A 163989-nucleotide genomic window follows, 5' to 3' on the forward strand; every position below is an offset into this window, starting at 1 on the left:
CACATTCTCGGTGGTTGCTGGGCCGCGTGTTGGGTCTCTTTTTGGGTGATTTTCTGCTTGTTGTTTCCCCCCCTTGTCGGTCGTCGGCCGCACGGTGCGGCCGACGGTCGGGTCGCCACCGAAGTGGCGGCTGCGGCAGTTCCTCCCCGCCGCAGGTCTGGCTCCCCGAGCCGGTGAGTGTCACCACCGGACGGGGAAATCTGTGGGTGACCCGAAGGTCAGGTCGGTCGGCCGGTGGCGAGGAAGGCCGCCAGCAGTTCGTGGAGCACGGCGGCCCCCTCCTCGGCGAGCAGTTCGTGCCCGGCCCCGGCCGCCTCGACGTACCGGAAGTCGGTGCCCTCGATCCGCCCCTGCCGCAGCAACTCGTGCCGCAGCGACCGGGACTGGCTCACCGGCACCACCTCGTCCCGCCCGCCGTGCACCACGAGCAGCGGCGTGGTCAGCCGGTGCGCAAGCGCGAGGACGTCCCGTGGCCCGAGCTCGTCCTCGATCGGCTGGGCGCCACCGAGCCGGGTGGTCAGCGCCCGGACCGGCGCCGAGGCCTCGGCCAGCAGCCGCGCCCCGGACAGGAAGGGCGCCACCACCGCGCAGCGGCTGACCAGGCCGGCGGGCGCGTGCGCGGCGGTGAGCAGCGCCAGGAAGGCGCCGTAGCTGACCCCGAACAGGGCGGGCGGCTCCAGTCCGAGGGCGGCCCGCTGACCGGCCAGGCTCTCGAGCAGGTGCAGCAGGTCGGCGAGGTCGGGCCCGCCCCAGGCACCCCGGATGGCCATCGCGTGGGCGGCGCCGTAGCCGGTGCTGCCGCGCTGGTTGGGGGCCAGGACGGCCAGGCCGGTGCTCACCATCCGCTGCAGGGCGGGGTCGAACTCCAGCCGCCAGGCGTCGGCCGGGCCGCCGTGCAGGGCGATCACCAGGTGCCGGGCGCTCAGCCAGGCCTCCCCGCCGTACACCACGGCCTCGATCGGGCCGGCCGGGCCGGTGAGTTCGAGGCTCTCGGCCCGGTGCCACTGACTGCCGTCGGCGGGGGCCGCACTGCCGTCCAGCCGCCAGCCGCGCGGGGTGGCGCGGTCGTACCGCGTGCTCGGGAGACCGGCCGGGCCGAGCAGCGCGTTCACGTCCAGGGTGGCCAGGGCTGCCGGGTGGTCGGGCGCCGAGTACGGCATCCGCAGGCCGGAGTCGGACCAGTGGCCGACGGCGCCGAGGCGCCCGGGCGGCACCGGCAGGGGGTCGAGCCTGCCGCCGCCGCGCTCCCAGACCGCCAGTGCGGAGGCCGCGCCGCGGTCGATCTGCAGGGCGACCCGGGGGGTGTCCGAGGAGCCGATGTGCAGGGCGACCGGCCGCAGGAAGACACCGGGGACGTGCAGCGCCTCGGGGAAGCGCAGCGGCTCGGCGCCGCCCAGCACCCCCCAGCCGAGGCGGTCCTCGCCGGGGGCGTCGCTGCGCACCATCGCGAAGCGGGTCTGCGGGTCGAACAGCACCAGTCGGTCGTTGCTGCGCTCGGCGATCTCGAGCAGCGGGGTGGTCCGGCCGAGGTCCAGGTCGAGCGCGACGGACTTGACCACCCCGTCGGCGACCTGGTCCAGCGCCAGCAGCCGGCCGGTGCGGTCCAGCCACACGCCGCCGCCGTGCAGGCCGGGCAGCTCGGCGATCTGCCGCGGCGCGGAGCCGTCCGCATACACCAGCCAGACGGTGGTCGTCGGCCGGGTGTCCGTCCCCAGCGCCACCGCGACCGGCCCGCCGGGCGTGCTCCCGGGCACCGGCAGCAGCCGCAGCCCAGGCATCCGCAGACTGGCCAGCACCCGCTCGATCCCGGCCCCCGGCCCACCCGCCGTGAGCAGCACCAGGTCGTGCCGTTCGCCGTCGTGCCGGCACACCAGCACCCGCCCGTCCGGCAGCGCCACCAGCTGCGACCGCAGGCTCTCCGACCGCCGCCCGGCCAGCTCCACCGCACTCGGCGTGGCCGACCCGTCCGCGCTCAGCCGCCAGCTCTCCACGTACCAGCCACCGTCGGCCCCGGCCGCCAGACAGGCCGCATGCGACCCGTCGGTCGCGAACGTGAAGCTCAACCGCCGGAGCGCCGGCGCCGTGATCCGCGCAACCGTACTCACCGCACCCCCACCTCCCCGGAGGTCTCCGTGAGGCGCAGCCCGTTGCGGGGCTCGAATTCGATGCTCATCGTGGGCTCACCTCTCTTCTTCTCAGTAGGGGTCAGACGTCGAGCCAGAGGCGGGGGCCGCCGTGGCGCAGTCGGAGGAGGAAGGCCAGGGCACCGGTGTAGCCGGTGCCGTAGGCGGGGGCGGTGGTGGTGCCGGTCTCGTCGGGGAGGACGAGGAGGCCGTCGCGCAGCGCCGCGCGGGTGGTGATCAGGCGGGCGAGGTCTTCGGCGCCGGTGCGGAAGCGGCCGTCCCCGGTGGCCTCGGCGAGGTCGAGGAGGTATTCGCCGTTGCCCGCCAGGCCGTGGCAGGCGCTGGTGCCGCTGTGCCAGCGGCTGTCCAGGACGGCCTGGCCGGCGCCGAGGGCCAGCTCGTACGCGACTTCGTCCCCGGTGGCCTGCCAGTAGCGGAGCAGGAAGCTGCCCACTCCGGAGGAGCCGTTGCACCAGTGCTGGAGCCGGACGTGCTCCGGATCCCCCGCACTCTGCGGCCACCAGGCGGCCGCGCCCAGCGGCCGCACCGTCGCCGCCAGCGTCCGCACGGCCCGCTGCGCCGCGTCCGTCCGCCCGGCGGCCAGCAGGAAGGCGCCGACCCCGGCGACCCCGTGGCCGTACCCGAGGTGGGTGACCCCGGCCAGGCTGGAGTCGAAGCTCTTCGGGACCGGCCAGACCGTCCCGTACGGCTCCTCCCGTGCGGCCGCCACCAGCGCGTCGGCGCAGGAGGAGGCCCGCTCCCGGTACTCGGCGTCGCCCGTCGCCCGGTGCAGCCGCAGCTGCAGGAACCCGGCCCCGGCCGCCCCGTGACAGATGTCCGGATTGGGCCAGAGGTACGGCACGGCCCGCCCCAACTCAACCGCACGGACGGCGAGTTGCCCGTCCCGCAGCACCTGGGACGCGTCCAGCAGCGCCCAGGCGGCGCCGGAGCGCCCGAAGTGCAGCCCGGGCAGCACGACCGGCTCGGCCGTGCAGCGCCGCTCCAGCCACTCGGCGGCCAACGCCACCGTCTCCAGGCAGAGTTCACGCTCCACCCCGGCCAGCAGCGGCGAGGCCGCGGCCCGTGCCAGCACCGCCAGCACGCCGGCCGCGCCGTGCTGCACGTTGGCCGGGTCGGTGAGCTGACCGGCGGGCACGGTCGGCCAGAGCCGGTCGCGCCGCTCGGGGGTGACGGTGGCGGCGAGGTGCCGCAGGCCGTCCCGGACCACGCGGTCGAGCAGCTGGCCGGTGAGCGCGGTCGGCGGTGTCGGCTGCCCGGGTGCGGAGGCGGTCAGGGCCTCCCTGGTCCGGGCCAGGCTCCAGCGCCGGTCGGGCTCCGCACTGCGCAGCGCCAGCACGATCGGGGCGAGCCGGCGGGCGGTGGAGCCGCTGCGCGCGGCCTGCTCCAGCCAGCGGCCGATCCGCTCGGCGGCCGGGCGCGGCAGTGGCGCGTCCTCCGGCAGCAGCGGGTCGTGGCCGGTGGCGAGCAGGAAGAAGAGGCCGCCGAGGGCGTAGAGGTCGGCGCTCTGGTCGGCGACGGCCGTGGTGTCGCCGGGGCCCTGCTCGGGGGCCCGGTAGCCGGGGGTGCCGGCCGTGCCGGCGGTGGTGCCCGCGGTGGCGGCCAGCTCCAGGTCGACCAGCCGCAGCGCGCCGTCCGGGCGGACCATCACGTTGCCCGGTGCGAGGTCGCGCAGCACCAGCCCCTGCTGGTGCACCCGCTCGAGCAGCTCGGTCAGGGCCAGGGCCATCGGCCCGGCCTCGGCCCAGTCGATGTCCGGGCTGCCGTCGCGGCGCAGCCGGGCGGCGACCCAACTGGCCAGCGTGACACCGGGGATGCGCTCCTGGATGAGGAAGAGCGAGTCGTCCTGCTCGATCACCTCGACCGGCCGGGGGGTGAGCCCCTGGCCGTCCAGTCTGGTGAGCAGCATCGCTTCGTGCCGCAGCGCGGTGCGTGCCTCGCGGCCGGAGCGGTCCACCTCGATGTGCGCCCGGGCCTGCTTGACCACCACTTCGGCGCCGTTCTCGGTGTCGCGGCCGAGGAAGATGCCGCCCTTGGCGCTGTGCCGCACGGCCGCCGTCAGGGCGTACCGCCCGCCGAGCAGCACCCCCGCGCTGCGCGGCCTGGGCGTGGTGGTCGTCGACCCCCTCCCCTCGACGGGGTCGACCACCCACGGCGGGCAGCGGTACGCGGCCGTCCGCTGGTCCTCGAACCGCTGCCCCTCGGGGCCGGTGAGCATCGAGCGGTAGGCGCCGTCGTTGCCGAGCTCGGCCCGGCCGGTGAAGACGCCGTACCGGTAGTGCACCCGGCTGCCCGGTGCGTACGGCCGGTCGGAGAGCACGCCGGGGCCGGGCAGGCCCGTGGTCGCTTCGTGCAGCCGCTCGGCCAGGCGGCGGAACTGCGCGTCGCCGGCGGGGTACACGGTGATGTACTTCCCGGCCGAACCGCGCTCGCTGTTACGGGAGTTGATCTCGTGGAGCCGCTCCCGGTCGGCGGTGAACTTGAACGGGCACGGGTCCGCCGCGAGCACCGTGGCGACGGCGCCGAGCACCTGCCCGGCCACCTCGCTCGCCGCGCTCACGTGCAGTTTCCACCCCTCGCCCGGTGCTGCCTGCGTCCCGGACGGCCGCGCCGTGCACCAGAAGCCCTCGACGGCGAAGTCCCACCCACCGTCGCCTCCCCGGCTCCCGGCGCCGCGCACGGCCGCCCGGGCCACCTCCACCAACGTGCCGTCCACACCCGGCTCGTCGCTCACCGACCCCGGCCCCCCTGCCATGCGAAGCGGTGTGCCCGCCCTCATTCCGCCACACCCCTTCGTCGTGTCGCCGAGGCCGCCCGTACATGCGGGGGCCCGGCCCGAATCGGTCACTGGAAGTACGAGAGCCACCCCGGCCGCGCTGCCGTACGGAACCTCGGCGACACCCCGCGTGGATCTGCGGGGTGGGCCGGCCCGGGGGCCGCGACCTGGTCGGTGCTCTGTCGGTGACTGACCTGGTGTCGGTGCGGCCTGGCGGTGCGCCCTCTCGACCCCCCTAGGTCGAGGCAACTCTCGTTCGCACCACTGAAGTTACTTTCGGGGGCGGTGTGACTCAACGCCCAAGGAGTCACTTCACCCGTAAGGGTGATCTCGATTCGTTTTCGAATGCGCGCGACCCGGCGGCTGTGGCTTGGGGGGACTCGGCGCCGGTCGCCGAATCGGCCCTCCCGAATGCGCCCCGTGCCTCCGCACGCCGGTTGACGGGCACATGTACGGCTCTCGCCAGGTCGGCCGGACGCCCCCCGACCGGCCCCGATACGGCCCGGCGCCCACCGTGGGGGCCCGGCGCGCTCCCCGCGCGCGGTAGTCTCAACAGGTGCCGAAACTGTCCGACGTCATCAGCGTGCTCGAAGAGCTGTACCCGCCGAGGTGGGCGGAGTCCTGGGATGCCGTCGGCCTGGTCTGCGGGGACACCGAGGCCCAGGTCAACCGCGTCCTGTTCGCCGTCGACCCCGTGCAGGCGGTGGTCGAGGAGGCCGTGGAGTGGGGGGCCGACCTGGTGGTCACCCACCACCCCCTCTATCTGCGCGGTACCACGAGTGTCGCCACCACCGGCTTCAAGGGCCGCGTGGTGCACTCCCTGATCCGCGCGGGCATCGGCCTGCACGTGGCCCACACCAACGCCGACCACGCCGACCCGGGCGTCTCCGACGCGCTCGCCGAGGCCGTCGGCCTGCGGGTGCTCGGCCCGCTCATCGCGGACCCGACCGACCCGGCGGGCCGCCGCGGCACCGGTCGGATCGGCGTGCTCGAACCCCCGCTGACCCTCTCCGCCTTCGCCGCCCAGGTCGCCGCCGGGCTGCCGGCCACCGCCACCGGGGTCCGGATCGCGGGCGACGTGGACCGGCTGATCAGCCGGGTCGCCGTCTGCGGCGGCTCGGGCGACAGCTTCTTCGCCGAGGTCAGGGCCGCCGGGGTGGACGCCTACGTGACCGCCGATCTGCGTCACCACCCGGCCTCGGAGGCCGTCGAGGCCGCCCCGGTCGCCCTGGTGGACGCCGCGCACTGGGCCACCGAGTGGCCCTGGCTGCGGCTGGCCGAGCGCGGCCTGCTCGCCGCCGCCGAACAGCAGGGCTGGCAGCTGGAGACCCGGGTCTCCGAGCGGGTCACCGACCCGTGGACGGCCCACGCCCCGACGCCCCTCGCCTGACGGCGTCCTCTCACTTGTCCGACCGACCTGACGATTCCACAGGAGCTTTCCGCTTGAACGCCGCGCCCGCCGACCAGATCCGCCTGCTCGACCTGCAGGCCATCGACTCCCGTCTCGACCAGCTGGCCCACCGGCGCCGCAGCCTGCCCGAGCACGCCGAGATCGACAAGGCCACCGCCGACCACACCGCGCTCACCTCCCTGGTCGTCGCCGCCCAGGCCCAGCAGGGCGACACCGAGCGCGAGCTCACCAAGGCCGAGGCCGACGTGGAGCAGGTGCGCGCCCGTGCCGCCCGCAACCAGCAGCGCCTGGACTCCGGCTCCATCACCTCGCCGAAGGACCTGGAGAACCTCCAGCACGAGATCGGCTCGCTCGCCAAGCGCCAGGGCGACCTCGAGGAGGTCGTGCTGGAGATCATGGAGCGGACGGAGTCCGCCCAGACCCGGGTCACCGAGCTGACGGGCCGTCTGGAGCACTCCACCGTCGTGCTGCGCGAGGCCGAGGGCCGCCGCGACGCCTCGTACGCCGAGATCGACGCGGACGTGGAGAAGGTGCAGCGCGACCGCGAGGCCGTGGCCAACGTCATCCCGGCCGACCTGCTCAAGCTGTACGACCGGCTGCGCGCGCAGCAGGGCGGCGTCGGCGCGGCCCGGCTCTACCAGCGCCGCTGCGAGGGCTGCCGGGTCGAGTTCGCCATCACCGACCTGAACGCGATCAAGGCCGAGCCCAAGGACGCCGTGGTGCGCTGCGAGAACTGCGGCCGCATCCTGGTCCGCACCGCCGAGAGCGCCTGACCCGGTGGGGGGCCGGAGGTTCATCGTCGAGGCGGACGGCGGCTCCCGGGGCAACCCGGGCCCGGCCGGCTACGGCGCGGTGGTCCGCGACGGCGACACCGGGCAGATCGTCGCCGAGGCGGCCGAGTTCATCGGGCACGCGACCAACAACGTGGCCGAGTACAAGGGCCTGATCGCCGGCCTGAAGGCCGCCCGCGAGCTGGACCCGGCCGCCGCGGTGGACGTCCGGATGGACTCCAAGCTCGTGGTCGAGCAGATGTCGGGGCGCTGGAAGATCAAGCACCCCGACATGCAGCCGCTGGCCGCCGAGGCCCGCACCGTGCTGCCGCGCGCCCAGGTCAGCTACACCTGGATCCCGCGCGAGCGGAACAAGGACGCGGACCGGCTGGCCAACGAGGCGATGGACGCCGGCAAGGCCGGCAAGCAGTGGGAGCCGAAGGCTCCCCGCCCGGCGGCTCCGGTCGACGAGCCGCTGCCCGCCCCGGCCGCCCCCAAGGCGGGCTGGGCCGCCCCGGCCGACCTCGGCACCCCCACCACCTTCGTCCTGCTGCGGCACGGCGAGACCCCGCTCACGCCGGAGAAGCGGTTCTCCGGCAGCGGCGGCAGCGACCCGGAGCTCTCCGAGAAGGGCCGCTGGCAGGCCGCCCGGGCCGCCGAGGCGTTCGCGGCGCGCGGCAGCATCCAGGCCGTGGTCAGCTCGCCCATGCGGCGTACCCGGCAGACCGCCGAGGCGGTCGCCCAGCGGCTCGGACTCGACGTCCGCACCGAGGAGGGCCTGCGCGAGCTCGACTTCGGCGACTGGGAGGGCCTCACCTTCGCCGAGGTCCAGGACCGCCACCCCGAGGACCTCGCGGCCTGGCTCTCCTCCGCCAAGGCCAAGCCCACCGGCTCCACCGAGAGCTTCACCACCCTCACCCACCGGGTCGGCGTCGCCCGCGACAAGCTCCTGGCCCGCTACAGCGGCAAGACCGTCCTGGTCGTCTCCCACGTGAGCCCGATCAAGACCCTCGTCCGGCTGGCCCTGGGAGCCCCGCCCGACTCCCTCTACCGCATGGAACTCTCGGCCGCCTCGATCTGCGCCGTCCAGTACTACGCGGACGGCAACGCCTCGCTGCGCCTGATGAACGACACTTCGCACCTGCGGTAGCAAAAATCAGGGGCGCGAGGAACCGCGCGGCCAACCATGCAGCTGGCCGCACCTGCCCAGGGCGGGTCACTTGCACTATCCAGGGGCGCGAGGAACTGCGCGAAGCGGTAGGCCGCAGGCCGTGCGTGGCTGGCAGCGCAGTTCCCCGCGCCCCTAAAGGCATGTCCGTTGCAGCTCGGCGAAAGCCTCCCCGGCCGTCCCGAATTCCGCCTCGCCGACCAGGTACTTCTCGGCCTGCTCCGACAGGTCGTCCCAGTCCTCCCAGCGGTGGGCCCGCCACAGCACCTGCCCGCACCGGTTGCACCCGATCCACGGCACCAGCACCAGCCCCCCGGCACCGGTCACCACCTCGTCCTCGTCCAGCAGCCGCACCACCGCCGGCACCCCGTCCCCGAAGCACCGCAGCAGCCCGGGGGTGATCCGCTCCCGTACGCCCTGCTCCTCCGCGAGCACCGAGAGCCGGACCCGGTCCAGCCCGCTGACCGGCACCTGGTACGCCAGCAGCCCCTCGACCAGTGGCCCGAGCCCGTCCTCCACCGGGCCCGGCAGGAGGCCGGCGAGCTCTTGTACGAGTGCCATCAGTGGATCTCGTCCACGAGGACGTCCAGCTGCCAGGCCTTGCGCGCCGTGCCCTCGGCCGAGACCTCCACCCGGTACCCCAGCCCGGTCAGCGCGTCCACCAGCTCACCCGGCGAGCCCGGCTCGAGGCCGCCCGCCAGCAGGTCCCGGACCAGCCGGCCCTTGGTCGCCTTGTTGAAGTGGCTGACCACGGACCGCTTGAGCACCCCGCCGACCTCGCGCTCGTGCAGCACCCGCACGGTGGCCGTCCGCGAGGCGAGCTCCCCGGCCGGCTTCCAGGCCGCCGCGTACGCCGAGCTGCGCAGGTCGAGGACCAGCCCGCTCCCGGCCGCCGCGGGCAGCGCCTCGCCCAACCGACCGCGCCAGTAGGCCCCGAGAGCCCCGAGCCCGGGCAGCTTCACGCCCATCGAGCAGCGGTACGGCGGGATCCGGTCGCCGATCCGGACGGCGCCCCAGAGCCCGGAGAAGACCAGCAGCGAGCGCTCGGCCAGCGCGTAGGCCGGCTCGTCCAGCTTCGCCAGCCCGAGTGCGTCGAACAGCACGCCGGTGTACACCTCCCCGGCGGGCAGTGCCCCGGCCTCGCGCAGGCCGGTGTTGCGCTCGAGCTCGCCGCGCAGGCCCTGGCTCAGCCCGAGCACCTCGGCCGCCACGTCCGCGTCGCCCCGGCAGAGGGTGACCAGCGCGTCGAGCACGGCGGCCCGCGCCCCGGTCAGCTCCGGCAGCGAGAGCCCGTCCAAGGCCAGCGGCTCGCCCGGCCCCGAAGCGGCCTTCCCCTCCGACGGCGGCAGCAACACCAGCACAGCGGCACTCCTCAACACCTTGTGGCACAGCGACCTCGCCACTCTACTGGCCCGCGTGCCTCGCCCGACGAGGCCGTCCGCCGACGTAGGCTGCCGCCATGCCCCGCCGCCAGCTGACCGTCCGGGCCGCCGACGCCACCCGCATCCGCACCGAGCTGGACGCCCTCCGGACCTCCCTCGACCTGCCCGACGGCTGGCCGCAGGCCGCGCTCGCCGAGGCCGACGAGGCCGCCGCCGAGCCCCGGCTGCCGAAACTGGACGCCACCGACCTGCCGCTGTTCACGGTCGACCCGCCCGGTTCGCGCGATCTCGACCAGGCCATGAGCCTGGCCCGCCGGGGCACCGGCTACCGGGTGCACTACGCGATCGCCGACGTGGCCGCCTTCGTCCACCCCGGCGGCGCGCTCGACGCCGAGGCGCACCGCCGCGTCCAGACCCTCTACTTCCCGGACGAGCGCATCCCCCTCCACCCCGAGAGCCTCGCCGAGGGGGCGGCCAGCCTGCTGCCGGACCAGCTCCGCCCGGCCCTGCTCTGGCAGCTCGACCTGGACGCCGACGGCGCCGTCCTCCTCGCCGACCTGCGCCGCGCCCAGGTCCGCTCCCGCCGCCGGCTCGACTACGCGGGCGTCCAGCGCGCCCTCGACACCGACACGGCGGACGAGCAGCTCACCCTGCTCGCCGAGGTCGGCCGGCTGCGCGAGGAGCAGGAGCGGGCCCGGGGCGGGATCAGCCTCCCGCTGCCCGAGCAGGAGGTCGAGCCGATGGGCGGCGGGTACGGGCTCACCTACCGCGCGCCCCTGCCCGTCGACGGCTGGAACGCCCAGATCTCGCTGCTCACCGGCATGGCGGCGGCCGAGCTGATGCTGGACGCGGGGGTCGGCCTGCTCCGGACGCTGCCCGCCGCACCCGAGTCCGGGTACGCCCGGCTGCGCCGGATCGCCCGCGCGCTGGACGTCGCCTGGCCGGACCGGATGCCGTACGCGGAGCTGATCCGGGGGCTGGACCCGAGCCGTCCGGAGGACGCCGCCTTCCTCACCGCCTGCACCGGGCTGCTGCGCGGCGCGGGGTACCAGGCCTTCGACACCGCCCAGGGCCTGCCCGCCCCGGCCGACCCGGGGCACGCGGCGCTCGCCGCCCCGTACGCGCACTGCACCGCGCCGCTGCGGCGGCTCGCCGACCGGTACGCGCTGGAGATCTGTGCGGCGGTGGCCGGGGGAGCGGAGCTGCCGGAGTGGGTGGGCGCGGCGCTGCCGACGCTGCCCGGGGTGATGGCCGGGGGCGACCGGCGGGCCCGGGAGGCGGAGCGGGCCTGCGTGGACCTGGTGGAGAGCGAGGTGCTGCGCGGCCGGGAGGGCGAGCTGTTCGACGCGGTGGTGATCGAGGTGGACGAGAAGAAGCCGCACCGGGGCACCGTCCAGCTGCACGACCCCGCCGTGGTGGCGGGCTGCGACGGCGAGGCCGACCTCCCGCTCGGCGAGCGCCTCCGGGTCCGCCTCGCCACGGCCGACCCGGCCACCCGTACGGTCCGCTTCACGGTGGCCTGAGCGGTTCTGACACCCTCGGGCCTCAAACCGATAAACCAATAACCATCTCATCAGGCCATCTGAGAGCATCGGCGCGTGCTACCCCAGGGGTCCATCGCAGCGCCCGCCCAGCCCGCCGCCGAGCCGCCCACCCGCCGTGAGCGGCTGCTGGTGCTCGCGGTCTGCTGCCTGAGCCTGTTCATCGTCTGCCTGGACACCACCGCGGTGAACATCGCCCTGCCGGCCCTCCGCCGCGAGCTGCACGCCCCCGCCGCGGGGCTCCAGTGGATCGTCGACGCCTACACGCTCGTCCTCGCCGCCCTGCTGATCCTCTCCGGCTCGGTGGCCGACCGCCTCGGCCGCCGCCGGGTCTTCCGGACCGGGCTGGTGCTCTTCGCGCTCGCCTCGCTGCTCTGCAGCCTCGCCCCGGGCCTCGGCTGGCTGGTCGGCTTCCGGGCGCTGCAGGCCGTCGGCGGCTCGATGCTCAACCCGGTGGCGATGTCGATCATCGCCAACACCTTCACCGACCGCCGCGAGCGCGCCCAGGCGATCGGCGTCTGGGGCGGCGTGGTCGGCCTAGCGATGGCGCTCGGGCCGGTGCTCGGCGGGCTGCTGGTCGGCTCGGTGGGCTGGCGGTGGATCTTCCTGGTCAACGTCCCGGTCGGCCTGCTGGCCCTGGCGCTGACCCACCGGCACATCCCCGAGTCCCGCGCCCCCCGCCCCCGGCGGCTCGACCCGGTCGGCCAGCTGCTCCTGGTGGTCCTCCTCGGCAGCGGCACGGCCGCGATCATCGAGGGGCCCGAGTACGGCTGGCGCTCCCCGCTCGTGCTGTTCCTCGGCGCCCTCGCGCTCGCCGCCCTGCTCGCCTTCCCCCGCTGGGAGCGCCGCACGGCCGAGCCGCTGATCGACCCGCGGTTCTTCGCCAGCGTCCCCTTCACCGGGGCGGTGCTCACCGCGATCAGCGCCTGCGCGGCACTCGGCGGCTTCCTCTTCCTCAGCACCGTCTACCTCCAGGAGGTCCGGCACTACTCGCCCGTCCAGGCGGGGCTGCGGACCCTCCCGATGGCGGTCTGCATGCTCGTCGGCGGGCCGGTCTCGGGCTGGACGGTCGGCCGGTACGGGCCGCGCCGCCCGCTGCTGGTCGCGGGCGTCGCCATCGCGGGCAGCGGCCTGCTCCTCACCCACCTCAGCGCCACCACCCCGACGGCCGTACTGCTCTGCGCCTACGCGCTCTTCGGGCTCGGCTTCGGCGTGGTCAACGCCCCGATCACCAATTCGGCCGTCTCCGGCATGCCCGCCGCCCGCGCCGGGGTGGCCGCCGCCGTCGCCTCCACCAGCCGCCAGGTCGGCCAGTCGCTGGGCGTCGCGGTGCTCGGCACCGTGGTCAGCGCGGCCGTCACCGGCTCCGCCACCACCACCTTCGCCCAGGCCAGCCGCCCGGGCTGGTGGATCGTCACCGGTCTCGGCCTGCTCGTCCTCCTCCTCGGCCTGGCCACCACCACCCCCTGGGCCGCCCGCACCGCCCAGCGCCTGGGGGCTGTGCAGGAGACGCCCGCCGAGCGGCTACCATGACCAGTACGGCGGACGAGCCGGCCGGGCGGTCGCGTCGGGTCCTTCACGGGCCCGCCGAGGAACGTCCGGGCTCCACAGAGCAGGGTGGTGGGTAACGCCCACCCGGGGTGACCCGCGGGACAGTGCCACAGAAAGCAGACCGCCTACTTCGGTAGGTAAGGGTGAAACGGTGGTGTAAGAGACCACCAGCGACCGAGGTGACTCGGCCGGCTCGGTAAACCCCACCTGGAGCAAGGTCAAGATCGGTGCCCTCGGGCACCGTGCGCGGATGTCCGAGGGCTGCTCGCCCGAGTCCGCGGGTAGACCGCACGAGGCTGTCGGCAACGGCAGCCCTAGATGGATGACCGCCTCCCCGGCGGGCGCAAGCCCCCCGGGAGACAGAACCCGGCGTACAGGCCGACTCGTCCGTCATCTAGCTGAGGAAAGGCCCTCTGATCTGCATCTCGGCAGGCCAGGGGGCCTTTCGTCTGCCCGTGGTCACAGCGAAGCCTGCCAGGCCAGAAGGCCCTCGATCATGTCTCGAGTCAACCCGCGAGACGGGTCTGTGGTGACCAGGAGCGTCGGCACCGATCGGGAACGGGCCCAGTCCCGTGCCTCCGGCGTGTGAGCGTCGTCGACCCAAACAGCCGGACGGTCCCCCGAAAGGGCCTTGATGGCAGGCACCTTCTCCGCGGGATCGAACGGCGCGGGCGGGAACCGGACCACCGGCAGGGGCGGCAGGTTCAGAACCGGGGCGACGAAGACGTTGGCCTGGTCCTCCCACCCGGTCGCCCAGACCAGTTCGAAACGCCCGGCCAGAGTCGCAAGCCAGCGACCGTGGTCCTCGCAGAGGCGCACCGGTTCCTCCTCGGGGAAGAACGCGTACTCGCGATAGCCCTCCGGGCACACATCCGCCGCGAAGGGGTTCAGCACCCCGTCGACGTCCAGCAGCAGCAATGGTGGTCGGCCCCCCATGGGGTGGGCTCCGCTGCCGGCCCCGCTCTCGGAAGACGACCACCTGTGCCTCATGCACGCAGTCAACCAGCCCATGCCGGTCCTCCAGGGCAGGCGGGGAGCGCCGACGCGGGCCGAGCCCTTGCTGGGGCTATCGAGATTCGATAGATTCCCATCGCAAGTCGATGGAAGGAAGGCCATGGGAAAGCTGGCGGTGGGCGCGCTGCGCGCTGTGCTCGGGGTGGTGCTGGTCGGCACCGTGCTGGTGCAGGGCGGGATGGTGTGGGCGTTGGTTGCCAAGCCGGATGACGGGGCGCTGCCGTTGACGGCGTTTCGGGTGATCACGATCCTGGGGATGGCGGCGGCCCAGGTGGCCCTGGGGTGTGTATGGCGGCTGGTGGCGATGGTGCGACGGGGGACGGTGTTCTCCCACGCGGCGTTCCGGTACGTGGACGGCGTGATCGGTGCGATCACGGCGGTCTCGCTGCTGTGGTTCACGGTCACGGCGGTGAATGCGCCGGGGCAGCGGGACGACCCGGGGGTCACCGTCATCATGGCCGGGATCGGCCTGGCGATCCTGGGGGTCGCGCTCGTCGTGCTGGTGCTGCGGATGCTGCTCGCGCAGGCCGTCGCCCGCGACGGCGAAGCGGCCCGGATGCAGGCCGAGTTGGACGAGGTGATCTGATGCCGATCGTCGTCGACATCGACGTGATGCTGGCCAGGCGCAAGATGTCCGTGGGCGAGCTCGCGGACCGGGTCGGGATCACGCCGGCCAACCTGGCGGTGCTCAAGAACGGCCGCGCCAAGGCCGTCCGCTTCGCGACGCTCGCCGCACTCTGCGACGCCCTCGGCTGCCAGCCGGGCGACCTGCTGCGCTGGGAGTCCGAGGGCGCCGCGGCCGACTGACACCTCGCCGGTGGCCTACGGGTGGAACAGCTCGGTGATGGTGGTGATCTTGCCGCTGGGGTCGAGGGTGATGTCGTACATGTTGCCGTAGCAGCCGTACTCGCTACCGGGAGCGTTCGAGTGGCTGGTGCAGGTGTTGATCTGCTGCAGGAGGCGGGAGAGCGGGACGGGCTTCGACTCGATGCCCTTGGCGCCGGGGCCGATCAGGACGGCCTGGGCGCCGGCGGCGAAGCGGTACTCGGAGTTGGGGGAGACGGCCTCGTAGTAGCCGTCGTTGTCGACGTCGGGGCCGCAGACGAACCTGGTGGCGTTGGCGCCGATGCGGTCGGGGGAGCCCCAGGCGACGGTGGCGTTGATGACCTTGTGCCCCGGGTGCTGGGCGTTGGCGGTGCAGTCCGCGGCAGGCGTGCTGCTGCTCGGCTTGGCGGTGGGCTTGGTGCTGGTCTTCTCCGGCTTCGGGGTGGTTGCCGGGGTGGTGGCCGAAGTGGGCGTCGAGGGAGCGGTCACGGGGGAGGCGGTCACCACCGGGGCGGCGGCGGTGCTCGCCGGGGCCGAGGGGGTGGCGGGGTCGCAGGCGGTCAGGGTGAGGGTGAGGGTGGCGGCGGCCAGCACGGTGGTGGTGAGCAGACGGCGAGCAGACATGGTGTGGATCCCCCCGGGAGCGGTGGCTGCCGGGCGTCGCTCGCCCGGTCACCCCTTCACACGGGGCGGCCCACCGGCCGGGTTGCCCCTGTTGCGAGCCTGTGACAGTGGGGACAGAACGGCGACGTCACTCGCCGAGCGTGCGCTCTTCGGGCGTCGGCTCGCCGGTGGTGTCCAGCCGGAGGGAGAGGCGCCGCACCTCGCCCCAGGGCTCCTCGGTCATGCCCGGCGATCTACCCTGCCGTCATGACGAACAATCAGGGCGGCGCGGAGTTCGTGGTGGTGACCACGACGCACGAGACCGAGGTGCAGGCCCGGGCCTTGGCGGCGATGGTGGTGGGCGCGCGGTTGGCGGCCTGCGCGCAGGTGTACCAGGTCGGGTCGGTGTACTGGTGGGAGGGCGAGGTGCGGCAGGCCGAGGAGTGGCGGATCGACCTCAAGACCAGGGCCGAACTTGCGCGGCAGGTCGAGGAGTTCGTCACCGAGCGGCACTCGTACGAGACGCCCGAGCTGCTGGTGGTGCCGGTGGTGGGCGGTGGCGCGGGCTACCTGGACTGGCTGCGGGCGGAGACCTCCGGGCAGGCCTGAGCCCCGGCCGTCGGGGGGTTGGCCGGGGCTCAGGGGTCTTGGAGCGGGGTCGGTCACTCCGGGCGGAGCCACTGACCCCAGTGCGAGGACGCCTCCTCGTCGGAGTCGGATTCGGCGTCGACGCCCGCCTCGCCCGGCTGGTCCAGGTCGAAGCAGTGGGGCGCGCCGCCGTCCGGACCTTCGTCCTCCGGATCGGTGACGAAGGTGTCGGTCCCGGCGATGACTCTTGGGATCTTGTCGCGTTCCATCGGGCTCCCCTCCTAGCTCGGCAGGCCCTGACACTACCTTGAGTGACTGGCCATGTACACAACGAAATCGTGGAGATGCTCCGGCAGGGCCGCTGACCTGCGGCTCGGCCGGGGGCCGGACGTCCCGTCGAGTCGACTTGTCGATGGGAATGCTCGGGGGCGTGGACCGGAACTGCGATCGGTCGCGCCCGTAGCAGCCAGACCGGCCAACGTCCGGTCGGAGACGTACTGGTACTGGCGTGGTGGCACGGTACCACCGGGCCGCACGGGGCAGTTGAGCGGACCGGCGGTACTTGGCGGCACCGGCGAAGGCCGCGCCGCTCGGCGGTGGGTCAGGAGTTCTCGGCCGACAGCTGCCGCAGCGCCTCGACGGCCCGGTCGGCGTCACCGGCTGCGACGAACAGGTGGTCGTGGTGGAACCCGGCCACCACGTTGCAGCTGATCCCGTGCTCGGCCAGCCGGCCGGCCACCGCGGCGGTGAGGCCGACGGCCTCCAGCGCGGAGTGGATCTGCAGCGTGATCCAGGCGGCCACGTACTCGTAGGACAGCCCGAGTGAGTCCGCCTCCTCCTGGGCCAGCACGACCGTCGGCCCCTCGGCCTCGGTCACGGTGACCACCGGCCGTAGCCCGGCCGGCACCCTGGCGGGCATGGTGCAGTACACGTACCGCCCCGGGTTCAGGACGGGGTGCATCCCGCTGAGCAGCTTCCGCAGATCCTCTTCACCGGCCATGCCGGTCACCGTAGCCGGACCGGACCACCCCACGGCGGGATTCCCGCCCCGCCAGGGGTGTCGTGTCGCAGGTCCGGTTCCGTGGCCGCCCGTGGTCTCAGTGTTTGAGCTGCTGGCAGAGGTTGAGGAAGAGGAGCAGGTTGGGGACGTCCGCCGCCGACTCCAGGTACGAGATCTCGCGCTTCTCGTGCCCGTCGATCTTCACGAAGCCGTTGGAAGTGCGGACCTCGCTCACCGCCGACCAGGCCAGCGTCCGCTTGCGGTCCGTCACGCCGTCCCGGTCGACGGTGAACGGGCCGAAGTTCAGCGTCTCGCCGCCCGTGACCCGGCTCCAGGCCGTCGGCAGCTGCGCCCGGGTGATGCCGCTCTGCAGGTAGTCACCCCAGTCGCCGGGGTACTGGAAGGGGGCGCCGCGGGTCAGCGAGGTGATGCCGAGCCGCTCCTGCAGCTTCTTGGGGACCGGGCGGGCGCCCGGCCCGATGTTGAGCGCGCTGCCGTCCGGGCCGATCAGGGTGTAACGGGCGTCGATCAGGCCGCCGTTGACGGTCCGGTAGTAGCGGAGCGCCCGGGTGTGCGTCCAGTCGTACGCGACCGGCGGGCTGTCCGGTCCGATCACCACCAGGCCGCCGGTGTACAGGTGCAGCCGGTGCTCGCGCCACTTCCGGTTGATCCAGCCCGGCTTGGTGGCGAAGGTGCCGACCGGATCACCCAGCCCCCGCTCCGCGGCGAGCGCGGCAGCGGCCGGGCCCGGCTGCTCCTTGAAGACTTCGGTCATCTCTGCGTAACCCCCTGATTCGACTACGGATCAAGGTAGTTCACGCACCGTCCAGCCCGGAAGGGCGGGCCCACGGCCGGAACGCCGCACCGGCCACCGCCAGTCCGAGGGTCGCGAGCCCGGAGACGGCGATCACCGCGTGCGGCGCGAAGGCGACGGTGAGCGGGCCGCCGAGCGCGGTGCCGAGCGGGCTCGAGGTGAGCAGCGCGGCGCTGCGCGCGGCCAGCACGGTGGTCAACTGCGCGCTGGGGGTGCGGTTCTGGAAGAGCGTGAAGGTCAGCGCGGTGTACGGGCCGTAGACCAGGCCGCCCAGCCCGAAGCAGGTCACGGTGACCGCCGCCGGGGCGCCCAGTCCGAACGGCACCATCAGCAGGCCCCAGCCGGCCACGATCGCCAGCGTGACGCCCCAGAGCGGGAGCCGCCGCAGCAGCCCGGCGGCCAGCCCGCCGAGCACGGCGCCCGCACCGAAGGCCGTCCAGTACGCACCCAACAGGCCGGCATCGCCGTGCAGTTCGGTGGTGATGTGGAGTGGGAGGGCGACCTCCACCGGGCCGTAGAGGAAGTTGAAGCCCCAGGTCAGCGCGAGGATGCCGAGCAGTTCGGGCCGGCGCCGCAGCACCCGCAGCCCCTCGGCGGCCCGGCCCGGCGGGGCCTGGTCGACCGGCTCGGGCTCGGCCGGCGGCACCGGCCCGCCGAGGCGGGCGGCCTGCACGGCGAGCAGGGCGAAGCTGGCGGCGTCGACCGCGATGATCCAGGCCGGGGCGATCGCGGTGGCCAGCACTCCGGCCACCGCCGGGCCGAGCACGGTGGCGGCCGAGACGCTCGCGCTGACCAGGGCGTTGGCGGGCAGCCGCCGCTCGGGCGGAAGCAGCTGCGCGACCAGCGCGTATCGCCCGGCGCTGCCCCAGGCGTGCAGCACCGAGGAGGCGGTGAGCAGCGCCACGTACAGCTCCGGCCGCAGCACCCCGACGGCCCAGCAGGCTGGAATCGCGCCGAGCATCGCGGTCCGCAGCCAGGCGTCCGCCACCACCAGCCGCCGGGCGGGCAGCGCCCGCACCCAGCGGCCGAACACCAGCGCCCCGAGCGCTCCTGGCAGCGCGTACGCGGCCACCGCCAGCCCCACGTACAGCCCGCCCCACCCGGGCGGCGCGAGCTGCAGCGCCAGCCACGGCACCGTCACCACGCTCATCCCGTCCCCGAGGTCGGAGGCGACCACGGGCAGCAGTAGCCGCCGGAACGGCCCGCGAGCGAGCAGTGGCCGGTAGGGCGCGGGTATCAGCGGTGGCCGGCGGGCGGCCCGGAGCAGAGGCATCCGGACACCCTGACAGATCAAGCGCCCTTGAGGTCAAGCAGGTCAAGCGCCCTTGAGGTCAGCAAGGTCAGGCGCCCTTGAGGTCGGGCAGGTCAAGTGCACTTGAAGTCAGGCCGTCAGGGTGCCTCGGTGAAGGCCCGCCGGTAGGTGCGCGGCGGCACGCCGCGGCGGCGGACGAACTGCTCGCGCAGCACGGCCCCGCTGCCGTAGCCGACCAGGCGGGCGATCTCCTCGACCGGGAGGTCGGTGGTCTCCAGGAGCTCCTCGGCCCGGGCCAGTCGCAGGCTGCGCAGCCAGGCGTGCGGGGTGGTGCCGGTCGCGGCGGTGAAACGGCGGGCGAAGGTGCGCCGGCTCATCATCGCGCGGCGGGCCAACTCGGTGACGGGCAGCGGCTCGTCGAGGTGCTCGCGGGCCCAGGCCAGCACCTCGGCGAGCCGCTCGTCCTCGCCGTCCTCGGGGACGGGCGCGGCCAGGTACTGGGCCTGCCCGCCGTCGCGGTGGGAGGGCAGCACCATGTCCCGGGCGACGGTGTTGGCGAAGGCGGCGCCGTACTCGCGCCGCAGCAGGTGCAGGCAGAGGTCGAAGCCGGCGGCCGCCCCGGCGCCGGTGACGATACCGCCCTCGTCGACGTACAGCGCCTCGGCCTCCACGGTGACCTGTGGATGGCGCTCGGCGAGCAGCGCGGCGAACCGCCAGTGGGTGGTGGCCCGCCGGCCGTCGAGCAGGCCGGCGGCGGCGAGGGTGAAGGCGCCGACGCAGTGGGCCGCGACCACCGCGCCGCGCGCGTGCGCGGCCCGCAGGGCGTCGAGCACGGCGGGTGGCGGCGGGGTGCGGAACCCGGCCCCGGGCAGGGCGAGCACCAGATCGGCCTCGGCGAGGCGCTCCAGGCCGTGCGGAACGGCCAGCGGCAGGCCGCAGTCCGTGGGCAGCGGCCCGGGCCGGTCGGCGCAGAGGGCGAAGTCGAAGCCGGGCAGCGCCGCGCCGTGCGGGCCGAACACCTCGGTGACCAGGCCCGCGGCGAGCAGGCCGACCCCGGGCGGGGCGTAGGCGGCGACGGTCCGGAAGGGGGGCACCGCGGCAGTCTCCCACGGGCGGGCGCCGGGTTGGCAGAAATCCTGCGATCATGGGCACTTGTGCCACTCGTCCGCCACGGCCGGGCCCGGGAGGCTTGAGCCATGACAGACGCACCGCTCGGCCGCAGCGCCGCCTTCAAGGTCCTGACCACCGGCTACGTCGGCTCCACCGGCCCCGGGGTCGCCGCCACCGTCTCCTACCTCACCGACGCCGGCCGGCACCTGATTTTCGACCCGGGCATGGTGGCGAGCCCGGAGGCCATCCTCGGGCCGCTCGCCGAACTGGGCCTCGGGCCGGAGGACATCACCGACGTGGTGCTCAGCCACCACCACCCGGACAACACCATGAACGTCGGCCTCTTCCCCCGGGCCCTGGTGCACGACCACAAGGTGGAGTACCGCGCCGACCAGTGGAAGAACCGCGACGCCGAGGGCTACGAGCTCACCCCCTCGCTGCGCCTGATCCGCACCCCCGGCCACAGCCACGAGGACATCACCCTCCTGGCAGGCACCCCCACCGGCGTGGTCGCCTTCGCCGGCGACCTCTGGTGGCACGCCGCCGGCCCCGCCGACGACCCGGTCGCCCCCGACCGCGACCAGCTCCGCACCTCCCGCGAACGCGTCATCGCCACCGCCGACCTGATCGTCCCCGGCCACGGCGCACCCTTCACCCCCGACGCGGCCACCCCTCGGTAGCCGCGAAAAAGCACTGATCAGCCGGGCCTCCGATCCGGCAAGATGACCGGATGAACGCCAGAGACCAGCGCTTCCACGTCATCGTGCTGTCGAACTTCGCGCGGGGCTTCGACAAGTACGCGCTCGCCTACGGCAAGGCGGGGATCCCGGAGAGCACCTTCCCCGACCGGTTCCACCTGCTGACCCGGGCGGAGTTGGGCATCGGGATAGGCAAGGCACAGCGGCTGCTCGACCGGCTCGCCGTACCGGGTGACCGGCTGCTGGTGCTGGAGACGGCGGTGGACCCGGACGAGCTGGTGCCCAACGTGGCGACCGGTCTCGGCGCGGAGCTGCACGAGGCCCGCATCCGGCTGTCGGCCGTCCACGAACTCGACCGGGCGGGCGAGGAGTTCACGCTGCGCGCCACGACCGTCGAGGATGCGATGGCGGCCTCCCTGCAGCTGCACGGGCCGACCCAGCGGGGCTACGCCGACCTGACGCCGCGTTCGGTCTCGGTGCTGCCGGTCGCCTCCGCCTGCCAGGCGCGGTGTTCGTTCTGCTTCTCCGCGGCGTCGATCTCCAGCGACCAGGCGCCGGCCCGAGTCCCGTGGGAGGCGGTGGACCACTGGCTGGAGCGCGCCCGTGCGGCCGGCGCCGAGCGGGCGGTGATCACCGGCGGCGGGGAGCCGACGCTCCTGCCGTTCGACCAGCAGCTGCGGATGGTGTCCGCCTGCGCGGCGGCCTTCCCGAAGGTCGTCCTGATCACCAACGCGCACACCCTCGCGAAGGGCGAGCACGCCGACCGGGCCGACCGGCTGGCGGCCCTGAGTGCCGCGGGCCTGAGCGTCCTCGCGGTCTCCCGGCACCACCAGGACGACGCCGTCAGCGAACGGCTGATGGCGCTGCGCACCCCGGTGGCCGCCGTGGCCGACACCTGGCGGACGGAGCGGGGCCGCTGGCCGGGCCTGCGGATGAGGCTGATCTGCGTGCTCCAGCGCGGCGGCGTGGCCGACGCGGCCGGCGTCGCCGACTACCTCTCCTGGGCCGCGGCGCTCGGCGTCGAGGAGGTCTGCTTCAAGGAGCTGTACGTCTCCACCAGTACCGAATCGCTCTACTTCGACCGCACCGCCAACCGCTGGAGCCGGGAGCACCAGGTCTCGCTGTCCGTCGTCACCCGCTTCGCCGAGCAGCACGGCTTCGAGCCGGCGAGCCGCCTGCCCTGGGGCGCCCCCGTCTACCGGGGCAGCTGGGACGGCCGCCCGATGCGGATCGCCGCCTACACCGAGCCCAGCCTGTTCTGGGAGCGCACCAACGGGATCGTCCGCAGCTGGAACGTGCTGGCCGACGGACGCTGCTACGCCTCCCTCGAGGACCGGGGCAGCGAGATCGTGCGGGAAGGGGCGACGGCATGAGGTTCGAGGACTTCCAGGACTTCCGGCGGCGGCAGCTCACCGAGTCCCCGTCGCTGCTGGACGCTGCCGAGACCAACGTCTACCGGGCACTCGCCGCACTGCGGCCGGAGCCGCCCACCGACCTGCGGACGGTGTACCGGTGCGATCTCGCCCGCACCTGGCTGCGGCGGTACGAGCTGCCGGAGGAGTGGTCCCGCCGCGCCATGGTCTGCCGGGGTGTCCGGCACGGGCTCGAGGTGGTGTTCCGCCGGCTGCACGCCGAGCGGGCACGGCTGTGGCTGCCGAGCGACGTGTACCCGGTCTACTTCGAGCTGGCCCGCGCGGCGGGCCTGGCACCCGCGTCCTACCCGACCCTGCCAGCCCCGACCCTCCCGGCCCCGGCGCTGCCCGGCGAGGCGGCCACGGACCGGCCCGAGTACCTCCTGCTCGCCAACCCCAGCAAGCCGCTCGGCCGCCACCTGTCCGAGCCCGAGTGCTCCGCCCTGATCTCCTGGCTGGACGACGCCCCCCACCGCTACCTGCTGATCGACACCGTCTACGACCTGGCAGCCCCGTTCGCCGCCGGCACCCGCCGGCTGCTGGCCACCGGCCGTGCGGTCCTGCTGCACTCGGTCACCAAGGGCTGGCTCTGGCCCCGCACCTTCGGTGTGGTCCTGCTCGGCCCGGACCAGTCCGACCTGGCCGAGGCGTTCCGGGCCCAGCCGCCGACCCAGGACCAGCTCCGGCTCGCCGACCGTCTCCTCACCGACCACGCCGATCTGCCCCACCGAGTCGCCGAAGAACTGACCACCCGGGCCGACCGGCTCTTCGACCGGCTCCCGGCGGAGGTCCTGGGAGCGATCCCCACCGCGAGCCGGACCAGCCCCGGCAACTACTTCTTCCCCGTCGACATCCCATCGGAGACCCTCCGGCACGAGCACGGCGTACTCGCCCTGCCGGCCACCGTCTTCGGTGACACCACCTGGCCCGGCTCCGTCCTGACCAGCCTGGCCTGACGCTCGGGTGTGTCCGGTCAGCGGCGCACCCGATAGCGCAGGTGGAGCACCCGGTCGCCCTGGATGACCACGTCAGGGTCCTCCAACAGGTGCTGCGCGTCGACCGGACCGAAGAAACGCTTGCCGGACCCGAACACGACCGGCACGACGTCCATGCGCACCTCGTCGACCAGGCCCGCCGCAAGCACCTGGCCACCGACCTCGCCGGCGGCGACCTCGACCGTGCGTTCACCCGCGAGCTCCTGCGCCTTGGCCATGGCCGCCCCGACGCCGTCGACGAAGTGGAACGGCGCCTCCGGCGCCCAGCCCTCGGGCGCCGGCCGGTGCGTCACGATGACCACGTGGTCGATCCCGCCCGGAGGCTTCCCGTCCCAGCCGTCCGTCAGATCGAAGACGTGGCGGCCGACGATCGTGACGCCGATCTGGTCCCAGTACGGCCGGGTGTAGTCGTACGACGTCTGCGACACCTTCAGCTCGCCGCTCTCGTCCAGCGGGACGTCACCGCTGGACAGCCAGTCGAACAGCGGCCCGGGCTGGTCGTTCGCGTCCGCGACGAAGCCGTCCACCGACACCGAGCCGTACATGACCACCTTGCCCACGGGGCTCTCCTCTGCTTCGGGGGCCCCAAGGTATTCGGTCCGGGTCGCCTGCCGCCGGATGTCGGGAGCGACAGTCGTTCACCGTTGACGAGCGATAGGTAGCGATATATCGTCGAGTTATCGAGATGCCTCGTTGGGAGGTTTCCGTAAGAGTCTGAAGGTGGTGGTCCTCATGCGAGGACAGTTCCGTGGAGAAGGGCGTCGCCGTGGGCGGCGCATGGAGGCCGGGGAGTTTCCCGGGGAGATGGCCGAGGGGCGGGGGGCCTTCGGGGGGTTCGGCGGGCCGCCGCGGGGGCCGGGCGGGCCGTTCGGGCATGGCGGCTTCGGCGGGCGTGGCCACGGCCACGGGCCGCGTGGGGGTGGCCGTGGGCGGGGGCGGGCCCGGCGTGGGGACGTGCGGGCCTCGCTGCTGGCGCTGCTGCGGGAGCGGCCGATGCACGGCTACGAGATGATCACCGAGATCGGTGAGCGGACCGGCGGGGCCTGGCGCCCGAGCCCGGGTTCGGTGTACCCGACCCTGCAGCTGCTTGAGGAGGAGGGGCTGATCCGGGCTCAGGAGGTGTCCGGCAAGCGGCTGTTCGAGCTGACCGAGACCGGTCGCGCCGAGGCCGAGGCCGGCTCGCAGTCCCCGTGGGAGGAGGCGAGCCGCGGCGTCGACTGGGAGGCCGTGCAGGAGGTGGGCCAGGCGCTGGGCGCCGTGGACCACGCCATCCGCCAGGTGATGGCCACCGGCACGGAGGAGCAGCGGGCCAAGGGCCTGGCCGTCCTCACCGAGGCGAAGAAGAAGCTGTACCTCATCCTTGCGGAAGAGGCGTAGCCGGGAGGGGCCTGGCGGAAGAGGCCTAAGCGGAGGCGTCGTACTCGTAGCGCCAGCGCCACCGGCCCTTGGGGTCGTACTCCTTGGCCCGCCGGTAGACGAGCGTCACCGCCGGGGTGTCCCCGTGGGCGGGCACCGGCACCCGGTAGACCTTCGGCACGTTGCCGAGGGTGTTCAGCAGGATGTCGAGCACCCGCCCGTCCAGGGGCCCGCCGTGGAATTCGGTCTTCGCACTACGCACCAGCTCAGCCTAGGTGCTCGGCGAGTGTGACCGAAGCGGCACCGCCCCCCGGTCATGGAGACCCTGTGGAGACCCTTATCCTGCTCTGTACGCCCCCGGGGTAATCCGGGTCAGCGGGCCCCGTACGGGCCGGTTCGGGCGCGCATCACCGCGCCTTCCCGCGGAGCCGTGGGCTCTCGTACTCCGTACCGTGACCCCGGGCGTCGGCCGTCCGGCAACCCCGGCTCCGGCCCGTGGTGGACGCACCGGGCCGAGCCCGGCCCGGGGAAGCAACGGGCGGGTTCGGGCGTTGCGTCGGGTGTTGCGTCGGTTGCCGTGCCGCACCAGGCACGGTAGGTCACAGCAGGTGCGGAAGGGGCCCGATGGTAGCCAGCAGTAGGTGGACGGCCTGGTGGCAGCGGCGCGACCGGGAGCGGGGCAGACCCGCGACCGGCCTGGACGCGGCCGTTCGGCTGGATCAGCTGCTCGGCGCCGTGACCGCCGGCTTCCCGCTCGCCCCGGCCGCGCACATCGCCGGGCACCGCTGTTCCTGCGACCGGGTGGGCTGTCCGGCCCCCGGCCAGCACCCGGTCTCCTTCGCCTGGCAGACCCAGGCGAGCACCGATCCCGAGCAGCTCTCCCGCTGGCTCTCGCGGGACCCGCAGGCGAATTTCGTGACCGCCACCGGCCGGGCCCACGACGTGCTGGACGTCCCGGCCGAGGCCGGGCGCCTCGCGCTGGAGCGGCTGGACGAGCTCGGCGTCGGCGGCCCGGTCGCGGCCGTCGGCGAGGACAGGTACCTCTTCTTCACCGTCACCAAGGGCACCCCGGCCGACGAGGACGAGTGGTGGTCCAGCGCGCTGGACAGCACGCCGGACACCATGTCCGAGCACCCCGGCCTGCGCTGGCACTCCCGCGGCTCCTACACGCTGGTGCCCCCGGCCGCCCTGCCGGACGGCTCGCAGGTGCGCTGGCTGCGCGGCCCCGAGCAGCCGCTGCCGGACGCGCTGCGGCTGCTCGACGTGCTGATCGACGCCTGCACCGAGGTGGGTGCGGTCGCCGAGGAGCAGTGGCTGATCGGCTGACAGGCCGTTACGGCAGTGTCAGGATCTCCGCACCGTCGGCCGTGACCACCAGCGTGTGCTCGAACTGCGCGGTCCGCTTGCGGTCCTTGGTGACGACCGTCCAGCCGTCGGCCCAGACCTCGTAGTCGTAGGTGCCCAGGGTGAGCATCGGCTCGATGGTGAAGGTCATGCCCGGCTTGATCACCTCGGTGGCCCGCTCGCTGTCGTAGTGCGGGATGATCAGGCCGGAGTGGAACGACGTGTTGATGCCGTGCCCGGTGAAGTCCCGCACCACGCCGTAGTCGAAGCGCTTGGCGTACGACTCGATGACCCGCCCGATCACGTTGATCTGGCGGCCCGGCTTCACGGCCTTGATCGCCCGGGCGAGCGACTCCTCGGTGCGCTCGACCAGCAGACGGGACTCCTCGTCCACGTCCCCGCACAGGTAGGTGGCGTTGAGGTCGCCGTGCACACCGTGGATGAAGGCGGTCGCGTCGATGTTGACGATGTCGCCGTCCTGCAGCACGGTCGAGTCCGGGATGCCGTGGCAGATCACCTCGTTGACCGAGGTGCAGATCGACTTGGGGAAGCCCCGGTACCCGAGGTCCGAGGGGTAGGCGCCGTGGTCGCACATGTACTCGTGCGCGACGACGTCCAGCGCGTCCGTGGTGACGCCGGGGGCGATCAGCTTGGCGGCCTCCGCCATCGCCTGGGCGGCGATCCGGCCGGCGATCCGCATCTTCTCGACGGTCTCGGCGCTCTGCACCTCGGGGCCGGTGTACGGGGTCGGGCCGGGCCTGCCGACGTACTCCGGGCGGGCGATGTGCGCGGGGACCTTGCGGGTGGGCGACTGGACGCCGGGTACGAGAGCCATGACGGCGAGTCTATCGGGCACCCCGTACGCCACCCCGGCAGTGTGTGTGCGACGCCCGCCGGGAATGATCAGCGTCAGGGACGACCGATGGGAGTTGATCGCCATGCCGTTGGGCTTCGGGAGCAAGAAGCCGACCGGGCAGCCGGGGGAGTGGTTCTGGTGCCTGAAGCACCAGAAGGTCGAGGAGGGCCCCGAGTGCGCCGCGAAGGACCGGCTCGGCCCGTACGCGACCCGGGAGGAGGCCGCGCACGCGCTGCAGACCGCCGACGAGCGCAACAAGGAGTGGCGCGAGGATCCGCGCTGGAAGGACGAGGAGCCGAACGGCTGACGCTAGGGCCAGTCTTCAGACCCCCGTCTGCGGGGCGGGCGGACGACGGGGGTCTGAAGACTGGCCCTGGGTCAGGCCGCCAGTTCGGCGGCCTCCCGCTCGGCGCGGACGGCGGCCGCGTTCGGGTCGGTGCGCCTGTCCCAGGCGAGCATGCTCGGCAGCGCGGCGGTCAGGCCGACCACGCCGACCACGCAGGCCAGGCCGCCGACCCAGACCGAGCCCCGGGCGCCGATCAGGCTGGCCATGCCGCCGGCCCGGACCTGGCCCAGCTGCGGGCCGACCGAGTAGCTGAGCAGCTCGACCCCGGCGAGGCGGCCGCGCAGCTCGTCCGGGATGGACTGGTTCCAGATGGTCGAGCGGGCGATCCCGCTGATCTGGTCCGCCCCGCCGGCGAGCGCGAGCCCGAGCAGCACCACCCAGACGCTCCCGGTCGCCCCGGCCAGCGCCATCGCGGCGCCCCAGCCGAGCGCGGCCAGCACCAGCATCCGGCCGTGCCGGTTGACGTGGGAGGTCCAGCCGCTGGTCACCGAGACCAGCAGACCGCCGAAGGCCGAGGCGCCGTACATCAGGCCGAGCGCCCAGCCGGCGTGCAGGTCGGCCGCGAGGAACGGGAAGATCGCCACCGGGTAGGCGAACAGCATCGCCACGATGTCGATCGCATACGTGCCGAGGAGGTCCTTGCGGCTCCAGGCGTACCGGACGCCGACCGCTATCGACTTCAGGGTCGGCCGCTCGGCGCCGGTGGCCGGCGGCACGGCCCGCATCCGGGCGAGCAGCAGCAGCGAGACGGCGAAGGTGGCCACGTCCAGCGCGTACGCCGTCTGCACCCCGGCCGTCGCCACGATCACACCGGCCAGCGCCGGGCCCGCGACGGAGGCCGCGTTGCGGTAGAGCGAGAGCAGCGAGAAGGCCGCCGTCAGCTGGTCGTGGGGGACGATGCGCGGGGTCAGCGAGTCCAGTGCCGGGCGCTGCAGGCCGTCGACCGCCGCGACCAGGGCCGCGACCACGTAGATCGGCCAGAGCACGGGGTGCGGCAGCAGTGCGTTGAGCAGCAGCAGCCCGGAGAGCAGCGCCAGCCCGGCCTCCGAGCACAGCACCAGCTTGCGCCGGTCCAGCGCGTCGGCGAGTGCCCCGCCCCACAGCCCGAACACGATCAGCGGCACCAGCTCCACGGCGCCGATCAGGCCGACGGCGAAGGAGGAGCCGGTCAGGTCCTTGATCTGCAGCGGCAGCGCGACGTACGTCAGGAAGCTGCCGAACGCGGAGATGCACCCCGAGCTCCACAGCAACCGGAAGTCGGTCGAGGAGCGCCAGGGCGACATGTCGGGGCGGATCTTGTGCAGGAGGGCACGCCAGGAGGCATCAGAAGTCATCGCCGGTTATCGTCCGCCGCCGGTCACTCTCAGGCAAACGAATTACCACCTCAGGGGCGCGGGGAACTGCGCGAGGTCGGAATGCAACAGGCCCGGGCCCTACCGCTTCGCGCAGTTCCTCGCGCCCCTGGACAGTGCGACTACCACCGTGCCAGAGGTGCGGGCATCAGCCGCGAAAGCAGCCGGGGCTTGGCGCCCGCCGCCGTGCTGACCAGGTGTTGGACGAGGTCGAAGGGCTCGTCCGCCGCGCCCGGGACGGCCAGGCGTTCGTGGGCCAGCGAAGCCAGTTCGCCGTCGCCGGTGTCCAGGGTCAGGACGGTGGCCCCGCCCCGGCGGGCGTCGTGGACGCGCTCGAGCAGGGGCGCCTCGGCCGATTCGAGGGCGACCACCAGGACGGTGGCGCCGCGACGGGCCTCGACCAGCCGGGCGAGGCCGTGGCCCAGGTGGGCGGGGGCGTCGGCCGGCGGCCGGTGCCGCAGCAGGGTGGGGGCCAGCCGCGGCACGCCGGACCACGCGGCCTCGTCGCCCAGGTGGGCGGCCAGGTGCCAGGGCTCGTACCGCTCCGTCCCGACCAGCAGCAGCCCGGCGGCGCTGCGGCGGCTGACGGACCGTCGGAGCGCGCCGCCGAACTCCCCGGCGGCCTCCAGCCAGCCCGTCCCGGCGAGTCGTTCGCGTAGTGCTGAAACTCTCACGGCGTCCACGCGGTTCAGCATGGAGCCACCGATGGTGGTTTGGCAGGATCTCCCCCATGAGTACCCACGATTCAGTGACCAACCCGGCCCACGAGGTGCCCGACGTCTCGCAGCTCGTGGTCGGCGTGCTGGGAGGGACCGGCGACCAGGGCCGCGGTCTCGCCTACCGGCTGGCCAAGGCCGGCCAGCCGGTCGTCATCGGCTCCCGGACGGCCGAGCGCGCCGAGGCGGCCGCCGCCGAGCTGGGCCTCGGGGTGCGCGGTGCGGACAACGCGGCCTGCGCCCGGGAGAGCGACATCGTGATCGTCGCGGTGCCCTGGGAGGGCCACGCCGCGACGCTGACCGCGCTGCGCGAGGAGCTCGCCGGCAAGATCGTCGTCGACTGCGTCAACCCGCTCGGCTTCGACAAGCAGGGCGCCTACGCGATTCTGCCCGAGGAGGGCAGCGCCGCCGAGCAGGCCGCCGCCCTGCTGCCGGACTCCCGGGTGACGGCCGCCTTCCACCACCTCTCCGCGGTGCTGCTGCAGGACGCGTCGGTCGCCGAGATCGACACCGACGTCATGGTGCTCGGCGAGGACCGCGAAGCCACCGACGTGGTCCGGGCACTGGCCGGCCGCATCCCCGGCATGCGCGGCATCTTCGCGGGCCGCCTGCGCAATGCCCACCAGGTCGAGGCGCTGGTGGCCAACCTGATCTCGGTCAACCGCCGCTACAAGGCCCACGCGGGCCTGCGCATCACCGACGTGTAGGCACCGGTCAGGACCGGCACGGAAGGCCCCCCTGGTCAGAGCCAGGGGGGCCTTCCGTGACAATGGAGGGCGAAAGCACCCTGACCAAGGAGCCACCCGCATGCCCCGCAACGCCCTGATGGCCTCGATCGTCTTCGTGCTGGCGCTGACCGCGGCGGTGGTCTCCTTCGTCGAGGGCAACTGGTTCGGCGTGGTCTGGGTGCTGCTGGCCGGGGTGGCCAGCAACATCGCCTGGTTCTACCTGCGCCGCGAGCGCCAGGCGAAGGCCGCCGACCAGGCTGCCTAGCCCCCTGAGCTGAAGCTCTGCGGGGTGGTGCCGTCCAGGGCGCCGCTCATCGCGTCCCGCCAGATCGGCCCGGCCAGCGTGCCGCCGAAGGCCTGGTCGACCCGGTGGCCGCCGATCTTCTGGCCGTCCAGGGAGGTCGGCGAGTCGGTGTCGCTGACCACGGTGGCCCCGGCCAGCTCGGGCGTGTAGCCGACGAACCAGACCTGCCGGCCGGCGTTGGTGGTACCGGTCTTGCCCGCGCTGTCGCGGTCGGTCAGCCCGGCCTGGGTGCCCGTGCCGTCCTGCACCACGCCCTTGAGCATCCCGGTGATCGCGTCGGCCGTCCTCGCCGTCATGGCGTCGTCGCAGGAGCCCTTCGGTACGTTCAGCTGCTTGCCGTCGGCCGTGGTCACCGAGGTGATCGCGGAGGGCGCGCAGTAGGTGCCGTGCGCGGCGAAGGCGGCGTAGACGCTCGCCATCTCCAGCGGGGTCAGGTCGTTGGAGCCCAGCGCCATCGAGGGCACCACCTGGAGCTTCTCGCCGCCCGCCTGCTGCTGGATGCCGAGCCGGCCGGCCATCTGGGAGACGTTGCACAGCCCCGCGTCCGCCTCCAGCGAGGCGAAGTACGTGTTCACCGACTTGGCCATGGCGTCGCCCATGGTGAACGGGCCCTTGAGGCTGGTCGCGTCGTTGTGCACCTCGCCGCCCGCCTTGAAGACCCCGCCCTGGCAGTCGGTCATCCGCGGCCACGGCATGCTGTACGGCGAGTCGTACGACTGCGAGGGGTCGATCCCGTTCTCCAGCGCGGCCGCCGCCACGATCGGCTTGAAGGTCGAGCCGGTCGGGAAGCCCAGGCCGCCGCCCATCGACTTGGTCACGTTGAGGTTGATCGTGGTGTGGTCGGCGCCGAGCCCGTACGGGCGGCTCTGCCCCATCGCCAGGATCTTGCCGGTGCCCGGCTGCACCACCGTCATCGCGGTGGCCGCCTTGTCGGAGGCGTACACATGGCTGGTCACCGAGTCCTGCAGGGCCGACTGCGCCCTCGGGTCCAGCGTGGTGCGGATCTGCAGGCCGCCCTTCTTCCAGAGCGCCTGCCGCTCGGCCGAGGTGGCGCCGAAGGCCGGGTCGGTGGTGACGACCTTCTTCACGTAGTCGCAGAAGAAGCCCTCGCCGTTCTGCGCGGTGATGCAGCCCTGCTGCGGGCGGGTCACCGCGAGGGTGACCTGGGTGGCGATCGCCTTCTGGGCCTCGGCCTGGGTGATCGAGCCGTACTCGGCCATCTTGCGCAGCACCGTGTTGCGGCGGTCGGTGGCGGCCTTGAGGTTGGCGATCGGGTCGTAGCCGCTGGGCGACTGCACCAGGCCGGCCAGCAGGGCGGCCTGCGGCAGGCTGAGGTCCTTGGCGTCCACGCTGAAGTACCGCCGGGCGGCGGCCTGGATGCCGTAGGCCTGCTCGCCGAAGAAGGTGATGTTCAGGTAGTTGGTCAGGATCTGGTCCTTGGTCAGGGTCTCCTCGACCTTGATCGCGTACTTCATCTCCTTGACCTTGCGGCCGATGGTCTGCGCCTGGGCCGCCAGCACCGCCTTCTGGTCGTCGCCCGCCTCGTCCACGAAGACGTTCTTCACGTACTGCTGGGTCAGGGTCGAGGCGCCCTGCGAGACCCCGCCGCTGGCGGCGTTCTTGTCGATCGCCCGCAGCACGCCCTTGAGGTCCACCGCGCCGTGCTCGTAGAAGCGGTTGTCCTCGATGTCGACCAGGGCCTGCTTCATCAGCGGGGATATCTGGTCGCTGGGCACCACGGTTCTGTCCCGGTCGAAGACGGTGGCGATCACGTTGCCCGCCGAGTCGTAGACCGTCGAGGACTGCGACAGCGGCGGGGTGGTGAAGTCGTCGGGCAGGCTGTTGAACCCGGAGACCGCGTCCTTGGCCCCGAGCCCGACGCTGCCCACGGCGGGCAGCGCGAGCCCGGCCGTCAGGACGCCGGCGACGACGCTGACGGCCAGCAGCTTGCCGGCCAGCCCGAGCTTCTTGGTGGCGGAGTTCGACGAAGACATACCGATGAGCGTATGCACGCGAGATAAGAAAACCGGGCCGTTCGAGTGCGTCCGTCTGTCACAGCCTTGCGACAGTCTCAGTTCTCCCAGAAGCGGAACAGCTGGAATCCGTGGGTCACGTAGACGTCGTGGACGCCCAGTCGCAGCGCGAGCCAGTAGAGCAGGTCGAAGAACTTCGAGCTCAGCGAGGACTGCCAGAGCACCACGAAGACGGCCAGCATCCCGTACGGGGCGAACGGCGCCAGGGTGCGGCGGGTCTTCAGCGAGAGCCAGGGCTCGACGATCCCGTAGCCGTCCAGGCCGGGAACGGGCAGCAGGTTGATCACGGCGGCGCTCAGCTGCAGAAAGCCCAGCATGGCGAACGCGGCCGCGACCGGGGGGACCTGGTCGTAGGACAGCCAGCCCGCCCCCTCGGGCCCGCCGAGCCACCCGGCGCCGACCGGCACCAGCAGGGCCACCGCGAACAGCAGGTTGACCACCGGCCCGGCCGCCGAGATCAGGCTGTGCTTGAGGCGGCCCTGGACGCGGTGCGTCTCGAGGTAGACGGCCCCGCCGGGCAGGCCGATGCCGCCGATGATGATGAAGATCACCGGCAGGACGAAGCTGAGCAGCCCGTTGGCGTACTTGAGCGGGTTGAGCGTCAGGTAGCCCTTGGCCCCGACCGTGATGTCACCGCCGTGCAGGGCGGTGCGGGCGTGGGCGTACTCGTGCAGGCAGAGCGAGACCATCCAGCCCGAGACCACGAACAGGAAGACGCCGAAGCTCGCCGTCCCGAAACCGGACCAGACCGCCCAGCCGGAGGTGCCCAGGGTCGCGAGCAGCACCCAGAACACCGGGCTGATCCGGTTCTCCTCACGGCGCGAGCCCTGTGTGTCGGCGTAGGTCATGGCGCTCGGGCTCCGGACGGTCGGGTACAGGTGGAAGCCCCGATGATGCCGGGCCCACCCCGCGACCGGCAACCACCGGCCCTGGCCGGCCCGCGCGTGGACCAGAATGGAGCGGTGCACTACGGCATCCTCGGCACCACCACGGCAACGGACGACGACGGCACCCAGGTCCCCCTGGGCGGCGCGCGGCTGCGCGCGCTGCTGGCAGCGCTGACGCTGCGTCAGGGCCGGCCGGTGCCGGCCGACGTGCTGGTGGACGAGGTCTGGGGTGACGAGCCGCCGCAGGACGGTGCGGCGGCGCTGCAGACCCTGGTCGGGCGGCTGCGGCGCACCGTCGGCCGCGGCGAGATCGGCTCCGGCCCGGCCGGGTACTGGCTGACCGGGCAGGCCACCGACCTCGGCGACTTCCAGCGCCTCGCCGCGGCGGGCCGCACCGCCCTCGACGCCGGCGACCCCGCCCTGGCCGCCGACCGGCTCACCGCCGCCCTCGCCCTCTGGCGCGGCCCGGCCCTGGCCGACCTGCCGGACAGCCTCGGCGCCGCCACCCGCCTGGAGGCCCAGCGCGGCGAGGCCCGCCGCCGGCTCCTGGCCGCCCAGCTGGCCCTCGGCCAGGCCGCCGAGGTGGCCGCCGAACTGGCCGAACTCTGCGAGCTGCAGCCGCTCGACGAGCAGCTGCAGGCCCTCCTGATCCGCGCCCACCGCGAGGCCGGCCGCCCGGCCGACGCACTGCGGCAGTACGAGACCGTCCGCCGCACCCTCGCCGAGGAACTGGGCACGGACCCGGGCCCCGAGCTGCAGCTCCTGCACCAGCAGCTACTTGCACCTCCTGTTTTCAGGGGCGCGGGGAACGGCGCGAGGTCGGAAGAAGCCGACCTGCCGGATTCCGCAGAGAATCAGTTGCACTACCCAGGGGCGCGAGGAGCTGCGCGAGACCGGAAGAGTGCAGACCAGTTGCCTTCCGCACACGCGCAGTTCCCCGCGCCCCTGGGTAGTGCAACTGACCGCCTCGTGGGTAACCTGCGACCCCGTCTCACCAGCTTCGTCGGCCGGGAGGAGGACCTCGCCGGGGTCCGCTCGGCTCTGCAGGCGGGCCGGCTGACGACGCTCACCGGCCCCGGGGGCTCGGGCAAGACCCGGCTGTCGCTGGAGGCCGCGCAGCTGGAGCAGCGCGAGGAGGCCTGGCCCGACGGAGTCTGGTTCACCGAGCTCGCGCCGCTGGACGAGCCCGCCGCCGTGGCCGGGGCGGTCTTCTCGGCGCTGGGCCTGCGCGAGACGGTGCTGCACTCGGGCGGCGCCGTCGCGGAGGCGTCCCGCATCGTCGACCCGCTGCGCCGGATCGTCGAGCACTGCGCCCAACGGCGGCTGCTCATCGTCCTCGACAACTGCGAACACCTGATCCAGGCCGCCGCCGAGCTCACCGACCAGCTGCTCGCCGAGTGCCCCGGCCTCACGGTGCTGGCCACCAGCCGGGAGCCGCTCGGGGTGCCCGGCGAGGCCGTCGTCCCGGTCGAGCCGCTGCCGGACCCGGTGGCGCTGCGCCTGCTGGCCGAGCGCGGCGCCGCCGCCCGCCCGGGCTTCGACCCGGCCACCGACGCGGCGGCCTGCGCCGAGATCTGCCGCCGCCTGGACGGGCTGCCGCTGGCCATCGAGCTGGCCGCCGCCCGGCTGCGCGGACTGACCCCGCGTCAGCTCGCCGACCGCCTGGACAGCCGCTTCGCCCTGCTCACGGCGGGTTCCCGCACCCTGCTGCCGCGTCAGCAGACCCTGCGCGCGGTGGTCGACTGGAGCTGGGACCTGCTGGGCAAGCGCGAGCGGGCGGTGCTCGGCCGCCTGTCGCTCTTCGCCGGCGGCTGGACGCTGGAGGCCGCCGAGCAGGTCTGCGCCGACGGAGTGGAGGTGCGCCGGGAGGAGGTCGCCGACCTGGTGCTCTCGCTGGTGGACAAGTCGCTGCTGGTGGCCGGCCTGGCGGAGGAGGAGCCGCGGTACTGGATGCTGGAGACCATCCACGAGTACGCCACCGAGCGCCTGGCCGAGGTCGAGCCCTCGGGGCACGCGGGGGAGACCGCCCGGCGGCACACCGCGGCCTTCCGCGAGCTGGTCCGGGAGGCGTACGCCAAGCTGCACGGCACCGAACAGCTGCACTGGCTGGCCGTGCTGGAGCGCGAGCAGGACAACGTCCGGGCCGCGCTGCGCCGGGCGGTGGACACCGGGGACGAGCAGGAGGCCCTGCTGCTGCTCCTGGGCATGGACTGGTTCTGGTCCCTGCGGGACTACCGGCTGGAGGCCCGGGACTGGGCCGAGCTGGTGGCCGCGCTCGGGCCGGACCCGTTCGCCGACGGCGCCCCCGCACCGGTGCCGCTGCTGGTCGACCCGTTGGACGTGGCGCCGCCGCTGACCCCGGAGCTGCTCCAGGAGGCTCGCCGCCAGCTCCAGATCCACCGGATGATCGGCCTGTTCAGCGCCGACATGTCGATGCTGGGCAGGACCGAGGTGACCGAGCTGGCCGGCCGGATCACCGCCACCTACACCCGCGAGCTGCCGCAGGGGTACCGCTTCCCCGGCCTGCTGCGGGTGTTCGCGGCCTTCCTGGCCGGGGAGATGGACCGGCTGCGCCCGCTGCTCGACGACGCGGTGGCGGGCTGCCGCGAGTACGGCAAGGGCTCCGACCTGGCGTTCATCCTGCAGATCCGGGCCCGGATGCTGAACGACTGGGTGGGCAGCAGCGAACAGGCGGCCGCGGACTGCGACGAGGCCCTGGAGCTCTTCACCGCCGCGGGTGACCGCTGGGGCATGTCCGAGTCCCTGGCGGCGGCGGGGGAGAACGCGGCCAAGTGCGGCCGCTCCCAGCAGGCCGTGGACTGCTACCGCCGGGCGATCGAGCTGGCGGCCGAGCTCGGCTCCTGGCAGGAGATCCCGACCCTCCAGGTCCGGCTCGGCGAGGCGCTGTTCGAGCTGGACGAGGCCGAGGGGGAGCGGCTGATCCGGGAGGCGCTGGACGGGCTGACCTTCAAGAGCCACACCCACGACGGCGCCGCGATGTTCGGCCGGCTCGCGCTCTGTGCGCTGTTCACCTGGCGCGGTGAGTACCCGCAGGCGCTGGCCCAGCTGAACGCGCTCCAGGTCGACCAGCGCTCCTTCGGCCCGCTGGTGCCGGACGTCTTCACCGGGATCGTCCACTCGCTCGAGGCCTGGGTGCACGCCCGGGCGGGCGAGCCGGAGCTCGCGGTGCGGCAGCTGCGGGAGGGCCGGGAGCGGCTGCGCACGGTCGACGGCATGGCCTCGGTCTTCGCCGAGCACATGACGGTGATGCTGGTGCTGCCCGCGGTCGGGGTGCTGACGGCGCTGGCCGAGCACGGCCAGGACCGCCGGCTGGCCCGCCGGGCGGTCGTGCTGCTGGGCGCGCAGGGCCAGCTGCACGGCCACATCGGCACCTACCTGGAGCGCCGGGAGCGGGAGCTCGCCTCGGCGACGCTGCTCGGGCTGCTCGGCGGGTCGGAGTACGCCGAGGCACTCGCCGAGGGCGGCCGGCTCTCCATGACGGAGGCGGCCGCCCTGCTGGACGAGTGCCTGGACTGAGCTGCCCCCGGATCCCCCGGGCCCGCCGCTCAGGTCCGCTTGCGGAAGCGGGCCACGGCGAGCGGGGCGGTGATGGCGGTGATCCCGACCGACCAGATCAGCACGATCAGCACCGAGTGGGTCAGCGCCCCGCCGTTGATCAGCGCGCGGCAGGCGTCGGCCAGCGCGGAGAGCGGGTTGTACTTGGTGAAGCTCTGCAGCCAGCCGGGCATGGTGTCGGTCGGCGCGAAGATCGAGGACCCGAACTGCAGCGGCATGATCACGATCATCGACACCCCCTGGACGGCCTGGGCACTGCGCAGCGACATCCCGAGCAGCATCGAGATCCACACGATCGACATGCCGAACGTCAGCGAGAGCCCGACGGCCGCCAGCAGGTGCAGGAAACCCTCCCGGATCTCCAGGCCGAGCAGCATCGAGAACAGGATCAGGATGGTGAAGGAGACCAGCCCCCGCAGGGTCTCCGCCGCCATCTTGGAGAGCAGCACGGCCGCCCGCCCGATCGGCATGGTCCGGAACCGGTCCATCACGCCGCTCTGGAAGTCGGAGTTGAGCCCGGTGCCGACGGCCATCGCCAGGTTGAGCCCGGTGGTCCCGAGCAGGCCGGGGATCATGTACTGGATGTACTCCTGCTGGGTGCCCTTCACGGCGCCGCCGAAGACGTAGACGAAGAGCACCGTGAAGATGATCGGCACCAGCAGGGCGTCCAGCATGGACTCCGGGTCGGCCTTGATCCGCATCAGGTTCCGGCGGGTCAGCGCCCCGAGGTGCCGCAGGTGCGAGCGCAGACCGATCCGCTGGTCCTCGTACGTGCCGGGGGTCAGTGTCGCGGCGCTCATGCCACGGCCTCCTTCTGCGGGATGCGGTCGGCGGGGGCGCCGGGCTTGGCGGTGATGGCGAGGAAGACCTCGTCCAGGCTCGGGAGCGTGGTGTCGATGCTGGCTATGCCGAACGCGCGGGTGCCCAGCACACCGACCACGGTGGTCAGTTGGGCGTCGTCGGTGATCTGCACCGAGAGCAGGCCGGTGTCCTCGGAGACGGTCGCGGCAATGCCGCTGTCGTACAGGCAGCGGGCCATCTCGGGCAGCTCGGCCGGGTGGACGGGCCGGACCTGCACGGTGCGGCCGCCGACCTGGGTCTTCAGCTCCTCGATGCCCCCGGCGGCGATCACCTTGCCGCGGTCGATCACGGTCAGCTGGTGGGCGAGCTGCTCGGCCTCCTCCATGTACTGCGTGGTGAGCAGCACGGTGGTGCCGTCGGCGACCATCCGCTGCACCTCGTCCCACACCTCGTTGCGGGTGCGCGGGTCCAGGCCGGTGGTGGGCTCGTCCAGGTAGAGCACCCTGGGGCTGCCGATCATGCTGGCGGCCAGGTCGAGGCGGCGGCGCATACCGCCGGAGTAGGTCTTGGCCGGGCGCTTGGCGGCCTCGGTGAGGGAGAAGCGCTCGAGCAGCTCGGTGGCCCGGGCCTTGGCCCGCTTGGCGGGCAGGTCGAGCAGGCGGCCGATCAGGTAGAGGTTCTCGTAGCCGGAGAGCAGCTCGTCGACGGAGGCGTACTGGCCGGTCAGGCCGATGGTCCGGCGCAGCTGGCGCGGTTGGCGCAGGACGTCGTAGCCGCCGACGTACGCGGTGCCGGCGTCCGGCTTGATCAGGGTGGAGAGGATACGGACGAGAGTGGTCTTCCCGGCCCCGTTCGGGCCGAGCACCCCGAGCACCGTCCCCTGCCGGACGGTCAGGTCGACCCCGTCCAGGGCCTTCGTCTCCCCGAAGTGCTTGACGATCCCGCGCACCTCGACGGCGTTCTCCGTGGCGTTTGCTGTCATGCAGCAGAGCTTGCCGCCGGCCACTGCCAAGCCACTGCCAGTCCGCTGTCATCCCACTGTCAGCCAGTTGCACAAGCAAGGGGCGCGAGGAACTGCGCGAGCGCGGAAGGCACTGACCTGCACTCTTCCGGTTTCGCGCGCGCAGTTGATGAACAGAGCCCCGCGCCCCTGGTGTGCTGCCCCTATTTGAACGTGTGCTCAGGAGCCGGGAAGGTCCCGCCCGCGACCTCTGCCGCGTACTCCCGGGCCGCGTCCCCGAGCACCGCCCGCAGGTTCGCGTACTGCTTGACGAACTTCGGCACCCGCCCGGCCGTCATCCCGGCCATGTCCGTCCAGACCAGGACCTGCGCGTCGCACCCGGCGCCCGCCCCGATGCCGACGGTCGGGATCGCCAGCTGGTCGGTGACCTGCGCCGCCAGCTCGGCCGGCACGGCCTCGAGCACGACCGAGAAGGCCCCGGCCTGCTGCACGGCCTTGGCGTCCCGCAGCAGCTGGTGCGCGGCCTCGTCGCCGCGCCCCTGCACCGGGTACCCGCCGAAGGCGTTGACCGACTGCGGGGTGAGCCCGATGTGGGCCATGACCGGGATGCCGGCCTCGACCAGCAGCTCGATCGAGCGGGCGCTGCGCTCGCCGCCCTCGAGCTTGACGGCGCCGACCCCGGCCTCCTTGAGGAACCGGGCGGCGTTGTGCAGCGCCTGGGCGGGGGACTCCTGGTACGAGCCGAACGGCATGTCACCGACGATGAGGGCGCGCTTGGTGCCGCGGACGACGGCGGCGGAGAGCATCACCATCTGGTCCATGGTCACCGGCACGGTGGTCTCGTAACCGAGGTGGCAGTTGCCGGCCGAGTCCCCGACCAGCAGCACGGGGATCCCGGCCTCGTCGAAGACCCCGCCGGTCAGGGCGTCGTAGGCGGTGAGCATGGCCCACCGCTCTCCGCGCTGCTTGGCGGCGGCGAGGTCGCGGACGGTGACACGGCGGTTGGTCACGCCGCCGTAGAGGGTCTGCCCGGCAGCGGTCGGCTGGGTCTGGGCAGGCTGAAGCTGAGAAGCGTTCATCGAACAGGCTCCTGAAGGGTTGTCGTCTCGTGGCGCCGTACGGCGTCCCCGGATCTCCTCCATGCTTGCACGGCCGCGCCCCACCGCAAAGAGCCGGGTACCGGAAGCGTCAGCTGTGGAGCTTTGCCCAGACTTTACGATACGAGCCCGTCTCGTATCGAAACCGGAGCTATGCTGAGGCCCAAGGGGGTTACGAGACGCATCCGGCTCGTAAGTCCGCACAGTCTTCGTACGGACGGGAACACGCACATGTCAGCCACCGCGAGTGCCGCACCACGGCGCATCCCGGAGTCGATCCACCGCAAGCGGTGGATGATCCTCGGCACCCTGGTGCTCGCCCTGCTCGTCGTCGTCCTCGACAACTCGATCCTCAACGTGGCGATGAAGACCATCGCCACCCCCGCCCCCACCGGCCTCGGCGCCAGCCAGAGCGACCTCGAGTGGGCGATCAACTCCTACACCCTGGTCTTCGCGGGGCTGCTCTTCACCGCCGGTCTGCTCGGCGACCGCCTCGGCCGCAAGTGGACGCTGCTCGGCGGCATGCTGGTCTTCGGCCTCGGCTCGCTGCTCTCCGCGCTCGCGGCCTCGCCCGGTGAGCTGATCACCTACCGCGCCGTGATGGGCGTCGGCGGCGCCTTCGCGATGCCGGCCACCCTGGCGATCATCATGAACGTCTTCGAGCGGCACGAGCAGCCGAAGGCGATCGGCATCTGGGCCGGCGCCGTGGGCCTGGCCATCGCGATCGGCCCGATCACCGGCGGTCTGCTCATCGAGCACTTCTGGTGGGGCTCGGTCTTCCTGGTCAACGTCCCGATCGTGGCGGTCGCGCTGGTCGCGATGTTCCTGATCGTTCCCGACTCCAAGGACCCGAACCCGGGCGCGCTCGACCCGATCGGTGTGCTGCTGTCGATCGTCGGCCTGGTCGCGCTGATCTACGGCATCATCAAGGGCGGCGAACTGGCGGACTTCACCGCCCCGGCCGCCTGGGCACCGACGCTGGGCGGTGTGCTGGCCCTGGCCCTGTTCGTGCTGCACGAGCGCCGCACCAGCCACCCCGCGCTGGACGTCAGCTGGTTCCGCCACAAGCAGTTCAGCGGCTCGGTGGCCGTGGTCGGCCTGATCTTCTTCGCGCTGATGGGCATCTCCTTCTTCGGCGTCTTCTACACCCAGAGCGTGCGCGGCTACAGCGCCCTGCAGGCGGGTGTGCTGATGCTGCCGCTGGCCGTCGCCCAGCTGGTCTTCGCGCCCCGGGCCCGCCTGGTGGTCGACCGCTTCGGCATCCGGGCCACCTGCGCCGGGGGCATGGGCCTGGTCGTGATCGGCTTCCTCGGGTACACGCTGCTCGGTGTCTCCACCCCGATCTGGGTGCTGGTGGTGCTCGGCTTCGTGATGGGCGCCGGTATGGCCCACGTGATGCCGCCGGCCACCGTGGCGATCATGGGGGCGCTGCCCCGGGAGAAGGCGGGCGCGGGCTCGGCCGTCAACAACACCTTCCGCCAGGTCGGCGGCTCGCTCGGGGTGGCCGTGCTCGGCGCGGTGCTCTCCACCGTCTACCGCGACGGCGTGTCCGACCACCTCTCCCAGCTCCCGGCCGGCCTGCGCGACAAGGCGGGCGAGTCGCTGGAGGGCACCCTGGCCATCGCGAACGCGACCCACAACACCGCCCTGGTGCGCCCGGCCGAGGACGCCTTCATCCACGCCATGCACGTGGTCGCAGGCCTCTCCGCGGGGATCACCGCCCTCGGTGTGCTGCTCGCCTGGTTCCTGCTGCCCGGCCGCACCCCCCAGCCGGAGGCGGCCCCCGCGGCGGCCGTCCCGGCCGAGGCCGACTTCAGCTCTGCCAAGGCTTGAGCCGAGAGGGGAGAATGAGGGCCATGAAGACCGATCTGGTGGCCGAATCCCCGGCGCCGCAGGCCCTCGCCGACCGTACGGCCCTTGACGGTGAGGGCCTCGCCGGGGAGCCCTGTGCTCCCCGGCGGGGCCGCCCGCGCAGCGAGGCGGCCGAGCAGGCGATCTTCGCGGCGGTGGAGAACCTGATGGAGGAGGGCGTGCAGCTCTCCGAGCTCTCCATCGAGCGGATCGCGGCCGCCGCCGGGGTCGGCAAGGCGACCATCTACCGCCGCTGGTCCAACAAGGAGGCCCTGCTGGTCGACGTGGTCGCCCGGCTGGAGCCCGAACCGGCCAGCACCGGCAACTGCTGCGGGGTGCGGGACGAGCTGGTCAGCATGCTGGAGTTCATGCGCCAGCGCGGCCTGGCCAAGCGCTCCCGCTGGATGCTCAAGGCCGCCCTCGGCCAGATGCACTCCTGGCCCGAGCTGCACCAGGCCTACCACGAGCGGGTGATCAAGCCCCGCCGCGAGCTGGCCCGCTCGATCATCCAGCGCGGGGTGGACGAGGGCGTGCTCCGTGCCGACATCCCGCTGGACGTGCTGATCGAGATCGTGATGGGCCCGATGCTGCTGCGCACCGTCCTGTGGGAGGACGCCCCGCTGGACGACCCCACCCTGCCGGAGCAGATGGTCGACGCCCTGCTCCGGGGGGTCGGCACCGGGGCGTGAGCGGGCCTGCTGGTGCCTGGTGGTGAATCTCACGCAACCGGCGCGCGTCGCAACCCCGAGCGCTGTGACCTGCGTCTGTGCCGTCATAGGCTGAGCCGAGAATCCGACTAAACGGGATCGGCCAGGCGAAGCGGGCACCTACGGAGGATCACGGGATGACGCAGGCCGACAGCGCTCAGGTGCCGACCACCACTCCGGGCTCCGCCGACCCGGTCTCGCCCTGGCGGGACCGGCGGCGCGGCTGGGTGCTCGCCGCCCTCGCGGTGCTGGTCGCCCTGCTGCTGGCCGGCCACTCGCTGGTGCCGAACGGCCTCGGCAACTTCGGCAGCCTGCTGGAGACCTTCCTGCCCTGGCTGGGCCTGGCCGTCCCGGTCCTGCTGCTGCTCGGCCTGTACCGCCGCTCGGCCACCGCGCTGGCCGCCGTCCTGCTGCCCGCCATCGTCTGGGTCAACCTGTTCGGCGGCCTGCTGGCCGACAAGAGCAGCGGCAAGGGGGCCAGTAACGATTCAAGCTTCACCGTCCTCACCCACAACGTCGCGGCCGCCAACAGCGACCCGGCCGGCACGGTGAAGCTGCTCAACGACTCCGGTGCCCAGATCGTCGCCCTGGAGGAGCTGGCCGGCCCGGCCGTCGCCACGTACACCAAGGGCCTGGCCGCCAAGTACCCGTACCACGCCGTCGAGGGCACCGTCGGCCTCTGGTCCGCCTACCCCCTGGACGACATCAACCCGGTCGACCTCAAGATGGGCTGGACGCGCGCCTTCCGAGCCACCGTCAGCACTCCCAAGGGCCCGCTCGCGGTCTGCGTGGCGCACCTGCCTTCCGTCCGGGTCAAGTTCGACGGCGGCTTCACCGCCGGGCAGCGGGACCGCAGCGCCGAGGCGCTCGGGCTGGCCGTCCGGGCCGAGCGGCTGCCCCGGGTGATCCTGCTCGGCGACCTCAACGGCACCGTCAACGACCGCTCGCTGGCCCCCGTCACCTCGCAGCTGCGCTCGGCCCAGGGCGCGGCGGGCGACGGCTTCGGGTTCAGCTGGCCCTCGGCCTTCCCGATGGCCCGGATCGACCAGATCCTCAGCCGCGGCCCGCTCACCCCGACCGACTCCTGGGTGCTGCCCGCCGACGGCAGCGACCACCGCGCGGTGGCCGCCCGCTACCGGTACTGACCGGCCGTCACCCCGGCTGACCAGCCGTTACCCACCCGGCCACGGATGGCCGGTGGGATGACCTGTCCGCCCGCCCCCTCCCCGGCACAGCATGGGTTCCGCCGCTCCATGGCAGCTGTGATGTCATGGGCATGGTCACGAACCGTCCGAGGGGGACAACTCGATGAAGCTGGTCCGCACCACCGTTGCCGCCGCGACCCTGGCCGCGCTGGCCGCCCTGGTCACCACGACCCCGGCCCTGGCCGACGCGCCGAGCGCCCAGCGCCTGCTGCAGGCCGGCGCCGCCAAGGGCGTCGCCGACGGCTACCCGGCCGTGGTCGGCCTGGTCCGTCAGGGTGACACCGTGCAGTACGCCGCCGCCGGGGTCAAGGACCTCGCCGGCCGGACGCCCGCCGACCCGAAGGCCCAGTTCCGGATCGGCAGCAACACCAAGGCCTTCACCTCGACCGTCCTGCTCCAGCTGGAGGCCGAGGGCCGCCTGTCGATCGACGACAGCGTCGCCAAGTGGCTGCCCGGCGCCGTCAACGCCAACGGCTACGACGGCTCGAAGATCACCGTCCGTCAGCTGCTGAACCACACCTCGGGGCTGCCGGAGTACATGAAGGACGCCGCCTTCGGTCTCAACTACGCGGGCAACCTGCAGCCCTACCAGACCTTCGCCCCGCAGGCGCTGGTCGACCTGGCGCTGCGTCAGCACGCGCCCACCTCGGCCCCGGGCCAGACCTGGAGCTACGCCAACACCAACTACGTACTGGCCGGCATGGTGATCACCGCCGTCACCGGCAACACCCCGGCGGCCGAGATCCAGCGGCGGATCATCACCCCGCTCGGGCTCACCGGCACCACCTTCCCGACCAGTGACCCGACCCTGCACGGCAACTACCTGCACGGCTACCAGTACCCGGGCGGCCTCGGCGCGGTGATCCTCGACGTCACCACCTCCGACGTGCAGACCTTCGGCCCGGCCGGGGCGATGGTCTCCACGGCCGACGACCTTGCCGCCTTCGGCCGGGCCCTGATGACGGGCAAGCTGCTGCCGCCCGCCCAGGAGGCCGAGCTCAAGACCACCGTGCCGATCGCCGCCAACAGCACCGCCGGCTACGGCCTCGGCATCAGCCACGCCCAGCTGCCCTGTGGCCAGTGGGCCTGGGGCCACAACGGCGCCGTGCTCGGCTACTTCAGCGACTGGCTGAGCAGCGAGGACGGCAGCAAGCAGGTCGTCCGGGCCAACACCGAGTTCCACCTGATGGCCGGCACCAAGGGTCAGCAGGACACCGAGCAGGCCAGCATCGACGCCTACTGCGCGCTCTGACCCGCCCTCAGCCACTTCGAGAGGACCCTACGATGACCTCCCTTCCCACCCGGCGCCACCTGGGCACGGCCCTGGCCACCGCCGCGCTGACCGTCTCCGCCCTGCTCGGCACCACCGCCGCCGCCCACGCGGACGCCGCCCCCACCCCGCCCGTGCTGACCGACGGCTTCGGCCTGACCCAGGTCGGCGCCCCCGAGGTGCACTCGCCCACGGACTTCACCATCACGGTGAGCACCCCGCAGCTGTCCGGCCTCCACAAGATCCGGATCTACCTGCCCGCCGGCTACGCGGCCGACCCGGCCAAGCGCTGGCCGGTGGCGTACTTCCTGCACGGCGGCCCCGGCAACCAGGACGACTCCTCCGTGGTGCCGGCCCTGCACAACGATTCGATGATCACCGTGGCCCCGGACGGCGGCCTCAAGGGCTGGTACGCCAACTGGGTCATGCAGAACACCGTGGTCGGCGCGGCCAACTGGCAGAACTTCCACCTGGACCAGGTGATCCCGTTCATCGACGCCAACCTGCGCACTCTCCCCGACCGCGGCCACCGGGCCGTGATCGGCCTCTCGATGGGCGGTTACGGCGCACTGCACTACGCCGAGGCCCGCCCCGAGCTGTTCGGGCACACCGTCTCGCTCTCCGGCGGCATCGACTTCGGCATGGGGGTGATCCGGGGCGCGGTGCTCGGCACCGAGCTCAACGTGACCGGCGCGATGTGCGGGAGCAGCACCTCGACCGTGCCGGGTACCGGCCAGTGCACCGGCTACGGGCCGGTGGTCGACAGCGACGCGATCTTCGGCTCGCCGTACCCGTTCTTCAACGCCGACCACGTCTGGAACGAGGTCAACCCCGCCTCCCCGGCGAACCTGGCCAGGCTCGCCAACACCGACGTCACGCTCTACACCGGCAACGTCGGCCCGATCGACTTCTTCACCGAGGGCGCCTCGAACAACGTGAAGGCCGGTCTCGACCGGCTCGGCATCCCGAGCCGCTACGTCGACTACACCAACGGCAAGAGCCTCTCGCCGAGCTGCGACGGCTCGCACACCTACGCCTGCTGGATCCCGGCCATCGCCGACTACATGCCGTACCTGAAGACCGCTTTCAACGCCGCGGGCTGACCGGGCCGCGTACCGCGCGGTGCTGCCGACACACGGGGGTCGGCAGCACCGCGCCGCTCCGTTCTCAGCCCCGGCGCCAGCGGTTGGTGATCGGCAGGCGGCGGTCCCGCCCGAAGGCCTTGACCGAGATCTTCGGGCCCGGCGGGTACTGCCGCCGCTTGTACTCCGCGGTGTCCACCAGCCGCACCACCCGGTCCACCACCTCCGCCGGATACCCGGCCGCCACGATCGCGTCCCGCCCCTGGTCGCCCTCCACGTACAGGTCGAGCACGGCGTCGAGCAGCTCGTAGTCCGGCAGCGAGTCGGTGTCCACCTGGTCCGGCCGCAGCTCGGCGGAGGGCGGCTTGCTGATGGTGTTCTCCGGGATCGGCGGCGTCTCGCCGCGCTCGGCCGCCACCGCGTTGCGCCAGCGCGCCAGCCGGAAGATCAGCGTCTTGTAGACGTCCTTGATCGGCCCGTACGCACCCACCGAGTCGCCGTACAGCGTCGAGTACCCGACCGCCAGCTCGCTCTTGTTGCCCGGCGCGAGCACCAGGTGGCCCTCCTGGTTGGAGACCGCCATCAGGAGCGTGCCGCGCAGCCGCGACTGCAGGTTCTCCTCCGCCAGGCCGGTCAACCCGAGCGCCTCCTGGTACGCGTCGAACATCCCGGCGATCGGCACCGTCCGCAGGTGCACCCCGGTGCGGCGGGCCAGTTCGGCCGCGTCGTCCCGGGAGTGCTGCGAGGAGTACCGGCTGGGCATCGAGACGCAGTACACGTTCTCGGCACCCACCGCGTCCGTCGCGATCGCCGCCACCAGCGCCGAGTCGATCCCGCCGGAGAGCCCGAGCAGCACCGAGCGGAACCCGTTCTTCTCCACGTACGCCCGGGTGCCCGACACCAGCGCGGCCCAGATCTCGGCCTCGTCGTCCAGCGGCTCGGCGATCTCACCTACTTGGGGCGGCTCCGGCCGCTCCTGCGGCTCGCCGCCGAGGCCGATCCGCTGCAGCTTCAGGCCGTCGGCGAGCTCGGCGCCGTCCTCGTGCTCGTCGCTCGCCGCGGGCAGCTCCAGGTCCAGCACCAGCAGCTGCTCCTCGAACTGCCGTGCCCGGGCCAGCACTTCACCCGCCCGGTCGACCACCATGGACCCGCCGTCGAAGATCAGCTCGTCCTGGGAGCCGACCATGTTCAGGTACGCCACCGCGCAGCCCGCCTCGGCGGCGCGCTCGCGCACCAGGGCGAGGCGGACGTCGTCCTTGTTCCGCTCGTACGGCGAGCCGTTGAGCGTCAGCAGCAGCCCCGCCTTGACCTGGCCGGCGGCGGCGACCCGGCCGCCGTCCTGCCAGATGTCCTCGCAGACGGCCAGCGCGATGTCCACCCCGTGCAGCCGCACCACCGCCAGCTGGTCACCCGGCACGAAGTACCGGTACTCGTCGAACACCCCGTAGTTCGGCAGATAGTGCTTGGCGAACCGGCTCACCACCCGCCCCCCGTACAGCACCGCCGCACAGTTCTGCGGCCGCCCACCCCGCGACCGCCCCAGATACCCCACCACCACCGCCAGCCCCCCGAGCCCCTCCGTCCCGAGCCGCTCGGCCAGCCCCACCAGCGCCGCCCGCGACCCCTCCACGAACGACTCCCGCAGCGCCAAGTCCTCCACCGGATACCCGGTCACCACCATCTCCGGAAACCCCACCACCTGCGCCCCGGCAGCCGCGGCCTCCCTCGCCCACCGCACCACCTCATCGCAATTCCGCCCGATGTCACCGACCCAGGGGTCGATCTGGCCCAACGCAAGACGAAGATTCGGCATGCCCCTCAGTCTAATCGTCAATCTGACGCTATGTCTCGACAGGGGGATGATCGGGCGAGGGGCGCGACGTCGCAGTCGTCCTGGGTATCGCGGAGTACCGACGCCTTGTCGCCACGGACGCGAGGTTCGAACAGGGCAATGCCGTTCCCTCGGATGATGTCTGACCGGCTCCCCCGGGAGTGGAAGGCCGGGCTCGGTCCGCCATGATGGGGGGAGAGGCCGTCAGGGCCGCCCTCGTGCGTAACACGAACGTAAAGAGCAGAGGTGAGACTGTCCCCATGGGCAAGCAGCAGGAGTTCGTGCTTCGCACGCTCGAGGAGCGTGACATCCGGTTCGTTCGGTTGTGGTTCACCGACGTGCTGGGCTTCCTGAAGTCGGTGGCGGTGGCCCCGGCCGAGTTGGAGCAGGCGTTCGAGGAGGGGATCGGGTTCGACGGCTCGGCGATCGAGGGATTCGCCCGGGTGTACGAGTCGGACATGATCGCCAAGCCGGACCCGACGACGTTCCAGATACTGCCCTGGCGCTCGGAGACCCCGGGCACCGCCCGGATGTTCTGCGACATCCTGATGCCGGACGGCTCCCCGTCGTACGCCGACCCGCGCTTCGTGCTCAAGCGCACCCTGGAGAAGGCCTCCGAGCTCGGCTTCACCTTCTACACCCACCCCGAGATCGAGTTCTTCCTCCTCAAGAACCTCCCCGGCGACGGCACCCCGCCGATCCCCGCCGACCAGTCCGGCTACTTCGACCACACCCCGCGCGGCGTCGGCCACGACTTCCGCCGCCAGGCCATCACGATGCTCGAATCCATGGGCATCTCGGTCGAGTTCTCCCACCACGAGGGCGCCCCCGGCCAGCAGGAGATCGACCTGCGGTACGCCGACGCGCTCTCCACCGCCGACAACATCATGACCTTCCGCCTGGTCATGAAGGAGGTCGCGCTGGAGCAGGGCGTGCACGCGAGCTTCATGCCCAAGCCCTTCTCGAACCACCCCGGTTCGGGCATGCACACCCACCTCTCGCTCTTCGAGGGCGACCGCAACGCCTTCCACGAGTCCGGCGCCGAGTACCAGCTCTCCAAGGTCGGCCGCTCCTTCATCGCGGGCCTGCTGCGGCACGCCGCCGAGACGGCGGCCGTCACCAACCAGTGGGTCAACTCCTACAAGCGCATCTGGGGCGGCTCCCAGCGCACCGCCGGCGCCGGCGGCGAGGCCCCGTCGTACATCTGCTGGGGCCACAACAACCGCTCGGCCCTGATCCGCGTCCCGATGTACAAGCCGGGCAAGCAGGGCTCCACCCGGGTCGAGGTCCGCTCCCTCGACACCGGCTGCAACCCCTACCTCGCCTACGCCGTCACCCTGGCCGCCGGCCTCAAGGGCATCGAGGAGGGCTACGAGCTCCCCCCGGGCGCCGACGACGACGTCTGGGCCCTCTCCGACGCCGAGCGCCGCGCGATGGGCATCCAGCCCATGCCGCAGAACCTCGGCGAGGCCATCGACCTCATGCAGCGCAGCGAACTCGTCGCCGAAACCCTCGGCGAGCACGTCTTCGACTTCTTCCTCCGCAACAAGCGCCAGGAGTGGGAGGAGTACCGCTCCGAGGTCACCCCCTTCGAGCTCCGCAAGAACCTCCAGGTCCTGTAACCCCGGACCGCCCCCGGCCCCGGCGGTGCTTCACCCGCCGGGGCTGTCTGCTGTCGGAGACCGGACGGTGACGGGGGTTCAGGTCACGGGTCGTCCGTCGGCGAACGAGTGAGTGACACTTCCTCCGATGGCGGTACGTAACGAGATGTGCGCGCTGGGTTGTGGTCGGATGGGGATATCCCTTCGAGACGAGAGGTGCACATGCCCTCAACCGCTGACCGCGGCGCCGTGGCCCGCCGACTGGGGCGCCGGATCGGTGTCGCCGGTGCGGCCCTTGCCGCCGTTGCTGCTCAGGTGCTGGCCGGACCGGCCGCCGACGCCCGTGGACCGGGGCCGTACGGCCCGCAGAAGACCCGGGCGACGACGATCGCGAGCAACCCGATCCCGTTCACCACCCGCTTCGAGGCCGACATGCACGGCTCGATCACCAGGATCAGCAACAGCCTGATGACCTGTGACGAGACCAAGGCCCCGCTCGACCCGAAGCTGCCGTCCTGCGTGGAGGCCCGGACGGGTGCGGGCAACACGATCCTGCGCAACAACGACTACCCGATGAAGTACATCAACATCGACCCGGGCAGCATCGGCCCGCTCGGTGACCCGATCTACTCGGCGAGCTCCGCCGACCTCGGCCTGATCGAGGGCTCCGAGGTCAAGTACGCCCGGCTCTACTGGGGTGGCACCCGCGGCATCGGCGACACCGTGCTGCCGGAGACCCAGATCGACGAGGTGTACCTCAAGCTGCCGGGCGAGGGGCAGTACCGGAACATCGCCAACGACCAGCCCTCGATCGGCTACATCACCACCGACGACGAGAGCAGCTACCAGGCCTCCGCGGACATCACCGACCTGGTGAAGAAGGCCGGCAACGGCAGCTACACCGTGGCCGACATGGACTCGGTGGTGAAGCCGCACAGCTGGGGCGGCTGGTCGATCGTGATCGCGTACAAGAACGACTGCAAGCCGTACCGGCACATCCACCTGTGGGACGGCTTCCAGGTCGAGCTGCCGTTCAGCCACCCGCACGAGTTCGACCTGACGGGCCTGCAGACCCCGGCCAACCAGTCCGAGGTGCACGGCAAGCTCGGCTTCGTGGTCTACGACGGTGACCTGCGCTGGTTCGGCGACACGCTGTCGATCAAGAGCACCCACGGCCCGCTGACGCCCTTCACGGACGCCAACCACGTGGCGAACGACGCGTTCAACTCCACCATCGAGGAGCTGACCCCGTCGGACCAGTTCGCGCGGAACCCGTACAACCGGAACAACTTCGGCTACGACTCCAACCGCTGGGACATCTCGCCGTACCTGCGGTCCGGGGACACCGACATCAAGATCATGTTCGACACCCAGGGTGACGGCTACGACCTCGGCGTCTTCTACGCCTACGTCAATCTGGACGACTCGGTCGACGGCTGACCGTCCGCCGCCTGCTGCCGCCCCACCCGCGCTGGCGGGTGGGGCGGCGGCGCGCCGCGCAGCCACCGCTCGCAGGGCCGCTCGACCCAGCGGTACAGCGCCGCGGCCAGGGCGAGGGTGAGTGCGAGCAGCGCCGGCCAGGCCGGCCAGGACCGGCCGAAGGCGCCCAGCCAGCAGCGGACCACGATCTCGTGGGTGAGGTACCAGGCGAAGGACCAGTCCCCGAGCCGGACGCACCAGCGGCGGGCCAGGAAGGTCGGCCCCCGCAGGTCGGCCTGGGCGGCGGCCGCCACCAGCCAGGCGTAGAGCGGGGCACAGAGCAGTTGGGCGGCGGAGTACGGGCCGTACCAGAGCTGGTCGGAGGCGGCGGCGTGCCAGGGGATCAGCAGGGCGTGCCAGCCGAGCACGGCGAGTACGGGCAGCCACAGCGGCAGCCGGGAGAGCCACCGGGGGAGCAGCCCGCGCCGGACGGCCAGGCCGAGCGCCACGCCGAGCAGGAACTGCGGGGTGCGGGTGAGCGGCAGGTAGTCGAGCAGCCAGCCGCGCAGCGCCGGATCGGCCACCGCCGAGCCCGCGAGCCAGAGCAGCGGGCCGGACAGGCAGCAGAGCAGGGCCGTCCGCACGGGGCGCCGCACCCGGGGCAGCAGGGCGGGCAGCAGCAGGTAGAACCAGGCCTCGTCGCCGAGCGACCAGCCGGCCGGGTTGCCGCCCATGGTCAGCTCCCGCACCCACGGGTGGACGAGCAGCAGCGACCAGAGCCCGGCCGTCAGCGGCACCACGGCCCCGAGGGCGCCGTACGCCGCGAGCGAGAGGCCGGTGGCCAGGGCGTGCAGCGGCCAGATCCGGGCCAGCCGGCGGCGGTAGAACACGGGCGCCGGGACCGGCGCGTCCGCGTACGTCCAGGCGAGCACGAAGCCGGAGAGCACGAAGAAGAAGGTCACCCCGCTGCGGCCGTACCAGACCAGCGGGCTGAGCCAGGGCACCGGCCCGACCTGGCGGGAGAGGTGGTAGAGCACCACCAGCAGGGCCGCCCAGCAACGCAGCCCGGTGAGGGAGGGGAGGCGGGCGGGCATCGGAGTGTGAAGTCCTGTCAGAAGGGGGCACAGGCCTAACGGGCCGGGCGCGGCGAAGGTGACGCGGCGTCGACCCGAAACGACGGTGACCTGCGTACGCTGACCAGAACGGATGTCTGGAGGGGCGGTACCAGTGGACGGACGGACCGGGAGCCGGACGAGCAGCCTCGGGATGCGGCTGGTCCGCCGGGGGTTCAGCGACTCCGCGGCGGCCCTGCGGCTGCTCGAGGGGCCCGGGTTGCACGGGCTGGCGGACGATCCGGTGCTGCTCGACGCGCTCGGGGTCACCGCCGACCCCGATCTGGCGCTGCTCGGGCTGGCCCGGCTCATGGAGGCGCTGCCGGAGGCCGAGCGGCACACCCTGCGGGACACCCTGACCAGCTCCAAGCCGCTGCGCGACCGGCTGCTCGGGGTGCTCGGCGCCTCCGCCGCGCTCGGCGACCACCTGGCCCGGCACCCGGGCGACTGGCACGCGCTGGTCACCTTCGGGGTGCACGACCTGCACCCCGGCCCGGCGGACTTCACCCGGCGCCTGGCCGAGCAGGTCCGGTCGGCCGCGCCCGGGGACCGGGCCGACGCGCTGCGCCTGGCCTACCGCCGCTGCCTGCTGACCATCGCCGCCCGCGACCTGAGCGGCACCACCGACCTGCCGCAGGCCGCCGCCGAGCTGGCCGACCTCGCCGGGGCGACCCTGCAGACGGCGCTGGACCTCGCGGGGGAGGAGGACGAGGAGGCGGCCGCCGCCTGCCGGCTGGCCGTGATCGGGATGGGCAAGTGCGGCGGCCGGGAGCTCAACTACGTCTCGGACGTGGACGTGATCTTCGTGGCCGAGGCCCGCGAGGGCGTCGAGGAGCACCACGCGATGCAGGCCGCCACCCGGCTGGCCGCCCGGATGATGCGGCTCTGCTCGGACACCACCGGCGAGGGCACCATCTGGCCGGTGGACGCCAACCTGCGCCCGGAGGGCCGCAACGGCCCGCTGGTGCGCACCCTCGCCAGCCACCTCGCGTACTACGGGCGCTGGGCCAAGACCTGGGAGTTCCAGGCGCTGCTGAAGGCGCGCCCGGTCGCGGGGGACGCCGAGCTGGGCGCCGCGTACGCCGCCGCCACCGCGCCGCTGGTCTGGCAGGCCGCCGAGCGGGAGAACTTCGTCGCCGACGTGCAGCAGATGCGCCGCCGGGTGGTGGACGCCATCCCCGTCACCGAGCTGGACCGCCAGCTCAAGCTCGGCCCGGGCGGGCTGCGGGACGTGGAGTTCGCCGTCCAGCTGCTCCAGCTGGTGCACGGCCGCACCGACGCCTCGCTGCGCAGCCCCAACACCCTGGAGGCGCTGGCCGCGCTCAGTGCCGGGGGTTACGTCGGCCGGGCCGACGCTGCCTCGCTGGACACCGCGTACCGCTTCCTGCGCTCGCTCGAGCACCGCATCCAGCTGCACCGGCTGCGCCGCACCCACCTGATGCCGCGCGAGGACGCGGACCTGCGCCGGCTCTCGCGTTCGCTGGCCAACGAGATCAATGACACCGGGATCACCGGCGAGGGCAGGGCCGACCCGGTGGCGGCGCTGCAGCGGGAGTGGAAGCGGCATGCCGTGGAGGTGCGGCGGCTGCACGAGAAGCTGTTCTACCGGCCGCTCCTCGACGCCGTCGCCGAGCTGACGCTGACCGAGACCAGGCTCAGCACGGAGGCGGCCCGGGCCCGGCTGGAGGCGCTCGGCTACGCCGACCCGGCGGGGGCGCTGCGGCACCTGACGGCGCTGGCCTCCGGGGTGAGCCGCAAGGCGGCGATCCAGCGGACCCTGCTGCCGGTGCTGCTCGGCTGGTTCGCCGACTCGGCCGATCCGGACGCCGGCCTGCTGGGCTTCCGCCAGGTCTCGGACGCGCTGGGCCGCACCCCCTGGTACCTGCGCCTGCTGCGGGACGAGAGCGGGGCCGCCGAGCAGCTGGCCCGCGTCCTCTCCGCCGGGCGGCTCGCGCCGGACCTGCTGCTGCGGGCGCCCGAGGCGGTGGCCATGCTGGGCGACCCGGCCGGTCTGGTGCCGCGCGGGCGGGCCGCCCTGGAGCAGGAGATCCGGGCCGCCGTGGGCCGGGCCGCCACCGCCGGGGCCGGGGTGGCCGCCGCCCGGGCCGTCCGCCGCCGGGAGCTGTTCCGGACGGCGGCCGCCGACGTGCTCGGCCGGCTCGCCGAGGAGCCGGGCGAGGCCCTGGACGTGGCGGGGGAGGCCCTCACCGCGCTGAACGCGGCCACCCTGCAGGGGGCGTTGACGGCCTGCGTGGCCGAGTGGGAGCGGGCAAACGGTGCCTTCCCGACCAGGCTCGCGGTGATCGCGATGGGCCGCTTCGGCGGGCACGAGCTGGGCTACGGCTCGGACGCGGACGTGCTCTTCGTCCACGAGCCGCTGCTCGGCGCCCTCGAGCAGGACGCCGCCCGGGCCGCCCAGGCCGTCTGCCACCAGCTGCGGACCCTGCTCGCGGCGCCCTCGCCGGAGCCGCCGCTGCTGGTCGACGCGGATCTGCGCCCGGAGGGGCGGCAGGGGCCGCTGGTACGGACCCTCGCCTCGTACGAGGCCTACTACCGGCGGTGGTCGCACGTCTGGGAGAGCCAGGCGCTGCTGCGGGCCGAGGCGGTGGCGGGCGACGCGGAGCTCTCCGAGCGGTTCCGGCTCCTGATCGACCCGCTGCGGTACCCGGGGGCGGGCGTCTCGGAGAAGGATCTCCTGGAGATCCGCCGGATCAAGGCCCGGATCGAGTCCGAACGCCTCCCGCGCGGGGCCGACCCGACCACCCACACCAAGATCGGCCGGGGCGGGCTGGCGGATGTGGAGTGGACGGTGCAGCTGCTGCAGCTGCGGCACGGGCACGAGATCCCGGGCCTGCGGACGACGCGTACGCGGGCCGCGCTGGCCGCCGCGGCCGGGGCGGGGCTGGTGGGGGAGGAGGACGCCGCCGTGCTGGACGCCGCCTGGCAGCTGGCCTCGCGGGTCCGCAGCGCCGTCATGCTCGTCCGGGGCCGCCCCGGGGACAGCTTCCCCGCCGAACCCCGCGAACTCGCGGGCGTGGCCCGCTACCTCGGCTACGCCCCAGGTCACTCCGGCGAGCTGGTGGACGACTACCGCCGTACCACCCGCCGCGCCAGGGCGGTCGTGGAGCAGCTCTTCTACGGATAGCGAGAAGCCCTCCCGACGGGGAGGGCTTCTCGGTCAGCGGCGTGCGGGCTCTTCCACCGTCCACTGGACCGGGACGGTGACCGGGGCATCGGGGAGGCCGCCGGGCTCGCGGGGGAGCTGGTAGGCCCAGACGTGGTAGACCAGCCGGGCGGTGAAGAAGCCGACGGCGAGACAGAGCATGCCGCCGACCGCGTCCATCCAGAAGTGGTTCGCCGTGGAGATGATCACCAGCAGCGTGCACGCCGGGTACAGCAGGCCCAGCACCCGCACCCACATCCGCTTCGCCAGGAAGTAGATCGCCAGCCCGCACCAGAGCGACCACCCGATGTGCATCGAGGGCATCGCCGCGAACTGGTTCGAGACGTGCGCCCCGGCCCCGGAGGCCAGCGACCCCCAGGTGTGGTGGACCAGCACGGTGTCGACGAAGCCGGCGCCCATCAGCCGCGGCGGCGCGAGCGGGAAGAAGTAGAAGCCGACCAGCGCGATCGCCGTGGTGACGAAGAGCACCGTCCGCGCCGCCGCGTAGCGGCCCGGATGCGAACGGTAGAGCCACACCAGCACACCGATGGTGATGATGAAGTGCAGCGTCGCGTAGTAGTAGTTCATCCCCACGATCAGCCAGGTGACGGAGTTCACCCCGTGGTTGACCGCGCGCTCGATGCCGATGCCCAGCCACTGCTCGAAGCGCCAGATCCAGTCGGCGTGCTTCATGGCGGAGGCCGCCTGCTCGGGGACGGCGTTGCGCACCAGGGAGTACACCCAGTAGCTGATGCCGATCAGCGCGAGCTCGAACCAGAGCCGCGGCCGGGCCGGGCTGCGCCGCTGCTCGCGGACCCGGCTGCGCAGCGCCGCGCCGGTCGACTGGGCAGCGCGGGTGGATCCGTCCGGTCGGCGGGGCGGGACGCCCGGCGCGGGGACGGAACCAGCTCCGCGAGCCGTTTCGGCGCGGTCGGCGCTCGCTGTACGGATCTCGGTCGGTTCCCCCATGGACGAGAAGTCTGCCAGACGACCTGTGGCCGCCTGCTCATCCTGCGGTAGTGGATTCTTCACCAGCTGTCCCCCCGGGGTACTAGGGGCTTGGCAGGGTGGGTACCGGTTTCGGGCATGGAGTCCATTGTGGCTCGCCTACGGACCAACGGTCGAGGCGGCCCCCAGCGTCCCGCTGAAGCGGGGCTTTCGAGGGGCGGGGGCCCGCGCACGCGGTCAGGTCGCGGCGGGCCGCCCGGCACCCAGGACGACTCTGGCCGCTGCGCAACGGTTCGGTCAAGACCTGGCTTGCAACATTTTCAGCATCTTGCTGAAACATTTTTCAACCACTAGCGTCCAGCAACCACCGACGCGTGACGACAACTCCAGACGGGAGCCCGCAGTGGCCGCAGAGCCGTACCGCCGACCACGCCGCACCACCCTCCAGTACAGAGCCGCCGCCCCCCTGGCCGCCGCCCTGCTCGCGGCCGCCCTCGGCGCGGCCCCCTCGGCCGCCTCCGCCCGGCCGACCCCGCCGACCGACGCCGCGCTGGCCTCCACCGCCGCCCGGCACGACCTCACCCGCGAGCAGTTCTACTTCGTGCTCCCGGACCGCTTCGCCAACGGCGACACCGGCAACGACACCGGGGGCATCACGGGAAGCCGGCTGGACAACGGCCTCGACCCCGCCGACAAGGGCTTCTACCACGGTGGTGACCTCAAGGGCCTGATCGACCGGCTCGACTACATCCAGGGCCTGGGCACCACGGCCATCTGGATGGCGCCGATCTTCAAGAACAAGCCCGTCCAGGGCAGCGGCGACCAGGCCAGCGCCGGGTACCACGGCTACTGGATCACCGACTTCACCCAGGTCGACCCGCACTTCGGCACCAACGACCAGCTCAAGGAGCTGATCGCCAAGGCGCACGCCAAGGGCATCAAGGTCTTCTTCGACGTCATCACCAACCACACCGCCGACGTACTCGACTACGCCGAGCAGAAGTACGACTACCGCTCGACCGGCGCCTACCCCACGCTGGACGCCGACGGCCGCCCGGTGGACGAGACCGCCCTCGCGGACGCGCGGGCCAAGTGGCCGAAACTGAATGAACATTCATTCCCGTACACCCCGGTGCTGCGCACCCCGGCCGACGCGCACGCCAAGACCCCGGACTGGCTGAACGACCCCGCGCTCTACCACAACCGGGGCAACTCGACCTTCGCCGGCGAGTCCGCCACCGAGGGCGACTTCTCCGGGCTGGACGACCTGGACACCCAGAACCCGGCCGTGGTGAAGGGCTTCGAGCAGGTCTACCAGGACTGGGTGGCCAAGACCGGCGTCGACGGCTTCCGGATCGACACTGTCAAGCACGTGGACATGGCCTTCTGGCAGCAGTGGGCGCCCTCGCTCAAGCAGTTCGCCGCCAAGCAGGGCAACCGGAACTTCTTCATGTTCGGCGAGGTCTACTCCGGTGACCCGGCCATCACCTCCCCGTACGTGACCAAGGGCAAGCTGCAGGCCACCCTGGACTTCCCGTTCCAGCAGGCCGCCCGCGGCTACGTCTCACAGAACGGCTCGGCCCGCCAGCTGGCCGACCTCTACGCCCAGGACTACCGCTACGCGAGCGCGGACACCTCCGCGTACGAGCTGCCGACCTTCACCGGCAACCACGACATGGGCCGGATCGGCTCCTTCCTGCGCGCCGACAACCCCTCGGCGAGCCCCGACGAGCTGCTCAAGCGGGACCAACTGGTCAGCGAACTGCAGTTCCTGACGCGTGGCCAGCCCGTCGTCTACTACGGCGACGAGCAGGGCTTCACCGGCGCGGGCGGTGACAAGGACGCCCGGCAGGACATGTTCGCCTCGAAGACGGCCTCCTACAACGCGGACCAGGTGATCGGCGGGGTGAGCGGCTCCGCCGACCGGTACGGCCAGGGCGGCGCGCTCTACCAGGGCATAGCGGGCCTCGCGCAGCTGCGCAAGGACCACCCGGCGCTCGCCGACGGCGCGCAGATCGAGCGGTACGCGGCCGACGGGCCCGGGGTGTACGCCTTCTCCCGGATCGACGCGCGCGAGCAGGTCGAGTACCTGGTCGCGGTCAACAACGCGAACACCGCGCAGAGCGTCCAACTGCCCACGTACTCGGGCGGGATGCAGTTCGCCCAGCTCTACCCGGGCGGGGGCGGCAAGGCCGTCACCGGCGCCGACGGCAAGCTGGCCGTCACCGTGCCGCCCATGAGCGCGGTGGTCTACCAGGCCTCGGCCAAGCTGGCGAAGACGGCCGCCGCGCCCGCGATCACGCTGCGCACGCCCGCCGACGGGTCGACCGGCCCGGTCACCGTCGGGGCGGACGTGCCCGGCGGCGGCTTCGACCGGGTGTCCTTCGCCGCGCAGGTCGGCGACGGCCCGTGGGCCAAGCTCGGCAGCGCCGACAACGGCGACTACCGGGTCACCCAGGACCTGACCGGCGTCGCCCCCGGCACGGTGGTCCGGTACAAGGCCGTGGTGCAGGCCAGTGGCGGCCAACTCCGGTCGGTGACGGGCAGTTTCACCACCGGTGCGCCTGCTCCCAAGCCGGTGCCGAGCGCGAGCAGCCGCCCGTACGCGGTGGTGCACTACCAGCGCAGGAACGGTGACTACGACGGCTGGAACCTCTACGCCTGGGGCGACCTGGCGGACGGGGAGGGCACCAACTGGCCCGACGGGCACGGCTTCACCGGGCGGGACGCCTACGGGGCCTTCGCCTACGTGAAGCTGAAGGAGGGCGCGGCCGACCTCGGCTTCATCGTCGAGAACAACGGCACCAAGGACGTGGCCGCGGACCGGCACATCGACCTGGGCGCGACCGGCGAGATCTGGCTCAAGGAGGGCGACCCGACCGCCTACCCGACCGATCCGGACCCGGTGGTGCCGGTGCCGGAGGGCAAGGCCGTCATCCACTACCACCGCGCCGACGGCAAGTACGACGGCTGGGGCCTGCACGACTGGACGGGCGCCGCCACCCCGACCGACTGGGGCGCGCCGCTGCAGCCGGCCCGGCGGGACGGCTTCGGTGACGTCTTCGAGGTGCCGCTGGCGCCCGGGGCGACCAGCCTCAGCTACATCCTGCACAACGGCAACGACAAGCATCTGCCGAACGACCAGTCGCTGGATTTCGCGGCCAACGGCCGAGAGGTGTGGATTCTCGGCGGGCAGGAGGGATATCTGCTGCCGGAGACGGCCGGTACTTCCGCCCAGCTCGACCTGGGAACCGCCCGCGCGCAGTGGATCGACGCCACCACCGTGGTGGTGCCCGCGAATTACGGCGCGGGGGACGCGGCCCTGGCCGGCGGCACCAGCGCGCAGCTGGTCTACGACCCGGCGGGCGGGATCGGTCTCGACAAGGGCGTGCTGAGTGAGCCCGGGCAGTGGCTCCGGCTGAATCCGGCCGTTCTCACCGACGCCCAGAAGGCCAAGTACCCGCATCTGGCCGGTTACCGGGCCTTTCACCTCGATCCACGGGATGCCGGCAGGGTCAAGGCCGCGCTGCGCGGCCAGGTGGTCCTCACCGAGCACCTGCCGAGCGGTGCGCTGCTCGCCGCCACGGGCGTGCAGCTGCCGGGCGTACTGGACGACCTGTACGCCGGGAAGGCCGCCGCCACCCCGCTCGGGCCCGTGTACGCCAAGGGCCGTGCCTCGCTGGCCCTCTGGGCCCCCACGGCGCAGCAGGTGTCGGTGCAGCTCTACGACACCGCGACCGGCGGCACGCCGACCACGGTGGCGATGAAGCGGGACGACAGCACCGGGGTGTGGAGCCTCAACTCGGCAGGGCTGGCCGGGAAGTACTACGTCTACCAGGTGCGGGTCTGGGCGCCGAGCGTGCAGCAGGTGGTGACCAACCTGGTCACCGACCCGTACTCGGTCGCGCTCAACGCCGACTCCAGCCGCAGCCGGGTCACCGACCTGGCGGACGGTTCGCTCAAGCCGGCGGGCTGGGACGGCCAGGCCACCCCGCCCGCGATCCCGGCCACCAAGCAGCAGATCCAGGAGCTGCACGTCCGTGACTTCTCCTCGGCCGACACCACCGTGCCGGAGCAGCAGCGCGGCAGCTACCTGGCGTTCACCCAGTCCGGCTCGGCCGGCATGCGGCACCTGAAGGACCTGGCCAAGGCCGGTGTCACCACCGTGCACCTGCTGCCGACCTTCGACATCGCCTCCGTCCCGCCGCGGGACAAGCAGCAGCTGCCCGCCTGCGACCTGGCGGCGCTGGCCGCCGACAGCCCGAAGCAGCAGGAGTGCGTGCAGGCCGTGCAGGCCCAGGACGCCTACAACTGGGGCTACGACCCGCTGCACTACACCGTGCCGGACGGCGCGTACGCCACGGATCCGGACGCCCGGACGCTGCAGTACCGCCAGATGGTGCAGGCGCTGCACCAGGCCGGGCTGCGGGTGGTGCTCGACGTGGTCTACAACCACACCGCCGCCTCGGGGCAGAGCGACAAGTCGGTGCTCGACCGCGTGGTGCCCGGCTACTACCAGCGGCTCGGCGCGGACGGGAAGGTGACCACGGACAGCTGCTGCGCCGACACCGCGCCCGAACACGCCATGATGAACCGGCTGGTGGTCGACTCGGTGACCACCTGGGCCAGGCAGTACAAGGTGGACGGCTTCCGCTTCGACCTGATGGGCATCGACCCGAAGCAGACCATGCTGGACGTGCAGTCGGCCCTGCGCGGGCTGACCAAGGCCAAGGACGGGGTCGAGGGCAAGGACCTCTTCCTCTACGGCGAGGGCTGGAACTTCGGCGTCGTGGCCAACGATGCCCGGTTCGTCCAGGCCACCCAGCTGAACATGGCGGGCACCGGCATCGCCACCTTCGACGACCGGCTGCGGGACGCGGCGCGCGGCGGCAACTTCATGCTCTCCTCCGCACCCCAGCAGGGCTTCGCCTCGGGGCTGTTCACCGACCCCAACGGCTCGCCCGACAACGGCTCCCCGGCCGAGCAGAAGGCCCGGCTGCTGCACCAGATGGACCAGCTGAAGGTCGGCCTGACCGGCAACCTGGCGGCGTACGGCTTCACCGGCAGCGACGGCAAGGCGGTGACCGGCGCGGGAGTCGACTACAACGGCTCGCCCACCGGCTACGCCGCCCAGCCCGGCGAGGCGGTCGAGTACCTGGACGCGCACGACAACACCGACCTGTTCGACTCGCTCGCGTACAAGCTGCCGCAGGGCACCGCGCCCGCCGACCGGGCCCGGATGCAGGCGCTCGGCCTCTCGCTCACCGCGCTCGCCCAGGGCCCGGGCTTCGCCCAGGCCGGGAGCGACCTGCTGCGCTCCAAGTCGCTGGACGCCAACTCCTACGACTCGGGCGACTGGTTCAACGCCGTGCACTGGGACTGCGCGCAGGGCAACGGCTGGGGGCACGGCCTGCCGATGAAGGCCGACAACGGCTCGATGTGGCCGACGGCCGCCAAGCTGCTTGCCGATCCGGGGCTCACCGTGGGCTGCGCCGACATGCAGGCGGCCTCGGCGATGTACCAGCAGTACCTGTCCATCCGGCAGTCCTCGCCGCTGTTCGCGCTCACAAGCGCCCAGGAGGTGCAGCGCCGGCTGAGCTTCCCGCTCTCCGGTACGGCGGGGGAGACCCCCGGGGTGATCACCATGCACCTGGACGGCACCGGGCTGCCCGGGGCCGAGCGCGGGCTCACCGTGGTGTTCAACGCGACGCCGACGGCGCAGACCCAGACCGTCCCCGGCCTGGCCGAAACTCGACAGAGTCTGCATCCGATCCAGTTGGCGGGAAGTGACCAGCAGGTGAAGCAGTCCGCCTTCGACCCCGTGACCGGCGGCTTTACCGTCCCGGCCCGGACTGTGGCGATCTTCGTCCAGGGCTGACGCAGCTTCTTCACAACCACTGAGGCCCCGCCGACGGCGGGGCCTCAGTCATGAGTGGCTGAAAACAGCCGGTCCGAAGCGGGGCGAGGTGACATACGGGCGCTCGGGGACGCTGTGCAGGGCCACCTGGGGATCTGTGCGGACGACCGGGGGCGCAGGGCTGCTGGCCTGCGGGGAAGCCTTGGTCAGAACTTGGCCTGACACACCGTGGGCTTTGCCGTGCGGCGGTCGGTTATTGGCCAATCCATGGCATGCATCTGTCATTCACTGGCTGTTTGCTGCCACGATTCCACCGGCTGCAGATGAGAGGTCCCCCACCCCCGGTGCAGCTGATCCAGCGCAGGTTCAGCGCATCGCTCATTCTGCACCGCTCCTTAATCGCACCGCACCCCTCCGCGCACAGGCGGTTGGGGGCCCCCGCTGCGCCGCAACCCCGCGGCCCAGGTTCTCTCCACCGCTCGTGAACCCCGCGACCGGTCGGAAAAGGAGTCAGCATGTCCCGCTACACCCCTCGGGTGACCATGGCCGCCCTGGCCGCGACCACCGCCCTGCTGGTGACCGGCATCCCGGTCGTCGCGAGCGCCGCCCCCTCGGCCCCCCAGGCCGTTGCCGCCCAGCAGGCCGCCGTGGCAGGCCGTGCCGCGCTGATCGCCGACGCCGGCCAGCAGAGCGCCTCGATCGCTCAGAGCCTGGGCCTCGGCAGCCAGGAGAAGCTGGTCGTCAAGGACGTCATCGCTGACGCCAACGGCACCAAGCACTTCCGCTACGAGCGCACCTACGCCGGTCTGCCCGTCCTCGGCGGCGACATGATCGTGCACCAGACCGCCGGTGGCGTCATCAAGGGCGTGGACAAGGCGAGCAACGCGCAGCTGGCCAACATCAACACCACCCCCGCGCTGGCCGCCCCCAAGGCCCAGGCCGCCGCGCTGGCCGCCGAGTCCGGCGCCGCGCTCGAGACCGCCCCGCGCCTGGTGATCTACGCGGCCAACGGCACCCCGACCCTGGCCTGGGAGACGGTCGTCTCCGGCAAGGAGTCGGACGGCACCCCGAGCAAGCTGCACGTGGTGACCGACGCCAAGACCGGCGTGGTGCTCTTCAAGAACCAGGGCATCGAGACCGGCACCGGCAACGGCGTCTTCGTCGGCAACGTCACCATCGGCACCACGCTGTCGGGTTCGACGTACCAGATGAAGGACAACACCCGCGGTGGGATGTACACCACCAACATGGCGAACGGGACGTCCGGCAACGGCACCCTGTACACCAAGTCCACCGACGTGTGGGGCAACGGCTCGGCCAGCAACAGCGAGTCGGCCGCCGTCGACGCCCACTACGGCGTCGAGATGACCTGGGACTTCTACAAGAGCACCTTCAACCGCAACGGCATCCGCAACGACGGTGTCGGCGCGTACTCCCGGGTGCACTACGACTCGAACTACACCAACGCGTTCTGGGACGACTCCTGCTTCTGCATGACCTACGGTGACGGGTCGGGCAACACCCACCCGCTGACCGAGATCGACGTCGCGGGCCACGAGATGAGCCACGGTGTCACCGCGGCCACCGCCAACCTGAACTACTCGGGTGAGTCCGGCGGCCTCAACGAGGCCACCTCGGACATCATGGGCTCGATGGTGGAGTTCTACGCGAACAACGCCAAGGACAACCCGGACTACCTCATCGGCGAGATGATCGACCTCAACGGCAACGGCACGCCGCTGCGGTACATGGACCAGCCCTCCAAGGACGGCCAGTCGGCCGACTACTGGAGCTCGACGGTCGGCAACAAGGACGTCCACTACTCGTCCGGTGTCGCCAACCACTTCTTCTACCTGCTGGCCGAGGGCAGCGGCGCGAAGGTCATCAACGGCGTCAGCTACAACTCGCCGACCTCCAACGGCTCGACCCTCACGGGCATCGGCCGCGACAAGGCCATGCAGATCTGGTACCGCGCGCTGTCCACCTACATGACCTCCACCACCAACTACGCCGCCGCGCGGACCGCGACCATCAACGCGGCCAACGACCTGTACGGCGCGGGCGGCGTGGAGGCCACCGCGGTCGCCAACACCTGGGCCGCCGTGAACGTCGGCTCCGTGGTGAGCAACTCGCCGACGGTGACCAACCCGGGCAACCAGACCACCCAGGTCAACACCGCGGTCAACCTGGCGATCAAGGCCAGCGGCGGCACCGGCGCCCTGACCTACTCGGCCACCGGCCTGCCGGCCGGCCTGTCGATCAACTCCTCGACCGGCGTCATCTCCGGCACCGTCACGACCGCGGGCACGTCCAACGTGACCGTCACGGCCAAGGACACCGCCAACAAGACCGGTTCGACCTCCTTCACCTGGACGGTCAACACCACCGGCGGCGGCTGCACCTCGACCCAGCTGCTCGGCAACGCCGGCTTCGAGACCGGCACCGCCGCCCCGTGGACCATGACCGCTGGTGTCCTCGACAGCGGCACCTCGCAGGCCTCGCACAGCGGCTCCTGGAAGGCCTGGCTGGACGGCTACGGCTCCGCCCACACGGACTCGATCTCCCAGACGGTCACCATCCCGGCCGGCTGCAAGGCGACGCTCAGCTTCTGGCTGCACATCGACACCGCGGAGACCGGCTCCACCCAGTACGACAAGCTGACGGTCTCGGCCAACGGCACCGCGCTGAAGACCTACTCCAACGTGGACGCGGCCACCGGCTACACCCAGCGCTCCATCGACCTCTCGGCCTACGCCGGCCAGAGCGTCACCATCAAGTTCAACGGTGTGGAGGACTCCTCGCTCCAGACCAGCTTCGTGATCGACGACACCGCCGTCACCACCAGCTGACGGCAGGCCGCCCTCCCAGGGGTGGTGCGTGAAGACAGGTGAGTGAGCGGGGCCCGGCGGCTGCTGACGCCGGGCCCCGCTCCGTCGTGCGCCTTGACGGGCGCGGCGAGGGCTCGTAAGTTCTGCGCACTGCAAGTTTCAGAAAAGTTTCAATGGAATTTGCAGGAGCTTACTTCGGCATCCCCCACCCCTGCCGTCGCCCTGGAGACACCGTGGTCACCACCCCTGCCCGCCTTCGGCGTGCCCGCGCGGCCCTGGCCGCGCTCTCGATATGTACCGGGCTCACCTTCGCCCCGGCCGCCCATGCCGCCCCGCCGTCCGCCAAGGACGTCACCGCCACTCTCTTCGAGTGGAAGTTCGACTCGGTCGCCAAGGCCTGCACCGACACCCTCGGCCCCAAGGGCTACGGCTTCGTCGAGGTCTCCCCGGCCCAGGAGCACATCCAGGGCCCGCAGTGGTGGACCTCCTACCAGCCGGTCAGCTACAAGATCGCCGGACGGCTCGGAGACCGCGCCTCCTTCCAGGCGATGGTCAACACCTGCCACGCGGCCGGCGTCAAGGTGATCGCCGACTCGGTGATCAACCACATGAGCGCCGGCTCCGGCACCGGTACCGGCGGCACCGCGTACACCAAGTACAACTACCCCGGCTACTACCAGGACCAGGACTTCCACTCCTGCCGCCAGCCGATCACCAACTACAACGACCGCTCCAACGTGCAGAACTGCGAGCTGGTCAACCTCGCCGACCTGGACACCGGCAGCGCGTACGTCCAGCAGACCATCGCGAACTACCTGAGCGACCTGCTCACCCTCGGGGTGGACGGCTTCCGGATCGACGCCGCCAAGCACATCGCCGCGAGCGACCTGAGCGCCATCAAGGCGAAGATGAGCAACCCGGGCGCCTACTGGGTGCAGGAGGTGATCTACGGCGCGGGCGAGCCGATCCAGCCCGGCGAGTACACCGGCACCGGGGACGTGGACGAGTTCCGCTCCGGCACCTGGCTCAAGAGCGCCTTCAACGGCGGCTCCATCGCCTCGCTCTCCACCTGGGGCTCCGGCCTGCTGCCCAGCGCGCAGGCCCGCACCTTCGTCGACAACTGGGACACCGAGCGCAACGGCTCGACCCTCAACTACACCTACGGCAACACCTACACGCTGGCCAACGTCTTCATGCTGGCCTACCCGTACGGCTCGCCGAACGTCTACTCCGGCTACTCCTTCACCGGCAACGACGACGGCCCGCCGAACGGCGGCACGGTCAACGCCTGCTACACCGACGGCTGGAACTGCGTGCACGCCTGGCAGCCGGTGGCCAACATGGTCGGCTTCCGCAACGCGGTGGCGGGCACCGGGCTGACCAACTGGTGGTCCGACGGCGCCAACGCGATCGGCTTCGGCCGGGGGAGCAAGGGCTACGTGGCGATCAACCACGAGTCTTCGGCGATCACCCAGACCTTCCAGACCTCGCTGCCGGCCGGCTCCTACTGCGACGTCGAGCACGGCGACCCGGCGGCGGGCGGCTGCACCGGCCCGAGCTACACCGTCGGCAGCGACGGGAAGTTCACCGCGACGGTCGGCGCGGGCGACTCGGTGGCCCTGTACGTCGGCGCGCCCGGCAGCGCCACGGCCGCGCACGGCGCCTCCTTCGCCGTCAACGCCACCACCACCTTCGGTCAGAACATCTACGTGGTCGGCGACAGCGCGGCCCTCGGCGGCTGGGACACCGGCAAGGCCCTGCTGCTCTCCTCGGCCGCGTACCCCGTCTGGAAGCTCGACGTCACCATGGCGGCCGGCAGCTCCTTCCAGTACAAGTACATCCGCAAGGACGCGAGCGGCGCGGTGACCTGGGAGTCCGGCGCCAACCGCACCGGCACCGTCCCGGCGAGCGGGATGCTGACGCTGAGCGACACCTGGCGGAACTGAACCCTGCGGCGGCAGGTCACGGCCGGTGATCCGAAACCCCTCGAAGGGGTGGATCACCGGCCGTCGGCACGCTCGGCGCCGGCCGCCGCTGCCAGCATCGCCGGGTGACCACCACCTCCGCCGTCCTGACCCTGCAGCTCCACGGCGGCCGCTGGGACGGCCTGCGCAAGCCCGTCCACGCCGCCGCCCCACCGCTCTGGCTGCGCCTGCCGCTGCGGCCGGAGCCGGGGGCGCAGCGGCCTTCCACCAGCGTGTACCGGCTGGACGGCCACCGCTACCGGCACTGCCACGACGAGTAGCCAGGGTCTGTCCGGCCGATCACGCCGGGCGGCCGACGCGGCCCTTCGACGGCTTCTCCTCAGTCGCCGATGCTCCGCATGGACTCCTTCGTCGGCACCGCCCGCGCGTCACCCGACGCCGCCCGCTGATCCGACGTGACCGGCCGGACGGGCCCCTAGCCCCGGCCGATGTACGGCATGGTGGTGGCCACCACGGTGGCGAACTGCACATTGGCCTCCGGCGGCAGCTCGGCCATGTGCCGGACCGTCCGGGCGACGTCCGCGACGTCCATGGTCGGCTCGGGGGCGATCCGCCCGTCCGCCTGGCGGACCCCGGCGCTCATCGCGGCGGTCATGTCGGTGGCGGCGTTGCCGATGTCGATCTGGCCGCAGGCGATCCGGTACGGGCGGCCGTCCAGCGAGAGCGACTTGGTCAGGCCGGTCACGGCGTGCTTGGTCGCGGTGTACGCGATGCTGTGCGGGCGCGGGACGTGGGCGGAGATCGAGCCGTTGTTGATGATCCGGCCGCCCTGCGGGGTCTGGGCCTTCATCTGCCGGAAGGCGGCCTGCGCGCACAGGAACGCGCCGGTCAGGTTGAGGTCCACCACCGCCCGCCAGTCGGCTAGCTCGAGCTCCTCGACCGGCACCGGGGCGCCGAAGCTGCCCGCGTTGTTGAACAGCAGGTCGACCCGGCCGAACTCCCGGGCGGCCGCCTCGAACAGCGCCGCCACCGCTGCCTGGTCCGTCACATCGGTGGGCACCGCCAGCGCCCCGGGCGCCAGCTCCGCCGTCTCCCGCAGCGGCCCCACCCGCCGCCCGGCCAGCACCACCCGCCACCCGCCCGCCGCCAGCTCCACGGCCACGGCCCGGCCGACTCCCGTACCTGCTCCGGTGACGACGGCGATCTGCTCGGGCATGGGCCTGCTCCTCGGTGTGCGTTCGGGCTCCCATGATCGCCCCTGCCCGCCCGCCCGGCAGTTGGAGAACCCTCCAACACCCCCGCCGTTCAGCGGGTTTTCGCCGAGCAGTTCGATCCACCCGCAACCGGGTTTCGCGGCGGTCACGTCATAGGATTCACTGGCCCCACCCAAGGGGTCACCGCCCGTGTCGGCCGACCGGGCGTGAGACCGGTCGGAGAAGATACTCACCGTGCAGCCGCAGCCCACCCGCACCCGCGCCACGCTCCTCGGGATCACCACGCTCGCCCTCGCGAGCACCCTGGCGGCCTGCGGCAGTACCAGCACCAAGGCCGGCAACGACGCCAAGCCGGCGGCGCAGGGCGCGAGCAGCAGCAACGTTCCCTCGGCCACCCGGAGCTCCACCCCGCCGCCGAAGCCCTCCAAGGTGCTGATGCCGACCGGCCCGGCCGCCAACTTCAGCACCGCCCGCACCACCGGCGCCGGGCCGATCCTGATGACCACCCTCACCGGCAAGAAGTCCGGCGTCTCCGGCAAGGTGTGGGTCTGGCTGCCGCCGGAGTACAACGACCCCAAGTACGCCAAGTACGGCTTCCCGGTGCTCACCCTGTATGCGGGCGGCCAGAGCGCGGGCTACAACACCTGGACGGACAACCAGCTGCCGATCCAGGAGGCCGACGCCGCGAAGTCGAAGGACGGCTCGGCCCACCCCTTCATCATGATCATGCCGGTGCAGAACCTGGACTCCAACGAGTCCAAGGCGCTGGAGTGCAGCGACATCCCCGGCCAGCCCAAGATGGAGACCTGGATGGCCGAGGACATCCCCGACTTCGTCCGCGCCAACTTCCGTACCGTGAAGGGCCGGGACGGCTGGGGCGTGATGGGGGCCTCCACCGGCGCGTTCTGCAGCGCCAAGCTGGCCATGCGCCACCCCGAGGTCTTCAAGGCCGCCGTCCCGATCGACGGCTACTTCAACCCGGACTCCCCGCTGTGGAAGGGCCACGAGAACGAGCGGCTCGCCAACAGCCCGGACATCCTGGTCAGCCAGAGCAAGGCCGACGTCCGGATGCTCGCCACCTCCGGCGGGGCCAACGCGTACGAGACCAAGCTGGTCAAGACCTGGGTGGCCAAGGCCGCCGCGCCGCTCACCATCGACTACTACGAGCAGCCCGGCGGCAAGCACCTCACCTCGGACTTCAAGAAGATGATCCCCAACACGCTGGAGTGGCTCACCAAGAACCTCTCCGGCCCGCAGACGGACTGACCGCTCAGGCCTCCGCGTACTTCTTGATCCCGTCCAGGTAGCCGGACTCGGGGTAGGACGCCTTGGCGTGCTGGTACGCGGGGTTGCCGGGCGTCCACTCGTCGACCACCAGCTCCAGCTCGGTGCCGCCGTCCACCGGGGTGAGCGTGTGCGTCATCCGGCAGTGCGTCTCGGCGTGCCGCTCGTTGTGGGCCGGGCCCGGGTGCTGGCGGTAGCCGAAGCACCGGCCCGGCTCGAAGGCGGTGACCTCGCCGTAGACCTGGACCACCCGCTGCCCGTCCGCGTCGTGGCCGAAGAACTCGACGCGTGCGCCGATTTCGAAGGTGGAGTCGATCGAGCAGCCGTAGAGTGTCGCCCGGGTGCCCTCGGAGGTGGTCAGCGCGGCCCAGACCCGCTCGGGCCCGGCCGCGATGCGGACCTGGTAGCGCAGGGGCTGTTCCTGAGTGTCTGTCATAGCCGGACAGTACAACGGTGCTCGGACAGCCGGGGCGCCGACAAAACGCCCTGCAAGGCTCTGACCTGCACGTCAATCAGACATTGATTCGACTCTGATGGGCTGTCACCACCCTGGAGACCGAGCCCGGGGCCCCTGGAGCACGGGGCACCGCGCAGGCTCAGCCGCCACCAGCTTGTGAAGAGAGTTTCGATGCCGACCTACCTGCTGCCCGTCGAGTCCCCCAAGGTGCCCGCCCAGTCGGCGCGGGAGCGCGAGGTCGTCCGGTCGGCCGTCGAGCCCCTTCCCTTCGCCGGCCTGCAGCTGGTGCACGCGGCGCTGCGCCGCGACCTCGCCCGCCTGCCCAACGCCCTGCGGCTGCTCCAGCCCGAGGACACCGCCGGCGCCGAGGCGCTGCAGCGGCACTGGGACTTCCTCACCGCCATGCTCACCTGCCACCACGAGCAGCAGGACACCCGGCTCTGGCCGCTGCTGCGCCGCTTCGCGCCCGAGCTGCGGCTGCTGCTCAACTGGCTGGAGTCGGACCACCACAACCTGGACCACTCCTTCACCCGGGTCACCACCCTGGTCCGGATCGCCACCCGCGACCCTGCCAGTGCCTGGCCGGTCGCCTACGCGGTGGAGGAGCTGGCCGCCCGGCTGGAGACCCACCTGCGGATCGAGGAGCGCCAGCTGCTGCCCCGGATGGCCGGCGTCTTCGCCCCCGGCTCCCGGATCGGCACCCTCCCCGAGCTGCTCGACCTGCTCGCCGCCGCGGAGGGCCCGGCCCCGTCCGACGCCCTGGTCTGGCTCCTGGAGGGCGTCGACGAGGCCCAGATCGACCGCCTGCTCGCCGACTGCGACGACCTCACCGCCCGCCAGTGGCCCCACTGGCGCGCCACCTACGCCCGCTGCACCAGCGAGCTCTGGGGCACCCCGACGGTCTGACTCACGGCTTCCTCGCCGCCGCCAGGATCTTCACCGTGGTGTGGAAGAACCTCGAAGTCCCGCTCCCTCGGTACGACTTGGGGAAGGCCGCAGCCGGATTCCCGCCGAGCCGCCCGTCCTTGAGGTGCATCACCGTGAACGCGGCGCCGGGCGTGGCGGACAGGATCTCCCAGTCCCCCTTGGGCGAGCGCACCGGGAAGGCGAAGTCGGCGGGCAGCGGCTCCGAGAGGAAGACCACGCACAGCCGCACCTCGGGCGTCACCTCCACCCCCGCGAACGGATCCGCCTCGACCAGCTCCTCGACCTCCTCGACGGTGCGCAGCATCACCGGCACGTCGTAGCCGAGCGCCGCCGCCAGGTGCTCCTCGATCCGCCGGGTGAGGGCGGCCCGGTCGGTCTCATCGGTGGTGAAGAAGACGTTGCCGCTCTGGATGTACGAGCGGACGCCGCCGAGGCCCAGCTCGGTGAAGAGCGCCCGCAGCCGCTCCATCTTCACCGTCCGGCCGCCGACGTTGACGGCCCGCAGGAATGCGATGTAGGTGGTCACCGGGCCAGTCTGCCCCATCCGTCACACCCTCCTGCCAGACTCGGAGCCATGACGACTTGGCAGGATTTCGAGCAGGAGGCACCCGACCTGGCCCCGCTGGTGCGGGCCTGCTTCGAGGCGCACAAGCACCACGTGCTGGCGACGGTCCGCAAGGACGGCTCGCCCCGGGTGAGCGGCACCGAGGTGGCCTTCCTCGGCGCCGATCTGACCATCGGGTCGATGTACGGCGCGGTCAAGGCACGGGACCTCCAGCGGGACGGCCGGTTCGCCCTGCACGCCCACCCGGGCGACGAGGAGATGAAGGGCGGCGATGCCAAGCTGGCCGGCCGCGCCGTCGAGCTGACCGACCAGGTCGACCTGATGGCCTACGAGGCCGAGTACGGCGAGCTGCCCCCGGGCCCGTACCACGCCTTCCGGCTGGAGCTCACCGAGGCCGTGCTCACCACGGTCGAGGGCGACCAGCTGGTCATCCGCTCCTGGCGCCCGGGGCAGGAGGTCAAGCGCACCACCCGCAGCTAGAGCACGGACTTCAGCGCCTCCGGCGTACGGGCCACCACCGCGTGCCCGTCGTCGGCGGTGATGATCGGGCGCTGGATCAGGATCGGGTGCTCGGCCAGCGCGGCGATCCAGCGGCCGCGCTCGGCGGCCTCCTTCGGCCACTGCTTGACACCCAGCTCCTTGCCGACCGGCTCGTCCACCCGGGTGATGTCCCAGGGCTCCAGGCCGAGCCGCGCCAGGATCTGCTCGAGCTCCGCCACGCTCGGCGGGTCCTCCAGGTACCGCCGGACGGTGTACCCCATCCCGGCCGCGTCCAGCTCGCTGATCGCCGTGCGGCACTTGCTGCACTTCGGGTTGATCCAGATCTCCATGCCGCCCAGCCTAGGGGCTGCTGGTGCCTGACGGGGCGGCGTCCAGGTAGCGGAAATCGGCCGCGTACCGCTCCACCTTGGTGACGTACCCCTGGGTCTCCTGGTACGGCGGCACGCCCTGGTGCTTGGCGACGGCGCCGGGGCCCGCGTTGTAGGCGGCGAGCATGTTCCGGGTGGCGTCGCCCGGCACGGTGGCGGTCTGCCTGGCCAGGTAGCAGTCGTACCGGGCCTGGGCCGGGATGGCGTCGGCGGGCTCGAACACGTCCTTGACGCCGTCCCCGTTGCCGTCGACCCCGAACTCCGACCAGGTCTCGGGCGTGAACTGGGCGATGCCCTGGGCCCCCGCCGAGGAGACGGCCTTGGCGTTGAAGCGCGACTCGGTGTACAGCTGCCCGGCGATCAGCGAGGGCGAGACGGCCGGGCAGGTCTTCGCCGCCGCCCGGATCAGCGGCACCAGCGCGGCCGGCACGGTCGGCTTGGACGGCCCGCGCTCGACCAGCACCACCGTCACCACCGCGCCCGCCAGCACCACCAGGGCCACCGGCACGGCCACCCACCCGCGGCGCCGCCGCTTCGGTGCGCTCTCGGTGCTGCTCATCGCTGCTCTCCTCCGGCCCGTCTGAATCGGCGGCCCACTGGGTAGGCCGCTACTTGGCAGTAACTGTGGCAAGAGCCGACGGAGGGGGTCAGTGGCCATGGACAGTGCGGCGATCATAGAACAGCTGATGACACCGGGTGGACGCGAGGACCCGTACCCGCTCTACGGCCACGCCCGGGAGCAGGGGGCGGTCTCGCCCTGCGGCGAGGGCATGATCCTGGTGACCGGCTACCGCGAGGTCAACCAGGTGCTGCGGGACACCGCCTTCCACGTGGCCGACGCCGAGCTGCGCAGCCGCTGGGAGGAGGGCTTCAACGACCACGCGGCCAAGCTGATGCTCAGCCGGTCGATCCTCGAGCGCAACGAGCCCGACCACAGCCGGATGCGCTCGCTGATCGCCTCCGTCTTCACCGCCCGCCGGGTCGCCGCGCTGGAGCCGGCCGTGGCGGCGGCGGTCGAGCGGCTGCTCGACGAGATGGCCGAGCCGGGCGCGGGTGGCGCCGAGGTCGACTTCATGGAGACCTTCGCCTACCGCCTGCCGGTCACCGTGATCTGCGAGCTGCTCGGCGTGCCCGAGGCCGACCGGCACCTGTTCCGCGGCCTCGCCGCCGACCTGACCGTCGCCCTCGAGCCGGTCGCGTCGGAGCCCGAGCTGCTGCTGGCCGACGCGGCCGCCGACGAGCTCGCCGGGTACTTCACCCGGCTCGCCGCCGAGCGGCAGGCCAGACCCAAGGACGACCTGGTCAGCGCACTCGTCCAGGTCGCCGCCGAGGACCCGGGCCGGCTCTCCGGGCGGGAGCTGCTGGCCAACCTGGTGCTGCTGCTGGTGGCCGGGTTCGAGACCACCACCAACCTGCTGGGCAACGGGCTCTCCCTGCTGCTCGACCACCCCGAGGCGCTGGCCGGCGTCCGGTCGGGGGCCGTCGACCCGGCCGGGTACACCGAGGAGGTGCTGCGGTTCGACTCACCCGTCCAGGTGACGTCCCGGGTCGCGCTCGCCAACGGCCTGCGGATCGGGGAGCTGGACGCCCCGTACGGCTGGTTCGCCTTCCTGCTGATCGGCGCCGCCAACCGCGACCCCGAGCGCTTCGCCGACCCGGAGCGGTTCGACCCCACCCGCCGCGACAGCCGGCCGCTCAGCTTCGGCGGCGGCCCGCACTTCTGCCTGGGCGCCCAGCTGGCCCGGCTCGAGTCCACCCTCGCCATGCCCGCGCTGCTCCGCCGCTTCCCCGCCCTGGCCCGCGCCGGTGCCCCCACCCGCCGTGACCGCTGGGTCCTGCGCGGCTACCAGCACCTGCCGATCAGCCTGCACTGAGGCCTTTCGTCCCGGCCGGCCCGGGACCTTCGCCGCCGCGCGGCCCGGGGAGATCCGGCCACCATGGAGGCAGGAGGTCCCCACCTTGTCCTCGCCTGCCTCGTCCCCGACCGCAGCCGCCCGGCGCAACCTCACCCCGCAGCAGGGCGCCGCCACCCCGCGCTGGGTGCTCGTCCTGCCGCTGCTGCTGATCACCGTCGACCTGCTCCTGGAGTACGCCCTCCCGGACCACGTCGCGGCCGGCTTCCTGCTGACCGCCCTGCCCGTGGTGGTGGCCTTCGCCCGGGGCCCGCGCATGGTCGGGCTCGCCACCGTCGGCGCGATCGGCATGCAGGCCCTGCTCGCGGAGCGCGCCCACCACCTCACCGAGCAGCACCACGTCTGGGTGTACGTCTCCACCGCCCTCGCGGGCGTCCTCGGCGCCGCCCTGTCCTGGCAGCGGATCCGGCAGGAGCGCGACCTGGTCCTGGTCCGGACGGTGGTCGAGACGTTGCAGCGCACGGTGCTGCGCCCCGTCCCCGGCCAGGTCGGCGGGCTGCGCACGGCCGGGCTCTACCGGCCGGCGAACGCCGAGGTCGCGATCGGCGGGGACCTCTACGAGCTGTGCGAGACGCGGTACGGCACCCGGGTGCTGCTCGGGGACGTCCGGGGCAAGGGCCTGGAAGCCGTCCGGACGGTGGCCAACGTGCTCGGCGCCTTCCGCACGCTCGCGTACGAGACGCCCGACCTGGTCGAGCTGGCCGAGCGGCTGGACCGGCAGGTGCTGCGGGCCGCCGCCGAGCGGGGCGACGAAGAACTGTTCGTCACCGCGCTGCTGGTGGAGCACCTCCCGGGCTCGGGCCACTGCCGGCTGGTCAACCGGGGCCACCTCGAGCCAGTCCTGCTCACCCCCTCCGCCGCCACCCCCGTCCACTGCCCGGACGCCCTCCCGCTCGGCCTCGGCCACCTCGCCCCCGGCTCCGCCGAGCCCCGCACCCTCCAGCTCGACCCCGGCCACACCCTGCTCCTGCACACCGACGGCGTCAGCGAGGCCCGCGACAGCTCCGGCCGCTTCTACCCCCTCACCGAGCGCCTCACCGCCCTCGCCACCACCGACCCCGAAGCCGTGGTCGCCTTCCTCGACCAGGACGTCCGCCGCCACTCCTCCCCCCTCACCGACGACCTCGCCGTCCTGGCCCTCACCCCGGCCCGCTGACAGACTGTCACTCATGCACCCCGCGCCCCTGCCGATACCCGCCACCCCCTCGGCGCCCACCGTCCTCTGCCGCCGCTGCCACCGCCCGCTCCACGACCCTGAGTCCCGCCTGCTGCGGCTCGGCCCCAACTGCCGCGGCCCCGAGGACCCGACCCACGTCGTCCCCGGCGAGCAGGACACCCTGCCGGGGCTCTGAGGCGCCTGCCGTACGTCTCCGGCGGTACGACCCGATCCGCGTCGGCGCTACGGTGCAGCATGACTGTGGACGAGCATGTGACCGTCATCCGTGACGGCAGGCTGCGGGCGGCGGGGATCCGCCGGGGGAGTGTCATCGCCTACGACTGGGGTTTCAGCGAGGGCGGCGTCGAGCACGTGCAGCGGACGTACCTGCTGCTCGACGAGCACCTGCAGATCGACCAGCCGGTGGCCTTCCCGCCGGAGCAGCGGGGCTGGTGGTACTGCGACCTGGTGGCCGTGGACACCTCCGGCAGCCCGGTGGTGCGGACCGAGGACCGCTGGATCGACGTGATCGTCGGCCCGCCGGACCACCCGTACCGGCTGCTGGACCTGGACGAGTACGCCGCCGCGCTCGCCGACGGCCGGCTGGGCGCAGCCGAGGCCGCCGAGGGGCTGACCAGGATGCAGCACTTCCTGGACCGGCGGCTCAACCGCCGCCACGACACCACTCGTACGTGGCCGGACTTCCCGCCCCGGGAGGTCGAGGAGCTGCGCACCCTCGAACTGCCCCGGGACTGGGCCCTGTCGGGCTGAGTGCTTCCGTTCGCCTGACCGATGCCGGCTGTGCAACCGGCGGATTCGTGGTGTCCCTCCGGGGTCCCGACAATCCATGGTGCCCGCTGATTGGGCTAGCCCAATCGCCTCCGTGGCCCCGACCCCCCGTTCGGAAGGACGCCCAGCCGTGAGCAGAAGCCGATCTGCCGCACCGCAAGCCCGCCGCACCACCACCCTGACCGCCGCCCTCGCCGTCACCCTGACCGCCCTGCTCGGCCCGGCCCTCGTCGGGGCGCAGCAGCCCGCGGCCGCCGCCACCCAGAGCGCGAACCTGCTGCTCAACGGCAGTGCCGAGACCTCGCAGTGCAGCCCGGGCGGCTGGGAGGAGACCACCGTGCCCGGCTGGCAGCTGGCCTCGGGTGACCCGGTGATCAACTGCTACGGCGTCCCCACCGGCGCCGCGACCACCACCCCGGGCTCGCCGACCAAGGGCGGCGCCTACTTCCAGGGCGGCTCGCGCGGCTCCTCCCGGATGACCCAGACCACCGACGTCTCCTCGGCCGCGGCCGCGATCGACGCGGGCGGCGTGCACTCCACCGCCTCCGCCTGGCTCGGCGGCGTCGGCAGCTGGGACGACGCCGCCGGCGTCACCCTCACCTACCGCGGCGCGAACGGCGCCTCGCTCGGCACCTCCTCGATAGCCCCGGTGCTCGCCGCCGCCCGCTCCAACACCACGTCCTTCCTCCAGCGCAGCGTGACCACCGCCGTGCCCGCCGGGACGCGGTCGATCGTCACCGCCGTCGACTTCACCATGACCGGCACCCAGAACGACGGTCTGGCCGACGACCTCTCGCTGACCCTGGACACCCCGGTCACCGCCCCCACGCTGACCGTCCCGGCCTCCACCGTGCCGGCCTACGACCACGTCTTCGTCGTGATGATGGAGAACAACAACTACTCGGCGAGCTCCAACACCGCCGACGGCGGCGCCGGCATCATCGGCAACTCCGCCGCGCCGTACATCAACAACACGCTGGTGCCGATGGGTTCGCTCTTCACCAACTACCACGCGGGCACCCACAACTCGGACCCGAACTACGAGCAGATCGCCTTCGGCAACTCCTACGGCCGCTCCAGCCAGGCCGTCGGCGGCGGCAACGCCAACTGCATCACCAGCACCGCCTGCACCGCGACCAACAACGGCCTGAGCGACAACCTGGACGCGGTCGGCAAGAGCTGGAAGCAGTACACCCAGACCCAGACCAGCAACTGCCAGACCACCGGCAGCGGTGAGTACTCCGCGGACGACGTGCCGTTCTACTACGCGGCGAAGATGAAGAACGACAACGCCTACTGCCAGGCGCACTGGCAGCCGCTGCCGCAGTTCCTGAACACCGACCTGAGGTCCGCCGCCACCACCCCGAATTTCGTCTGGTTCGACCCGGACTCCTGCTACGACATGGAGGACTGCGGCATCGGTCCGGGCGACACCTGGCTGAGCCAGGCCCTGCCCACCCTCTTCGACTCCCCGGCCTGGACGCAAGCGAAGTCCCTCCTGCTGCTCACCTTCGACGAGGACGGCGCCGGCTCGCCCGGCGGCTTCGGCCCCGGCCAGACCAACCAGGTGATGACCCTGGCGATCGGCTCCCAGGGCACGGTCAAGGCCGGGTACCAGGACCCCAACCGGTACGACCACTACAGCAGCGCCCGGGTGATCGAGAGCGCGCTCGGCCTGGCCACCATGACCAACAACGACAAGTGGGCCACCCCGTTCAACGAGGTCTTCACCGGCGGCGCCCAGACCGGTAACACCGTCACCGCCGCGAACCCCGGCGCGCAGACCGGCACCACCGGCACCGCCGCCTCGCTCCAGCTGGCCGGCACCGACTCCGACCCGGCCCAGAGCCTGAGTTGGACCGCCACCGGCCTGCCCGCCGGGCTGACCGTCTCCGCCACCGGCCTGGTCTCCGGCACCCCGACCGCCGCCGGCACCTACACCGTGACCGTCACGGCCACCGACACCACCGGCGCGGCCGGCTCGGCCACCTTCACCTGGACGGTCGCCTCCGGCAGTCTCTACACCCTGCCGATCGCCAACTCCGACGCGGAGTCCGGCAGTTGCGGCACCGGCTCGGGCGGACACGCGGCCCAGGGCTGGACGGCCACCTCGAACCAGCCGCAGCAGGTCTGCTATGGCGCCCCCTCCTACCCGACCACCGGCCAGGGCCCGACGGCCCCGGCCACCCCGGGCGGCGCCTTCTTCGACGGCGGCCCGTACGCCTCCGCCCAGATGACCCAGACCGTGAGCGTCGCGAGCCAGGCCGCGAAGATCGCCACCGGCACCCTGCCGTACGCGCTCTCCGGCTGGATCGGCGGCTACAGCACCCAGGGTGACAGCGCCGGGGTGGTCGCGACCTTCCTCGACGCCTCCGGCACCGCCCTCGGCACCGCCACCCTCGCCCCGGTCACGCCCGCCCAGCGGAACAACCAGACGGTGCTGCTGCGCGAGCAGGCCACCGGCACCGTGCCGGTCGGTACGGCCTCGGTCCGCTTCGCGGTCTCCTTCACCCGCACCGGCGGGACGGACGACGACGGCTACGTGGACGACCTGGGTATGACCTTCGGCAGCTGAGTCACCTGGTGAGCGTGGCCGGGGCCCCGACCGGGCCTCGGCTACGCTCGCACTCGTGAGCAGCCACCTCCCGCCGGACCCAGCACCCTCCCCGCCGCCGCTGGCGGCGGTCCGCTCCGGGGTGCCGGAGCACGGCGAGCCGCCGAAGTACTTCCAGGTGAAGCAGAAGATCGACGCCGTCCTGGACGAGCTCGGCCCCGGCGCCCAGCTCCCGACCGAGCGCGTCTTCGCCGACCGGTTCGGGGTCTCCCGGATGACCGTCCGTCAGGCGATCCGGGAGCTGCGGCTGGAGGGCCGGGTCCAGCGCAGCGGCCGCTCCTCGGTGGCCGGGCGCCCCAAGCTGGTCCAGCCGCTCACCCTGGCCAGCTACACCGAGGGCGTCCGCCGCCAGGGCCGCCGGCCCGGCCGCCGCCTGGTGGTCTTCGAACAGCTCCCGGCCACCCCCGCCCTCGCCGCCGCCCTGCGGATCGAGCCCGGCGCCCCCGTCCACCACCTGGAACGCCTGCTGCTCGCCGACGACGAGCAGGTCGGCCTGGAGAGCACCTACCTCTCCGCCGCCCGCTTCCCCTCCCTGCTCACCGACTTCGACCCCGCCACCTCCCTCTACGCCCACCTCCGCACCCACGGCACCGCCTTCGCCGACGCCGACGAACGCATCGAGACCGTGCTCGCCTCCCCCCGCGAAGTCCAACTCATCGGCACCAGCCCGGCCCTGCCGATGCTCCTGCTCAACCGCATCACCCGCGACCGCACCGGCGAGCCGGTCGAATGCGTCCGCTCCCTCTTCCGCGGCGACCGCTTCAGCTTCACCGCCCACCTGACCTCCGACGACCCCGCCGAGCACTGACCCCTGCCCGGCGGCGCCGCGGGCGAGAACCGGGAGCCCGGCCCTCTCCCCGACCGGCCCGGTCGTAGGGCCTGTCCGCCCGGCTGAGGCCCCGTCCCGCCCGGACGGGGCCCGCCTCGAGGCGTCAGCCGGCGTACGATCCCGAGGTCAGCTCGGCCACCGCGCCGGGGCGGGTGGGCTGCCAGCCGAGGGCGGTCCGGGCGGCGGCGCCGCTGACGCTCTGGTCGAGGGCGAGCGCGTCCGCGAACAGCGGGCCGAAGACCGCGGCCGCGTCCGCCGCCGGCACCGCGTGCGGGGCGGTGGTCACCCCGGCCACCTGGCCGGCCGCCCGGGCCAGCTCGCGGACCGGGACGGCCGACTCGCCGACACCGTGCCAGACGGTGCCGGCCTCGGCGAAGTAGACGGCGGCGACGAACAGCTCGGCCAGGTCGTCCACGTGGACGGTCGGCCAGCGCACGCCCGCCTCGCCGTAGTACTCGGGCACCCCCTGCAACCGGGCCCGGTCGACCAGGATCGCGGGGATGCCGCCACCGCGGCCGTACACGATGCCGGGGCGGACCACGACCGCGCGCACGCCCTCGGCGGCCTCGGCCAGCACCCGCCGCTCGATCCGCGGGCGGTAGCCGACGATGTCGATCGGGTCGGTCGGGCGCTCCTCGCCGACCTCCTGGTCCTCGCCGGTGGCGCCCAGCACCCAGACGCCGCTGGTGTAGACGAAGGGGCGGCCGGTGCCGCGCAGCGGGGCGGTGAGCGCCTCGATGACGGCGAGGTCGGTGGCGGCGTCCCCGCTCGGGGGAGCGAGGTGGATCACGGCCTCGATGTCGGGGGTCACCGCACCGGCCAGCGAGGCCGGGTCGGCGGTGTCGCCGACGAGCTGCGCGTACCAGCCCCGGCCGGGCTGCGGCTCGGCGCCGCGGACGAGCGCGACGACCTGGTGGCCGGCGGCGCCCAGGTGGTCGGTGACGGCGGAGCCGATGTAGCCGGTGGCGCCGGTGAGCAGGACCTTCATGACGGTCGTTCCTCTCAGAAGTTGATCATCTGTCCGGCGAGGCCGTGAATCGCTTCCTTCACGGCCTCGCCGAGGGTCGGGTGGGCGTGCACGTTGCGCGCCACCTCATGGACGGTCAGGTCCCACTGCTGGGCGAGCGTCAGCTCGGGCAGCAGCTCGGTGACGTCCGGGCCGATCAGGTGCGCGCCGAGCAGCTCGCCGTACTCGGCGTCCGCGACGATCTTCACGAAGCCGGCCGGGTCGCCGAGACCGTGCGCCTTGCCGTTCGCGGTGAAGGGGAACTTGGCCACCCGGACGTCGTACCCCCGCTCGCGGGCCTGGGCCTCGGTGAAGCCGAAGCCGGCGATCTGGGGCTGGCTGTAGGTGGCGCGCGGGATCATCGGGAAGTCGAGCTCCATGGTCTCGGCGCCCGCGATCGTCTCGGCGGCGATGACGCCCATGGCCTCGGCGGTGTGGGCGAGCATCAGCTTCGCCGTCACGTCGCCGATGGCGTAGACGTGGGGCACCGAGGTGCGGCACCGGCCGTCGACCTCGACGGCGCCGCGCTCGGTGAGCGCCACCCCGGTGTGCTCCAGGCCGTAGCCGGTGACGTTCGGGCTGAAGCCGACGGCCTGCAGGACCCGGTCGGCCACCAGTACCTGCTGCCCGCCGTCCGCGCCGGTGACGGTGACCCGGACCTGCGGGCCGGATTCGTCGATCGCCTCGACCCGGGTGGAGGTGAGCACCCGGATGCCCGACTTCCGGTACTGCTTGGTCAGTTCGGCGGAGACTTCGGCGTCCTCCAGCGGGGCGAGCCGGTCCAGGAACTCCACCACGGTGACCTGCGTGCCGTAGCTGTGCAGCACGTAGGCGAACTCGATGCCGATCGCACCGCCACCGGCGATCACGATCGACCGCGGCACCTCCTCGGCGAGGATCTGCGCCTCGTACGTCACCACGCGCTCGCTGCGGGCGGTGCCGGGCAGCAGCCGCGGGCTCGCGCCGGTGGCGATGACGCAGTGGTCGAAGGACACGGTGTGGACGGTGCCGTCCGCCTCGGCGACCTCGACGGTGTGCGCGTCCAGGAAGGTGCCCCGGCCGTTGAACTCGGTGATGCCGTTCTTCTTCATCAGGTAGTGGACGCCCTTGACCCGGCCGTCCGCGACGGCGCGGCTGCGGCGGAAAGCCTGGCCGTAGTCGAGGGAGACGGTGCCGTCGACCGTGATGCCGAACTCCTTCGCCCGGTGCTGGAAGAGGTGGGCGAGCTCGGCGCCCCGCAGCAGCGCCTTGGTGGGGATGCAGCCGACGTTCAGACAGACACCGCCCCAGTACTTCTCCTCCACCACCGCGACCCGCAGGCCCAGTTGGGCGGCGCGGATCGCCGCCACGTAGCCGCCGGGGCCGGCGCCGAGGACGAGGACGTCGAAACGTGTGCACATGGGATCACCTCAGGAGTGGGAGCGCGTGCGCAGGACGACCAGGACGGTCAGCAGGGCGACCCCCGCCCCGGTCCAGAGCGCGGCGGTGAGTGTGGCGGCGTCGACCACCAGGCCGCCGAACAGGGCGCCGAGGGCGATCGCCAGGTTGAACACCGAGGTGTTCAGGGCGGTGGCGGCCTCGGCCTCCTTGGGCGCGGACCGCAGGATCCAGGTCTGCACGCTCACCGGCACCCCGCCGAAGGCCAGGCCCCAGCCGATCAGCAGCACGATCCCGCCGACCGGGTCGGTGCCGGCCACCGGGAACAGCGCCAGGATCACGGTCAGCAGCAGAGCGATGATCAGCACCACCCGGCGGACATCCCGCCCGACCACCGCGCCGGCCAGGAAGTTGCCGAGGATCCCGGCCGCGCCGAAGACCAGCAGTAGCGGGCCGACCAGGCCCCGGCCGATGCCGGAGACCTCCTGCAGCACCGGGCTGACGAAGGTGAACGCCGCGAAGTGACCGCCCACCAGCAGGAAGGTGGTCAGCACCCCGGCCCGGACGGCCCGGTTGCGCAGCTGCGCCCCGAGTGTGCGCAGCCGGACGGGATCGCCCGCGGGCAGGGCCGGCAGCAGGACGAGCAGCGCGGCCACCACGAGCAGGCCCAGGCCGCCGACGGTGGCGAACGCCGTCTGCCAGCTGCTGAATTCGCCGATCAGCGTCCCGGCCGGCACGCCGAGGACGTTGGCTGCCGTGGCGCCGCCGAAGGTGATCGCGGTGGCCCGGCCCACGTACTCGGCCGGCACCATGCGCACCGCGATGCCGGCCGCCAGCGCCCAGAAGCCGCCGATGCTGACGCCGACCAGGAAGCGGGAGGCGAGCAGGACGGTGAAGTCGGGGGCGAGCACCGACAGCAGGTTGGCCCCGGCCATCAGGCCGAGCAGGACGATCAGCACCGTACGCCGGTCGGCCCGCCGGATCAGCACGGGCAGCAGCGGCGCGGTGGCGGACGCGACGAGACCGGGCACGGTCACCATCAGCCCGGCCGTCCCCTCCGAGACGTGCAGCGCGCCGCCGATCGGGGTGAGCAGCCCCAGCGGCAGCTGCTCGGCGGTCACCATGGCGAAGGTGCCGACGGCCACCGCCGCCAGGGCGAGCCACCGCCGCAGCGGTACGGCGGCGGGAAGGCCGGGGCCGGGCCCCGCGTCGGTGGCCCGGACGGGCTCGACGGTGGTCATGAAGGAACTCCTTGAGTGGAACGGACGGTTGTGCCCCACCGGTCGAGGGCGGCGTAGGCAGGCTGCCAGCGGTGCGTGTACGCGTGGTGTGCGGCTTGGGGCAGGAGCTGGGCCAGCACGGCGCTCGCGGTCGGCTCCCCGAGGCCGTCCAGCAGCCAGGGCAGGATCCGCGCGGCCTCGATCCGCTGCGCGTGGACGCGCCCGAAGTGCTCCCACTGCTCCCGGCCCAGGATGGTCAGGGCCAGCGGGAAGACGGCCTCCTCCTCGTGGCGGAGGTGGCCGCGCAGACCGGTGACCAGCGAGCCGGCGAGCTCGCCGAACAGGTCCGGCCCGGTGGCGGGGTCGGTCAGTGCGTGGTCGATCGCCTCGATCAGCAGGGCGAGCGCGGCGTGCTCGGCCTCGATCGCCTCCAGCCGGGTGAGGGAGAGCGGGCGGCCGTGCAGGGCCCGGCGCAGGGCGGGCCAGAGGGCGTCGTCCTCGGCGCTGTGGTGGGCGCCCAGGGCCCGCCGGAACAGGCCCCACCCCGGGGCGGTGCGCAGCACGTCCCGGGGGTCGGGCCGGGTGCGGGCGGTGGCTCGGGCTAAGTGGTGCAGCTCCCTTCGCAAGGCGTCGTGCATCGCATACGTCACGGTCATGTCGAACACGTGGTCCGGCTCCTGGTGCCGAGGCCCTCCGCGGGCGGCCTGCCCGGGTGCCTCAAGCCTTCCGTGGCGGCGTGGGCGGATCAACGCGGACTTCGTGCGGTCTTCGATAACCCGGCGGTTATCGACCTGACATGGTCGTGCGTCAGAAGTGGTGCGGGCCGAGCTCGCGCACCACGGTGGCGAGCGCGCGGATCGGCTCGTTCTCGGCGTCGGTGCGCCAGATCAGGACGTAGGACAGCGTCGGCAGGTCCGGGACGGGGATCCAGCGGATGTTCGGCATGCCCCAGTACCGGGTGACGTGGCTGGGGAAGCCGTGGATGATCTCGCCCATGCCGACCCGGCTGATCAGGTCCTCCGCGTTGTGCACCTCCCCGCCGCGCTCGATCGTCCGGCCGCCGGGCGCATGGAAGGGGATGTAGCCGTCCTCCCAGTAGTCCGGCAGGGCGGGCGGCATCGGGTGCGCGAAGTCGGCGAACATCTCCAGCCGTGCCGAGGTGCGCCCGGCGAGCTCGTGGTCCTCGGACACCGCGAGGATCCGGGGGTCCGTCAGCAGGACCGGGCCTACGGTGAAGTCGGGCTCCTCCACGGGCAGCCAGCCGACCAGGACGTCGAAGTCGCCGTTGCGGAGCCAGCCGAACGGATCGGTGTACCCCAACTGCCGGATCTCCAGCTCCCACTGCGGGTGCTTGGCGCGGAACGCCTTCCAGTAGAAGTGCAGGTCCACCAGGTTGAAGGGCATCATGCCGACGCGCAGCCGCCCGGTGACCCCGCGGGCGGCGAGCCGGGCCCGCTCCAGCGATTCGTGCAGGCCCGCGTAGACCGGCTGCAGGTCGCCCCGCAGCTGGCGGCCGACCTCGGTCAGGCGCACGGTGCGGCTGGTGCGGTCGAACAGCGCCGCGCCGATCCGCCGCTCCTGCTTCTTGATCGCCTGGCTGACCCGGGCCTGGGAGACCCGCAGCCGCTCGGCGGTGCGGCCGAAGTGCAACTCCTCGGCCAGCACCAGGAATATCTCGATGTCCCGCAGTTCCACCGCGCCCCCCGCGTACGCGCTCCGCCGCCCCCCGCAGGCAGCTGAACCGCCCAAGTCTACGGTGATCGACTTCTGCTCCGCAGCGGCCGAACCACCCGGTGAGACGGTTCTGTTACGGGTCCGAGCGCTACGGCAGGGCCATCGGCGCGGCGCCGATGGCGGCCAGTTCCGCCTCGCCGCGGGCCCGGTCCGGGCCGCCGGCCAGGGCCAGGGTCCGGGCCCACTGGTAGCGGCAGCCGCCGGCGAGCAGCTGGTCGGCCGCCGCGAGCAGGCCGGTGCGGTCCCCGGCGGCGAGGGCCGCGGAGCGTTCCACCACGGCGAGCGCCACCGGGTTGCCGGCGGTGTTCAGCCGGGCCCGGGCGATCCGGTCGGCGGCCGAGGGATCGTCGGCGAGGACGGCGGCCTCGGCCCAGACGGCGGCGTACCAGGGCCGCCACATTCCGCTGTACCAGGCGGCCAACTCCTCGGGGGCGGTGGCCAGCAGCGTCAGGGCCTCCTCGGCGCGGCCGTGGTGGAGCAGGACGAGGGCGTCGAAGAAGTCGCCGTGGTGGATCCGGGCCACCGCCAGGCTCGGGTTGGCGACGGCCTCGACCACCCCGAGCCAGCGCGCACGCCCCGCGTCGTCGCCGCGCAGCCCGCAGACCGCGGCGGCGGCGTACGGGGCCCGGCTGAGGTTCCCCGCGCGGGGGCGCCCGGCGCGCTCCCAGCCGTCGAGGAAGCAGTCGGCGAAGGCGGAGTGCTCGGCCCAAGCCCCGGTCAGTGCGGTCACCACCAGCAGCCGGGCGGTCGCCAGGTGGCCCTCCTCGCGGTAGAAGGGCAAGTGGCGGACTTGGTCGGCGAGTTCGCGGGCGGCGGCGAGGTCACCCGACGCGGTGAACGTCTCGGCGGCCATCTGGCAGGAGTCGAACAGCTCCAGTCCGGCGGCCAGCGGCCGGTGCCGGAAGGCCGCCGTCAGCTCGACCCGCCGCCGTGCGGCGGCCTCGGCGGCCCGGATCTCGCCGCGGGCCAGGTGGACGCAGCTCAGCTGGTCGAGGGCGGCGCTCTCGGCCAGCGGGTCGCCCGCCCGCCGGGCGAGTGCGATGGCGCGCTCGGCCGGCGCCGGGTCGTGCGGGTCCTGTCCGTCCAGCAGGTAGGCCCCGACCACCGCCACCCGGGCCCGTACCTTCGGGTCGCCCTCGGCCAGGGCGAGCGCCTCGGCGGCCAGCCCGGCCGGCTCGGGCAGCCCCTCGCCCTGGACCAGGCCGGGCGCGCGGACGATCAACTCCGCGGCCTGCGCCAGCTGGTAGCCGGCCAGTGGCCGGTCGCCCGCCCGCAGCGCCGCCTCGGCGCAGGCGCGGTGCAGCCTGATCCCCTCGCCGCCGAAATGGCGGATCTCCGCCGCCGAGGCGGCGCAGGCCAGCGCGTCGGCCGCAGCGCGGTGGTCGGGGGCGAGGGCGGCGGCCTGCTCGAACCGGCGCTGGCCCTCGCCGGGGCGGCCGCGGGCGAAGAACAGCTCCGCCAGGGTCAGGGCGAGCCCGTACCCCTCGGCGCGGCGTGCCGGTTCTCCGGCCGCCCACTCCAGGGCGGCGAGGGCCTCGTCGGCGATCCGGTCGAAAGCCGCCCGGCCCTCCGCGTGGCCCTCCTCCAGCGGCCCCCGGGTGGCGGCCAACTCGGCCTGGCACCAGTGCAGATGGCGCAGCCGCGCCTCCTCGAGCCCGCCCGCCCGGTCGAGGAGCTCGGCGCCGTACTGGCGGATCGTCTCCAGCATCCGGTAGCGGGTGCCGTCGGGCGTCTGCACCACCGTCAGCAGGCTGTGGTCGGCGAGGGCGGCCAGTGCGGCGGTCACCCTGGGGCCGGTCGGCGGCCGGCCGGCCAGCACGGCGGCGGCCGCGTCCGCGGTGAAGGCGGCGGCGAAGACGCAGACGCGCCGCAGCAGTTCCTGCTCGGGCCCGGTGAGCAGCGCATGGCTCCAGTCCAGGGTGGCGCGCAGCGAGCGGTGCCGGTCGTTCAACCGCCGCCCGCCGGCCAGCAGGTGCAGGCGGTCGGCCAGCCCGTCCGCCAGGCCGGTCAGGCCCAGCGCGGGCAGCCGGGCCGCGGCCAGCTCGATGGCCAGCGCCATGCCGTCCAGCCCCCGGCAGATCCGGGCGACCTGCCGGCGGTCGGCGGCCGGGCTGTCGGCGGCGGCAGCCCGGTCCAGGAACAGCTCGACGGCGTCGCCGCCGCTCTCGGTCACCGTCAACCCCGGTACGGAGTAGACCCGTTCGTGCGGCACCAGCAGGCGCGCCCGGCTGGTCGCGAGCACCCGCACCCGCGGGCACTCCGTCAGCAGCCGCTCGACCAGGACGACGACGGCGCCGACCAGGTGCTCGCAGTTGTCGACCACCAGCAGCACCTGCCGGTCGGCGAGATGGGCCAGCACCGACTCCTCGGCGGAGCGGCCCGGCTGCTCGCCCAGGCCGAGCGCGTCGAGCACCGCCGGAGCGAGCATCCCCTCCTCGGTCACCGGGACCAGGTCGACGTACCGGACGCCGTCGGCGTACCGGCCGGTGAGCTCCCCGGCCACCGCCAGGGCCAGCCTGGTCTTGCCGATGCCACCGGGGCCGACGGCGCTGACCAGCCGGTGGCCGGCCAGCAGCTCCGCGAGGGCCGCCCGCTCGGCGGCCCGGCCGACGAACGCGGTCAGCGGGGTGGGCAGCCCGCTCGACCGCGCTTCGGCAGGGGCCGCCAGCCGGGCCAGGGCACGTCGGTGGCCGACCCCCAACTTGCGCAGCAGGGAGGAGACATGACTCTCGACGGTGCGTACCGAGAGCTGGAGCCGCTGCGCGATCTCGGTGTTGGTGAGGTGCTCCCCGAGGGCGGCGAGCACCTCCGCCTCGCGCTCGGATACGTTCGCCGACGCCTGATGATCCATCAGGCCATTCTCGCGGGGGAACGGGAGATTCAGCAGCGGGCCTCCAGGATCAGGTGGAAGGGAGTCCGCGCCACCTCGCGCACCCGGGAGAACCCGGCCTCGGCGAGCACCTCCGCCAGCCGGGCCGGCCCGGCCTGCGCGCCCAGGCCCAGGCCGACCGGCTGGGCGAGCGAGGCAGGCGTGCACACCGCGGTGGAGAAGCCGTAGAACGCCCGGCCCACCGGGTTCAGGTTGTGCTCGAGCCCGTCTCCGGCCGCCGGCTCCACCAGCATCAGCGTCCCGTCCGGCGCCAGCGCCGCCCGGATGTGCCGGGCCGCGCCGACCGGGTCGCCCATGTCGTGCAGGCAGTCGAACAGGCAGACCAGGTCGAAGCCGGTACCCGCGAAGGCGTCCGCCGCGGCCTCCTCGAACCGCACCCGGTGGTGCACCGCACCCGCCACGGCGGCCGCCCGCGCCGCCTCGACGGAGGGGCCGTGGCAGTCGAAGCCGGCGAAGGTCGAGCGCGGGTACGCCGCGGCCATCAGCACGGTGGAACCCCCGAGGCCGCAGCCGACGTCGGCCACGCTCGCCCCGCCCTTGAGCTTCGCCTCGACGCCGTCCAGCGCGGGGATCCACTCGCCGGTCAGGTAGGCGGCGTAGCTGGGGTGGAACAGCCGCCGCACGCCCGAGAACAGCCGCTCGTCGTGCTGCTCCCAGCCGAACCCGGCCCCGGTGCCGAACGCCTCGGCGAGCTGCTCGTGGTCGCTGTAGCAGGAGGCGATCGCCTCGTACGCCCCGGCGAGGAACACCGGGCTGTCCTCCCGCGCCAGCACCGCGGCCTGCTCGGCGGGCAGCTCGAAGGCGTCCCGCAGCGGGTGGTGGACGACGTAACCCCCGGCGGCCTGGTTGCACAGCCACTCCCGGACGTAGCGCGGCGCCGTCCCGGTCCGCTGCGCCAGCTCCCGCGCGGTGAGCGGGCCGGCCCCGGCCATCGCCCGGTACAGCCCCAGGCGGTCCCCGAGGTGCACGAGCAGCCCGGACACGGCGGCGGCCATGTCCGAGACGGCCTGGCCGACGAACTGTTCGAGTCTGTGCTGGTCGATGGTGGTCATGGCGGGTGCCTTCCTCCCGGTGTTCTCCCTGTGGAAGGCGAGTCTGCGCCGGGCGGGCCCGCGGGCGATTCCGTGGTGGCCACGGGATCGCGGGCTCCGTACCCGCCCCGGACGTAGCCTGGGACCAGGGGGAAACGATGGGAGCAGTGCCATGGCTGTCGTCATGTCCATGAGCTGGGCGGGTACCACGCCCGAGCAGTACGACGCCGTCCGCGACCTGGTGCGGTGGGAGGAGCAGACGCCCGACGGCGCCGTTCTCCATGTCGCCTGGTACGACGAGAACGGCCTCCGCGTCACCGACGTCTGGGACACCGCCGAGGACTTCAACCGCTTCATGCAGGACCGGCTGGCCCCCGCCATCGAGAAGGTCGGCATCGAAGGCCAACCTGAAGTCAGCTTCACCCCCGTCCACCGCCGCTTCGTCGCCCCGGGCGTCACCGGAGCCGCCTCCTGACGATCACTCACGGGTCCGTCGACGGCCGCAGGCTTTCACCGTCGGGCCGGGAACCGTTCGGTGATCGCCGTCGCGATCCGGTCAGGTGCGTCCTCCTGGACGAAGTGCTTCGCCCGGTGCAGTTCGACGATGTCGACTGCCGTGAAGGCGGAGCGGATCCGGGGGAGGCATGCCTTCGCCCGGAACACCGGGTCGCGCATGCCCCAGACGGCCAGGGCCGGCTTGTCGCCGAGGTGCGCGGGTACGTCCTGGGCGAGTTGCTCCAGCAGGGGGCGTGCGGCGCGGATCTCGCGGGGTGCGACCGCGAGGCCACGCCGGGCTTCCTCCGTGGGTTGCACCAGGCGGTAGTGGTCGGCCTCGGCCGCGGTCAGGGCGGGACCGGTCCTGCCGAGCAGGAACCGTTCCACGAGGAGGTTCTGTTCGAGGATGAGGCGCTGCGCGGGGCGGCTGCTCATGACCATGCCGAACGCCCGGTTCGCCAGCGGCTCGACGGGCCAGAACGCGGTGTTGCCCAGCACGACGCCCCTGACGCGGTCCGCCCGCGACACTGCCGCGCCGAGCCCGATCGGGCCGCCCCAGTCCTGACCCATCAGGACGAAGTCGTCGAGCCCGAGCCGGTCGATGAGCTCACCCAGGACGGCGGTGTGCTCCGCGATCGTGTAGCCGAAGCCGACCGGGCGCTCGGACAGGCCGAAGCCCAGGTGGTCGACCGCGATGCAGCGGTAGGCGCCGCGAAGGCTCTTGACGATGTGGCGGTAGAGGAAGCTCCAGGTGGGGGAGCCGTGGCAGAACACGATCGCCGGCCCCGCTCCCTCGTCGATGTAGTGGACCCGCCCGGCGGACGAGTCGAACCATCGCGATTCGAACGGGTACAGGGTCGGGTCGGGCACGAAGCCGATCATCATGGCGCGCTCCTCGGGGGCTGTGCCGCATTCTGGTGCCGCCCCACACCTCCACTACAGGTGTAGAGCCGGTGCGTCGCAAGACACTACACCTGTAGCATCGGCTCATGTCCTCGAACGCGGGAAGCAGCAACGCGCGACGGGAGGCGATCACGGACAGTGCGATCCGCATCCTCGCCCGCGACGGTGTTCGCGCCCTGACCCATCGGGCCGTCGACCGCGAGGCGGGCATCCCGCAGGGATCGACCTCCTACCACGCCAAGACGCGGCTCGCGCTCATGGAGCTCATCGTCGACGCACTCGCCGCCCGGTCGAAGGCGGACGCCGACGCACTCGCCGACTCGATGGGCTCGCTCGGCGGCCCCGGGCGCCGCCTCTCCGTCGAGGAGCTCGCCGCGCTGATCGCGGGACTCGTCGAGACCCTCGCCTCGCGCCGCGACGACATGAGGGCCCGGTACGCGCTTCTGCTCGAACTCGACGACGCGCCACACCTGCGGGCGAAGCTGACGACCGACTCCGAAGTCCACGCCGTCTCCCGGCAGGTGACCGCGTCGGCCCTCGCCGCCGCGGGGCTTCCCCACTCGCCCGCGTGCGTCGATGAGCTGATCGCCCTCACGGACTCGCTGCTGCTCCACCGGACCGTGATCAACGAGACCGCCTCGCCTCAGGCCATCCTCGCCGCCTACCTGCGCGGTACGGCACCGACCTGATCCGGCCGGGGAGCGGAGGGCAAGCGTCTCCGCAGGCCGGCAAGGTGCCGACCTGCGGAAACGGGGGAGAGATCGAACTGCGTCCCCGCAGCTCGGAGGTATCTCTACAGGTCGTAGTAGAGCTCGAACTCGTGCGGGTGGGGGCGCAGGGCGATGGGGGCGATCTCGGTGGTGCGCTTGAGGTCGATCCAGGTCTCGATCAGGTCGGGGGTGAAGACACCGCCGGCCAGGAGGTATTCGTGGTCGGCCTCGAGGGCTTCGAGGACGGCGCCGAGGGAGGAGGGGACCTGGGGGACGGAGGCGTGCTCGTCGGGGGCGAGCTCGTAGAGGTCCTTGTCGACGGGCTCGAGGGGCTCGATCTTGTTCTTGATGCCGTCGAGGCCGGCCATCAGCATGGCGGCGAAGGCGAGGTAGGGGTTGGAGGCCGGGTCGGGGGCGCGGAACTCGATGCGCTTGGCCTTGGCGTTGGAGCCGGTGATCGGGATGCGGATCGCGGCCGAGCGGTTGCGCTGGGAGTAGACCAGGTTGACCGGGGCCTCGAAGCCGGGGACGAGGCGGTGGTAGGAGTTCACCGAGGGGTTGGTGAAGGCGAGCAGCGAGGGCGCGTGCTTGAGCAGGCCGCCGATGTAGTAGCGGGCGGTGTCGGAGAGCCCGGCGTAGCCCTGCTCGTCGTAGAAGAGCGGGGAGCCCTCGGTCCAGAGCGACTGGTGCACGTGCATGCCCGAGCCGTTGTCCCCGAAGATCGGCTTCGGCATGAAGGTGGCGGTCTTGCCGTTCCGCCAGGCGACGTTCTTGATGATGTACTTGAACAGCATCAGGTCGTCGGCCGAGGCGAGCAGGGTGTTGAACTTGTAGTTGATCTCGGCCTGTCCGGCGGTGCCGACCTCATGGTGCTGGCGCTCGACCTCCAGGCCGGCCTTGGCCAGCTCGAGCGACATCTCGGCGCGCAGGTCGGCGAAGTGGTCGACCGGCGGGGTGGGGAAGTAGCCGCCCTTGTACTTGACCTTGTAGCCGCGGACGTCACCCTCGGCGGAGCCGGTGTTCCAGGCGCCGGCCTCGGAGTCGATGTGGTAGTACGAGGCGTTGGCGCTGGTCTCGAAGCGGACCGAGTCGAAGACGTAGAACTCGGCCTCGGGCCCGAAGTAGGCGGTGTCCGCGATGCCGGAGGAGGCGAGGTAGGCCTCGGCCTTCTTGGCGATGTTGCGCGGGTCGCGGCTGTAGGCCTCGCCGGTGATCGGGTCCTGGATGAAGAAGTTGATGTTGAGGTGCTTCTCCGCGCGGAACGGGTCGAGCCGGGCGGTGGTCAGGTCCGGGACGAGTGCCATGTCGGACTCGTGGATCGCCTGGAAGCCCCGGATCGAGGACCCGTCGAACATCAGGGTCTCGGCCGGGTCGAAGGTGGCCGCGGGTACGGAGAAGTGCTGCATGACGCCCGGCAGGTCGCAGAACCTCACGTCGACGAACTTGATGTCGTTCTCCGCGATGTACTGCTTCACCTCTGCGGCGTTGTTGAACATTCCATCCTCCTCAGCCTGCGGTTTGGTGGCTCACCCTAGGAACGGGCCGTTTCCGACCGGTGACCTCACCGTTTCCTAGATGTTAACCACAGCCCGTCGCCGGGAGGCAAAGCCCCACGCAATCGGGCAAAACGACGCCCGGTCAAGGGGTGCCGATGGCAAGTGGTCCAGACCAGTTCGGCAAGCGGTGGAACGCGGATTCACCCGCACGAGGGGGAGGCCCTCGAAGATCGCCCGTACTGCCCGGATAGTGTGGATTCGTGGACACCAGAGAAGCGTTGGGATCGTGGATCGACGGCCCGAAGGCCGCCGCCGAGAAGATGGGCACCGACTTCGGCTACCGCGGCGAGCGCCTGGGGCGGCCGAAGGAGGGCCCGGGCTCGGTCGCCGGGACGGGCCGGCGGATCGGCGCGCTGTTCGTGGACGGCTGGCTGTGCAGCCTGGTCGCGTACGGGCTGCTGGCCCACGGCAACGGGGGCGAGGCCAACCTCTGGACGACCCCGCTGTTCTACGTCGTCACGGTGCTGCTGATGGCCACCACCGGCACCACGGTGGGCAAGCGGCTGTTCGGCCTGCGGGTGGTGCGCCTGGACGGCGGCCGGGCGAGCATCCCGCAGGTGCTGCTGCGCACCCTGCTGCTGTGCCTGGTCGTCCCGGCGCTGGTCTGGGACCGCGACACCCGGGGCCTGCACGACAAGGCCGTCGGCACCGTCGAGGTCCGGATCTGAGGCCGCCGGATCTGAGGACGGGAGCGACACGGAAAGGCCCCGGCGCATCGCGCCGGGGCCTTTCCGTGTCAGAGGGGGGATCAGCGGGCCTGGCCGCCCTTGGGCATCCGGGCGCCCTTGGGCATCGGGCCCTTGGGGATCGGCGCCTTGGAGAGCAGGTCGCCCAGCGCGCGCAGACGGTCGTTGGTCTCGGTGACCTGGGCCGGGGTGATCGAGCGCGGCAGGCGCATCAGGTGGATCTGGAGCTTCTTGAGCGGGATCTCGTCCTTGCCGTTGCCGACCATGATGTCGTGCACCGGGATGTCGCCGACCACGCGGGACATCTTCTTCTTCTCGGCGGCGAGCAGCGGCTTCACCCGGTTCGGGTTGCCCTCACCGATCAGCGCGATGCCCGGGCGGCCGACGGCGCGGTAGACCGCGTCCTGGCTGCGGGTCACGGCGACCGGCGTCTGGTTCGCACTCCAGCCGCGGCGGATGTTGCCCAGCACGGCGGCGACGGCCCCCGGCTGGCCCTCCATCTGCCCGAAGGCGGCCCGCTCGGCGCGGCGGCCGAAGACGATCGCCACGGCCAGCACGGCCACCACGAAGCCCAGGATGCCCAGGTAGATCGGGTGGTCGATCGCGAAGCCGATGGCGAGGAACACGCCGAAGACGGCCAGGCCGACGCCTGCGATGATCAGGCCGATCTTGGTGTCGACCTTCTTGGTCATTTGGTACGCCGTGCGGATCTGCTGGAGTCGCCCGGGGTTCTCGGATGTTTGCCTCGCCATAGGGCTCATGGTACGTGCCCCCGGCGTGCGACCAGCAAGGGCGCCCCCCAGTGCGGCCGAACCGTCACCGAGTGGGCGAGTACGACGGCCGTCAGGCCGGGTGCTGCACCTCGGCGCTGTGCTCCCGGTCCGCCGCGTACCGGCGGTTCTCACAGACCGAGGCCCAGGCGTTCCGCCGCGCCTGGCGCTGGCCGCCGGCCAGCAGCACCGTCTCGGCCAGCCGCAACGCATCGCCGACCGACCGCACCCGGCGCATCTCACCGATCGCGACCCGGTGCAGGGCCACGCTCCGCGCCACCTGCGTCTCCCGCATGCTGAGCAACTCCCCTCGCTGACACCGTCAACGCTGCCTATCGTCACCCGCCGGTGTTACCGAGCGGTGACCTCGCCGTCAAAGCCTGATGAAAGCCTGACGCCCTGCACGCACCCTGCAGCCCCACTTGCGCCGAACGGCGGAGGTGCGTTCACCCCCGCCGTCCGTCACGACAACCTCAGACCGCCGCCTGCTCGCGGCGCTCCAGCGCCTGCCGGTACAGCCGCCCGGCGCGGTACGAGGAGCGCACCAGCGGACCGGACATGACCCCGGCGAAGCCCAGCTCCTCGGCCTCGGCCTGGAGCTCCACGAACTCCTCCGGCTTCACCCAGCGCTCGACCGGGTGGTGGCGCAGCGAGGGCCGCAGGTACTGGGTGATGGTGATCAGCTCGCAGCCGGCGCCGACCAGGTCGGCCAGCGCCTGGCTGACCTCCTCGCGGGTCTCGCCCATGCCGAGGATCAGGTTCGACTTGGTGACCAGGCCGGCCGCGCGGGCCTGGGTGATCACGTCGAGCGAGCGCTCGTAGCGGAAGGCCGGGCGGATCCGCTTGAAGATCCGCGGCACCGTCTCGACGTTGTGCGCGAGCACCTCGGGGCGGGAGGAGAAGACCTCCGCCAGCTGGTCGGGCTCGGCGTTGAAGTCCGGGATGAGCAGCTCGACACCGGTACGGCCGCCCTCGCGCCCGGCGGTCATCGCGTGCACCTGGCGCACCGTCTCGGCGTACAGCCAGGCGCCGCCGTCCTCGAGGTCGTCGCGGGCGACACCGGTGATGGTGGCGTAGTTCAGGTCCATCGTGACGATGGACTCGGCCACCCGGCGCGGCTCGTCGCGGTCGAACTCGGCGGGCTTGCCGGTGTCGATCTGGCAGAAGTCGCAGCGGCGGGTGCACTGGTCACCGCCGATGAGGAAGGTCGCCTCGCGGTCCTCCCAGCACTCGAAGATGTTGGGGCAGCCGGCCTCCTGGCAGACCGTGTGCAGCCCCTCCTTCTTCACCAGCGAGTGCAGGGCGTTGTACTCGGGGCCCATCTTCGCGCGGGTCTTGATCCACTCGGGCTTCCGCTCGATGGGGGTCTCGGCGTTGCGGACCTCGAGGCGGAGCAGCTTCCTGCCGTCCGGTGCGACAGCGGACACGTGCGACTCCTAGAGCTAGTACGGGGTACCCCCAGGGTACGCCTGTGCTTGTACGGCTTGCGCCGGGGCTGGACCCCGCAATCGCAGGGCAACACCCGGGAGATGAGAAGGATTCCCGGCGATCAGTGGACGAGGGCGGGCTCGGGCAGTTCGGCCAGCACCTCGCGCAGGTGCCGCTCGACCACCGGGAGCGCCTCCTCGACGCCCAGCGGGCGGCGCAGCTCCGAGCTGAGCGAGCCGACGCCGGCGTCCCGGATGCCGCAGGGCACGATCCGGTCGAACCAGGTCATGTCGGGGTCGCAGTTGAGCGCGAAGCCGTGCATCGTCACCCCGCGGGCGACCCGGACGCCGATCGCCGCCAGCTTGCGGTCGTCCCCGCGCTGGCCCGCGTTGGACGGCGCGTACTCAGGACCGGCCAGGCGCGGGTCGATGCCCAGCGGCAGGCCCATCCGCAGGGTCAGCTTGCCGATCTCCACCACCTCGGCCGGGTCCACCACCGCGCCGGGCAGCTCCTCGCCGAGCACCCAGACCCCGCTGCGGCCCTCGACCCGGGTGGTGGCGATGCCGAACTCGCCGCAGGCGCGGATCAGCGCCTCCTCCAGGCGCCGCACGTACGCGACCACGTCGATCGGGTCCGGCAGCTTGACGATCGGGTAGCCGACCAGCTGGCCCGGCCCGTGCCAGGTGATCTCGCCGCCGCGGTTGACCGGCACCACCGGGGTGCCGTCCAGCGGGTAGTCCTCCGGGTTGGTGCGCTTGCCCGCCGTGTAGACCGGCTGGTGCTCCAGGAGCAGGACGGTGTCCGGGATCTCGTCGGCGACCCGCAGGGCGTGCAGCCGCTGCTGCTCCTCCCAGGCCGCCTCGTAGGGCACCGACTCCGTGCCGCTGCCCATCGTCACGAACCGTACGTGCTCGCTCACCGCTGCTCCTAGCCAGTCCGCCGGGCGTCGCCAGGCGTTCGAGACCAACCTCGCCACTGTACGCCCGATCGGGTGAGGACCCGGGCGCGGGATCAGCGGGTGAGCAGCTGCAGGCGCAGGGCCAGCTGCAGCTCCAGGGCGCGTTCGGGGCTGTTCCAGTCCGGGCCGAGCAGCACCTCGATGCGGTCCAGGCGCTGCACCACGGTGTTGACGTGGACGTGCAGCTCGTCCTTGGCGCGGGTCAGGCTGCCGCCGCAGTCGAAGTAGGCGCGCAGGGTGCGGACCAGCTCGGTGCCCCGGCGCCGGTCGTAGTCGAGCAGCGGGCCGAGCGTCGCGGCGACGAAGGCCGCCACGTCGTGGCTGTCGCCGAGCAGTACGCCGAGGAAGCCCAGCTCGTCGGCGGCGGCGCCCTCGCCGTCCCGGCCGAGCACCCGCAGGGCCCGGACGCAGCGCAGGCCCTCGCCGTACGCGGCGGCCAGCGCCACCGGCCCGGTGGCCGGGCCGGCCGCGCCGACGGTGACGGCCGCTCCGGTCAGCCGGGCCAGCCGGTCGGCGGCCCGGGCGGCGGCCTCGCCGGGGGAGCGGGTGCCGTCCTCGGGGAGCAGCAGCACCACGGCCCCGGCGTACTCGCCGGACAGGCCCCGGGAGCCGAACAGGTACCGGGCGGCGGCGCCCGCCAGCCGGGGCCGCTCGGCGGCGGTGGTCTCGGCGACCAGCACCAGGTGCGGCCGGGCCAGGTCCACCCCCAGCCGCCGCCCGCGGGCCGTCAGCCCGGCCGGATCCCGGTCCGGTGCCCGCAGCAGGTCGGCGAGCAGCTCACCCCGCACCCGGTTCTCCGTCTCGGCCACCGAGCGCCGCAGCAGCAGGAGCAGCGCCGTCACCACACTCGCCCGCTCGAACAGCCGCCGGTCGGCGTCGTCCAGCTGCAGCCCGGTCGGCGCGGCGGGCCCGGCGGGGCGGTCGGGCGCGGCGGGGCGGTCGGGCGCGGCCTGGCGGGGGCCGGAGCGCGGCAGGGGGCCGCCGGCCGGGCCGCCACCGGTGTCAGGCGGGCCGTCGCCCTCGCCCGGGCGGCTGCCGGGCAGCCGGATCGCTGCTGGGCTCCGGCCGGTGTCGGAGGCTGCCGCGAGGCCGTGGCCGCGCCGGTCGGCCGGTGCCGTGGCTGGTGAGCTGTCCCAGCGGGTGGCGCCGCCGGGCCCGTCCGCCCCGAAGCTCTCCGGCGCGCCGTGGTGCGGACCGGGCGCGGTGACGGTGCCGTCCCAGTCGGTGCCGCTCCGGCCGGGCGGAACGGCGCCGCGCTCCGCCCGGCGCGGGCGCAGCAGCAGGCTGCCGAGCGGCTCCTGGCCGGCCAGGACGACGCAGACCCAGCCGTCGCCGTGGCGGACGGCGCGGCCCTCGGCGCGGGAGGCGGCGACGGCCTCGGGCAGGCCGGCGGCGGGGGAGGGCCGGCCGGCCAGCAGGACGCCCTCGGCGTCGTGCACGGCGGCCTCGGCGCCGAGCAGGGCGCCGACCTCGGCGGCGACGTCGGAGACGGCGGCGCCGCGCAGCACCAGGTCGGTGAGCCGGTCGTGGGCCTGCTCCGCGCGCTGGACGGCGGCGGCGTGGGCCTGGATGACGGCGTTGGCGGCGTTCAGCTCGGCCAGCGCGGCCTTGGTCCCGGCCAGCGAGTGGGCGGTGTCCAGCGCGATCGCCGCGTGCGCGGCCAGCGTGCAGAGCAGGGCGACCTCGTCCGGCGAGAAGGTCCGCGCCGAGCGCTCGGCGGCGAACAGCACCCCGATCACCCGCCCGCCGAGCAGCAGCGGCACCCCGATGATCGCGACCAGCCCCTCCTCGAGCACCCCGGCGTCGATCTGCCCGGTGTGCCGGAACCGCCCGTCGGTGCGGTAGTCCGGCGTGGCGTACGGGCGGGCGGTCTGGGCGACCAGCCCGCCGAGGCCGTCGCCGAGGCTGAGCCGGAGGTTCTGGAACAGCGGTGAGACGGAGCCGTCGGTGACCCGCATGTACGTGTCCCCGGCGGCCGGGTCGGGCAGCGTGAGGTACGCGGTGTCCGTGCCGAGCAGCATCCGGGCCCGGCGGACGATCGCCTGCAGCACCGCGTCCAGGTCGCGGGAGGCCGCGAGGTCACCGGCGGTGTCGAACAGCGCGGTCAGCTCGGCCTCGCGGCGCCGGTGCTGACGCACCGTGCGGTGCACCCGCAGTGCGGTCAGCGTCGCCTCGTCGATCTCGGCCAGGACGTCGGCGGGCGCGCCCTGGCGCCGGGCCTCGGCGAGCACCTCGGCGAAGGCCTCGGTCGCGGCGCCCGAGGCGAGCAGGTCGAGCAGCGTGCGGAGGGCTGTCGCAGCGCCGGTGTGAGGGGCACTCATGGTGGGGGCCATAGTTGCACCATCCAGTTGCACTATCCAGGGGCGCGGGGAACTGCGCGAAACCGGAAGAAGCGGAGCGGATCGTTTCTTCGTAGTGAGCCAGTTGCACTAACCCCAGGGGCGCGAGGAACTGCGCGAGCGCGGGAGGCGCGGGCCTGTACTCTCCCGGTTTCGCGCGCGCAGTTAATCGAGTGAGGCCCCGCGCCCCTGGGTGGTGCATCATCAGCTCAGTTCAGCAGCTCGCGTCTCGCGCGCACAGAGGACGGCGATCAGCGTGAGCACCGAGGCGATCGCCACGTACACCGCGATCGGGGTGGCCGAGCCGTAGTCCTTGAGCAGGGCGGTGGCGATCAGCGGGGCCGGCGCCCCGGCGGCGACCGAGGAGAACTGGGCGCCGATCGAGGCGCCCGAGTACCGCATGCGGGTCTGGAACAGCTCCGAGAAGAACGCCGCCTGCGGCGCGTACATCGCGCTGTGGAAGACCAGACCCACCGTCACGGCCAGCACCAGCGAGCCGAAGCTCTTGGTGTCCACCAGCCCGAAGAAGACGAAGGCCCACACCCCGACCCCGGCCGCCCCCACCAGGTAGACCGGCTTGCGGCCGACCCGGTCGGAGAGCGCCCCGAAGACGGGGATCAACGCGAACTGCACGGCGGAGGCGATCAGCACGGCGTTGAGCGCCGTCTGCTTCGGCAGGTGCACGTGCCCGACGGCGTAGGCGAGCACGAAGGTGGTCATCACGTAGTACGAGATGTTCTCGGCCATCCGCGCGCCCATCGCGGTGAGCACCTCCCGCCAGTGGTGCCGCAGCACGGCCACCAGCGGCGGCTGCTCGACGGTGCCGCGCGCCTTCTGCGCGGCCAGCGCCTGCTGGAACAGCGGGGACTCGTCCACCGAGAGGCGGATCCACATCCCGACCCCGACCAGCAGGGCGGAGAGCAGGAAGGGCACCCGCCAGCCCCAGGCCAGGAAGGTGGCGTCGGACTGCAGGCCGGTCAGCAGCGAGAGCACCCCGGCCGCCAGCAGGTTGCCCGCCGGGGCGCCGCCCTGCGGCCAGGAGGCCCAGAAGCCACGGCGTTTCGCGTCCCCGTGCTCGGAGACCAGCAGCACCGCCCCGCCCCACTCGCCGCCCAGCGCGAAGCCCTGCACCAGCCGAAGGACCGTCAGCAGCACCGGCGCGGCGACGCCGACCTGGCGGTACGTCGGCAGACAGCCGATCAGCGTGGTCGCCCCGCCCATCAGCAGCAGGCTCACCACCAGGAGGCGCTTGCGGCCGATCCGGTCGCCGAAGTGGCCGAAGACCAGGGCGCCGAGCGGGCGGGCGGCGAAGCCGATCGCGTAGGTGAGGAAGGAGAGCAGGGTGCCGGTCAGCGGGTCGCTGGTCGGGAAGAACACCTTGCCGAAGACCAGTGCGGCGGCGGTGCCGTACAGGAAGTAGTCGTACCACTCGATGGTGGTACCTATCAGGCTCGCGGCCACCACTCTGGGCAGCGAGCGGCTGGTCACCTGGTCCTGCGGGGGAGCGAGGGCGGTCATGGTCACCACTTCGGGTCGGGGGTGTCGCCACAAGGTACGGAGGAGCGGGCCGGGGGCACATGGTGGCGACACACATGGCCGGGCGGGTCGAGGTGGCGGGAGCCGCCAGGCTCAGTGGGCGGTCCAGCCGCCGTCCACCGGCAGGCTGGCGCCGGTGATGTAGGAGGCGTGCGGCGAGCAGAGCCAGAGGGCGAACTGTGCGACCTCCGCGGGCTCGATCAGGCGCTTGAGGGCGGTGCGGTCGAGCATGATCCGCTCGATCACCTCGCTCTCGGGGATGCCGTGGGCGGCGGCCTGGGCGGCGATCTGGCGCTCGACCAGGGCGGTGCGGACGTAGCCGGGGTTGACGCAGTTGCTGGTGACGCCGTGCGGCGCGCCCTCGAGGGCGACGGTCTTGCTGAGCCCCTCCAAGGCGTGCTTGGCCGTGACGTACGCCGACTTGAAGGGGCTGGCCCGCAGGCCGTGCACCGAGGAGATGTTGACCACCCGGCCCCACCCGCGGTCGTACATCGCGGGGAGCGTGCGGCGCAGGATGCGGAACGGGGCCTCGACCATCACCCGCTGGATGTGGGTGAAGCGCTCGGGCGGGAACTCGTGCAGCGGCGCGACATGCTGGAGGCCCGCGTTGTTGACGACGATGTCGGCATCGTCCGGCAGGGCGTCCACGGCCGCCGGGTCGGCGAGGTCCGCGACGTGCGCCACCCCGCCGATCCGCTCGGCGAGTTCCTTCGCGGGCCCGGCGGCGAGGTCGACGACGTAGACCCGGGCTCCGGCGGCCGCGAAGGCCTCGGCGCAGGCCCGGCCGATCCCCGAGGCGGCGCCGGTGACGAGGGCCGTGCGGCCGTCGAGCCGGCAGGGTGCTGTGGTGTCCATGGTCGAGAACGGTAGGAACCGCGACCGCCCGCTCCCATGTGATGGCGCACCACAGAGCGGGGCATCTCTGTGGTGGTCGAAGCCAGGGGTGCTGAGTCGAGGTCAGCGGGCTTCCAAGCCAAACACGCTGGCCCCGACCTTCCCCACAACGGGCGCCAATGCGTCACCCGTTCGGAGGATTGCCCGCCCAGATCCACCCATAGCGCCGAAATGCTCGCTACATTCGCGCCGATTCCCGACAGGGGGCGCGGCTCCGAGTACCGGGGGGACCGGTGGTGCGTCCGAGAGGTGTTGACTGATATGCCCCAACGGCCTGCAACCGACAGCCCGGCGTACGGACCGCTCGACCCGCTCCACCCGCACGACGGGCCGAGCGGGGCAGTGCCGCACGCCTCCGATCCGGTCGGCGACGCCTCCAGGACCATGGACCAGGCCGCGGGCCAAGCCGGCCCCAGGCCGCAGAACCCGCGCCTGGCGGCCCTCATCGAGGAGGCCGGCTTCTCGCACGCCGGGCTGGCCCGCCGGGTCGACCAGCTCGGCCTGGAGCACGGGCTCGACCTGCGCTACGACAAGACCTCGGTGACCCGCTGGCTGCGCGGCCAGCAGCCGCGCGGCGCCACTCCGGCGCTGATCGCCGAGGTGTTCACCAGGAGGCTCGGCCGCCGCCTGACCGCCCAGGACATCGGCCTGGACGCCTGCGCCCCGGTCTACGCCGGGCTGGAGTTCGCCGAGACGCCGCAGGAGGCGGTGGACATCGTCGCCAGCATGTGGCGCAAGGACAGCGGCTCGCAGTCCGAGCTGCGCCGGATCGCCTTCACCCCGGCCGGGCTCGTGGTGCCCAGCCGGGACTGGCTGATCGGCCGCACCGACGAGCGGGTGGCCCGGGACGGCTCGCCGCCCGGCCAGAGCGAGGCCCGCCCGGCCGCCGTCCCGGCCGCCCGGGCCGGGCAGCCCGCCGCCCGCGTCCCGGCCCAGAGCCGGGGCGGCGCCGCCGGCCGTCCGGCCCAGCCCGAGCCGGGCGAGCCGGGCACCCGCGAGCAGCGGCCCCCGCTGCGGGTCGGCCGGGGCGACATCGCGGCCATCCGGGCCGTCGGCGACCTCTTCCGCGCCCTCGACCAGGCGTACGGCGGCGGGCACGCCCGCCAGGCCCTGGTGCGGTACCTGGAGAGCGAGGCCGAGCCGATGCTGCGCGGCCGCTACGGCGAGCAGATCGGCCGCGCCCTGTTCGGCGCCGTCGCCGACCTCACCCGGCTGGCCGGGTGGACCTCCTTCGACATCGCCGCCCACGGGCTGGCCCAGCGGTACTTCGTCCAGGCCCTGCGGCTCTCCCAGGCGGCGGGGGACAGGGTGCTCGGCGGGTACGTGCTGGCCACCATGAGCCAGCAGGCCGTCCACCTCGGCCACGGCCGGGAGGCGATCCAGCTGGCCCGGGTCGCCCAGCAGGGCGTCGGCACGGCGGCCGCACCGGTGGTCCAGTCGCTGATGCACGCCGCCGAGGCGCGGGGCCACGCGCTGATGGGCGACGTGCGCTCCTGCACCACCGCCCTGGTCCGCTGCGAGCGCGCTCTCGCGGCGGGCCGCCCGAGCGACGAAGTCCCGTCCTGGGCCCGGTTCTTCGACGAGGCCCAGGTGGCCGACGAGTTCGCCCACTGCTACCGGGACCTCCAGCAGTGGCGCCCGGCCGCCCAGCATGCCGAGAAGTCCCTGCGGCTACGGGCCCCCGCCTACGCCCGCAGCCGCATCTTCTGCCGGATGGTCCTGGCCACCGCCCGCCTCGGCATGGGCGACGTGGACGAAGCCTGCTCGATGGCGACGGAGTCCCTGCGGGCCGCGGGCGAGATGCGGTCCGCCCGCACGGTCGAGTACCTCCGCGACTTCCACCGCCGCCTGACGCCCTACCGCGTCAGCGCTGCCGCGCGGGCCTTCGACGAAGCGGCCCGCCAGGCGGGGGTGGTGTGACCCCGCTGGGGCAGCACACCAGGGGCAGTGCATCACCAGCTCTCGGCGCGGACTCGGGGTTCGTCCGGGGCGGCGGGTGCGGCGGTCGTGCCGCGGACGCGTTGGGCGAGCAGCGGGAAGAGCAGGACCGACAGCATGCCCGCCCCGACCAGGGCGGCTGCGGTGGAGGTGTGGAGGTGACCGGCATCGACCTCGATGCCGGTGATCACCACGACCAGCGGCAGCGCCGTCGCCCCGTACAGTCCGAGTGCGGCGCGTTCGCGTGCCCGCAGGCCCGCGGGGGCGAGCAGGGCGGCCGGCACGCCGCGCGCCAGCACGAAGAGCAGCAGGAAGAGCGGGACGAGCAGCAGCGTGCCCGGATCGTCCAGCAGCGCTCTGAGGTCGAAGTTCATCCCGCTCACCACGAAGAAGATCGGCACCAGGAACCCGAAGCCCACCCCCTCCAACTTGGCCTCGATCACCTCCTCCTGGGCCTCCGGCACCCCGGCCAGCAGCAGTTTGGCGATGATCCCGGCGGTGAAGGCGCCGAGCAGCATGTCCAGGTCCAGCCAGATCGCGGCGGCGACCATCGCGGTGAGCACCAGGAAGACCAGCCGGACGGCGAACTGCCCCGAGGTGCGCAGGGTGCGCCGGATCAGCCGGGTGACCCACTCCGGCCGGGGCCGGCGGGCGTAGCCGAGCGCGATCAGGGTGATCAGTGCGAAGGCGCTGAGGATGACGGCCGAGCGCAGCGGCGAGTTGCCGCTGAGCAGGACGGCGATGGCGATGATCGGGCCGAACTCGCCGACGGCGCCGGTGGCCATCGTCATGGCGCCGAACGGGGTCGGCAAGTCCCCCGAGTCCCGCAGGATGGGCAGGATGGTGCCCAGCGCGGTGGTGGTGAGCACCAGCCCGGCGAAGGCGCCGTCGAGCGGGTCGGGGTTGACCAGGGCGCCGAAGCCGAGCGCCGCCGCCAGGGTGACCAGCCAGGCGGTCAGCGCCCGGCCGAGCGGGCCGCCGCGCAGCCGGGCGAAGTCGATCTCGTACCCGGCGAGGAACATCAGCATCGCCAGACCGAAGTCCGAGAGCGCGGCGATCACGTCGTCCGGCTTCGCCCAGCCGAGCACGTCGGGGCCGATCACGACCCCGAGCACGATCTCGAACACCACGGTGGGCACCGCCAGCCAGCGCAGCACCCGGTCGGCCAGCAGCGGCGCGGCCACCGCGCAGGCGGGGATCACCACCAGTGACTGCGGGTCGACCGCCGGGCTGCTCACCGCGCGCCACCGCCTGGGCAATATGTCCGATTGTGCGTCATATCGGCATGGTGCCACGGAGAACGGCGGTGACGCGGGAGGTGAGCTGCTCAGGCCGCGGCTTCGGCCACCAGGGGCTCGCGGGCGACGCCGAGGTCCTTGCACACGGCCTCGGCGGCGCGGTGCCCCGAGGTGAGCGCGCCCCGGACGGTGCTGGTGTCGCGGTGGTCCCCGCAGACGTACAGCCCGGCCAGGACGCGGACGGGGCGGCGCAGGTTGTGCGGCGGCGGCATCGTCGGGACGGCGTCCGGCACGTGGCGCACGCTCAGGAACTCCCAGGCCCCGGTCGGCTGCCCGTACAGCTCCGCCAGGCGCCGCCGGACCTCCGGTTCGTGGCCGGCCGGGCCGCCGGAGTCGAAGGTGCGGCGGCCGAGCACGGTGGTGGCGATCAGCGCCTGCCCGGGCGGGGCGTAGCCGGCGTCCACCTCGCTGAGCACCAGCGAGTGCGAGACGCCCGAGCGTCCGCCGGGGCGGTCCGCGTCCAGCAGCAGCACCGGCTCGGCCAGCGGCGAGCGGTCGGCCACGTGGTAGTACGTGGTGACGGGGTGGAAGTCCGGCAGCCGCAGGCCGGGGAGCAGCGCCGCGGCCGTCTGCGCGTCGGTGGCCACCACCACCGCCCGGGCGGCTGTCCGCCCGTGGCTCTCGGTGTCGACCCCGTCGGCACTGACGGCGCTGACCCGCACTCCGAGCCGGACGGTGCCGGGCGGCAGGCCCTCGGCGAGCTGCTCGGGCAGGCCGGCGGTGCCGGGCAGGGCGAGCCGCCCCTGGGCGTACCCGTGCAGGACCAGGTCGGCGACCCGGCTGCTGGTGCCGAGCGCCGGATCGCTGAGCAGCGCGGTGAGCAGCGGCCGGAGCAGCCCGTCCACCGTCCGGGGGGCGAGGCCGCGCTCGGCCAGCGCCCGGGCGGTGGTGGTCTCCGGCCGGCTGAGCAGGCGCTCGACCGGTGTGCTCGCCAGCCGCCCGAGGGCCGCGCCGAGGCGGGCCCGGTCCAGCGGCCCGGCCAGGCGGTGGCGGCGGCCCCCCGTGTGCACCAGCACGCCCGGCGCGAGCGGGCGGAGCTCGAGGCGTTGGAGACCGAGCTCGCGGCCGGGCTCGGGGTGCGTGGCGAGCAGATGGCTGCCGGTGTCCAGTCGGAAGCCGTCGAGCTCCCGGGCGGCCATCCGGCCGCCGAGCAGCTCCGTCGCCTCCAGGACCTGGACGGTGAGGCCGCGGCCGGTCAGCGCGCGGGCGGCGGCCAGGCCCGCGAGTCCGGCTCCGACCACGACGACGTCCGGGTCGGCGTGTCGGCGGGTGCGGCGGGTGATGTCGTATGCGGGCACGGGCGTGCTCCCTCCCTGGTCCCGGGCGTGCGCCCAGGAGGGGGCGCGGCGAACCGGGACACGGTCCGACGAGGTGATGCCCCGTCAACGTCAGGATCAGGCCGAGACGTTCGTTCGGATCGTCGGTACGGGAGGGGCGCGGGGGCACCCGGCGGGAGCACGGGCCCCCAGCGTGCTCCTGAAGCCGGGCTTCAGGAGCGGAACACCCCTGGGGGGCGTGCAATGCGCCCGGCGCATGCCCCCGTGCGCCCCTGCGTGCCGCCCCGGCCTACCCCTTCAGCGCGGCCCGCACGATGTCGTCCACCGCCGTGTGCTCGAACCGGAACCCGGCCTCCAGCAGCCGCTTCGGCACCACCCGGTGGCTGCCCGCGACCTCCACCGCCATGTCGCCGAGCACCGCCTTCAGCACGGACTCCGGCACCGGGAAGGGCGTGGGCCGCCGCAGTACGCGCCCCAGCGCCGCCGTCAGCTCCCGGTTGGTCACCGGCTCCGGCCCGGCCAGGTTGAACGGCCCGCTCAGGCCCTCGGTCTCGAGCAGGAAGCGCAGCGCCGCCACCTCGTCGGCCGCGGAGATCAGGCTCCAGTACTGCTCCCCGGAGCCCAGCCGCCCGCCCAGCCCCAGCCGGAACAGCGGGAACAGCCGCGCCCCGGCCCCACCGGCCTTCGACAGCACCAGACCCGTGCGGGCGTACGCCACCCGCACCCCCGCCGCCTCGGCCGGCCGGGCCGCCGCCTCCCACTCCGCACAGACCCCGGCCAGGAAGTCCGACCCGGCCGGCGCGTCCTCGTCGACGACCTGAGCCCCCGTCTGGCCGTAGAAGCCGACGGCCGAGGCGTTCACCAGCACCGCGGGCGGGGTGTCGAGCCGGGCCAGCGCCGCAGCCAGCACCTCGGTGCCCATCACCCGGCTGTCCCGGATCTCCCGCCGGTAGCCTTCGGTCCACCGGTGGTCCCCGACCCCGGCGCCCGCCAGGTTCACCGCCGCCTCGACCCCGGCCAGCCCGGCGGCGTCGATCTCCAGCCGCTGCGGGTTCCACCCCACCCCGACACTGCCGTCCGCCTGCGGCCCCGTGCGCGAGTGCTGCCGCACCAGCCGGACCACCTCGTGCCCGTCCGCCAGCAGCGAGCGCACCAGCGCACTGCCGATCAGACCCGTCGAACCCGTCACCGCGATACGCATGCCCCCATCCAAGCAGCCGGCCGCCGTAGAGTGCTCCGCATGCAGATACGTGTTGCGCGGGCCGAGGACGAGCCCGTACTGGCCCGGATCGACCGGGCAGCCTGGTCCTACCTCAGCGACGTCGTCCCGCAGCCGGCCGAGGGCGCCGAGTTCTTCGGCGAGCGGTGCCCGCCCGAGGAGTTCCTGGTCGCCGAGGCCGACGGTCTCCTGCTCGGCTACATCCGCCAGGGCCCGCCCACCCCGCTGGCCAGCAACCAGCACATCCGCCAGATCCGCGGCCTCGCCGTCTCCCCGGACGCCCGCGGCCGAGGCGTCGGCCAGGCTCTGGTCGAAGCCGCCTGCAACGCCGCCCGCGAGGCGGGCGCCCGGCGCATGACGCTCCGTGTGCTCGCGCACAACGCCCCGGCCCGGCGGCTGTACGGCCGCTGTGGCTTCCAGGTCGACGGCGTCTCGCCGGAGGAGTTCTGGATCAACGGCGCTTATGTCGACGACGTCTGGATGAGCCGCCGCCTGGTTGGCTGACGTCAACCACCAGGGGCGCGAGGAACTGCGCGAGTGCGGAGGGCATCGGCTCGCGGCCTCCCGCTTCGCGCGGTTCCCCGCGCCCCTGGCTTCTGCCTCATACAGCCCGGCCGTATCTCTCCCAGAGCTTCGGGTAGTGCTCGGCCATCACCGCCGGGTCGTCGAAGTCGATCGGGTCGCCCTCGGGAGCGGCCGGCTGGCGGACGTCCAGCTCGGGCAGGGGCAGGCCGGTCAGCTGTTCGTGGGCTTCGTCCGCCGCGTAGCCGAGATCCTCAGCCTCGCCGTCCTCCTCCTCGTCGAAGTCGGAGAGCAGGTCGGCCAGGTCGTCGGGGTGGTGCAGGCCGCCCTCGAAGACCTCGCGGCCCTGGCCGATCAGCCAGCAGCGGAAGAAGTCGAAGGTGTCCTCCGAGGCGCCGTCGAGGAGCAGATGGGCCGCGCCCCACAGCTCCGTGCGGTAGGCACGCTGGAAGCGGGCCTCGAAGAGCCGGGCGAAGTCGATCACGTCGTCCGGCGTCAGTTGCGTCAGCCGCTCCACCAAGGCGTCGGCCTGCTCGTCCGGGTCGCCGTCCGCCGCCGCCCGGCTGTCGTCGATGAGCTGCCAGAAGTCCGTCTCGTACATCACCGCTCCAGCATCGCCGTTCCCCACCCCGAACGCATGTGTTGACGCCTCCATTGGCGCTGCCGCGTCCTCCTGATGGACTGTTGACCCTCGACCAGGTCGAGGCCACAGAGTCGGGGGCGTGGAGAGCGGGATGCGCAGTATCGGGGAGATGGCCAGGGCCAGCGGGCTCAGCGTGAGCGCGCTGCGGTTCTACGACGGGGCCGGGGTCTTCGGGCCCGCCCGGGTGGACGACCGCACGGGGTACCGCTGGTACGCCGAGGAGCAGCTGCCGGCCGCCCGGCTGATCGCCCGGCTTCGCCGGGTGGGGCTGCCGCTGGCGGAGATCGCCGTGGTGCTCACCGCTCCGCCGCCGCAGGCCCACCGGGTGCTGGACACCCACCTGCGGCGGCTGGAGGACGGCCTCGCCGACGCCCGCGCCGAGCTCTCCACGGTCCGTACGCTGATCGACCACTGGGAGAACCCGATGCGCCCGACCCGACTGACCGTCCCCGCCACCGAGCTGGCCGCCGCCCTGGACTCCGTCCGCTTCGCCGCCGCCGCCACCGAGGAGCTGGCGGGCGTCCTGCTCGAGACCGAGGGCGAGGTGCTCCGGCTGGTCGCCTCCGACCGCCACCGGATGGCGCTCTCGCAGGCCCCGGTCTCCGCACAGGACGGCCCCGCCGTCCGGGTGCTGGCCCCGCTCGCCTTCATGGACGCGCTGCGGCCGCTGCTCACCGCCGGCACGGTCGAGCTGGAGCTCGACGGGCAGCTGCTCACCGCCACCGTCGGCCGCAGCCAGATCGGCGGCGAGCGGATCGACTTCGACTTCCCCGACTACCGCTCGATCCTGCGCCTGCAGCCGCAGCACAGCGTCAGCCTGGCCGCCGGCACCCTGCGGGAGGCCCTGCGGACGGGCGCCAGCCACTCCGGGACGCGGGCCACGGACGGGGTGGCGTACGAGGTCTCGGTGCTCAGTCTGGACGGGGCCGGCGGGCTCACCGTCGTCGAGAACGGGGCGCCGGACGGCACCCTGCGGGTCGGCGTGAACCGCGAGTTCCTGATCGAGGCCGCCGAGGCCGGCCCCGACGCCCAGCTGGTGCTCGAACTCGGCGGCCCGATCACCCCGTTGGCGATCCGCTTCCCCTCCCGCCCCGACACCTGGTCGGCTTTGATGCCGGTCGCGCTCACGTCCTAGCCGACAACGCCGAAGCCCCCGCCTGGTCTCGCGACCGGGCGGGGGCTCCGTGCTACCTGTCAGCCTCAGAGGCCGAGGTCACCCTCGAAGGCGCCCTCTTCGAGGCGGGCCTTGATGGTGCCCAGGAAGCGGGCGGCGTCGGCGCCGTCCACAATCCGGTGGTCGTACGACAGGGCGAGGTAGACCATGTCGCGGATGGCGATGGTCTGGCCAAGCTCCGGCGTGGTGACCACGACGGGGCGCTTGACGGTCGCGCCGATGCCGAGGATCGCCGACTGCGGCATGTTGATGATCGGCGTGTCGAAGAGCGCGCCGCGCGAGCCGGTGTTGGTGATGGTGAAGGTGCCACCACCCAGCTCGTCCGGCTTGACCTTGCTGTCGCGGGTGCGGGCGGCGAGGTCGGCGGTCTTCTTGGCGATGCCCGCGATGTTGAGGTCACCCGCGTCGTGGATGACCGGCACCATCAGGCCACGCTCGGTGTCCACCGCGATGCCCACGTGCTCGGCGTCGAAGTAGGTGATGGTGTCGTCCTCGTTGAGGCGCGAGTTGACGACCGCGTGCACCTTGAGGGCCTCGGTCGCGGCCTTGACGAAGAACGGCATCGGCGAGAGCTTGACGCCCTCGCGGGCGAGGAAGCCGGCCTTGGCCTTCTCGCGCAGGCGCATCACGTTGGTGACGTCCACCTCGACGACGGTGGTCAGCTGGGCCGAGGTCTGGATCGACTTCAGCATGTTGTCCGCGATGACCTTGCGCATGCGGGTCAGCTTGACCGTCTGGCCACGCAGCTGCGACGGGGCGGCGGCGGGGGCCGCGGCCTTCGGGGCAGCGGCGGCGGCCGGAGCGGCGGCCACGGCCTTGGCGGCCTCGGCAGCCGCGAGCACGTCCTGCTTGCGGATGCGGCCGCCGACACCGGTGCCGGTGACGGCGGAGAGCGCCACACCCTGCTCGGCCGCGAGCTTGCGGACCAGCGGGGTGACGTACGCGTCGGAGGCGTCACCGGCGGCAGCCGGGGCAGCGACCGGGGCGGCAATCGGAGCCGGCGCGGCAATCGGAGCCGGAGCGGCGACCGGGGCGGCCACGGGGGCCGGCGCGGCGACCGGAGCCGGAGCGGCCGGAGCCTCGACCACCGGCGCGGGCGCCGGGGCGGCGACCGGGGCCGGGGCGGCCGGAGCGGCAGCCGGGGCAGCGGCACCGGCGGCGCCGATCAGCGCGAGCTGGGCGCCGACCTCGGCGGTCTCGTCCTCGCCGACCAGGATCTTCACCAGGACACCGGCGACCGGCGACGGAATCTCGGTGTCGACCTTGTCCGTGGAGACCTCGAGCAGCGGCTCGTCGACCTCGACGGTGTCACCCTCGGCCTTGAGCCAGCGGGTGATGGTGCCCTCGGCGACGCTCTCGCCCAGCGCGGGCAGCACGACCGGGGTGGCGTCCGCGGCGGAAGCGGCGGGAGCGGCCGGAACAGCGGCAGCCGGGGCGGCCGGAGCAGCGGGCGCGGCCGGGGCGGCGGGCGCCTCGGCCACGGGGGCCGGAGCGGCCGGGGCCTCGACGGCGGCCGGAGCGGCGGCGGCGACCGGAGCACCGGAGCCGTCGTCGATGATGGCCAGCTCGGCGCCGACCTCGACCGTCTCGTCCTCGCCGACCTTGATCGCGGCCAGGATGCCGGAGACCGGCGCCGGAATCTCGGTGTCGACCTTGTCGGTCGAGACCTCGAGCAGCGGCTCGTCGGCCTCGACGCGCTCGCCCTCGGCCTTGAGCCAACGGGTGACCGTGCCCTCGGAAACGCTCTCGCCCAGTGCGGGCAGTGTTACTGAGACCGCCATGGTTTCAGCGACTCCTATCAAGTCTCTCGTTCAGGAATGGAAAGGGTGTGGGGCGCGATCAGTCGTGCGCGTGCAGCGGCTTGCCGGCCAGCGCCAGGTGCGCCTCGCCCAGGGCCTCGGACTGCGAGGGGTGGGCGTGGATGAGCTGCGCGACCTCGGCGGGCAGCGCCTCCCAGTTGTAGATGAGCTGGGCTTCGCCGACCTGCTCGCCCATGCGCGCGCCGACCATGTGGACGCCGACCACGGCGCCGTCCTTGACCTGGACGAGCTTGATCTCGCCGGCGGTCTTGAGGATCTTGCTCTTGCCGTTGCCCGCGAGGTTGTACTTGAGGGTGACGACCTTGTCCTTGCCGTACAGCTCGACGGCCTTGGCCTCGGTGATGCCGACGGAGGCGACCTCGGGGTTGCAGTAGGTCACGCGCGGGACGCCGTCGTAGTCGATCGGCACGGCCTTGAGGCCCGCGATGCGCTCGGCGACCAGGATGCCCTCGGCGAAGCCGACGTGGGCCAGCTGCAGGGTCGGGACGAGGTCACCGACGGCCGAGATGGTGGGCACGTTGGTGCGCATGTACTCGTCGACGAGGACGTAGCCGCGGTCCATCGCGACACCGTTCTCCTCGTAGCCCAGGCCGGCCGAGACCGGGCCGCGGCCGATGGCGACGAGCAGCAGGTCGGCGTCGATCTGCTTGCCGTTCTCGGTGGAGACGCGGACACCGTCGGCGGTGTACTCGACGCCGGAGAAGCGGGCCTTGAGCTCGAACTTGATGCCGCGCTTGCGGAAGGCGCGCTCCAGCAGCTTGGAGGAGTTCTCGTCCTCCAGCGGGGCCAGGTGCGGCAGGGCCTCGACGATGGTGACGTCCACGCCGAAGGACTTCCAGACCGAGGCGAACTCGACGCCGATCACGCCGCCGCCGAGGATGACGGCGGACTTCGGGATGCGGTCGAGCTTGAGGGCGTGGTCCGAGGAGATCACGCGGTCACCGTCGATGGTCAGACCCGGCAGCGACTTCGGCACGGAGCCGGTGGCGAGGACGATGTGGCGGCCCTCGATGCGCTGGCCGTTCACGTCCACCGAGGTCTGCGAGGAGAGCTTGCCCTCGCCCTGGATGTAGTGGACCTTGCGGGAGGCCACCAGGCCCTGGAGGCCCTTGTACAGGCCCGAGATGACGTCGTCCTTGTACTTGTGGACGCCGTTGATGTCGATGCCCTGGAAGGTCGCGAGGACACCGAACTCCGAGGCCTCACGGGTCTCGTCGGCGATCTCGGCCGCGTGCAGCAGAGCCTTGGTGGGGATGCAGCCACGGTGGAGGCAGGTACCGCCCAGCTCGCCCTTCTCGATCAGGGCGACGCTCAGACCCAGCTGAGCGGCGCGGAGCGCCGCGGCGTAACCGCCGCTTCCGCCTCCGAGAATGACTACGTCGAAAACGGTGCTGGCGTCGTTCGCCACGTCACGTCCTCCATGCAAATGAGGTGCGGATCGCCGGGCCGGTCGCGGTCCGGTCGGTGCGGGGTGCCTTGTAAGGCGCCCAGTCATGCCGGAAATACATCTTCGCACTTGTTCACGGCGGCTGATGTCCGGGTCCACCCCCCGGGGGTGCCCAAGGGGTGGGACAGGGGGCCGTTCGGCCTGCGCGTCAGGGTATCGCCGCAGGTCACAGCCGTACAGCCCGGGCCTTCGCGGCGGCGGGCGGGCGGCTGGTCCCGGCCGAGTTCCACCGTACGGAACAAAGTTTCGCCCGGGGCGAACAGGGCGGCTGCGCAAGGCCGGTCAGATTACCGATTGGTAACTTCGTCCGGGGATGCCGGAAGGCCCGGTGCTGCGGTGCGCACCGGGCCTTCCGTGACGTACTGCCGCGCGGTCAGGCGCCCGCGGCGGTGTCCTCCGCGAAGCGGACCAGGGTGCGGATCGCGGAGCCGGTGCCGCCCTTGGGGGTGTAGCCGTAGGCCGCGCCCTCGTGGAAGGCCGGGCCGGCGATGTCGAGGTGCGCCCAGTCGGTGCCCTCGGCGACGAACTCCTGCAGGAAGACGCCGGCCACCAGGCCGCCGCCCATCCGCTCGCCCATGTTGGCCATGTCGGCGATGCTCGACTCGGTCAGGCCCTTGCGCATGTCGGCCGGGAGCGGCATCGGCCAGGAGGCCTCGCCGACCGCCTCGGCGGTGCCGTGCAGGCGGGTGCGCAGCTCGTCGTTGTTGGCCATCACACCGAAGGTGCGGTTGCCCAGCGCGAAGACCATGGCACCGGTCAGGGTGGCGACGTCGATGATGACGTCCGGGTTCTCCTCGCCGGCCCGCACGATCGCGTCGGCCAGCACCAGGCGGCCCTCGGCGTCGGTGTTGAGGCACTCGACGGTCTTGCCGCCGTACATCTTCAGCACGTCACCCGGGCGGGTGGCGCTGCCCGAGGGCATGTTCTCCGCGAGGGCGAGCCAGGTGGTGATGTTGACCTGCAGGCCCAGGCGCTTGGCGGCCACGACGGTGGCGAACACGGCGGCGGCGCCGGACATGTCGCACTTCATGGTCTCGTTGTGGCCGGCCGGCTTCAGCGAGATGCCGCCCGAGTCGTAGGTGATGCCCTTGCCGACCAGCGCGATGGTCTGCTTGGCCTTCGGGTGGGTGTAGGCCACCTTCACCAGGCGGGGCGGGTTCTCCGAGCCGTTGCCGACGCCCAGGATGCCGCCGAAGCCGCCCTTGGTGAGCGCCTTCTCGTCCCAGACCTCGACCTTGAAGCCGTGCTCCTTGCCCGCGGCCTGCGCGATGGCGGCGAAGGCCTTCGGGTTCAGGTCGTTCGGGGCGGCGTTGATCAGGTCGCGGGCGCGGTTGATCTCCTCGCCCAGCGCGGTGGCGCGCTCGGCGGCCGCCTTGGCCTCCTTGCTGCCCTTGCGGTCCGTCAGCAGCACCAGGTCGCCGACCGGGCCCTTGCCGGCGTCGCCCTTGTACGCGGTGTACTCGTAGGCACCGAGCAGCGCGCCGAGCGCGACGGCCTCGAACTCTTCGGCCGAGGCGGCCGGCAGGAGCAGCGAGGCCTTCTTGGCACCGGAGAGCGCGCGGGCGGCGACACCGGCGGCGCGACGCAGCGACTCGGCCGGGTAGCCCTCCTCGGCGGCCTCGCCCAGGCCGACCGCCAGCACCAGGCCGGCCTTCAGACCGGCGGCGGCGGGCAGCTTGACGGCCTCGCCCTCGGCGCCGGAGGCACCCAGGGTGGTGAGGAGCTCGGCGAGCTTGCCCTCGAACGCCTCGGCCACGGCCTCGGCGCCCTTGGCCAGCACCAGGCCCTTGGGGCCCTTGGCGGTGCCGATCACCAGCGCGTCCACCCGCTGCGCGGCAGCGGCGGAGGTGCTCACAGACAGTACAGTCACGTCAATGCGTCCTGTTCTTTTCGCGGTCCACGCCCGGCGGCGGGCGCAGGGCTACGAGATGCTCCCCGCATGGTAGTCCGCATGTTGGGATGATGCCGACGCCAAGCGGTCACCGGCTTCTGGTCACTTCAGGCAACGGTACGGGCGGTGAACGGACACGGATCGCTGACGCCGCGTCAATTCGTCAGATGATGAAGCTAACCGCTGATCGACAGGCTGACCAGAGTGGCGGTGGCGGCGGTTTCCGCCATGGCGCCGAGCACGTCACCCGTGATGCCATCGAGACGTCGGACGCAGCGGCGCAGCAGCAGCCAGGCCGCGCCCACCCCGACGGCCAGGGCGAGCGGCCGGTGCCAGCCGCCGGGCCCGAACCCGACCGCGAGGGCCGACAGGGCGGTGACCGTCAGTGCGCCACCGGCCGGTACGGTGCCCGCGACCATCGCGCCCAGGCCGCCCGGCCGGGCGGCCGGCACCGAGCGCAGGCAGCCCCAGGCCAGCGCGCAGCGGGCGGCCAGCGCCGCGGTGAGTACGGCGAGCGCCCCCCGGGCGGGGGAGTGGGCGAACTGCGCGGCCAGTGCGGCCACCTGGGCCAGCAGGGCGAGCACCAGGGTGAGCACGCCGAACGGGCCGATGTCCGACTGCTTCATGATCCGCAGCGCGTCCTCGGCCGGCTTGCCGCTGCCGAGTCCGTCCGCGACGTCGGCCAGGCCGTCCAGGTGCAGTCCGCGGGTCAGCGCGGCGAGCACGGCCACCGAGGCGGTGCCCGCGAGCAGGCTGTTGCCGCGCCAGGCCACCAGCGCCCCGGCCCCGGCGGCGAGCGCGCCGAGCACCAGCGCGACCAGCGGAGCGGCGAGCATCGCCCGCCCCGCCGTCTCCCGGTCCCAGCGGTCGACCCGCACCCGTAGCACCGAGAGCGTGCCGAAGGAGAAGCGCAGTCCGTCCAGCACGGGGCTCAGACCCGGCCGAGCAGCTCCGCGGCGGTCGGCAGGCGCGGCGGCTCCTTCGGAGCGCGGGCCACCTTGGTCACGGTGAAGGTTTCGGAGGGCTCGGCCAGCGTGTCCGAGGCGGCCTGCAGCAGCGGGAGGGTGAGCAGCGCGCCCACGCCCTCGCCCATCGCGACCCCGAGGCTCTGCAGCGGGGTGAGGGTCAGGCGGTCGAAGGCCTTGGCCTGGGCGGGCTCGCCGGAGATCTGCCCGGCACGCCACCACTCGGGTGCCCGGAAGGCCACCCGCTGGGCGACCAGGGCGCAGGCGGCCGACACCACGCCGTCCAGCACCACCGGCAGCTTGCGCGCGGCGGCCTGCAGCAGGAAGCCGGTGATCGCGGCGAAGTCCGCGCCGCCGACGGCGCCGAGCAGCGCGATCTGGTCACCGAGCACCGGGCGGGCCCGGCGCAGCGCGTCGCGGACGGTGGAGCACTTGACCATCCAGGTGTGGTCGTCGATGCCCGAGCCGCGCCCGGTGACGGCCGCGGCGTCGGTGCCGCAGAGCGCGCCGATCAGTACGGCGGCGGGGGTGGTCGAGCCGACCCCGAGGTCGCCGAGCACCACCAGGTCCGTCCCGGCGTCGGCCTCCTCGTCGGCCACGGCCATCCCGGCCCGGAAGGCGCGCACGGCCTCCTCGGGGGTGAGCGCGTCCTCGACGTCGATCCGGCCGGAGCCCCGGCGGACCCGGAAGCGGGTCACCTCGGCGGGGAACTCGCTCTCGGGGGCGTCCACCGCGAGGTCCACCACGCGCACCTCGGCGCCGTAGCGGTTGGCCAGCACGGCGACCGGCGCGGTGCCCTCGAGCACCGCGTGCACCCGCTCGGCGGTCCGCCCGGGCTCGCTCGCGCGGGACAGGCCGAGCGAGGCGACGCCGTGGTCGCCCGCGAAGAGCACCACCTTGGCGGCACCCAGCGGCCGCACCGGAGCCGCTCCCTGCACGGAGGCGAGCCAGGCGCCCAGCTCCTCCAGCTGCCCGAGGCCGCCGCGCGGCTTGTCCAGCTGCTGCCAGCGCTCCTCGGCGGCCCGGCGCGCGCTCTCGTCAGGGCGCTCGACGAGGGAGGAGAAGGTATCGAGATCCACGGTGGTGTCCATCGCTCGGAAGGCTACACGCCAAGAGGTTTGACGGTCAGCACCTGCCCGGCCACCACGAGCAGCACCCGCTCCGAGGCCTCGGCCACGTCCATGTTGAGCCGGCCGAGGGTGTCGCGGAAGCGCCGCCCGGCCGCCGTGGCCGGGACGACGCCCATGCCGACTTCGTTGGAGACGGCGATCACCTGGCGCCGCGTCAGGCGCCAGGCCTCGGCCAGCGCGCGGCAGCGGGCGAGCACGGCCTCCTCGGCGCCGCCGTGCCAGCCGTCCTGGGCCCAGGCGCCGCACTCGTCCATCACCGCGGTGAGCCACAGCGCCAGACAGTCGATCAGCACCGGGGCCGGGTCGGCGCCGTCGGCGAGCACCGCCTCCAGGTCGCAGGTCTCGGCCGTCCGCCAGCTCGCCGGGCGGCGGCGTCGGTGCAGGTCCACGCGGTGCGCCCAGTCCTGGTCGCCGTCCCGGGTGCCGCTGGTGGCCACGTACAGGACGTCTTCGTGGGCGGCCAGCAGCTGCTCGGCCCGGGTGGACTTGCCGGACCGGGCGCCGCCGAGGATCAGAGTGCGCATGGGGCACATCCTGCCTGACGGCGCATGGGGCCCGGGCGGGTGGGCAGGCTACTGTTCGCACCACCAGCGGCACGAGCGGGAGGAGCACGGCATGGCGTGGACGTGGCGGTACGAGAAGGCGGACGGCACCGTGACCGGTCAGTCCGAGGAGCACCAGAACCAGGGTGACGCCGAGTCCTGGATCGGCGAGGAGTGGCGCGGCCTCCTGGACAGCGGCATCGACAAGGCCGTCCTCCTGGAGGACGACAGTGTCATCTACTCGATGAGCCTGCACGAGGGCTGACGAGCCCCGGAGCGGTGGCCGCTACTTCTCGCCCACGACGTGCAGCAGGGCGGCCACCCGCCGGTACGGGTCCTCCCGGCCGGCCCGCTCCTCGGCGTCGATCAGCTGGGCGAGCTGCCGGCCGTCCACCGGGGCGTCGGCGTCGGGGGTGGTGTCGGTGAAGACCCGGACCCCGTACCAGTGCCGCATCGGCACCGAGACCTCCCGCATCGTCTCGGCCAGGTCGAGCAGCCGGTCGGCGCGGGCGGGCAGGCCGAGCCCGTTGGTGTAGCGCGGGGAGTCGAAGGCGGCCAGTGCCGAGCGCCAGTCGCCGGTCAGCCCGGCCCGCATGGCGAGCGCGTCGGCGTTGCGCACCAGGAGCGAGAGCAGTCCGCCGGGGGCCAGCATCCGGGCCAGCGAGGCCAGCATCGGGTCGGGGTCGGACAGGTACATCAGCACGCCGTGGCAGAGCACCAGGTCGAAGCTGCGCGGGCCGAACCAGCGGCCGCAGCTGTGCCCGTCCCCGCTGAGCAGCCGGACCCGCTCGCGGACCTCCACCGGCTCGGCCGCCAGCGCGGCCTGGGCGGCGCCGAGGGTCACCGAGTCCGGGTCGAGGCCGGTCACCAGGTGGCCGGCGCGGGCCAGCCGCAGCGCCTGGGTGCCCTGGCCGCAGCCGACGTCGAGCACCCGCAGCCCGGTCCGGGTGCCGATCCGCTCGGCGAGCTGCCGGGCGACCAGCTCCTGGCGCACCAGGTTCCGCAGCCCGCCCTGCCGGTCCAGCCACGCCCCGGCCGGCTGGGCCGGGAAGGCCGGCAGCCGGTCGTGCGCGCCGGCCGGCTGACCGGGCAGCCCGTACGGCTCGATCCCCTGGGCCCAGCCCGTCGCGGACGGCACGGCCCAGGACGAGTACGGAGGCACCGGGGGGTAGGGCGGTACGGGCTCGGTGGTCAGGGCCGCTCGCCCCGCTTGACCTGCGGCTTGGGCAGCCGCAGTCGGCGCATCTGCAGGGTGCGCATCAGCGCGTACGGGACGGCGCCGCGGGTGTGCTGGCCGGGGAAGCGGTTGGCCAGCGAGCGGCGCAGGCCGAGGCCCAGGCGGAAGAAGTCCGCGACCACCAGGACGAAGAAGACCATGAAGAGCAGCGTGGAGAGCAGCTGCAGCGACTGCACCCTGGTCACGCTGAGGATCAGTACGAGCACGGCGTAGGGCAGGAAGAACTCGGCCAGCGACCAGCGCGAGTCGATGTAGTCACGCGCGAACTTGCGGACCGGGCCCTTGTCACGGGCCGGCAGGTGGCGCTCGTCGCCCTCGATCAGGCCGACGCGCTGCTTCTCGCGCTCGGCCCGCATGCGCTCCCGCGCCTGCTTGGCGGCCTCCTTGCGGTCCTTGGGCACCGTCACCCGGCTGCGGCGGTTGGCCTCGGCCTCGCTGCGCTTGGGCGTCGGGCGGCCCTTGCGGGCCTGCGGGTCGCGGGGCAGGGTCTTCTCGTCCTGCTCGGCCAGCGCGGTGGCGGAGGAGGAGGCATCATCTGAGCGGCGTCGGAACACACCCCCAGCGTACGTGGTGGTTCGTGCGATGTTCCCGTGCCGTCGGACCCGAACCGGTATCGATCGCATCCGGGGAGCCCCGGCGCGTCCCCTACGGGTCGCCCTTCTTCCGGTGGATCATGGGGCGGAGTCTCCTCCACCCCAGGGACGATGCCACCGGGCCCGAGGTTGTAGCACTCTTGTTGCAGGCAGGTGCACTGCGGCGAGCCACTCGCTGCACATACACTGCACCCTGTCAGCTACGAGACGACCGCAGGCCCGAGAAGGGGGCACCCGAGGCCCATGAGCGACGGAATCATGAAGCGTATGGGGCTGATCTTCCGCTCCAAGGCGAACAAGGCCCTGGACCGGGCGGAGGACCCGCGCGAGACGCTCGACTACTCGTACCAGAAGCAGCTGGAGCTGCTGCAGAAGGTGCGCCGGGGTGTCGCCGACGTGGCCACCTCCCGCAAGCGGTTGGAGCTCCAGCTGACGCAGCTGCAGCAGCAGTCGGCGAAGTACGAGGAGCAGGGCCGCAAGGCGCTCTCGCTCGGCCGCGAGGACCTGGCCCGCGAGGCGCTCACGCGCAAGGCCAACATGCAGTCCCAGATCACCGACCTGGAGACGCAGTACCAGCAGCTGCAGGCCGAGGAGGAGAAGCTCACGCTCGCCTCCCAGCGCCTGCAGGCCAAGGTGGACGCCTTCCGCACCAAGAAGGAGACCATCAAGGCCACCTACACCGCCGCCCAGGCGCAGACCCGGATCGCGGAGTCCTTCTCCGGCATCTCGGAGGAGATGGGCGACGTCGGCCTGGCCATCCAGCGGGCCGAGGACAAGACGGCCCAGATGCAGGCCCGGGCCGGCGCGATCGACGAGCTCCTCGCCTCCGGCGCGCTCGACGACAACAGCGGCCTCGGCCGCAAGGACGACATCGAGGCCGAGCTGGAGCGGGTGGCCGGCGGGTCCGACGTCGAGCTGGAGCTGGCCCGGATGAAGGCCGAGCTCACCGGAGGCAGCCCGGCCGCCGCCCCGCAGGCGATCGAGCAGGGCAAGCCCGAGGGCAACAAGATCAACTACAACAAGTAGCCATCGCTCGCGCTAGGTTGGGAGAAACACCGGCATGATCATGCGGGTCATGGGTGAGGGGCAGTTCCAGGTCGGCGACGACCACCTGAACCGGCTCAACCAGCTCGACGACGAGCTGCTCACCGCACTGGAGTCGGGGGACGAGGAGCAGTTCCGGGTCGCGCTCGGCAAGCTGCTGGACGCCGTGCGCGAGCACGGCACCCCGCTGCCGGACGACTCCCTGGAGCCGTCCGACCTGATCCTCCCCGACGCTGATGCGACGATCGAGCAGGTCAAGGCGATGCTGCTGTCCGAGGGCGAGGGAATCATCCCCGGCTTCGCGGAGTAGTCCTACGCACGACAAGAAGGGCGGGCACCTTTCCGGGTGCCCGCCCTTCTGTGTGCCCGGGGCTACGGCAGGGCCAGCATCCGGTCCAGCGCGGCCTTGGCGTACTTCTCGGTCTCCGGGTCGACGGTGATCACGTTCGGCACCCGGCCCTCGACCAGCGACTCCAGCGCCCAGACCAGGTGCGGCAGGTCGATCCGGTTCATGGTCGAGCAGAAGCAGACGGCCCGGTCGAGGAAGACGATCTCCTTGTCCGGGTGCGCCTTGGCCAGGCGGCGGACCAGGTTCAGCTCGGTGCCGATGGCCCACTTGGAGCCCGGCTCGGCCGCGTCCAGCGCCTTGATGATGTACTCGGTCGAGCCCACCATGTCGGCGGCCGAGACGACCTCGTGCTTGCACTCCGGGTGCACGAGGACGGTCACGCCCGGGATCCGCTCGCGGACGTCGTTCACCGAGTCCAGCGAGAAGCGGCCGTGCACCGAGCAGTGCCCGCGCCACAGGATCATCTTGGCGTTCCGCAGCTCCTCGACGGTCAGACCGCCGTTCGGCTTGTGCGGGTTGTAGAGCACGCAGTCGTCCAGCGAGAAGCCCATGTCGCGGACGGCCGTGTTGCGGCCCAGGTGCTGGTCCGGCAGGAAGAGCACCTTCTGTCCCTGCTCGAACGCCCACTCCAGGGCGCGCTGCGCGTTGGAGGAGGTGCAGATGGTGCCGCCGTGCTTGCCGGTGAAGGCCTTGATGTCGGCCGAGGAGTTCATGTACGAGACCGGCACGGTCACGTCGGCGATGCCGGCATCGCGAAGGACGTCCCAGCACTCGGCGACCTGCTCGGCGGTGGCCATGTCGGCCATCGAGCAGCCGGCCGCGAGGTCCGGCAGGATCACCTGCTGGGCGCTGCCGGTGAGGATGTCGGCCGACTCGGCCATGAAGTGCACGCCGCAGAAGACGATGTACTCGGCCTCCGGGCGGGCGGCGGCGTCACGGGCCAGCTTGAACGAGTCGCCGGTCACGTCGGCGAACTCGATGACCTCGTCACGCTGGTAGTGGTGGCCCAGGATGAAGACCCGGTCGCCCAGCTTCTCCTTCGCCGCGCGGGCCCGGGCCACCAGGTCCGGGTCGGAGGCGGCGGGCAGGTCGCCGGGGCACTCCACGCCGCGCTCGCTGTTCGGGTCCGATTCGCGGCCGAGCAGCAGCAGTGCGAGCGGGGTCGGGGTGGGGTCGACACCGTAGGTCTCGATGGTGGTGGTCACGGGCGGGTGCCCTCTCCTGTGCGGCCGAACAGTCAGCCCTTTTCGTCTATCTGACGCTATCTATCATAACCCGTTAGCGTCACTCTGACGATGGACAGATTGTCGATGTGACGAAAACGGCGACCCCCTTAACGGAGTCCTCCGGGGTGCGCCGACGTGCGGTTACGGGTGGCCTTGAGGCATGAAGGCAATCGCGATCAGGCGGTACGGCGGCCCCGAGGTCGTCGAGTACACCGAACTCCCCGACCCCAAGGTCGGCCCCGACTCCGTACTGGTCCGGGTCAAGGCCGCCGGGGTCAACCCCGTCGACTGGAAGATCCGGGAGGGGTACCTGGACGGCATGATCGACGCCCACTTCCCGCTGGTCATGGGCTGGGACCTGGCCGGAGTGGTGCAGGCCGTCGGCGGGGGAGTCACCGAGTATGCGGTCGGTGACGAAGTGATCGGCTACGTCCGCAAGGACTGCGTCGAGCACGGCACCTACGCCGAGCTGGTGGCCGCGCCCGTCCGCACCCTGGCCCGCAAGCCCGCCGCCCTCGACTGGGCCGCCGCCGGCGGGCTGCCGCTGGCCGGGCTCACCGCCTACCAGGGCCTGGTCAAGGCGCTGCGGCTCGCGGCGGGGGAGACGGTGCTGATCCACGCGGCGGCGGGCGGGGTCGGCTCGCTGGCCGTGCAGATCGGCGTCTCGCTCGGGGCCCGGGTGATCGGCACCGCGAGCGAGCGCAACCACGACTGGCTGCGCGGGCTCGGTGCCGAGCCGGTCGCCCACGGCGAGGGGCTGGCCGAGCGGGTCCGGGAGCTCGCCCCCGACGGCGTGGACGCCGCGCTCGACCTGGTCGGCGGCGGGATGGCCGCGCTCTCGGCCGAACTGGTCCGGGACCGGACCCGGATCGCCTCCGTCGCCGACTACGGTGTGGTCGCGCTCGGCGGGCACTACGTCTGGGTCCGCCCCGACGCCGCCGACCTGACGGCGCTGGCCGACCTCGCCGACGCGGGGAAGCTCTCCGTGCCGGTCGCCTCCACCTTCCCGCTCGCGCAGGCGGCCAGTGCCCAGGCGCTGAACGCCGAGGGGAGAACCCGGGGAAAGATCGTCCTCCTGGTGGACTGACCCGGATTAACCGCGAGAATGGGGGCGGCGGGACGTTTCTGCGGTCCCGCTGCCCTGCTAGAACCAGCACTCCGTGGAGCCCCGCACCGATGAGCACGAGCAGACCGCCCGAATTGGGCGGGGCCACCCTGGACGAGACCGACCGGCTCCTGCTCACCCACCTGGCCCGGGACGGCCGGGCCTCCTACGCCGAGATCGGCCTGCTCGCCAACCTCTCCGCGACGGCCGTCCGGCGGCGGATCGACCGGCTGCGGGCCCGCGGCGTGGTCCGGGGGTTCACCGTCGTACTCGACCCCGCGCTGCTCGGCTGGCAGACCGAGGCCTTCGTCGAGGTCTACTGCCGCGAACGCACCGCTCCCGAAGAGATTCTGGCCAGCCTGCGGCAGTTCCCCGAAGTCGTCGCCGCCTGGACCGTCACCGGTGACCCCGACGCACTCGTCCACCTCCGCGCGGCCGACACCCGGCACCTGGAGGCCGTGATCGAACGCATCCGCCGCGAGCCGGGCGTCCAGCGCAGCCGCAGCTCGGTCGTGCTGTCCCAGCTGATCGGCTGAGAGTCAGTTGCAACACCCAGGGGCGCGGGGAACTGCGCGAGGGCGGAAGGTGACGGACCTGCACTCTTCCGCTTGGCGCAGTTCCCCGCGCCCCTGATGGTGCAACTGCAGGAAAGCTGCGTCAGCAGGCCCGAACACGCCGGAAAGCTGCGGGGGCGGCCGGGTTCCGACGCGCGGGGGGTGGGCCCGGCTGCCTACGCTGATCTTGTCCCCCTGACCCCCACGGCGAGAGGCACCACCGTGTCCGCAGCACCCCACCGCATGCACCAGCCCGACAGCGAGCTGGTCGACCTGGTTTTCGGCTACATGCGCGAGCGGCTGCAGTACGATCCCGTGCCGCTCGACCACCCCGGTGACGGCGAACACCTGCGGGCCCACCTGGCCGGCCTGCTCAACGAGCACGGCAACGCCCCCGCCGACGTGCTGAAGCTGTACGACCACGAGCTCTCCCGGGCCGTGATCTCCGCCGACAGCCCGCGGTACCTCTCCTTCATCCCCTGCGCCCCCACCAAGGCCGCGCTGCTCTTCGACATGGTGGTCAGCTGCGCCTCCCTGCAGGGCATCTCCTGGCTGGAGGCCGCCGGCGCCATCGCCGCCGAGAACCAGGTGCTGCGCCTGATAGCGGACCGGGCCGGCCTGCCCGAGAGCGCGGGCGGCACCTTCGTCTCCGGCGGCTCCGCGGGCAACCTCTCGGCGCTCGTCGTCGCCCGCGACACCGCCCGCCGCAAGCTGAACGTCGGGCCGGAGGCCCGGCTGCGGGTCGCCGTCGCGGACCAGGTGCACTCCTCGGTCAAGAACACCTTCAACATCATCGGCGTCGAGGCCTTCCCCGTCCGGACCGTGGACCGCCGCTTCACCGGCGAGGCCCTGCGCGCCGCCCTGGCCGCCGACCCCAACCCCGAGACGGTCATCGCCGTCGTCGGCACGGCCGGCACCACCAACGAGGGCATCGTCGACGACCTGCAGGGCCTCTCCGAGGTCACCCGCGAGCGCGGCCTGTGGTTCCACGTGGACGGCGCGTACGGCGGCGCCGGCCTCTTCGCCCCCTCGGTGCGGGCCCGCTACAACGGCATCGAGCACGCCGACTCCTTCGTGGTCGACCCGCACAAGTGGCTGTTCGCGCCGTTCGACTGCGCCGCGCTGATCTACCGCAACCCGCAGCTGGCCCGCGCCGTGCACACCCAGGACGCCTCCTACCTGGACGTGCTGCACACCGAGGGCGACGAGTGGAACCCCACCGACTACGCCTACCACCTGACCCGCCGGGCCCGCGGCCTGCCGCTCTGGTTCTCGCTCGCCGTGCACGGCACCCAGGCCTACACCGACGCGATCGAGGCCGGCCTCGAGCTGGCCCAGGACACCGCCCAGGTGATCCGCGACACCGAGCACCTCGAGTTGCTGCACGACCCGCAGCTCTCCGCCGTCTGCTTCCGCCGCACCGGCTGGACCAACGCCGACTACTACCGCTGGTCGCAGCAGCTGCTGGCCGACCAGATCGGCTTCGTCACCCCGACCGGCTGGGACGGCGAGACGGTCGCCCGCTTCGCCTTCCTGCACCCGGGCACCACCATGGAGATGGTCGAGGAGATCCTCGCCACCATGGCGTGAGCATCAGACGAACGCACTGCTCGGCACGTACGGCGCCGGGGGCTTCATGCCCCGGACGGCCAGGTAGCCGGTGGTGGTGAGGGTGAGGCCCAGTTCGAGGCCCACGTCGACGGCCCACTCCTGGTCGGCGGTGAGGAACTCGAGCTGGGCCTCGGTGCCGTCCGGCACCCGGGCCAGCGCCTCGCGCAGCAGCCGGGCGGCGATCCGCTTGGAGGTGGCCGCGAGCAGCCGGATCACCCCGCCGTCCCGGTAGCAGTAGCCGCTGCCCGCGAGGGTGTCGGCGACCAGCAGCTCCTCGAAGTGGGCCCGCATGAAGGTGTGGTCCGGCCCGTGCGCGGCGCCCCGGATCCGGCGGTCCACCGAGTCGAGCAGGTGGACGTGGGCCGGGCCGCCCGGGTGCACCGGGATGTCGCCCGGGTCGAGCAGCCGGGAGCGGTCGACATGGCCGGCCAGCTTCATGGCCGGGTGCAGGGTGAAGCCGGCCTGCCGGTAGCGCCGGGCGGCGGCCGGGGAGGCCGAGGCGCAGAGCATGCCGCGCAGGCAGCCGCGCCCGTGCCCGGCCGCCCGCTCGAGCAGCAGCCGGCCGACCCCTTCACCCTGGGCCTCGGGCACCACGGCGAAGAGCGAGAGCATCCACACCCCCTCCCGCTTCAGCGAGAGTGCGATGCCCACCGGCTCGCCGTCCTGCTCGGCGATCCAGCAACCGCCCGGGTCGGTGGTGGCCAGGTGCCTGGTGCGGGCCAGCCGCATCACCGAGCCGCGCGGGTCGTACCCGGCGGGCGGCGGGCCGTGCAGCGCGCTGAAGGCCCGGCGGGTGACGGTCTGTACGGCCTCGGCGTCGGCCGAGCTGTCCCGGAGTTGGCGAATGAGCACGTCGCCATCCTGGCCCCGGTCGTCGGGGAATGGGATCCATTTACCAGGATCGGACGGTGCCCGGTCCTTCGCGGGTGTGCGAGCATGGACCGTGGAGTGGGCTTGGCACAGCGGGCCCCAGAGCAGAATCACCAGGACGGCAGGCCCGGGAATGGAATCCGGGTGGCCACTGGTTGGCACTGGCGGCAGAACGCCGTCGAAGACCGGGAGTAAGCAGATGACCGTCCAGGACGACAAGACCACCGTCGAGAGTGGTCTGCTCCTTACCGATGCCGCCGCGGCCAAGGTGAAGGGCCTGCTGGAGCAGGAAGGCCGCGACGACCTCGCGCTGCGCGTCGCCGTCCAGCCGGGTGGCTGCTCGGGCCTGCGCTACCAGCTGTTCTTCGACGAGCGCTCGCTCGACGGCGACGTGGTGAAGGACTTCAACGGTGTGAAGGTCGTCACCGACCGGATGAGCGCCCCGTACCTGGGCGGCGCCACGGTCGACTTCGTCGACACCATCGAGAAGCAGGGCTTCACGATCGACAACCCGAACGCGACCGGCTCCTGCGCCTGCGGCGACAGCTTCAGCTAGTCGTGCTCGACGCAGGGCCCCGGCGATCGGATCGCCGGGGCCCTGCGTCATGTCCGGGGCCCGGCTACTGCGGACCGCCGGCCGGGCCGGCGTCCAGGGTGAGCGTCTCGCCGGTCGCCTGGTCGACCACGGCCCGGCCCTGCAGCGGGTGGCTCAGCTGAGCGGCGACGTTGTTCTTCTTCACCAGGTGCGAGCAGACCTTGCCGGGGGCGGCCGGCTTGGTGACCACGACCCGGACGAGCACCTTGCCCTGCTGGGACTCGTCCGCCTTGAGCCCGTACTCCTCGCAGGTGCCGCCGTAGAAGTAGACCGTGAGCATGTCGCCCATGGACTGGTAGCCCAGCGCGGGCAGCTTGACCGGCGCGGGCTCGCCGCTGGCGATGCCCGGGTTGGAGGGCAGGGTCGGGCTGACGGTCGCCCCGGTGCTGCCGCCCGTCGTGCTCGGGGTGGTCGGGGTGCTCGCCGGGGGAGCCGAGGCGGAGGCGGCCGAGGACGTGCTCGCCGAAGCGGGCGGCGTGGTCAGCGAGGCGCTCGCGCCGGTGGACCCGCCCTTCGGGCCGCAGGCGGCCAGGGCTCCTACGAGCAGCAGCCCGGCCAGGGCGGCCGCCCGCCGCCTGCGGAGGCCGGGGGCCACTGCGGTGTTCTCGTCCATCTCTGCTTCCTCCCGAGGGTCAGGACGCCGCCGCGTGAGCGGCACTGCGCGGGTTTGACGTGCCCCGGGAGAAATCGGTTCCACCTTGGCGCCGGCCCGGTCAGCCGCCGTACTCCGTCATCCCCGCCACCAGGCGCTGCGCCCGGGCCGGCACCGAGACCCCGACGGGGGCGGCCACCGCCGCCTGCGGACGCGGGGAGGGGGAGGGCCAGAACCGGCCCATCCGACGGGAGGTGCTCACCAGCGCCGCCAGACTGTCCGGATCGTCACCCGTTCGAGGAGCGCTGCCCGATCGAGAGGTGACGGCAAAGGGACGGCGGCCGGGCTGCGTGGCAGGGTCACTGGGAAACATCGGGGAAGGCTCCGATTCAAGCGACGGCGAGGGGCTGGGCTTCCGGCCCTCTCCCTGCCGACCCTAGGTCCGCCGTACGGGCCCTGCCAGAGCTACTCCGGGGTAGCCACTCGTAGGGGTGGAAGAGGCACCGGGTGCCCCCTGAGGTGACACTCGCTAGGGCCAGGCGGCCCGGGCCTAGTACCGTGTGGGGGTTCCGTCCACCGCTCCCGGCCCAGGGCCACCTAGGAGACCTCCGTGCGCATCGCCGTCGCCGGCTCGATCGCAACCGACCACCTGATGACCTTCCCCGGGCGCTTCGCCGACCAGCTGGTCGCCGAGCAGCTCCACACGGTCTCGCTCTCGTTCCTGGTCGACACCCTCGACATCCGCCGCGGTGGGGTCGCCCCCAACATCGCCTTCGGCATGGGTGTGCTGGGCCTGCGCCCGATCCTGGTCGGCGCGGCCGGTGCGGACTTCGAGGAGTACCGCTCCTGGCTGAGCCGCAACAACGTGGACACCGACTCGGTGCACATCTCCGAGACGCGGCACACCGCCCGCTTCATGTGCACCACGGACGAGGACCACAACCAGATCGCGTCCTTCTACACCGGCGCGATGGCCGAGGCCCGCAACATCGAGCTCAAGCCGATCGCGGACCGCGTGGGCGGGCTCGACCTGGTCCTGATCGGTGCCGACGACCCGGCGGCCATGGTCCGCCACACCCAGGAGTGCCGCACCCGGGGCTACGCCTTCGCGGCGGACCCCTCGCAGCAGCTGGCCCGCCTCGAGGGCGAGGACATCCGCGAGATCGTGGACGGCGCCGCGTACCTGTTCACCAACGAGTACGAGGCCGCGCTGATCGAGACCAAGACCGGCTGGTCGGGCGAGGAGATCCTCGACCGCGTCGGCACCCGCATCACCACCCTCGGCCCCAAGGGCGTCCGCATCCAGCGCAAGGGCGAGCCCGACATCACCGTCGGCTGCCCGGCCGAGGAGCGCAAGGCCGACCCGACCGGCGTGGGCGACGGCTTCCGCGCCGGTTTCCTCGCGGGCCTCTCCTGGAGTCTCGACCTGGAGCGCTCGGCGCAGCTGGGCTGCATGCTCGCGACCCTGGTCATCGAGACCGTCGGCACCCAGGAGTACGAGCTCCGCAAGTCGACGTTCCTGGACCGCTTCACGGCCGCCTACGGCCAGGCCGCCGCCGACGAGGTGGCTCAGAAGCTCGGCAAGTAGTCGCACTGTCCAGGGGCGCGGGGAACGGCGCGACCAGCCATGCGCCCAGGTGCACGGTTGCGCGCGCAGTTCCCCGTGCCCCTGTTGCGGTTCACGTGGTGCGCTTGATCAGGTACGCAGTACCGTCCGCCCCCAGATACTCCTGCCCCCGCATCCCGCACCAGGCCGGAATGTCGTGCCGCGCCGCCGGGTCGTCCGCCAGGACGGTGATCGTCCCGCCTACGGAGACGTCCGCCAGGTGCTTGGCCAGTTCGATCACCGGGAGCGGGCAGAGCTTGCCCAGGGCGTCGATCACCAGCGAGTCCCCGCTGGGGGTGGGCGGCGCCAGGTCGAGGCCGAGCGGGGCGCGGATCTCGGCGACCAGGCCGGGGAGCACGTCCAGGAAGCGGTCGACCTCGGCCTCGGCCACCCCCAGCGGGAGCGAGACCCGGACGTTGCCCTCGGTCAGTACGCCCATCGCGGCCAGCACGTGGCTCGGCGTCAGGGTGCTCGAGGTGCAGGAGGAGCCGGAGGAGACCGCGAAGCCGGACCGGTCCAGGGCGGTGAGCAGGACTTCGCCGTCCACGTAGAGGCAGGAGAAGGTCACCAGGTGGGGCAGGCGCCGCACCGGATCCCCGACCACCTCGACCTCGGGTACGAGCTGCGGCACCCGGGTGCGGATCCGCTCGACCAGCCCGTGCAGCCGCCCCGCCTCGGCGGCCGCCTCCGCGCGGACGGCCCGCAGCGAGGCCGCCGCCGCGACGATCGCGGGGACGTTGACGAAGCCCGGCACCCGCCCGTTCTCCCGCTCGTCGGCCGGCAGCGGCGAGGCGTACCTGACCCCCTTGCGGACGGCGAGCACGCCGACCCCGGCCGGGCCGCCCCACTTGTGGGCACTGGCGGCCAGCAGGGACCAGCCGGGCGGCACCGGCAGCCGGCCGGCGCTCTGCGCGGCGTCGACCAGCAGCGGGACGCCCGACTCCCGGAGCAGCTCGGCCACCTCGGCCACCGGCTGGAGGGTGCCCACTTCGTGATTGGCCGTCTGGAGCACGGCGAGCGCCGTGTCAGGCCGTGGTTCGTATCCGTCCGGTGAGACCCGGCCGTGCCGGTCGACCGGGACGACGCCCACCGAGCCGCCGTTCGCCTCGTGGAGTTCGGCGGTGTGCAGCACGCTGGAGTGCTCGACGGCCGAGTGCAGCAGGTGGGCGCCGCGGCGGCGGTGGCCCTTGAGGGCGCCCAGCATGCCGAGTTGGACGGCCTGGGTGCCGCTCGCGGTGAAGGTGATCTCGTCGGCCCGGGCGCCGAGCACCTCGGCGACCGTCTCGCGGGCCGCGTCGAGCAGCATCCGGGCCTGCCGCCCCGACCGGTAGAGCCGGGCCGGGTCGGCCCAGCCCTCGTCCAGGGCGGCGAGCAGCGCCTGCCGGGCCACCGGGTGGAGCGGGGCGGTCGATGCCACGTCGAAATAAGACACCCGGACACCGTATCGCCGCTCACAGCTCGTCAGACGATCACCCCGTTTGTCCGGTTCGTGCGCCTCCGACGGTGCGTCACCCGTGTGTCGCAATGTCGTCCCCCGATCGGGTGTGCGAGGCTCGGAAGTCTGCGGTGACCTGCGATTCCGTACCTGCCGGGGCTGATCGGGTAGCCGGGCGGCGCGTTACCGGGACCTGCCCGTCAGGAGCGCATAAGCCTGGAGTAGGGTTTGGCCCGCATAAGCATTCAAACCGTGCCCGTGGGCGGGTCGTCGGGGGAGGCGCACAGCGTCCCCGGATACAGAGACGACGCGATCGCGGGCGAGACTTCGGGAAGGCGCTAAGTGAGTCCCAACGGCTCCGACCGCTCGCCGCGGCGCACGATGCGGCGGAAGCTGCCTCAGGCGCTGGCACTGGGCCTCGTCATCGCGACCGCTACCGGCTGCTCGGCCAACGACCTCCCCAGGCTTGGCCTCCCGAGCCCGGTCACCAAGGATGGGCCCCTGGTCCTCCACATGTGGCAGGGCTCCTGGATCGCGGCACTGGTGATCGGTGCGTTGATGTGGGGTCTGATCATCTGGAGCGTGATCTTCCACCGGCGCAAGCGGACCGGTGTCGAGCTCCCCCCGCAGACCCGGTACAACGTGCCCCTTGAGGCCCTGTACACCGCGGTCCCCATCGTCATCGTCTCGGTGCTGTTCTACTTCGTCGCCCGCGACGAGTCGCGCCTGACCCACGTGTCGGACAAGCCGCAGCACTACGTCAACGTGGTGGGCTTCCAGTGGAGCTGGGCGTTCAACTACGAGAACACCGAGACCCCGAACGAGGCGAACACCGACGCCGCGTACGAGGTGGGTACCCCGGCGGAGCCGCCGACGCTGTACCTGCCGATCAACGAGACGGTGCAGTTCCGCCTCACCTCGCGGGACGTCATCCACGACTTCTGGCCCGTCAACTTCATGATGAAGATGGACGTCTCCCCGGGCCTGGTCAACAAGTTCGAGGTCACGCCGACCGCCCTCGGTACCTACCGCGGGAAGTGTGCCGAGCTCTGTGGCGTGGACCACTCCCGGATGCTGTTCAACGTCAAGGTCGTGACCCACGACGAGTACGAGCAGCACCTCAAGGAGCTGCGGGCCAAGGGCCAGGCAGGCGCTGTGCCTTCGGGCATCACGTCCATGGGAAGTGAAGAGAAGTGACTATCCTCAACGAGCCCGCCGCCGCCGGCGGGGCATCCGGGGCCTCGGTCACCGCAGGCGGGGCCGCGCGCACCCGCAAGCCCGGTTCGACCATCATCAAGTGGCTGACGACCACCGACCACAAGACGATCGGCACGATGTACCTCGGTACCTCGTTCGCCTTCTTCCTGATCGGTGGCATCCTGGCGCTCGTCATGCGCGCCGAGCTCGCCCGTCCGGGGACGCAGATCCTCTCGAACGAGCAGTTCAACCAGGCGTTCACCATGCACGGCACGATCATGCTGCTGATGTTCGCCACCCCGCTCTTCGCGGGCTTCGCGAACTGGATCATGCCCCTCCAGATCGGCGCCCCCGACGTCGCCTTCCCGCGACTGAACATGTTCGCCTACTGGCTCTACCTGTTCGGCTCGACCATCGCTGTCGGTGGGTTCCTCACCCCGCAGGGTGCGGCCGACTTCGGCTGGTTCGCCTACTCCCCGCTGTCGGACGCCGTCCGCTCGCCGGGTGTCGGCGCCGACATGTGGATCATGGGTCTGGCCTTCTCCGGCTTCGGCACGATCCTCGGTGCGGTCAACTTCATCACCACCATCATCTGCATGCGCGCGCCCGGCATGACGATGTTCCGGATGTCGATCTTCGTCTGGAACGTCCTGCTCACCGCCGTGCTCGTCCTGCTGGCCTTCCCGGTCCTGGCCGCCGCGCTCTTCGCGCTGGAGGCGGACCGTAAATTCGGAGCACACGTCTTCGACCCGGCCAACGGCGGAGTGATGCTCTGGCAGCACCTCTTCTGGTTCTTCGGCCACCCCGAGGTGTACATCATCGCGCTGCCGTTCTTCGGCATCGTGTCGGAGATCATCCCGGTCTTCAGCCGCAAGCCGATGTTCGGCTACTCCGGCCTCATCGCGGCCACCATCGCGATCGCCGGTCTGTCCGTGACGGTGTGGGCCCACCACATGTACGTCACCGGCCAGGTGCTGCTGCCGTTCTTCTCCTTCATGACCTTCCTGATCGCCGTCCCGACCGGTGTGAAGTTCTTCAACTGGGTCGGCACGATGTGGAAGGGCTCGCTGTCCTTCGAGACCCCGATGCTCTGGACGGTCGGCTTCCTGGTGACCTTCCTCTTCGGTGGTCTGACCGGTGTGCTGCTCGCCTCGCCGCCGATCGACTTCCACGTCTCGGACTCGTACTTCGTCGTGGCGCACTTCCACTACGTGGTCTTCGGCACCGTCGTCTTCGCGATGTTCGCCGGCTTCCACTTCTGGTGGCCGAAGATGACGGGGAAGATGCTCGACGAGCGTCTTGGCAAGATCACCTTCTGGACGCTGTTCATCGGCTTCCACACCACCTTCCTGGTGCAGCACTGGCTCGGCGCGGAGGGCATGCCCCGCCGCTACGCCGACTACCTGGCCTCGGACGGTTTCACCACGCTGAACACCATCTCGACCATCGGTTCGTTCCTGCTCGGCCTGTCGATCCTGCCGTTCCTCTACAACGTCTGGAAGACCGCCAAGTACGGCGAGCAGGTCGAGGTCGACGACCCGTGGGGCTACGGCCGCTCGCTCGAGTGGGCGACCTCCTGCCCGCCGCCGCGGCACAACTTCACCACCCTGCCCCGGATCCGTTCGGAATCCCCGGCGTTCGACCTGCACCACCCCGACATCGCGGCGCTGGACTACCTGGAGCACCACGGTGAGCTGCCCTCGCACTTCGCCGGTGTGACCCCCGCGTCCTACGACGCGCCGAAGGCCAAGAAGAAGGAAGGCAACGCCTGATGAAGGAACAGGGCAAGATCTTCATCGGCTTCGCGGTCTTCATCCTGGCGATGGCGATCACGTACGGCATCTGGACCACGCACAGCGAGCACGGCACGGAGGCCGCCGGTACCACCGCGCTCTTCCTGGCCTTCGGTCTGTGCGCGTTCATCGGCTACTACCTCGCCTTCACCGCCCGCCGGGTGGACAGCGGCGCGGGTGACAACCCCGAGGCCGAGGTCGCGGACGACGCGGGCGAGGTCGGCTTCTTCGCCCCGCACAGCTGGCAGCCGCTCTCGCTGGGCATCGGTGGCGCGCTGGCCTTCCTGGGCGTCATCTTCGGCTGGTGGCTGCTGTACTGGTCGATCCCGATCATCCTGATCGGCCTCTACGGCTGGGTCTTCGAGTTCTACCGGGGCGAGGACCAGAACCAGTAAGGTTCCCCTCCCTCCAGGCCGACGGGCCGGGCACCCCTCCGGGGGAGCCCGGCCCGTTCGGCGTTCTCCGGCCCGGTCACTCGTTCGGTGCTGTCGGGGTGCCGCGTGTCGCGGCGGGTTCCTACGATCGAGCAGATCATCGGACCTTCTGGAGGCGGCGATGAGCGGCACGCGGAGTCTTGTCCGGCGGACGGCGGTGGTGGCGGCCCTGACTGTGCTGGGGCCGGTGGCGGGCTGTTCGTCACAGAGCGAGGGGTCGGGCACGGCGCAGGCGGCCGTGCAGACGGTCGACGCGGGCCCCCTGGTGCAGCTGCCCGGCGGCACGGCGGTGGACCCATCCCAGCCACTCACGGTGACCGCGGAGAACGGCAGCCGCCTCACCGACGTCACCGTCACCGGCGCGGACGGCCGGGTGGTGACCGGTGAGCTGGCGGCCGATCAGCACAGCTGGCACTCGACCGGGCGCCTGCACGCCGGCACCACGTACACCGTCCGGGTGGCGGCCGACAACGGCCACGGCGGCCGGGGCGAGGCCTCCGGCGGCTTCAGCACCACCAGCCCGGCCGACCAGGTCACCGCCGCGCTGGGCCCGGACTCCTCCGGCACCGGCGTCTACGGCGTGGGCCAGCCGCTCACCGTGAAGCTCTCCGAGAAGGTGGAGGAGCCCGCCGCCCGGGCGGAGGTCGAGCGCAGCCTCAAGGTGGTCTCCCAGCCCGCCGTGACCGGTGCCTGGTACTGGGTGGACAGCACCGAACTGCACTTCCGCCCGCAGGAGTACTGGCCGGCCGGGGCGACGGTGAAGCTGAGCTACGACCGGCCCGGGGCGCTGATCTCCGCCGGGCGGTACGTGGGGGAGCCGGTCAGCCGCTCGTTCCGGATCGGGGACCGGGTGGAGGCCCTGGTGGACGCGGGCGCCCACGAGCTGACGTACCGCCGCAACGGGCAGGTGGTCGCGACCTTCCCGGTGACCACCGGCAAGCCCGGTTTCTCGACCCGGAACGGGATCAAGGTGGTGCTCGGGCAGGAGTCCGTGGTCCGGATGAACGGCGAGACGATCGGGATCGAGAAGGGCAGCACCGAGGCGTACGACCTGGAGGTGCACTGGGCCACCCGGGTGACCTGGAGCGGCGAGTACGTGCACGCGGCGCCGTGGTCGGTGGGCTCCCAGGGTGTGGAGAACGTCAGCCACGGCTGCACGGGGATGAGCACCGACAACGCCAAGTGGTTCTTCGACCAGACCCGGATCGGTGACATCGTCCAGGTGGTCAACAGCCTCGGCGCCCAGATGGAGCCCTTCGGCAACGGCTTCGGCGACTGGAACGTGGACTGGCCCACCTGGCTGAAGCACAGCGCCCTGGGCCAGCCCGTCTCCACCGCCGGCCCGGCCGAGGCCGGGGCGGCGGACGGGGGCGCGCTGCCGCAGATCTAGCTCAGCGTGGTTCCGGGACCATGGGCAGCGGGCCGGCGCTGAGACTCATATGTGCCTTCGGCCGTACCGCCGTCCCGGGTACGGGGCGCAAGCGCCAGCGGGCGGCGATGGCGGCCAGGGCGAGGGTCGCCTCCGTCATGCCGAAGACGTCGCCGATGCACTTGCGGCTGCCCCCGCCGAACGGGAGGTAGGCACCGCGCGCCACGTCCTTGGACCGCTCGGGGCGCCACCGGTCGGGGGTGAAGGACTCCGGCTCGGGGAACAGCTCGGCGTTGCGGTGCAGGACGTAGGGGCTGATCAGGATGTCCGACTTGGGTGGCAGCTGGCGTCCGGCGAGTTCGGTGGTCTCGGTCGTGGTCCGGGTGTAGAGCCAGGCGGGCGGGTACAGCCGCAGGGCCTCGGTGAAGACCATCCGGGTGTAGTCCAGTTGTGCCACGTCGGCATAACGGGGCGGACGCTGCCCGAGCACCTGGTCGACCTCCGCGTGCAGACGTGCCTCGGCCTCCGGGTTCTCGCCGAGCAGGTGCAGGGCCCAGGTCAGGGCGCTCGCGGTGGTCTCGATCCCGGCGAGCAGCAGGGTCATGACCTGGTCGTGGATCTCCTGGTCGGTCAGGTGGCCGCCGGTCTCGGTGTCCTGGGCGGTGAGCAGGGCGGACAGCAGATCACCGCGGTCACCCGCGATCCGCCGCCGGTCGTCGACGATCCGGTCGATGAGCCGGTGGAGCCTGGTGAGCGCCTGCTCGAAGTCGCGGTTGGCCGCGGTCGGGAGCTTGGCGAGCAGCCCGGTGGGGTCGATCGCCCTCCGGTAGGCGCCCTGCACGACGAGGGGCAGGCAGTGCTGGATCTCGGCGACGGCCTCGGGGGCGACCTCGGTGGAGAACAGCGCACGGGCCGTCACCCGGGTGGTCAGGGCCTGCATCGCGTTGCTGACGTCGACGGGCCGCCCCGACTCCCACGTACGGGACTGCGCCTCGCACTCCTCGCTCATCACCTCGGCGTAGCCGGCGATCCGGGTGGGGTGGAAGGCCGGCTGCACCAGTCGCCGCTGGCGGCGGTGGTCCGCCCAGTCGGAGGTGATCAGTCCGTTCCCCAGGATCGGCCGGGCCTTCTCCTTCACGGGGCCTCCCGTGTCGAACACGCGCGCGTTCACCAGGACCTGCTGGATCAGGTCCGGGTGGCAGGGGAGGTACGCGCGGCCCGGCCCCAGCCGCAGCTCGACCAAGTCCCCGTGGGCCGGCAGGGAGGCGAGGAACTCGAGGGGCCGGCGGCCCATGAGCAGGGCATGACCGATCAAGGGGAGACCGCCCGGGGCCGTACTCACCCGCCATGCCCGTGCGGCGCCGTGCTGAGTGCCTGTCATTCGCTGCTGTCTCTCCTTCGCGGCTCGCACACCATGGGGAGCGGGCCGGATTCCAGGGTTGCCTTCGGCTGCGGACGCAGTACCGCTCCGGGGACGGGGCGAAGACGCCACCGGCCGGCGATCGTGGCGACGATGAGGGCGGTCTCGGTGAGGGCCAGCACATCACCGATGCACTTGTGACTGCCCGCGCCGAAGGGGATCAGCGCCCCACGCGGTACGTCCTTGGCGCGCTCGGGGAGCCAGCGATCGGGGTCGAGCCGTTCGGGGTCGGGGAACAGGTCGGGGTTGTGGTGCAGGGCCTGGGCGCTGTACATGATCATCGTGCCGGCCGGGACGGTCCGGCCGCCGAGTTCGGTCTCGACCGCCGCGACCCGCATCGACAGCCAGGACGGCGGATACAGGCGCAGTGCCTCGGTGATGACGTTCCGGGTGTACCGCAGCTGCGGCAGGTCCTCGAAGCCGGGCGGACGCCCGCCGAGGACTTCGTCGATCTCGGCGTGCACCCGCTCCTCGACCGCGGGGTGGGTGCCCAGGAGGTGGAAGACGAAGGCAAGGGTGGAGGCCGTGGTCTCGCTGCCGGCCACCAGGAAGGTCACGACCTGGTCGAGAATCTCGCGGTCGTCCAGCCGCTCGCCGGTGTCCGGGTGCTCGACCCGGAGCAGGGTGGACAGCAGGTCGCCGTGGTCGGTGTCCTGACGCCGGCGGTCGCTGATCATCTCTTCGACGATCTGCCGCAGCCGGGAGTTGGCCCGGTCGTAGCGCCGGTTGCCGGGGGTGGGGAGCTTCTCCATGATGCCGAGCGGCGCGACGGTGCGTTTGTAGATGCCCTGCGAGACGATGCGCAGGCACTGCCGCGCCTCGTCGGTCGTCCGCTCGTCGACACCCGTGGAGAACAGCGTCCTCGCGGCGACCCGCATGAGGAGAGCGTGCATGGTGTCGCTGACGTCCAGGGCCTGGCCCGCCTGCCAGGAGCCGATCGCGGCACGGGTGTCGTCCGCGACGGCGGCGGTGTAGGCGGCGATCCGGTCGGAGCTGAACGCGGGCTGGATCATCCGCCGTTGGTGCCGGTGCTCCTCGCCGGTGGAGACCGAGAGGCTGTTCCCGAGCAGCTGCCTGGCCTTGTCGAAGACACCGCCCTTGTCGAAGACCCGCGGGTTCAGCAGGACGTGCCGGACCAGGTCGGGGTGGCAGGCCAGGTACGCGCGGCTGGGGCCCAACCGGAGTTCGACCAGATCACCGTGGGCCGGCAGGGAGGCCAGGAAGTCGAGCGGGCGGCGCCAGAGGGCGAGTGCGTGCCCGAGCAGCGGCACGGCTCCGGGGGCTGCCCCGGTCGACCAGGAGCGGGCCGGGTCTTCGCGAGTCTTCAGCGGGGTCACCATGCGTTCCCTCGCCTCCTTCACCGGATCCGCGAGTTGACGTCGTTCACGGCCGCCTTGTACCGCTTGTTGCTCGTGGTCCAGATGAAGTTCCCGTAGACCAGGTCCAGCAGGATGTGCTGGGTCACCTCGTCGAAGGCCGTTATGCACTGGATGTCTTCGACCAGGTCGTCCAGCCGCTGCTGGAAGAAAGCCTGGAATTCCGCCTCGTTCGAAACGTCGCAGAGGCGGAAGCAGTTGGTGATCTGGCCCAGCGAGACCTCGCGGTCGTAGGAGTAGAAGTCGTTGACGATCGCCAGCCCGCGCGTGGTCATCCGGGCGGCCAGGCCGGTCTTCGCGTGTTCGGTGAACTCCGCGTTCCGGTAGATGGGGTAGGACATCTTCATCCAGAAATCCACGCCGACATCTGTGACGCGGAACCGGAAGTACTGCTCCGGCGAGGTCGTGCAGAGCGCTGCCTTGATGGAGGAATTACGGAACATGTGGTCACTGGTGACGAAGGCCCGGGCACCCTCGTAGGCGAACCACGCGTCCTCCTCGCTGTAGTACTTGTCGCAGATCTTGCGCAGCTCGGGCAGGAAGACGTCGAAGTCGTGCAGGGCGGGATCCATGTCGTCCCACACAAAGGTCACGCAGTTGAGAATGCAGACGGCCTTGAACGCTTCCATGTCGCGCACGTGGCGAGCGCTCTGGGCCCAGCGGACGACGTCCATGTACGAGATCCAGCGCTCGTCGGACACGGACTTCCCCAGCGGCGCCACCGCGGTGTTGCACGCGTCGATGACTTCCCTGAGCTCGGCATCCGTCATCGGGCACATGGTCGGCGCGTACCCGATGTGCTGCGTGAACGCCTCGCCGAAGCGGCGGGTGCAGGTCTCCCAGTGCCGCCGCATGCCTTGGTCCGCGGCCGCCGTGGGCATGGAGATGTCAATGGTCATGAAGTCCTCGCGGTGGCCATGCGGGCGATCTGCGTCAGTGTGGCGATCGCGTCCGCGGTGAAGGGGGCGCCCTCGAGAGCCTGCAGCGCCTGCCGGTGGCGATCGTCGATCATCTGCTCGACGGTCTCGCGGGCGGCGGAGGCCTCGAACATCGCCCGGATGTCGGCGGCCCCGGTCTCGTCCAGGAGCGGGTTCCCGATCAGACTGCGCAGCCGGGCGGCCTGGGCGCTGTCGGAAGCACGCAGGGCGAGGGTGGTGAGGGTGGTGTTCTTTCCCGCTCGCAGATCGTCCAGGCGTGACTTGCCGGTCGCCTGCGGATCTCCGTAGACGCCGAGCAGGTCGTCGCGGAGCTGGAAGGCCTCGCCGAGCGGGATGGCGTACTCCGTGAAGGCCGCGATGGCCTCGGGGGAGGCACCCGCGATGGCGGCGCCGAGCTGGAGGGGGCGCTCGATGGTGTACTTGGCGGTCTTGTACCGGTTGACCGTCAGGGTGGACTCGACGTCGTCGGTCAGGTCGCCGGTGGCCAGCAGGTCGAGGTACTGGCCGAGCATCACCTCGGTGCGCATCTCGGTGATCAGCGGCAGGACGGCCCTGAGCTGCGTCGGGGCCAAGCCGGCCGTGTGGAGGAGTTCGTCCGACCAGACGAAGGCGAGGTCGCCGAGCAGCACCGCGGCACTGGCGCCGAACCGCTCCGTCTGGTCCGGCCGGCGGCCGGCGGCGTGATCCGATGCCAAGGCGCGATGGATGGTCGGGCGGCCGCGGCGGGTGTCGCTGTCGTCCATGACGTCGTCATGAATGAGGGCGAAGGCGTGGAACATCTCCAGGCACGCGGCCACTCGGAACGCCGGCTCGGGATTCCCCATGCCGCCGACCGCCTGCCACCCGGTAATGCACAGCAGCGGACGGATCCGCTTTCCCTTCGACAGGAAATCGCGGAGCAGGCCTGACAGATATCCGAGTTCGGGCCGGTTCGCGTGACGGACCTTGGCGGTCAGAAAGTCGTCGAGGACGGTCTCCACCGAAAGGCGGACGGTGCTCGCCCCCAGTGGATCGTCGATCAGTGTCGATATGCTCATGGAAGTGGCTTCGTCTCCTCAGGAATCAATTCATCTGAGCAGTCGTCATCCGCCAGCCTGGGCCGGACATATGAGAATGCGGGCCCGTTCTCCATGGCCTTTCCTTGTCGGGCCCCCTCTCCGACGAGATCACTCTATACGCACTATCGACTTATTCGGAAGTTTGTTCCAGACGAACTATTGCCTCGACTTTGGCACATCAGGACTGGTAGGCCACGCCGAGCGCGCCGTCCACGGCCGCCAGCGCGTCGTCCCGGGAGATGCCGAGGGAGCGGGCCCGCGCGGCGTACTCGGCCGCCGCGGCCGCGGCCAGGCGGTGGGCGGTGTCGCCGGTGGCGGCGATCAGGGTGCCGCGCCGGCCGTGGGTCTCCACCACGCCGTCGGACTCGAGTTCGCGGTAGGCGCGGGCGACGGTGTTGGCGGCCAGTCCGAGCTCCTCGGCCAGGGCCCGGACGGTGGGCAGCTTGAGGCCGGTGGGCAGGGTGCCGTTGCGGGCCTGGGCGGCGATCTGGGAGCGGACCTGCTCGTACGGGGGAGTGGCGGAGGTGTGGTCGATGCTCAGCTGCACGGGGGGCTCCTGACGATGGGTACGGCCGAGGCCCCCTCTCCCCGGAAGGGGAGAGGGGGCCTCAGGTGGCGGATCAGACCGAGGTGATCAGGAGATCAGTGGTGGCCGTGGCCACTGGTGATCTCGTGGTGCTCCTCGGCGGTGGGCTTGGCGATCTGACCCTGGTCGCCGAAGTAGCCCTTGGAGAGCTTGGCGCGGAGCTTGGTGCCCCGGCCGAGCTTGCGCTTGACGCCGTTCTCGTCCACCTCGGCGGGGAGCTCCAGCGGCTGCTGCTGCTCGTGCGCGGTGAGCTTGAACAGCTTGTCCTGCGGCAGCTGCGCGTGGACCTCGATGAACTCACCGTGCGGCAGGCGCTTGATGACGCCGGTCTCGCGACCGTGCAGCACCTTCTCCTTGTCACGGCGCTGCAGGCCGAGGCACCAGCGCTTGACGATGAAGAAGACCACGACCGGCATCAGGAAGAAGGACACCCGGACGAAGTACGTGATGTCGTTGATCGAGAGGTGCAGGTGCGTCGCGATCAGGTCGTTGCCACCGCCGATGAGCAGCACGATGTACTCGCTGATCCAGGCCGCGCCGACGGCGGTGCGGACGGGAGCGTTGCGCGGGCGGTCCAGGATGTGGCGCTCGCGCTTGTCGCCGGTGATCCACGCCTCGATGAAGGGGTAGAAGGCGATCGAGAAGAGCACCGCGGGGAAGAGCATCAGCGGGATGAACACACCCAGGTTGAGGGTGTGGCCCCAGATCGGGATCTCCCAGCCCGGCATGGCGCGGATGAGACCCTCGGGCATACCCATGTACCAGTCCGGCTGGGCGTCGGTGGACACCTGGTCGGGGCGGTACGGGCCGTACGCCCAGATCGGGTTGACGGTGGCGATGGCGGAGACGGCCGCGATGATGCCGAACACCAAGAAGAAGAAGCCACCGGCCTTGGCCATGTAGACCGGCATGAGCGGCATGCCCACGACGTTCTCTTCGGTCTTGCCGGCACCCGCGAACTGGGTGTGCTTGTGGTAGAAGACCAGGATCAGGTGGGCCACCAGCAGGCCCAGCATGATGCCCGGGATCAGCAGCACGTGCACGGTGAACAGGCGCGGCACGATGTCGGTGCCGGGGAACTCGCCACCGTAGATGAACATCTGCAGGTAGGAGCCGACCAGCGGCATCGCCAGGACGGCACCCTCCATGAAGCGGATACCGGTACCGGAGAGCAGGTCGTCCGGGAGCGAGTAGCCCATGAAGCCGTCGAACATGCCGAGGAACAGCAGCAGGAAGCCGAAGACCCAGTTGATCTCACGGGGCTTGCGGAACGCGCCGGTGAAGAACACGCGCATCATGTGCACGAGCATCGCGGCGACGAACACGATCGCGGCCCAGTGGTGGATCTGACGGATCAGAAGGCCACCGCGGATCTCGAAGCTGATGTTCATGGTCGAGGCGTAGGCCTCGGACATCTTGATGCCGTTCAGCGGGGCGTAGCTGCCGTGGTAGACAACCTCGCCCATGCTGGGCTTGAAGAAGAGCGTCAGGTAGACGCCCGTCAGGATGATGATGATGAAGGTGTAGAGGCAGATCTCACCGAGCATGAAGGACCAGTGGTCCGGGAAGATCTTGCGCAGGTTGGCCTTGGCGAGGGAGTAGATCCCCAGCCGGCCGTCCAGGTAGTCCGCAGCCGCCTCGGCCTTGTTGGCCGGCTTGGCGCGGGTGCTACCCGGCTTGGTGGCGCCAGTGGTGGCGCTGCTCGCGGAACTCATGCGGAGCGCTCCCAGAAGCTCGGGCCGACGGGCTTGGCGAAGTCGCCGGTGGCGACCAGGAAGCCCTTCTCGTCAGTGGTGATCTTGAGCTGCGGCAGCGGGTGACCGGCCGGGCCGAAGATCACGCGGGCGCCGTCCGCCAGGTCGAAGGTCGACTGGTGGCACGGGCACAGCGCGTGGTGGGTCTGCTGCTCGTACAGCGAGATCGGGCAGCCGACGTGGGTGCAGATCTTCGAGTAGGCGAGGATGCCCTCGAAGCCCAGCTCGCGCGAGTCCTTGTCCTTGATGTCCTCCGGAGCGATCCGGACCAGCATCAGGGCGTCCTTGGCGATCTTCTGCTGGAACTCCTCGTCGGCCTCGGTCAGGCCCTCGGGCTTGGCGAAGGTCAGCGAGCCGATCTGGATGTCCTCGGCCTTCATCGGCTCATCGGTGTTCATGTTGATGAGCTGGATCGGCTTGGACTCGGTCGCCTCGAGCCACCCGGTGTGCTGGAGCTTCTTCTCCGGCAGCGGGCCCAGGTCGCGCAGCAGCACCACACCGGAGAGCGGCACCAGGGCCATCGAACCGATGAGGGTGTTGCGGATCATCTTGCGGCGGCCGAAGCCGGACTCGGCGGCACCGGTCTTGAACTGCTCGATGACGTCCGCACGGACCTCGTCGTCGGCCTCGATCGGGTGCCGCTCGGCGGGGAGCTCGTGGTCGGACATCAGGGTGCGGGCCCAGTGGACCGCGCCCGCGCCGATGCAGAACAGCGCCACGCCCAGGGTCAGGCCCAGCGCGAAGTTCAGCGCGCTGATGTGACCGATCGGGAAGACGTAGATGATCTTGTCGATCGGGAAGATCACGTAGGACGCGATGAACCCGACGGTCGCGAGCATCGACACGACGAACATGAGCGAGACCTGGCGCTCGGCGCGCTTGGCGGCCCGCTCGTCGATGTCGGTGCGGCGCGGCTCGTGGGCCGGCAGTCCGGGGTCGGCGAACGGGTCGTCGTGGTGCTCGACCTCGGCGCCGTGAGAGGCGCCGTGCGCCTGCGGCAGCTTGTCTTCAGACATCTCGTGGCTCATGACTTCTTGGCCTTGGTGGTGTGGGCGGCGACCCAGATCGCGATCGCGATGAGAGCGCCGAGACCGAAGATCCAACCGAACAGGCCCTCGGTCACCGGACCGAGGCTGCCCAGGGTGAGACCACCGGGGTTCGGCTCCTCGTTGGTGGTGTGGCGGACGAAGGCCACGATCTGACGCTTCTGCTCCTCGGGCATGGTGCTGTCCGGGAAGGAGGGCATGTTCTGCGGGCCGGTCTGCATGGCCTCGTAGATGTGCTTGGCGTCGACACCCTCGAGGGACGGGGCGTACTTGCCCTGCGTCAGGGCGCCACCCGCGCCGGCGAAGTTGTGGCACTGCGCGCAGTTGGTGCGGAACAGCTCGCCACCCTTCGACACGTCGTTCGGGTTGGTCGAGGTGTACTGGTCCTTGGTCGGAGCGACCGGGCCGGGGCCGAGGGAGGCCACGAAGGCGGCCAGCTGGTCGATCTGGGTCTGGCTGTAGATGACCTTCTTGCGCGGGACCTGAGCACCCGGCTGCTGGGCCGGCATACGGCCGGTGCCGACCTGGAAGTCGACCGCGGCGGAGCCGACGCCGACCAGGCTCGGACCGTCGGAGCTGCCCTGGCCGTTCAGGCCGTGGCAGGAGGAGCAGCCCACGGCGAAGAGCTTCTTGCCCTCATCGATCGCGAGCGACTGCGCGGAGGCGTCGGCCTGCGCCCGCTGGGCGGGCGCGAACGCGGCGTACACTCCCCCGACGGCCGCCAGGGCGAGAAATAGAACGACCAGCGCCGCCAATGGGTGGCGCCGTCGTGCGGAGAGCTTTTTCACGGAATAACCCCGGTGTCAGGATCTGGTCGGCTGGTGGGTGCGCCCGGGCGCCGGGGTGTCCACCCGGCTGGGAGTGCGCGCGGTCGGTCGGGTCGTGTCTGCGGTCCGGCCGTGAGCCAGCGACCTGATCAGCTGGTTACTTGATCAGGTAGATGGTCGCGAACAGACCGATCCACACGACGTCGACGAAGTGCCAGTAGTACGACACCACGATCGCGGCGGTGGCCTGCTCGTGAGTGAAGCGCTTGGCCGCGTACGTCCGTCCGAGGACCAGCAGGAACGCGATCAGACCACCCGTCACGTGCATGCCGTGGAAGCCGGTGGTCAGGTAGAAGACCGTCCCGTACGGGTCGGAGGACAGCGAGAGGCCGTCCTTCTTGACCAGCTCGGTGTACTCGAAGATCTGACCGCCGATGAAGATCGCGCCCATCACGAACGTGATGGCGAACCACGAGCGGAGCTTCTTCACGTCACCGCGCTCGGCGGCGAAGACGCCGAGCTGGCAGGTGAGCGAGGAGAGCACCAGGATCGTGGTGTTCACCGAGGAGAAGGGGACGTTGAGGGCGTGCGCCTTCTCGGTCCAGAACTCTGCGCCCTTGACCGAGCGGAGCGTGAAGTACATCGCGAAGAGGGCCGCGAAGAACATCAGCTCCGAGCTCAGCCAGACGATGGTTCCGACGCTGACGAGGTTCGGCCTGTTGACCGCTCCGTGCGCGTGTCCGGTTTCTGTTGCTGTTGCTGTCGCCACGACGGACATTATGTCGGTCCCTTATTCCGTCTTCACGCCGGGGGGTGTACCTCGGAGTGTCCGGTGCGTGCGGTATGCCCAGATGGCGGCCGACGGGGTGTCCGGAGCGGGCCCGAGCTGGGCGGTGTCCGATTTCTGACGGTTCTTCGAGGGGCCTCCGGACGGCCTCCTGGCGGGCCGCTCACCCGTGTGCCCCGCGTGTCCGGGGCCGGGCGGGAGCCGGGGTGGGCTAGCAGATGAGCCGTACGGGTGGTGTAAGTGCCTCGGGGTGACGGGCTGTCCTCCGGGTGGGTGACGGCTCCCGCGCGGCGGCTTGAGGGAGATCGCGTCAAGGGGTCACCGGGAGGCCCCCCGGGGGGTAGCATCCGGAGGAGAACGTGGCCCCGGTCACACTCCGGGGTCGGCCAGACCGCGCACACATGTACGTCGTATAAGAGGACGACCTTCCCGGGGAGCAGGGCCCATGGCGCACACCACCGACGAGACGCTCACTGTGCTTGTCTACAGCGACGACCGCAACACCCGGGAGCAGGTGTCGCTCGCGCTCGGCCGCCGTCCGGCCGCCGACCTGCCCGAGCTGGTCTACCAGGAGTGCGCGACCCTGCCCGCCGTGATGAAGGCGCTGGAGAAGGGCGGCATCGACCTCTGCCTGCTCGACGGTGAGGCGACCCCGGCGGGCGGCCTCGGTGTGGCCCGCCAGGTGAAGGACGAGATCTACGGCTGTCCGCCGGTGCTGGTGCTGATCGGCCGGCCGCAGGACTCCTGGCTCGCCGCCTGGAGCCGGGCCGACGCCGCCGTCGCCCACCCGATCGACCCGGTCGCCCTGGCGGACACCGCCGCCACCCTGCTCCGGGCCCGGCTGACGGGCCGCACCCCGGCCGCGCACTGAACCACCCGGGTCCACGACCGCCCGCGCACTGACTGTCTCAGCAGGAGAGAAGGGTGCCGGACATCCCGGCGACCGAAGGCCCCTGCTCGCTAGGCTGGCTCCATCCCTTGTTCGGTGAAGCGATGAGAGCTGGAGTCAGCCATGGTGAACGTGCACCCTGCGAACGGCGGTAGCGACCCCGCGCAGGTGGTCCGCACCTGGCCGGACCTCCTGACCGCGCTGCTCGCCGGCGGTGACCTGAGCCGGGTGGACACCGCCTGGGCGATGGACCGGATCATGCGGGGCGAGGCCAGCCCGGTGCAGGTGGCCGGGTTCATGATCGCACTGCGGGCCAAGGGCGAGACGGTCGAGGAGGTCTCCGGCCTCGCCGAGTCGATGTACGCCCACGCCGAGCCGCTGCACATCCCCGGCCCGGCGGTGGACATCGTCGGTACCGGTGGCGACCGCGCCAAGACCGTCAACATCTCCACCATGTCCGCCGTGGTGGCCGCCGCGGCCGGCGCCAAGGTGGTCAAGCACGGCAACCGGGCCGCCTCCTCCGCGAGCGGCTCCACCGATGTGCTCGAGAAGCTCGGCATCAGCCCGGAGATCAGCACCCGCCGGGTCGCGGAGATCGCCGAGGAGGTCGGCATCACCTTCTGCGCCGCCGCCAAGTTCCACCCCTCGATGCGGCACGCCGCCCCCGCCCGGCGCGACCTCGGCGTGCCGACCGCCTTCAACATCCTCGGCCCGCTCACCAACCCGGCCCACGTCACCGCGCACGCCGTCGGCTGCTTCGACACCCGGCTGGCCGGCCTGATCGCCGGCGTCTTCGCCGAGCGGGGTGATTCCGCACTGGTGTTCCGGGGTGACGACGGGCTCGACGAGCTGACGACCTGTACGACCTCGCAGGTCTGGGTGGTGCGCGAGGGCGGCGTCACCGGGACCGCCTTCGACCCGCGCGAGGTCGGCATCGAGCTGGTCGAGATCTCCGCCCTGCGCGGGGCCGACCCGGAGTACAACGCGAACGTCGCCCGCCGGGTCTTCGCCGGGGAGCGCGGCGCCGTCCGGGACGCCGTCCTGCTCAACACCGCGGCCGGGCTGGCGGCGCTCGACCTGACGGATGCTCCGCTGACCGAGCAGCTGGCCGCCGGGATGGCCCGGGCGGCGGAGGCGATCGACTCCGGCGCCGCCGAGGCCACGCTCAAGGCGTGGGCACAGGCCAGCGCCCGCTAGGGATGTCGGGCCCGCGGGGTGTCTCGGCAAGTGGACACCCCGCGTGGCTTGCTTGACGGTGATCCGTACGCCTGCCTACAGTTCACGCCAGGTCATGAGTGACAGCGCAAAGCCCCAGCTTGCTGTCCGGCAACCCTCCGTCCGTGGCGGGGTGCCCTGGGTGAGGACCGGGCTCCGCGGCGATCCGCCCGTGGGGCAAGCGCGGACGCCTGGTCGTACTCGACACTCCCGGGGGTCCTCCATCCCTTGAGGAGTGTTGTCCCATGTCCGTCTCCGTCGACATCTGCGCCCCGCTCGCCGTCCTCGGCTCCGACGTCCAGGTGCCGCTGGTCTCCGGCGAGAAGGTCGCCTACGCCGCGCTCGACTACGCCGCCAGCTCGCCCGCCCTGCAGCGGGTCTGGGACGACGTCGCCGCCTACGCCCCGTACTACGGCAGCGTGCACCGCGGGGCCGGCTACCTCTCGCAGCTGTCCACCGACCTGTTCGAGCAGAGCCGCCGCACCGTCGAGGAGTTCCTCGATCTGCGCGAGGGCGACCAGGTCGTCTTCACCCGGGCCACCACCGACTCGCTCAACCTGCTGGCGGGCGCCGTCCCGGCCGGGACCAGGGTGTTCGCCTTCGAGACCGAGCACCACGCCTCGCTGCTGCCCTGGCGCCGCGAGGGACTGACCGTCAGCTACCTGCGCGCCCCGCGCTCGCACGACGAAGCCGTGCTGCGCCTCGAGGAGGCGCTGGCCGGGGCCGGGCAGGGCCCGAAGCTGCTGTGCGTGACCGGGGCCTCGAACGTGACCGGCGAGCTGTGGCCGGTCGCCGAGCTGACGGCGGTGGCGCACCGGTACGGCGCGCGGGTGGTGCTCGACGCGGCGCAGCTGGCGCCGCACCACCGGCTCTCGGTGCGGGAGCTGGGCGTGGACTGGGTCGCCTTCTCCGGCCACAAGCTGTACGCGCCGTTCGGCGCCGGGGTGCTGGCGGGGCGTTCGGACTGGCTGGACGCGGCGGAGCCGTACCTGGCGGGCGGGGGCGCCTCGCGGACGGTGGCCCGGGAGGCGGACGGCTCGGTCGCGGTGGAGTGGCAGCTCGGGCCGGCCCGGCACGAAGCGGGGTCGCCGAACGTGATCGGCGCCTACGCGGTGGCCTCGGCCTGCCGGGCGCTCACGGAGGCGGGGTTCGAGGCGCTCGAGGCGAGGGAGCAGCAGCTGATCTCGCTGGTGCGGGAGGGGCTCGCTTCGATCCCCGAGGTGAAGGTGCTGAGCCTGTTCGGGGCGGATGCCGAGCGGGTGGGGGTGCTGTCGTTCGTGGTGGAGGGGTGGAACAGCTCGCACTTCTCGGCGGCACTGTCGGCCGAGTACGGGATCGGGGTGCGGGACGGGCTGTTCTGCGCGCATCCGCTGGTGCGGACGCTGCTGGGCGGGGAGGAGGCGGCGCCGTCCGAGTGCGGCGCTCCTGAGGCGTCGCTGCCGGGGGAGCGGAGCCTGAACGCGATCCGGGTCAGCTTCGGGGCGGGGACTCCGGTGGAGCATGTGGAGCGGTTCGTGGCTGCGGTGCGGGAGCTGGTCGCCGACGGGGCGAAGTGGACGTACCGGAACGAAGGCGGCCGCTGCGTGGCCGATACCCGCCGCTGACCACCGGTTGCACCACCCAGGGGCGCGAGGAACTGCGCGACCGGCCATGTACGGCCTGCGGCCTACCGCTTCGCGCAGGTCCCCGCGCCCCTGGGGGTGTGACCTACTCGTCGTCCAGGCCCAGGGCGAAGGCCGCTTCCAGGTCGTGCTTGGAGTAGGTGCGGAAGGCGATCTGGGTCTCGGTGTGTTCGACGCCGGGGACCTTGTTGAGGCGGCCGGGGATCACGGTGGCGAGGTCGTCGTGGTCGCGGACGCGGACCATGGCGACCAGGTCGTAGCCGCCGGTGACGGAGTAGACCTCGCTGACGCCTTCGATGGCGGCGATCGCCTCGGCGATCTCGGGGATGCGGTCGACACTGGTCCTGATCAGAACGATCGCGGTGATCACGAGGCTTCTCCTTGCCATGGGGGACGCGGCCAGCGTATCCGGCGGGCGGGGGCGGGCCGGACGGCCAGGTACCCGGTGGCGAAACCGATCACGTGGACCAGGTACGCCACTCCGGGCCCGCCGGACCGGACCGACCACCACTGGAGCACGAACCAGAGGCCGAGCACCAGCCAGGCGGGCAGCCGGAGCGGGAGGAAGAGGAGCGCCGGCACCAGCGCGGTGACCCGGGCCCGGGGGTACAGGCGGAGGTAGCCGCCGAGGACGCCGGCGATCGCGCCGGAGGCGCCGACCACCGCGCGCAGGCCGTCGGGGCGGCCGGTCTCGGCGAGGGCGTAGCCGTAGGCGGCGAGGTAGCCGACGGTGAGGTAGAGGAGGAGGAAGCGCAGGCGGCCGAGCCGCTCCTCCAGGCCGGGGCCGAAGACGAAGAGGAAGAGCACGTTGCCCAGCAGGTGCAGCCAGCCCGCGTGCACGAAGAGGGAGCTGAGCACCGAGAGGACGGGGAGCTTGCCGGGGGTGGGGGCCAGGGCGCAGTCGGGGGTGGCCTTGGGGAGGGCGGCGAGCTGTTCGGCGTCGAGCGGGCGCCCGCTGGTCAGTTCGGCCGGGACGGCGCCCCAGCGCTGCTCGTACCGCTGCTCGGCGCAGGCCCGGGCCGGGCCGGTGCCGTACGCCGGGTTGAAGCCGGAGCTCGGGCTCACCAGCACGGTGAGCAGGCAGAGGGCGATCAGGGCCAGGGTGGCCACCGGGGCCCGGCCGCCCGGGCCGGCGCCGCGCACACCGAGCCGGTCGAGGAGGGAGACGGCCATGCCAGCGAGCATTCCTCCCGAAGGCCCGGGCTAGACCGCTTGTCCCGCGAGTGGGTCAACGGCTCGAGGTCTCAGGGCCTGGACCGGTGACCGGGCGCTCACGGGCAGGCAATAGGCTTGGGCCGTTCCGAGACGGCTGTACAGCGCCGTACATAGCTGTCGGGCCACCAGAGATGAGGACTCCAACGATGACCATCGCCGCCCCCACCGCTGAGACCCGCTGGCGCTGCACGCTGTGCGGCAACCTGACCCGCTTCGACGTGACCAGGTCTTCGAGGGTGATCGAGTTCCTGCACTTCGACCTGGCCGGTGAGGCCAAGGTCGAGGAGACCGAGGTGCTGACCGAGACGCTGGAGTCGGTGCGCTGCCGCTGGTGCAACGCCGTCGACCAGGTCGAGCTGGTGGCCCGGCCGGGGGCCGAGGAGCCGGCGGCCGGCGAGGCCGAGTAGCAGGATCGGTCCTCCCGCCGGATCCGGCGGGAGTGTGGCGTGGTCCCGGGTGGGGCACGGTACCCGGGACAATTGCAGAGAGCGGTGGGTTCAAGGGCAGCGGCAATCGGCCGTGGGGACCTCGCACCGCAGGATCGGAGCCGAGGACGTGGTGGACGCAGCGAGGGGGCCGGCCGAGCCGCAGGGGCAGCCGCCCGCTGAGGCCGAGGCCGCCGCGGCCCTGCCCGCGGCCGCCGAGCCCGGCGAGGGTGCGGGGCCCGGCGAGGGCAGGCTGGCCGAGAAGCTGGACCGACCGCTGCCCGAGGGCGTGCGCCGCCGCGTGGTGGGCATTGCCGCCGACGCGCTCGGCGGCCTGCCCGCGGCCGACCTGCCCGCGTCCTTGCGTCAGTACGCCAAGTTCACCCCCGCCCGCCGGGCGAAGTACGCCGCCCCGGCGCTGGCCGCCGCGCTGGAGGCCGAGCCGGCCTTCCGGGTGCGGATAGCGGACCGGCTGCGGCTGGGGCAGCCCGATCTGGTCAAGGCCCTGGAGGCCGGCAGCGTGCCCGGCGCGGCCGACCCGATGGACGTGGCGGCCGCCGCCTACCTGCTGCGCCCGGCCGGGTGGAGCCGGCTGGTGGCCGAGGCCGGCGAGGAGGCCGAGCGGGCCGGGGCCGAGGGGATGGCCGCCGAGGCCGCCCGCTTGGTGGAGAAGCTGCAGGCCGAGCTGGCCGAGCTGCGGACCCAGGCCCGGGCCGACCTGGACCGGCAGCGGGCCGAGGGCGAGAGCGTGCGCAAGGAGGCGGACTCGCTGCGCAAGAAGGTCCGCAGCCTGGAGAGCGACACCCGGCGGGCCCAGGCGGAGACCCGGCGGCTGCAGTCGGAGCTGGACGCGGCCAAGGCGCTGACCTCGGCCGAGCGCAGCGCCGCCGAGAGCGAGGCCCGGCGGCTGCGGCACCGGGTGGTGGAGCTGGAGACCCTCCTGGAGGCGGGCCGCCGCACCGCCCGGGAGGGGCGCTCGGTGGAGGACATGCGGCTGCGGCTGCTGCTCGACACCGTGCTGCACGCCGCCCAGGGCCTGCAGCGGGAGCTGGCCCTGCCGGTGGCCCAGCTGCACCCGGCGGACCTGGTCGAGGCCGTGGTGCCCGGCTCGGCCTCGCCGCACGACGTGGCCCGGCGGGCGCTGGCCGAGGACGACCCGGCGCTGCTCGACCAGCTGCTGGCGATCCCTCAGGTGCACCTGGTGGTGGACGGCTACAACGTCACCAAGACGGGGTACCCGGCGCTGCCGCTGGAGCAGCAGCGGATCCGGCTGCTCGGCGGTCTGGCCATGCTGGCCCAGCGCACCCAGGCGGAGGTCACCTGTGTGTTCGACGGCCAGGACCTGGACGTGCCGGTGATCATGGCGCCGCCGCGCGGGGTCCGGGTCCGGTTCAGCCGGACCGGGGAGACGGCGGACGAGCTGATCCGGCGTCTGGTCCGGGCCGAGCCGCAGGGGCGGCCGGTGGTGGTGGTCTCCACCGACCGCGAGGTGGCGGACGGGGTCCGCAAGGCCGGGGCGCGGCCGGTGAACTCGATCCTGCTGCTCAACCGGCTGGCGCGGAGCTGAACGGCGGCCCGTCGCTTGTGGCGGGCTTGTGTCGGCGGCGTGAATCCGCTCCGGGTACGGAAGTTCGTGGGGGTCGGAGAGTGGCGCAGCCGCTCCAAACTCACTAGGGTCTGGCGTCAAACCTATTTTCCGGACTATCGCCTGATCGGGTGAGTCCAGCAGGAAGAAGGAGCAACACCCTTGGCCTCCCACCGCCGCCCCAAGCAGCCGAGCCGCGCACGGGTCACCGTGCTGACGGCTGCCGCAGCGACCGCGGTCGCCCTGTCCGCGCAGGTGAGTGCCCACGCTGCGCCCGGCCGTCCGTCCGTGGACGAGGTCAAGGCCCAGGTCGACAAGCTGAACGAGGACCAGGAGAAGGCCTCCGAGGCCTACAACGGTGCCAACGAGCGGGCCAACCAGCTGCGTACCCAGGCCTCCCAGCTGCAGGACCAGGTGGCCCGCGGCCAGGAGCAGATGCAGGTGCTGGCCACCGGTCTCGCGGCCGTCGCGGGTGAGCAGTACCGCAACGGCGGCATCGACTCCTCGGTCGCCCTGATGCTCTCCTCCAACCCGCAGGGCTACCTGGAGCAGGCCTCCAGCGCCGCCGAGGTCACCGCGACCCAGGCGCAGACGCTCAAGTCCCTCAAGGACGAGCAGCGCCGCCTGGACCAGCAGAAGCAGGAAGCCGCGGAGGTGCTCGCCGAGCTCGACCGCAGCACCAAGGTCCTCAACGACGCCAAGGCCGAGGTCCAGCAGAAGCTGCAGGAGTCCAAGCGCCTGCTCAGCCAGCTGAGCGCCGCCGACCGGGCCGCCGTGATGGGCGACCGCGCCTCCCGCAGCGACAACCGCGCCATGCTAGCCAACCTGCCGCCGGCCAGCGGTTACGCCGCCACCGCGGTGGCCGCCGCCGAGAGCAAGCTCGGCCACGACTACGTCTGGGGTGCCGAGGGCGCGAACGTCTTCGACTGCTCGGGCCTGATGGAGTGGGCCTACGCGCAGGCCGGTGTGTCGATCCCGCGCACCTCGCAGGAGCAGGCCACCGTCGGCACCCGGGTGCCCTCGATCGCCGACGCCCAGCCGGGCGACCTGCTCATCTTCTTCAACGACCGGCACCACGTCGGGATGTACATCGGCGGCGGCAAGTTCATCCACGCGCCGAAGACCGGCGACGTCGTCAAGATCGCGGACGTCAGCGTCATGTCGATCAACACCATCCGCCGCGTCTGACCCTTCGACACGCCGAGGCCCACCGAGACACTCCTGTGATCCAGGACACCTCCGGTGGGCCTTTTCGTCACCCGTAGTTGAGGAATTGTCAGCCGCGCGTACCTTCGTTGTCACGCTCGGTCGCATTCACAAGCGAACTTGGCGCAGATTCAGACTTTTTTCCGACAAGGATTTGAACCGATCACGGTTGGGTTACTAGGTTGGTCCCCCGAACCACCGCACGGTCGTTCACCCAACCCGGGTGACGGCGGTGGAACCGCCGAGTCTGAGAAGCAGCGGGGCGGGCCGAGAGTTGGCCCTCCTGAGTGAGAGCCCTCGCGGGGGCGCTGTCGATCGGAGCCGGGGAACCACGTTCCTCGGGGTGAATCGGCGCCAGGTCGGGCGGCCGTCGTGAGACGGTGGGCCGGTGAGGCGTCGTAGGGCATCTCTTCCAGCCCGAACCCGTCAGCTCACCCGGTAGGCGGCGTAGGAAGAAGGAGCCCGCCTTCGTGGCGTCCCATCGTCGTCCCAAGCCCGCCAGCCGGACTCGCATCACCCTGATGACCGCCGCCGCCGCCACCGCGGTCGCGTTCTCCTCCCAGGCCGGCGCGCACGCCGACCCGGCGCCGACCAAGGACGAGGTCAAGGCCCAGGTCGACCAGCTCAACCAGCAGGCCGAGCTCGCCACCGAGAAGTTCAACGCGGCGACCGAGAAGGAGCAGAACCTGCAGAAGCAGGTCGGCGCCCTCCAGGACCAGGTGGCCCGTCAGCAGGCGCAGGTGAGCACCATCCAGCAGAGCCTGGGTGAGATAGCCGCCGAGCAGTACCGCAACGGCGGGATCTCGCCCACCGTGCAGCTGATGCTCTCCAGCTCCCCCGACTCCTTCCTGACCCAGGCCGGCGCGATCAACCAGATCGGCGCCTCCCAGGCGGACGCGCTCAAGACCCTCAAGGACGAGCAGCGCACCCTGGACGGCCAGAAGGCCGAGGCGCAGGCCAAGCTCGCCGAGCTGGACGCGACCACCAAGAGCCTCAAGGCCGACAAGGAGGACGTCCAGGCCAAGCTGGCCAAGGCCACGGCGCTGCTCGACTCGCTGACCCAGCAGGAGCGGGACGCGCTGGCCGCCGCCGAGGCCAAGGCCGCGGCCGACGCCAAGGCCGCCGTGCAGGGCGACCGCGCCTCGCGCAGCTCCTCCCGTACGACCCTCAACCCCGGTGCGCCGGCCAGCGGCTACGCCGCCGCCGCCATCGCCGCCGCCGAGAGCAAGCTGGGCGTCGCCTACGTCTACGGTGCCGCCGGCCCCGACAACTTCGACTGCTCCGGCCTGATGCAGTGGTCCTACGCCCAGGCCGGCGTCTCGCTGCCGCGCACCTCCCAGGAGCAGGAGAACGCCGGCACCAACGTCGGTCGCGACATCGCCAACGCCCAGCCGGGTGACCTGATCATCTACGAGGGTGGCGGTCACGTCGGGATGTACATCGGCAACGGCCAGATGATCCACGCTCCGCACACCGGTTCGGTGGTCCGCTACGAGTCGGCCACCGCGATGTCGATCGTGGCGATCGTGCGCGTCTGACGCTCCGCCGGTTTTCCCGCAGGCCCGGTGCCCCCGAGGGGGTGCCGGGCCTGCGGCGTTCCCCGGCAGTGGATCTGATGTCCGATTAGTGGGCGAATATTCGAGTTCGGGGAGGTTTGGACTAGATCGCCAGTACTCGCTATGTTCTGCCGCATGTCGATGCCTCGCCGTTCCCCCCTGCCGGGTGTGCACAGGATCGCCCGGGCGCTGGCCATCACGGCGGCCGCCACCGGGGTGCTGGCCGCCGCCGTCGGCACCGCCGAGGCCGCCCCCGCCGAGCCGCCCAGCCGCAAGGACGTCAAGGCGCAGGTGGACCAGCTCTACGACGAGGCCGAGAAGGCCTCGGAGCGGTTCAACGCCGCCGAGGAGACCCAGAAGCGCCTGCAGGCCGAGAGCGGCCGGCTGCTCGACGAGGTCGCCGCCGGGCAGGACGGGCTGAACCGGCTGCGCGGCGAGCTGGGGGCGGTGGCCGCCGCCGAGTACCGTGCGGGCGGGATGGACCCGACGGTGCAGCTGATGCTCAGCTCCGACCCGGCCGGCTACCTCAGCCGGGCCCGCAGCCTGGACCAGGCCGCCGCCCGGCAGGCCGAGACCCTGCACGAGCTGGTCGACCGTCAGCGCCGCCTCGACCAGCGCCGGGCCGAGGCCCAGGCCAAGCTCGGCGAGCTGGACCAGGTGCGGCGCTCGCTGACCGAGAGCAAGCGGGAGGTCCAGCAGCGGCTCGCCACGGCCCAGCACCTGCTGGACAGCCTGGGCGCCGCCGAGCGGGCCCGGCTCGCCGCGCAGGACGCCGAGGAGGCCGAGAGCCGCGCCACCCGGGGCACCGACCGGCTCGACCTCGGCAACCAGCCGGCCTCCTCCGAGCGGGCCGCCGCCGCGCTGGCCGCCGCCATCGCCAAGATCGGCTCCCCGTACGTCTACGGATCGACCGGCCCCCGTACCTTCGACTGCTCCGGTCTGATGTACTGGAGCTGGCGGCAGGCCGGAGTCTCGCTGCCGCGCACTTCGCAGGAGCAGGCCCACGCGGGCCAGCGGATCAGCCTCGCCGAGGCCCGACCGGGAGACCTGGTGATCTTCTACAAGGACGCCCACCACGTCGGCATGTACGCCGGCGGCGGTGTCGTGGTGCACGCGCCCTACCCGGGGGCCAAGGTGCGCTACGAGAGCGTCAGCGCGATGCCGGTGAGCGGGGTGGTGCGGGTCTGACCGGTGCAGGGGAGCAGCCCGTGCTGTCCCGGCGCGGAGCCCTGCTCCTCGCGGCCGGGAGCTTCGCGCTGCTCTCCCCGCCGGTCCGGCGCCCGCCCAAGGCGGCCCCGGCCGTCCCACCCCCGGTGCGGCCCCAGCTGGAGGCGCTGCTCACGGCCCGGTCCGCCGCACTGCTGCGCCGGGACGGGGCGGCGCTGACCGCGCTCGCCGCGCCGGAGGCGGTGCCGGGCGAGCTCACCCTGCTGGCCCGGCTGGCGGAGCTGCCGCTGGCCGGGCTGGGCTACCGGCTGACCGGGGTCGGCGAGCCGACGGTGGGCGGCGGCGAGAGCGGCGCGGCCGTCGAGCGGGTGAGCGCCACGGCCGAGCTCGGCTACCGGGTGGACGGGGTGGACGCGCACCCGGCCCTGCTGGGGCGGCGGGTGGAGTTCGTCCGCAGTGGCGGGCGGTGGCTGCTGGCCTCCGACGAGCCCGCCGGGGCGGTGGCGCTGTGGGACTTGGGCGCCGTACGGGTGGTGCGCGGGGCCCGCAGCACCGTGCTCGGGCTCGGCGAGCCGGGGGAGCTGGCGAAGACGGCGGCGCTGGCCGATCACGCGGTGCCGGCCGTCAGCGAGGTGTGGGGGAGCGGCTGGGCCGGGCGGCTGCTGCTCGAGATACCGGCCAGCGAGGAGCAGTTCGCCCAGCTGCTCGGGGTCAAAGCGGCGGACTACCAGGGCATAGCCGCCGTCACCACCGCCGCGACCGGCCCTGACGGGCAGTCCGCCGCCGACCGCGTGGTGCTCAACCCCGAGGCGTACGCCGAGCTCACCGACCTCGGCCGGCGGGTCGTCACCACCCACGAGGCCACCCATGTGGCCACCCGGGCCGACACCAGGGCCTGGACCCCGCTCTGGCTCTCGGAGGGCGTCGCCGACTACACCGGCTACCGGTCGACCGGCCGCACGCCCCGGCAGATCGCCCCCGAACTCGCCAAGGACGTCCAGGCCGGGCGGCTGCCCGCCGCGCTGCCGCTCGACAGCGACTTCACCGCCGGGGCGGTGGGCATAGCGCAGGCCTACGAACTGGGCTGGTCCGCCTGCCGGCTGATCGCCGAGCGCTACGGGGAGCCCCGGCTGACCGCGTTCTACCGCGCCGCCGGGGCGGCCGGGCCGACCGCGAGCCGGGACCAGTGGCTGGACGGGCTGCTGCGGGCCCAGCTGGGGGTGGGGCTCGATGCCTTCGTGAAGGAGTGGGTGGCGGAGCTGAAGCGGCTGTTCGGCGGCTGAACAGGGCGCTACTTGATGCCGTCGAGCAGGTGCTGCTCGTAGGTGATGCCGGGCCGGATGGTGTAGGCCGGGGCCGCCGGGAGGGCGGGCAGGACGACGGTGCGCGGCGCCTCGGGGGCCCGGGTGGAGCGCCAGAGGCGGCGGCAGGAGAGCAGGGTCGCGGCCAGCAGCAGGAGGTTGCGGACGGTCAGCACGGCGACCCCGAGCGGCTGGCTCGCGTGCACCTGGCCGAACAGCACCGGGAACTCCAGGGTGGTGACCAGGGTCGTCACCAGGATGATCACCGCGACGGGCTTCTGGCTGGTGCCGCGCACCGTGAGGCAGACCGCCGCGACGCCGACCAGCCAGACCAGGTACTGCGGACTGATCACCCGGCTGGTCACGGTGAAGACCAGCAGCGCGGCCAGCGCGGCGTCGTACGGGGTCGAGGGCTGCCAGCGCTTGGCCCGCAGCCGCCACACCAGCAGCCAGCCGAAGCCGAGCGCGGTGCCCGCCACCGCGGCCTTGGAGAGCACCGGCACCCAGGGCCCGAGCATCTCGAGCGAGCCGTAGTTCATCGAGACCTGCCCGCGCCAGCCGCCCGCGAGCCGGGCGAAGTGCAGCGGCAGGGCCGCCAGCGACTCCACCTCGATGCCCCGGTCACGCTGGAACTTCAGGAACTCGAAGGCGCCGTTCATGCCCGCCGCGAGCAGGAAGCCCACCGCGCTCAGGGTGGCCAGCGCGGCCGTCCAGGAGCGGCGGGTGCGGCGGCCCTTCGGGGTGCCCGCCAGGGCCAGCACCGGCCAGACCTTCACCAGGGCGCCGAAGCCCAGCAGCGCCCCGCCGAGCGCGGGCCGCCGCAGCACCGACAGCAGCCCGGCCACCGTGATCGCGGTGACGATCAGGTCGTACCGGCAGTAGACCGTCGGCCCGAGCAGCGGCACCCCCGCGACCCAGACCCAGGCCCCGGAGAAGCTGCGGCCGCGCTTGGCGCCCGCCCGCATCAGCAGGCCCATGGCGAGGGCGTCGACCACGCCGCAGATCACGTAGAAGGAGACCAGGTACGACCAGGGCAGCAGCCCCGGCAGCAGGATCACCAGCGCGGCACCGGGCGGGTACTGCCAGGTCACGTCGTCCAGCGGGAAGGTGCCGGTCTGCAGCACCTCGTACCAGCCGTGGTAGATCACCGAGACGTCGGCCGTCACATCGGCCCCGGAGATCCGGATCACGCCCATGACCATCAGCAGGATCAGCGCCCGGGTGACCACCCAGCCGGCGCCCAGCGCCCAGAGCGCGCCACCGGCGGGGGAGGGAGCGGGGGACAGCGCGGTGCTGCCGCTGCCGGTAGGACCGGCGTGGACCAACGCCACCCTCTGCTCCCTCGTTCGTCTCGGACACCGCGCGGCCTGACGGCGCTCCCGGCGAACGGCGGTGTTGACCTATGGTACGGATCAGCGCCGGGTACACCGAGCACCCCCCTACCGAGCGAGCCGTCAGCCATGCACAAGACCCTGATCGTCACGAACGACTTCCCGCCCCGGCCGGGCGGGATCCAGGCGTTCGTCCACAACATGGCCGTCCGTCAGCCGGCGGGCAGTGTGGTCGTGTACGCCTCGACCTGGCGGGACGGCAGCGAGGTCGCCCGGTTCGACGCCGAGCAGCCGTTCCCGGTGATCCGGGACCGGACGAAGATGATGGTGCCGACGCCGCGGGTGACGCGGCGGGCCGCGGAGATCCTCAAGGCGGAGAGTTGCGACTCGGTCTGGTTCGGGGCGGCCGCGCCGCTCGGGCTGATGGCGCCGACGCTGCGCCGGGCCGGGGCCGGCCGGCTGCTCGGGATGACGCACGGGCACGAGGCCGCCTGGGCGCAGCTGCCCGGCTCGCGGCAGCTGCTGCGGCGGATCGGCGCCGGGACGGACGTCCTCACCTACCTCGGGGAGTACACCCGCTCGCGGATCGCGGCGGCGGTGGGGCCGGAGGCCGCGCGGCGGATGGTGCAGCTCCCGCCGGGGGTGGACGAGCAGACCTTCCGGCCGGACTCGGGCGGTGACGCGGTGCGGGCGCGGCTGGGGCTGGCGGACCGGCCGGTGGTGGTCTGCGTCTCGCGGCTGGTGCCGCGCAAGGGGCAGGACACGCTGATCGAGGCGATGCCGCAGATCCTGCGGGAGGTGCCGGACGCGGTGCTGCTGATCGTCGGCGGCGGGCCGTACCGGGGCGAGCTGGAGAAGCTGGCGGCGGCGCGGGGGGTCGCGGCCTCGGTCCGGTTCACCGGGGCGGTGCCGTGGGAGGAGCTGCCGGCGCACTACGGGGCGGGCGACGTCTTCGCGATGCCGTGCCGCACCCGGCGGGGCGGGCTGGACGTGGAGGGTCTCGGGATCGTCTACCTGGAGGCCTCGGCGACCGGGCTGCCGGTGGTGGCGGGGGACTCCGGCGGGGCTCCGGACGCCGTCCTCGAGGGCGAGACGGGGTACGTGGTGCCGGGAGGCAGTGCGGCGGCCGCGGCGGAGCGGATCGTGCGGCTGCTGCTCGATCCGCAGCTGCGGGCCCGGATGGGGGAGGCCGGACGGCGCTGGGTGGAGCGGGACTGGCGCTGGGACCTGCTCGCCGGGAGGCTCACCTCGCTGCTCGCCGGGTGAGTCGCACTCTCCAGGGGCGCGGGGAACGGCGCGAGGTCGGAAGAGGCCGACCGTTCGGCTGACGCCGAGAGCCGGTTGCAACACCTAGGGGCACGGGGAACTGCGCGAAGTCGGAAGGCGACAGGCCGTCATCTTCCGCACTCGCGCAGTTCCCCGCGCCCTTAGGTAGTGCACCTACTTCTGGTAGAGAGCCTCCACGTCGGCCGCGAAGTCCTTGAGGACGACGTTGCGCTTGAGCTTGAGCGACGGGGTGATGTGGCCGCTGGCCTCGGAGAGGACGGCGTCGAGGATGCGGAACTTCTTGACGGCCTCGGCGTGGGAGACGGCGGCGTTGCCGTCGTCGACCGCGGACTGGATGGCGGCCAGCAGGTCGGGGTCGGTGGAGAGCTCGGCGACGGTGGCGGTGACCGGCTTGTTGTTGAGCTCCTTCCACTTGGGGAAGAACTCCTCGTCGACGGTGACCAGGCAGGCGATGAAGGGCTTGCGGTCGCCGACCACCATGACCTCGCCGACCAGGGGGTGGGCGCGGATGCGGTCCTCGATCACGGCGGGGGCGACGTTCTTGCCGCCGGCCGTGACGATGATCTCCTTCTTGCGGCCGGTGATCACCAGGTAGCCCTCGTCGTCCAGGGTGCCCAGGTCGCCGGTGGCGAACCAGCCGTCGTGCAGGGCGTCCGCGGTGGCGGTCGGGTTGTTCCAGTAGCCGGTGAAGACCTGCGGGCCCTTCAGGAGGACTTCGCCGTCCTCGGCGATCCGGATGGCGGAGCCGGGCAGCGGCTGGCCGACGGTGCCGATCTTGGGCTTGTCGTGCGGGTTGAAGGCGGTGGCGGCACAGGTCTCGGTCAGGCCGTAGCCCTCCAGGACGGTGAAGCCGATGCCCCGGTAGAAGTGGCCGAGGCGCTCGCCGAGCGGCGCGCCGCCGGAGATCGCGTGGGTGGCCCGGCCGCCCAGGGCCGCGCGGAGCTTGCTGTAGACCAGCTTGTCGAAGACCAGGTGCTTGAGCTTGAGGCCCAGCGGGGCGCCGCCGTTGTCCAGCGCGCGGCTGTAGGCGATGGCGGTCTCGGCGGCCTTGTCGAAGATCTTGCCCTTGCCGTCGGCCTGGGCCTTGGCCCGCGCGGAGTTGTAGACCTTCTCGAAGACCCGGGGGACGCCCAGGATCAGGGTGGGCCGGAAGGCGGCCAGCTCGGCGGTGACGTCCTTGATGTCGGAGACGTGGCCCAGCTTGATCGGGGCGATCGCGGCGGCGATCTCGGCGATCCGGCCGAGCACGTGCGCCAGCGGCAGGAAGAGCAGCACCGAGCTCTCGCCGGTGACGAAGAGCGGCTGCAGGCGGGCCGTCACGTTGCCCAGCTCGGCCAGGAAGTTGCCGTGCGTCAGCTGGCAGCCCTTGGGGCGGCCGGTGGTGCCGGAGGTGTAGACGATGGTGGCGAGGGAGTCCTCGGTCGCGGTGCCCCGGCGCTCGTGGACCGTCTCCTCGGCCACCTTCTCACCGGCGGCGGCCAGCGCGGCCAGCGCGCCGCGCTCGATCTGCCAGGTGTGGGCGAGCTCCGGCAGGTCCGGGCGGACCTGCTCGACCACGGCGGCGTGCGAGTCGGTCTCGGTGATCACGGCGACGGCGCCGGAGTCCCCGAGGATCCACTGCACCTGCTCGGCGGAGGAGGTCTCGTACACCGGCACGGTGATCGCGCCCGCGCTCCAGATCGCGAAGTCGAGCAGCGTCCACTCGTAGCGGGTGCGCGACATCACACCGACCCGGTCGCCCGGGGCGATGCCGGCGGCGATCAGGCCCTTGGCGGCGCTGTGCACCTCGGCGAGGAACTGGGCAGCAGTCAGGTCCGTCCAGCCGTTGGCCGTCTTCCGGCTGAGCACGGCGACGCCCGGGTGACGCTCCGCGTTCTGGTGGACGAGGTCGGAGAGGTTACCGCCGCTCGGTACCTGGTAGCGGGCCGGAAGGCTGAAGTCGAGCAAGACTGCTCCTCGTCTGCGACGCTGCGGGACGGCAGGACGTTACTGCCCGGTAAACGGAATGGCCAGGGGAGCCCGGTGCGGTGTTCGAAGAGTCACATCGCAGGTCGGAGCCACTGCGGCCCTCCTCAGCACCTTATGCCAGCGCATTTGTGACTCGTCGGTAGCGCGCTCGGGGTCGGCGCCCCACGGGGCAACCGGCGCCGTCCGGCGCGATAACCTGCCCTGGGCGCACATCTGAAGAGACGCGGAGGGCCGTTCCATGGCGGAGCACACCAGGTCGAGCATCACCATCGCCGCGACCCCGGCCGAGGTCATGGCCGTGATCGCCGACTTCGAGGCCTACCCCGAGTGGACGGGTGAGGTGAAGGAGATCGAGGTGCTGGAGACGGCGGAGAACGGCCGGGCCGCCGAGGTGCGCCTGCTGCTCGATGCCGGCGCCATCCGCGACGACCACACGCTGGCCTACACCTGGGACGGCGACCGCGAGGTCAGCTGGACCCTGGTGAAGAGCCAGATGCTCCGCTCGCTGGACGGCTCGTACGCGCTGGCGCCGATCGCCGGCGGCACCGAGGTCACCTACCAGCTGGCCGTGGACGTGAAGATCCCGATGCTCGGGATGATCAAGCGCAAGGCCGAGAAGGTCATCATCGACCGTGCCCTGGCCGGCCTGAAGAAGCGCGTCGAAGGCTAGGGCCTCTCTTCCGGATCACGCCGGGCGGTCGCCGCCGGGGCACGCGCCCTCCTTGCCCGGCATCGGGCAGGGGGGCCCTTCGACGGCTTCTCGTCGGTCGCCGATGCTCCGTATGGACTCTCCCCCAGCCTTCGGCCGGGAGGTGCCCCCTTCTCGGCGCCGCCCGCGCGTCACCGGGCGACGCCCGCCCCGCGGCGCCAGCCGCTGATGTCACAGCCGACGTGATCCGAAAGAGAGGCCCTGGTGGCTCAGCGCACGATCCTGGTCAGCGGCCCTGGGTCCGCCCTGGTCGCCGCCGCGACCGCGTTGCACGCCGCGCGGCGGCGGTACCGGACGCTGCTGCTGGCCGCGGACGATCCGCACCGGCGGGTGGACGCGCTGCTCGACACCCGGCTCGAGGCGGAGCCGCAGGCCGTCGACGGGCTGCTGAGTGTGGCCCGGCTGGACGAGCAGGCCGCCTTCCGGGGTGCGCTGGACGAGCTCGCGCCCCGGCTGAGGCCCGCGCTCGACCTGCTCGGGGCGGCGCCGCTGGACGCTGAGGAGCTCACCCCGCTGCCCGGCACCCGGCAGCTCGCGCTGCTGCGCGCGCTGCGCTCCGCCGAGGCGGAGGTGCTGGTGGTCGCGGCCCCCGCCCCCGCCGAGCTGCTGGCCGCCCTCGCCCTCCCGGAGCAGCTCGACCGCTACCTGGACCGCCTGGTGCCCGAGCAGCGGCAGGCCGCCCGCGCGCTGCGCCCGCTGCTGGCCGCCGTGGCCGGGGTGCCGATGCCCGCCGAGTGGCTGTTCGAGGCCCGTGGCTGGGCGGCGAAGGCGCTGGCCGAGGCCCGGGCCGTGATCGAGGCGCCCGGCACCTCGGTACGGCTCACGGTGGACGCCGACTCCGTGGCGCCCGAGGAGCTGCGCCGGATCCGGGCCGGCCTCGCCCTGCACGGGCACCGGCTGGACGCCGTGGTGGCGCACCGCGCCCTGCCGGTGGCCGCCGCCGCCTCGCCCGACCCCTGGCTGGCCGGGGAGGCCGCCCGGCAGCGGGCCCGGCTCGCCACGCTGGCTGAGGAGCTGGGTGTGCCGCTGCTCGTCTCGCGCCGCCCCGAGGGCACCCTGGAGACGGTCTCCGAGCAGCTCTACGGCGAGGGCCCCGGCCCGGCCGTGCCGGCCGCCGCCGACTGGCCGGTGGAGGACCGCCGGGCGGAGGAGGGGCTGCTGGTCTGGCGGATCCCGCTGCCCGGCGCCGACCGGGCCGACCTGGAGCTGGTCCGCCGGGGTGACGAGCTGGTGCTCGGCCTGGGCGCGTACCGGCGGATCCTGCCGCTGCCCTCGGCGCTGCGGCGCTGCACGGTCAGCGGCGCGGGCCTCGCCGACGGGGTGCTCACCCTGCGCTTCGCGCCGGACCCCGCGCTCTGGCCCCGCTGAGCCTGTCGGAGCCTGCTGAAGCCCTGTCGAAGCTTGTCGAACGAGGAGAGAACGATGGCCGACGATCGCGGCGAGCTTGCGGAGGAGGTCCGCCGGTTCGTGCTGGCGGTGGGGGAGAAGGCGCAGCAGGCCGGCCAGCGCTTCCGTGAGCAGAACCCCGAGGTGTACGGCCACCTGGCGGCCGCGGGCGGTGAGCTGCTCGCCGCGTACCGGGCCGCCGTCGCCGGTCACGAGCGGCGCTGGGCCGCGCCCGGGAGCGCCGAGGGCGAGCGCATCGACCTTGACGAACCGTCGGACAAGTAGTTAAGCCGGATTCCGCTTCTGGTAGTGGTCTGGTCCTTTGGCGTCACGTAGCGCGCCCGAACGTACGACACTTGAAGCCGAAATCCATCAGAGTGGCCCAATTGTTTTCGAATCCTGTAGGCGGGAGTGTGTACGGGAGGTGTCTTCAGCGGGTACCGTTCCGCTCAGCGGAGACGAGTGAATAGCTGAGGGACACATGGCTCTGACCATCGGCGTCGATGTCGGCGGGACGAAGATCGCGGCCGGCGTGGTCGACGAGAACGGCGAGATCCTGGCGCGGACCCGGGTACCCACCCCGGCCGACCCCCAGTGGGCGGTCGATGCCATCGCGCAGGCCGTCCGCGAGCTCCGCGAGCAGTACCCCGCGGTGGCGGCCGTCGGCGTCGGAGCCCCCGGCTTCGTGGACTCCAGCCGCTCCACCGTGATCTTCGCGCCGAACATCGCCTGGGAGGCCGAGCCGCTCAAGCAGCGGATCGAGGAGCTGACCGGCCTCGACACGGTGGTCGAGAACGACGCCAACTGCGCGGCCTGGGCCGAGTTCCGCTTCGGGGCGGCCGCCGACCACACCGACATGGTGCTCATCACGGTCGGCACCGGTATCGGCGGCGGGATCGTGCTCGACGGGCGCCTGCACCGCGGCCGCTTCGGCGTGGCCGGCGAGATCGGGCACCTCAACATGGTGCCGGACGGCCTCCTCTGCGGCTGCGGCGGCAAGGGCTGCTGGGAGCAGTACGGCTCCGGGCGGGCGCTGCGGCGGTACGGCCGGGAGAAGGCCGCGGCCGACCCGATCGCGGGCAAGCGGATGCTGGAGCTCAACGACGGGGTCGCCGAGACCATCCGCGGCATCCACATCACCGAGGCGGCCCAGGACGGGGATCCGCTGGCACTCGAGTGCTACGCCGAGCTGGCCGACTGGCTGGGGCGCGGCATGGCGGACCTCGCGGCGCTGTTCGACCCGGGCGTCTTCGTCCTCGGCGGCGGGGTCTCCGACTCCGGGCGGCTGCTGCTCGACCCGGTCGCGGCGGCCTTCGGGACGTACCTGACGGGCGGCGTGCACCGGCCCCGGGCGGAGGTCGTGCTGGCCTCGATGGGCTCGGCGGCGGGGATCGTCGGCGCGGCGGATCTGGCCCGTTACTAGGGCAAGCTGCACTATCCGGGGGCGCGAGGAACCGCGCGAGCGCGGAAGGCGCAGACCTGTCGTCTTCCGCGCTGCCTGGACACCCAGGACAGCGACGAGATCGTGGCCATCGTCAAGGCGATCGCCCCGGGCTTCGCCG

General features: G+C 72.4%; 145 protein-coding genes, 1 other RNA gene and 2 riboswitches. Of the genes, 71 read left to right on the plus strand and 75 right to left on the minus strand.

Features of this window, described 5'->3' with window-relative positions; translation table 11 throughout:
* Positions 1-218: 218 nt before the first annotated feature.
* Together ABT095_RS16180 and lanL are read right to left on the minus strand one after the other, a co-directional pair.
* Positions 219-2105 (minus strand): alpha/beta hydrolase family protein, encoded by a 1887-nt coding sequence (locus ABT095_RS16180; RefSeq protein WP_350530042.1) that lies wholly within the window; start codon positions 2103-2105, stop codon positions 219-221.
* Between the two features lie 100 nt (positions 2106-2205).
* Positions 2206-4875: a class IV lanthionine synthetase LanL gene (lanL, locus tag ABT095_RS16185; protein ID WP_350530043.1), complete on the minus strand. Its 2670-nt coding sequence runs from the start codon at positions 4873-4875 to the stop codon at positions 2206-2208.
* A 598-nt stretch (positions 4876-5473) separates the two neighbouring features.
* Here lanL and ABT095_RS16190 point away from each other — a divergent pair.
* The 3 genes from ABT095_RS16190 to ABT095_RS16200 are packed head-to-tail and all read left to right on the plus strand — an operon-like array spanning position 5474 to position 8248.
* Positions 5474-6307, plus strand: a complete 834-nt coding sequence (locus ABT095_RS16190; RefSeq protein ID WP_350530044.1) for a Nif3-like dinuclear metal center hexameric protein — start codon at positions 5474-5476, stop codon at positions 6305-6307.
* Positions 6308-6360: 53 nt separating this feature from the next.
* Positions 6361-7101, plus strand: coding sequence for a zinc ribbon domain-containing protein (locus ABT095_RS16195; RefSeq protein ID WP_350530045.1), 741 nt, complete (start codon positions 6361-6363; stop codon positions 7099-7101).
* A 4-nt stretch (positions 7102-7105) separates the two neighbouring features.
* On the plus strand, positions 7106-8248 hold the full coding sequence (locus tag ABT095_RS16200) for a bifunctional RNase H/acid phosphatase (RefSeq protein ID WP_350530046.1): 1143 nt from the start codon (positions 7106-7108) through the stop codon (positions 8246-8248).
* Between the two features lie 153 nt (positions 8249-8401).
* On the opposite strand, the gene ABT095_RS16205 is transcribed toward ABT095_RS16200, so the two are convergent.
* Together ABT095_RS16205 and yaaA are read right to left on the minus strand one after the other, a co-directional pair.
* On the minus strand, positions 8402-8827 hold the full coding sequence (locus ABT095_RS16205) for a hypothetical protein (protein WP_350530047.1): 426 nt from the start codon (positions 8825-8827) through the stop codon (positions 8402-8404).
* Positions 8827-9627, minus strand: coding sequence for a peroxide stress protein YaaA (yaaA, locus tag ABT095_RS16210; protein ID WP_350530048.1), 801 nt, complete (start codon positions 9625-9627; stop codon positions 8827-8829). Before yaaA ends, ABT095_RS16205 begins: the two co-directional genes overlap by 1 nt.
* Positions 9628-9725: 98 nt before the next feature.
* On the opposite strand from yaaA, the gene ABT095_RS16215 reads away from it, so the two are divergent.
* The 3 genes from ABT095_RS16215 (at position 9726) to rnpB (ending at position 13130) form a co-directional block, all read left to right on the plus strand.
* Positions 9726-11171: an RNB domain-containing ribonuclease gene (locus ABT095_RS16215; protein WP_350530049.1), complete on the plus strand. Its 1446-nt coding sequence runs from the start codon at positions 9726-9728 to the stop codon at positions 11169-11171.
* A 75-nt stretch (positions 11172-11246) separates the two neighbouring features.
* Positions 11247-12722 carry an MFS transporter gene (locus ABT095_RS16220; RefSeq protein ID WP_350530050.1) on the plus strand — a complete coding sequence of 492 codons (1476 nt, stop codon included), beginning with the start codon at positions 11247-11249 and terminating at the stop codon, positions 12720-12722.
* A gap of 13 nt (positions 12723-12735) precedes the next feature.
* Positions 12736-13130, plus strand: an RNA gene (rnpB, locus tag ABT095_RS16225) — RNase P RNA component class A.
* A 69-nt stretch (positions 13131-13199) separates the two neighbouring features.
* On the opposite strand, the gene ABT095_RS16230 is transcribed toward rnpB, so the two are convergent.
* Positions 13200-13676 carry an HAD domain-containing protein gene (locus ABT095_RS16230; RefSeq protein WP_350530051.1) on the minus strand — a complete coding sequence of 159 codons (477 nt, stop codon included), beginning with the start codon at positions 13674-13676 and terminating at the stop codon, positions 13200-13202.
* Positions 13677-13854: 178 nt separating this feature from the next.
* On the opposite strand from ABT095_RS16230, the gene ABT095_RS16235 reads away from it, so the two are divergent.
* Both ABT095_RS16235 and ABT095_RS16240 read left to right on the plus strand, forming a co-directional pair.
* Positions 13855-14340 carry a DUF2975 domain-containing protein gene (locus ABT095_RS16235; protein ID WP_350530052.1) on the plus strand — a complete coding sequence of 162 codons (486 nt, stop codon included), beginning with the start codon at positions 13855-13857 and terminating at the stop codon, positions 14338-14340.
* Positions 14340-14561 carry a helix-turn-helix domain-containing protein gene (locus ABT095_RS16240; RefSeq protein WP_350530053.1) on the plus strand — a complete coding sequence of 74 codons (222 nt, stop codon included), beginning with the start codon at positions 14340-14342 and terminating at the stop codon, positions 14559-14561. Before ABT095_RS16235 ends, ABT095_RS16240 begins: the two co-directional genes overlap by 1 nt.
* Before the next feature lie 15 nt (positions 14562-14576).
* Here the strand turns inward: ABT095_RS16240 and ABT095_RS16245 are convergent, their stop codons facing one another.
* Positions 14577-15203 (minus strand): hypothetical protein, encoded by a 627-nt coding sequence (locus ABT095_RS16245; RefSeq protein WP_350530054.1) that lies wholly within the window; start codon positions 15201-15203, stop codon positions 14577-14579.
* 246 nt (positions 15204-15449) lie between these two features.
* Between ABT095_RS16245 and cutA the strand changes: the two genes are divergently transcribed.
* Positions 15450-15791, plus strand: a complete 342-nt coding sequence (cutA, locus tag ABT095_RS16250; RefSeq protein WP_350530055.1) for a divalent-cation tolerance protein CutA — start codon at positions 15450-15452, stop codon at positions 15789-15791.
* A gap of 53 nt (positions 15792-15844) precedes the next feature.
* On the opposite strand, the gene ABT095_RS16255 is transcribed toward cutA, so the two are convergent.
* From ABT095_RS16255 to ABT095_RS16275, 5 genes are all read right to left on the minus strand, one after another.
* On the minus strand, positions 15845-16039 hold the full coding sequence (locus ABT095_RS16255; protein ID WP_350530056.1) for a hypothetical protein: 195 nt from the start codon (positions 16037-16039) through the stop codon (positions 15845-15847).
* 332 nt (positions 16040-16371) lie between these two features.
* Positions 16372-16770: an ACT domain-containing protein gene (locus ABT095_RS16260; RefSeq protein WP_350530057.1), complete on the minus strand. Its 399-nt coding sequence runs from the start codon at positions 16768-16770 to the stop codon at positions 16372-16374.
* A gap of 97 nt (positions 16771-16867) precedes the next feature.
* Positions 16868-17545: a DUF6585 family protein gene (locus tag ABT095_RS16265; RefSeq protein ID WP_350530058.1), complete on the minus strand. Its 678-nt coding sequence runs from the start codon at positions 17543-17545 to the stop codon at positions 16868-16870.
* Positions 17546-17585: 40 nt separating this feature from the next.
* Positions 17586-18857 (minus strand): MFS transporter, encoded by a 1272-nt coding sequence (locus ABT095_RS16270; RefSeq protein ID WP_350530059.1) that lies wholly within the window; start codon positions 18855-18857, stop codon positions 17586-17588.
* Positions 18858-18973: 116 nt separating this feature from the next.
* Complete coding sequence (locus ABT095_RS16275; protein WP_350530060.1) at positions 18974-19930, minus strand: GlxA family transcriptional regulator; 957 nt, start codon at positions 19928-19930, stop codon at positions 18974-18976.
* A gap of 102 nt (positions 19931-20032) precedes the next feature.
* On the opposite strand from ABT095_RS16275, the gene ABT095_RS16280 reads away from it, so the two are divergent.
* The 3 genes from ABT095_RS16280 to ABT095_RS16290 are packed head-to-tail and all read left to right on the plus strand — an operon-like array spanning position 20033 to position 23012.
* A complete protein-coding gene (locus ABT095_RS16280) occupies positions 20033-20626 on the plus strand; it encodes an MBL fold metallo-hydrolase (RefSeq protein WP_350530061.1) in 594 nt (197 codons plus the stop codon).
* Between the two features lie 50 nt (positions 20627-20676).
* The gene (locus tag ABT095_RS16285) at positions 20677-22017 is read left to right on the plus strand and encodes a radical SAM protein (protein ID WP_350530062.1); all 1341 of its coding nucleotides are present in this window, start codon (positions 20677-20679) and stop codon (positions 22015-22017) included.
* Entirely contained in the window at positions 22014-23012 is a 999-nt protein-coding gene (locus ABT095_RS16290) for an aminotransferase class I/II-fold pyridoxal phosphate-dependent enzyme (protein WP_350530063.1), read from the plus strand. The genes ABT095_RS16285 and ABT095_RS16290 overlap by 4 nt, the downstream gene beginning before the upstream one ends.
* A 17-nt stretch (positions 23013-23029) precedes the next feature.
* On the opposite strand, the gene ABT095_RS16295 is transcribed toward ABT095_RS16290, so the two are convergent.
* Entirely contained in the window at positions 23030-23611 is a 582-nt protein-coding gene (locus tag ABT095_RS16295; protein WP_350530064.1) for a dihydrofolate reductase family protein, read from the minus strand.
* A 172-nt stretch (positions 23612-23783) separates the two neighbouring features.
* Here ABT095_RS16295 and ABT095_RS16300 point away from each other — a divergent pair, with 172 nt between their 5' ends.
* On the plus strand, positions 23784-24428 hold the full coding sequence (locus tag ABT095_RS16300; RefSeq protein WP_502884886.1) for a PadR family transcriptional regulator: 645 nt from the start codon (positions 23784-23786) through the stop codon (positions 24426-24428).
* A gap of 25 nt (positions 24429-24453) precedes the next feature.
* Here the strand turns inward: ABT095_RS16300 and ABT095_RS16305 are convergent, their stop codons facing one another.
* Entirely contained in the window at positions 24454-24669 is a 216-nt protein-coding gene (locus ABT095_RS16305) for a DUF8847 domain-containing protein (RefSeq protein WP_350530066.1), read from the minus strand.
* 362 nt (positions 24670-25031) lie between these two features.
* On the opposite strand from ABT095_RS16305, the gene ABT095_RS16310 reads away from it, so the two are divergent.
* A complete protein-coding gene (locus tag ABT095_RS16310) occupies positions 25032-25733 on the plus strand; it encodes a bifunctional DNA primase/polymerase (protein WP_350530067.1) in 702 nt (233 codons plus the stop codon).
* A gap of 7 nt (positions 25734-25740) precedes the next feature.
* On the opposite strand, the gene map is transcribed toward ABT095_RS16310, so the two are convergent.
* The gene (gene map, locus ABT095_RS16315; RefSeq protein WP_350530068.1) at positions 25741-26586 is read right to left on the minus strand and encodes a type I methionyl aminopeptidase; all 846 of its coding nucleotides are present in this window, start codon (positions 26584-26586) and stop codon (positions 25741-25743) included.
* Positions 26587-26689: 103 nt separating this feature from the next.
* On the opposite strand from map, the gene ABT095_RS16320 reads away from it, so the two are divergent.
* Positions 26690-26914 (plus strand): hypothetical protein, encoded by a 225-nt coding sequence (locus tag ABT095_RS16320; RefSeq protein ID WP_350530069.1) that lies wholly within the window; start codon positions 26690-26692, stop codon positions 26912-26914.
* Between the two features lie 71 nt (positions 26915-26985).
* Here ABT095_RS16320 and ABT095_RS16325 read toward each other — a convergent pair whose 3' ends face one another.
* On the minus strand, positions 26986-28287 hold the full coding sequence (locus tag ABT095_RS16325) for an MFS transporter (RefSeq protein ID WP_350530070.1): 1302 nt from the start codon (positions 28285-28287) through the stop codon (positions 26986-26988).
* A gap of 140 nt (positions 28288-28427) precedes the next feature.
* Positions 28428-28988 carry a hypothetical protein gene (locus ABT095_RS16330; RefSeq protein ID WP_350530178.1) on the minus strand — a complete coding sequence of 187 codons (561 nt, stop codon included), beginning with the start codon at positions 28986-28988 and terminating at the stop codon, positions 28428-28430.
* Between the two features lie 47 nt (positions 28989-29035).
* On the opposite strand from ABT095_RS16330, the gene npdG reads away from it, so the two are divergent.
* Both npdG and ABT095_RS16340 read left to right on the plus strand, forming a co-directional pair.
* Positions 29036-29728 carry an NADPH-dependent F420 reductase gene (npdG, locus tag ABT095_RS16335; RefSeq protein ID WP_350530071.1) on the plus strand — a complete coding sequence of 231 codons (693 nt, stop codon included), beginning with the start codon at positions 29036-29038 and terminating at the stop codon, positions 29726-29728.
* A 100-nt stretch (positions 29729-29828) separates the two neighbouring features.
* Positions 29829-30014 (plus strand): hypothetical protein, encoded by a 186-nt coding sequence (locus ABT095_RS16340; protein WP_350530072.1) that lies wholly within the window; start codon positions 29829-29831, stop codon positions 30012-30014.
* Here the strand turns inward: ABT095_RS16340 and ABT095_RS16345 are convergent.
* Both ABT095_RS16345 and ABT095_RS16350 read right to left on the minus strand, forming a co-directional pair.
* A complete protein-coding gene (locus ABT095_RS16345) occupies positions 30011-32047 on the minus strand; it encodes a transglycosylase domain-containing protein (RefSeq protein ID WP_350530073.1) in 2037 nt (678 codons plus the stop codon). The genes ABT095_RS16340 and ABT095_RS16345 overlap by 4 nt on opposite strands.
* 77 nt (positions 32048-32124) lie before the next feature.
* Positions 32125-32934, minus strand: coding sequence for a site-2 protease family protein (locus tag ABT095_RS16350; protein ID WP_350530074.1), 810 nt, complete (start codon positions 32932-32934; stop codon positions 32125-32127).
* Between the two features lie 114 nt (positions 32935-33048).
* Between ABT095_RS16350 and ABT095_RS16355 the strand changes: the two genes are divergently transcribed.
* Positions 33049-36510 (plus strand): AfsR/SARP family transcriptional regulator, encoded by a 3462-nt coding sequence (locus ABT095_RS16355; protein ID WP_350530075.1) that lies wholly within the window; start codon positions 33049-33051, stop codon positions 36508-36510.
* A 29-nt stretch (positions 36511-36539) separates the two neighbouring features.
* Here the strand turns inward: ABT095_RS16355 and ABT095_RS16360 are convergent, their stop codons facing one another.
* The 3 genes from ABT095_RS16360 to panB form a co-directional block, all read right to left on the minus strand.
* Complete coding sequence (locus ABT095_RS16360) at positions 36540-37349, minus strand: ABC transporter permease (RefSeq protein WP_350530076.1); 810 nt, start codon at positions 37347-37349, stop codon at positions 36540-36542.
* Positions 37346-38332, minus strand: coding sequence for an ATP-binding cassette domain-containing protein (locus tag ABT095_RS16365; protein ID WP_350530077.1), 987 nt, complete (start codon positions 38330-38332; stop codon positions 37346-37348). Before ABT095_RS16365 ends, ABT095_RS16360 begins: the two co-directional genes overlap by 4 nt.
* 182 nt (positions 38333-38514) lie before the next feature.
* Positions 38515-39390: a 3-methyl-2-oxobutanoate hydroxymethyltransferase gene (gene panB / locus ABT095_RS16370; protein WP_350530078.1), complete on the minus strand. Its 876-nt coding sequence runs from the start codon at positions 39388-39390 to the stop codon at positions 38515-38517.
* A gap of 249 nt (positions 39391-39639) precedes the next feature.
* On the opposite strand from panB, the gene ABT095_RS16375 reads away from it, so the two are divergent.
* From ABT095_RS16375 to ABT095_RS16395, 5 genes are all read left to right on the plus strand, one after another.
* The gene (locus ABT095_RS16375) at positions 39640-41241 is read left to right on the plus strand and encodes an MFS transporter (protein WP_350530079.1); all 1602 of its coding nucleotides are present in this window, start codon (positions 39640-39642) and stop codon (positions 41239-41241) included.
* A gap of 23 nt (positions 41242-41264) precedes the next feature.
* Positions 41265-41948, plus strand: a complete 684-nt coding sequence (locus tag ABT095_RS16380) for a TetR/AcrR family transcriptional regulator (RefSeq protein ID WP_350530080.1) — start codon at positions 41265-41267, stop codon at positions 41946-41948.
* A gap of 155 nt (positions 41949-42103) precedes the next feature.
* Positions 42104-43111, plus strand: coding sequence for an endonuclease/exonuclease/phosphatase family protein (locus tag ABT095_RS16385; RefSeq protein ID WP_350530081.1), 1008 nt, complete (start codon positions 42104-42106; stop codon positions 43109-43111).
* Between the two features lie 163 nt (positions 43112-43274).
* Positions 43275-44423: a serine hydrolase domain-containing protein gene (locus tag ABT095_RS16390; RefSeq protein WP_350530082.1), complete on the plus strand. Its 1149-nt coding sequence runs from the start codon at positions 43275-43277 to the stop codon at positions 44421-44423.
* Positions 44424-44455: 32 nt separating this feature from the next.
* Positions 44456-45544, plus strand: a complete 1089-nt coding sequence (locus ABT095_RS16395) for an alpha/beta hydrolase (RefSeq protein WP_350530083.1) — start codon at positions 44456-44458, stop codon at positions 45542-45544.
* 64 nt (positions 45545-45608) lie between these two features.
* On the opposite strand, the gene ABT095_RS16400 is transcribed toward ABT095_RS16395, so the two are convergent.
* Positions 45609-47336 carry an NAD+ synthase gene (locus ABT095_RS16400; RefSeq protein ID WP_350530084.1) on the minus strand — a complete coding sequence of 576 codons (1728 nt, stop codon included), beginning with the start codon at positions 47334-47336 and terminating at the stop codon, positions 45609-45611.
* 278 nt (positions 47337-47614) lie between these two features.
* On the opposite strand from ABT095_RS16400, the gene glnA2 reads away from it, so the two are divergent.
* On the plus strand, positions 47615-48976 hold the full coding sequence (gene glnA2 / locus ABT095_RS16405; RefSeq protein WP_350530085.1) for a gamma-glutamylpolyamine synthetase GlnA2: 1362 nt from the start codon (positions 47615-47617) through the stop codon (positions 48974-48976).
* A gap of 201 nt (positions 48977-49177) precedes the next feature.
* Entirely contained in the window at positions 49178-50395 is a 1218-nt protein-coding gene (locus tag ABT095_RS16410; RefSeq protein WP_350530086.1) for a hypothetical protein, read from the plus strand.
* Here ABT095_RS16410 and ABT095_RS16415 read toward each other — a convergent pair.
* A complete protein-coding gene (locus tag ABT095_RS16415; protein WP_350530087.1) occupies positions 50362-51468 on the minus strand; it encodes an acyltransferase family protein in 1107 nt (368 codons plus the stop codon). The two genes, ABT095_RS16410 and ABT095_RS16415, sit on opposite strands and share 34 nt — an antisense overlap.
* Positions 51469-51580: 112 nt before the next feature.
* Here ABT095_RS16415 and ABT095_RS16420 point away from each other — a divergent pair, with 112 nt between their 5' ends.
* Positions 51581-54631 carry a bifunctional [glutamine synthetase] adenylyltransferase/[glutamine synthetase]-adenylyl-L-tyrosine phosphorylase gene (locus tag ABT095_RS16420; protein WP_502884887.1) on the plus strand — a complete coding sequence of 1017 codons (3051 nt, stop codon included), beginning with the start codon at positions 51581-51583 and terminating at the stop codon, positions 54629-54631.
* Between the two features lie 33 nt (positions 54632-54664).
* On the opposite strand, the gene ABT095_RS16425 is transcribed toward ABT095_RS16420, so the two are convergent.
* A complete protein-coding gene (locus ABT095_RS16425) occupies positions 54665-55618 on the minus strand; it encodes a phosphatase PAP2 family protein (RefSeq protein ID WP_350530088.1) in 954 nt (317 codons plus the stop codon).
* Positions 55619-56000: 382 nt separating this feature from the next.
* On the opposite strand from ABT095_RS16425, the gene pulA reads away from it, so the two are divergent.
* The 4 genes from pulA (at position 56001) to ABT095_RS16445 (ending at position 66527) form a co-directional block, all read left to right on the plus strand.
* The gene (gene pulA, locus ABT095_RS16430; protein ID WP_350530089.1) at positions 56001-61475 is read left to right on the plus strand and encodes a pullulanase-type alpha-1,6-glucosidase; all 5475 of its coding nucleotides are present in this window, start codon (positions 56001-56003) and stop codon (positions 61473-61475) included.
* A 494-nt stretch (positions 61476-61969) separates the two neighbouring features.
* Complete coding sequence (locus ABT095_RS16435; RefSeq protein ID WP_350530090.1) at positions 61970-64303, plus strand: M4 family metallopeptidase; 2334 nt, start codon at positions 61970-61972, stop codon at positions 64301-64303.
* A 212-nt stretch (positions 64304-64515) separates the two neighbouring features.
* Positions 64516-66228, plus strand: coding sequence for a carbohydrate-binding module family 20 domain-containing protein (locus tag ABT095_RS16440; protein WP_350530091.1), 1713 nt, complete (start codon positions 64516-64518; stop codon positions 66226-66228).
* A gap of 104 nt (positions 66229-66332) precedes the next feature.
* Positions 66333-66527, plus strand: coding sequence for a hypothetical protein (locus tag ABT095_RS16445; protein WP_350530092.1), 195 nt, complete (start codon positions 66333-66335; stop codon positions 66525-66527).
* Positions 66528-66682: 155 nt separating this feature from the next.
* Here ABT095_RS16445 and ABT095_RS16450 read toward each other — a convergent pair whose 3' ends face one another.
* Entirely contained in the window at positions 66683-67423 is a 741-nt protein-coding gene (locus tag ABT095_RS16450) for an SDR family oxidoreductase (RefSeq protein ID WP_350530093.1), read from the minus strand.
* 232 nt (positions 67424-67655) lie between these two features.
* Between ABT095_RS16450 and ABT095_RS16455 the strand changes: the two genes are divergently transcribed.
* Entirely contained in the window at positions 67656-68687 is a 1032-nt protein-coding gene (locus ABT095_RS16455) for an alpha/beta hydrolase (protein ID WP_350530094.1), read from the plus strand.
* 4 nt (positions 68688-68691) lie between these two features.
* On the opposite strand, the gene ABT095_RS16460 is transcribed toward ABT095_RS16455, so the two are convergent.
* On the minus strand, positions 68692-69141 hold the full coding sequence (locus ABT095_RS16460) for an SRPBCC domain-containing protein (protein ID WP_350530095.1): 450 nt from the start codon (positions 69139-69141) through the stop codon (positions 68692-68694).
* Positions 69142-69333: 192 nt separating this feature from the next.
* On the opposite strand from ABT095_RS16460, the gene ABT095_RS16465 reads away from it, so the two are divergent.
* Entirely contained in the window at positions 69334-70068 is a 735-nt protein-coding gene (locus ABT095_RS16465; RefSeq protein ID WP_350530096.1) for a hemerythrin domain-containing protein, read from the plus strand.
* A 1-nt stretch (position 70069) separates the two neighbouring features.
* Here the strand turns inward: ABT095_RS16465 and ABT095_RS16470 are convergent, their stop codons facing one another.
* Positions 70070-70615: a DUF1697 domain-containing protein gene (locus ABT095_RS16470; RefSeq protein WP_350530097.1), complete on the minus strand. Its 546-nt coding sequence runs from the start codon at positions 70613-70615 to the stop codon at positions 70070-70072.
* 48 nt (positions 70616-70663) lie between these two features.
* Between ABT095_RS16470 and ABT095_RS16475 the strand changes: the two genes are divergently transcribed.
* Positions 70664-71134, plus strand: a complete 471-nt coding sequence (locus tag ABT095_RS16475; protein ID WP_350530098.1) for a pyridoxamine 5'-phosphate oxidase family protein — start codon at positions 70664-70666, stop codon at positions 71132-71134.
* Here ABT095_RS16475 and ABT095_RS16480 read toward each other — a convergent pair.
* Positions 71131-71484, minus strand: coding sequence for an arsenate reductase family protein (locus ABT095_RS16480; protein ID WP_350530099.1), 354 nt, complete (start codon positions 71482-71484; stop codon positions 71131-71133). The genes ABT095_RS16475 and ABT095_RS16480 overlap by 4 nt on opposite strands.
* A 10-nt stretch (positions 71485-71494) precedes the next feature.
* Positions 71495-72082, minus strand: coding sequence for a lytic transglycosylase domain-containing protein (locus ABT095_RS16485; protein ID WP_350530100.1), 588 nt, complete (start codon positions 72080-72082; stop codon positions 71495-71497).
* Between the two features lie 127 nt (positions 72083-72209).
* Here ABT095_RS16485 and ABT095_RS16490 point away from each other — a divergent pair, with 127 nt between their 5' ends.
* From ABT095_RS16490 to ABT095_RS16515, 6 genes are all read left to right on the plus strand, one after another.
* The gene (locus tag ABT095_RS16490) at positions 72210-73397 is read left to right on the plus strand and encodes a cytochrome P450 (RefSeq protein WP_350530101.1); all 1188 of its coding nucleotides are present in this window, start codon (positions 72210-72212) and stop codon (positions 73395-73397) included.
* A gap of 85 nt (positions 73398-73482) precedes the next feature.
* A complete protein-coding gene (locus ABT095_RS16495; RefSeq protein WP_350530102.1) occupies positions 73483-74592 on the plus strand; it encodes a PP2C family protein-serine/threonine phosphatase in 1110 nt (369 codons plus the stop codon).
* Positions 74593-74605: 13 nt separating this feature from the next.
* Entirely contained in the window at positions 74606-74788 is a 183-nt protein-coding gene (locus tag ABT095_RS16500) for a DUF6011 domain-containing protein (protein ID WP_350530103.1), read from the plus strand.
* Between the two features lie 59 nt (positions 74789-74847).
* Positions 74848-75363 carry a DUF402 domain-containing protein gene (locus ABT095_RS16505; protein ID WP_350530104.1) on the plus strand — a complete coding sequence of 172 codons (516 nt, stop codon included), beginning with the start codon at positions 74848-74850 and terminating at the stop codon, positions 75361-75363.
* 148 nt (positions 75364-75511) lie between these two features.
* Positions 75512-77956, plus strand: coding sequence for a putative Ig domain-containing protein (locus ABT095_RS16510; RefSeq protein WP_350530105.1), 2445 nt, complete (start codon positions 75512-75514; stop codon positions 77954-77956).
* Positions 77957-78011: 55 nt separating this feature from the next.
* Positions 78012-78803, plus strand: coding sequence for a GntR family transcriptional regulator (locus tag ABT095_RS16515; RefSeq protein ID WP_350530106.1), 792 nt, complete (start codon positions 78012-78014; stop codon positions 78801-78803).
* A gap of 124 nt (positions 78804-78927) precedes the next feature.
* On the opposite strand, the gene ABT095_RS16520 is transcribed toward ABT095_RS16515, so the two are convergent.
* From ABT095_RS16520 to ABT095_RS16550, 7 genes are all read right to left on the minus strand, one after another.
* Positions 78928-79812, minus strand: coding sequence for an NAD-dependent epimerase/dehydratase family protein (locus tag ABT095_RS16520; protein ID WP_350530107.1), 885 nt, complete (start codon positions 79810-79812; stop codon positions 78928-78930).
* Between the two features lie 14 nt (positions 79813-79826).
* On the minus strand, positions 79827-81230 hold the full coding sequence (gene lpdA, locus ABT095_RS16525; protein WP_350530108.1) for a dihydrolipoyl dehydrogenase: 1404 nt from the start codon (positions 81228-81230) through the stop codon (positions 79827-79829).
* A gap of 9 nt (positions 81231-81239) precedes the next feature.
* Positions 81240-82448 (minus strand): MFS transporter, encoded by a 1209-nt coding sequence (locus tag ABT095_RS16530; protein ID WP_350530109.1) that lies wholly within the window; start codon positions 82446-82448, stop codon positions 81240-81242.
* Positions 82445-83083, minus strand: coding sequence for a hemerythrin domain-containing protein (locus ABT095_RS16535; protein WP_350530180.1), 639 nt, complete (start codon positions 83081-83083; stop codon positions 82445-82447). The genes ABT095_RS16530 and ABT095_RS16535 overlap by 4 nt, the downstream gene beginning before the upstream one ends.
* Before the next feature lie 151 nt (positions 83084-83234).
* Positions 83235-84122, minus strand: coding sequence for a LysR family transcriptional regulator (locus tag ABT095_RS16540; protein WP_350530110.1), 888 nt, complete (start codon positions 84120-84122; stop codon positions 83235-83237).
* A 127-nt stretch (positions 84123-84249) separates the two neighbouring features.
* Entirely contained in the window at positions 84250-87012 is a 2763-nt protein-coding gene (locus tag ABT095_RS16545; protein ID WP_350530111.1) for an ATP-binding protein, read from the minus strand.
* A 29-nt stretch (positions 87013-87041) separates the two neighbouring features.
* Complete coding sequence (locus tag ABT095_RS16550; protein WP_350530112.1) at positions 87042-88103, minus strand: methyltransferase domain-containing protein; 1062 nt, start codon at positions 88101-88103, stop codon at positions 87042-87044.
* 151 nt (positions 88104-88254) lie between these two features.
* Here ABT095_RS16550 and ABT095_RS16555 point away from each other — a divergent pair, with 151 nt between their 5' ends.
* A complete protein-coding gene (locus ABT095_RS16555) occupies positions 88255-88557 on the plus strand; it encodes a hypothetical protein (RefSeq protein ID WP_350530113.1) in 303 nt (100 codons plus the stop codon).
* Between the two features lie 35 nt (positions 88558-88592).
* On the opposite strand, the gene ABT095_RS16560 is transcribed toward ABT095_RS16555, so the two are convergent.
* Positions 88593-89462 carry a haloalkane dehalogenase gene (locus ABT095_RS16560; protein ID WP_350530114.1) on the minus strand — a complete coding sequence of 290 codons (870 nt, stop codon included), beginning with the start codon at positions 89460-89462 and terminating at the stop codon, positions 88593-88595.
* Between the two features lie 104 nt (positions 89463-89566).
* Between ABT095_RS16560 and ABT095_RS16565 the strand changes: the two genes are divergently transcribed.
* Positions 89567-90169 carry a TetR/AcrR family transcriptional regulator gene (locus ABT095_RS16565; protein ID WP_350530115.1) on the plus strand — a complete coding sequence of 201 codons (603 nt, stop codon included), beginning with the start codon at positions 89567-89569 and terminating at the stop codon, positions 90167-90169.
* 104 nt (positions 90170-90273) lie between these two features.
* On the opposite strand, the gene glnA is transcribed toward ABT095_RS16565, so the two are convergent.
* Positions 90274-91686 carry a type I glutamate--ammonia ligase gene (gene glnA, locus ABT095_RS16570; protein WP_350530116.1) on the minus strand — a complete coding sequence of 471 codons (1413 nt, stop codon included), beginning with the start codon at positions 91684-91686 and terminating at the stop codon, positions 90274-90276.
* A 260-nt stretch (positions 91687-91946) separates the two neighbouring features.
* Here glnA and ABT095_RS16575 point away from each other — a divergent pair, with 260 nt between their 5' ends.
* Positions 91947-92414, plus strand: coding sequence for an RDD family protein (locus ABT095_RS16575; RefSeq protein ID WP_350530117.1), 468 nt, complete (start codon positions 91947-91949; stop codon positions 92412-92414).
* 80 nt (positions 92415-92494) lie between these two features.
* Here the strand turns inward: ABT095_RS16575 and ABT095_RS16580 are convergent, their stop codons facing one another.
* The 7 genes from ABT095_RS16580 to ABT095_RS16610 all read right to left on the minus strand — a co-directional run bounded on the left by ABT095_RS16580 (position 92495) and on the right by ABT095_RS16610 (position 100318).
* Positions 92495-93193, minus strand: a complete 699-nt coding sequence (locus tag ABT095_RS16580; protein WP_502884890.1) for a DUF4191 domain-containing protein — start codon at positions 93191-93193, stop codon at positions 92495-92497.
* Positions 93194-93275: 82 nt separating this feature from the next.
* Positions 93276-93497, minus strand: coding sequence for a hypothetical protein (locus tag ABT095_RS16585; RefSeq protein WP_350530186.1), 222 nt, complete (start codon positions 93495-93497; stop codon positions 93276-93278).
* Between the two features lie 178 nt (positions 93498-93675).
* Positions 93676-94629, minus strand: coding sequence for a lipoyl synthase (gene lipA / locus ABT095_RS16590; protein ID WP_350530119.1), 954 nt, complete (start codon positions 94627-94629; stop codon positions 93676-93678).
* A 122-nt stretch (positions 94630-94751) separates the two neighbouring features.
* Complete coding sequence (lipB, locus tag ABT095_RS16595) at positions 94752-95549, minus strand: lipoyl(octanoyl) transferase LipB (RefSeq protein WP_350530120.1); 798 nt, start codon at positions 95547-95549, stop codon at positions 94752-94754.
* Positions 95550-95641: 92 nt separating this feature from the next.
* Positions 95642-97909, minus strand: coding sequence for a helix-turn-helix domain-containing protein (locus ABT095_RS16600; protein WP_350530121.1), 2268 nt, complete (start codon positions 97907-97909; stop codon positions 95642-95644).
* Between the two features lie 222 nt (positions 97910-98131).
* Complete coding sequence (locus ABT095_RS16605) at positions 98132-99445, minus strand: MFS transporter (RefSeq protein ID WP_350530122.1); 1314 nt, start codon at positions 99443-99445, stop codon at positions 98132-98134.
* A gap of 111 nt (positions 99446-99556) precedes the next feature.
* Positions 99557-100318 (minus strand): 3-hydroxybutyrate dehydrogenase, encoded by a 762-nt coding sequence (locus ABT095_RS16610; RefSeq protein ID WP_350530123.1) that lies wholly within the window; start codon positions 100316-100318, stop codon positions 99557-99559.
* A 423-nt stretch (positions 100319-100741) separates the two neighbouring features.
* Here ABT095_RS16610 and ABT095_RS16615 point away from each other — a divergent pair, with 423 nt between their 5' ends.
* Entirely contained in the window at positions 100742-102277 is a 1536-nt protein-coding gene (locus tag ABT095_RS16615) for an NsdA family TPR-like regulatory protein (RefSeq protein WP_350530181.1), read from the plus strand.
* Positions 102278-102309: 32 nt separating this feature from the next.
* Here the strand turns inward: ABT095_RS16615 and ABT095_RS16620 are convergent, their stop codons facing one another.
* The 3 genes from ABT095_RS16620 to ABT095_RS16630 all read right to left on the minus strand — a co-directional run bounded on the left by ABT095_RS16620 (position 102310) and on the right by ABT095_RS16630 (position 106071).
* Positions 102310-103533 carry a cation:proton antiporter gene (locus ABT095_RS16620; protein ID WP_350530124.1) on the minus strand — a complete coding sequence of 408 codons (1224 nt, stop codon included), beginning with the start codon at positions 103531-103533 and terminating at the stop codon, positions 102310-102312.
* 89 nt (positions 103534-103622) lie between these two features.
* On the minus strand, positions 103623-104891 hold the full coding sequence (locus tag ABT095_RS16625; protein WP_350530125.1) for an FAD-dependent oxidoreductase: 1269 nt from the start codon (positions 104889-104891) through the stop codon (positions 103623-103625).
* A 268-nt stretch (positions 104892-105159) separates the two neighbouring features.
* Positions 105160-106071: a TIGR01777 family oxidoreductase gene (locus ABT095_RS16630; protein WP_350530126.1), complete on the minus strand. Its 912-nt coding sequence runs from the start codon at positions 106069-106071 to the stop codon at positions 105160-105162.
* A 39-nt stretch (positions 106072-106110) separates the two neighbouring features.
* On the opposite strand from ABT095_RS16630, the gene ABT095_RS16635 reads away from it, so the two are divergent.
* A complete protein-coding gene (locus ABT095_RS16635; RefSeq protein ID WP_350530127.1) occupies positions 106111-106593 on the plus strand; it encodes a GNAT family N-acetyltransferase in 483 nt (160 codons plus the stop codon).
* Between the two features lie 97 nt (positions 106594-106690).
* On the opposite strand, the gene ABT095_RS16640 is transcribed toward ABT095_RS16635, so the two are convergent.
* Entirely contained in the window at positions 106691-107212 is a 522-nt protein-coding gene (locus ABT095_RS16640; RefSeq protein ID WP_350530182.1) for a DUF4240 domain-containing protein, read from the minus strand.
* A gap of 133 nt (positions 107213-107345) precedes the next feature.
* Between ABT095_RS16640 and ABT095_RS16645 the strand changes: the two genes are divergently transcribed.
* Positions 107346-108389, plus strand: coding sequence for a DNA polymerase III subunit beta family protein (locus ABT095_RS16645; protein ID WP_350530128.1), 1044 nt, complete (start codon positions 107346-107348; stop codon positions 108387-108389).
* Positions 108390-108454: 65 nt separating this feature from the next.
* On the opposite strand, the gene sucB is transcribed toward ABT095_RS16645, so the two are convergent.
* The 6 genes from sucB to cobU form a co-directional block, all read right to left on the minus strand.
* The gene (sucB, locus tag ABT095_RS16650; RefSeq protein WP_350530129.1) at positions 108455-110209 is read right to left on the minus strand and encodes a 2-oxoglutarate dehydrogenase, E2 component, dihydrolipoamide succinyltransferase; all 1755 of its coding nucleotides are present in this window, start codon (positions 110207-110209) and stop codon (positions 108455-108457) included.
* Positions 110210-110267: 58 nt separating this feature from the next.
* Positions 110268-111656, minus strand: coding sequence for a dihydrolipoyl dehydrogenase (lpdA, locus tag ABT095_RS16655; protein WP_350530130.1), 1389 nt, complete (start codon positions 111654-111656; stop codon positions 110268-110270).
* Positions 111657-112068: 412 nt separating this feature from the next.
* Positions 112069-113565: a leucyl aminopeptidase gene (locus ABT095_RS16660; protein WP_350530131.1), complete on the minus strand. Its 1497-nt coding sequence runs from the start codon at positions 113563-113565 to the stop codon at positions 112069-112071.
* A gap of 197 nt (positions 113566-113762) precedes the next feature.
* Positions 113763-114521, minus strand: a complete 759-nt coding sequence (locus ABT095_RS16665) for an adenosylcobinamide-GDP ribazoletransferase (RefSeq protein ID WP_502884893.1) — start codon at positions 114519-114521, stop codon at positions 113763-113765.
* Positions 114518-115642 carry a nicotinate-nucleotide--dimethylbenzimidazole phosphoribosyltransferase gene (locus tag ABT095_RS16670; RefSeq protein WP_350530133.1) on the minus strand — a complete coding sequence of 375 codons (1125 nt, stop codon included), beginning with the start codon at positions 115640-115642 and terminating at the stop codon, positions 114518-114520. The genes ABT095_RS16665 and ABT095_RS16670 overlap by 4 nt, the downstream gene beginning before the upstream one ends.
* Positions 115643-115653: 11 nt before the next feature.
* Positions 115654-116205: a bifunctional adenosylcobinamide kinase/adenosylcobinamide-phosphate guanylyltransferase gene (gene cobU / locus ABT095_RS16675; protein WP_350530134.1), complete on the minus strand. Its 552-nt coding sequence runs from the start codon at positions 116203-116205 to the stop codon at positions 115654-115656.
* 91 nt (positions 116206-116296) lie between these two features.
* On the opposite strand from cobU, the gene ABT095_RS16680 reads away from it, so the two are divergent.
* Positions 116297-116488: a hypothetical protein gene (locus tag ABT095_RS16680; RefSeq protein ID WP_350530135.1), complete on the plus strand. Its 192-nt coding sequence runs from the start codon at positions 116297-116299 to the stop codon at positions 116486-116488.
* A 21-nt stretch (positions 116489-116509) separates the two neighbouring features.
* Here the strand turns inward: ABT095_RS16680 and ABT095_RS16685 are convergent, their stop codons facing one another.
* Together ABT095_RS16685 and ABT095_RS16690 are read right to left on the minus strand one after the other, a co-directional pair.
* Positions 116510-117220, minus strand: a complete 711-nt coding sequence (locus ABT095_RS16685) for a methyltransferase domain-containing protein (RefSeq protein WP_350530183.1) — start codon at positions 117218-117220, stop codon at positions 116510-116512.
* A gap of 194 nt (positions 117221-117414) precedes the next feature.
* Positions 117415-118014 carry a DUF3043 domain-containing protein gene (locus ABT095_RS16690; RefSeq protein ID WP_502884891.1) on the minus strand — a complete coding sequence of 200 codons (600 nt, stop codon included), beginning with the start codon at positions 118012-118014 and terminating at the stop codon, positions 117415-117417.
* A 282-nt stretch (positions 118015-118296) separates the two neighbouring features.
* Between ABT095_RS16690 and ABT095_RS16695 the strand changes: the two genes are divergently transcribed.
* Together ABT095_RS16695 and pspAA are read left to right on the plus strand one after the other, a co-directional pair.
* A complete protein-coding gene (locus ABT095_RS16695) occupies positions 118297-119079 on the plus strand; it encodes a PspA/IM30 family protein (RefSeq protein ID WP_350530136.1) in 783 nt (260 codons plus the stop codon).
* 34 nt (positions 119080-119113) lie between these two features.
* Complete coding sequence (gene pspAA / locus ABT095_RS16700) at positions 119114-119407, plus strand: PspA-associated protein PspAA (RefSeq protein ID WP_350530137.1); 294 nt, start codon at positions 119114-119116, stop codon at positions 119405-119407.
* 62 nt (positions 119408-119469) lie between these two features.
* Here pspAA and nadA read toward each other — a convergent pair whose 3' ends face one another.
* Positions 119470-120651, minus strand: coding sequence for a quinolinate synthase NadA (gene nadA / locus ABT095_RS16705; RefSeq protein WP_350530138.1), 1182 nt, complete (start codon positions 120649-120651; stop codon positions 119470-119472).
* Positions 120652-120832: 181 nt separating this feature from the next.
* Here nadA and ABT095_RS16710 point away from each other — a divergent pair, with 181 nt between their 5' ends.
* The 3 genes from ABT095_RS16710 to ABT095_RS16720 all read left to right on the plus strand — a co-directional run bounded on the left by ABT095_RS16710 (position 120833) and on the right by ABT095_RS16720 (position 123921).
* Positions 120833-121759, plus strand: a complete 927-nt coding sequence (locus ABT095_RS16710; RefSeq protein WP_350530139.1) for an NADP-dependent oxidoreductase — start codon at positions 120833-120835, stop codon at positions 121757-121759.
* Between the two features lie 89 nt (positions 121760-121848).
* Positions 121849-122313 carry an Lrp/AsnC family transcriptional regulator gene (locus ABT095_RS16715; protein WP_350530140.1) on the plus strand — a complete coding sequence of 155 codons (465 nt, stop codon included), beginning with the start codon at positions 121849-121851 and terminating at the stop codon, positions 122311-122313.
* 240 nt (positions 122314-122553) lie between these two features.
* Positions 122554-123921 carry a pyridoxal phosphate-dependent decarboxylase family protein gene (locus tag ABT095_RS16720; RefSeq protein WP_350530141.1) on the plus strand — a complete coding sequence of 456 codons (1368 nt, stop codon included), beginning with the start codon at positions 122554-122556 and terminating at the stop codon, positions 123919-123921.
* A gap of 3 nt (positions 123922-123924) precedes the next feature.
* Here the strand turns inward: ABT095_RS16720 and ABT095_RS16725 are convergent, their stop codons facing one another.
* Complete coding sequence (locus ABT095_RS16725; protein ID WP_350530142.1) at positions 123925-124794, minus strand: GNAT family N-acetyltransferase; 870 nt, start codon at positions 124792-124794, stop codon at positions 123925-123927.
* A gap of 217 nt (positions 124795-125011) precedes the next feature.
* Between ABT095_RS16725 and erpA the strand changes: the two genes are divergently transcribed.
* Positions 125012-125368 carry an iron-sulfur cluster insertion protein ErpA gene (gene erpA / locus ABT095_RS16730; protein WP_350530143.1) on the plus strand — a complete coding sequence of 119 codons (357 nt, stop codon included), beginning with the start codon at positions 125012-125014 and terminating at the stop codon, positions 125366-125368.
* 64 nt (positions 125369-125432) lie between these two features.
* Here the strand turns inward: erpA and ABT095_RS16735 are convergent, their stop codons facing one another.
* Complete coding sequence (locus tag ABT095_RS16735) at positions 125433-126020, minus strand: hypothetical protein (RefSeq protein WP_350530144.1); 588 nt, start codon at positions 126018-126020, stop codon at positions 125433-125435.
* A gap of 100 nt (positions 126021-126120) precedes the next feature.
* Positions 126121-126261 (minus strand): hypothetical protein, encoded by a 141-nt coding sequence (locus ABT095_RS16740; protein ID WP_350530145.1) that lies wholly within the window; start codon positions 126259-126261, stop codon positions 126121-126123.
* Positions 126262-126609: 348 nt separating this feature from the next.
* Here ABT095_RS16740 and ABT095_RS16745 point away from each other — a divergent pair, with 348 nt between their 5' ends.
* Positions 126610-127587: a carbohydrate kinase family protein gene (locus ABT095_RS16745; protein ID WP_350530146.1), complete on the plus strand. Its 978-nt coding sequence runs from the start codon at positions 126610-126612 to the stop codon at positions 127585-127587.
* A gap of 91 nt (positions 127588-127678) precedes the next feature.
* Here ABT095_RS16745 and ABT095_RS16750 read toward each other — a convergent pair whose 3' ends face one another.
* Positions 127679-129037 carry a cysteine desulfurase/sulfurtransferase TusA family protein gene (locus ABT095_RS16750; protein WP_350530147.1) on the minus strand — a complete coding sequence of 453 codons (1359 nt, stop codon included), beginning with the start codon at positions 129035-129037 and terminating at the stop codon, positions 127679-127681.
* 345 nt (positions 129038-129382) lie between these two features.
* Here ABT095_RS16750 and ctaC point away from each other — a divergent pair, with 345 nt between their 5' ends.
* The 4 genes from ctaC (at position 129383) to ABT095_RS16770 (ending at position 133854) form a co-directional block, all read left to right on the plus strand.
* On the plus strand, positions 129383-130237 hold the full coding sequence (gene ctaC / locus ABT095_RS16755) for an aa3-type cytochrome oxidase subunit II (protein WP_350530148.1): 855 nt from the start codon (positions 129383-129385) through the stop codon (positions 130235-130237).
* Positions 130234-132009 carry an aa3-type cytochrome oxidase subunit I gene (gene ctaD / locus ABT095_RS16760; RefSeq protein ID WP_350530149.1) on the plus strand — a complete coding sequence of 592 codons (1776 nt, stop codon included), beginning with the start codon at positions 130234-130236 and terminating at the stop codon, positions 132007-132009. The genes ctaC and ctaD overlap by 4 nt, the downstream gene beginning before the upstream one ends.
* Positions 132009-132425, plus strand: a complete 417-nt coding sequence (locus ABT095_RS16765; RefSeq protein ID WP_350530150.1) for a cytochrome c oxidase subunit 4 — start codon at positions 132009-132011, stop codon at positions 132423-132425. The genes ctaD and ABT095_RS16765 overlap by 1 nt, the downstream gene beginning before the upstream one ends.
* A gap of 160 nt (positions 132426-132585) precedes the next feature.
* Positions 132586-133854, plus strand: a complete 1269-nt coding sequence (locus ABT095_RS16770; protein ID WP_350530151.1) for a L,D-transpeptidase — start codon at positions 132586-132588, stop codon at positions 133852-133854.
* 1 nt (position 133855) lies between these two features.
* Here the strand turns inward: ABT095_RS16770 and ABT095_RS16775 are convergent, their stop codons facing one another.
* The 9 genes from ABT095_RS16775 to ctaE form a co-directional block, all read right to left on the minus strand.
* Positions 133856-135214: a cytochrome P450 gene (locus ABT095_RS16775; RefSeq protein ID WP_350530152.1), complete on the minus strand. Its 1359-nt coding sequence runs from the start codon at positions 135212-135214 to the stop codon at positions 133856-133858.
* Positions 135211-136593, minus strand: a complete 1383-nt coding sequence (locus ABT095_RS16780; protein WP_350530153.1) for a cytochrome P450 — start codon at positions 136591-136593, stop codon at positions 135211-135213. The genes ABT095_RS16775 and ABT095_RS16780 overlap by 4 nt, the downstream gene beginning before the upstream one ends.
* Before the next feature lie 17 nt (positions 136594-136610).
* A complete protein-coding gene (locus ABT095_RS16785) occupies positions 136611-137528 on the minus strand; it encodes a terpene synthase family protein (protein ID WP_350530154.1) in 918 nt (305 codons plus the stop codon).
* Positions 137525-138604: a polyprenyl synthetase family protein gene (locus tag ABT095_RS16790; protein WP_350530155.1), complete on the minus strand. Its 1080-nt coding sequence runs from the start codon at positions 138602-138604 to the stop codon at positions 137525-137527. Before ABT095_RS16790 ends, ABT095_RS16785 begins: the two co-directional genes overlap by 4 nt.
* A 199-nt stretch (positions 138605-138803) precedes the next feature.
* The gene (locus ABT095_RS16795; RefSeq protein WP_350530156.1) at positions 138804-139172 is read right to left on the minus strand and encodes a GntR family transcriptional regulator; all 369 of its coding nucleotides are present in this window, start codon (positions 139170-139172) and stop codon (positions 138804-138806) included.
* Between the two features lie 95 nt (positions 139173-139267).
* Complete coding sequence (qcrB, locus tag ABT095_RS16800; RefSeq protein ID WP_350530157.1) at positions 139268-140926, minus strand: cytochrome bc1 complex cytochrome b subunit; 1659 nt, start codon at positions 140924-140926, stop codon at positions 139268-139270.
* Positions 140923-141993, minus strand: coding sequence for a cytochrome bc1 complex Rieske iron-sulfur subunit (gene qcrA / locus ABT095_RS16805; protein WP_502884892.1), 1071 nt, complete (start codon positions 141991-141993; stop codon positions 140923-140925). Before qcrA ends, qcrB begins: the two co-directional genes overlap by 4 nt.
* Positions 141990-142799 carry a cytochrome bc1 complex diheme cytochrome c subunit gene (gene qcrC / locus ABT095_RS16810; protein ID WP_350530159.1) on the minus strand — a complete coding sequence of 270 codons (810 nt, stop codon included), beginning with the start codon at positions 142797-142799 and terminating at the stop codon, positions 141990-141992. The genes qcrA and qcrC overlap by 4 nt, the downstream gene beginning before the upstream one ends.
* A 136-nt stretch (positions 142800-142935) precedes the next feature.
* Positions 142936-143556, minus strand: a complete 621-nt coding sequence (gene ctaE / locus ABT095_RS16815; protein ID WP_350530160.1) for an aa3-type cytochrome oxidase subunit III — start codon at positions 143554-143556, stop codon at positions 142936-142938.
* A 454-nt stretch (positions 143557-144010) separates the two neighbouring features.
* Here ctaE and ABT095_RS16820 point away from each other — a divergent pair, with 454 nt between their 5' ends.
* The 3 genes from ABT095_RS16820 (at position 144011) to ABT095_RS16830 (ending at position 147273) form a co-directional block, all read left to right on the plus strand.
* The gene (locus ABT095_RS16820; RefSeq protein ID WP_350530161.1) at positions 144011-144436 is read left to right on the plus strand and encodes a hypothetical protein; all 426 of its coding nucleotides are present in this window, start codon (positions 144011-144013) and stop codon (positions 144434-144436) included.
* A 141-nt stretch (positions 144437-144577) separates the two neighbouring features.
* On the plus strand, positions 144578-145651 hold the full coding sequence (trpD, locus tag ABT095_RS16825; protein WP_350530162.1) for an anthranilate phosphoribosyltransferase: 1074 nt from the start codon (positions 144578-144580) through the stop codon (positions 145649-145651).
* A gap of 90 nt (positions 145652-145741) precedes the next feature.
* Positions 145742-145859, plus strand: a riboswitch (SAM riboswitch).
* A 55-nt stretch (positions 145860-145914) separates the two neighbouring features.
* Positions 145915-147273, plus strand: coding sequence for an aminotransferase class V-fold PLP-dependent enzyme (locus ABT095_RS16830; protein WP_350530163.1), 1359 nt, complete (start codon positions 145915-145917; stop codon positions 147271-147273).
* Between the two features lie 103 nt (positions 147274-147376).
* On the opposite strand, the gene ABT095_RS16835 is transcribed toward ABT095_RS16830, so the two are convergent.
* Together ABT095_RS16835 and ABT095_RS16840 are read right to left on the minus strand one after the other, a co-directional pair.
* Positions 147377-147661 carry an Lrp/AsnC ligand binding domain-containing protein gene (locus ABT095_RS16835; RefSeq protein WP_350530164.1) on the minus strand — a complete coding sequence of 95 codons (285 nt, stop codon included), beginning with the start codon at positions 147659-147661 and terminating at the stop codon, positions 147377-147379.
* Positions 147658-148464, minus strand: coding sequence for a rhomboid family intramembrane serine protease (locus tag ABT095_RS16840; RefSeq protein WP_350530165.1), 807 nt, complete (start codon positions 148462-148464; stop codon positions 147658-147660). Before ABT095_RS16840 ends, ABT095_RS16835 begins: the two co-directional genes overlap by 4 nt.
* A 188-nt stretch (positions 148465-148652) precedes the next feature.
* Here ABT095_RS16840 and ABT095_RS16845 point away from each other — a divergent pair, with 188 nt between their 5' ends.
* The 6 genes from ABT095_RS16845 (at position 148653) to ABT095_RS16870 (ending at position 155728) form a co-directional block, all read left to right on the plus strand.
* Entirely contained in the window at positions 148653-148913 is a 261-nt protein-coding gene (locus ABT095_RS16845; protein ID WP_350530166.1) for a hypothetical protein, read from the plus strand.
* 220 nt (positions 148914-149133) lie between these two features.
* On the plus strand, positions 149134-150498 hold the full coding sequence (locus ABT095_RS16850) for an NYN domain-containing protein (RefSeq protein WP_502884894.1): 1365 nt from the start codon (positions 149134-149136) through the stop codon (positions 150496-150498).
* Positions 150499-150678: 180 nt separating this feature from the next.
* Positions 150679-151704, plus strand: a complete 1026-nt coding sequence (locus tag ABT095_RS16855; RefSeq protein ID WP_350530167.1) for a C40 family peptidase — start codon at positions 150679-150681, stop codon at positions 151702-151704.
* Positions 151705-152018: 314 nt separating this feature from the next.
* Positions 152019-152182: riboswitch (cyclic di-AMP (ydaO/yuaA leader) on the plus strand.
* 10 nt (positions 152183-152192) lie between these two features.
* Positions 152193-153260, plus strand: coding sequence for a C40 family peptidase (locus ABT095_RS16860; protein WP_350530168.1), 1068 nt, complete (start codon positions 152193-152195; stop codon positions 153258-153260).
* Positions 153261-153413: 153 nt separating this feature from the next.
* Positions 153414-154466: a C40 family peptidase gene (locus ABT095_RS16865; protein WP_350530169.1), complete on the plus strand. Its 1053-nt coding sequence runs from the start codon at positions 153414-153416 to the stop codon at positions 154464-154466.
* Between the two features lie 20 nt (positions 154467-154486).
* The gene (locus tag ABT095_RS16870; RefSeq protein ID WP_350530170.1) at positions 154487-155728 is read left to right on the plus strand and encodes a hypothetical protein; all 1242 of its coding nucleotides are present in this window, start codon (positions 154487-154489) and stop codon (positions 155726-155728) included.
* Between the two features lie 8 nt (positions 155729-155736).
* On the opposite strand, the gene ABT095_RS16875 is transcribed toward ABT095_RS16870, so the two are convergent.
* The gene (locus ABT095_RS16875) at positions 155737-157077 is read right to left on the minus strand and encodes a glycosyltransferase 87 family protein (protein ID WP_350530171.1); all 1341 of its coding nucleotides are present in this window, start codon (positions 157075-157077) and stop codon (positions 155737-155739) included.
* Positions 157078-157206: 129 nt separating this feature from the next.
* Between ABT095_RS16875 and ABT095_RS16880 the strand changes: the two genes are divergently transcribed.
* On the plus strand, positions 157207-158343 hold the full coding sequence (locus tag ABT095_RS16880; RefSeq protein ID WP_350530172.1) for a glycosyltransferase family 4 protein: 1137 nt from the start codon (positions 157207-157209) through the stop codon (positions 158341-158343).
* Between the two features lie 174 nt (positions 158344-158517).
* On the opposite strand, the gene ABT095_RS16885 is transcribed toward ABT095_RS16880, so the two are convergent.
* The gene (locus ABT095_RS16885; protein WP_350530173.1) at positions 158518-160311 is read right to left on the minus strand and encodes an AMP-dependent synthetase/ligase; all 1794 of its coding nucleotides are present in this window, start codon (positions 160309-160311) and stop codon (positions 158518-158520) included.
* Positions 160312-160570: 259 nt separating this feature from the next.
* On the opposite strand from ABT095_RS16885, the gene ABT095_RS16890 reads away from it, so the two are divergent.
* From ABT095_RS16890 to ABT095_RS16905, 4 genes are all read left to right on the plus strand, one after another.
* The gene (locus ABT095_RS16890) at positions 160571-161002 is read left to right on the plus strand and encodes an SRPBCC family protein (protein WP_350530174.1); all 432 of its coding nucleotides are present in this window, start codon (positions 160571-160573) and stop codon (positions 161000-161002) included.
* A gap of 243 nt (positions 161003-161245) precedes the next feature.
* Positions 161246-162409: an ArsA family ATPase gene (locus ABT095_RS16895; RefSeq protein ID WP_350530175.1), complete on the plus strand. Its 1164-nt coding sequence runs from the start codon at positions 161246-161248 to the stop codon at positions 162407-162409.
* A 54-nt stretch (positions 162410-162463) separates the two neighbouring features.
* On the plus strand, positions 162464-162712 hold the full coding sequence (locus ABT095_RS16900) for a DUF5304 family protein (protein WP_350530176.1): 249 nt from the start codon (positions 162464-162466) through the stop codon (positions 162710-162712).
* A 196-nt stretch (positions 162713-162908) separates the two neighbouring features.
* Positions 162909-163850: an ROK family glucokinase gene (locus ABT095_RS16905; protein WP_350530177.1), complete on the plus strand. Its 942-nt coding sequence runs from the start codon at positions 162909-162911 to the stop codon at positions 163848-163850.
* The last annotated feature ends 139 nt before the right edge of the window (positions 163851-163989 follow it).

This window comes from Kitasatospora sp. NPDC002227, from assembly GCF_040296285.1.
Lineage (GTDB): Bacteria > Actinomycetota > Actinomycetes > Streptomycetales > Streptomycetaceae > Kitasatospora.

Bases quoted from the DNA above. Each gene is read 5' to 3' on its own strand.
- ABT095_RS16205 (WP_350530047.1), bottom strand. From the start codon at position 8,827: ATGGCACTCGTACAAGAGCTCGCCGGCCTCCTGCCGGGCCCGGTGGAG.
- ABT095_RS16215 (WP_350530049.1), top strand. From the start codon at position 9,726: ATGCCCCGCCGCCAGCTGACCGTCCGGGCCGCCGACGCCACCCGCATC.
- ABT095_RS16230 (WP_350530051.1), bottom strand. From the start codon at position 13,676: ATGGGGGGCCGACCACCATTGCTGCTGCTGGACGTCGACGGGGTGCTG.
- ABT095_RS16235 (WP_350530052.1), top strand. From the start codon at position 13,855: ATGGGAAAGCTGGCGGTGGGCGCGCTGCGCGCTGTGCTCGGGGTGGTG.
- ABT095_RS16240 (WP_350530053.1), top strand. From the start codon at position 14,340: ATGCCGATCGTCGTCGACATCGACGTGATGCTGGCCAGGCGCAAGATG.
- ABT095_RS16245 (WP_350530054.1), bottom strand. From the start codon at position 15,203: ATGTCTGCTCGCCGTCTGCTCACCACCACCGTGCTGGCCGCCGCCACC.
- cutA (WP_350530055.1), top strand. From the start codon at position 15,450: ATGACGAACAATCAGGGCGGCGCGGAGTTCGTGGTGGTGACCACGACG.
- ABT095_RS16255 (WP_350530056.1), bottom strand. From the start codon at position 16,039: ATGGAACGCGACAAGATCCCAAGAGTCATCGCCGGGACCGACACCTTC.
- ABT095_RS16260 (WP_350530057.1), bottom strand. From the start codon at position 16,770: ATGGCCGGTGAAGAGGATCTGCGGAAGCTGCTCAGCGGGATGCACCCC.
- ABT095_RS16265 (WP_350530058.1), bottom strand. From the start codon at position 17,545: ATGACCGAAGTCTTCAAGGAGCAGCCGGGCCCGGCCGCTGCCGCGCTC.
- ABT095_RS16270 (WP_350530059.1), bottom strand. From the start codon at position 18,857: ATGCCTCTGCTCCGGGCCGCCCGCCGGCCACCGCTGATACCCGCGCCC.
- ABT095_RS16280 (WP_350530061.1), top strand. From the start codon at position 20,033: ATGACAGACGCACCGCTCGGCCGCAGCGCCGCCTTCAAGGTCCTGACC.
- ABT095_RS16285 (WP_350530062.1), top strand. From the start codon at position 20,677: ATGAACGCCAGAGACCAGCGCTTCCACGTCATCGTGCTGTCGAACTTC.
- ABT095_RS16290 (WP_350530063.1), top strand. From the start codon at position 22,014: ATGAGGTTCGAGGACTTCCAGGACTTCCGGCGGCGGCAGCTCACCGAG.
- ABT095_RS16300 (WP_502884886.1), top strand. From the start codon at position 23,784: ATGCGAGGACAGTTCCGTGGAGAAGGGCGTCGCCGTGGGCGGCGCATG.
- ABT095_RS16310 (WP_350530067.1), top strand. From the start codon at position 25,032: ATGGTAGCCAGCAGTAGGTGGACGGCCTGGTGGCAGCGGCGCGACCGG.
- map (WP_350530068.1), bottom strand. From the start codon at position 26,586: ATGGCTCTCGTACCCGGCGTCCAGTCGCCCACCCGCAAGGTCCCCGCG.
- ABT095_RS16320 (WP_350530069.1), top strand. From the start codon at position 26,690: ATGCCGTTGGGCTTCGGGAGCAAGAAGCCGACCGGGCAGCCGGGGGAG.
- ABT095_RS16325 (WP_350530070.1), bottom strand. From the start codon at position 28,287: ATGACTTCTGATGCCTCCTGGCGTGCCCTCCTGCACAAGATCCGCCCC.
- npdG (WP_350530071.1), top strand. From the start codon at position 29,036: ATGAGTACCCACGATTCAGTGACCAACCCGGCCCACGAGGTGCCCGAC.
- ABT095_RS16340 (WP_350530072.1), top strand. From the start codon at position 29,829: ATGCCCCGCAACGCCCTGATGGCCTCGATCGTCTTCGTGCTGGCGCTG.
- ABT095_RS16345 (WP_350530073.1), bottom strand. From the start codon at position 32,047: ATGTCTTCGTCGAACTCCGCCACCAAGAAGCTCGGGCTGGCCGGCAAG.
- ABT095_RS16350 (WP_350530074.1), bottom strand. From the start codon at position 32,934: ATGACCTACGCCGACACACAGGGCTCGCGCCGTGAGGAGAACCGGATC.
- ABT095_RS16360 (WP_350530076.1), bottom strand. From the start codon at position 37,349: ATGAGCGCCGCGACACTGACCCCCGGCACGTACGAGGACCAGCGGATC.
- ABT095_RS16365 (WP_350530077.1), bottom strand. From the start codon at position 38,332: ATGACAGCAAACGCCACGGAGAACGCCGTCGAGGTGCGCGGGATCGTC.
- panB (WP_350530078.1), bottom strand. From the start codon at position 39,390: ATGAACGCTTCTCAGCTTCAGCCTGCCCAGACCCAGCCGACCGCTGCC.
- ABT095_RS16375 (WP_350530079.1), top strand. From the start codon at position 39,640: ATGTCAGCCACCGCGAGTGCCGCACCACGGCGCATCCCGGAGTCGATC.
- ABT095_RS16380 (WP_350530080.1), top strand. From the start codon at position 41,265: ATGAAGACCGATCTGGTGGCCGAATCCCCGGCGCCGCAGGCCCTCGCC.
- ABT095_RS16385 (WP_350530081.1), top strand. From the start codon at position 42,104: ATGACGCAGGCCGACAGCGCTCAGGTGCCGACCACCACTCCGGGCTCC.
- ABT095_RS16390 (WP_350530082.1), top strand. From the start codon at position 43,275: ATGAAGCTGGTCCGCACCACCGTTGCCGCCGCGACCCTGGCCGCGCTG.
- ABT095_RS16395 (WP_350530083.1), top strand. From the start codon at position 44,456: ATGACCTCCCTTCCCACCCGGCGCCACCTGGGCACGGCCCTGGCCACC.
- ABT095_RS16400 (WP_350530084.1), bottom strand. From the start codon at position 47,336: ATGCCGAATCTTCGTCTTGCGTTGGGCCAGATCGACCCCTGGGTCGGT.
- glnA2 (WP_350530085.1), top strand. From the start codon at position 47,615: ATGGGCAAGCAGCAGGAGTTCGTGCTTCGCACGCTCGAGGAGCGTGAC.
- ABT095_RS16410 (WP_350530086.1), top strand. From the start codon at position 49,178: ATGCCCTCAACCGCTGACCGCGGCGCCGTGGCCCGCCGACTGGGGCGC.
- ABT095_RS16415 (WP_350530087.1), bottom strand. From the start codon at position 51,468: ATGCCCGCCCGCCTCCCCTCCCTCACCGGGCTGCGTTGCTGGGCGGCC.
- ABT095_RS16420 (WP_502884887.1), top strand. From the start codon at position 51,581: ATGTCTGGAGGGGCGGTACCAGTGGACGGACGGACCGGGAGCCGGACG.
- ABT095_RS16425 (WP_350530088.1), bottom strand. From the start codon at position 55,618: ATGGGGGAACCGACCGAGATCCGTACAGCGAGCGCCGACCGCGCCGAA.
- ABT095_RS16435 (WP_350530090.1), top strand. From the start codon at position 61,970: ATGTCCCGCTACACCCCTCGGGTGACCATGGCCGCCCTGGCCGCGACC.
- ABT095_RS16450 (WP_350530093.1), bottom strand. From the start codon at position 67,423: ATGCCCGAGCAGATCGCCGTCGTCACCGGAGCAGGTACGGGAGTCGGC.
- ABT095_RS16460 (WP_350530095.1), bottom strand. From the start codon at position 69,141: ATGACAGACACTCAGGAACAGCCCCTGCGCTACCAGGTCCGCATCGCG.
- ABT095_RS16465 (WP_350530096.1), top strand. From the start codon at position 69,334: ATGCCGACCTACCTGCTGCCCGTCGAGTCCCCCAAGGTGCCCGCCCAG.
- ABT095_RS16475 (WP_350530098.1), top strand. From the start codon at position 70,664: ATGACGACTTGGCAGGATTTCGAGCAGGAGGCACCCGACCTGGCCCCG.
- ABT095_RS16480 (WP_350530099.1), bottom strand. From the start codon at position 71,484: ATGGAGATCTGGATCAACCCGAAGTGCAGCAAGTGCCGCACGGCGATC.
- ABT095_RS16485 (WP_350530100.1), bottom strand. From the start codon at position 72,082: ATGAGCAGCACCGAGAGCGCACCGAAGCGGCGGCGCCGCGGGTGGGTG.
- ABT095_RS16490 (WP_350530101.1), top strand. From the start codon at position 72,210: ATGACACCGGGTGGACGCGAGGACCCGTACCCGCTCTACGGCCACGCC.
- ABT095_RS16500 (WP_350530103.1), top strand. From the start codon at position 74,606: ATGCACCCCGCGCCCCTGCCGATACCCGCCACCCCCTCGGCGCCCACC.
- ABT095_RS16505 (WP_350530104.1), top strand. From the start codon at position 74,848: ATGACTGTGGACGAGCATGTGACCGTCATCCGTGACGGCAGGCTGCGG.
- ABT095_RS16520 (WP_350530107.1), bottom strand. From the start codon at position 79,812: ATGAAGGTCCTGCTCACCGGCGCCACCGGCTACATCGGCTCCGCCGTC.
- lpdA (WP_350530108.1), bottom strand. From the start codon at position 81,230: ATGTGCACACGTTTCGACGTCCTCGTCCTCGGCGCCGGCCCCGGCGGC.
- ABT095_RS16530 (WP_350530109.1), bottom strand. From the start codon at position 82,448: ATGACCACCGTCGAGCCCGTCCGGGCCACCGACGCGGGGCCCGGCCCC.
- ABT095_RS16535 (WP_350530180.1), bottom strand. From the start codon at position 83,083: ATGACCGTGACGTATGCGATGCACGACGCCTTGCGAAGGGAGCTGCAC.
- ABT095_RS16545 (WP_350530111.1), bottom strand. From the start codon at position 87,012: ATGGATCATCAGGCGTCGGCGAACGTATCCGAGCGCGAGGCGGAGGTG.
- ABT095_RS16550 (WP_350530112.1), bottom strand. From the start codon at position 88,103: ATGACCACCATCGACCAGCACAGACTCGAACAGTTCGTCGGCCAGGCC.
- ABT095_RS16555 (WP_350530113.1), top strand. From the start codon at position 88,255: ATGGCTGTCGTCATGTCCATGAGCTGGGCGGGTACCACGCCCGAGCAG.
- ABT095_RS16560 (WP_350530114.1), bottom strand. From the start codon at position 89,462: ATGATGATCGGCTTCGTGCCCGACCCGACCCTGTACCCGTTCGAATCG.
- ABT095_RS16565 (WP_350530115.1), top strand. From the start codon at position 89,567: ATGTCCTCGAACGCGGGAAGCAGCAACGCGCGACGGGAGGCGATCACG.
- glnA (WP_350530116.1), bottom strand. From the start codon at position 91,686: ATGTTCAACAACGCCGCAGAGGTGAAGCAGTACATCGCGGAGAACGAC.
- ABT095_RS16580 (WP_502884890.1), bottom strand. From the start codon at position 93,193: ATGAGCCCTATGGCGAGGCAAACATCCGAGAACCCCGGGCGACTCCAG.
- ABT095_RS16585 (WP_350530186.1), bottom strand. From the start codon at position 93,497: ATGCGGGAGACGCAGGTGGCGCGGAGCGTGGCCCTGCACCGGGTCGCG.
- ABT095_RS16600 (WP_350530121.1), bottom strand. From the start codon at position 97,909: ATGAGTGCCCCTCACACCGGCGCTGCGACAGCCCTCCGCACGCTGCTC.
- ABT095_RS16605 (WP_350530122.1), bottom strand. From the start codon at position 99,445: ATGACCGCCCTCGCTCCCCCGCAGGACCAGGTGACCAGCCGCTCGCTG.
- ABT095_RS16610 (WP_350530123.1), bottom strand. From the start codon at position 100,318: ATGGACACCACAGCACCCTGCCGGCTCGACGGCCGCACGGCCCTCGTC.
- ABT095_RS16615 (WP_350530181.1), top strand. From the start codon at position 100,742: ATGGACCAGGCCGCGGGCCAAGCCGGCCCCAGGCCGCAGAACCCGCGC.
- ABT095_RS16630 (WP_350530126.1), bottom strand. From the start codon at position 106,071: ATGCGTATCGCGGTGACGGGTTCGACGGGTCTGATCGGCAGTGCGCTG.
- ABT095_RS16635 (WP_350530127.1), top strand. From the start codon at position 106,111: ATGCAGATACGTGTTGCGCGGGCCGAGGACGAGCCCGTACTGGCCCGG.
- ABT095_RS16640 (WP_350530182.1), bottom strand. From the start codon at position 107,212: ATGTACGAGACGGACTTCTGGCAGCTCATCGACGACAGCCGGGCGGCG.
- ABT095_RS16645 (WP_350530128.1), top strand. From the start codon at position 107,346: ATGCGCAGTATCGGGGAGATGGCCAGGGCCAGCGGGCTCAGCGTGAGC.
- sucB (WP_350530129.1), bottom strand. From the start codon at position 110,209: ATGGCGGTCTCAGTAACACTGCCCGCACTGGGCGAGAGCGTTTCCGAG.
- ABT095_RS16670 (WP_350530133.1), bottom strand. From the start codon at position 115,642: ATGGACACCACCGTGGATCTCGATACCTTCTCCTCCCTCGTCGAGCGC.
- cobU (WP_350530134.1), bottom strand. From the start codon at position 116,205: ATGCGCACTCTGATCCTCGGCGGCGCCCGGTCCGGCAAGTCCACCCGG.
- ABT095_RS16680 (WP_350530135.1), top strand. From the start codon at position 116,297: ATGGCGTGGACGTGGCGGTACGAGAAGGCGGACGGCACCGTGACCGGT.
- ABT095_RS16695 (WP_350530136.1), top strand. From the start codon at position 118,297: ATGAGCGACGGAATCATGAAGCGTATGGGGCTGATCTTCCGCTCCAAG.
- pspAA (WP_350530137.1), top strand. From the start codon at position 119,114: ATGATCATGCGGGTCATGGGTGAGGGGCAGTTCCAGGTCGGCGACGAC.
- ABT095_RS16710 (WP_350530139.1), top strand. From the start codon at position 120,833: ATGAAGGCAATCGCGATCAGGCGGTACGGCGGCCCCGAGGTCGTCGAG.
- ABT095_RS16715 (WP_350530140.1), top strand. From the start codon at position 121,849: ATGAGCACGAGCAGACCGCCCGAATTGGGCGGGGCCACCCTGGACGAG.
- erpA (WP_350530143.1), top strand. From the start codon at position 125,012: ATGACCGTCCAGGACGACAAGACCACCGTCGAGAGTGGTCTGCTCCTT.
- ABT095_RS16735 (WP_350530144.1), bottom strand. From the start codon at position 126,020: ATGGACGAGAACACCGCAGTGGCCCCCGGCCTCCGCAGGCGGCGGGCG.
- ABT095_RS16765 (WP_350530150.1), top strand. From the start codon at position 132,009: ATGAAGGAACAGGGCAAGATCTTCATCGGCTTCGCGGTCTTCATCCTG.
- ABT095_RS16770 (WP_350530151.1), top strand. From the start codon at position 132,586: ATGAGCGGCACGCGGAGTCTTGTCCGGCGGACGGCGGTGGTGGCGGCC.
- ABT095_RS16775 (WP_350530152.1), bottom strand. From the start codon at position 135,214: ATGACAGGCACTCAGCACGGCGCCGCACGGGCATGGCGGGTGAGTACG.
- ABT095_RS16780 (WP_350530153.1), bottom strand. From the start codon at position 136,593: ATGGTGACCCCGCTGAAGACTCGCGAAGACCCGGCCCGCTCCTGGTCG.
- ABT095_RS16785 (WP_350530154.1), bottom strand. From the start codon at position 137,528: ATGACCATTGACATCTCCATGCCCACGGCGGCCGCGGACCAAGGCATG.
- ABT095_RS16790 (WP_350530155.1), bottom strand. From the start codon at position 138,604: ATGAGCATATCGACACTGATCGACGATCCACTGGGGGCGAGCACCGTC.
- qcrB (WP_350530157.1), bottom strand. From the start codon at position 140,926: ATGAGTTCCGCGAGCAGCGCCACCACTGGCGCCACCAAGCCGGGTAGC.
- qcrA (WP_502884892.1), bottom strand. From the start codon at position 141,993: ATGAGCCACGAGATGTCTGAAGACAAGCTGCCGCAGGCGCACGGCGCC.
- ctaE (WP_350530160.1), bottom strand. From the start codon at position 143,556: ATGTCCGTCGTGGCGACAGCAACAGCAACAGAAACCGGACACGCGCAC.
- ABT095_RS16820 (WP_350530161.1), top strand. From the start codon at position 144,011: ATGGCGCACACCACCGACGAGACGCTCACTGTGCTTGTCTACAGCGAC.
- trpD (WP_350530162.1), top strand. From the start codon at position 144,578: ATGGTGAACGTGCACCCTGCGAACGGCGGTAGCGACCCCGCGCAGGTG.
- ABT095_RS16830 (WP_350530163.1), top strand. From the start codon at position 145,915: ATGTCCGTCTCCGTCGACATCTGCGCCCCGCTCGCCGTCCTCGGCTCC.
- ABT095_RS16840 (WP_350530165.1), bottom strand. From the start codon at position 148,464: ATGGCCGTCTCCCTCCTCGACCGGCTCGGTGTGCGCGGCGCCGGCCCG.
- ABT095_RS16845 (WP_350530166.1), top strand. From the start codon at position 148,653: ATGACCATCGCCGCCCCCACCGCTGAGACCCGCTGGCGCTGCACGCTG.
- ABT095_RS16865 (WP_350530169.1), top strand. From the start codon at position 153,414: ATGTCGATGCCTCGCCGTTCCCCCCTGCCGGGTGTGCACAGGATCGCC.
- ABT095_RS16880 (WP_350530172.1), top strand. From the start codon at position 157,207: ATGCACAAGACCCTGATCGTCACGAACGACTTCCCGCCCCGGCCGGGC.
- ABT095_RS16890 (WP_350530174.1), top strand. From the start codon at position 160,571: ATGGCGGAGCACACCAGGTCGAGCATCACCATCGCCGCGACCCCGGCC.
- ABT095_RS16900 (WP_350530176.1), top strand. From the start codon at position 162,464: ATGGCCGACGATCGCGGCGAGCTTGCGGAGGAGGTCCGCCGGTTCGTG.
- ABT095_RS16905 (WP_350530177.1), top strand. From the start codon at position 162,909: ATGGCTCTGACCATCGGCGTCGATGTCGGCGGGACGAAGATCGCGGCC.